The organism is Corynebacterium faecium (genome assembly GCF_027257105.1).
In the GTDB taxonomy this organism is placed as follows: Bacteria; Actinomycetota; Actinomycetes; order Mycobacteriales; family Mycobacteriaceae; genus Corynebacterium; species Corynebacterium lehmanniae.
In genome coordinates this window covers 1-226,226 of record NZ_JAPYJX010000003.1, presented here as the reverse complement: position 1 = coordinate 226,226, position 226,226 = coordinate 1, and the positions used below count along the sequence as shown (strand labels likewise).

Here is a 226,226-nt window from a genome sequence, read left to right as displayed (position 1 = left end):
CTGGTGTACCCGCGCCCACGCGTGACAGTGATGAGCTACGGCCTGGAACTGGTGGACCTGGACCGCAGCCCGGGTCTGGGCCAGGTCTTCGACATCGCCTCCTACGTCGTGTCCGCCGCCGCAAAGGAGGCGGGCGCGGACGTCCACCGCGCCGGCATCATCAACGCCGAGCCGCGGCGCATGCGCGAGATCATGGCCGGGCATATCGCCAAGAGCGAGTTCGTCGTCATCACCGGCGCCGTCGGCGGATCCGGTGCGGCGCCTATCCAGGAGATCCTGCGCGAGATCGGACAGGTCGACACCACGCGCGTGGCCATGCACCCCGGCTCCGTGCAGGGCTTCGGGCTGTTGGGGGAGGAGCGCGTCCCGGCGTTCCTCCTGCCGTCGAACCCGGTCAGCGCGCTCGTGATTGCGGAGACGTTTATCCGCCCAGCCATCCGCCGCTCCCTGGGTAAGACCGCGGTGACGCGCCGCACCGTCAAGGCCCGTTCCCTGCGCGAACTGAGCTCGATCCCGGGCCGCCGAGGCTACATCCGCGCCCGCCTGATGCGCGACGCGGACAGCGGCGACTACCTAGTCGAACCGCTTTCGGCCCTCGAGGCGGGGCCGGCCCACCTGCTGGCCGGTTTCGCGGAGGCCAACGCCATGATCCACCTGCCGGAAGACGCCGTGGACGTGCGCCCCGGCGACATCGTGGACGTCGAGTTCCTCCGCCAGCGCAGCTAGGCTCAGCCATGTTCGCGATGTTCCGCCAGCCCACCCCGGGCTGGCCAGAGTCCACGCCGACCGCGACGCTTCCCGACGGCACATCCGTCCGCCTCCGACCCCTCACTTCCCGCGATGGAAAGGACTGGTCGGGCACGAGAAACGTCGATAAGCAATGGCTCCAACCGGTCGAACCCACGGTGGAGGGCAGCTGGGAGGACGCGCACTCACACGCGGCGTGGCGCAACACCTGGCTGAACCTGAAGCGGCTGGCCAACCAGGGCACCGTGGTGCCGCTGGTCATCGAGGTCGACGGCGGCTTCGCAGGGCAGGTCACCCTGGGCAACATCCAGCACGGCATCGTCTCCGAATGCTGGGTGGGCTACTGGGTGCACTCGCCGTTCATGGGCCGCGGGGTGGCCACCGCCGCGTGCGCGTTGGGTGTGGACCACGCGTTTTCCCGCGTCGGACTGCACCGCGTGACCGCCACCTACCTGCCACACAACCCCGCCTCCGGGCAGGTGCTCAAGCTCAACGGCTTCCGCGAGGAGGGCTACCTGCGGCGCAACCTGCACATCGACGGGCAGTGGCGCGACCACCACTTCGTGGCCTTGAATGCCGATGATTTCCCCACCACAGCCGTGCAGCGCCTGCGCGAGACCGGCCGGGTGCGCTAGAGGGCGAAAAACAGCTGCGCCTCACCGGCGCGCCGACCCGTCCGCCTGCGCAAGTGCCGATACCGTGGACTTCTGACTTTAAGGGTGCAACTGACGCGGAAAGGTGGCATCGCCCATGGGCAGCCCGAGCTTAATGATCATCTTGATCCTGGTGGTGTGGATCATCGTCCTCGCACCGTTGATGATCGGCAACAACAAGCCGATCCGCCGCTCCGGCGACGGCTACGACGAAACGCGCGTGCTGCACGAGGGCGGCACCGCGCCGATGGCTGAGCGCCGCCGCCCGAAGCTCACCGCCGCCGACATCCACCGCCACAGCGAGGACACCGACTACGAGGTTGTCGAGGCAACGGATGCCGAGGAGCAGGTGCTTATCGACGACGCTCCCGCCCTGCGCACCCTCTTCCGTCGCCCCGGCGCCGAGGAGGCCGGCGCCGAGGGGGATGCCGCCGCGGCCGACCACATCGATGGCGAAGTGATCGAGCACGTCGACGACGAGGCCGAGCCGGCTGAATCCGAGGACGCTGCTGCGACTGAGCAGGCCGACGACGCACCCGCCGCCGGCGGCTCCACCAAGGTCGTCGCCAGCGGGGCCGCCGGCTCCACCAAGGTCCTCGCCGCGGAGGATGCTGCAGAAGACGCCGAGGCAGAGGCCGAACCGGTCGACGAGGCTGAAGCCGAGGCAGACCGCTACGAACTGGACGAGTCCTACACTGCACCCGAGGACTTTGGCTACGCGGGGGAGACCGGAGGCGTCGAGAAGCAAAGCGCCCCGGAAGCGGAAGACGAGGAAGCACCGGAAGAGCCGGAGGCGACCGCAGAAGCGGCAGAAGCGGGCGACGAGGACCTCGCCTTCGCCGCTGCGCGCCGCGGCCGCGGCGGTTTCGACCCGGAGCGCGAGAAGAAAAACACCGCCACCCGCTTCCAGCGCCGCCAGCGCACCCTGCTGGCTTTGATCGTGGCCTGCGTGGTCACGTTCGTTATCGCGTTTGTCGCAGGCGGCTGGACTTGGGTGCTGCCCGCTGTGGCAGCCGGGCTGACCGCGTGGTTCATGATCGCGCTGCGCCGCGTCGTGCTGAAGGAGCGCGCGCTGCACGCCCGCCGCCTGCGCCAGCTGCGCCGCGCCCGCATGGGTGTGGCGATGAGCAACCACGACGAGCACCCGCGTGACGCACGCCTGCGCGCCGGCTCCGTGGTGCTGGACCTGGACGACGAAAGCCCCGACTTCGACACCCTGCCGTCCACCCGCTACGTGCCGGAAAACGACCCCGGCTACGACGACTACGACGACTACAGCACCCTCGGCGACTACGGCACCCGCGCCTCCTAGATCAACGGCGGAAACCGCGCGTGCGCAGCCGATTTAACCGGCGCGCGGGGGAGGAGTAACGTAACACCACAAGCCGAGGGGCTATAGCTCAGTTGGTAGAGCGTCGCGTTCGCAATGCGAAGGTCAGGGGTTCGATTCCCCTTAGCTCCACTGGAAGACGGGACCCGGTCGAAAGCGACCGGGTCCCGTTACGTTTTGCGCATCGGCTAAGCTGCCTTCCCGTTGTGTAAAACGCAAAAAGGAGCAGCTGAAGTGGCAGATTCGATGAATGCGCAGAAGATCCGTCGCGCCGTGCTGATCGTGGCGCTGCTGAACCTCGCCTACTTCTTCGTGGAGTTCGCCGGTGCCGTGGCCATCGGCTCGGCATCGCTGTTCGCGGACTCCGCCGACTTCCTCGAGGACACCGCGATTAACCTGCTGGTGTTCTTCGCCGTGGCGTGGCCGGCCGCCCGCCGCCGCACCGCGGGCAGCGTGCTCGCCGCGCTGATCCTCATCCCGGCGGTGGCGGCGGTGGTCACCGTGGTCACCAAGATCATGAACCCGGTCGCGCCGTCGCCGGAGGGCTTAACCGGCATCGCGTTCGGTGCGTTGGTGGTCAACGTGGTCTGCGCGATCCTGCTGATGCAGCTGCGCGGCGAAGACTCGTCGCTCGCCACCGGCGCCTGGCTGGCCGCGCGCAACGACGCGCTGGCCAACCTGCTCATCATCGCCGCCGGCTTGCTCACGTTCGTGTGGGAGACCGCCTGGTTCGACATCGTCGTCGGCGCGATCATCGCCGCGATCAACCTCTCCGCCGCCAAGGAGGTCTGGGAGGCCTCCCGCGAGGAGCACGACTCCGTGGAGGACGCCTTCGCGGACATGGACGACGACTAGACGCCGCTTACGCCCACACCCCGGACGCCCCGCGGCGCCACGTGCCCACCAGGTTGGTGTCGATGATGCCGGTGGATTCCATCAGCGCGTACATGGTCACCGGCCCCACAAAGGTGAAGCCGCGCTTCTTCAAGTCCTTGGCCAGCTGCTCGGATTCAGGCGAGCGCGTCGGCACCTCCGCCATCGTGCGCGGCACCGGCGTATTCGCCGGCTGGTAGGACCACACGAACTCGCCCAGGTGCGTGCCCTCCTCCCGCAGCGCCAGCGTTGCCTCGGCGTTTTTCACTGCTGCTTCGAGTTTGCGCCGGTTGCGGATCAAGGAAGCGTCGCCAAGCAAATGCTCGATGCTCATGCCCGCGACGGCCTCAGGATCGAAGCCGTGGAAGGCAGCGCGAAGGGCCTCGCGCTTCTGCAGGATCAGCCGCCACGACAGCCCCACCTGGAAGCCCTCGAGGCAGACGCGTTCAAACATGCCCTGCTCGTCGGTGACGGGCATGCCCCATTCGGTGTCGTAGTACTCGCGCAAAAGTGGGTCGGTGGCGGCCCACGGCGGGCGCGCCAGCCCGTCGTCGCCGATGACGGGCCAGCCGGACTCGGGATCGGTTTCTGGTGTGGTGTGAAGATCAGTCATAGGTATTGGACTCAGTTCTACCCGGTTCGGTTCCACGGGTACGCTAATCGGCATGAATAGGCCCGCCGTCCGCGACTTCGCGCTGCTTGTGCTCCGGCTTGTGCTGGGCGCGGTGTTTGTGGCGCACGGCTACAACCACTGGTTCGAGATGGGCATGGCCGAAACCGGCAGCCAGTTCGCCGCACTCGGGGTGCCGCAGCCGCAGCTGTCCGCCTACCTCACCGGCACCGTCGAGCTCATCGGCGGCGCGTTTTTGGCTGTGGGGCTCTTGACGACGATCACCGCGTCGCTCCTTGCCCTCCTCGTTTTAGCCGCCGGGTACTTCGTGCACCTGGACAACGGCTTTTTCATCGAGGCTGGGGGAGTGGAGTACACGCTCGTGCTCGCCGCCGCGCTGTTCATCATCACAGTCTTCGGCACCGGCCGCGTAAGCCTGGACGGGGTGCTCACGCGTGGTTAGCCACGAGGAGGTCCAGGCGGCGCTGTCCGCGCGCATCGACGGCGAGAAGGCCGAACTCGACGACGCCATCGTCGACGCCCACGTGTCCGGATGCCCGGAGTGCCGCGCGTTTTTGGACCGCTCCTTGGCACTGTCGGAGTCGTTGTCCCAGTCACTCGGCGGCGACACCGACGACGCGATGGCGCCGCCGCAGGACCTGTCTTCCGCGATCCTCGCCGGCGTGGACAACGAGTGGCGCCGCTTCGCGCGCCGCCGGGAGATCGGCATGGCCGTGGGGCGCCTGATGCTCGGCGCGATGGCCGTGGTGTGGGTGCTGTGGGCCGTGCGCCTGATCCTGTCCGGCGGGGAGGAGCCGGTGGTGGCGTCTTCGGCGTCCGTGCGTTTCGGCGTGGCGCTCGCGTTGGGCTTTACCGCCTGGCGTCCGCAGCAGATCCCGGGGGTGGTGCTGATTGTAGGCACGATGTTTACCTTCACCGTCGGCTTCGCCGTGCGCGATTTTGTGCTGGGCACAGGCGCGTTCGAGCTCGCCGGGGTGCTCGTCCCGTTTATGAGCCTGGTGGCCCTGGTGTGGACCTGGGTCGCGGACCGGGGCGGGGCGCTGCGCCGGGCGTGGCAGCTGCTCGACGCCCGGCCGTACTAGCTACTTCCGGCTGGCTACTTCCAGCTGGGCAGCCACATGATGGACTCGTACCAGGCGTCCGGGATTTCGAACCCGTAGAAGATGGGCGACCAGTAGATGAAGCTGGCCACCACCAGCGCGATGTAGACCACGGCGGCAAGTTGGCCCCAGCGCATCTCAAAGCCCGCGACCTTGTTCACCCAGGACCACGTCACGGGCCCGCCCTTCTTGGCCAGGTTGCCCAACGCGAGCGCGAGCAGCACCGCGGTGAACGGCACCAGGGCGGTGGCGTAGAAGAAGTACATCTGGCGGTCGAAGGCGGCCAGCCACGGCAGGAACCCGGCGGCGAACGCGATCACCGGCACGATGACGCGGAAGTCCTTGCGGGTCAGCCACACCCAGCAGGCCCACAGCAGCACCGGCACGGTCAGCCACCAGATGGCGGGGGTGCCGAACATGTAGATCATCTCGCGGCACTTGCCGTCACCGGGCGCGATGGAGCACTCCAGGTCGGTGGCGGAGTAGTAGAGGATCGGGCGTGCCGAGACCAGCCAGGCCCACGGCTTTGAGTCCCACGGGTGGGAGTGGCCGGACGACGACGTCAGCGAGGCGTGGAAGTTCAGCACCGAGAAGTGGTAGTAGAACCAGCCAGCGATCGGCTCGGGCAGGTTGGCCAGCCAGGGCCAGTCGGAGCCGGCGATCGTGCCGTCGGTAAGCGAGTGGCGGTACACGGAGGTCTCGGACGCGAACCAGGCGCGCCAGGACCACAGGTACAGCACGGCGGGGATGAGCACGATGGAGGCGAGCGCCGACGGGACGTCGCGAAGCAGGGTGCCCGAAATCGGCTTCTCCACGCCGTAGCGGCGGCGCAGGAACAGGTCCCAGAACGACGACAGCAGGCCGAAGAACATGATGTAGTACAGGCCGGACCACTTCACAGACAGCGTCAGGCCGAGCAGCACACCGGTGGCGAAGCGCCACCAGCGAAAGCCCATGCGCGGGCCGAAGGGGCCCGCTTCCTCGAGCTTGCCGGCCAGCCACGCGTCGTGCCAGCGGTGGTGCACCTCGCGCATGTCGCCGGCCAGGGTCCACGCCGCCATCACCACGAACAGCACCTGGAAGACGTCGAGCATGCCGAATTTTGCGGAGACCAACAGGACGCCGTCGAACAGCGCGATGATGCCCGCGAGGATCGCGATGTTGGTGGACTGGCTCACCCGCCGCGCGAGCAGGAACACGAACACGATCACGGCGGTGCCGAACAAACCGGTCATCAGGCGCCAGCCGAGCGGGGAGTAGCCGAAGATGATCTCGCCGAGCGCGAGCAGTTGCTTGCCCAGCGGCGGGTGCACGACCAGGCCGTAGCCGGGGTTGGACTCGATGCCGCCCAGGACCGGGTTGAACCAGCTTTCCACCATGTCCCAGGCTTGCGGGACGTAGTGCTTCTCGTCGAAGACGGGGGTGCCGGAGCTGGTCGGCTGCACCAGGCCGATGAACCTGGTGAGCAGCGCCAGCACACCGATGACGGAGGCGGCGATGGTGTCGCGGCGCGTCCACGGCACCGTCACGGGTGCCTCGGGCGCAGGCTGGGCGGGCCGCAGGGAACGCGTCGTCTCTGGCGCCGTTGCGTCGGCGCTAGGTGGCGGTCCGGCGGGGTTCGGGGTGCTCGCGATAGTGGTCACGACGGAAGATATTAGCGCCTTACGCGTATGCTCCCGAGGTATGTCCGCCGAGCAAGACAACCTGACTCAGAACCTCCCGGCCGGAGTTGTACTCGCGGCCACCCCGCTCGGCAACGTCGCGGACGCCTCGCCCCGGCTTGCGCAGGCGCTCGCCACGGCGGATGTGATCGCAGCGGAGGACACCCGGCGCACGCGCGCCCTTGCCGCAGCGCTCGGCGTGGAAATCACCGGCCGCGTGGTGTCCAACTTCGACCACAACGAGGAATCCCGGGCGCGGGAGCTTCTCGACGCCGCACGCGCCGGCACCGTACTCGTCGTCACCGACGCCGGCATGCCGCTGGTGTCCGACCCCGGCCACTCCATCGTCGCCGCCGCCCACGACGCCGGCATCCCGGTCACCTGCATCCCGGGCCCGTCCGCGGTGACCACGGCGCTGGCGCTGTCTGGGCTCAACGTGGGCCACTTCATCTTTGACGGTTTCGCGCCCCGCAAGGCCGGCGCGCGCCGGGCGTGGCTGGAAACGCTCGTGCACGAGCGCCGCGCCGTGTGCTGCTTCGAGTCGCCGCACCGCATCGAGCAGTTGCTTGCCGACGCCGCGGACGTCCTCGGTGCCGAACGCCGCGCCGCGGTGTGCCGCGAGCTGACCAAAACCTACGAGGAGGTCAAGCGCGGCACGCTGGGGGAGCTGTCCGAGTGGGCGGCCGGTGGCGTGCGCGGAGAGATCACGCTGGTGATCGAAGGCGGCACCGGGCAGCAGGCCGAACCGGAGGACCTGGTCGGGATGGTCCTGGAGCTCGTCGACGGTGGCCAGCGCATGAAAGACGCCGCGAAACAGGTGGCCAAGCAGCACGGCGTGAAGGTCGGAGACCTTTACGATGCCGCGTTGGATGCGCGGAGCTGACGTCGATAAGCACATGTTTTCCTCGCGCGCGGGTTAGCGCAATGGTGTGATCTGGGCTAGCCTGCTTGGGTTCTAGAAAAACCCTGAAAATTTGCGAGGAGAACTATATGTCTCAGCGTGATCTCCAAAGGGATCCACACGATCCCGACGTGGAGCCGCGGAGTACGGATCCCATTAAGACTGAAAAGACTTCCGCAGTCGGCGAGATCGCCGCGCTGCTGCGCGCCGACCGCGACGGCGTGCAACCCAACTACACCGACCCTGAGGAACGCGTCGAGAGCCAAGCCGACGCAGAAGACGCCCCGATCAACTGGGGCATCGTTATTCCTCTCGCGGTGATTGTCGCGGCGGTTGTCGGCTGGGGCCTGGCTGCCCCCGACAGCTTCTCCAACTTTGCGGACACCGCGTTCGGCTGGGTCATTGACAACCTCGGCTGGGCCTTCGTCCTCGGCGGCACCATCTTCGTCGCCTTCGTCATCGTGATCGCCTTGTCGAACTTCGGCACCATCCGCCTCGGCACCGCCGACGAGCGCCCCGAGTTCAAAACAACCTCGTGGATCGCCATGATGTTCGCCGCCGGCATGGGCATCGGCCTGATGTTCTACGGCGCTGCTGAGCCGCTCGCGATGTACCTCGACGGCGTGCCGGGCCACGAGCCGCACGAGGTCGGCACCGCGATGGCGCAGACCATGTTCCACTGGACGCTGCACCCGTGGGCCGTCTACGCCATCATCGGCCTGGCTATCGCGTACTCGACGTTCCGCCTTGGCCGCAAGCAGCTGCTGTCCAGCGCGTTCATCCCGCTAATTGGTGAGAAAGCGGCCGACGGCTGGCCGGGCAAGCTCATCGACGCCTTCGCCGTGTTCGCCACCATCTTCGGCACCGCCTGCTCCCTGGGCCTGGGCGCGCTGCAGATCAGCTCCGGCCTGGAGGCCTCCGGCTTCGTGGACAACCCGTCCACCAAGCTGACCATCGGCATCGTCTCCGTGCTTACCCTGGCATTCCTGTTGTCCGCGATGTCGGGCGTGTCCAAGGGCATCCAGTGGCTGTCCAACGCGAACATGGTCGTCGCCGCGATCCTGGCGATCTTCGTGTTCGTCTTCGGCCCGACCGTCGCGCAGCTGAACATGCTGCCGACCGCCGTGGGCAGCTACCTGCAGAACTTCTTCGAAATGGCCGCCCGCACCGCTGAGAGCTCCGACGGCCAGGCCGGCGAGTTCCTCTCCAGCTGGACCATCTTCTACTGGGCATGGTGGATCTCCTGGTCCCCGTTCGTGGGCACCTTCCTGGCGCGCATCTCCCGCGGCCGCACCGTCCGCGAGTTCTGCCTCGGCGTCATGCTGGTTCCGGCCGGCCTGTCCACCGCGTGGTTCGCTATCTTCGGCGCCACGGCCATCAAGATGGAGCAGGCTGGCGAGTCCATCGTCGGCGACGGCTCCAACGAGGAGCAGCTGTTCAACCTGCTGCACTCCCTGCCGGGCGGCTACGTCATGGGTGTGTTCGCCCTGATCCTGCTGGGCACCTTCTTCATCACCTCCGCGGACTCCGCGTCGACCGTGATGGCGTCCATGACCCAGTCCGGCAAGACCGAGGCGAAGCCGTGGCTCGCCGCAATGTGGGGCCTGGCCACAGCATTCGTTGGCCTGACGCTGCTGATCTCCGGCGGCTCGGACGCGCTGAACTCGCTGCAGTCGGTGACCATCGTGGCCGCCACGCCGTTCCTGTTCATCCTGATCGCGCTGATGTTCGCGATTGTCAAGGACATGTCCAACGACACGATCTACCTGGACAAGAAGGAGCAGGAGCGTTTCGCCCGCCAGCTGGCCATCGAGCGTCGCATGCACCGCGACCAGCAGGAGCTGGAAGCTCGCAAGGCGCAGGTGAAGGAGATGCTCAAACCGCGTTCCCGCTAGGGGCGTTTGCTTAACGACGCACCTTCGGTTGTGCCCCGCTCGAGCAGTGCAGTGCTTAAGCGGGGCATAACTTATGCTGAGAGCCATGACTTCTTCCGAGACCAACAACAACGTTCTTGTGTGCGTTGCGTGGCCGTACGCCAACGGCCCGCGCCATATCGGTCACGTCGCAGGCTTCGGCGTGCCCTCCGACGTCTTCGCCCGTTACCAGCGAATGTCCGGCAAGAACGTCCTCATGGTCTCCGGCACCGACGAGCACGGCACCCCGCTGCTCGTGCAGGCCGACAAGGAAGGCGTGACCGTCAAGGAGCTGGCGGACCGCTACAACAAGCAGATCGTCGAGGACCTGGCGGGCCTGGGCCTGTCCTACGACCTGTTCACCCGCACCACCACCCGCAATCACTACGCAGTGGTGCAGGAGCTGTTCCGCGGGCTGAACGAGAACGGGTACATGATCCGCGAGACCACCCAGGGCGCGATCTCCCCGTCGACGGGCCGCACGCTGCCGGACCGCTACATCGAGGGCACCTGCCCGATTTGCGGCGCCACCGACGCCCGCGGCGACCAGTGCGACACCTGCGGCAACCAGCTCGACCCGGCGGACCTGATCAACCCGGTATCCAAGATCAACGGCGAGACGCCGAAGTTCATCGAGACCGAGCACTTCATGCTCGACCTGCCCGCGCTGCACGACGCGCTGGAGCAGTGGCTGTCCACCCGCCAGGAGTGGCGCCCGAACGTGCTGAAGTTCTCCCTGAACCTGCTGGAAGACATGCGCCCGCGCGCGATGACCCGCGACATCGACTGGGGCATCCCGATCCCGGTGGAGGACTGGCAGGACAACCCGTCGAAGAAGCTCTACGTCTGGTTCGACGCGGTGGTGGGCTACCTGTCCGCGTCGATTGAGTGGGCGCACCGCTCCGGCAACCCGGAGGCCTGGAAGGACTTCTGGCAGGACCCCGCCACCGAGGGCTACTACTTCATGGGCAAGGACAACATCACCTTCCACTCCCAGATCTGGCCGGCGGAGCTCCTCGGCTACGCGGGCAAGGGCGCGAAGGGCGGCACCGCCGGCGAGCTCGGCGAGCTGAACCTGCCCACCGAGGTCGTCTCGTCCGAGTTCCTCACCATGTCCGGCTCCAAGTTCTCCTCGTCCAAGGGCGTGGTCATCTACGTCAAGGACTTCCTTTCGGAATTCGGCCCGGACCCGCTGCGCTACTTCATCGCCGTCGCCGGCCCGGAGAATAACGACACGGACTTCACCTGGGACGAGTTTGTCCGCCGCGTGAACAACGAGCTGGCCAACGGCTGGGGCAACCTGGTCAACCGCACCGTGTCCATGGCGCACAAGAACTTCGGCCAGGTCCCGGCACCCGGCCCGCTCGAAGCGTCCGACGAGCGCATCCTGAACCTCGCGGCCGAAACCTTCACCACCGCCGGCGAGGAGCTGGGCAAGGCCCACTTCAAGTCCGCGATCACGAAGATCATGCACGTCGTCGGCGAGGCCAACGCCTACATCGCGGAGCAGGAGCCGTGGAAGCTGGCCAAGGACGACACCCAGCGTGAGCGCCTGGCCACCGTGCTGTGGACCGCGCTGCAGGTCGTCTCCGACTGCAACGCCATGCTCACCCCGTTTTTGCCGCACACCGCGCAGAAGGTCCACGAGACGCTGGGCCGCACCGGCATCTGGGCCGCGGAGCCGCGCGTCGAGGAGGTCGTGGACGACGAGGAGTTCAACCTCGTCGGCGTCGGCCTGCCGGAAAAGGGCCAGACCTACCTGACCATCACCGGCGACTACTCGCAGCAGCAGGCCGTGTGGCAGCGCGTGGACGTTACCCCGGGCACGGAGCTGTCCAAGCCGCAGCCGCTGATTGCCAAGCTGGACCCGGAGCTCGGCGAGACCGGCCCGGAGTGGGCGCCGGTGCAGTAGACCGCGGCTACAGCTGCTCGCCGAGCCACGCCCTGGCCGAGGCGAGCATGGCCTTGACCACCGGCACGTCGAACGCCCACAGCTCGATCGCGTGCGGCGCGCCCTCGACGATCTCGAGCTGGGCGGGCACGCCGGCGTCGCGAAGCCTCCGGGTGTAGGCGCAGATCTCCTCGTAGAACAGCTCGATGTCGCCGGTGGACAGCCACGCAGGGGGAAGGCCCGACAGGTCGGCGCGCCGGGCGGGGACGGCGTACTCCGGCACCGTTGCCAGCCCGGGTGCCTGCCCCAGGTAGGACGTCCAGGCGTAGCGGGTCTGCGAGTTGTTGGCCACGGGTCGGTCGCGGGGGAGGTCGCGTCGACGGTCGGCGGTGGGGCGGTCGTCCAGCATCGGGCAGAACAGCCACTGGGCGCGCGGAAGCGGGCCGTGCTCGTCGTAAAGCCGCTGGCACGCCGCGGCGGCCAACCCGCCGCCGGCGCTTTCGCCGCCGATGGCGAACGGTTCGCCGAACTCGTCCGCGCGGGTGTGCATCCACGCCCACGTCTCAAGCGCGGCGTCCAGGCCGGCGGGGAAGGGGTGCGCAGGCGAGAGCGGGTAGCGCGGTGCCACCACGGTGACGCCCACCTCGGCGGCGGTGTTCGCGCACAGCGGCCCGTCCTGGGCGGGGTGGCCGATGATGTGGCCGCCGCCGTGCAGCCACAGCAGGGCGCCCTTCGGATTGCGCGGCCGGAAGATGAGGGTGCGCCCGTGCCGGATCAGCTCCACGCCCTCGCGCCGGGGGATGGGAAAGAGCGTCTGGCCGTGGGTGGTGAGCCAGCGGGTCGCTCGCAGCTCCACCGGCGGGTGGGGGATCAGCCGCGCCCGCCTGCGCAGTTCCGGCCGCACGAGCGGCATGATCGATTCCGGCATTGGAGCAGTCATAGGAACTGCCCGAGAAACTTGGTCAGCGTGCCCGGCTCTTCGTCCTCGAAACGCTGGTCCACCACCACTAGCGGCGCGGTGTATTTCTCGCCCGCGCTGCCGACGTTTTTGGCGACGACGAGGTCGGTGCCGTAGTCGTCGATAAGCAATTGCCACTTGTACCCCTCGCGCACGAGCGCCTGGCCGAGCGCGGTGCCGAAAAGGCGCGCGGTGTCGCCGCGGGGGAAGCTGCGGCGCACGTCCGCGGGAAGGGCGAGGTAGTCGGCGAGTTCGGCCTCGAAAGACTCCGCGATGTCGGCGGGCGAGCCGTTGATGCCGCGGCCGGCGGCTTCGGCCAGGTCGGCCTCGATTTGGGTCTGGGTGGCTGAGTCGATGTCTTCAAATGCCATAGGGTGCATCGTATGAGCAAAAAGAAGCCACGTCCCACGCCCGTGCCCGCCGAGCCGATTGCCGGGCTGATTGACGCGCACACGCACCTCGCGTCGTGCGGCGCGCGCAGTGCCGAGGAGGTCGACGCGTTCGTCGAGCGCGCCCTGGCCGCCGGGGTGGAGCGCATCTGCACCGTCGGCGACGGGCTCGAGGAGGCTGAGCTCGCGCTTCAGGCCGCCCACTTCAACAAGCGCGTGTTCGCTGCGTGCGCCATCCACCCGACGAGGGCACACGAGCTTGACGACGTTGCTCGCGCCCGCCTGACGGAGATGGCCGCCGACGAGCGTTGCGTGGCGGTGGGCGAGACCGGCATCGACACGTACTGGCTCAAACACGACGCGGAGGGCACCGCGCCGCTTGAGGTGCAGGAAGAGGCGTTTCGCTGGCACATCGATTTGGCGTGCGAGTCGGGCAAGGCGTTGATGATCCACAACCGCGAAGGCGACGCGGAGATGCTGCGCATTCTTGATAGTGCCCCACGGCCCGAGCACGTGATCCTGCACTGCTTCTCCTCGCCGCTGGACGTGGCGCGCGAGGCGATCGAGCGCGGCTACGTGCTCAGTTTCGCCGGCAACGTCACGTTCAAGCGCAATGAGGAGCTGCGCGAGGCGGCGGCGCTGGCGCCGGCGGGACAGCTGCTGGTGGAAACGGACGCTCCGTACATGACGCCGGAGCCGTTCCGCGGGGCGAAAAACGAGCCGTCGCTGATCGGGCACACGGCGAAGGTCGTGGCCGAAGCGCGCGGCATGGAAGTGGCCGATGTGGCGCGTGAGATTGCAGAGACATTCTCGCGGGTCTACGGGGTGTGAGCTGGCACGTCGGGCCTTGAAACCCCGCGGGCGTTACCGTATCGTTACCCGGGTTGTTAGCTGAACACCTTCAGCTGAGCCGACCCGTGAGGAAACACATGTCCCGTCAGATCAAGCGGATCAACCCAAAGAGCACCGCCACCAAGCGCGCCGTCGCCGGCACCGTCGCCGGCGCCGTCCTGGTCGGCGGCGCGGGCACGGCACTTGCCACCCAAAAGCAGGTCACCGTCGACGTCAACGGCGAGGAAACCAACGTGCGCACCTACGCCGCGGATGTCGCGGGCGCGCTTTCTTCTGCCGGCGTCGAGGTCGCGCCGGAGGACCTGGTCTACCCGGCGCCGGGGGAGAAGCTTTCCAGCGGCGACACCGTCACCGTGCGCACCGCGAAGCCGGTCGCCGTGGTCATCGACGGCGTTGCGCAGGAGATCACGTCGACTGCCGGCACCGTCGGCGAGCTGATCGACCAGGCCGGCGTTGACGGCTACTCCGCCGTGGACGTGGACCGCGACCAGCCGGTCACCGACGGCATGAACCTGAACGTGACCACCCCGAAGATCGTCGCGTTGCGCGACGGCGGGGATCTGACTTACGTCGCGGCCGCCGCGAAGACTGTTGGCGACCTGCTCGCCGCCCGCGGCGTCACCTTCGACACCGACGACCGCCTCAACGTCGCGCTCACCGATGCCATCGAGCCCGGCATGGAGATCGTGCTCGACCGCGTGAGCACCGTGGACCGCCCGGAGACCGTCGTGGTGGAGGTTCCGGCGGAGTACGTCGACGACGACTCGCTCGACGAGGGCGAAGAAGAGGTTCGCGAGAAGGGCGAGCAGGGCGAAACCAAGGTCATCCACCGCACCGTCACCGTCAACGGCAAGGTCGAGTCCGAAGGTGTGGCCGAAGAAAAGGAAGTGAAAAAGGCCAAGCCGGCGCTTATCGCCCGCGGCACGAAGCAGGCCGACAACGCCGGCAACACTGGCGCGGCCGCGCCCGCGGTGGCCTCCGGCAGCGTGTGGGATTCGCTGGCGCAGTGCGAATCCGGCGGCAACTGGGCAATCAACACCGGCAACGGCTTCTCCGGCGGCCTGCAGTTCACCCCGTCCACCTGGGCGGGCCACGGCGGCACCGCGTACGCGCCGAGCGCGCACCTGGCCACCCGCGAGCAGCAGATCGCCATCGCCGAGCGCGTCCAGGCCTCCCAGGGCTGGGGCGCCTGGCCTGCCTGCACCGCCAGCCTGGGTATCCGCTAGATGGCAGAAGCGCAACTCTTAGGGCCCGCCGAGATCCGCGAGCTCGCCGCCGAGCTGGACGTCACCCCGACGAAGAAGCTGGGGCAGAACTTCCTGCACGACCCCAACACCGTGCGCCGCATCGTCGCGGCCGCGGAGCTTTCCCCCGACGACCACGTCGTCGAGGTCGGGCCCGGCCTTGGCTCGCTCACCCTGGGGCTCATCGACACCGCCCAGACCGTCACCGCGCTCGAGATCGACCCGCGCCTGGCCGGGCGCCTGCCCACAACCGTCGGGGAGTTCGCCCCGGACCACGCCGATCGCCTCACTGTCATCAACACCGACGCGCTGAAGGTCGCCCGCGCCGACTTCGATGTCGCGCCGACCGCGTTGGTGGCGAACCTGCCCTACAACGTCTCGGTGCCGGTGCTGCTGCATTTGCTGGCGGAGCTGCCGTCGATACGCAGGGTGCTCGTGATGGTGCAAAAGGAAGTCGCCGACAGGCTTGCCGCCCAGCCCGGCTCGAAGATCTACGGCGTGCCCAGCGTCAAGGCCGCCTTCTACGGCGACGTCTCGCGCGCCGGCACGATCGGCAAGCACGTGTTCTGGCCGGCGCCAAACATCGAGTCGGGGCTCGTGCGCATCGACGTCGCAGCCGACGCCCCGCGCGAGCTTCGCGACACCATCTTCCCGCTCGTGGACGCCGCCTTCGCCCAGCGCCGCAAGACGCTGCGCTCCACGCTGTCGGGCATCTACGGTTCGGCCGCGGCCGCCGAGGACGCGCTGCGCGCCGTCGGCATCGACCCGGGCCTGCGCGGCGAGAAGCTCACCGTCGCAGACTTCATCCGGCTGGGGGAGGCCCGGCATGGCGCGTGAGATCGTCGCCTCCGCGCCGGGCAAGGTGAACCTGCACCTCGGCGTTGGCGAGGCGCGCACGGACGGCTACCACGACCTGGTCAGCGTCTTCCACGCGGTGGACAGGCGCGAGGTGGTGCGCTTGCTTCTCGACGGCGCCCCCGTGGCCGGCCCGCCCGTCGCATCCATGCGCACCACGTTCTTCGTGGACGAGCCCGACGAGGACATCGACGGGCCAAACAACCTGGCCTGGCGCGCCGTCGAGGCCGTGGTGGCGCGCGCGGGCGTGGCGGTGCCGCGCGTGCGCATCGAGGTGGACAAGCACGTCTTCGTCGCCGGCGGCATGGCGGGCGGCTCTGCCGACGCGGCCGCCGCGCTGGTGGCGGCCAATGCGCTGGTGGCGCAGTTCGGCGAGCCGCTGCCGGATGAGAAATTGCGCGAGATCGCGGCGTCGCTCGGCGCGGACGTGCCCTTTTCGCTCATGGGCGGCACCGCGCTCGGCACCGGCCGCGGCGACAAGCTGGTGGAGATGCTCTCGCGCGGCCGGCTGCACTGGGTGTTCATCAACCCCAAAATCGGCATCAACACCGGGGGAGCGTTTGCGCTTCTCGACGATCTGCGCCACGGCAACCCCGCCCTTCTGCCTCACCTGGACGCCACCGAGCTGTCCCAGGCGCTGACCTCCGGCGACGTGGCGCGCGTGGCGGCGGCGTTGCACAACGATTTGGAGGCGCCGGCGCTGTCGATGCGCCCGGTGCTCAAGCGCGTGCTTGGCGTTGCCGGGGAGGCGGGCCGACGCGCGATCGTCTCCGGCTCCGGGCCCACCGTGGCCGTGCTCTGCGACGACGCCGACGACGCGCGCTTTGCCGCCGAGCACCTGGCGGAACGCTTCGACGGCTACGAGGTCTTCGTCGCCGAAGGCCCGGACCACGGCGCCCAAGTCGAACGCGTGATCTAACGCGGGCCGGTTGTGTCGGGGCGGGCCGTAGTGTGCGGCCCATGCCCTTAATCGATGCCACACGCAACTACCTCGACGGCAACACCTCCACCGTGGAGGCGCGCCTGAGCGGGTTCACCGCCGCCCCGCCCGCGGTGAAAGGTCGGCCGATTTGGGAGCACCTGCCGCGGGTAAGAAAACTCAAACGCGACGACCACCCGCGCGCCGCACTCGCGCTGGCCGAGGAGCTCATGTTCGCGATGCAGGACGCCGCGGACTCGGATGCCGCCTGGGCGCTGGATGCCTACGTCGCCGAGGTGGCGGCGCTGCACCACGCGCTGGGCCAACACGCGGAGGCGGCCGTCGTCATCCGCACCTGGCTCGCCGCGACGCCGGTGGCGCGGCACCCAGATGCGCGGGTGAACCTGGAGAAACGCCTGGCCAAGGCGGAGGAGCACCTCGCCCGCCGCGAGGGGCGGGATCCGGCGCCGTTCAAAGCCGCCTGGCAGGCCAAGGTTGCCGAAGAGAAGCGCCTGCCCGCCACCCCGCGCGCCGAGCTCACCGGCAAAGCTCGGGCGCCGAGGAAGGTTGCGGCGGCGAAGTGGATACCGCGAATAGGCGAGCTGCTCCAAGACGAGTTCATCGCCGTCGACTTCGAAACCGCGAACCGGATCTCCGGCGCCTCCGCGTGCCAGGTCGCGCTGGTCAAGGTCGCCGGCGGGGAAGTGGTGGACCAGCTGTGCACCTACCTGCGCCCGCCGGAGGAATACATCCTGTTCGAGTTCAGCCACATCCACGGCATCGACCGCGGCGACATCGAGGACGCGCCGAGCTGGTTCGACATTGCCGACCAGCTCGTGGAGTTCGTCGGTGAAGCGCCGGTGTGGGCGCACAACGCCACCTTCGACGCCGCGGTGTGGCGTGCGCTCGACCGCTACTACTTCACCGGCACGTACCCTAAGCGCTTCTACTGCACCTGCCGCCTGAGCCGGCGCCTGCTGCCGCACCTTGCGGACCACACACTGCCCACCGTCGCCGAGTACTGCGCGCCCGGGTTCACGCTCAACCACCACCGGGCGGATTCGGACGCGCTGGCGTGCGCCCACATCGTCGCCCAGCTGCAGCGCAGCCGAGGGCTGCACGCGTTGCTGCCTGCGTAAGATGGCTAGCCGATATGGCTAACCTGATCAACCTGGAAAACGTCTCCAAAACGTGGGGGCTGAAAACGCTTCTCGACGGCGTCTCGCTCGGCGTGCAGACCGGCGAGCGCATCGGCATCGTCGGCGTCAATGGCGGCGGCAAAACCACCCTGCTGGAGGTGCTCACCGGCATCGAGCCGCCGGACGCGGGGCGCGTGTCGCACACCTCGGACCTGCGCATGGCGGTGGTCACGCAGCGCTTCACGCTGGATAGCGCGCTGACGGTCGGCCAAGCCGTCGTCGAGCCGCTGGGCCTGCAGACCTTCGAGTGGGCCTCCAACGCGCGCGTGCGCGAGGTGCTGCAGGGCACCGGCGTGGCGGAGCTCGGCCTGGACACCCCGGTGGGGCAGCTCTCCGGCGGCGAGCGCAGACGCGTCAACCTCGCCGCCGCGCTCGTGCAGGATTTGGACCTGGTGGTGCTGGACGAGCCGACCAACCACCTCGACGTCGAAGGCGTGCAGTGGCTCGCCGACCACCTGCTGGCCCGCAAAGTCGCCGTCGTGGTGGTCACCCACGACCGCTGGTTCCTCGATACCGTGGCCACCCTGACCTGGGAGGTCCACGACGGCGCCGTCGACGTCTACGAGGGCGGCTACAACGACTGGACCTTCGCCCGCGCCGAGCGCGCCCGCCAGGCCGACGCCATCGAGCAGCGCCGCCAGAACCTCGCCCGCAAGGAGCTGGCGTGGCTGCGCCGCGGCGCACCTGCCCGCACCTCGAAGCCGCGCTACCGCATCGAGGCCGCCGAAGCCCTGATCAAGGACGTCCCGCCGCCGCGCGACACCGTCGAGCTCATGGCGTTTTCGAAGCAGCGCCAGGGCCGCGTGGTCATCGAGCTCGAGGACGCGCGCATCGACGCCCCGGACGGCCGCACGCTCGTCGACCACCTCACCTGGCGCCTCGCCCCCGGCGAGCGCATCGGCTTGGTCGGCGTCAACGGCTCCGGCAAAACGACGCTGCTGCGCACCCTGGCCGGGGAGTACCCGCTGGCCGCCGGCAAGCGCATCGAAGGCCAGACCACCCGCATCGGCTGGCTGCGCCAGGAACTCGACGACCTCGACCCGGAGCGCCGCGTCATCGACGCCGTCGAGGACGTCGCCACCTACATCAACTTCGGCAAGAAGGAGCTGTCCGCCTCGCAGCTCGCCGAGCGTCTCGGCTTCTCCCCGAAGCGCCAGCGCACCCCCGTGCGCGACCTCTCCGGCGGCGAGCGCCGCCGCCTGCAACTGACCCGCGTGCTCATGGCCGAGCCGAACGTGCTGCTTCTCGACGAGCCCACCAACGATCTCGACATCGACACCCTCCAGGAGCTGGAGAACCTCCTCGACTCCTGGCCCGGCACCCTGGTGGTCATCTCCCACGACCGCTACCTGATCGAGCGCATCGCCGATTCCACCTACGCGTTGTTCGGCGACGGGAAGCTCACCAACCTGCCCGGCGGCATCCAGCAGTACCTGGACCAGCGCGCCGATCAGGCCCGCACTGCCGGCGTGCTGGATCTGGGGGAGGGGCAACCGGAGGCCGTCGATAAGCAGATGAGCTCCCAAGAAGAGCGCGAGCTGCAGAAGAAGATGAAGGCGCTCGAGCGCAAGATCGCCAAGGAAAACGAGCGGGCCGAAGCCCTCGAGGCGGAGATTGCCGCGCTGTCCGAGACCGGCGACTTCGACGCCATCGGCGCCAAAACCAAAGAGCTCACCGCGGTGAAGGATGCGCGCGAGGAGCTCGAGATGGAATGGCTCGAACTCGGCGAGAAGCTCGAAGGCTAGGGTGGGGCGCATGATTTTAATAAACGTGCGATTCAAGCCCCTGCCCGAGAACGTCGAGAACTTCCGCGAGCTGGTCAAGGACTTCACCGACGCCTCCCGCGCCGAGGAAGGCAACATCTTCTTCGACTGGTACCGCAACGAAGACAACCCCGACGAATACCTGCTCATCGAAGCATTCCAGGACGACGCCGCCGAAGCCCACGTCAACTCCGACCACTTCAAGGCCGCCCAGGAATTCTTCCCCACGATCCTGAAAGAGACCCCCACCATCATCAACACCCTCATCGAAGGCAAGACCGAGTGGGACCAGATGGCGGAGTTCAAGGTCTCCTAGGGGTAGCGCGGGTGTGACGTGATGTCTCCTGGGGCGCATTCATGGCTTAATATCTCCCCCGTCACATTTTCCTAGAACGTGAAAGGGGTGTCCCCAGTGACCGCTCCAGAGCCCACGCACGGCGGATCCACCGCCGCAGACGTGCCCGCCAAGGCACCGGCGATGAAAGCCGGCATCGGCCCGATGGTCGGCGCCATCTTCCTCATGGCAACCTCCGCCATCGGACCGGGCTTTCTCACCCAAACGTCCGTGTTCACCGTGCAGATGGGCGCAGCGTTCGCCTTCGCGATTCTGCTGTCGATCCTGGTGGACATCGCCATCCAGCTCAACGTCTGGCGCATCCTCGGCGTCTCCGGGCTGCGCGCCAGCGAGCTAGCCAACCGGCTCCTTCCCGGCCTCGGCTGGGGCCTCGCGGTCTTGGTCGCAATTGGCGGCCTGGTGTTTAACATCGGCAACATTGCAGGCACCGGGCTTGGCATGCAGGCCCTGTCCGGCGGGGCGATCGACCCCAAAGTCGGCGGTGCCATCTCCGCGCTGATCGCCATCGTGGTGTTTCTGTGGAAGCGCGCTGGCGCTGCCCTCGACGTCATCGTCGGCATCCTCGGCGCGATGATGATCTTGCTCATGCTGTACGTGGCCATCTCATCGAACCCGCCCGTGGCGGAGGCCATGCGCCAGACTGTGATGCCGGACGAGATCGACCCGAAGGTCATCACCACATTGATCGGCGGCTCCATCGGCGGCTACATCGTATTCGCCGGCGTGCACAGGCTTATCGACGCAGGCCACACCGGCCCCGAAAACCTCTCCTACATCTCCCGCTCCGCCGCCACCGGCATCGTCGTTACCGGCATCATGCGCGTGTTGCTCTTCCTCGCGGTACTTGGTGTGGTCGCCACCGGCGTGACGCTTTCGAAGGACAACACGGCCGCCGACGTGTTCTATAACGCCGCCGGCGAATTCGGTCTGCGCGCGTTTGGCATGGTGCTGTGGGCTGCCGGTCTGTCGTCGGTGATCGGCGCGTCGTTTACGTCCATCTCCTTTTTGACCAAGCAGGGCTTCAACCCGAAGATCCGCGGCTGGATGACCGTGGTGTTCATCGTCATCTCCACCGTGATCTTCCTCTTCCTGGGCGCCGCGCCGCAGTTGCTGCTCATCGCCGCCGGCGCGTTCAACGGCCTGATTTTGCCGATCAGCTTCGCGGTTGTGCTGTGGGTCGGTTTCTTCCGACGCGACATCCTCGAGGGCTACAAGCCGCCGATGTGGATGCTGGTGACGGGCGTAATTGGCTTTGCTGTTTCGGTGGTCATGGCGGGGATGTCAATTGCCGGGTTCGCCGAGTTCCTCAACAGCTACATAAGCTAGGGGCATGTACGCCTCTTACACCCCAGCGCAGGCCCGCGCGTTGTTCCGCACTACTGATGTGGCGACAACGGCGGGCTTTTCCGCGGGCTTCGCCCAGGCCAATCTGATCGCGCTGGACAAGAAGTATGCGTTCGACTTTTTGTTGTTCGCGCAGCGCAACCCGAAGCCGTGCCCGCTGCTCGGGGTGTTGGAGCCGGGCCAGGTGTCGTCATCGCTGCTTGCGGGTGGCGACATCCGCACGGATATTCCGTCCTACCGGGTGTTTTCGCAGGGCTCGCTTATCGACGAACCAACGGTTGCCACCGCCTACTGGACCGAGAACACCGTCGCGTTTGTCATCGGCTGTTCGTTCACCTTCGAGCAGGCGTTGATTGACAACAATGTGCCGGTGGCGCACATCGAGCAGGGCGTGAACGTGCCGATGTATCTCACCAACATCGACTGCGAACCGGCCGGCGTGTTTAGCGGAAAGATGGTGGTGTCTATGCGGCCGATCCCGGCGGGGTTGGTGGCGGACGCGGTGCGGATCACCTAGCGCTACCCGGCGGTGCACGGCGCGCCGGTGCACGTGGGGGAGCCGGGGCTGATCGGCATCGACGATCTGGGCGCGCCCGATTTCGGCGACGCGGTGGACGTTCCGGCCGGGTGGGAGCCGGTGTTCTGGGCGTGCGGGGTGACGCCGCAGTCGATTGTGATGTCGTCCAAGCCGGAGCTTGCGATCTGCCATTCGCCGGGCAAGATGCTCATCACCGACGTGCGGGACGTGGCGTACCAGGTTCCCTAAAGGGCCCGGCTGTGGACAACTTTGGGGCTGGTGTGGCGAGTTGTCCACAGATTTCGGTTCGGGGGTTGTGCGGGGTTGCGTTGTGTTTAGTGTTCGTGGCATGAACCCGTTCGACGCATTCATTCAGGCGATGGCCGCAGCATCCATGGAGACGCTGCGGCACTTCGACCTGCCCGTTGCCCTGGGTGCTGGCATGGCGCCGGATCGGGCACGCGCGTGGGACCAAATGCAAAAGGTCTACTACGGGCCGACGAAATTCACCCGCAAGCAAGCGTTGGCAGTACAGAAGGCCCGCGGGTTTTCCCTGGACGAGCTGGCGCTGATTGAACGCCGCATCGGTGGTGTGAAAGACGCCGGCGAGCGGTGGCGGCTGCGCCTCGCCTTGTTGGACGTTCAAGGCGGGTACCGCGCGATCGAGCGCGCCGCACGAGAGCTGGTGCCCCGCGAGGACAATGCCCCGACGAAGAAGCAGGTCGCGTTCTCCGCGCCGAAAAACGGCCGGGCGCGCATCACCATCGACACCACCGACCGCAAAGCAGCAGACCTCGAGCACCGCCTGAAACAAGGCATCGACGCCACACAGCCGGCCGCACCCCAGATGGAGGAAGCGTTCTGGCGCATCGTCGAAGGCAAAGCAGGCGGGGTCGTCGCCGCGGCACCACGCCCGATCGTGCTGGTGCCGATCACCGAGCACGCCCGCATCATGGCCGGCGACGGTGACGACGTCATCCTCACCTTGACTGACGGCACCACCATGACCGGAGCCGAGTACATGCAACAAGAATTCGGCGAGGCCTTGGAGGTCGCAGCGTTCCACCCCGAGGAAGGGGCGGTGAACCTGTACGACACCGAGCGCTTCGCCAACCAGAAACAACGCGACCTCGCCTGCATGGTCTCACCCGTGTGCGCCTTCCCAGGCTGCCGGCACGGGGCGTTGGGCTCCGAGATCCACCACGTGAACGCCTGGAAACACGGCGGCTACACCAACATGAACAACCTCGTGCCGCTGTGCCGCTACCACAACCGCGTCAACGACGACGACCCCTGGCGTAAATCCCGCGGCCGCATCGCGATGATCAGGGGCGCACCCTGGTGGATCTCACCGCGCGGGTACCACCTGAAAAACACCGACCGCGGAGCACTCGACCAACTCTTCGGACCACGAAGCACACCCCTGCCCTAACAACGCGAAACGCCGCCGCCCAACAAGGACGACGGCGGATCTCGCGCGCTAGGAAATCGTCGCGATGGTGGCGTTCGCCTTCACGCGCTCGCCCTGCTTCGCGGCAAGCGAGATCTGCCCGTCGCGAGGCGCTTTGAGCTGCGATTCCATCTTCATCGCCTCGACGGTGGCGATTGGGTCGCCCTTGGCAACGACGTCGCCGTCGGAAACGAGCCATTCCACGATCGTGGCTTCGTACTTCGACGTCACGGCGCCCGCTTCGTCGCCGGCCGGGCCAGCCGCCTCAGCCGAGGCCGTGGCCGCGCCGCCGCCGAGCATCGCGACGGGGAAGCCGATGGTGTGCAGCTTGCCGTCGATTTCCACGACGACGTCGCGGCGCTCGTCGTAGATGTGCTCGATGTCCACGCCGTTGTGCTTCTGCGACGGTGAGTAATTGTGGTCGACCCAGTCGGTGTAGACGTCGAGGCTGTCGCCGGTGATTTCGGGCGCGTCGACCATGTCGCGGTGGAACGGCAGCACGGTGCGCACGCCTTCGATGACGAATTCACTCAGCGACTGCTTGGCGCGGGCGAGCGCAGTGTCGCGGTCGGGCCCCCACACGACGAGTTTGCCCATGAGCGAGTCGTAGTACGGCGGGATCTGTCCGCCGGTGCGAACACCGGTGTCGATACGCACGCCTGGTCCGGTTGGCACGTCGAAGCGCGTCACCGTACCCGGCGAGGGCGCGAACCCGTTGGTGACGTCCTCGGCGTTGATGCGGAACTCAAACGCATGCCCGCTTATCGACGGATCGGTCCCGCCGCCGTCACCGTCCGAGCCGACGAAGGACAGCGGAAGCCCATCCGCGATGCGGAACTGCTCGGCGATGATGTCCACGCCGGTGACGGCCTCGGTGATGGGGTGCTCGACCTGGACGCGGGTGTTGACCTCCAAAAACGACACGGTGCCGTCTTCGGAGACAATGTATTCGACGGTGCCGGCGGACTGGTAGTTCGCCTTGCGGATGATCTCGCGGGCGCCTTCTTCGATGGCGGTGCGCTGCTCGTCGGTCAAAAACGGCGCGGGGGCTTCCTCGATGAGTTTTTGGAAGCGGCGCTGTGTGGAGCAGTCGCGGGTGCCGAGGACGGCGACGTTGCCGTGCGCGTCGGCAAGCACTTGCGCCTCGACGTGGCGCGGGTGGGTGAGGAACTTCTCCACGTAGCACTCGCCGCGGCCGAACGCTTCCTTCGCCTCGCGGCCGGCGGAGGCGAAGCCTTCCTCGATGTCGGCTTCGTCGAAGACGACCTTCAGGCCGCGGCCGCCGCCGCCGAACGCCGCCTTAATCGCAATCGGCATGCCGTGCTCGTCGGCGAAGTCGCGGGCTTCCTCCCAGGTGGACAGCGGCTCGCCGGTGCCGGGGGCGAGCGGGGCGTCGACCTCGACGGCAAGGGCGCGGGCGGAGAGTTTGTCGCCGAGCAGCTCGATGGCCTCGGGCGAGGGGCCGATCCATTTCAGGCCGGCCTGCTCGACGGTGCGGGCGAAGTCGGCGTTTTCGGACAAGAACCCGTAGCCGGGGTGGAGGCAGTCGGCGCCGGCGCGGTGCGCGACCTCGATGAGCGCCGGGATGTTCATGTACGTCTCGGCGGAGGTCTTGCCCGGCAGGAGGTAGGCCTCGTCGGCGACCTGGGTGTGCAGGGCGCCTGTGTCGGGCTCGGAGTAGACGGCGATGGAGCGGATGCCAAGGTCGCGGGCGGTGCGGGCGATGCGCACGGCGATCTCGCCGCGGTTGGCGATCAGTACGGCAGAAAGAGTCATTGCTTAACCTTCCAGGGTGTAGCGCTCGAAGCGGAGTTTTCCGCCGGGCGGGAGTTGTGCGGCGATGTCGACGTCTTCATTGATCACGGTCGCGATGACAGGGTATCCGCCGGTCACGGCGTGGTCGCGCAGGAAGAGCACGGGCTGGCCGGACGGGGGGATCTGCACGGAGCCTGCGACCATGCCTTCGCTGGGCAGCTCGCCGTCGCGCGAGCGGGTCAGGGGCGCGTCGGATTCGAGGCGCAGGCCAACGCGGTTGGAGTCGCCGGTGACGGTGAACGTGGTGTTAAAGAACCGTTCGACGGCGTCCGCGTCGAACCAGTCGTCGCGGGGGCCGAGGACGCAGCGCACCACGCCGACGACGTCCGCGCCGTCGCGCTCGACGCGCAGCGGGTTGGACAGGAGCGAGTTCGCGGACTGCGGCGGGGTCAACGACATGGCGATGGTGTCGCCGGCGGCGAGTGGCTTCGGGCCGAGCCCGGAGAGCATGTCGGTGGCCGCCGAGTCCAGCTCGGTGTCGGCGATGAGCCCGCCGCGCACGGCGACGTAGGTGCGGAACCCCAGGCGCGCGGGCTTGACCGCGACCTCGGCGCCGGCCGGCACAATCGTCGGGGTAGCCAGCGGCGCGGGCCGGCCGCCGACGGTGACGTCGGCGTCGGCGCCGGTGACGCAGATGACGGTCTCCGCCAGCGCGGTCATGGTCAGCCCGCCGACGTTTTCCAGCAGCGTGGCGTTGCGTTTGTTACCCACTGCGGCGTTGGCGGTGCGGGCGGAGGCGCGGTCGGTGGAGCCGGATGTGGTCACGCCCAGGTTGCCGTTGCCTTGGCGGCCGAGATCCTGGTAGAGGGTCTGCAGGCCGGCGTCGTCGAGCGTGAACACGGGGCGTCGCGGCGGGGTGGCCAGGTGCTTGCGGGCGGTCTGCGTGTCGGCCGGCAGGGTGTCCACGGCGCGGTAGTGCACCCGGTCGCCGGGGGCGACGAGCGCGGGCGGAGTGGCGGTGGAGTCCCACATCGGGGTCGCGGTGGTGCCGATGAGCTGCCAGCCGCCGGGGGAGGTGCGCGGGTAGACGGCGGAGAATTCGCCGGCCAGGGCGACGGCGCCTGCGGGCACGGCGGTGCGCGGCGAGTCGCGGCGCGGGATTTCCAGGGCGCGTGAGGCGTCCTCGGGCACGCAGTAGGTGAAGCCGGGGGCGAAGCCGCCGAAGGCTGCGACCCAGGTGGTGGAGGTGTGCCACTCGATCAGTTCGGCTGTGCTCATGCCTAGCGACGACGCCAGCGCGCCCACGTCCTCCCCGTCGTAGCGCACGTCGATGTCGATGTCGCGCGGCGTGCCCATGTCCGCGGCAGCGGGCGAATAGCCGGCGAGCACATCGACGGCGTTGGTGGTGGCGGTGGGCGAGTCGAAGGTCACGAGCACGGTGCGCGCGGCGGCGACGACGTCAGTTTGATGCTCCAGCGGCGAGGCGGAAAGCGCCGCGTAGAAGTCCATGACTGTTTTCAGGTCGGGCAGGTCCACGATGAGGGCGCGGGTGCCGACTCGCTTTACGGGGTAGCTCACAGGACGGCCTCGATGCGGATGCCTTCGTCGGCAAGCTTGTGCACGACGCTGCGGGTCAGTTCGACGGAGCCGGGGGAGTCGCCGTGGACGCAGACCGATTCGGCGTGGACCTTGACTTCGGTGCCGTCGACGGCGGTGACGGATCCGGTGGAGGCGACCTGGAGCACCCGCTTGGCCACGTCCTCCGGGTCGTGCAAGACCGCACCCGGCTCACGACGCGACACGAGCGTGCCGTCGGGGTTGTAGCCGCGGTCCGCGAACGCCTCGCGGATCACGCGCAGGCCGGCCTTCTCGGCGATGTCGACGGCGACGCCGCCGGGCAGCAGCATCACGGCGAGCTCGGGGCTGAACGCCTTGATGCCGTCGATGACCGCCTTGGCGTGGGCCTCGTGGTGGACGATCGTGTTGTAGAGCGCGCCGTGCGGCTTGACGTAGTGCACTTGCATGCCGTGGACGCGGGCCAGCGCGTCGAGGGCGCCGATTTGGTAGAGCGTCTCGTCCGCGAGTTCGGCGGGGGCGTAGTCGATGAAGCGGCGGCCGAAGCCTGCCGGGTCGTTGTAGGCAACGTGGGCGCCGAGGGTCACGCCGTGGGCGGCGGCGTTTTTCAAGGTGCCGGCGATGGAGTGGGGGTCTCCTGCGTGGAAGCCGGTGGCGACGTTGGCGCTGGAGACCATCTCCAGCATGGCTGCGTCGTCAGCGACCGGGTTGCCCGCGGTGGTCTCCCCGAGGTCGGCATTGAGGTCGATATGCATGGCCCTAGTTATACAACCTGGCGCATGTGATCTTGCACTCAGGTTGGGCCGGGGGTGGTTTAGACGGCGCCGTTGTTGATCTTCTCGATCATCTCGATGATCGCCTCGGCCTGCTCCATCAGCTGCACCTGCAGGTAGTCGGAGGCGGCTTGGCGGTCGCCGGACTGGACCAGTTCGACGATGTGCTCGTTGACCTCGATGAAGCGGCGGTTGAACGCCGGGTCGCGCTCCAGGATGGGCAGGGTGGCCAGGCGGAGGAAGGCGTCGAGCTGGTCCATGGTGTCGCCGAGGGTTTTCGAGCCCATCGCCGCGAGCACGACGTGGTGGAAGGCTTGGTTGACGGCGATGAGCAGGTCGTCGTCTTCTTCCTCGATGGCGACGCGGGCTTCCTTGTTCAGCTCGTCGAGGCGGTCGACGTCCAGGTCCGGGCCCCACAACAGCGCGGCCGGCTCAATGGCGGCGCGGGCGCGGAAGGTGTCGGTGACGAACTCCGGCGTCGGGGTGGCCAGGAACACGCCGCGGTTGGGGATGCGTTCGCACAGGCCTTCAGCGGTCAGCATGGCGAATGCTTCACGCAGCGTGTTGCGGGAAACGCCGAAGCGCTCGGCGAGGGCGACCTCGTTGAGCTTTTGCCCGGGAGCGAATTCGCCGCGTGAGATCGCGCGGCGGACCTCGGCGGAAACGTTGTGTGCAAGCATGGCATCCGTATTGAAATCAGTTGTCGCCTACTGCATTTGCGCAGGTGGGTGACCGTATTGGTTAGAACTAGAGAGAGTATATCGCATTTATTGTTCAACAATGCACCCGTAATCCCATATTGCACTTTCTTCTCAGGTTCTTGTGCGTTTTTAGTGCTCACGGCACCTGCGGGTACGGTTACACCCATGAGCCACGACAAGAAACCGCCGAAACTGTCCAAGAAGGCCTACGAGAAGGAACTGCTGCGCCTGCAGGCCGAGCTGGTAGCGATGCAGCAGTGGGTGGTGGAAAACGGCGAGCGTGTGGTCATCGTCATGGAGGGCCGCGACGCGGCGGGCAAGGGTTCCGCGATTAAGCGCATCACCCAGTACATGAACCCGCGCACCTGCCGGATCGAGGCGCTGCCGAAGCCCACGGAGCGCGAGCAGGGCCAGTGGTACTTCCAGCGCTACGTGGAGAAGCTGCCCACGGCCGGCGAGATCGTCATCTTCGACCGTTCCTGGTACAACCGCGCCGGCGTGGAGCGCGTGATGGGGTTCGCGTCGTCGCAGGAGTACCGCCGCTTCTTGCACCAGGCGCCGATCTTCGAGCGTCTGCTGGTTGAAGACGGCATCATGCTGCGCAAGTACTGGTTCTCCGTTTCCGACGAGGAGCAGTACAAGCGTTTCCAGTCCCGCCGCAACGATCCGCTGCGCCAGTGGAAGCTTTCGCCGATGGACTTAGAGTCCATCACGAAGTGGGAGGAGTACTCCCGCGCCAAGGACGAGATGTTTGTCCACACCGACATCCCGTCGGCGCCGTGGTACACGGTGGAAAGCGAGGATAAGAAACGCTCGCGCATCAACGTCATCTCGCACCTGTTGTCCACCATCCCGTACGAACACATTAAGCCGGACCTGCCGGAGATCCCTGAGCGCCCGGAGACCACGGACTACGAGCGTCCGCCTCGCGACGAGTTCCGCTACGTCCCCGACGTCGCCGCCGAGCTTGAGGTGGGCAAGCAGTCCAAGAAGAAGAAAAAGAAAAAGAAGAAGTAGCTAGCGCTTCTTCGGTCTGCCCCGTGGGGTGGAGACGGTTTTATCACCGGGTATCCAGAACCGCCACGGGGCGTCGGCGTTTTTGGAGATGCCGATGCGCGGGCCGGCCACCCATTCCGGCTCCGCCTCGCGCGGGGTGAGGTGCACCGGTGTCCCGTTGTCGCCCAGTCCAAGCCCGAGCGCGGCGCCCAGGTTGCCCGGCCCGCGCGCCAGGTTCTCAAACGCGATCGGTGCCCGGTCCGGTCGCTGCCGCCGTGTGCGCGCCAATTCCTCACCGGCGACGACTTCGCCGCCGCGCATGAGGCAGCCCTGCCCGTCGCCCTCTGGCGCGCACACGATGTTGCCGTTGTGGTGGATGCCGTAGGAGAAGTACACGTACAACCGCCCGGGCGGGCCGAACATCGCCGCGTTGCGCGCCGTTTTGCCGCGGTAGGTGTGCGCCGCCGGGTCGTCGGCCCCGAGGTACGCCTCGACCTCGGTGAGCCTGATGCTGACCCCGTTGCGCGTGATCACGCACCCGAGCAGCTGCGGGGCGACAACGTTGGCGGGCTGGAAAAAGTCGATCATGAGAGCCACGTCGCCAGCCTTGCCACAGCCGCGCCGTCCGTGTTGGTGCCCACGACCTCGTCGGCGACGGCTTTGACGTCCTCGTGCGCGTTGCCCATCGCCACGGCGTGCCCGGCAACGCGCAGCATGCCGAGGTCGTTGAGGTAGTCGCCGAACGCCGCCGTCTCCGACATCGCAACGCCCATCGCCTCGGCCAGCTGGGCGAGCGCCAGGCCCTTGTCGGCGTCCGGGTGCATCAGGTCCACCCAGTGCTTGCCGGAGACCACCGCGCGCAGCTCCGGCACCAGCTCGCGCACCCACGGGTAGGCGTCGCGCTCGGCGTCCGACTCCACGTACAGGGCGATTTTGATGGTGGGGGAGGCGGAGCCGTCGCCAAGCAAGGTGCGCGAGGCGTAGTACTTGTCCACCTCCGCGTCCACAGCGGGTGGCAGGGCGGCGGTGGCGGCGACCGAAGGCGCGCACACCACGGCATGCGCCGCAAAAGGCGCGCCGGGCAGGGCGGACAACAACCGCTGCACCGGCGTTTCCGGCAGGGCCGTGGTGGAGACCACCTTGCCGCCGCGCGCCACCACCGCGCCGTTTTCCGCGATGAAGTCTTCGCAGTCCGGGAACATCTGCTGCAACGTGGCCAGCTGGCGCCCGGACGCCGGCGCGAGGGTCACCCCGCGCGAGCGCGCGGTCTCCAGCAGCGGCCAAAACGCATCCGGCACACGCCCGTCGCCGTCGAGGAGTGTGCCGTCCATGTCCAACGCTATTAACCGAGGTGTCCGCATTGCCCCCACACTACCGGTGTGATGTGGAACACTGGGAAAGCATGACCGATCTGATCAAGACTGAAGTACGCGAAACCACCGGCGTGATCACCCTGGACCGTCCGAAGGCGTTGAACTCGCTCAACCCCGAGATGGCCCGCGCCATCGACGCCACATTGAAGCAGTGGCGGGGTGACGACGCCATCGAGCAGGTGGTCGTCCAATCCTCCGGCAAGCACTTCTGCTCCGGCGGTGATGTGCGCGCCGCCCGCGACGGCATCCTCGAGGGCCGCGGCGACGAGGTCGACGCGTTTTTCGCCGACGAGTACGCCATGAACTTGGACATCGCGAATTACCACAAGCCGTACATCGCACTGTGCAACGGCGTGATCATGGGCGGCGGCATGGGCATCTCCGCCCACGGCTCGCACATGGTGGTCACGGAAGATGCCTTCGCATCCATGCCGGAGATGAACATCGGCTACGTCACCGACGTCGGGATGTCCTGGCTGCTGCAGCATCTGCCGAAGGTGCCGTCGCAAAGCTTGGGCACCTTTTTGGGGCTGACGGGATACCGCTTGAGCCCCGACGACATGCTGGCCACCGGCCTGGCCACGCACAAGGTCGCCTCGCTGGACGGGGTGCTCGACGGTATCATCGCCGAGGGGCCCGGCTACCTCGACTCGGTCGCGCTTAAGCCTGGGGAGTCGGAGCTTTTATCGCTTCTCGACGCCATCGAGCCCACGTTCCAGGGCTCATGGGCTGAGATTCAGGGCAGGTTGGACGGGGAGTTGGCGGAGCTCGTCGCAAAGCTGACGGCGCAGGCGTCCCCGTCGTCCCTGGTCGCCGCCGCCGAGCTGTTCGCCGCGAACGCCTCGCAGGACCTCGCCGGGGCGTTGGACAACGAGCGTCGCTTGGGCGCCGTGATGACCCGCGAACCCGACTTCGCAGAGGGGGTACGCGCGGTGCTCGTGGACAAGGACCAGTCCCCGAACTTCGCCCCGCAGCCAGAACCGGGCAAGTACCGGGACATTTTGCGCTAAGCGCTGCGCAATCGCGGGGGTACAGCACCCGCGCACCGCCCCCGGACGCTACAGTAAGGGGGCGATTACGGGCGAAGAAATTGCCCCCGATTCCCACATGCAAAAGGAGCGACGTTGACCGAAACGACCAACCCCCGCGACGACTGGAACCACAAGCTCACCCTCGCGCAGGAGATGCTGCCGCTGATCAGCCGCCTGCACCGCGAGCACAACGCGGCGACCTCGGTCTACGGCCGCCTGCTGGTGGGTGTCACCGACATCGACATCATTAAGGCGCACCGCTACGCCCGCCGCATCGACGAGAAGGAGCTCGCGCTCGACGAGACCCTGCCGATCCTGCGTGAACTCGTGGAGATGGACCTGGGCACCGCCTCCATCGACCTGGGCCGCCTGGCCAAGGAGTACAAGCACTCCGACGAGAAGGACCTGCGTGCCTTCCTCGACCGTGAGCTCGCCGACGTCATCGGCACCTCCTCCGAACTCGAGGCCCGCGACGTCGTGCTCTACGGCTTCGGCCGCATCGGCCGCCTGCTCGCCCGCATCCTCATTGCCCGCGAGGCGATGTACGGCGGCGTGCGCCTGCGCGCGGTGGTGGTGCGCAAGAAGGGCGACATCGACATCGTCAAGCGCGCCTCGCTTCTGCGCCGCGACTCGGTGCACGGCCCGTTCAACGGCACCATCACCGTCGACGAGGAGAAGGAAATCATCTGGGCCAACGGCACCCCCATCCAGATGATCTACGCTAACGACCCAGCAGAGATCGACTACACCGCCTACGGCATCGACAACGCCATCGTGGTGGACAACACCGGCGCATGGCGCGACCGCGACGGCCTGTCCAAGCACCTCGAGTCTAAGGGCGTGGATCGCGTCTTGCTCACCGCGCCGGGCAAGGGCGACATCCCGAACATCGTCTACGGCATCAACGAGGACATGATCGGCGAGGAGCGCGTCCTGTCCGCCGCGTCCTGCACCACCAACGGCATCACCCCGGTGCTGAAGGTGATCAACGACCGCTACGGCGTCAAGCACGGCCACGTCGAGACCGTCCACTCCTACACCAACGACCAGAACCTCGCGGACAACTTCCACAAGGGCAACCGTCGCGGCCGCGCCGCCGGTTTGAACATGGTGCTCACCGAGACCGGTGCTGCCAAGGCCGTGTCCAAGGCGCTTCCGGAGTTCGAGGGCAAGCTCACCGGCAACGCCATCCGCGTGCCCACCCCGGACGTGTCCATGGCCGTGCTGAACCTGGACCTGGAAAAGGACGTGGAGAAGGACGAAGTGAACAACTTCCTGCGCCGCGTGTCCACCCACTCCAACCTGCGTCAGCAGATCGACTACATCAACTCCCCGGAGGTGGTCTCCACCGACCTGCTCGGCACCACCCACGCCTCCGTGGTGGACGGCCTGGCCACCATCGCCTCCGGCGACCACCTCGTGCTCTACGTCTGGTACGACAACGAGTACGGCTACTCCCACCAGGTGGTCCGCGTCGTCGAGGACATCGCAGGTGTGCGCCCGCGCGTGTTCCCGGAGCGCAAAGATCCGGCTGAGATCCAGTAACTAGCATCATGTACCGCAAAATCGCAGCCCTAGCCAGCTTGTTCGTGCTGGCCGGCTGCGGCGCGCATGGCACAGAGCTGGGGCTAGAGGACGCCGCGCTGGCCGGCGACTTCACCGTCGCGGACGTGGCAGGGCCGGACGTGGAGCGTGCCTACGTGTTCTGCCCGTACACGGACAAGGCCGAAGCGCAGCGCCTCGGCTTCGACCCGGGCGACGTGCCCGGCATCGACGACAACGCCCAGGCCTGGGAGACCGCCTCCGGCATCGGCGTGATCGTCGGCGACCGAGCGGAGATCGAGTGGTTCGACCCGCGCAAGGTCGACGCCTGCGGGCCGGGCGTGGAGCCGTACCAGGAGATAGACCCGGCGGCGCCGGTGCACACGGCGACGGAATCCCGCGAGTTCGCGGACGGCGAGACCGCCGAGGTCACCGTCCTGCGGTTCGAATAACCTCGTCGTAGTAGCCCAGCACCGTCTCGGTGGAGGCGCGCCACGTCCAGCGCTCAGCCTCGGCGCGGCCAGCGGTGGACATGCGCTCGCGCAGCTCCGGCTGCGTGAGCAGACGCTCGATCGGGTCGGCCCACGCCGTGTCGGGCCCATCCGGGTCGACCAGCACGCCGGTGTCGCCGTCCGCCACCACAAACGGCAGCCCGCCGGCCTTCGCCGCCACCACCGGCACGCCGGACGCGAACGCCTCCAGCGCCGCAAACCCCAACGTCTCCGTGGTGGAGGGAAACAGCAGCACTTCACCCGAGGCGTAGGCCGCGTGCAGGTCCGCGCCGGACAGGTACCCGGTGAAGGTGGCCCAGTCGGGCGGGGAGACGCGGAGCTCGTCGTAAAGCGGGCCCTCGCCCACAAACGCCAGCCGCGCGTTGGGCACACGTCGGCGCACCTCTTCGACGATGGGGATACAGCGGTCCACGGATTTCTCCGCCGAGATGCGGCCGACGAAGATGACCAGGGGGTCGTCCGGATGGCCGTCGGAAAGCACACTGCGCATCTCGCGTGTGCGCGCGGCGGGGGTGAAGCTTTCCGTATCCACCGCCTTCGGCCACAGCCGCACGTTGTCGATGCCGTAGTCCGCCGCCTTGTCCATCATCGGGCCCGAGGTGACCAGGTTGAGCCCCGCGCGGCCGTGGAAGGTGCGCAGCCCCCACTCGGCGATCGGCTTCACCCACGGAATCCCCAGCTTGAGGCAGTACTCCGGCACGTCCGTGTGAAACGACGCGATGACCGGGAAGCGGCGCGCCACCACCAGCGTGGACCAACCGGCCGTCCAAATCGGGTTCACCGCGTGCACGATATCCGGGTTGAACTCGCGAAGCCGCCGGTAGGTTTTCGGCCACAGCATGCCGTGCTTGACCTCCGGATACACCTTCAGGCTGCGCGAGCGGATCGGCACCACCTCGAAGCCCGCGTACTCGGCGGGCGGGTTGCCGGGCGCGAGGATGAGCACTTCGTGGCCCATTTCCGCCAGTTGGTCCAGGTGTCGGGTGGTGCGGGTGACCACGCCGTCGATTTTGGGCAGGAAAACCTCGGTGAGTAGCGCGATGCGCATCTACTTCTCGCCCTGCGGCACGCCGGCGGACTGCGCGGCGGTCCACAGCGAGCGCGCCGGGATCTTCGAGCGGTCCGCGCGGTCGGCGTACTTCTTCGCCACCTCCTCGACCTCCACGAGCAGGCCTTCTTCCAGCTTCGTCGGCTCCAGGCCCAGGTCCAAAAAGGCGTCATTGACCACGTGGAGTTCGTTTTCTGCGGATTCCTTGCGCGGGTTCGGCACCATCTGCACCTCCGCGTCCGCAATCTTTGCGACGAGCTCCGCCAAATCCCGCACCCTGTGCGTCTCCGTCATTTGGTTGAAGATCTTCACGCGCTCACCCCGCGCCGGCGGGTTCTCCACCGCCAGCTGGATGCAACGCGCCATGTCGCGGATGTGGATGAACGCGCGGGTCTGCCCGCCGGTGCCGTGCACGGTCAGCGGGTAGCCGATTGCCGCCTGCATGAGGAAGCGGTTGAGCACGGTGCCGTAGTCGCCGTCGTAGTCGAAGCGGTTGATCAGGCGCTCGTCGCGAAGCGTCTGCGGTGTGTGGGTGCCCCAGATGATGCCCTGGTGCAGGTCCGTGATCCGCAGCTCGTCGTTCTTGGCGTAGTAGGCGAACAGGTGCTGGTCCAGCACCTTGGTCATGTGGTAGATCGAGCCCGGGTGGGTGGGGTAGAGGATCTGCTGCTCCACGATGCCGTTCTCGCCCGCGTCCACCTGCACGTCCAGGTAGCCCTCCGGGATTTTCATGCCGGCGGTGCCGTAGCCGTAGACGCCCATGGTGCCCAGGTGCACGACGTGGATGTCCTGGCCGGTCTCCACGATCGCGGTGAGCAGGTTGTGTGTGGCGTTGACGTTGTTGTCCACGGTGTAGCGCTTGTTGCGCGGGGACTTCATGGAATACGGCGCGGCGCGCTGCTCGGCGAAGTGGATCACCGTGTCCGGCTGGAAGTCCTTGAGGAAGGCCAGCAGTGCGTCGTAGTCCTGGGCCACGTCGATGTTTTCGTAGCCGATCGTTTTGCCGGAGACCTCGTTCCAGGCCGACAGGCGCTCGTCGATAGTCGCGATCGGCGTCAGCGACTCCGCGTCGAGCTCGCCGTCAATGCGGCGCCGCGACAGGTTGTCCACGATCGTGACCTCGTGTCCGAGGTCTGAAAGGTGCAGGGATGCGGGCCAGCCACAGAATCCGTCGCCGCCCAGAACTGCAATTTTCACTAATTCCCGCCTTTCTTTACGCACATTTCCGCATACGTTACCGGTGCTCGGCAACCTCCGCTGAGCGTACTCGCGTGCGCGCACCCTCGGCGTATGTAATGTTGGATAGGGCATACAACTGAGTGGTAGCGTTTTGCTGTGTTCTGGCCGTGTTCGAGCGTTGAAAAAGTTGGGAGCCCGCATGTCTCTGCCCGGTAAAGATTGCGTGCGTGCAAAGCGAATCACCGCAGTAGCTACAGTGTTGGCGCTCGCGGGCGGTGCCGCGGAAATTCCGCTTGGCCCCGTCGGGTCGGTCGCGCACGCGCAGATCGCGCCAACGCAGCAGCCGGGCATCGACAACGGCACCGTGCGGACCGCCGGACGCGATTGGGAAGCGTCCGTGTTTTTCCTCACGGGCATGACGGTGCGGACGGTGAGCATCGACTTTGTGCCGGCAGACAGCACCAATCCGAGGGAAGAGGCACCAGCCGACGACCCAGTGTTCACGCGCATCCCCGAAATCGCCGATTACCGCGTGGACCACATGAAGGGCAAAGAGGTCCTCGCCTCCTACGACGTTACGGCGCGCCGCAGCCAAGGGACCTCCACGTCGGGGCATCCGACCATCCACATCACGTATGAGCTCCCAGGAGTGCAGGTTGGCCAGGGCGAGCGACTGGCCCTCTTCGCGCCGGGTAAAGGCAGTCAGTACCCCACGCCTTTGCGTGGCGGCGGTGCGCGGTTTACTCGCCCCACCGTCAATGCAGACATCCGCGGTTCAGTAACCATGCACGACGCAACCGCGGATGAGTACAAGCAGACGATGGTGGAGATCCGCCAGGGTGCCGAGACCTTCACCTCTCCAGTGCAACCCGACGGTTCCTACGAGATTGCGATGCCGTCGCCCTCCGGCACGATGGAAATCAACGTGATTCCACCGGCCGGTTTTGTTACCCCGGAGCCAAAGACGTGGGAGGCTGCTGAGGGCCTCGCCGCCCCCGACTTCGATGTCTACCCGATCACCGTGAGCGGTTCGCTTATCGACGACTCCGGTACCCCCGTGCAAGGCGCCCCCGTGACGATTGCCGGCCGCACCGCGACTACGGATCAGTACGGCAACTTCACCGTGAACAAGGTTCCGGCTGGCACGTACGACGTGGTGTTCGGCGACACCACGACGACGCACGAGAGAACAGTCTCCGGTGTTGTGGTGAGCGACAAGCGCGACAACTGGATTGGGCAGCACACGACTGCCGCGAAGTCGCAGTTCGGCACCGTGTCTGGTCGTGTGACTGATCCGGATGGCAATGGTCTTGCGGGGGTGACGGTGACTGCCGGCGGCAAGACGGCTACTACTAATGCCGACGGTGTCTACTCGATTGCTGATGTGCCGACTGGTTCGGTGTCGGTTGCGGTTGATGCCGCCACCGTGCCGGATGGGTACTCGGTTGATGGCCCGCTTGATCGCAATGTGACGACGTCTGGCGTGTCTGGTGTGAATTTCTCCACGACGCGTGAGACCGGCGCCGTGTCTGGTCGTGTGACTGATCCGGATGGCAATGGTGTTGCGGGTGTGACGGTGAGCGCTGGCGATCTGTCGGCGCGGACCGATGCTGATGGTGACTATTCGATTGCTGGTGTGCCGACTGGTTCGGTGTCGGTTGAGGTGACTGATGGTGTACCGGCCGGGTACTCGGTTTCTGGTGCGCAGCAGGAGAATCTCACGACGGCGGGCGTGACGGACGTGGATTTCTCCACGATGCGTGAGACCGGCACCGTGTCTGGTCGTGTGACCGGTCCGGGCAGCACAGGCGTTGCCGGAGTAACTGTCAAGGCCGGCACAGCAACGGCGACGACGGACGCTAACGGCATGTACTCGATTCCTGGGGTGCCCACGGGCACGACCACCATCGAGGTCACAGCGTTGCCTTCGCGGTATGTACTGCCTACGTCGCAGCAGCGGAACGTGACGGTCAATGGGGTCCAAAACGTCGACTTTCCTCTCGAGCTAAAGCCGACCCCGACGCCGACTCCGAAACCGACGACTTCTGCACCCACCCCGACGCCGACACCCGAACCGACGACTTCAGCACCGGCACCGAAGCCGTCGCCCACGACGTCTGCCCAGCCGACGACTCCGAAGCCGTCGCCGACGACGACTGCCCAGCCGACGATTTCAGCACCGGCACCGAAGCCGTCGCCCACGACGTCTGCTCAGCCGACGACTCCGAAGCCGACGACTCCGAAGCCGTCGCCCACGACGTCTGCTCAGCCGACGACCTCGAAGCCGTCGCCCACGACGTCTGCTCAGCCGACGACCTCGAAGCCGTCGCCCACGACGTCTGCTCAGCCCACGACGCCGAAACCGACACCGACGTCCACTACACCTAAACCATCGCCGACTCCGGCCCCTGCCCCGCCGTCGACGCAGCCGCCGGCGCCGACGGTCGGCTCCGTGGCCGGCAAAGTCGCCGACCCCGCAGGCAAGCCGGTGCCGGGCGCGACTGTCACGGCGCGCGACGCGCGTGGCAAGACCCACTCCGTTCCGGTCGCCGCGAACGGGAAGTTCCAGCTCACCGACCTGCCACCGGGCGACTACACAGTCACCGTCGGCGTGCCCAAAGGCCACGTCGCGCCGCCGCCCGCCAACGTGCCGGTGAAGGCAGGGGAGACCGTCCGGTTGCCCGGATTTGTGGTCAACCCCGAAAAGCCGAAGGCGCGGTTCGATTGGGACCGTGTGGTGGTCAAACCCGGCCAGACCCAGGTCACCGCACCAACTCGTACTGGCGACACCACAACACCGCCGAACTTCCGCACCAGCACTGTCACGCAGGTTAAGCCGGACGGCACCACCACTGAGCTTCCGGCAGAGGAGAGCTGGATTTCGGTGGAGGGGGACGGCACGGTCGTCGCTAGGCCGCCGCGCAACGCCGAACCGGGCGAGTACCGCGTCGAGGTCCAGGACGATTCGGGCGAGACCCACACCATTACCGTCGAGGTGGATGAGCCCACCCCGATGGCGCAGCAGCACGAGGTGCGTTTCCCGCTGATCCCGGTGCCGGCGGGGGCGACGCGTCAGGCAGGCCGTCCGCGCGCGACTGTTACGGACGGCCCGTTCGTCTACGCTGATCGCCGCCTCCCGGAGGGCACCCGCTTCGTTGTGGACCCGGCCTATGCGGACTGGGTTCGCGTCGATAACAACGGCCGCCTCACCTTCACCCCGCCGAAGGACGCGGCACCCGGCATCCGCAAGATTCCGGTGAAGGTGACGTTCCCGGACGGTTCTTCCCGCACCTACATCGCTGAGGTGGAAATCGGCGATCCGCTTCTCGCGGACACCACCGAGCTGGGCTACGAGGAAGGCTTGTCTGTGCCTCCTGGCGAAGGCATCACTGTGTTGCGCACCGGCGCCGCGGTGTTGCCGGAGGGCACCACGTTCGAGGTGGATCGCTCGCAGCCGCTGGGCGATTGGGTCGCCATCGTGGACGAGCACACCGGCAACCTGCGCGTTTTCGCGCCGCAGCAGGGTGAGGTGAAGGTGCCGGTCATCGCGTACTTCGCCGACGGGTCGTCCGCAGAACTTACTGCGAGCGTTCGCGTATCGACGAGCTCCGCCCTCTCCGCCGCCCATTCCCCCTCGTACGCCGATGTGTCGGCAGCGCCTGGCGGCACCGCGACCGTGAAGCTGAGCGGTTCCGTGCCGGCTGGCACCACGTTTGCTGTGGTTGATGGTGGGGGGCTGCGGAACGTGGGCGTCGATAGGCGAACTGGCTCGCTGAAAATCAAGCTTCCCGCCGACGCGCAACTGGACACCCCCTACACGGTGACGGTGCGCGTGCGCTACGCGGACGGCAGCACCGAGGAGATCACCGCGCAGGTCACGGCGGCCTCGGACGCGGCGCGCTTCACCCCGCGAGTGGCTGGGGTGACCGCTGAAGTCGGCGAAGCCGCGACCGTGCGCACCGGGCTCAACCACAACGCCAAGCTGGCGGAGTTCGACCACGACGGCTGGCAAGTGTTCTACGACCGGGCTACCGGCGAGCTCACCGCGAAACCGAACAGCGACGTGCCGGTGGGCACCGTGCTGAAGGTGCCGATGAAGGTGACGTTCCCGGACGGCTCGACGAAGATTGTGGAGTACGCGTTTACCGCCACCGACACGCCCGCCCCGGCGGTAAAGCAGAACCGGACGTCCTCGGGTTCGTCCGACGGCTCGTCCATCGGTTCGTCGGCCGGATCGTCGGACGGCTCGTCGGCCTCCGGAGGATGGATCGCGGTGGTGCTCGGCCTGCTCGCGATGATCGCGGGTGTGGGGTACGCGGCCTTCCTCAATCAGGACGCCATTCGGGCGCAACTGAAGCACTACGGATTTTAGAAAAGGACATTGACATGAATATTTCGAAGAAAACCCTGGCAGTGTCCTTGTGCGCTGCACTCGCGGCGACCGTGGCGCCCATGGCGCCGGTAGCGGATGCGAAAGTCACGCTCGGCACCACCCAGCCGGATGCGACAGTGAACCGTTCCAACCCCACCGAGCCGTTTGTCAACGGCTTCATCACCCCGCGTGGCACTGGCCGGTTCGACTATTCGCACCCCGCGTCCCAGGCGGACAACCACCAGTTCGATACCTCCATGGAGGTGCGCACCAACGGCGACGTGGTGGTTCCCGACCTGTTTGCGCAGCCGGAAGTGACCACCGACGGCACCGCCGACGTGCTCACTTACACGCTGCAACAAACCAACTTCCTCATCACGCGGACCTACCGCATCGACGGCGGCCAGGTCAACGCCACAGTGACCGTGAAAAACACGGGCCAAACTGCGGCGGAGGTGGGCATTGACCTGGCCAACGTCGTGCCTTTTGCCGAAGGTATTACGGCTAACCAGGACGGTGACCGCGTGGTGGTGCAGCCGAAGTCCGGCGGTTACATCACCGACGTCCGCTTTACCGCACCGGACACCGCGGCCACGGGTGCGACCAAGGCGGCGGCCCTTTCGGGCGCAAACGACGGCGCAAAGCACCAGGCAGCGAGGTGGGAGCGCACGGTGGCCCCGGGGGCGTCGATAAGCGCAGGCATGTCCGTGGCAATCAGCACCCAGGACTCTGCCCTCGACACCGACGGCGACGGGCTGCGCGACTCCTGGGAAACCGAAGGGCTCAGGCTTGCCGACGGCACGTACCTGCCCATCCAACGCTGGGGCGCAGACCCCGACCGCAAAGACCTGTTCCTGCAGGTCAACTGGATGAAGTCCGAGTGGGAGACGATCGGCTGCGACCGCTCCGAACGCTTCGCCGCCACCCTCGATGATTTCGCCGAATTTGCCGCCTGCGCCACCGCGAACACCAAGAGCTACGCGCCGAACCCGTCGCTTTTCAAAGAGCTGGAAGACCTGTTCGACCAAAACGGCATCAACCTGCACATCGACGCCGGCAAGACTTACGTCAGCGAATCCATGGCCAGCATGACCGCGAAAGAGCGCAAGGGCGGTGAGACCGAGGATTACACCGCCGAGTACTTCGGCGGCCTGGACGAGCTGGGCCGCACCAAGAAGCTGGAGGATCAGGCCGAACACTTGCTCGGTGCGCGCCGCTCGGTGTTCCGCTCCGCGCTGATTGGCACCCGCTTCGACGAAGGCGCCAAACGCAACGTCACCGGCCTAGGCCAGGTCAACGGCTCCACCTTCTTCATCTCCGGCGACGTGACCAACAGCGACGAGCTTCTGCGCAACACCATCCTCCACGAGTTCGGCCACACCCTCGGGCTGATGCACTGGGGCCGCGAAACCCGCGACAACACCGCGCAGCGCCCCGTGCGCTTCGTGGACACCAAGGACCCGGCGATGGAGTTTTACCGCGCCGGCTACGACTGGCTGGGTTCCTACAAGTCCACCATGAGCTACGCATACCAGTTTTCCGAGTTCAACTTCTCCGACCAGGAAGTGCGCACCACGGAGAAGATTCCCAACTCAGAAGACAAGTCCCGCTTCAAGCCAGAAGAGAGCCAGTTCGACTACGTCATCCCGTCGGACTGGGACAACCTGCTGTTCAAAACCGAATACATCGGCCAGGGCGTGCGCGATTACGACGACGCCATCGATGCCCCCGACGCCCCCGACGTGGTTGCAGACGAGGAGCGCGCCGAAGTCGACGAACTGATCTCCGCCGCAGCCGCGACCGGCAAGAACGACGGCAAGGTCGGCTTCAGCCTCGCCCGTAGCCTGCACAACGACAACGGCATCGTCACCCACGCGGACACCAACATCATCAAGGGTGAGCTGCGTAACTTAGGGTCCACCGACGACACCTTCACGGTGGTTGCGGACTATGGAGTCGGGCAGTTCAAAGACAGCTACTTTGCCAAGGGCGACTCGAACTACATCACCCCGGTGGATATCGAGGTCTCACCGGCCGCGTTCATTGACACACCCGTCGTGCCGCTGCACATCACCGTGTCCAACTCCGAGGGCGCTCAGGTCTTCGACGACACCTTCAACGTTTCCGCGCTCGAGTACACCCCAGCGGAGATGGATAAGGTGCTGAAGGAAGTCCTCGCCTCCGACGCGGACGAGAACCTGAAAACGTTTGCCCGTCAGCGGCTGAAGGCCGCGCCGGTGGGGACGTCGACTGCGACGGCGAAGCCTGCGCCCGCGCCGGCGCCTACGCAGAAGAAGGCGGAGCCGTCGCCAAGCGAGAAGCCCTCGGGCAGCTCCGACTCGCCGATTGCGGTCATCATCGGCGTGCTGCTGGGGCTTATCGGCCTGGGTGCTGCGGCGTACGGCTGGGCGGTGCAGCAGGGCATGGTTCCGGCGCCGTTCTAGCGGCTCAAGGGGGCGTTTGCTTCACGACGAGCTCCGCCCCACCACCGGCCCCTGAACCCCAGCGAACCGTATGACCTAGTGGTAGCGTTTCCTGTGTTTTAGCGGTGTATCAGCGTTGAGAAAGTTGGGAAACCTATGTCCCGTCGAACGTATTTTGACCGTGCGCGTTTGCGGCGCCTGACCGCTGCGGCCACCGTTGTGGCGCTGGCAGGCGGGGCAGCGACCGTGCCGCTGGGGCCGCTCGCGCCCGCAGGCCTGGTGAGCACCGCCGCCGCGCAGGACTTCAGCGGTGGTTTCCAGTTGGAGGCCTTCGGCGGCAGGGATAGGGAAAAGTGGATTATCAACACCAGGCTGAACGATGATGAGACTGCCTCGCAAACCTTTGGCGCATTAACGATCGAGATCGTACCGGCTCCAGCGGTGCAATCCTCGCAGCCCAGTTTCCGGGAGTTCGACACCTATGAGGTCTACAACAATCGTGAGTTGATAGGCCTATTGGATGGACACACGGTGACTGATATCGACGGTACACAGCGACTGACGATTGAGTTTGCCGACCCTGTCGAGCTACGTCCGGGGGCCGTATTGCAGGTCATGACCCCCGTTAACCAGGAACTTTTGGACCGCGGAGGAACATATATTCCTGGGTTGTTCGCTTTTGGACACCCAGCGGGCACAAGGTTTGAGCAGCTCTACGGATCGGTATCGGGCGCTGTAGTTGATGAAGGTGGCGAACCCGTACCGGGTGCGCAGGCGGCGCTACTCAGCCGTGACGGGGCTGAGGTTCGAACGCTCGACATCGACTCCGATGGTTTTATCCACGCAGATGTTCCTGCCGGTGAGTACACCCTCCGTGTTGATACGCCAGATGGGTACGAACAACTCTGGGACATTCCGGTGTCTGTAAGGCCGCAAGAATCGACGTCGCTTGGCCACATTTCTATATCGCGGCTGCCCGGCTCGGTCAGTGGTGTCGTTCGTAGCGACGTATTCGGTCCGATGGAGGACGCTGAGGTCACCCTTGTTTCGGCTGGGGGGAGGCGAGGTCTTTGAAACTAAGACCGACGCAGAAGGCGTTTTTGTGATTGATGGTCTGCCCGCCGGTGAGTATGAGGCCTCGGTTTTTGCTCCCGAAGCGATCATGCAGGTTGACCCCGTGAACGTGACGGTTCTTCCTGGAGCAGACAGTCCAGTGGACTTCGGTTTACTTGACGAGAACTTGGAGGTGTACTCCTTCGTCGATGTTGCGGTGTGGGTGGACGAAAACGGTGATGGCACCCGTGACGCCGATGAAAATATCCCGGATCTGATTGTCGCCCTCGTTTACGAAGACGGCTCTGTTGAGCAGAGTTCATCCACCAACGACCGCGGAATGGCATTCTTCGAGAACGCCCCAAGCGGCAACTACACCATCCAGGTCACGAACCCGGGCGGCTACCGTCTTGCAGATCCGAAGGATCCGAATAACAACTCCTTCGAGAAAGGGGCGGTTCTCGAAAGCAAGCCGTTCTATTACGACGGATTTGAGCTCGTCAAAGAGGTGGAGCTGGAGAAAGAAATGGCCGTACCTACGACCGCTGCTCCTTCTGCGACGACTTCGACGCCGGCGTCCACGACACCGGTGTCCACGGTACCGGCGCCCATGACACCGGTGTCCACAACAACGCAGCAGCCGACGTCAACCGCACCGTCGACGCCGCGGCCGGTAGAGACCACATCCGAACAGATAACGACAATGCCGGCGACGTCGGTAGCAACGACGGTTGCGCAGGCGACTACGTCGGAGGAGCCCACCCCGGCGTGGACGGAGCCTCCGACGACCACGGTGCCTCTGGAGCCGTCGACGACCGCAGCGCCGGAACCGGAAGCGACACCTGAGCCGACGACGGAAGCGGCACCCGAGCCGACGCCAACCACGCAGCCCGCGCCGGATGCGTTCGCGTGGGACCGGGTCGTGGTGAAGCCGGGTGGCATCGCGGTAGTTCCGCCGACTCGCAGCGAAGACACCTCGGCAGCCACGTTTGAGTCCACAAAGGTCACCCGCACCGATGCCGACGGCAACACCGACATCCTCGCCCCGGCGGACAGCTGGGTTGAGGTGGGGGAGGATGGCACGGTCGTGGCCAGGCCGCCGCGCGACACCCCCGCTGGCGAGTATCAGGTCACCATCACTGCGTCCACGGGCGAGAAAGACACGATCACGGTTTCCGTGGAGCCGAACCCCACGATGGCGGACCGCTACGACGTGGCGTACACCTCGCCGCGCGTGAACGTCGGCGCGGAGGGCAACACGGGCGCGCCGCGTGCGGATGTGTCGGAAAACGGCCACCTCTACATCGGCCGCGCGTTGCCGGCGGGCACCACCTACAACGCTGATCACCCGTGGGCGTCCACCGACGCCAACGGCCGCGTCACCTTCCGCCCGCCCGCGGACGCGAAGCCCGGCACGTACGAGGTCCCGGTGACCATCACCTTCCCAGACGGCAGCACGAAGACGGTTACGGCCACCTTCACCGTCGTAAACAGCAAGCTCGCCGATGGCGCCACCTTCGGATACACGCCCGGCAAGGTTCGCCCGGGCGGCACCATCACCATTCCGCGCACCGGGGAGGTACCAGAACACACCACGTTTGCTATCAAACCGGGCGCGAACTTGCGCGGGTGGGCCGCCTCCGTCGGCACGGATGGCACTCTGCGCGTGACGGCTCCGCAAAACGCCACGGGTGCGGTGGATGTCCCCGTCATTGCCTACTTCAGCGACGGTTCCATCAAGGAGATCGCGGTTCGCGTATCGACGAACTCCGCCCCTCTCCCCACCACCCAAACCACCACAGCAGGCCAGCGCACCTCGGTGGACCTGTCGGACGGGGTGCCGAAGGGCACGACGTACGACGTCACTGGGTTTAACGTGCCGGGCTGGACCGCGCAGGTAGACGCCACCGGTACACTCACGGTCCGCCCGGACGCGACCGTGCCGGTGGGCCAGGAGGTCACCGTGCCGGTGCGCATGACCTACCCGGATGGTTCGACTGAGGTTGTGCAGGTGCCGGTGGCGGTGAGGGGCGAAGTGGCGTCGCAAAGCAAGGGCTCCTCCGACAGCCTCGGCTGGCTGGTGGTGCTGCTCGGCGTCATCGCCGCAGTCTCCGGCATCGGGTATGCGGCATGGCTGAACCAAGACGAAATCAAAGCAATTTTGAACAACTACGGGATCAGGATCTAAACCATGCACTTTTCCAAAAAGACGCTGGCAGTTGGCCTGTGCGCAACGCTGGGCAGCACCGTGTGCGTGGTTCCCGCACACGCCGAGGTCACCATCGACGGGCCAACAGCAATCGTGGACGGGATCCGCGACGATCAGTGGGACCCGTACTACAACGCCGAGCTGCGCGCGGACCTGCCTGGCCAGTTCACCTACTACAACCCCGAAGCGGTGGTGGACGCGCACACCTTCGAACTGCGAAGCGACATCACTATCGACGGTGCGAAGGCGCCGCGGCAGGTAGGTGTGGCGCCACAGGATAACTCCGACGGTAACGCGGATACCGTGAGCTTTCCCGGTTCGGCCGGCGATGTGTCCTTTGTCCGCTCCTACCGCGTCACCGGCAAGCAGGTCGTGCACACCGTGGTGGCCAGAAACGACGGCGACACGGCAGCCGACATCCGCGTGGATATGGTGAACCACCTGACCAATTCGCCAGCGGAGCTCGACGTATTCCACGCCGGAAACAGGTACATGGTGGGGCCGAAGTCGCGCGGTTACATCACGCGCGCAGAGTTCGTCGGGGCAGATCGGACCAGCGTGGGTGCCACCGCAGCCGAGGCGCTCGGCGGCCGGCAGGAGGCCACACCGACATTCCAGGCCGGCACCTGGGAGCAAACGCTGGCGCCGGGTGAGCAACTCACCGCCCACGCGTGGGTGAGCGTGACCACGCAGGACGACGTGTACGACACCGACGGCGACGGTCTGCGCGATTCGTGGGAATCGCATGGCATGGTGCTTGAGGACGGCACGCCACTGCCCATCCACAAATGGGGCGCAAGCCAAACCGATCCGGACCTTTACCTGCAGCTGAACTGGATGCGTTCCGAGTGGGAGACCCGCGGCTGCGACCGGGAAACACCGTTCGAGGTGAGCGTCGAGGGGTTTACGCAGTTCGCCGCCTGCGCGCGTGCGAACACGAAGGACTACGCGCCTTCGCCTCAGACGCTCAAGGACCTTGAAGACTTGTTTGCCGAGCACGATGTGCGCCTGCACATCGACGCCGGTTACGGCTACGTCTCTCAAGACATGGCAACAATGGGCACACCTCAGGGCGGCAAGACGCTCGATTTCACCCCGGAGTTCTTCCCCGGCTACGCCTCCGAGCTCACGCCAATACAGAAGAGCAAAAACGTGGCGGACAACCTCCAGCCGGTGGCAGACCGGCTGCTCGGCGCGCGCAAGGCTGCGTTCCGCCAGGGCATCATCGGCGACCGCATCTCCCACCACACCGACGCCACCGGAGTCGCCCCGATCAACGGCAGCGCCTTCTACGTGGCCAACATGGACCAGATGACCACGCAGGAACAGCTGCGAAACACCATCCTCCACGAGTTCGGCCACACCCTGGGCCTGCGCCACAATGGCACCGTGCGCGAGGGCAACACCGCGCCGAATATCGCCAACATCAGCGACTACAAATCGGTGATGAGCTACGCCCACCAGTGGGACGAGTTCAACTACTCCGCCACCGACATCACCTCCGGAAACTTCACCATCCCGGCGGACTGGGCCAACCTGAACTACCCCGGCGCTCATGTGGGGCAGGGCAGCATCAGCGTCGGCCGCGAGGACACTTCTGCGCTGCCGGACACCACCGACCCGAACACGGATCAGGTGCACGCCGCCCCTGACGAGGCCACCGCAGACGAGCTGATCCTCAACTCCGCCGCGGACAACCGCAAGCAGGCCGGGTTCACTCTGCTGAAGACCCCCAACGGCGACAACGGCATTGTCACCAACGCGGCCGGCAACAACGTGCTCAAGGGCCGGCTGACCAACCTCGGCGATACGTCCGAGGCGTTCCGGGTCACCGTCGATTACGGCGAGGGCGAGGACAAGGGCACTTACTCTGAGGACGTGCGGCTGTCCGGTTACAAAGCGGGGTTGTATAAGCGCGACCTGGAAATTCCGATCGATCAGGCACACCTTTTGAAAAACCCTGTCGTTCCCGTCACGGTGGCGGTGAGCAACTCCGACGGCGAGCAGGTCTTCACCGAAACTTTCCGCGTCTCCGCGCTGAACTACAGCGCCGCGGAGATGAAGAAAGTGCTCGAGCAGGTGCTTTCCTCGGACGCAGACCCGCAGGATAAAGCGTTGGCGAAGCAGCGCCTCACCCCGCGCGCGGAAACTTCGCAGCCGGCGAAGCCAGTGCCGTCGAAGCCTGCGCCCGCGCCGGCGCCTACGCAGAAGAAGGCGGAGCCGTCGCCAAGCGAGAAGCCCTCCGGCAGCTCCGACTCGCCGATTGCGATCATCATCGGCGTGCTGCTGGGGCTTATCGGCCTGGGTGCTGCGGGATTCGGCTGGGCGCACAGCCAAGGACTGCTTCCTTAAATACGATGGGTGGGGCAGATTGCCTATCGACGACCAAAGGAGCCCCACCCCATGAAGGCCATCCGCTACACCGACTACCAAACGTTTCCGCAGATCGTTGACGTTGACAAGCCCACCGCCGGCCCCGGCGAAGTGGTGCTGAAAGTCGCCGCCTCGGGCGCATGCCACTCCGACGTCGCCGTGTTCAACGACTTTGTCGAGGGCACAAACCCGTTGTGCGCGCCGCAATTCACCCTCGGCCACGAAGTCGCAGGCTGGGCGGACGAGATCGGTGAAGGCGTCGACGGAATCGAGCGCGGCGCCGCGTACGTGGTCTACGGTCCGGTCGGCTGCGGCTACTGCCGGTTCTGCATGATCGGCCAGGACACGTTCTGCGAGAACGTCGCTCAGGTCGGCTACCTGGGCATCGGCTTGGGTCGTGACGGAGGCATGGCGGAGTACGTCGTCGTGCCGGCGCGCAACCTCGTGCCGCTGGGAGATGCGGACCCAGTGAAGGCCTCCGCGCTTGCCGACGCCGGTTTGACCCCGTACCACGCCATCAAACTGGCACTGCCGAAGCTGAACAAGGCCGGCTCGTCCGCGCTGGTGATCGGCCTTGGCGGGCTCGGGTTGCTGGCAGTGCAGATACTCAAAGCCATGACCGGCGCGACGATCATCGCCACAGACACCAAGGAAGAAGCGCTGCGCGAGGCTGAGAAGTACGGCGCGATCACCGTTGCTTCCGGCGACGATCAGGCCGCGAAAATCCGTGAGCTCACCGGTGGGCGGGGCGTAGATGCCGTCTTCGACATGGTCGGCATCGGCCCCACTGTGGAGACCGCGATGACATCCGTGGCCACGCAAGGCCGCGTGTCCATCGTCGGCCTCGGTGCCGCGGGCAGCGATTACGGCTGGCAGTGGTACAAGGAGCCGTACGAGGCCGAGCTGGTGAAGACCTACTGGGGTACTCTGCCGGAGCTCGGCGAGCTGGTCGCGCTACTGCAGCAAGGTCACCTGGAGCCGCAGTACACTACATACTCGCTGGATGAGGGCTTAAATGCCTACCAGAAACTCGTTGACGGCCAAGTCGCCGGCCGCGCGATCATCGTGCCCAACGAGCGTTTCTAAGACGCCCGCTCATCCCACCATTGCTCGAGGTACGCAATAGCCTGGTCGATGGCGTGGTGGGTGTCCACCGCCTCCATCGACGGCAGGCCTTCGGAACGGAACTGCGGGCCCAGGTTCTTAAACGGGCTGATCGTGCGATCTTCGTGCATGGCCGCGTGGATGGACTCCAGGATGTCGTTGATCCTGCGCGCCACGATTTTCTTCTGGGCGCGGTTGAAGGTGGGTGGGGCGAACGGGTTGTCGTCGATGAGCATGTGCCCCGAAAGCTTGCCCATGCGCGGGTCGAACGCGAACACCGCGACCGGGAACGTGAAATCGGCGTTCATGTTCGGGCGGAACTCGATGCAGAACGTGGTGTAGAGCGCGTTGTCCTGCGAGTCCTGCAGCATCGCCACCGTGGCGGTAGTCATGTCCTCCGCCTGGAACGACGCGCGGCGCTTCAGCGCGAACGCGGGGTCTTGCGGGTCAACGATTTTCACGGTTTTGTCGTCGAGCGCGACGAGGATGCGGCCGAGCTCGGCGACCACGTTCGCGGCGTCTTCGGGCGAGTACCACTCGGGCGCCTGCGGGCTGCCGGGCTGCAGCATCGCGAGCTCGACCTCGTGGGCGTCGATGTCGTGCACGATCACGGCGACTTTCAGGCCGGTGTCGGTGACGTAGTCGGTGTCTAAGTGGCAGGCGATGTCTTCGTCAAAGTACGGATCGTCGTGTTCGATCCCGAGGTCGTCGGCGAGGTCCGCCGCTTCCTCGTCGTAAGTGTCCAGGTAGTACAGCTCGTAGGTGTCGAATCGCATGGGTCCCCCTCGGTGTCGTGCGGCAGCCCCCTGCTGCCGCCTATCGACGACACTAAAGCCGCCCTACTTCCGCGCACAAGAGCCTGCGTGTCCATGAAAATGCGCACCGGCGAGGGAACCGCGCCGGGGGATAGGGTTGCGGGCATGGATGAACAGGCGAAGCTGGAGCGGGTCTACGCGTACCCGTTCGGCGAGATTTACAACAACTACCTGGCAAAGGTTGAGCGCAAGGGTCACAGCCGCGACGAGTTGGACGACGTGCTCGGCTGGTTCACCGGGCTTGCGCCGAGGGAGTTGGAATCAGAAGCCGAGTCGGGCAAGACGCTGCGCGACTTCTTCGACTCGATCGCGCTCAACGCGCACGCCGATTTGATCACCGGGAAGGTGTGCGGCGTGCGCGTCGAGGAGGTCGAAGAGGACCTCATGCGCAAGATCCGCCAGATGGACCTGCTTGTGGACGAGCTGGCCCGCGGCAAGAAGATCACCAGCATCAAGCGCGGCGCGTAACCCTAATCCCAGCCGGTGTCGCGCGTGCTTCGCTGGTTGAGGTGGTGGCCCATGTGGGGGATGACAAAGTTGAGCACACCCCGGCGAGGGGAGTAGATCAGCTCACGGTCGATGAGCTTCTGCCGCACCATGGAAACTTGCTGTACGCGTTTGCCCAGGTGTTGCGCGATCGCAGCACTTGGCACCGCCTGTTGGCCCTCCTGTACTTCGGCCATCGCTGAAAGGTATTCGAGCTCGGCGGCGGGCAGGTGTAGCAGCGCTGGTTGGTGGACCAAGTCGCCCAGTGTTTTCAACACGTCTGGGGTCACTGCCGCGAGGTCGTCGTGGGAAACGGGCTGGTCCCGGCGGCTCGCACGCTCGAACAGGTGGTAGCCGAGGAGCTGGATTAAAAAGGGGTAGCCGCGGGTCAGCGCCGCGGCGTCCGTGAGTACCCCGTCGGGGATCTCGACGCCGCCTCGTGCCGCGGTATCCCTCAGTACCGAAAGTGTCTCTGATGGCGTCATTGGGGCGAGCACGGCGTGCTGGGCGCGGCGCAGAAACGTGGTGCCCGGGTGTTGTAGTAGCGACTCCACGCCGTCAGGCAACCCGGCGGCGGCGAAGGCGATGTCGCGCCCGTCGCGGCGCAGATCCTGCACCGCGGCCGTGAGTTGCCACAGCTCTTTCGCGTTGACACTTTGGACTTCGTCCAGGGTGATCAGTACGCCGGATTCGGGCGGCAGCTCGTCGCAAAGAGTGTTCAGTGAACCGATCAAGGAGGGGGCCGGCTTTTCACCCGGGGCGGCGGTGGTTGAAAACCCGCCGATGCCGGAGACCGTCACGCCCGTGATGCGTCGCCGCTCTGGGTCCTGCTGTCGTACCGTGGCGAGCGCCTGCGGGATCACGGTGGCAACCAGCGGTTCGACCAGTTCGTACGGCTGAGCGCGTAGCACGATCCAGCCATGGCCGGCGGCTTCGTCTTCGAGCTCGTTGAGCGCGACCGTCTTTCCGATGCCACGCGGCCCCGAGATAAGCAGGGTTCGCCTCGGGTCGCCGGGTCCGCCGTCCAGGCCGGCGCCGAAGCTGCGTGTGAGGCTGTCGTCGCCGCCGAGCACGACGGGTGAAACGCCGAACGTGGGGATGAAGGGATTACGCATCCGCGCCTCCTTGAGTCTTTATACTCTTTATACACGCGAATGCCTTTATACTCTTTATACGCCCAGCTCGGCGGCGCTTTTCGGCTACTCGCCGCGCATGAGCGCGAGCGTGAGCTCGTAGCAGCGCGTCAGCGACGGCACCGGCAGGAAACGCTCGGTAAGGCGCTGCTGCGTCACAGCAGCACTCCGACGCCACGCACGATCGAGTCCCACAGCCCGATCACGGAAAAGCTGAGGTCAGAAAGCGATTGCTGCCACGAGGCGGGCAGGAAATTGTTCGTGATGTCGGTGGTCAGCATGATGCGCAGATCTTCCGCGCCGTGGTGCATGTTGTAGGTCAGCTGCGAGCTTAAATTCATGCCGACGATGCTACGCCCGCTTCCTCACGCACTTCTGGCTAACCGTACGAACATCCCATTTTGCAGGCCTTATAGGAGTGACTAGCGTCAGGTATATAACAACCGAATCAAGGAGGGGCACCGTGACCACAGCAGTCACACCTGCAGCAAGCTCAGAACAACAACCGGTGGAAAAGGAACGCAACACCGGCAAAGTTGTCGCGTTCATCCTGTCGTTTGTCGCACTCGGCGTGGTGCTGATGCTGCCGATCTCGGGCCTGGCCATGCCGGCGAAGATCGCGCTCGGCATGCTGGCCTTCGCCGTGATCATGTGGGTCACCGAAGCGGTGTCCTACTCGGTCTCGGCGGTGATGATCGTCGGCCTCATCGCGATCATGCTCACATTCGCCACCGACCCGGAGACCGGCCAAGCGGTCGGCGCGTCCAAGGGCCTAAGCATCGCGATGAGCGGTTTCTCGTCGTCTGCGGTGGCGCTGGTCGGTGCGGCGCTCGCGCTGGCCACGGCGATGCAGGCCACAGGGCTGCACCGCAGGCTCGCCCTCTACGTGCTCAAGACTGCGGGTGAGAAGGTCTCCCACATCGTCGTCGGCGCGATTGTCATCTCCATCATCCTGGCGTTCTTCGTCCCGTCTGCCACGGCCCGCGCCGGCGCTGTGGTGCCGATCCTCATGGGCATGGTCGCCGCGTTCGGCCTGGCCAAGGAGTCGAAGCTGGCGGCCCTGCTGGTGATCACCGCGACGCAGGCGGTGTCCATCTGGAACGTCGGCATCAAGACCGCCGCGGCGCAGAACCTGGTGGCCGTCGGCTTCATTGAGGACCAGCTGGGCCAGACCGTGTCCTGGGGCCAGTGGTTCCTGTGGGCCGCACCATGGTCAGTGCTGATGTCGATCGCGCTGTACTTCATCATGCGCCGGGCGATCAAGCCGGAGGCTGAAGCGATTGAGGGCGGGCGGGAGCTCGTCGAGAAGCAGCTTGCAGAGATGGGCCCGATGACCGGCGCCGAGAAGCGCCTCACCGCGATCGCCGTCGCGCTGCTGCTGTTCTGGGCGACCGAAGGTGTGCTGCACCCCATCAGCTCCGCCACCATCACCATCGTCGCGGTGGGCATCATGCTCACGCCCCGCATCGGCGTGATGGACTGGAAGTACGCCCAGGAACACATCAATTGGGGCACGCTCGTGGTCTTCGCCGCCGGCATCTCCCTGGGCAAGTTCCTGCTGGACACGGGCGCGGCGACCTGGCTGTCGGAGTCCACGTTTGGTGCCATCGGCCTGGCGTCCATGCCGATTCTGGCCACGATCGCGCTGGTGAGCCTGTTTAACATCCTCATCCACCTGGGCTTCGCCTCGGCGACCTCGCTGGCGTCCGCGCTGATCCCGGTCTTCATCGCGCTGGCGGCCACCCTGGACGTGCCCAATGACGGCATCGGGTTTGTCATCATTCAGCAGTTCGTCATCTGCTTCGGCTTCCTGCTGCCGGTCTCCGCGCCGCAGAACATGCTGGCTTACGGCACGGGCGCGTTCACCTCCAAGCAGTTCCTGCGCACCGGTATCCCGCTGACGATCGTGGGCTACCTGCTCATCCTGCTGCTGTCGGCGACGTACTGGAACTGGATCGGGCTGGTCTAACTACTCCACAATCAGGCCCAGGTGCAGCGCGGAAAGTTCGTGCTCGCCTGGGCCTTTCGGCAATTCGGCGAGTTCTTTGGCCGTGGCGGGTGTGACCGGGATGATCCATCCGAGCTTCGGATCCAGCACCGGTACGGACTCTCGCTCCACCGGCACGAAGGTGACGTTGCGCTCGCCTGCGTGCCGCAACTGCACCGCGCCGCCTGCGGCGATGCGCTCGAGCGCAGCGGCCGAGGTGGTCACGATGACCATCTTCTCCTCGGTGTCGGGGGAGAGTTTCGCGGTGTGCACCTCAAGCTTGTCGACGTCCAAAGGTGCATACCGCTCCGGAAAATCCACCAGCGGCGTGTGGCCGAGGCCCAATAGCTGCCGTGCACGACTGAGAAGTCCCATGGTGGCCGAGTGTATAGGGCCGCCGCTAGTGGAAGAGCAGGCGCATCGCCCCGAACTGGTGGTACGGGTTCGGCACCGCATACCCCCTGGGTGAGACCCACACCGGCATCCCGCCGATGAAGCGCACGCGGCCGCGCTTGTTGATGTGGGCGTCATCGTCGTTCGTCCGGTTGTGGTACGGGCACAGCATGGCCTGGTTGTCATCAAGTAGATCGGTGCAAGCCTGGTGTGGTGAGCGTGTCGTTGCCGCTGCCACTGTCTCGGGCGGCAAACCTTGATGCCAGATCTGTGTTTTAGATCGTTTAACGCACGCGGGGGCGTTTATGTAGGGCAAGGCCCTATATACTCGCCGTATGCAGGCATTCTTCTCTTGGTTTACCTCTCAAAGTGGCGTGTCGCTGTTGGTAGCCCTCATTGCACTCGGTGGAGTACTCATTAACAACCGAGCAGCAGAAAAACGACGGCGGGCAGACCAAGCTGCAGCTGACCAACGGCGCAAGGACGACCAAGCGGCCGAAGACACCCGGCGAAAGGCTGATGACGACCGACGTGAACGGGAACGGCAAGATGCATTGTTGCGAGAAGACTATGCGCGGCAACGTAAAGCAGTTGCAGATTGTCTTAGGTCGATTCGTGAATCTGAAGCGCGTGCAGATGGTGGCACTCGAGACAAACTCTTCTCTGATTTACCTCGGTACCAAAAGCAAAGCAAAGCCCGGAATGAACTTGATTTAGAAGGTGTTTCTCTTCGAGAAAACTTCTATGTGGAGTGCCTAACAGCCGTACGTATTCTTGAGCTCGAGGTTACCCAGCCTGCTTTATGCGAGAGTATCGCACGTCTTACCTCTACGCTTGGTTCCGAAATTCAAACGTTGAACGAAAAGCGAGATAAGGATTGGAATGAATACGTGCTACTGATTAGGCGAAGTTGCGCACTCACGACGGGTATGCAGACGCGCCTAAACGATCTCATAGACACAGCTAAGGACAATCTACACGTTCCGATTAGTCTGAAGTCGGAATTAGTATAAGAAGTTCCTGCAGCAGACCGCACAGCCCCAATGCTCTAAATGTGAACGCATTGGGCGCCTATGATGTCTCAATTGGAAACGCCGAGAACCCGCGTCCAGTTTCGCCACCACCCGCCGGTTACAGTGTCTGACATGGCAGAAAAGGGCACCACTTACCGCGCTGAGCTGGTCATGCCGTACGGCACCGGCGACGTGGTCGTCTCACCGCACGACTACGTATCCCCGCTGGGCACCCGGCTTTCGCGCGCCGGCTGGAAGTCGGTGCTGCGCCGCATCATCACCGACTTTGCCAACGACGCCATGGTGGACCGCGCCGCCGCGATGACGTACTACACGCTGCTGTCGGTCGCGCCGATGCTGCTGGCGTCGTACTCCATCTTCAGCCTGCTCATGCCGCGCGAGGAGGACGCCCCGGATTCGCTGCTCGCCGAGCTGATCCGCTCGTACGTGCCCTCGGAGTTGCAGGAAGATGCGTTGGCGTTGGTGTTGTCGATCGTCGGGACGCCGTCGCAAAGCACGATTGCCCTCGTGGTCTCTGTGCTGATTTCGCTGCTGTCCGCCTCCGGCTACGTGCGGTCGTTTTCGCGCAACGCGAACCTCATGTACGGCCGCACCGAAGGCCGCCCGATTGTGGTCACGTGGGCGACGATGTGGCTGGTCACGCTCGTGCTTGTCGTGGGCGCGGTGGTGATTATTTTGGGCGCGCTGCTTACCGACGGCATCGTCAACGCCGTCCTCGGCCCCATCGCGCGACCGCTGCAGCTGGAAGACGAGCTGGAGTACCTCACCTCGATCTTCCTGCCAGTGTGGGACTACCTGCGCGGACCCGTGATCGCGGTGGTTGCAGTCGCGCTGGTCAGCGTGCTCTACCACTTCACACCGAACGTGCGGCCGGGGCGGTTCCGGGTGCTGACGCTCGGCTCGGCGCTGGCGCTTACGGTAGCCAGCGCGCTGTGGGTGGGTTTTGGCTGGTACCTGAAGCTGGTCGGCGTGCGCAGCACCTACGGCGCGTTCGGGACGGTGCTGGCTGTGCTGGTGCTCGTGTGGACGGTCAACGTGGTGCTGCTGATGGGCGTGAAAATCGATGCCGAGATACTGCGCGCCAAGGAGCTGCAGGCGGGGATGGATTCGCGCCGCTGCATCCAGGCGCCGCCGCGCTCGAGCAGGGGCGCTGCAGGGCGGTTGCAGATGCGCCGCTGGACCGACCGGGCGGCCCGCGAAATTTTGAACAGTTGAACACCGGCGCGTCGGTAGCGTGGTGGCATGACGTTGATTGATCCCCGCACAAAGTACCCGTCCGAGTTTCCCGCCGAGCCTCGCCAGGACAACCCCGGCTTGGACGTGAAGATGGCCACCGAGCCCGACCTGGGCCAGGAATCCTACGTGGGATCCGGCAAGCTCGAGGGTCGCCGTGCTCTTATCACCGGCGGCGACTCCGGTATTGGCGCCGCCACTGCCATCGCGTTCGCCCGGGAGGGTGCGGACGTGGCCATTTCCTACCTGCCGGAGGAGCAGGAGGACGCAGACCGCATTGTGAAGCTCATCGAGGACGCCGGGCGCAAAGCAGTGGCGATCCCGGGCGACTTGCAGGAGCTGGACAACTGCGTGGCCGCGGTGGAAAAGACGGTCGAGGGCCTTGGTGGCATTGACATCCTGGTCAACAACGCCTCGCGCCAGGTGTGGAATGACGGCATCCTCAATATTTCCGACGATGACTTCGACGCCACCATGAAGACCAACATCTACTCCGCATTCCGTGTGACCAAGGAAGCGGTCAAGCACATGGATCCGGGGTCATCCATCATCTTTTCCACTTCCATCCAGGCGTACTCGCCGTCGAAGGAACTGCTGGATTACGCCATGACCAAGGCAGCCTTCAACAACCTGGCCAAAGGCCTGTCCGGTGAGCTGCTGCCGTCGAAGGGCATTCGCGTCAACGCGGTCGCGCCGGGGCCGATCTGGACCGTGATCCAGCCGGCCGAGGGGCAGCCCAAGGAGGTCGTGGACAACTTCGCGCAAGACTCCGACATCGGCCGCCCGGGGCAGCCCGCGGAGCTCGCTGGCGCGTACGTCTTCCTCGCGTCCGAGGCCGCGTCCTACATCTCCGGCGAGACACTCGCGGTGACCGGCGGTGCGCTAACTCCGTAGCGCTGAACACCGTTCAAAACAGCCGGTGAGCTGCTAGGGTTCTAGCTCATGCACGCCCATGAAATCGCCGACATCGACGCCGCCCATATCTGGCACCCCTACGCGGAACCGGGGCAGTTCACTTACCCCGTCGACAGTGCCGCAGGCGCGCGCATCACGCTTCACGACGGCCGCGTGCTCATCGACGCCATGTCCTCCTGGTGGGCCGCGATCCACGGCCACTCCAACCCGCGCCTGGTCGCGGCGGCCGAGGCGCAGATTGCCAAGATGAGCCACGTCATGTTCGGCGGGCTCACCCACGAGCCGGCGGCGACGCTGACGAAACGCCTTCTCGACCTCACTGGCGGGGTGTTTTCCCAGGTGTTCTTCTCCGACTCCGGCTCCGTGTCGGTGGAAGTGGCGATGAAGATGGCCCTGCAATACGCCATCGGGCTGGGGCATCCGGAGCGCACCACCTTCCTCACCTGGCGCTCCGGCTACCACGGCGACACGTTCGCCACCATGAGCGTGTGCGACCCGGATGGCGGAATGCATTCGATGTGGGGCGACGCGCTGAAACCGCAGGTCTTCGCGCCGGCACCGCCGGTGCGCGGGGCGTCCGCCGCCGACCGCGATGCCTACCTCGAACAGTTCGCGCGCCTGATCACGCCGGAGATCGCCGGCGTGATCGTCGAGCCGGTGGTCCAGGGAGCAGGCGGCATGCGCTTCCACGACCCCGAGTTGCTTTCAGGGCTACGCACACTTTGCGACGCCTCCGGCATCCCCCTCATCGCCGACGAAATCGCTACCGGGTTCGGCCGCACCGGCCAACTGTTCACCACCCTGGACAACGGCGTGGTGCCCGACATCATGTGCGTGGGCAAGGCGATGACCGGCGGGTTCATGACACTTGCGGCCACCCTCGCCACCGAGAAGATCGCATCCGGGATGCAGCCGCGCGCGCTCATGCACGGCCCGACGTTTATGGCCAATCCGCTGGCCTGCGCAGTTGCCGCCGAGTCGGTGGCGATGGTGGCGGAGGGGCAGTGGCGCGACCAGGTCGCCCGGATCGAAGCCGGCCTCGAGCGCGGCCTGCGCCCGCTGGCGGTCACCCCGGGCGTGGCGGACGTGCGCGTGCTCGGCGCCATCGGCGTGGTCGAGCTCGAGCGCGACGCGCCCATGCGCGAAGCCACCGAGGCCGCCATGGCCGAGGGAGTGTGGATCCGTCCGTTCGGCCGGTTGATCTACACCATGCCGCCCTACATCTGCTCAGACGAAGACATCGCCCAGATCTGCCGGGGCATCACGGCAGCGGTCAAGGAGGCCACGAAATGATCATCGCCATCACCGGCACCAACACCGACGTGGGTAAGACGGTGGCCACCGCCGCCATCGCCGCCGTGCTCAAGCGCCGCGGCGTCGACGTCGTGGCCGCCAAGCCCATCCAGACGGGTGAGGAGCCGGGGCAGGGGGACGCGTCAGCCGTCGAGAAGCTTGCTGGCGTCGAGACGTTCGAGCGGTGGCGCTACCCGGAACCTCTCGCGCCGAACCTCGCCGCGCGGCGGGCGGGCATCCAAACCCCGAGCCTTGACGAGGTCGCCGAGTGGATCCGCAGCCTTGACGCCCCCGGGCGCGTCGTGCTGGTCGAAGGCGCCGGCGGGCTGTTGGTGCGGCTCGCGGACGACTACACGCTCGCCGACATCGCCAAAGCCGCGGGCACGCCGCTGGTGGTGGTGACTTCGCTCGGCCTGGGCAGCCTGAACCTCGCCGAGCTGACCTGCGTCCAAGCCCGCGCCATGGGCCTGGACGTGCTGGGGCTCATCGGCGGGAGCATGCCGGACAGCCCGGACCTGCCCACGCGCCTGAACGTCGAGGAGCTGCGGGAAGTCACCGGTGCCGAGTACTGGGGCCACCTGCCGGAAGGCTGCGGGCGCTTGGACCCGGAGCGGTTCGCGGAGGTGGCCTGGGACGCGATCGGGGAGTGCGTGCGCGTAGGCTCGCGTGCATGATTGATGCCCGCGACACCGCCCTCATCTTCGAGGGAGGAGGCACCCGCAACTCGTACACCGCCCCGGTGGTGGAAAAGCTCATCGCGGAGGAGGTCCAGGTCGGCTGGGTCGGCGGCATTTCCGCCGGTTCGGTGCACGCGTTGAACTTCGCCTCCCGCGACACGTGGCGCTCTGAGAACGCGTTCACGGAGTTCGTGGGCAACCCCAAATTCGGCGGCTGGCGCTCTGTGGTGCGGGGCAAGGGCCTGATCAACGGCGAGTGGGCGTACGAGCAATCCGAGGACGTCCTGCCGTTCGATTTCGACGCGTTTGCCCGGACCACCGAGGAGGTCCACATCGAGGCGGTGCGCGCCGACACGGGGGAGACGGTGGCGTTCAACCGCGAGGACCTGCGCACCTTGGAGGACGTCGCCCTTGCCGCGCGGACCTCGTCGACGCTGCCGATCCTGATGAAGATGCGCGAAATCGACGGCGTGCCCTACGTCGACGGCGCGCTGGGCACCTCGGGCGGTTTGCTCATCGACGCCGCCCGCGCCGCCGGTTACTCGCGTTTCCTCGCCGTGCTCACCCGCCCGCGTGACTACGTCAAGGGGCCGCAAAAGCGCGAGCGCGCCGTGCGCCGCATCCTGCGCAACACGCCGAAAGTCGCCGACGCCATGGTGGCTCGGCCGGGCATCTACAACGCCGCGAAGCAATCGCTTATCGACGAAGCTGCCGCCGGCAACGCCTACCTCTTCTTCCCCGACGCGATGGGAGTCGAATCCACCGAGCTCGACGCGGAGAAGCTGCGGGCGAACTACGCGGCCGGGCAGACGCAGGTGGAGCGCGATTGGCCTGCGATGCGGGAGTTCCTCACCGCGAAGCGCTAGTCCGCGATGAGCGGCTCGATGGTCAGCTCCGGGTGCTCCTTCTCCACGAACGCGATCTTCCACTTGTCGCCGAACAGGGCGATGAGCTCGCCGTCGGTGCGGGTGAAGATCTCCACGCCGCGCTGACGGCCAAGCTCCGGCGCGGATTCGGCGTCGGTGCGACGCGCCACCGAGTACGGGATCGGCTCGGTGACGGTCTCGACGTTGTACTCGTTTTCCATGCGCGCCTGCATGACCTCGAACTGCATCGGGCCGACGGCGGCCATGACGGGGGCGGCGTCGCCGCGGGCGTCGTTGCGCAGGATCTGCACCACGCCCTCGGCATCCAGCTGGTCCAGCGCCTTGCGGAACTGCTTGTACTTGCCCAGCGACTTCGCGCGCAGCGTGCGGAAGTGCTCCGGCGCGAACTGCGGCATCGGCGGGAACTGGACCTTCTTGCCGGCGTAGATCGTGTCGCCGGGCGCCAGCGCACCGGCGTTGACCAGGCCAATGATGTCGCCGGGGTACGCCGTCTCCACGGTGTCGCGGCTGCGGCCGAACACGGTCAGCGCGTACTTGGTGGAAAACGACCGCCCGGACTGCGCGTGCGTGACCTGCATGCCGCGGTCGAACTCGCCGGAGACCACGCGCATGAACGCCAGGGTGTCGCGGTGGTTTTTGTCCATGCCGGCCTGGACTTTGAACACCACGCCGGAAAAGTCGTCGCCGATGTCGCGCTGCTCGTCCATCGCGGCGGTGGACGCCTCGACCGCCTTCGGGTCGGACGCACGGCCCTCGGGTGCCGGGGCGATGGCGCACAGCGTGTCCAGGATCTGGTGCACGCCGAAGTTCAGCATCGCGGAGGCGAAGATAATCGGCGAGGTGATGCACTGCTCGAAGAGCTGCTGGTCGTGCACGGCGCCGTCCTCAAGCAGAAGCGACGCCTCCTCGAGGGCGGTCTCCCACACGTCGCCCTCTTTCGCCAAGGCTTCGTCGGGGGAGTAGTGCTCCTCCGGGGCGATGGTGGAGCCGCCGGCGGTGCGTGTGAAGTGCACATACCCGTCGATGGAGCCTTCCGTATCGACGTGCGCGAGCCCGCGGAAATCGCCCGCCTCGCCCACCGGCCAGTACAGCGGGGTCGGCTGCAGGTCGATCTCGGAGACGATCTCGTCGACAAGCTCGAGCGGCTCGCGGCCCACGCGGTCCCACTTGTTAATCACGGTGACAATCGGCAGCCCGCGGGCCTTGCACACGCGGAAGAGCTTCAGGGTTTGCGGCTCGAGGCCTTTGGCTGCGTCGATAAGCATGACTGCGGCATCGACGGCGGAAAGCACGCGGTAGGTGTCCTCGGAAAAGTCCGCGTGGCCCGGGGTGTCCACCAGGTTGACCACGTACGGCTCGCCCTCGTGGCCGTCGGGCGCGTACTCGAACTGCAGCGCCGAGGAAGCGACCGAGATGCCGCGGTCCTTTTCCATCTCCATCCAGTCCGACACGGTGGACTTGCGGTTGCCCTTGCCGTGCACCGCGCCCGCCTCCGAAATGACGTGCGCGTGCAGCGCCAGCGCCTCCGTGATCGTCGACTTACCGGCGTCCGGGTGGGCGATGACGGCGAATGTGCGGCGGCGCGCGGCCTCGGAAACGGTACTCATAAGCAGCTAGCTTATCGACGCACCTTCGGCCAAGTACAGTCGTGCCCATGACAACAATCGGAGTGTTTCTCGGATCTGTACGCACGGGCCGCATCGGCAGCCAAGTCGGCGCCTGGGTGATGGAGGCCGCCGCCGAGCGCGACGCGGACTACCGCCTGCTCGACCTGGCTGAATTCGACGTTCCGCACCTCATCGCGGAGGTCGTGCCGGGCGCGGCGAACAAGCAGTACGACGACCCGGCCGTCACCGCCTGGTCCGAGGCCGTGGACGCCTGCGACGGGTTCGTCTTTGTCACCCCGGAGTACAACCACTCCATCCCGGGCACGATGAAAAACGCCTTCGACTCGCTGTTCGGCGAGTGGGTCGGCAAGCCGGTGGCATTCGTGAGCTACGGTGCGGACGGCGGCGTGCGCGCGGTGGAGCACTGGCGCCAGATCGTGGCGAATTTGTCCATGACGGACATCCGCAACCAGGTGGCGCTGAACATCTTCGGCGAGGACGGCGAGGGCGGCGAGCTCGCCCCGCGCGGGCACAAGCAGGCGGCGCTCACGCGCGCGCTGAGCGACCTGGAGGAGAAGCTGGGCTAGTCCGCGAGCGGGAGCTCGAACTTCAGGCCCTCGCATGTGATGCGCCCGGTCTGCTTGCCGTTCCACTCAGGGCTAAAGCCGACCTCCTCGAGCGCCTCAACGACTGCCTGGCCGATCTCGGCGTCGGACTCGTCGCCGGGGTTGTCCAGCGAGCTGAAGCCGACGTAGAGCCGCCCGATGTGGATGACGCAGTCCACGTCCTGCATGGTGCAGTAGGCGTAGCCCTTGCGGCCTTCTTCGCGGGCGAGGTCGGCGCCGTCGTCGGCGGCCTCGCCCTTGTCGTAGCCCGTGTCGAAGGAAAACGAGAGGTCGCGCTTCGCCAGTGCCTCGCGCAGGGCTTCGATGCGCTTGGCGTCCTCGGAGGCCTCGGGGACGAAGCGGGCGTACTCGTCGCGGACCTCTTCGAAGACGGACACGGGGACGCCATCGTCCTCGAGTCCGCTGATGATCATGGCTGAGCCCCAGCCGTGGCAAAGCTGGAGACAGACTTCGCTGGTGGTCTCGTCGGGTTCGTAAAGGCCTTCTGCGGGAGGGTACTTGCTGTCGAACATGGCATGGCGGGTCATGCCCCACAACCTACCGTGTTGCGTGGATCACGTTCTGTGCTTTGGCTACGCCTTCGCTGACAATCAACTGCACAGCCTTGGCGGCGAGCGCGACCTGGCCGGAGATGTCGCCGTCGATGGGGGAGAGCACCCAGTCCGGCACCGCCATGCCCTGCGGCGGGCGTCCGATGCCCATGCGCACGCGCAGGTAGTCGCGGGTGCCCAGGTGCTCGGTGATGGATTTCAGTCCGTTGTGGCCGTTTTCGTTGCCGCCGAGTTTCACGCGCACTTTCCCGGCGGGCAGGTCCAGCTCGTCGTGCACCACGATGATGCGCTCCGGCGCCACGCCCAGTTGTTTCGCCAGCGGGCCGACGGCCTCGCCGGTGGTGTTCATGTACGTCGTGGACCGGGCGTAAGCCACGCCGTCGCGCACCTGCACGAGCGCCTTGACCCCCGGCACCGGCGTAAGCTCGCCGGCCAACTCGTCGAGCGCCATGTACCCCACGTTGTGCCTGGTGGCGGCGTATTTTTCGCCCGGGTTGCCCAGCCCCACCACGAGCCACTGCGCCTCCAGCTTGGGGGTGCGTTTGCGCCTGAAGAATCCGAACATGACGCATACTCTAGCCATGGACTTTCCACGCGTGATCGCAGCACCCATGGCCGGAGGGCCGTCCACGCCCGCACTCGTCAACACGGTGAGCTTCGGGTTTATCGCGCTCGGCACCTGCACCGTCGCCCAAGCCTGCGAGTGGCTCGCCGCGTGCGAGCCGCCGTTCGGCGCCAACCTCTTCGTGCCGCAGCGGGAGCCTTTGCTTGACGACGTCCACGCGGTCGCCCGCCGCCTCAACCAACCAGTGCCGGACGTCTCCTCCGACTACGCGGAGAAGTTCGCCCTCGTCTTGGATGCCGCGCCGGCGGTGGTCTCTTCGACGTTCGGCTGCTTCACCGACAACGAGATCGCGCAGCTGCACGCCGCGGGTTCGGAGGCGTGGGCCACGGTGACCAACCCCGCCGAAATCGCCGAGGCGCAGCGCAGGGGCGTCGACGGCGTGATCGTCCAGGGCCCGCGTGCCGGCGGCCACCGCGGAACCTGGGACCAGCACGACGATCCGGACCAGCGGACGCTGGAGGAGCTGCTCGCGCTCGCCGACGGTCCTGTGATCGCGGCGGGAGGGGTGCGGGGACCGGAGGACGTCGAAAAGCTTGGCGTCCCTGTCGCCTGCGGCACCGCATTTTTGCTTGCGGACGAAGCCGGCACCAGCGCGCGCAACCGCGAACTTTTGCGCTCTGACGCGCCGGCGGTGGTCTCGCGCGCGTTTTCCGGACGGTGGGCGAGCGGGGTGGAAACCGCGTTCACCCGCGAGCACCCGGGCCTGCCGCCGACGTACCCGTACTTGCGCCCCATGACCAGGGACAACGACTACTGCCTCGTCGGCGCGGACCGCGGTGACCTCATGGCCGCACCGGCGCACGAAATCGAGCGGATGCTAACGCCCTAGCTGGCGGGGCGATGTTAGGGGCATGAAACTTTCCAAGATTGCGATTGCCACCGCAACCACCGGCGCGCTCGCAATGGGCGCGCTCGCCCCAGCCGCCCCTGCTGCAAATGATCGCCGAGGCTGAGGTCCGCCTGCTGGACCAGCTCGGCCGCTAATACACCCGCGTGGTGTTCTCGATCGCGCCCAAGCCCTCGATCTCCACGCGCACCGTGTCGCCGTTAGCGAGGTAGCGCTTCGGGTTGCGGGCGTGGCCCACGCCGGCGGGGGTGCCGGTGGCGATGACGTCGCCCGGCTCGAGCGGGTAGAGGTGCGAGATGAACTCCACCAGCTTCGCCGGCGTGAACACGAGGTCGTCGGTGGGGGCGTGCTGCATCACTTCGCCGTTGACGGTGGTGGTAATCGCGGGCCCCGGCTGCCACTCGGTGTCCAGCCACGGGCCGAAGCCTGCGGTTTTCTCCAGCGACTTGCCCTGGTGCCACTGCTGCGTGCGTTTTTGAAAGTGTCGCTGGGTGTAGTCGTTGATCACCGAGTAGCCCGCGATGTGCTCCGCGCCGTCTGCGGCGTGACGGGCGCGGGTGCCGATGATCACCGCGAGCTCGCCCTCGAAATCGAGCGTGTCGGCGTTGAAGCTGGGCACCTCAGCGTCGTCGTAGGCGCCGATGAGCGACTCCGGGTACTTGATAAACAAGGTGGGCACGTCCGGCTGCTCGTGGCCCATCTCCGCGATGTGCTTGGCGTAGTTCAGGCCGACGCAGATGATCTTGCCGGGGCGCGGGATCACCGGCGCGAGGTCCTCGGGGGCGAACGTGATCTCCTCGCCTTCGTCGAAGGTGCCGTCGCGCAACAGCTTGCCGACGTCCTCCGCGCCCAACGTCACCGCCCTTCCCTCGCCGATAACGCGGGCGGCGGTGGTGGTGTCTCCGGTCCTGATCGTGGCAAGCTTCATGCGCGCTAGCCTATCGCGCGCAGGATTGCATCCGCCGCGTCCGCCGACGCGATAGCAAGGTCCACCTGCTCCTTCGCACTGAATGGTTTGAGCACGTAATCCGCCGGGGCCATCCGACCGGGCGGGCGGCCGATACCCACCGCCACCTTGTTGTACGGCTTGCCGCCCAGCGACTTCGTGATGGACTTCAACCCGTTGTGCCCGTGGTCGCCGCCGCCGAGGCGCAGCTTCACCTCGCCGAGCTCCAAATCCAGCTCGTCGTGCACCACGTACAAATCGGCCGGCTGCACGCCGAAGTAATCCATCAACGCTTTGACCGGCCCGCCGGAGACGTTCATGAAGGCCCGGGTGCGTGCGAGGACCGCATGGTCGTCGTCAAGCAAACGCCCCTTCGCAAGCTCCGCGATCTCCGTGTTCGTGCGCTTGTGCACCGCAAGCTGCGCCGGCATCGGGGTGGCGCGGCCGAGCAGCTCCTCCACGACGAACACGCCCGCGTTGTGCCGCGTCGCGGCGTACTGCGGGCCGGGGTTGCCAAGGCCGACGATCAAGATAGTCACGGTCACGAGGATAACCCACCCAAAAACGCGGAAAGCCCGCCACCGCGGGGAAGCGGTGGCGGGCTTAGCTGTGAGCGGAAGAGCGGAGGGTTTACTCCTCCTCGCCCTTCTCCTCAGCCGGAGCCTCGGACTCGGCGCCAGCCTCAGCGCCGCCTTCCTCAGCTGCCTCGGCCTCAGCCTCGAGGTCCTCGTCAACCTGCTCGTAGGTGACGTTGACGATGAGGGTCTCTGCATCGGAGATGAGCTCTGCACCCTCCGGCAGCTTGACGTCGGAAGCGTGGAGAGCGTCGCCGATCTCCTTGCCCTCGATGGACACGGTCAGCTCGTCCGGGATGGACAGCGCGTCGATCTCGATCTCGACGTAGTCGGTCTCCTGCAGCACAACTGCGCCCGGCGCTGCCTCGCCTTCCATGACAACCGGGACCTCGACGGTGACCTTCTCGCCGCGCTTAATGCCGAACAGGTCGATGTGGTCGATGTCGAGGGTGATCACGTTCTGGTCGATGTGCTTGACCATGGCCAGCAGCTTCTCGCCGTCGAGTTCGAGCTCGACGATGGCGTTGGCGCCGTCGTTACGCACGATTGCGGTCATCTCGATGCGGTCGACCGCGAAGTGGATGTTCTCGATGCCCTTTTCGTACAGGACACCCGGGATCTTGCCGTCGCGGCGCAGACGGCGTGCGGAGCCCTTGCCGAACTCCTCGCGACGCTCACCCTTGATAACGGTGGGGGTAATAGCCATGTTGTACTCCTTCGTGTGGAAGGGCCACAGGCCTTGCCTGCGACCACTAAACGGATATGTGCTCGTCGAGTGATCGCAAAAGGATCTCAAAATCGCGTCGATAACGGCCTTGGAAGGCCCTCGCCGAGACTGCTACAGGGTAGCAGGCGGCTTCTGCCACACAAAATGCCCGCTCGCCTGGGCTTCCTCGTGCTCGTGCCCCAGCGGGATGCCGCCACGTTCGCGCATCAAAAGCGTGACGACGAATCCCGTGACCGTCGCCGCCATCAAATACACGGTGATCGCGGCGGTGCCGCCGGTTGCCTCGCGCAGAGCAGCGGCGATGGTGGGGGCGAACGCGCCACCTAGAATCGCTCCGAGCGCGTAGGAGATGGACGCACCGGACGCGCGGATGGAGGCGGGGAAGAGCTCGGCGTAGAACGCGCCGATCTCGCCGTAGGTCAGGCCGAGCCCGACAGTGAGGAAGATCAGCGCCGCGGCGATCTTCGGCAGCGACCCGGTGTTCACCAGCGGGAACAAGGCCAGCACACCGGCTGCCTGCACGACAAAGCCGATCAGGAGGGTGCGGCGCCGGCCGATGATGTCGGAAACCCAGCCCGCGAACGCGGTGGTGCACAGCCAGGTGGCGGCGGAGGCCGTCACGGCCCAGAGGATGTCGCCGCGCTCCAAGGCGAGCCCGGCCGGGTCGGTGGCGTAGTTCTGGATGTAGCCGCCGGTGGTCATGTAGCCCACCGTGCCGTTGGCGGCGAAGATCAACGCCGCGGCGATAACGAGCCCCGCGTGGTGCTTGAACAGCGAGCCGACCGGGTTGCGTGCTCCGACCTCGCGCATTTCCTCCACCACCGGCGATTCGTCGACGCCCGTGCGGATCCACCAGCCCAACACCGTCAACCCGACGGAAAGCAAAAACGGCACGCGCCAGCCCCACTGCATGAACGCCTCGCCGGGGGCGATGATGGTCATCAGCGCCAGCACGCCAGAGGACAGCAAGAGCCCTGCCGGCACGCCCACCTGGGGCCCGGCGCCGTAGAGTCCGCGCTTGTTGTCCGGCGCGTGCTCCACGGCCAAAAGCACTGCCGAGCCCCATTCGCCGCCGGCGGACGTGCCTTGCAGGATGCGCAGGACCACCAGCGCGGCCGGCGCGATCCAGCCGGCGGTCTCATACGTGGGCAACAGCCCGATCAGCGCGGTGGCGGTGCCCATGGTGAACAGCGTGACCATGAGCACGCCGCGCCTGCCTAGCCGGTCGCCGAAGTGGCCCGCCAGCACCGCGCCCAACGGGCGGAACAAAAACGACAGGCCGACGGTGAGGAAGCTGGCGATTGTCGCTGCCGCGGGCCCGAGCGGGCCGAACATGACCTGGTTGAACACCAGGCCGGCGACGGCGGCGTAGAGGAAGTAGTCGTACCACTCGATGGCGGTGCCGATAGTTGTGGCCGCGATGACGCGGCGGCGCTCACTGCGCACGGGAAAAGGCCTCCAACAGCGCGTCGGTTTCCTCCGCGTTGGTCACGGTCACACGGATGCCCTCGGGGAAAACGCGCACCAGCACGCCTTCTGCGGCGAGCCGGTCCGCCAGCTCCTGGCCGGCGCCGGGCAGCCACACAAAGTTCGCTTGGCTTTCTGCGAGCCCAAGCTTGTCGACGACACGGCTCCGCTCGGCCACGGTGCCGTCGATACGCGCACGCAACTCGTCTGAAGCCGAAAGTGACGCGAGTGCCGCGACCTGCGCGACGGAGCTGACGGAAAACGGCACCGCCACCTTGTTCAGCGCCTCGATAACGACCTGCGGGCCGAAGGCGTAGCCGATGCGCGCGCCCGCCAGCCCGTACGCCTTGGAGAAGGTGCGCAGCCCCACAACGTTGGGGTAGCGGTTGATGACCTCGGTGGCGACGGGGGTGTCGGCTGCCTGGTTGTACTCGAAGTAGGCCTCATCAAGCGCGACCAGTACGTCTGCGGGCACCGCGTCCATGAACGCGGCGAACTCCGCGTCCGTGACGGTGGTGCCGGTGGGGTTGTTCGGGTTGCACACGAAGATGAGCTTCGTGCGCTCGGTAACGGCCGCGGCGAGGGCAGACAGGTCCACCCGGTGGTCGGCGGTCAGCGGCACAGGCACAGGGGTCGCGCCCGCGATCTGGGCGAAGATGGGGTAGGCCTCGAAGCTGCGCCACGGGAAGGCCACCTCGTCGCCCGGGCCCGCGGCGGCGGTGACCAGCTGCTGGCACAGGGCGGATGAGCCGGTGCCCACCGCAACCTGCTCGGGCGCCACGCCGAGGTGCTCAGCCAGCGCCGCGCGCAGCTGCACCGCGCCCATGTCCGGGTAGCGGTTGACCTCGCCGAGTGCTTTGCTCATGGCGTCGAGCACGCTGGGCAGCGGCGCTTCGGCGCATTCGTTGGAGGACAGCTTGATGGCGCGTTCGTTGCGCACGCCCGGAACATACGCGGGCAGCGAGTCAAGGTCGGGGCGGATCATGCGCGGCTCCTCTGGGTGGTCAGTGAGATCAGGCCCAGCACGATGATCCAGCCGGTCAGCGTGGCAAGGCCCATGCGGTATTCCGGAAGAATACCCATCAGCACGAGCACGAGGACGAAAAACACGATGCAAACCCAGTTGGCCACCGGGTAGAGCGGGGCGGGGAAGGTCGCGCTCTTGGATGTCTTGCGGAAGTTCAGATGCGAGATGCAGATGCCCGCCCAGGTGATCAGCTCGGTACCGGCGATGATGGCCAGCAGCACCGCGAAGATCTTTCCTTCGAAGAAGAAATTGAGGATGACCACGGTGCCCATCAGTGCGGCGTCGAAAAGCAAGGCCTTGGTGGGCAGACCCTTCGCGCTGGTGGCGGCGAACGCCCGGGGCGCCTGGCCGTTTCTGGCGAGGTCGCGCAGCATGCGCGCGCCCGAATACGTCATGGTGTTGAGCACCGAGAACACCGCCACCACAATGACCACGTTGAGCGCCGTGGCGGCGGGGCCGAAGCCGACGCCGGACAGCACGCGGATGAACGGGCTCTCGTTGGATTCCTGCTCGTTCCACGGCGCGAGCAGCAAGATGGTGCCGATGCCGCCGAGGTAGAACACCAGAATGCGCCACACCACGGAGTTCACGGCGCGCGGGATGGCCTTTTCCGGATTGTCCGCCTCGCCGGCGGCGGTGCCGATGGACATGATGCCACCGAACGTGAACGTCACCGCCACCAGCGCGAACAGCACGCCGGAGATGCCGTTGGGCATGAACCCGCCGTGCTCGGTGATGTTGGAAAATCCGATCGCCTCGTCCGGTCCCAGGCCCACCACGAGCGCAAATCCGAGCACGATCATGAGCACGAGCGCCGCGACCTTGATCAAGGACAGCCAGTACTCCGTCGCGGCGAACACGCGCACGTTGAACAGGTTCAGCACCACCACCAGCAGCAGGGTCACCAGCGCGGTGACCCAGTGCGGCAGCCCGGGGAACCAGTAGTCCAAAAACGTGCCCATGGCGGTCAGCTCCAGCATGCCCACCACGACGGTGGTGAACCACCAGTTCCAGCCGGTGATGAAGCCGGCCACCGGCCCAATGAACGCGCGCGAGTACGCCGCGAACGACCCGGAGACCGGGTGCTCGACCGCCATCTCGCCGAGCATGCGCATGAGGAAGTACACGATCACCCCGACGAGCGCGAACGAGATCAGCACCGCGGGCCCGGCGTACTGGATCGATCCGGCGGAGCCCAAAAACAGGCCCGTGCCTATCGACGAACCAAAGGCAATCATCATCAATTGCCTACTCTTGACGCTCCTGTTCAGCCCCTGTTCTTGCAGGCTGTCGTTCTGGCTCACGGTTTAGTTTCCTGTCGGTGGTCGGGTGGTGGTGCGGGACATGCCGCGGAATTCGGCGATGGCGGTGTCGCCGTCGTAAAGCGTGACGTCCGAAAGCCCGTTTCTGCCCCACGTGTGGCGCTCGCGCGCGACGCCGCGGATGGTGCGGCCCATCTTCGCCGGCGCGAGGAAGATCATCTCGGACTGCGCGCTGACGGTCGGGTCGGTGCGCCGCGAGTTGCACGCGCCGCCGAACAGCGCGTCGGCGAAGGTGAACAGCACGCCGCCCTGGCACACGCCGAAGCCGTTGGCGTGGCGCGCCTCCACCGTGAACTCGCCCTCGGCCACACCCGGCTCAAGCCGCGTTATGGTGGCGCCGAGGTACTCCAGGGTGGCGTCGTTGTCGAACATGGACTTCGCGTGCTCGAGGTCGGGGGTGAAATCCACCGACGGGGCGTAGCGCTCGTACATCCTTATTCCTTCCCGTATGCGTGAAGCCGGGGCAGCGCAAGTGCTGCCCCGGCTGAGTCCCGGCGAACCGCGGCGTTTACGCCTGGCCCTCGAACAGGGTGGTCACGGAGCCGTTTTCGAAGATCTCGTGGATCGTCTTGGCCAAAAGCGGCGCGATAGACAGCACCGTGAGGTTGCTCCAGCCCTCGGTGTCCTGCGGCAGGGTGTCGGTGGTGATGACCTCTTCGGCGCCGCAGTCGCTGAGGCGCTCGCGGGCCGGGTCGGAGAACACGCCGTGGGTGCAGGCGATGACCACGGACTTCGCGCCGGCCTCTTTGAGCACGCCGACGGCGCCGGCGATGGTGCCGCCGGTGTCGATCATGTCGTCCATGAGGATGCAGTCCTTGCCGTCGACGTCGCCGACGACGCGGTTGGACACGACCTTGTTCGCGGCGTCGATGTCGCGGGTCTTGTGCACGAACGCCATGGGGGCGTCGCCGAGCATGTTGGCCCACTTCTCGGCCGTCTTCACGCGGCCGGCGTCGGGGGAGACCACCACGAGGTTGTCCAGCGGGTACTTGGACTTGATGTAGTCCACCAGGATCGGCTGGGCGTGCATGTGGTCCACCGGGCCGTCGAAGAAGCCCTGGATCTGGTCGGTGTGCAGGTCCACGGAGACGATGCGGTCCGCGCCGGCGGCGGTGAGCAGGTCCGCGATCAGGCGGGCGGAGATCGGCTCGCGGCCGCGGTGCTTCTTATCCTGGCGGGCGTAGGGGTAGAACGGCAGGATCGCGGTGATGCGCTTGGCGGAGCCGCGCTTGAGCGCGTCGATCATGATGAGCTGTTCCATCAGCCACTTGTTCAGCGGCTGGGCGTGGGACTGCATGACAAAGCAGTCGGCGCCGCGGACGGATTCTTCGAAGCGGATGAAGATCTCACCGTTGGCGAAGTCGCGCGCGGTGGTGGGCACCAGCTCGATGCCGAGCTCCTGGGCCACGGCTTCTGCGAGGGCCGGGTGGGCGCGGCCGGTGAAGACCTTAAGGTCTTTGTGGCTTTCGGTGGAGTAACCAGTCATGTAATTAACCCTCTCGCTTCGCGTTTTTTGCTGCTTCAGCCGCGTCAGTGCCCGGGCGGCGGTCTTCCACCCAGCCTTCGATGTTGCGCTGGCGGCCTTCCTTGATGGCCAGCGCGCCGGCAGGCACATCCTCGGTGACCACTGTACCCGCGCCGGTGTAGGCGCCATCACCGATGTTGACCGGTGCGACGAACATGGTGTCGGAGCCGGTGCGGCAGTAGTCGCCGATGGTGGTGTGGTGCTTGTTCACGCCGTCGTAGTTAGCAAACACGGAGCTTGCGCCGATGTTGGAGTGCTTGCCCACGGTCGCGTCGCCGATGTAGGTCAGGTGGGGCACCTTGGAGCCTTCGCCGATCTTGGCGTTCTTGGATTCGACGAAGCCGCCGAGCTTGCCGCGGGCGCCGAGTTCGGTGCCGGGGCGGATGTAGGTGAACGGGCCGACGGTGGCTTCCTCGCCGATGACGCCGAGCTCGCCCTGGGTGCGCACGACGGTGGCGCGGGCGCCGACTTCCATGTCGGTCAGGGTGGTGTCGGGGCCGATTTCGGCGCCGTCGCCGATGACGGTGGAGCCCCACAGCTGGGTGTTCGGGTGGATGACCACGTCGCGGCCAATTTCCACCTCGACGCCGATCCAGGTGGTGTCCGGGTCGATCACGGTCGCACCGCCTCGCATCGCCTTCTCGACGAGCCTGCGGTTGAGCTCCTTGCCGGCCTCCGCCAGCTGCACCCGGTCGTTCACGCCGGCCAGCTCGCGGGCGTCGGGGGCGGTGAAGGCGGTGACCCGGAGGCCGTCGCCACGCGCGATGCTCAACACATCGGTGATGTAGAACTCGCCCTGGGCGTTGTCCGGGGTGACGCGCGTGAGTGCGTCGCGAAGCACCTTGCCGTCGAAGGCGAACACGCCGGAGTTGACCTCGCGGACTTTGCGCTGCTCGTCGGTGGCGTCCTTTTCCTCCACGATCTCGAGGACGTCGCCGGCCTCGCCGCGGATGATGCGGCCGTAGCCGGTGGGGTTGTCGAACTCGAGCGAGAGCACGGTGACCGCGGCGTGCTCGGACTCATGCTTTTCCACGAGCGCCTGCAGGGTCTCCGGCGTCAGAAGCGGCACGTCGCCGTTGGTGACCACCACGGTGCCGTCGAAGTCCGGGATCGCGGACAGGCCCACCTGGACGGCGTGGCCGGTGCCGTTTTGCTCCTCCTGGATGGCCTGGCGGATCTCCACGTGCATTTGCTCGGCGATCTGCTCCACGGCCGGGGCGACCTGGTCGCGCTGGTGGCCGACAACCGCAACCAGGTGGTTGGGGTGCACACCGGCGGCTGCGTGCAGGGAGTGGGACAGCAGGCTGCGCCCGCCGATCTCATGCAGCGTCTTCTGGCGGTCGGACTTCATGCGGGTTCCGGCGCCGGCCGCGAGCACGACAACGGCACGTTCGAAGTGGGTAGGCACTCGAATGCTCCTTGTTTTATGTGATTTGTAGCGGGTTTTTGTCGGCCACAAGCATAACGCCTAGGCGGCGGCCGCCGAGACTTCTTTCAGGTTCCGCGCGCCGACAACACCGGCGTAGCCCACGACGGCCAGGAAGAGCAGCGCAGCCTGCGGCCCGAGCACCGCGATCGCGGAGGACACCGCGCCGACGACCAGCAGCACCACGCCCATCACGGTGTTGGAGGCGCCGGTGATCATGGTGCGCTTGTCGCCGTCGGCCATGTCCACCAGGTACGTCTTGCGGCTCACGCGCACCGCGGTGTGGGCGAGGTTGACCAGGAAAAAGCCCAGCGGCATGACCCAGGCGTTCACCCCGGCCGGGGCGAAGCGGGCGCTGAGAACAAGGGCGACGATCACGGTCGAGGCCACGCCCGCGGCCCAGGCCATCGTGCTTTTCGACGACCTGTCGGACAACCTGCCCGACACCCTGCCGCCCAGAAGCGACGCGCCGCCGGAGGCGATGATGAACGCGCCGAGGCCCGTCAGGTCCGCGCCCTCGTTGCCCGCCATGACCACGATGAACGGGGTGGAAAGGGCGGTGACCAGCATCAGCGAGCGCACCACCAGGAATTTTTGCAGGTCCCGGTCGCTTTTGACCAGCGCCCACATTTCCTTCATGCTCTGGCCGTCCTTGGCCTCGGGTTCGGCTTCCGGCTCGTCGATCCCGCTGAAGACCAGCGACGCCAGCGCCCACGTCGAAGCGCCGACGGCGAGCAGCGCGGCGAGCGCCCACTGCGGCAAGTTGTTCGGCAAAAACGTGAGAATCAGGCCGATCGCGAGGGTGAACGCGCCGGCCAGGGCGGTGGCGCGGCCGGTGATGTCGCCGCGGCGGCCCTTGGAGATCGTGCGTCCTTGCACGTCTTTTCCGGCCAGCGAGCACAGGGAGCGGAACAGTGCGTGGGCGGCGAGCAAGATCAGGATGGCGGCGCCGAGCGGAGCGCCGTCGAGAAGCAATGCGCTCAACGCAATGAGCCCGGCGGCGATGGCTTGGCCCCACGAACCGAGGAGCCACACGCGTTTGCGGGAGCGCTTCGAGGTCACCCACGGGCTCAAAAACGCCTGCGGCAGCATCGAGCCGGATTCGCGGATGGGCACGAGGAACGAGGTCAAAACCGCCGGCACGCCCGCAGTACCGAACAGCCACGGCAGCACCGTCTTCGGCGCGACGACCTGGTCGCCGATGTTTTGCAGGCCGTTAGACCAGATGAACCGGCGTGCGTTGCGTTCCTCGCGTTGATCGTTGTGCATACAGCGGATAGTAGGGTCGAATGAGAGTATCAGCGAACCGGGAGGCGGACATGGCAATGAGCAGACGCACGTTTTTCAGGGGCACACTTTTCGCGACGGCGGCGCTGGCCGCGGCAGCGACGGGCACGGCGTGCTTGGAGTCCTCGCAAACCAAACCGCTGGGCGCGGACGACGAGGCGCGCCCGCTGCGCATCCCGTCGCTGTACGAAGGCGAGCTCGACGGCAACGTGCGCCGCTTCGAACTGACCGCGCAGGAAGGCGAGTTCGAAATCGTGCCCGGAACCATGACCAAAACCTGGGGCTTCAACGGCCCGTACCAGGGGCCGACGCTGTACATGCGACGCGGCGAGGAAATCGACATGACGGTGCACAACGAGCTGCCGGAGCCGACCGTCGTGCACTGGCACGGCCTGCACCTGCCGGCGACCGCCGACGGCGGGCCGGCGCTGATGTTCGACCCGGGCGAGTCCTGGTCGCCGTCGTGGACCGTGGACCAGCCGGCCGCGACCTGCTGGTACCACCCGCACCCGCACGAAAAGTCCGCCGTCCACGCCTACCGCGGCCTTGCCGGGGGCCTCGTGCTTGACGACGATGACTCCGCCTTCCCCGGCCTCCCCAAGGACTACGGGGTAGACGACATCCCCGTGATCATCACCGACGCGAACTTCACCGAGGACGGCCAGCTGGACGAGGACAACGGCTGGGTCGGCTCCACCGTCATGGTCAACGGCATGACCAAGCCGCGCTTCGAGGCGACCACCCGGCGTGTGCGCCTGCGCGTGCTCAACGGCGCGACGATGCGTTTCCACCACCTGTCCTTGGGCAAGCCGTTTTATGTGGTGGCCACGGACCAGGGCTTTTTGGACGCTCCGGTCGAGGTCGACGGCGTGCTGCTCAGCGCCGGCGAGCGCGTGGAGATCGTGGTGGACCTTGAGCCGGGTAAGGACCTGAAGCTGCGCAGCGACGGTGTCCCGGACTTAGGCGGCATGCCGGATAGGGAAACCGCGGAGATGTTCGGCTTCACCGACAAGTTCGACCTGCTCGAGATCGCAGCGCCGTCGGAAGACGCCCCCGAGGTACCCGAGCTTGCCGACTCCCTGGTGCCGTTCGAGGTGCCTGACGCGGATTCTGTCGAGGTGGAGCGCGAGTTCCGCTTGAACGGCACCGAGATCAACGGCAAGACCATGGACATGACCCGCGTGGACTTCACCGTGGACCACAAGGGCCCAGAGATCTGGCACGTGACCAACGAGAACGACGACATGGCCCACAACTTCCACATCCACGACGCGCGCTTCGCGGTCATCGGCGTGGAAAACGGCGAGTTGGAATTCACCACCGGCTGGCACGACACCATCACCGTCCCGCCGCTGGCCACGGTGAGCCTGCTCGTGGAGATGGGCTACTACCCGGATCCGAGCTTGGCGTACATGTACCACTGCCACATGCTCAACCATGAAGACAGCGGCATGATGGGCCAGTTCGCCATCGTCGAACCTGGCCAGGAGGCAGACCTGGATCTGCCCGCCGGTCACGGCGGGAACTAGCGGGATTAGCCGCGCACGTTGTGGCCGATGACTGCTGGCAGGAGCAGGGGAGCGTCGCCAAGCAGCGCTTTGAGGTTGCCGTCGCGCTCCACCGCACTGGTGACGGTGCGGACTTTCGAGCCTGACTTGTCGCGCCCGCGACCCCGGTTGGCATCAGCCGCCATTGGGCCCGCAGCGAAGGCGCCGCCGCGTGCACCGTGGCCGTTTTGGCTTGCCGCACCGTGTGACCCGGCGGCGGCGTAGGACGAGCCCGCGCCGTGTGCGCCGGTGCCGCCCGCGCCAGTGCCGCCGATACCTGGGCGCATCCCGTTTGTGCTTTGGCCCGCTCCGGCTCCGGCGTTCGATCCAGCTCCAGCGCCTGTTCCGGCGCCAGTACCGAAGCCGGGCCCAAGTGACGCGCCGCCGCGCTGGCTACCGGCGATCCCGTTGGCGCCAGCGCCGAGACCACGGCCGTTGGCGAGGCCGCCACCGACACCGGTACCCATGCCTGCGCCTGCGCCTGCGCCAGGGCGGGCGTTGTTGGCAAGCCCTGTGCTGGTGCCTTGGCCAGAAGCTGCGCCGCGACCTCCCGCGACGGCGTTGCCCGGTGCGAGGCCGAGTCCAGCGGTGCCGGTGCCGGTGCCGGTGTTGGCGGTGCTCGTACCGGCGTTGGTCTGAGGCGTGCCGTTGAATCCACCGATGGTGGGGGTGAGGGGGTTGGTGGGGGAGGCGGGAGTGCTCGTCGCTAAGCTTCCTGCTGCTGAAGGGGCAGGCGGGGCCATAACAGCGGAGGCGGACTGGGTGGGAGCCGCGCCTGCGGCGATGCGCTCGAAGGTCTCAGGAGTGGGGCGGCCGTACTGCTGGATGACCTCCGCCGGCGACTTCGCGTGTGCGAGGTCGCCGTAGCCGCGGTTGGTCAACACTTCCTGCAGCCCGGGCGGCAGCTCAGTCGGCGTGTACGACGTTGTCGCCGGAGCGGGCACGTCGGTGCTAGCGTAGGGCGTCGACGGAAGCTTGCCCGCGTCCGGCAGCAGCCGGTTAAACGCAGGAATCGCCGGCTGGAGCCCGGACGTGACGCGGGAAGAATACGAGCTGAGGTAATCCGATTCGATCTGCGACTTAATCTTCGGATCTTCCGCGGCGGCGTAGGCGGCAGCGGCTGCGGAAGCGTACATACTCTCCGAGTCAGCGGCCATGCCAAGCGCCTCGGTGTGATTGGCGAGCGAACGCGAGTTAGCGACGTACTCCAAACCCGCATTCTGAATCTGTGTGACCTTCTTCATCGCCTCTTGGATCCAGACCGTGTCCGCGGACGTGCTCAGCGCGTGGTGGACGCCGTTGAGTTCCTCAATGGCGTCTTCGATGAGTTGGGCGTTGGAAGTCCAAAAGTCCGACGCTGAGTAGGCCAAGGACGTATCCGTGAGGTTCAGGTTCGATTCCGCGCCGAGCAGCGAAGACTCCGACGCAGAAGACACGGCCGCGTTGTCGAACGTGTTGGTTTTCGGGTCCGCGGCCTTGAGCTGCTGGAAGCCTTGGGCGTACATCGGAGTTAGCGCAGCAGCTGGGCCACCAAGCGGTGCCAGCAGTGAGCCCATCATCCCGGAGAACGACTCATCAGTCTGCTGCGTGTTGGTCAACGCCAGCCACAGGTTATCCGCGGTGTGCTTCAGATACAGCGCGATGGCCTGGTTCGCCTCCGGTGCGCGCTCGTCCCCGATCGGGCTGAGCCGCTCGCCCGCCTCGTCCAAACCGCCGGCGTCGGAGAAGCTGGCGAGGGAGGCCAGTTGTTTGCCACCCTGCCCCCTTATCACCGTCTTAGCTACTGAGCGAAGTTGGTCGATTGCCTTTTCTACTTCGGCCGAATCCAGTTTTAGAATCATTTGTCCCCCTGCGTATGAACCTGTCTGAGCTCACCGTAGCCAGGCGGATGTTGCATTAAAAGAGAGTGTTCACTTTAGTGAGCATCAGCCTGCATTCGCCCTGTACAACTTTTCCAGGTTCTGAACCGCTGCGTGGCAAATAGCGTCCTGGGATGTCTCTTCGTCCCATCCACTTGCTAGGGAGACAAGCCCCCCACGAACGGTATCCAGTTGCGCGTAACAGTGAGCACCGAAGTCACTGACGGGGCCGTACACAAATATTTGAGGCAACAGAACGGATTCGTACCCCGGAAGCAAAGTAACTTGTTTTTCAACTTCTCCGCGAGAAGCGTTATTTTGGGCAAACCCTTCGGCAGGCAACTGGGGATTATTGGAAAAATGACAGAGCTTTAGCCCCTTGGCCAGCCCCGCGTACTCCTCTGGGATCGGCTCGACGTTGTCGAAGCCGGCTGCGGCGAATTCCTCTGGCGAGATCTCGGTGCAGGGGTCGAAGATGTCGTCGCCGAGGGTGTAGGGGTCGAAGTCGCCGATCTCGAGGGTGCCGCTTTTGAAGTGGAACACGGCGGGAGCATCCGCAGAACTGCGAGCAGAACTGTCGCCAGAACCTCCAGCAGAGCCGCCAACAGCACCGCCCGCGGCTTCGGCGCTGTGCTCGTTGTCCTGGTGGTTGGCGGTGGGGGCCGGAGGGGCGTCGATAGGCGAGGGCTCCGAAGTGCACCCCGCAAGGACCCCGCATGCCATGAGCCAAACGATGTGGCGTTTCATGTACCCCTCCAATAAAAAAGCTTCCCCACCAGGACTCGAACCTAGAATGACGGTACCAAAAACCGTAGTGTTGCCGATTACACCATGGGGAATAGCACCGTTGATTGTAGACCAGACCCGTCAACTGCCAAAGACGGGGTTAACACTACGACGCTCTAAGCTAGGGCGCATGGCTCGTAGGCGAATGACGGCACCCCAGCGCAGAGATCAGTTGATCGGAGTGGGCAGGCAAGCATTCGCTGAGCGGGGGCTCGACGGTATTTCCATGGAGGAGATCGCGGCGCGCGCCGGGGTGTCCAAGCCTGTGGTGTACGAGCATTTCGGCAGCAAGGAAGGCCTGTACCAGGAAGTTGTGCGGCTGGAGATGGCCCGGCTGGAGCGCACGATTACGTCGAACATCCAAGCCGGCCCGTGGCGCGACCGCATCGAGCGCGGCGTGCTGGCGCTTCTGACCTACGTGGAGGAGCAAACGGACGGGTTTGTCATCCTCGCGCACGGGCAGCTGCCGGGGGAGGGCAGGACGTACTCGACGATCCTCAACCGCGTCACCGCGGAGGTGAGCTACCTGCTGGGGGAGGCGTTTAAGCACCGCGGGCTCGACGAGGCGATGGCGGGGCTGTACGGTCAGGCGCTTGTCGGCACCGTCTCCAATTCTGCGCTGTGGTGGCTGGACGAGCGCACGCCCGACAAGCACACCGTGGCGGCGCATATTTCCAACCTGTGCTGGAACGGGTTGCGGGGGATGGAGGCGCAGCCGCGCGTGTACGGAAGCGGCGAGGCGAGCGAAAGCGCGAGCGACGAGACAAGCGGCGAAACCGCAGAGAAGGATGCGTAAGACACATGACTGACACCACCCCGCCCGTGTTGGGCGGTTTGCTCACCGCGGCGCTGACGGACCCGAAGCTGAAAGGTCTGGTCACGCACGTGGGCGAGGATTCGCTGCACGTCACGGGCATTGACCAGGTGCGTTCCTGGGCGGCGGGCGCGATTGCGCGCGAGACACCGGTGCTGCTTGTCACGGCCACCGGCCACGAGGCGGAGGATCTCGCCGCGGAGTTGAAGGCCATTTTGGGCGAGGAGAAGGTGGCGCAGTTCCCGGCGTATGAGACGCTGCCGCACGAGCGTCTTTCGCCGGCGCCGGACATTGTGGGGCGTCGCTCGAAGGTGCTGTGGGACATGCCGCGCGTGATCGTCGCGGCGGCGCGCGCGGTGTGCCAGCCGGTGCTGCCGCCGGCGGAGCCGATCAGCGTCGCGGTGGATGAGGAGCGCGACTTCGAGGAGCTGACCGCGCAGCTGGTGCACTTCGCGTACAACCATGTGGACATGGTGGCCTCGCGCGGCGAGTTCGCCACCCGCGGCGGCATCATCGACGTCTTCCCGACCACCGCGCAAAACCCCGTGCGCATCGAATTCTGGGGCGACGAAGTCACCGACATCCGCTCCTTCGCCGTCGCGGACCAGCGCACCATCGAGGAGGTGCGCTCGGTTGAGCTGCACCCCGCGAGGCAATTGCTTATCGACGACACCGTGGCCGCCAAAGCCGACGACCTCGCGCGAAAATTCCCCTCGAACCCGACGCTGTCGTCGCTGCTCGCCCGCATCTCGGAGAAGCAGCCCGCGGACGGCATGGAGGCGCTCATCCCGGTGCTGACGGACAAGCAGTATTCGGTGCTGCCGGAGCTCATGCCCGCCGGTTCCGTGGTGCTGGTGACCAACCCGGAGAAGGTGCGCGCCCGCATCGCCGACTTGGAGGCGACGGACCGCGAGTTCCTCGAGGCCGGCTGGGAGGCCGCGGCCATGGGCGCCGAGGGGCCTGTGGTGGTGGAGGGCCTGGACGTGTCCGCCTCGTCGTACCGCTCGTACGAGTCGCTGGAGGTCTCCGCGTCCAAGGCCGGCAACGCCTGGTGGACGTTCGCCCCGCCCGGCATGTTCGCCGCCGACGACGCGGAGACGCTGCCGCTGGAGTTCGAGGCCGCGCCCGCGCCGAAGGGCGACCCGAAGGCGATCGAGCAGCTCTACGCCACACTCAAGCTCCATATCGGGCAGAACCACGGCAAGGTCGCGTTCGTCGCACCGGCGAAGGGCACCATCGACCGCATGGCGGAACGCCTGCGCGAGCACGGCGTGTCCGCGCGCGTGGCCACGCCGGGCCTTGAGCCGGTCGAGGGCGCCGTGACCCTGTACCAGGCGCTGTCCCACGCTGGTCTGGTCTTCGGCGGGCCGAACCTCGTCGTGGTCACCGAAACGGACGTCACCGGCAACCGCGTCGGCGACATCGCAGGTGCTAAACGACGCGCCCCGCGCCGCCGCAATCGCGTCGACCCGCTTGCCCTGCAGCCCGGCGATTTCGTGGTGCACGACACCCACGGCATCGGCAAGTTCGTGAAGATGGCGGAACGCACCGTCAAAGCCGGCGACGAAGACTCGCGCCGCGAATACATCGTGCTGGAGTACCAGCCCGCCAAACGCGGACAGCCCGGCGACCAGCTGTGGGTGCCGATGGAGTCTTTGGACCTGCTGAGTAAGTACACCGGGGGCGAGAAGCCGTCGCTAAGCAAGATGGGCGGCTCCGACTGGAAATCCACCAAGCGCAAGGCGCGCGCCGCGGTGCGCGAAATCGCCGGCGAGCTGGTGGAGCTCTACGCCAAGCGCCAGGCCGCGCCGGGCCACGCGTTCGCGCCGGACACCCCGTGGCAGCACGAGATGGAAGACGCCTTCCCGTTCGTGGAGACCGAAGACCAGCTCACCGCCATCGAAGCGGTGAAGTCGGACATGGAAAAGCCCACGCCGATGGACCGCGTCATCGTGGGCGATGTGGGCTTCGGCAAAACCGAGGTCGCCGTGCGCGCCGCATTCAAGGCGGTCCAGGACGGCAAACAGGTCGCGGTGCTCGTGCCCACGACCCTTCTGGCCCAGCAGCACTTCTCCACGTTCAACCAGCGCATGGACGGCTTCGGTGTGACCGTGCGCGAACTGTCGCGCTTCACCACCGCCGCCGATTCGAAAAAGATCATCTCCGGGCTTGCGGACGGCTCCGTGGACATCGTCATCGGCACCCACCGACTGCTGCAAACGGGCGTGCAGTGGAAGAACCTCGGGCTGATCATCGTGGACGAGGAGCAGCGCTTCGGCGTGGAGCACAAGGAGCACATCAAGGCGCTGAAGTCGCACGTGGACGTGCTGACCATGACCGCAACGCCGATCCCGCGCACCCTGGAGATGTCGCTGACCGGCATCCGCGAGATGACCTCCATTACCACCGCGCCGGAGGACCGCCACCCGGTGCTGACCTACGTGGGCCCGCAGGAGGACAAGCAGGTCGCCGCCGCAATCCGCCGCGAGCTGCTCCGCGACGGCCAGGTCTTCTACATCCACAACAAAGTCTCCGACATTGAAAAGACCGCCCGCCAGCTGCGCGAGCTGGTCCCAGAGGCACGCATCGTGGTCGCCCACGGCCAGATGAGCGAGCAGGTGCTTGAGCAGACCGTGCAGGGTTTTTGGAACCGCGACTACGACGTCATGGTCTGCACCACCATCGTGGAAACCGGCCTGGACATCGCCAACGCCAACACCCTGATCGTGGAAAACGCCCAGAACATGGGCCTGTCCCAGCTGCACCAGCTGCGCGGGCGCGTCGGCCGTTCCCGCGAGCGCGCCTACGCGTACTTTTTGTACCCGAAGGACAAAACGCTCACGGAGACCTCCTACGACCGCCTGGCCACCATCGCGCAGAACAACGATCTGGGCTCCGGCATCGCCGTGGCGCAAAAGGACTTGGAGATGCGCGGCGCCGGCAACGTGCTCGGCGCCGAGCAGTCCGGCCACATCGCCGGCGTGGGCTTTGACATGTACGTCCGCCTGGTCAGCGAGGCCGTGGAAACCTTCAAGGGGCTCATGAGCGGCGAGCCCATCGACGCCACCGACAAAGGCCCCAAAGAAATCCGCGTGGACCTGCCCGTGGACGCGCACATCCCGGAGAGCTACATCAACTCCGAGCGCCTGCGCCTGGAGGTCTACCGCAAGCTCGCGGAGGCGCGTGACGACGACGCCCTTACCGCCGCCGCCGACGACATGGTCGACCGCTTCGGCGCCCTGCCAACCGAGGTTGAACACCTCATGGCCGTGGCACGACTGCGCAACCAGGCCCGCCAGGTCGGCGTTTCCGACATCCTCACCCAGGGCAGCCGCATCAAGCTGCACCCGGTCGAGCTGCCGGACTCCAAGCAGGTGTGCCTGAAGCGCCTCTACCCGGGCGCGAACTTCCGCGCTGCAGCGAAGGCGCTGCAGGTGCCGATGCCGCGCGAAGGCGGGGCGAAGCGCGCGCTGAACGCGCCGAACCTGCGCGACCTGGAGCTTTTGCAGTGGGTCGCCGACTTCATGACGGAGATGCTCGACGCCCCGAAGATCTCCGTCGCGGGTGCTGCTGCGGATTCTGCGGCCGCCGACAAGGCGCCGAAGAAGAAGGTGTTCTCCGTCAGCGAGTAGCAGGGCTGCTGAGAGGCTTGCCTAGAAAAAGCGCGGCAGGATCAGCAGCATGCCGATACTCCACGTCAGGTGCGCCGCGATAGGGGAGTAGAGCCTGCCGGTTTTCACGGACTCGTAGTAGGTCACCGCCCCCAGCACGCCGGCGGCGAAAACCAGAAGCGGCACGCCCATCACGCAGGTGACCAGGCAGTAGGCCAGCGTGGACCACACGCCTGCCTGCACCACCGACAGGCCCATGCCGCGCAGCTGGCGTGGCACTGCGTCGCGGAAGACCATCTCCTCGCCGGCGCCGTTGACCACCAGCACCAGCAGGGTGAGAAAGTACCCGCCCTTGTTCGGGGTCTGCAGCAGCTCCGCCGCCGGGCCGGCCAGCAACGGGATATGCTGCACCACCAGCGCGCCGAAGACGAACACAACCGCGAGGGTGGCGCCGATGAGGGTGCCCCGGAGGACGTCGAGAAGTTTGCGGGGCCCCGCAAACGTCTCGCGGCTGCCCCACAGCCACCACGCGGCCGCGTAGACCACCGCCGTAAACGCGGTGGCCCAGTAGAAGCCGGCGGTGCCGTCGCCGGCGCGGCGCGCGAGAAACAGGCCGAGTGCGCCGAGCGCGCATGGCACCAAGAACAGCCATTGCCTGGTCACGTGGGGCTTTTGTCCGTCAACTTCCGCAAACACGGAAGTTTAGGTTACCGGCCCGCAGGCCAAGCATCCCCGACAGCTACTTCACGGAGAAGATGATCATCTCGGTGTCGTCGGGCTTGCCGCGGTAGCGGCCGTCGTCGCCCGGGAAGTTGTTGTCCAGCGCGGTGAGGTAGCGGCCGTCCTCGAGCTGGACAATTGTCTCGACGCTGAGCAGCGCGAACTGGAACGGGTCGCCGACGCCGTAGGCGCGGGCGTCGGAAACCATGCCGATCTTGGACGGGTTGGCGATGTCGAGCAGGTCCGCCATCAGTTCCTTCTTCACCGTGGAGCCGGGCTTCGCGTCCGCGAAGTCCTTGACCTCGAAGACCTTCTTCAGCTGCGCGTCCGAGCCGCGGAAATCGTCGCGCTCGAGCATGAGCAGGCGGCCGTCCTTGGTCAAAAACGCGTCGCCGATCAGGGCGTCGTCGCCTTCTGCCAGGTAGTTCCAGGTCTTGCCGGTGTACTTGCCGGTTTCGGTGTCGAACTGGGAGATCACGCGCTCGCGCTTGTCAGTGGCGCTGTCCAGGTAGCCCTCGAAGATGGGGTACAAGTAGCGGCCGTCGGTGGCCATCGCTTCGAAGCCCTTGGAGTTGCGCAGGTTCGGCTTTTCGTCCTTGCCCAGGGTCGGGTTCGACGGGCTCTTTACGCCGGGGTAGGGGTACGGGGCGTCGAGAAGCGTGCCGTCCTTGTCCACGTGCAGGATGTAAGGGCCGAACTCCTCGCCGACCCAGAAGGTGCCGTCTGCCGCGCGAACGAAGGACTCCGGGTCGAAGTCGGCGCCGGTGAGCAGGCGGTCCTTGGTGTCGTTGTTGACGATCTCCCACGGGATTGTGTTGTTCGGGTCCTTCAGCGCGACGTAGTCCAGCACGTCGATTCCGCCGACGTCCTTCGGGTCCTTCGCGGTCTCTGCGGTCTCCCAGTTCGGCTTCACCGTGTAGATGCGCAGCAGGAAGTCGGACGAGTTCTGCTTGGAGCCGAACCCGTTGTCGGGCAGGGCGTAGAACTCGCCGTCGCCCTTTTCGATCATGCCGGAAAAGCCCGGGATGACCTGGCCTTTAAACGGGTGGGTCTGGCCGTTGCCGTCGAAGGCGTCCTTGCCGGAATCCGGGCCCGGGGCCTGGTAGAGCGCCGACAGCTTCGCGCGGGCCTCAAGCACCGGCCCGTCGACCTCAGGGGCGGGCGCGGACGGGGCAGCACCGTTGCTGGAGCCGGTTGCCTCCGAGCTGCCACCGGCGGCGGCACCGATCGCGCCGCCGACGAGGCCGCCGACAACAAACACGCCTGCGACAGCCGCGATGAGCTGCTCGAGATTGAGGTTCTTGATGATCTGGTCGAGCGGGGGAGGGAGCTGAATAGTCATGTGCCACTGCCTTTACTGTCGTTCAGAAGCTGAGCGCAAACTCAGGCGAAACTTAGTTTTCGCACAGTGAGTGTAGGGCGGGGAGGCCGGCTCCGCTCGGTGAAAACGGCCGACCGATTCCCGCCCGGAGGCACGGGGGAAGTACGATGTTTCCCCGTCGCCCCTATAGCCCAATTGGCAGAGGCAGCGGACTTAAAATCCGCCCAGTGTCGGTTCGAGCCCGACTGGGGGCACCACTACACGGCGGTGTATCCGCCGTCGGCGAGGTGGTAGGAGCCGTTGACGAACGAAGCGTCGTCGGAAAGCAAGAAGCTCACCACCGCCGCGATCTCTTCCGGCTCGCCCAGGCGGCCAGCAGGATGCTTATCGACGAGTGCCTGGCGGGCCTCGCCCTGTGCCCGCTGAATCAGCGGCGTGTCAATGTACGCCGGACCCACGCAGTTGACCCGGATGCCGGTGGCGGCGTAGTCCGCTGCCAGAGACTTGGTCAGCCCCACCACGCCGTGCTTGGCCGCGGTGTAGGCCTCGATGCCGCCGGCGCGGCCCACGGAGCCGTGGATGGAGGACATGTTCACAATCGCGCACTGCTCCGTGTCGCCCTGCGCGAGGAACTGCTTGAGCTGGTAGTGGCAACCGTAGGCCACGCCGGACAGGTTGATGGCGATGACCTTGTCCCAGTCGGCCAGGTCCTTGTCCGCCAGCGGGGTGTGGTCGCCCACACCAGCGTTGTTCACTGCGAGGTGGAGCGCGCCGAACGTGTCCACGGCGAACTGCACGGCCACCTCGTTGTCCTGCTTGCTGGCTACGTCCTGGCGGAACGCGGCTGCGGCGCCGCCGTCCGCCTCGATTGCGGCGGCGACGTCTTTGGCGGCGTCGCCGTTGATGTCGGCGACCACCACCTTGGCGCCCTCGCTGGCGAGACGTTTCGCGATGGCCTCACCGATGCCGGAGGCGCCGCCGGTGACCAGCGCAACTTTGTTTTCAAACTTGCTCATGACTGCTCCTTGACCTTCCGTGGGAAATGAGATGCAGCCAAAGTGTAAGCAGCGACCGATCCTCCTAGGGCCGGTTTGAGGCAGTTACTTCTTCGCCGCGCCGAGCGCAGCTTTGATCAGCGGGATCTGCAGCGGCAGGCGTCCGATGGAAATGATCTGCTTCTGCCAGGGCTCGTTGCGCCACTGCCACGCCATCTGGAAGTTCGCCGGCCACACCGCCGCCAACAGGGCCGCGGCGAACTTGCCGCCGGCCGCGCGGGTTTTGGGATTCGCCAGCAGGGCAGCTGCGGCGAGCTCGGCCGCACCGGAGACGTACGTGTAGCTGCGTGCGGAGCCGGGGAGGGCGTCGGGCACGATGTCGTCGAAAGGCTGCGGCTTTGCAAAGTGCAGCACGCCCGCGCCGGCGAACAAGGGGATGAGGAACTTCTGCAACGGTGTCATTGGCCCGAGCTTACGCCTGGGCTGCGTTACAGCGCGCGGGCGACCTGGTCGGCCACGAATGCGGACCCGGCGCGGGAGGGATGGAAAACCATGTTGTAGCTGGCGGTGGTGGTGTCGACAAGTCCTGCGACCCAGCGGTCGGCGTCGCGGGCGCAGGTGCTGTGGCCGGTGGACTGGGCGTTGATGTCCAAAAACGCCGCGCCTACTTGGCGCGCGGCCTCGCGCTGGTTGTTACGGTGGTGCTGCTCCCAGCCGTGCACCGTCGGAGTGGGCACGCCGAGCGGAACGTTGGGCACCACGTTGAAGGCGCAGATTGCGCCGTTTGCTCCGGTCACCGAAAGCATGCCGGGGATGATGATCTTCGCGTTCGGCGCCACGGCGCGGATTTTCGCCGCGGCGGCGCGCATGTTGGCCAAGTACTGCTCGCGGGTGCGCGCGACATCGTAGGTGGTGCCGGGCTTGTCCAGTAGCGGGCGCCAGTGATCGTTGAAGCCGGCGCCCAACGTCACCGCCCGGGTGCCTGCGTTCAGCGCGCCGGTGTGCACAGCGTGGTCGATGCGGCCAAGCATTTGCCCAGAGGTGATGCCGGCGCACGACCAGTCCGCAACCGCGGCGTCGGTGCGTGCCCCGAGCTGGCTCGGCCAATTGCCCGGGCCGTGGAGGCATCCGGACTCGCTCGGGTTGTTTCGGAGCACGCGCTCGGAGGAGGTGGGGGAAAGGCCTGTGCCGTCGGCGAAACGCAGCACAGTGTTGAGATACTGGTCCGGGTTCGCTGCGAACGAGTCGCCGAAGACCACCACGTTGCCCGCGGGCTGCGCGGTAGCGGGGGAGGCGGTCGTGGCAGCAAGCAGCGCGACGAGGAATATGACGGTACGGCGGATCAGTTGGCTCACGCGGCCGATCCTATACGCCGCCTTTGATGTCGTTGTACGCCTCGAGTGCGATTTTGCGCGATGCTTTCACGTCCACCATCGGCTCCGGGTAGCCGGGCAGCAGCGCCTGTGGCGCCCAGCGTCCGACATACTTGCCGGAGGGGTCGAACTTCTCCTGCTGGGTCAGTGGGTTGAAGATGCGAAAGTACGGTGCGGCGTCGTCGCCCGAGCCGGCCACCCACTGCCAGTTGAACGGGTTGGAGGCGGCATCGGCGTCCACGAGCGTGTCCCAGAACCACTCCTCGCCGTGGCGCCAATGGATGCCCAGGTTCTTGGTCAGCCAGGAGCCGGCGACCATGCGCACCCGGTTATGCATGCGTCCGGTTTCCCACAGTTCGCGCATGCCGGCATCCACCAGCGGCACGCCGGTGTCGCCGCGCTGCCACTGCGCCAACTGGCCCAGGTGCTGGGCGGCGTCGACGTCCGGCTCCATCGCAGGATCCGCGAAGGCTAGGGCGTGATCCCACGGCGCCGCGTGCGAACTCCACGCCCACTCGAACCGGTCGAACTGGCTGCGCACGTTGCGCACCGCCAGATCCGGCAGGTGGTACAGGCGGTGCTAGGCGAACTCGCGCCACACCAGCTGGCGCAAAAACGCCCACGCGTGGGGCGCGGCTGCCGGGTGCGCCTCCGCAAACGCCGCCGTTTCTGCCCACACATAGCCCGGCGAGAGCTCCCCGAAGCGCAGGTGCGCACTCAGGCCCGAGGTCGCGCCGGGGCTCAAGTCGTTGTTGTCGTAGCTGTGCCCGTCCGAGAGCCCGTCCAAGAACTCGTGGAAGCGCGAGAGCGCAGCGTCCTCGCCGGGTGTGTTGTGCTCGGCCAGGCCAGCGGCCCACGACGGCGCCTCCGGAACCACCAGCCGCGTGCCGCCCGGCAACGCCGGCGCGGAAATGGGCTGCGGCGGGTGCGCGAGAAGGTGCTGCTGCACGGCCTTGTAAAACGGCGTGAACACCCGGTACGGGGTGCCGGCGCCGGTGTTGATCTTCCACGGTTCCGCGAGCAGGAACCCGGGGAACGTGCGCGCGCCTACCGCGCGCTTGACCTCGGCGTCAACATCGACGGCGTCGTAGCGGCGGTTCCACGCCACCTCCGCGCCGAGCTCCCTGGCCAAGCGAGGGATGATCTCGCGGGGATCGCCCTGCTCGCGGATTATTGGGAGCTTAGTGCTTAGCGATGCCACACTGCGCTCGCGCCACCACGAGACGGCGCGGCCGAGTCGTCGGGGCCCGGAGGTGTCGTCGATAAGCACACCTGCGACCTCCCCGCGCGAAGCCGCCCACGACAGCGCGGGGTTGTCCGTGACGCGAAGATCGTCGCGGAACCAAACAAGGGAGGTGGGCATGTGCGTCTCCGATCAGTAGAGTCAAGGTCATGACTGATCGTATGAATGTGGAATCTTTCAACCTCGACCACACCAAGGTAGCCGCCCCGTTCATCCGGCTCGCGGACCGCAAGGAGCTGCCCAAGGGCGACACGCTGGTGAAGTGGGACATCCGCTTCAAGCAGCCCAACGAAGAGCACCTGGAGATGCCGGCGGTGCACTCGCTGGAGCACATGTTCGCCGAGCACGCCCGCAACCACGCGGACAACGTCATCGACTTCGGCCCGATGGGCTGCCAGACCGGCTTCTACCTCATGCTTTCCGGCGACGTCGCTGAGGAGGAGGTCGCCGAGCTGGTGGAAAAGACGCTCACCGACATCACCAACGCCAACGAGGTGCCGGCCGCCAACGAGAAGCAGTGCGGCTGGGGCGCAAGCCACGACCTGGAGGCCGCCAAGCGCGAGGCGCAGGCGTTTTTGGACAAGCGCGACGAGTGGGGCACCGTCTTTAAGTAGTCGGGTCCACCACCCGAATCTCCAGCGGCGCGGTGCGCAGGCGGTAGAGGCCTGGCACCGCGTCGAACACTGCGAGCAGCTCGTGGGCGAGCGCCGTGGTGGCCGGGACTGCGATGTGGTCGTCGGTGAGCTCCGCCGCCGACAATTGCGGGTCCAGCAGGAACCAAATGTCGCCTTTGAGCAGCGCAAACGTTCGCCCATGCAGGATCCGGTGGCGTGCCGCCCGGATGATTGCGTGCGCAGCCGCCGGGTCCAGGTCCACGCGTCCCCCGGCGTCGACCTCGAGGTAGCGGGCGTGCATCGCGCCTATCGACGACCCTTCGGCCCCCACCGCCTCCTCCAACAACGCACGGACCTGCGGATCGGCGGCGATTGGATCGCGGTCCGTGGAGCTCAGCCCCAGCGGCACGCGGTCGCCGACAAAGGCCGCGAACTTCAATGGGTCCCAGGACAACATGTACTCCACGTCGTCGCCGTTGAGGCCGACGGCGTAGGTGAAGCGGATCCGGCCAGTGGGCCCGTCGAGCGTGCCGAGGACAGGGTCGGTGACAAACGCGAAACCGGCCAACGTGCCGCGCGGGTGGTCCAGCACGAGGTAGTGGCCCGGCTCGATGTCGTCGCGGGCGGCGCGGGCGAGCAGGCGGGCCGGCCACTCGTCGGGAAGCGCAGGCGTGCCCGGCATCCGCAAGGTGAGCTCCGTCTGTGTGCCCGCGGACGGCTGGGAAGACTCCACGCGGGACTTGCCGTAGGTGCAGTACAACACGTGGGGGACAGGCTCGGCTAGCACGTACGCGTGGACCTCTAAGTGGCGGTAGGAAAACACGTACGCGTCCGTGCCACCGGCAGCTTGAGCGATGTGGCTGCGCACCACCTCGCCGCCGGTTCTAGGGCCGCGGCGGGCGCTGTCGAAAACTCCCATGGAATTCCACCATAACCCCGCCCCGGCGAGGTGGGCTTCAGCCGTGGTTTCAGCGAACACTGCGCTCGCGGGAACCTTTTTGGTAAGTGTGGCGTTATACCCGGTGAACTCTTTGGACTCTGGTTCAAGATCGGGTCCGGGACAAACGGTACGAAAACCCATTGGAAAGGATTTGTACGACGTGAGAAGCACTAACCCCGTTCTGCGCAACATTCCGGGGGCGGACGCGGACAACGGCTACCAGGATGGCCAGACCGCGACGCTTCCGGGGCACGCGCCCGAAATTGATCAGCAACGCCCGATGACGGTGGATGATGTGGTGACCAAGACGGGCATCACCCTCGCCGTGATCATCGCGTTCGCCGCAGCGAACTTCGGCATCTTCCTCACCGGCAACGTTCAGCTCGGCTTCATCCTGACCATCGTCGGCGCCATCGGCGGCTTCATCACCACCTTGGTCAACGCGTTCCGCCGCGAGTTCGGCTCTAAGACGCTGACGTTGATCTACGCCGCGTTTGAGGGCCTGTTCCTCGGCGGCTTCTCCCTGACCGTCTCCGGCTGGTTTACAGTCGGCGGCGCCGATGCCGGCCAACTGATCTTCCAGGCCATCCTGGGCACGATCGGCGTGTTCATCGGCATGCTCGTGGTCTACCGCCGCGGCGCGATCCGCGTGACCCCGCGCTTTAACCGCATCCTCACCGGCCTGATCTTCGGCGTGGCCATCATGGCGCTGGGCAACTTCCTGCTGGCTATCTTCACCGGCATCTCCCCGCTTCGCGACGGCGGCACGCTGTCCATCATCTTCGGTGTGGTCTGCGTGGTACTGGCGGCCCTGTCCTTCCTGCAGGACTTCGACCTGGCCGACAAGCTGGTCCGCACCGGTGCGCCGGAGCGCGCCGCCTGGGGCGTCGCCCTCGGTCTCGCCGTGACTCTGGTGTGGCTCTACACCGAGATCCTGCGCCTGCTGTCCTACGTCAACGACCGCTAGGGCCTTCGCAGAAACACAAAGCGCCTCGCTTCCGGATCATCTCCGGGGCGAGGCGCTTTGTCGTGCGCGCGGTTTAGTAGTTGTTATCCGGCACGACGGGCTGGCCGTCGACAGTCACGGTAGTGAACACCGGCTTGCCGTCGACGATCTCCGGGTTGCCCAGCACAACCTTCACGCCCTCTTCGCGGTTGTCCGGGGAGGTGACAACGCGGGTTGCGGTGCCCTCGGCGAGGTCCTCGCCCCACTGGTCCCAGACGATGTTCTCGAGGAAGTCGTCCTGGTTCTCGCAGTCCACCGTCAGGCGGTCCGGGCGCACAAGGTCGGTGGCGCCGCAGTTATTGAACACCGGTGCAGCGGCGACAGCGGCCTCGGAGGTCTCCTGCTCCTTCACGGCATTCGCCGCGGTGACGTTTGTCGCCGTAGCGGTGCTGGTGGCGGTGCCGGCCGTGGTGGCGGAGGTGCCTGCACCCTTCAGGGAGTTCGGGTCCTGGGTCGTGGCCGTGTCGACCTTCTCGGAGGAGGGGTTCTGGTGCGGCGGGGTGCAGCCTGCCAGGGCGAGAGCTGCCAGGGCGGCGACGCCGGCTACTGCTTTGCGGGAAGAGGTGGCAATCACAGGAATGGTCCTTCTGTATTGAAAAGAGAAACGTACTGGCTACTTCGCGCGGGGCGTGGAGGCCTTGACTGAATCATACGGCTCGGCCGAGACCACGGTGACGGAAATCTCGCGGCCGTTCGGTGCGGTGTACTTGCGGGTTTCGCCCTCGGCGGCACCGACGACGGCGGCGCCGAGAGGGGACTGCTCCGAGTAGGTCTCCAAATCCGCGTTGTCGGTGGAGGCGGCGCGGGTGCCGATGAGGAAGGTCTCGCGGTCGTCCTCGTCGCCGTCATAGTAGACGTGCACGACGGAGCCGACGTGGGCAACACCCTCGACAATGCCAGCGCGCTCCGTGGTGGAGTTGGACAGGATCTCGGAGATCTGCTTGATGCGCGCCTCCTCCTGGTCCTGCTGCTCGCGGGCCGCGTCGTAGCCGGCGTTCTCCTTGAGGTCGCCCTCCTCGCGCCGCTCGTTGATCTCGGCCGCGATGGCGGGGCGGTTATCAATGAGCTGCTGCAGTTCGGCCTCGAGCTTGGCCTTCATTTCGGGAGTGATGTACTGCTGCTGGGATTCAGCCATAGGGGTCTAAACCTTCCCTGATACGTGAAATCGGCCCGCCGCTAGCGGGCCAATGTGTGCAGATATACAGCCGGAAGATTACCACACGCCTTCGGGCCGGTTTTCGCTAGCGCGCTGCGTAGAAGCTGCTCTCCGGGTCCATGTAGAAGGGGAGATTCTCGGAGCAGCCGTAGATGCGGCCAGACACCAGTGGCTCGCGCACCGGCAGGTCCACGGCAATGCGGGAGTGCTGCTCGCCGCCGGCCGGCAGCACCACCTCGCGGCGGCCCACCTCCGAATGCGAGTAATCCACCGCAGTGACGATGCAGTACGCAGGCACGTCCGGGTTCTTGCGGTTGACGTCGATCCAGAGCCGGCCCGTGTTGTCGTCGATACGCTCCTGTGAAATGAACTCCGCGCGAACGGGCTCGCTGAACCGCTGCATGATGGTGCGGGCGCCGACAAAGAGCAGGGCAATCATGAGCAGTGCGGCGACAACCGCGACCACTTTGCCGCCGATGGAGCCGCCGGCGCGGTTGGAACGGCCGTAGCGGTTGGCGGGGCGGGGAGTGGTTGCGGTGCTCACGGAAACGGCTCCTTGCAGGTGGTAAGGACTTTCGAGTTGATGGTACTAAGATGACGCGGAGGTACAGAACTGACCCCTACGAAAGTTGGATTGATCGAGTGACCGGGTTGCGTCTCATGGCGATTCACGCCCACCCCGACGACGAGTCCTCCAAGGGTGCCGCCACCATGGCCAAGTACGCCGCAGAAGGCAACCGCGTCAAGGTCGTCACTTGCACTGACGGCCGGCGCGGCGACGTGCTCAACCCGGCAATGGACCGCCCGGGCGTGCTGGACAACATCCTCGAGGTGCGCCGCGAGGAAATGGCGCGCGCCGCGGCAGCCCTCGGCGTGGAGCACGTCTGGCTGGGCTACGAGGATTCCGGGCTGCCCGAAGGCGACCCGCTGCCGCCGCTGCCGGAAGGCTCGTTCGCGGTGCAGGACCCGGAAGAGGTGGCGGTGAAGATCGTGGAGCAGATCCGCGAGTTCCGCCCGCACGTGATCATCACCTACGACGAAAACGGCGGCTACCCGCACCCGGACCACCTGATGGTGCACGCGATTTCCATGATCGCCTGGGAGCGCGCTGGCGACCCGGACTTCGCGCCCGGCACCGGCGAGCCGTGGACGCCACTGAAGCTGTACTACTCGCACGGATTCATCCTGCAGCGCATGAAGCTTTTGCAGGAGCGGCTGATCCAGCGCGGGAAGAAGAGCCCGTACGAGCTGATGATCAAGCGCTGGGAGGAAAACGAGGGCGACGTGTTCGACCGCGTGACCACCCAGGTGGAGTGCGCCGGCTACTTCCAGCAGCGCGCCGAGGCGCTGACGGCCCACGCCACGCAGATCGACCCCGCCGGCGCCTTTCTAGCCAGCCCGGTGGAGGACCAGCAGGACGTCTGGCCCACCGAGGAGTTCGAGCTGGCCGCGACCAGGGTGGAGACCACCATGCCGGAGACGGATCTGTTTGCAGGCATCGAAACAGGTCCCAAGTCTGGCACCGAGGAGGAAAATTAAATGTCATCGTTCACCATCGCCGCCGCCAACGCCGCGAGCTTCGTGCTGGCCCAGAATCCGGGCGAGACCCCGGTGGGCCCGGACTTTGGCAAGGCCTCGCCGATCGGTCTGCTTCTGTTGGTGGTCTTGGCCATCGTGGTGCTGTTCATCGGCTGGTCGTTCCACCGCCGTTTCTCCCGCTTCAAGCGCCGCCAGGCGTTCGCGGAGGCGCGCGGCATCGACCCATTCGACGAGAAGGCGATCGACGAGGCCATGGAAAAGGCTGGTCTGAAGGACCAGCGGAAGAAAAACGCGTTCTAGCTGGCTAGAATTTATCCCGTGTCTGTCCTTTCGAAGCTGCGATACCCGCTGTACCCGCTGTACGAGGCGCGCCTAAAGCGCGAGCTGCGCGGCAAAAAGCGTCCGAAGCACATCGCCGTGATGGCCGACGGCAACCGTCGTTGGGCGCGTGAGGCGGGCTTCGAGGACATCTCCCACGGCCACCGCGTCGGCGGCGCGAAGATCGGCGAGCTCGTGCGCTGGTCCGCGGAGATGGACGTGGACGTGCTCACCATTTACCTGCTTTCCACGGAGAATCTGCAGCGCACCACCGAAGAGGTGGAGCTGCTCTTCGACATCATCTCCGGGGTCATCGAGGATCTGGCCACGGAGGATTACACCTGCCGCGTGCGGTTGGTGGGGCATTTGGATCTGCTGCCGGAGGACGTCGCTAGGCGCATGCGCGAGGGTGCGGCCGCAACCGACACCAAGCACGGTCTCACCGTCAACATCGCGGTCGGTTACGGCGGGCGCCAGGAGATCGTGGATGCGGTGCAATCGCTTATCGACGACAAAGCGCACGCCGGAGTGCCAGCCACGGAGATGGCCGCCGAGATCACGGTGGAATCCATCTCGGAGCACCTGTATACCTCCGGCCAGCCGGACCCGGACCTGGTCATCCGCACCTCCGGCGAGCAGCGCCTGTCCGGTTTTCTGCTGTGGCAGGCGGCGTACTCGGAGATTTGGTTCACCGACATTTACTGGCCGGCGTTTCGCAAGATCGACTTTTTGCGCGCGCTGCGCGACTACTCGCAGCGCTCCCGCCGCTTTGGCAAGTAGCTAGATCTTGCGCATGCGAACGCGTTGGACGGTGTGGTCGTAGTCCTTGCGCAGCACCAGCGAGGCGCGCACGCGGGTGGGCAGGATGTTTTCCACCAGGTTGGGCAGGTTGATGGTCTGCCACAGTTCGCGCGCGGCGTAGGCGGCTTCGGCGTCGTCCATGCCGGCGAAGCTCTCGAAGTGGTTGCCGGGCTGCTGGAACGAAGTGTCGCGGAGTTTGAGGAAGCGCTCGATGTACCAGCGCTCGATGTCTTCGGTCTTTGCGTCGACGTAGATGGAGAAGTCGAACAGGTCGGAGACCATCAGCGTTGGGCCGGTCTGCAGCACGTTGAGGCCTTCGAGGATGAGGATGTCGGGCTGGCGGACCTCCACGAATTCGTCGGGGAGGATGTCGTAGGCCTCGTGCGAGTAGATCGGGGCCCTGACCACCGGCTGGCCGGACTTGACCTCGGTGACAAAACGCATCAGGTTTCTGCGGTTGTAGGACTCTGGGAAGCCCTTGCGTTTCATGATCCCGCGCTCTTCCAGCACCGCCTTCGGGTGGAGGAAGCCGTCGGTGGTGACCAGGTCCACCCGCGGGTGGGAGTCCCAGCGCTGCAGCAGCACCTGCAGCACGCGCGCGGTGGTGGATTTGCCCACGGCCACCGAGCCGGCCAGGCCGATGATGAACGGCACGTGCCCCGGGTCGCCGCCGATGAATGTTTCGGTGGCGTTGGTGAGCTTTTGCCGGGCGCGCACTTGCAGGTGGATCAGGCGCGACAGGGGCAGGTAGATGTCCTCGACCTCCTGCAGGTCGAGGTTCTCGCCGATGCCGGAGAGCTTCTGCAGCTCTTCCTCGGTGAGCACCTGGGGCATCTTGGCGCGGCGCTTGCGCCAGTCCTCGCGGTGGAAGTCGAGGTACGGCGACGAATCGGCTCGTGACATAGCCACCATTGTTGCACCCGCGTAAAAGGGGAATGAATCCGCCTTCTGGGCGTGCCGATTTTCCTATACTGCGAGAAGCCGTTGTCAACGCGAAAAGAAAGGACCCGGTCGACGTGTCTGAAGACCTCCGCTACCAGGATCTGGCCACCTACGACCCCGAGGTGCACGCCGCAATTGTGGACGAGCTGGCGCGCCAGCGCGACACGCTGGAGATGATCGCCTCCGAGAACTTCGTGCCGCGCTCCGTGCTGCAGGCGCAGGGCTCGGTGCTGACCAACAAGTACGCGGAGGGCTACCCGGGCCGCCGCTACTACGGCGGCTGCGAGCACGTGGACGTCATTGAGGACTTGGCGCGCGACCGCGCGAAGGAGGTCTTCGGCGCCCAGTACGCGAACGTGCAGCCGCACTCCGGCGCGCAGGCGAACGCCGCGGTGCTCATGGCGCTGGCGGAGCCGGGCGACACCATCTTGGGCCTGGACCTGGCGCATGGCGGCCACCTCACCCACGGCATGAAGATCAACTTCTCTGGCCGCCTGTACAACGTTGCGGCGTACCAGGTGGAGGAGGACACCCACCAGATCGACATGGCGAAGCTGCGCGAGCAGGCCCGCGAGGTCAAGCCGAAGGTGATCATCGCCGGCTGGTCCGCGTACCCGCGCCACGAGGACTTCGCGGAGTTCCGTTCCATCGCCGACGAGGTCGGCGCCTACCTGTGGGTGGACATGGCGCACTTCGCCGGCCTGGTCGCCGCCGGCCTGCACCCGAACCCGGTCCCGCACGCGCACGTGGTCTCCTCCACGGTGCACAAGACCCTGGGTGGCCCGCGCTCCGGTTTCATCCTCACCAACGACCTGGAGCTGCACAAGAAGCTCAACTCCGCGGTCTTCCCGGGCCAGCAGGGCGGTCCGCTGATGCACGTCGTGGCAGCTAAGGCGACCGCGTTCAAGATCGCCGGGACCGAAGAGTTCAAGGATCGTCAGAGCCGCACCCTCGACGGCGCGAAGGTGTTGGCGGAGCGTTTGCTTGCCGACGACGCACGCGAGGCCGGTGTGTCCGTCGTCTCCGGCGGCACCGAGGTGCACCTCGTGCTGGTGGACCTGCGCAATTCGCCGATGGACGGCCAGCAGGCCGAGGACCTGCTGCACTCGGTGGGTATTACCGTCAACCGCAACGCCGTGCCGTTCGACCCGCGCCCGCCGAAGGTGACCTCGGGCCTGCGCATCGGCACCTCCGCGCTGGCCACCCGCGGCTTCGGCGAGGAGGACTTCCGCGAGGTCGCAGAGATTATCGCGGAGACCCTGATCAAGGGCGAAGCAGCCGACATCGACGCGCTGCGCGGCCGCGTTGAGGCCCTGGCGCGGAAGTACCCGCTCTACCCGGACCTCGAGGATTGGAAGATGCTCTAGTCCTCTTCGGCTTCTCCGGCGTCGGCGCTTGCGCCGTCGCCGCCGGCAACATCATGCCCGCGCTGCTCCGCGAGAGTGGCGCGGGCTTTTTGCAGCCACTCGGGCTGGTCGTCCAGCAGCGCGCGGATCTCGTCGGTGGTCATCGCCTGGTCCACGCCGGCGCTTTTCAGCGCGGTGACGGAAATGCCGAGCTTGCGGGCGACTTCGGGGCGCGGGTGCGGGCCGGAAAGGCGTAGCTCCTGCAGCCACTGCGGCGGGTTGTCCTGCAGGTCGCGCAGCTCGGCGTGGGTCACGGCGCCGTCCTGGAACTCCTGCGGGGTGGCGGGAAGGTAGATGCCCAGCTTCTTTGCGGCGGTTACCGGCTTCATGGCGGTGCCGGAGGGGGTCTGATCAGTCATGGTCAAAACGGTAGCATTGACGGCCATGCTCACCATTGCCTTCGCCACCGGCACTGAGCCGGGGAAGTGGTTCCGCCGCTTCGAGGAACTCACCGGAAGCCGACTTGAGACGATGCCGGCGGATGATCCGTTCGTGCTCGTCGGCAAGCAAGCAACTGCAGCGCTCGTGCGGCTTCCGGACGAGCGCGTCACCGACGAGTACCACGTGGTGCGCCTCTACGAGGAGGCGGCCGGCGTCGCGGTGCCGAAGGATTCCGTCTACGCGGAGGTAGGGGAGGTTTCCCGCGCGGATCTCGCGGACGAGATTGTGAACTTTGACGGGCAATCGCCTATCGACGACCTCCGGTCCGCCCTGCAAGTCGTCGCCGCGAACGTCGGCGTGGCCTACGGGCCACTGCCGCTGTTGAAGAACCTCGCGCGCAAACAGATCAAAGCATTACCCCTTCTGGGGGAGGAACCGGCGACGCAGATCGCGCTCGTGTGGCGCAGGGCGGACGATTCGGACGCTGTGCAGGACTTTGTCGGTGTGACGAAGGGGCGCACGGTGCGTTCTTCGCGTGGAAATGCGCACCCCCGATCGGGTGCAAAGCGGACTCGACGTTAACGCAAAGTTCATAATGGACGGCGCACTTATTTCAAGAATGAAAGGTATTGATTATGTTTTCCCGTAAGATCGTCGCTTCCGCAGCTGCTCTGACCCTTGGCGCAACCGGCCTGGTTGCTTGCTCCAACGACGGCGAGGGTGAGCCGACCTCCACCGAGATCGTCTCGGAGACCGCTACCGAGACCGAGGTTGCCACCGAGACCGCTGGCGAGGCCGCGGATAACACCGACGCCGCTGCTGCTGGCGACGCTGAGGCTACCGAGGAGATCACCACCGCCGACGGCGCAACCGCGATGGTTCCGGCAGGCGTGAAGGCCGCTATGGACGAGTACGCTCAGCCGGAGTGGGGCGAGCCGATGGCAGTTGAGGAGACTGACGGTGGCTGGATCGTCACCTACGACAACGAGCACTACATCACCTGGAACGAGAACACCGGTGGTGCTCCGACCTGGGGCCAGATCGCTAACGAGTGGATCACCGACGTGCGTCTGGACCAGAAGTTGGGCTTCCCGGTCGCACCGGAGACCGAGAACGCCGACCAGTCGGGCTGGACCCAGGAGTTTGAGAACGGCACCATCGAGTGGACCCGCGGCGGCACCGAGGATGCCTTCACCGCAATCGTGACCGAGAAGTAAATCGGCGGCCTACCTCGCCTGATTCCAAGCGCCACTCCGCTGCGGCGGGGTGGCGCTTTTGCGTTGCTGGGCGAGTGTTTGCGCGCCCTCGCGGGGATCTGGACAATGGAGCGCATGCAAAAATCGGACTTTGCCATCCGGCCCATCCGACCGGAAGACTATCCGCAGGTACGCGCCATCTATGAGATGGGGCTGCAAACCGGAAACGCCTCCTGGGAAACCCAGGGGCAGACCTGGGAGCAGTTCTCCCGCAAGAAGATCATGGAGACCGTCTTCGTGGCGGTCGACGCTGACGACGACAACAAAGTGCTCGGCTGGGTTGGCGCGGCGAAGGCGTCCACCCGCAGCGTGTTCCACGGCGTGGTAGAGGATTCGATCTACACCCATCCCGACGCCCGCGGACGCGGGATCGCCGGCGCGCTTTTGGACCACCTGATCCAGACCTGCATCAACTTGCACAAGTGGTCCATCCACTCCTGGATCTTCCCCGAAAACGAAGGATCCGCGGGACTGCACAAGTCCCGCGGATTTGAAAAGGTGGGCACGTTCCACAACATGGCGCAGATGGCCTACGGCGAGCGCCAGGGTGAGTGGCGCGACTGCGACATCTGGGAGCTGATTTTGCCGATGTCGCGCGAGCAGTGAGCTGCTAGCTCAAGTCCTCCTTGAGCGCTTCCTCGCGCACCGGCAGCAGGAGGACGAAGGCGACGATCGCCAGCGGCACCATGAGCAGGAACACGGGGGTAAGCCCGTCGTTGTAGCTGCTCAGCACCGCGTCCTTGATGGGATCCGGCAGCTGGGCGACAACGCCGGGGGTGAGGCTGTTCGCCCCGCCTTCCTGGAACTTCGCCGCGTACGCCTGGCCCTCCGGGCCCAGCTTGGCTAGCGCCTCCGGGAGGCGCTGCTCTAGGTTGTCGCGCATGTTGTGGATGAACAGCGAGCCAGCCAGGGACGCGCCGATGGAGGAGCCGATCTGGCGGAAGAAGTTGTTCGTGGACGTCGCAGTTCCCACGTGCTTGAGCGGGAACGAGTTCTGCACGATCAGCACCAGCACCTGCATGACCAGGCCCAGGCCGAAGCCGAAGATGAACATGTAGATGCCCAGCCTGGTCAGCGACGTGGTCACCTCGAGGCGGGAGAACAGGAACAGCCCCAGGGTGGTCACGAGCATGCCGACGAGCGGGTAGATCTTGTAGCGGCCGGTCTTGGAGATGATGAAGCCGACCGCCATGCCGGTGACGAGCATGCCGATGACCATCGGCAGCATCATGAGCCCCGCCTCGGTGGGGGTGAGCTGGTGGACCATCTGCAGGTAGGTGGGCAGGTATGCCAGGCCGCTGGTCATGGCCAGGCCCAGCACCGTGCCGGCCAGGGTGGTCAGGACCATGTTGCGGTTTGTGAACAGGTCCATCGGGATCAGCGGGTTGGTCGCGCGCAGCTCCACAAACACGAACGCCACGGCGGCAACAAGCGCGATAAGCGAGGTGGCGATGATGGTGGGGGAGGTCCACTCGTACTGGGTGCCGCCCCACGTGGTGGTGAGGATCAGCGAGGCCGTGGCCACCACCATGAGCGTGGTGCCGACGTAGTCGTAGTGCATGCCCTTCGCGGATCCGCGGCGCAGGCGCAGCACGGCGGTGCACACGCACATGGCCAAAATACCCAGCGGGATGTTCATCCACAGTGCCCAGCGCCAGCCGGGCCCGTCAGTGAACCATCCGCCGAGCACCGGGCCGAGCACAGAGGACACGCCGAAGACGGCACCCATGACACCCATGTACTTGCCGCGCTCACGGGCGGGGACGACCTCGGCGATGATGGATTGCGAGTTCACCATCATCCCGCCCGCGCCCAAGCCCTGGATGGCGCGGCCGATGATCAAAAGCTCCATGGTGTGGGCGAAGCCGCCGATGGTGGAGCCGACCACGAACAGGCCGATGCCGGTGATGTAGAGCCACTTGCGGCCCAGGATGTCGCCGAGCTTGCCGTTGACCGGCATGGCGATGGTCATGGTGACCAAAAACGCCGAGATGACCCAGCTCATGTGGTCCACGCCACCGAGCTCGCCGACGATAGTGGGCAGGGCGGTGGCGAAAATCATCTGGCCCAGCGAGCTCATCAGCATGGTCAGCAGCAGGGCCGAGAACACCAGCCCCACGTTTGGCGGGGTGGCCTGAAGCGGATGGTGGTCCGCGCGGGTTTCTACCATTTCATCTCCTTTGCGTAGACGGTGAGATCTTGTGCGTTTGCCAGCAGTTGCTCGACGGGGTCGGCGCCCTCCGGAGGGTGCCACAGGTAGCGGCTCACCGCTCCCTGGAACAGCACGACGATGAAGTGCGTCTCGTCCTCCAGCGTCCCGGGGTGCTTCCGGTCTTCGGGGAAGCGTTCGAAGTGGGCGTAGACGGCGCGTCCGACCTCGGTGAGGAAGCCACGTTTGCGGGTGGCTTCGGCGTGCATCAGGCCGGGGTTGTTTTCCAGCAGCTCGCGGCGGCATTTCGCGGCCGGGCCGTCGAAGCGTCCCGGTTCCACGTCGATGGAGCGGATGACAAGCTCCAGCACGTTGTCGCTTTGGGTTTCCCGGATCGCGGCGAGGGCGTCCTCGCTGAACGTGAAGGGGAACGAACCCAAGATCGCCTCGTCCTTGGAGTCGACGTAGTTGAAAAACGTGCGCCGGGAGATGCCTGCAGCCAGGCAGATGTCGTCGACGGTGACGTTGTCGTAGCCGTGAGCGCCCACAAGCCGGGCCGCCTCGTCGCGGATGCGTTGCAGCGTTTCGCGCCGCTTCTGCTCCCTGATTCCCTCATTTTGCACGGGGTGCAATATTACACCCGGTGCACATTATGGCAAGCCCGCTGAAAGTTCGCCTTCTACCAGCGCTTTTCCGTCCTCTGAGTAGGTCAGCTTCACAATGCCGGGCGAATGCTTCTCGACGTCCCAACGGCCCTGCCCGTCATTACAGCCCTTCGTCAACGGGATCGATTCGCCGCCTTCACCGATCAACGCCGTGCAGCCGGTGAGGGGGTAGGTCACCGAGGCGGTGCCGCCGCCGAAGGTCGCCACCGCGGGCCACGCCTTGACCTTTGCGTCATCTTCCAAGCTGTTCAGCGTTCCGGTGTAGGTGCCGGTGGGGGCCGAAGGGTCGTCGATAGGCGATTGCTGCTGCGCGGTGACCGTGACCGTTTCGGGGACGGTGCTTTCGGGCTCGGGGCGCGGGTTGGCGTACCAGTAGGCCGCCGCGAGCGCGACGCCGATGATGGCGACGATGAGCGCAAGCACCCCGCCGACGACCCACGGCTTGTTCGGCCCGCCCGCGGTGCGCAGTTCGGAGAAAGAATCAGGCATGGAAAAAGCCCCCAGCAGATTGGTTGATGTGCTGGGGGCAGATTCTAGCGGGGAGCTAGTTGCGGACTAGTTGCGGTCCGTGTTGGCCATGGACAGCACGTCGAGGCGCTTGTCCAGCTCCTCCTCGGTGAGCTTCTCGCCGTCCACGAAGCCCAGGTCGATGGTGGCCTGGCGGATGGTGATGCCCTCCTTGACCGCGTGCTTGGCAATCTTCGCGGCGTTTTCGTAGCCGATCGCGGAGTTCAGCGGGGTCACGATCGACGGGGAAGATTCGGCCAGGGTGCGCATGCGCCCTTCGTTGGGCTCGATGCCGTCGACAAGCTTGGTGGCGAACTGGCGGGCCGTGTTCGCCAGCAGGCGGGAGGACTCGAGGACGTTGCGCGCCATCATCGGGATGAACACGTTGAGCTCGAACTGGCCCTGGGTGCCGCCGAAGGCGACAGCAGCGTCGTTGCCGATGACCTGCGCGGAGACCTGGGTTGCGGTCTCGCACAGCACCGGGTTGACCTTGCCCGGCATGATGGAGGAACCCGGCTGCAGATCCGGCAGGTGGATCTCGCCGAAGCCGGCCAGCGGGCCGGAGCCCATCAGGCGGATGTCGTTGGCGATCTTGTACAGGGACACGGCCACGGTGCGCATCGCGCCGGAGAACTCGACCAGGCCGTCGCGGTTGGCCTGCGCCTCGAAGTGGTTCTCCGCCTCGGACAGCTGCTCGATGCCGGTGAGTTTCTTCAACTCCTCGGTGACCTTGCCGCCGAACTCCGCCGGGGTGTTGATGCCGGTGCCCACGGCGGTGCCGCCGATCGCGAGCTCGCCCAGGCGCTCCAGGGTGGCCTCGACGCGCGCGACGCCGAGCTCGATCTGGCGGGCGTAGCCGGAGAACTCCTGGCCCAGGGTCACCGGGGTGGCGTCCATGAGGTGGGTGCGGCCGGACTTGACCACCTCGTGCCACTCTTTCGCCTTCTTCTCCAGGGACTCCTGCAGCACCTTCAGCGCCGGGATCAGGTCGCTGGCCGCGGCCTCGGTGGCGGCGACGTGGGTGGCGGTGGGGAAGGTGTCGTTGGAGGACTGGCCCATGTTCACGTGGTCGTTCGGGTGGACCTCAACGCCGTTGGCCTTCGCGATGGAGGCGATGACCTCGTTGGTGTTCATGTTGGACGAGGTGCCGGAGCCGGTCTGGAACACATCGATGGGGAACTGCTCGTCGTGCTTGCCGTCCGCGATCTCCTTCGCGGCGGCGATGATGGCGTCGGCCTTCTCGGCGTCCAGGTTGCCCAGGTCCTTGTTCACCTGCGCGCACGCAGCCTTGAGCAGGCCGAGCGCGCGGATCTGCTGGGCTTCCAGGCCGCGGCCGGAGATGGGGAAGTTCTCCACAGCGCGCTGCGTCTGGGCGCGCCAGAGAGCGTCGACGGGCACCTTGACCTCGCCCATCGTGTCATGTTCGATGCGGTATTCCTGATCAGCCATCATTGTCCTTTACTTCTGTCGCGTGCACGCCGCGCGCGGTAGAGTGCGCGCGTGCCTTTCCACAGCACGATTATGCACCAACCGGACATGACGAGGAGACGAAATGCCCGAACCGCAGGCCATGGAGACCCCCACTTTGAGGGACGCGGGAGTTGCGGCCGCCGCGATGGGGGCGATGTACGTTCTGCTCCTCGGCCAGGGGCTGGTTTTGGTGCGCGCCGGTGTGTCCCGGACGGTGGCGCTGACGGTGCTGCCGGTTGCTGTGTTGGTCGCGCTGGCGGTGCCGACGGTGCTGCTTGTGCGCTACATGCGGCGCCGCGGGCTCGAGCTCGGCTTCGCGCGGCTTGGGCGCCGAGGCTGGCACTTGCTGTGGCAGGCTCCGGCGGTGGTGCTCGGCTCTGCGGCGGCGACGTCGGTTGTCGCGCCGCTGTCCGGACTTGAGCCCCGCGGCGACTCCGCCAGCGAGACCCTCGCCCGGGACTTGGACAGCGCCGCGCCAGTGCTGCTTTTGCTGGTGGGCTACCTGCTCATCGGGCCGTTGATTGAGGAGATCGTGTTCCGCCGCGTGCTCATGAACTACTTCGACACGCTCATGCCCGCGGCGGCGAGCGTACTGGCTACCTCAGCGATCTTCGGGGCGGCCCACATCGCGCCGCCGGCAATCGTGTTCACCTTCTTCGCCGGCGTTGGTCTGGCGCTGGTGGCACGCTTCCACGGCACCATCACCGCCAGCTACATCGTGCACGTGGTGAACAACCTGCTGGCCAGCGCGGCGCTGATCGGCGCGTTGCTTTAGGCTGCGGCCTAGTTCTCCGGATCGGAGTAGTCGACTACGGAGTAGTCCTGCAGCTTGGTCAGCTGGTGCTGGGACTCAATGAAGCGGACGGTGCCGGACTTCGAGCGCATCACCAGCGAGCGGGTGGTGGCACCGGACTTGCGGTAGGTCACGCCACGCAACATGTCGCCGTTGGTCACGCCGGTGGCGGCGAAGTAGCAGTTGTCGGAGGTGACCAGGTCGTTGATACCCAACACGCGGTCCAGGTCGTGGCCGGCGGCGAGGACCTTCTCGCGCTCCTCGTCGCCCTGCGGGGCGAGCATGCCCTGGATCTCGCCGCCCAGGCACTTCAGAGCGCACGCCGTGACGACGCCCTCCGGGGTGCCGCCGATACCCATCGCAATGTCGATGGAGCTGGTGTCCTGTGCAGCGGCGATGGCGCCGGCGACGTCGCCGTCCATGATGAAGCGGACTTTGGCGCCGGCGGCGCGAATGTCGTCGACAAGCTGCTTGTGGCGCGGACGATCGAGCACGACCACCGTGATGTCGGCGGGGCGCACGCCCTTCGCCTCGGCGACCGACTTGATGTTCTCGGCGGTCGACTTCGTGATGTCGATCGCGCCGACCGCCTCTGGGCCGACGGCGATCTTGTTCATGTAGAACGCGTCCTGCGGGTTGAACATCGAGCCACGGTCCGCGGCGGCGATCACGGAGATCGCGTTCGGGCGACCCTCGGCCATCAGGCGGGTGCCGTCGACTGGGTCGACGGCGATGTCCACGGCGGCGCCGTGGCCGGTGCCGACCTGCTCGCCGTTGAACAGCATCGGGGCTTCGTCCTTCTCGCCCTCGCCGATGACGATGACGCCGTCCATCTCCACGGAGTTGATCATCTTGCGCATCGCGTTGACGGCGGCACCGTCGCCTTCGTTCTTCTGGCCGCGGCCGACCCAGCGGCCGGAGGCGAGCGCGGCGGCCTCGGTGACGCGCACCAGCTCCATCGCGAGATTGCGGTCGGGGAAAAGATCGGACTGTTCGGTCATGGGGAGGCCTTCCTAAACATGAATCACAAAAAGACCCCTCTATTGTGGCACTACCAATCGCACAATTGCCCGTTCTTCCCACCTTTAAGGGGGAAGCGGGGGCGCATGCCATACTGTTCGGCGTGGCTAGCAACAAAAAACCCCGCATCTTCCAGGACGGACGAGACATCGCGATCAACTCCGTGCTCATCATCGTGCTGATGGTCGTCGCTGTCGGCGCGACCGGGCTGTGCTCGTTTAACCCCGGCGCACCCGAGCAGGGGCCGGTCCAGGAGGTCGACGCGGAGACCTTCCTCGACTTGGAGGCGCGCGGCGTGGACTTCCCGGTGCGCTACCCGGAGATGCCGGAAGGTTGGGTCACCAACTCCGCGCGCCGCTCCATGCTCGGCGGCCAGCCGGCGCCGACCGTCGGCTGGATCACCCCGGACCGCGGCTTCATCCAGCTCACGCAGACCGGCGTCGACGCGGAGGAAGCTGCAAAGGGCGCGGACGAGAAGCCGCGCACCCTGGACCGCTCCGAGGAGATCGACGGCCGCAGCGTGGAGATCTACACCTCCGAGGAGAAGGACGTGCGCGACCTCTGGGTCGTCGACGCGGGCGATGCCCGCCTCGTGCTCACCGGCGCAGGGGAGGCCAGCGAGTTCGAGGAGCTGATCTCGACCGCGCTGGCTACTGCTCCGATTCAGGCTGCTGGCGGGAACTGATCGCTTCCTCGACGCGCTTTGAGGCGCCGTCGAGAAGCACCTCGCACCGCTTCGCCAGTGCCTCGCCGCGCTCCCAGTACTTCAGTGACTCGTCCAGGCTCATCTGGCCCAGCTCGAGGATCTTCACGGTTTCGACCAGCTCGTCGCGGGCCTGCTCGTAGCTTAAGGTGGCGGGGTCCGGAAGGGCGTTGTCGTTGGCCTGGCCGGTGCCGAAAGCGTTCTCAGTCATGTTTTTCGTGTTCCTAATCTGCTTGCGTGGTGGACATGGAGGCGGCGGTAATGGAGCCGTCGCCGACGCGGATGCGCAGCTGCGATCCGGGCGGGGACTGGTCGATGGAGGTGACAACTTCGGCGTCGGAGCCGTCACGGGGCAGCACCTGCACCACGGCGTAGCCGCGGGCGAGCGTCGCCGACGGCCCCAACGCCGAGACCTGGGCGCGCAAGCCCCGCACGTGCTGCGTTTCACGTTGCAGCAGGTGGGAGACGTCGCGGCGGATCAGGGCGGTGGCGCGCTCGATTTCCTCGCGGCGTCGGGTAATGGCCATCATCGGGTCGGCGAGCGCCGGGCGTGTGCGCACCGAGGCCAGGCCGTTTCGTTCGCGTTGGACCCAGCCGCGCAGGGCGGCGGCCATGCGGGCGCGTGCTTCGTCTATAAGCAATCGCTCCTGCGCCACATCGGGGACCGCACGCTTGGCTGCATCGGTGGGGGTGGCGGCGCGCACGTCCGCGACGTTGTCCAGCACCGGGTTATCCGGCTCGTGGCCGATCGCGGAGATCACAGGGGTGCCAAGCTTTGCGACGGCACGCTGCAGCGCCTCCTCCGAAAACGGCAGGAGGTCCTCCACGGACCCGCCGCCGCGGGCGACGATGATCACGTCCACCTCAGGATCCGCATCCAGCACCTCGAGCGCCTCGATCACCGCGGGCACGGTGGTCGGGCCCTGGACCGGGGTGTTGATGATCTCGAAGCGCACCTCGGGCCAGCGGCCCTGCGCCACGGTGACCACGTCGCGCTCGGCGGCGGAGCCGCGGCCGGTGATCAAACCGACCTTTGCGGGCAGGTAGGGCAGCGGCTTTTTGCGCGCGGGGTCGAACAGGCCCTCGGAGGCGAGCTGCTTGCGCAACGCCTCGATGCGGGCCAGCAGCTCGCCGGCACCGACGTGCCTGATCTCGGTCACGCGCATGGAAAACGTGCCGCGGCCCGGGTAGAAGGACGGTTTGCCCAGCACGACGACGCGGTCGCCGTCGTTAAGTGGCACCTGCATACCCGTGAGCAGCGAGGTTTCCGCGGTGAGCTGGACGCTGGCCTGCTCCTGGGTGTCGCGCAGCGTGAGGTAGGAATACCGCCACGTCGGCTTGGTGTTGACCTGGGTGAGCTGGCCTTCGATCCACAGCCAGCCGAGGCGCTCGATCCAGCCCTTCACCGAGGTGTTGAGCTTGGACACCGACCACGGCTGCTCCGGCGAGCTCTTCGAATCTGCCACCGCATGCTCCTTTCCATTTGACTTCTGCCACGTTACCCGGCGAGCCGATACGGCCCGCCTATTGTTTTTGACGCTGATTAGTTAGGGTTGGTTCCATGACAGAACAGGGTAAAAAAGTCCTCCTCGCATCCCCCCGCGGCTACTGCGCCGGCGTCGACCGCGCCGTGGAGACCGTAGAGAAGGCCCTGGAGAAATACGGCGCACCCGTCTACGTGCGCAAAGAGATCGTCCACAACAAGTACGTCGTGGAAACGCTGCAGGACCGCGGCGTGATCTTCGTCGACGAGACCGATGAGGTCCCCGAAGGTGCGCACCTGGTCTTCTCCGCCCACGGTGTCTCCCCGGCGGTGCGCGACTCCGCAAAGAGCCGCAACCTGCTCACCCTCGACGCGTCGTGCCCGCTGGTGACCAAGGTGCACAACGAGGCGAAGCGCTTCGCCCGCGACGGCTACCACATCCTGCTCGTCGGCCACGAGGGTCACGAGGAGGTCGAGGGCACCGCCGGTGAGGCCCCAGAGATCACGCACCTTGTCGACGGTGTGGACGGCGTGGACCGCCTGCCCGACTTCCCGGACGACCAGAAGCTGGTGTGGCTGTCCCAGACCACGCTTTCGGTGGACGAGACGATGGTGATCGTGGACAAGCTCCACGAGCGCTACCCGAACCTGGAAAACCCGCCGAGCGACGACATCTGCTACGCCACCCAGAACCGCCAGGCCGCGGTCAAGGAAATCGCCCCGCGCTGCGAGCTGGTCATCGTGGTCGGCTCCCAGAACTCCTCGAACTCCCGCCGCCTGGTCGAGGTGGCGCTGGAAGCCGGCGCGCAGGCCTCCTACCTGGTGGACTACGCCTCCCAGATCAAGGACGAATGGTTCGAGGGCGTGAACACCGTCGGCGTGACCTCGGGCGCGTCCGTGCCGGAGATCCTGGTCAAGGAGCTGGTGGAGGAGCTCGGCCGCCGCGGCTACTCGGACGCGGAGGAAGTGACCACCACCGTGGAGACCATCACCTTCTCCCTGCCGCGCGACCTGCGGCTGCCGCGCCGCGAAACCCCGGCGGTGGCGCAGGGGTAAGGCGCTCGGGGCTCGCTGTTAGCCCTTGTAGAGGTCCTCGCCGAGCCGGTCCGCAATCGAAGTGGAGCCGGACCGCGGGGACTTTTTCTGTGCCCGCTCGGTGCGCCCGGCGCGCTCGGCCCGCTTCAGGCTGCGCTCAGAATCGGCGCGGCGCAGAAGCTCGTCCACAGACACCGCCTTGGCGCGCTCGCGGGCGCGGCGCCCCTCAGAATTCGTGCGGCGGTTGCTGCGGTTGATCCGGGTGCGCTCAGCGGTTTCGCGGCGCACCAGCTGTTCGTTGTGGCGCTTGATCAGGCGGATGCGCACAAACGCGATGATCACAGAGCCCAGCGTGACGGCGAACAGCACCGGAAACAGCTCCGTGACCGGGTAGAACACCAGCAGCAGCGCGGCCTTGCCGGAGGAGCCGCCGGCCGCGATCTCGGTGCGCGACATCACCCAGCCGGCGACCACCACCGCGATCACGAACAGGATCGGCGCGCTGGCCACGTTGAGGAACAGCCCCCGCGGGTTGACCAGTGTGGCCACCACAATCACCGCGACGGCGTACAGGGCCAGAAACGGCCAGCCGATCACCCCGGTGGAAAGCGACAGCAGCACGCCGGTGAACAGCGCGGCGAAGATGATGCCAATGCCGGACCCCGTGGGCAACCCGTGAAACGTTGCGGACGGGGAAGTTGAGTTCCGGTGAGAGACATGCGACACGCCAGACGAGTCTACTCGCCGGTGTGCTCGGCAGCGTGCCGGGCACGCGAAGAGACCGGTTTCAATGCTGGGGCCTCGCCGCGCCGCGACGGCACCTGGGCCTCCTCCAGCTTGCGGGCGGTGACCATCACACGTGAATCCATCGACGCCAGCGTGGCGTTGTACGCCTCCACCGCCTTGTCCAACGACGAGCCGACCCGGTTGTAGTGCTCAGCCATGGTGGACAGGCGCTGGTGCAGCTGCCCGCCTAAGCGCTGGATTTCCTTCGCGGCGTCGTTGAGCGATTCTTGGCGCCACCCCAGCGCCACGGTGCGCAGTAGCGCGAACAGGGTGGTGGGGGTGGCGATGACCACGTCGCGGGCGAACGCGTAGTCCAACAGCTCGGGGTCGATGGACAGCGCCGCGTCCAGGAACGGGTCTGCCGGCACGAACAGCACCACGAACTCCGGGGTGGGCTGGAACGCCTCGATGTAGGACTTCGCCGACAAGGTGTCCACGTGCGCGCGCACCAGGTGGGCGTGGCGGCGCATGAACGCCTGGCGCTCCTCCGGGTCCTCGGTGCCCAGCGCGTCCAGGTACGCCTGGAACGGCACCTTCGCGTCGACGACGATGTTTCTGCCCTGTGTGAGGCGGATGATCATGTCGGGGCGGACGCGTGAGCCGTCGATAAGCATGTGCTCCTGGGTGTCAAAGTCGACGTGCTCGAGCATGCCGCCCAGCTCAACCACCCGCTCGAGCTGGATTTCGCCCCAGCGGCCGCGGGTCTGCGGGGAGCGCAGGGCGGTGATGAGCTGGTCGGTACGGTCGCCCAGGCGTGCCGACGTGCGCCCGATCGCCTGCACCTGGCCCGCCAGCGAGGATGCGGAGACCGCCTGCTGCTTGTCCATCTCGTCGAGCTGTTCGCGCATGTCTTTCAGCGCGCGGGCGACAGGCCGCAGGTCCTGCGGGGGAGCGGGCTGCGGGGTGGAGCGGCGCATCCAGGCGGCGCCGGTGAACACGCCGGCGATAAAGCCCGCGAGCAGGCCGGTGGCGAGGAGCAAAAGCACGGTGGCGGTCGACATGGCTGGCAGTCAACCACACCCGCAAGACACGCTAGCGTTCGGGTTCGCTCATATGTTCGCTTGGGGTGTCCTTGCTACTGTCGCTCGACTGCCACCCGCGCAGCCGCCCAAGGCCAGTTTCGCGCAGCTTCCGCAGGCTGGAGGTGCCGAAGCGCTCAGTCTGCCTTTCTGCTTCCTCGTCGGCGACGGGGGCGTTGACCCACTCGCGCTCGCCGCGCCACTCCTGGCGTTTGTGCACGGACTCTGCCTCGACGATCTCCGCGATGACCCGGCCCTCGTCGGTGGTGAATTCGATGTCATCTGCGCCCAGCTCGCCGGCGTTGATGCGCAGCACCTCCAGCAGGTAGCGGTACACCACCGCGACCATCGCGGCGGTCGGCACGGCAAGGAAGCCGCCGACAAGGCCGAACAGCGTGCCACCGACCGTGACCGAAACCAGCACGATCACCGGGTGCAGGTTCATCGCCCGCGACTGCAGCATGGGGGAGAGGACGTTGCCCTCCAGCTGCTGGGTGGCCAGCACGATCGCCAGCACGATCAGCGCCTTGGTGAACCCGAGGGTGACCAGAGCGATCAGCACCGCCAGCGCGCCCGCGACCACGGCGCCGACGATCGGGATGAAGCCCGCCATGAACGTGATCAGCGCGAGCGTGAACGCCATCGGCACGCCCACGATCGCGATACCGGTGCCGATGACGATCGCGTCTACCAGCGAGCACACCGCCTGCGCGCGGATGAACCCGGACAGGGTGTTCCAGGCGCGGGTGAGCAGCTCCGTCAGGTACAGGCCGGTGCGGCCGCCGGTGGCGGAGCGCAGCCACGGCAGGAAGCGGTGCCCGTCTTTGAGAAAGAAGAAGGTGAGCACGAACAGCACCATCAGCGTCACCGACAGCCCGGCGGCGGTGTTGATGCCGGAGAACACCCCGCCGGCGATCGCGCCCGCCTGGTTCTGGATCCACCGCTGGATCTCGTTGACGCCCTCGTTGAGGTTTTCTGGGTCCATGTTCAGCGGAGGGCCCTGCGCCCATAGCTGAAGGCGCTGAATGCCCTCGAACGCCTGGATGTACAGCAGGCGAGACTGGCCCACGATGTCCGGGGCGATCAACATGCCGATAAATGCCAGCACCCCGAAGAACAACAGCATCGTCAACAGGGCGGCGAGGCCGGAGGGGACCCTTTGGCGTCGTAAAGCAGCTGCGATTGGGGCGAGCACGGTGCACACGATGAGCGCGATGACGACCGGTAAAACACCGGCCCAAAACGTGCCGATAAGCTGGCCCACCGCGTACAAAAACACCGCGATGACCAGGATGCGCAGCGTGAACTTCGCCGCGGAAGCGATCCAGTCGTTGAACACAACGTTGCGGTCCACACGGTCTTCGCGCACGGGGGTCTTGATCGGTTCACTCACGCGCACCATTGTGCCCCATTGCAATTTGCTTTGCGACGGCGCACCTCACGGCCCCCTCCGAACCCCGCGCAAGCCTCCGCTAGGATATTGCGACGTGAGCCTTACTCTTGGAATTGTCGGTCTGCCCAACGTTGGCAAGTCCACCCTGTTTAACGCCCTGACGCGCAACGAGGTGCTTGCCGCGAACTACCCGTTCGCCACCATCGAGCCCAACGTGGGCCTGGTGGAGCTGCCGGATCCTCGCCTGGACCGCCTGGCGGAAATCTTCGACTCGGAGCGCGTGCTGCCCGCGACGGTGTCCTTCGTGGACATCGCCGGCATTGTCAAGGGCGCCTCCGAGGGCGAAGGCATGGGCAACGCGTTTCTGGCCAACATCCGCGAGGCGGACGCGATCTGCCAGGTGGTGCGCGCGTTTTCCGACGACAACGTGATCCACGTCGACGGCAAGGTCGACCCGTCTTCGGACATCGAGGTCATCAACACCGAGCTGATCTTCGCCGACCTACAGACCATTGAAAAGGCCCTGCCGCGCCTGGAAAAGGACGGCCGCAAGGACAAGGACGTCGCCGCCCAGGCCGAGGAAGCCAAGAAGGCGCAGGCCGTGCTCGAGGACGGCCGCACCCTCTTCGCCGCCTCCAAGGGTGGGGAAGTGGACCTGGCGCTGCTGCACCACCTGCACCTGATGACCGCGAAGCCGTTCCTCTACGTGTTCAACTCCGACGAGGACGTGCTCACCGACGACGCGCGCAAGCAGGAGCTGCGCGACCTGGTCGCCCCCGCCGAGGCCGTCTTCCTGGACGCCCAGACCGAAACGGAGCTTTTGGAGCTTGACGACGAAGACGCCGCCGAGCTCCTCGCCGCCGTCGGCCAAGATGAGCCAGGCCTGCAAACTCTGGCCAAGGCCGGCTTCGACACCCTCGGCCTGCAGACCTACCTCACCGCCGGCCCTAAGGAGGCCCGCGCCTGGACGATCCGCAAGGGCGACACCGCCCCGAAGGCCGCCGGCGTGATCCACTCCGACTTTGAAAAGGGCTTCATCAAGGCCGAGATCGTCGGCTTCGACGACCTCGACGCGGCCGGCTCCATGGCCGAGGCCCGCGCACACGGCAAGGTCCGCCAGGAAGGCAAGGACTACGTCATGGCTGACGGGGACGTCGTCGAGTTTAAGTTCAATGTGTAGCTAGGCTTCGGGATTGCCCACGCAGAACTCGTTGCCTTCCGGATCCTGCATCACGGTCCATACGAGTCCTGGCGCCTCGTGGGTGGTGAGTTCGGTAGCGCCTAAGTATTTGAGGCGCTCCACTAAGGTTTCGCGTTCCGCCCCGCCAACGTCGATATGCATGCGGTTCTTTCCGGGGGTGGGATCCTCGACGCGCTGAAACCCTAGCGCCGGGGCCGAATCAACCATCACGAAATCGCCGTAATCCGCGGCGATTTCGCAGCCGGTTGCGGCCGCCCAGAACTCGGCGAGCTTAGACGGATCGTGGCAGTCGAAGGTAATTTGCCGGATAGTGAGGTTCGGGTCGCTCATGAGCATCATTATGGGGGCGGGGTTTAGAAAAGCGCAGCCTGGTCTCCAGGCGGGGACTCAGCTTTCCGGCGTAGTGGAGCGTTTTGAATTGCGAGGGTCACTCCCGCGAGAGCGTAAGAACTCGATGTCGTAGCCTTTTCGGCCTAGGCGACCCAAGCATCACCCTGATCTTCGCTGATCGGCTTTCCGCTTATTGTCTTCACGGTGGCCAACGTAACGCGGAGCTTGCGACGGTGTGGTTGTGTAAAGTGGCTGTGCATTTGCATTCGGGTGAGCACAAACTTAACGTTGTGCGTTATTGACGCTTCGCGTTATGGGGGATAGGGTGAGACATGATCCAGTCATTCGCTGACAAGGACACTGAGCGTCTGTGGAATCGAGAGCGGGTTCGCTCGATCGATTCCCGCATTCACTCAGTAGCGCTGCGCAAGCTTCGCCAGCTTGGGTACGCGCAGACTCTCGATGAGTTACGGATTCCTCCGGGAAACCGGCTCGAGGCCTTGAAAGGTGACCGGCGGGGTCAGTTCAGCATTCGAATCAACGACCAGTGGCGGATCTGTTTTCGGTGGTCCGCCGCGGGGCCAGAGGAGGTTGAGATCGTTGACTACCACTGACAAGCTCCCTCCGGTTCACCCGGGTGAGATCCTTATGGAGGACTTTCTCAAGGAAATGGAGATCACCCAGCACAAGCTGGCCGTCTCCATCGGCGTTCCGCCCCGCCGGATCAACGAAATTGTTCACGGTAAGCGCGCTGTAACGGCTGACACGGCCCTTCGTCTAGCGAAGTTTTTCGAAATGAGCCCCCAATTCTGGCTCGGGTTACAGGCCCAGTACGACCTGGATGTGGCAGAAGACAAAATCCTGGCGGAAATCGAACGGATTCAGCCGTTCCAGGCTGCCTCGGCGTAGCAGGTCAGCGACTCTAAATGCGTCGAGCCATGTCGGGGTAGTAGACGACAACCCCATCTTCGTCGACTTCGAGCTCTACATCGACTCCTCGTGTTCCGCTTGCGTAGCGAACTTTGTGTGAGTCGATTGAACTGTAGTACTGATCCGAGGCGATCACCTGGAGGGAAGGCATATCAATCCAGGCCATGATGAGCGGAGTCTTGGAGACATCTTCTTCGAGCAACCCGAGGCGCCGGATGGGCATCGTGTTTGTCAATGGGCATAGTCCGAGATCACAGTCCAGTGCAGTTTCAAGATCAGCTGGTTGCACAATGCCAGGGGATGGGAGACCGTTCGGCTGGGTACCCGATTCTTTAGTAGTCGATGTCCACTCGCCATCTTTGGTCCGTGTGAGCTCAAGGTGGCGCTCCCAACCGTCGCCCACGACGTTGACCTCCACGTTTTGGGTTACCCAGTTCTCTACAGCACTCAGTTCCCAGCTGGCTTCGTACCCTTCCCCGACCTGGGTACCGCTAGCCGTCAAGCCAGTTCGGTGAAACTGCACTCGGGCCTCGTTCTGGATTGAGGGGTTGTTTACGTGCTGCCATGTGTAAGTCTGTTCCATGCGCCGAAGCCTACTGGCCCAGGGAGCTTGTGGTCGATGGCGACAGCTCTAGGGAATCTGAGGTCGCTTCCTCGTGGACTTCAACTCCGAGCGACGCATCTTCGCTTCTCGACGGCGCCGCACCGAGCCCCTGGTCGGCTTCGTCTTGCGCCGCGGGGGAGGCGGCGGGGCGAGCGCCTCGCGCAACAGGGCAGCCAAACGCTCGCGCGCCTCGGCGCGGTTGCGGATCTGCGAGCGTTGGCTCGACGCGGCCACGGTGAGGACGGTGCCGTCCAGGCGGTGCCCGAGGTTGGTGAGGGCGCGGCGGCGTTGAGCATCGGAAAGCGATGCGCACGCCGCGACATCGAGGGAGAGCTGCACCTTGCTGTCGGTGGTGTTGACGCCCTGGCCGCCCGGGCCCGACGACTTGGCGAACCGCTCCGTTAACTCGGAGGCGGCGATGACCACGCCGCCGGGGATCCCCGGTCCGGGAGCGATGGTCAGGTCCTTCATGCCGCCCACCCTACGTTTTCGCCTCCTGGGTCAGCAGCTTCCGATGCTCTAGCACCCCAACTCACGACAAATCTCGTCCGCAGTGAACCTCTCACCGGAGTCGAACTCGAGAGCAGCACGAAGTTCGTCAACATTTTGGAGGTCTTCGACTTTTTCCATGATGGCTGCCGTTCGCGCAGGCGCCGTGGGGCGCGCACTTCGGTGTCGTCGAGGACAAGTTCGGGCTCGCCTGGAACATCACTACTGGCGACGGAAGATAGGTCGCGGGGTGGGGCGGAGCGCCGTCGAGAAGCAAGTGCGCTACCGTCCCGGCAACACCACGGTGGGGTACTTGCGCACGTAGCCCACCGCGATGATGACAAGCGCCGCGATCGCACCGATGACAGTTTCCGCGGTACGGGCGAGCAGCATCGGCGCGACGGGGGCGGCGTCGACGACCTGGATCATGAGCAGCGCCGTCGGGGTGATAAACGTCGCCGCGATGGTGTAGTTGCGGGTCACGTACATCTCGGTGAGGTACTGCAAAATTACAATCCACACGACGATCTGCCAGCCCTGCATCGGGTGTGACAGCAGGAAACCGGCGGCCGCGATGCCGGTCAGGGTGCCCAGCACGCGCTCGATCGCCCGGTAGTACTGCACCTTGAACCGGGAGTTCACCAGCGGCGCAACCGCGGCGACCATCGCCCAGTAGGAATGCGATAGCGGGTCGAAGATCGTCACGGAAATCAGGCCCAGCACGCCGGCGAGCAGCGGGGCGAAAAAGAAACGGCGCGCCTCGACGCGCAGGCGCCGCCAAGGCACACGGCCCGCGTCGGGGGCGCGGGAGGGGTGCTCGGTTTCCTTCGCGTCGCCGCCCGGGCCCTCGCCGATGAGGTGGGACAGCTGCCCCAGCGCAAGGCACAACAGCGCCGCGCTGCCAGCGATGGCGAACGCGAGGGCCGGGTGGACCGGGTTATTCAGGGAGCCGACCGCCGCGACCGAAAAGACCACGAACACGGAGCCGGTCGGCTTCATGTCATTGGCCAGTGCCACCGTCGCCCACACCGAGGACACCAGGGCGGTGGCGGCGATGAGCAGCCAGGAACTCAAATCCAACCACGCAATCGTCGCGCCGAGAGTAACCGACAGCGTTAAGGCGGAACCCGCGAGGATGTGATGCTTCAGCCGCACCTGGCGTGTGGCGTGGCGCCCGTAGACCCCGGTGAACGCGCCGAAATTCGCGTAGATGGCAAGGTCCAGCCGGCCGAGCGCAAGCAGGGTAAACATCGCGGCCGCAACGCCGAGCGCGACGCGGAACGCCGGGATGTGGTCGCGCCGGGCAGGGCCCATCTCAAACAGCGGGCTGAAGTGGTGCAACCGTGGACCTCCCAAACGCGTTCGTGAATTTTTCCGGCGGAGAGTCTAGCGCGGTGGGCGCGGCGACGCGGACTCGTGCCTCTGCACATATCAACCGCGAGGCATACCATGGCCCAGTTAGCCCACACGCAACAAAGACAAGGAGCAATCCGCAGTGTCTCGCACCAGGAATTTCTTTTTCGCCTCCCGTAACCAGCCGAACTACGCGTGGTGGAGGCCGCTCGCCGAAATCCTGGCGGTGGCCGTCCTGGCTGTGCTGTTTACGGGAGTGCTCGACCTGTCGTTGGAAGCTGCGGGCGTAGACACCTCCAGCGGCGCGGCCGACAAGTACTTCGGCTACGGGTCGGTGATTGTGGAGATTCTCGCGGTGCTTGTCGCCGTTTGGTTGATCGGGCGCCGGCCGGTGTCGTCGGTGTTCACCGGGCAGCCCGGGACGAAGCCGTGGGTGCCCTTCGCGGCTTTCGCGGTGGCCCTGGTGGTTATCTCTGTGGTCATGTCGCTGGTGGGCGTGTACGGATACGGCGCGTCGTGGGGGCAGGTGGTCGGCAACATCGGCGCCGACTTCCCGGTTGAGCTGGTCGCGCTGCTGTTCGCCGCGCTCGCCGAGGAGATGACGTTCCGCGGCGTGTTCCTCCAGGCGTTCACCGCGTGGACCCGGAACCCGGTGATCGGCGCGCTGCTCGCTGCGGTCCCGTTCGTCCTCGTGCACCCGCAGGCGTACGGCTCCCCGGTCGGCATCGCGCACTACGTCGCCGACGCGCTGCTGTTTACCCTGCTGGTGTGGGTGTTCAACGGGATCTGGGTAGCGGTGGCCGTGCACCTGGCCTGGAACACGTTCGGCACGGTGCAGGACCTTGGATTGCCCACGTCGGCCGCGGCCACCGCAGCGAGCTTCGTCGCCATGGCGGCCGCGACTGCACTGGTCATTGCACTCTTCCGGCGAAAGGCGTCGGCGCAGCCCGCAGCGTAGCTGCCTTCGCTACCATCTCGTCTTGTGTTGGAAGTGCTACGCATATTCACCCGCCTCGGCCTGACATCCTTCGGCGGGCCGACGGCGCATTTGGGGTACTTCCGGGACGAGTTCGTTGATAAGCGAAGGTGGCTCAGCGACGACGAATACGCCGACCTCGTCGCCCTGTGCCAGTTCATGCCGGGCCCCGCATCGAGCCAGGTCGGCATGGCAATCGGCCTCAAGCGCGCGGGCTACGGTGGCATGCTCGCGGCGTTTTTGGGCTTCACGCTGCCGAGCGTCATCCTCATGGTCGCGTTCGCGCTCGGGGTGGCGCGCCTCGGCGACATCTCGGACGCCGGCTGGCTCGCGGGACTGAAGGCGGCGGCGGTCGCGGTCGTCGCGCAGGCGGTGATGGGGATGGCCAAAAGCATCGTCACGGACCGGTTGCGCGCGGCCGTCGCGCTCGCCGCCTTCCTCATCGTCCTGCTCGTCTCACACCCGGCGGCCCAGGTCGGCGCGATCGCTGCGGGCATGCTCGTGGCCAGCTTCGCACTTTCGCCTATCGACGCCCCTCCGGCCCCCAACCGCACCTCCACCGCCAGCCGCACCGTAGGGATTGTCAGCTTAGGAGTGTTCGCGGCCCTGCTCGCGCTGCTTCCGCTGGCTGGGCGCATGGGCACGAGCTGGGGGATGTTCGACAGCTTCTACCGCTCCGGCGCCCTCGTCTTCGGCGGCGGACACGTGGTGCTGCCGCTGTTGGAGCAGGCCACGGTGCCCACCGGGCTGGTGGACCACGACACCTTCCTCGCCGGCTACGGCGCCGCCCAGGCGGTGCCCGGCCCGCTGTTCACCTTCGCGTCCTTTCTCGGCGCCTCGGCCGAGGGCGTGCACTGGCTGTGGGGCGCAACCCTGGCCACGGTGGCGATCTTCCTGCCGGCGGCGCTGTTGGTCGTCGGGATCATGCCGTTTTGGGACCGGCTGCGCGCCAACCCGCGCGCGGCCAACGCCCTGGCCGGCGCGAACGCGGCCGTGGTGGGCATCCTCGCCGCGGCGCTGTACACCCCGGTGTTCACGTCCGGCATCCACGGACCGGCGACGATGGCTGTGGCGGCCGCGGCGTTCGTGACGCTGCGCAACTTCAAGGCTCCGGCCTGGGCGGTGGTCATCGGCGCCGCGGCGGTTGGGTGGGCGGTGTTGTGATTCGGATGGCGACGGTGGGGGAGGCGGAGCTCGTCGCAAAGCTGTTGCACGATTTCAACACCGAGTTCGACACCCCGGTGCCCGACAACCTGGAACGCAGGTTCGCGCAGCTCATCGCCCGCGACGACGTGATCGTGGTGCTGGCGGGCGAGGTCGGGTTCGCGTATTTAACGCTGCGGCCAAGCCCGTACTACGACGGCCCGGTGGCGATGCTGGAGGAGCTCTACGTCGCCCCGGCGCACCGCGGCCGCGGGCTGGGCACGCAGATGATGGCGCGGGTGCTGTCTGAGCTCGAAGCGCGAGGGGCGGGCGAGATGCAGATCAACGTCGACGAGGTCGACGCGGGCGCTCGCCGGTTCTACGAACAGCACGGCTTCACCAACATCGAGGCTGGATCAAGGATGCTGCTGTATATCCGGGAGCTGTAGCGTAAAGGCATGCACGCGACCGATCTACTCGACGTCATCTACACCGCCGGTGTCGTCTTCGACGGGCTGTCCACCAGCCGTCCTGCCACCGACCGCTACCTGCGCTCGGGCGATACGGACGGGGTGCGTGGCCGCGGTGATCTGGCGTTGCTGCAGGACCTGGAGGCGGCGGCGGAGTTCGTCATCGCCACCGCCGGCGAGCCAATTACCGCGGCCTATCTTGGGCGCATCAATGCGCAGCTCACCCGCAGCGCCGCGCTCAACCCTGGAAAGCTGCGCCGGGCGGAACAGGGCATCGGCGTGCACACCGCCCACGGCCGGCACGAACCCGCGGCGCTCACGGCTGAAGAGCTCGACGCGCTCATGCAACAGCAGCTCAAGCTTGACGACTCCCTCCGGTCCGCCGCACACCTCTTCGTCGAAGTCGCTCGAGCCCAGCCTTTCGAAGACGGCAACAAACGCACCGCGATCTTCGCCGCGAACAGTTACTTAATCGGCCAGGGGGCAGGTGTGCTGATGGCGGTGCCGCACGACGACGCGGACCCGTCGGTGAGCCGCGAGTTTCACGATCTACTCGCTCGGGCCTACGTCTTCGGCGAGACAGGACCGGTTGTGGAAGCCCTGGTCCGGCACAACTCGGGCCAATAGGGAATACTTAACCCCATGACGAGTAGAAACCAGGCAGAAGTTACCCAAACCGTGATCCTCCCGCAGTCGCGGGACGCGCTGTTTATCACCCTCGGCTTCAAAGACGGTGGCGAGGAGGCGGCGCTGGAGGTGCTGTCCAGCCTGTCCAGCCTGACCAACGGGGTGGGCTTCCGCTATCCCAAGGCGCACCTGACCGCGGTGGCCGGCATCGGTGCGAAGATGTGGGACCGCCTCTTCGCGCTGGACAAGCCGGAGCACCTGCACGAGTTTGTGGAGCTTCAGGGTGCGAAGCACCACGCGCCGTCCACCCCGGGCGATGTGTTCTTCCACATCCGCTCCGACGAGTTCGACGTCGCCTTCGAGCTGGGCCGCCGCATCAACGCGATCGTGGAGGACCACATCGACTACCACGACGAGGTCCACGCGTTCCAGTACCAGGACTTCCGCGACCCGCTCGGCTTCGTCGACGGCACCGAGAGCCCCCGCGGCCAGGAGGGCGTCGAGGTGGCGATCATCCGCGACGGCATCTGGAAGGGCGGCAGCTACATCGTCGAGCAGAAGTACGTGCACAACTTAAAGGACTGGAACGAACTGCCGGTGGCGGAGCAGGAGCAGGTCATCGGGCGCACGAAGCACTCCGACATCGAGCTGGACGAGAAGGCCCCGAACAGCCACGTCGCCGTCAACCAGGTCGAGGACGAGGACGGCAACGGCCTGGAGATCGTGCGCAACAACCTCTCGTTCGGCGACGCGCTGGGCAAGCAGGGCACCTTCTTCATGAGCTACGCCCGCGACCCGCGCGTTACCGAGGTGATGCTGCGGCGGATGTTCATCGGCGAGCCGGAGGGCAACTACGACCGCATCCTGGACTTCTCCGAGGCGCTGACCGGCTGCAACTTCTTCGCCCCGCCGCGCGTGTTCTTGGACCACTGCGCCGACTACGCGCACCCGCACCTGCGCGGTGAGGGCGGCGAGGAGCCGAACCAGCCGGCGATCAACCTGCCGCAGGGCAAGGCCGTCTTCCCGGACCGCGCGGACGTGCCCACCTCCCACAACGCCGAGGACATCGAGGCGGCGAAGGCCCGCTTCGAGGGTGCGCTACGCAGGGAGCAGTAGTTTCACGACGAGCCCGCCCCCGGCCCGCGGCGCCAACTCAACCGAACCGCCGTGGGCCTTCGCAATCGCCTTGACCAGGGCAAGACCCAGCCCGTGGCCGGAACCCGCGGTGCGGCGGGCGCGGGCAAACGGCTCGGTCCAGGTGGCGACCTCCGCCGGGTCGAGCTGATCGCCGCCGGATTCGACGGTGATCTCGGCGCCGGCCCCGACGCGCCTGAGTGCGATCGAGCCGCCTGTGCCGTGGATGGCGGCGTTGCGCGCGAGGTTGTCCACGGCCTGGCGGACCAGGGTGGGGGAGGCCTCGACGGTCAGCGGCGCGCCGTCTGCGGTGTCTACGGGCATGCCGTGGGCGGCGCCGACCTCGCGGCACACGGCGGCCAGGTCCACGGCCGCGCGGTCGCGGACCTGCACGTTGGCCAGCTGCAGCAGCGAGGAGACGGTCGCGGCGTTGCGGGCGTTGACCTCGCGGATCCGGCCGAGCGCCGGGCGCAGGTCAGCGTCGTCGCCGGAAAGCGCAACGTCGGCGACGGTCTGAATGGTCGCGATCGGGGTCTTCAGCTCATGCGAGGCGTTGGCGGCGAAGCGGCGCTGGCGCTCGACGGCGTCGGCGAGCTCGTCCAACATGGCGTTGAGCGCCTCGGCCAGCTCGCCGACCTCGTCGCGGGGGCCGTCGTAGTCGATGCGGGCTTTCAGGTCGCCGCGGGTGACGGTGCGGGCGTCGTCGGCGATGGAGCGCAGTGGGGTGATCACCAGCCCCGCCACGAACCAGCCCACCACGCCCGCAAGCGCGGTGAGCAGCGCGAGCGCCCCCAGGGAGGCGAGGAGGATGCGGCGCAGGATCTCGTCGGTCACCGGCACGGCGCCGTCGATGACCACGCCGTCGTCAGCGCCCGGAAACGACGCCATCACCGGCACCGGGGTCAGCTTCAAATAGGCGTACACCAGCCCGATCAGCGCCAAGCCGACGCCGAGGACGGTGGCGATGAACATCACCGTGATCCGTGCCCGCAGGCTCAGCCTCATCGCTCCGCCTCCGCCACGTAGTACCCGGCGCCGGTGACGGTGTGCACGATGCGCGGCTCGCCGAGCTTCTTGCGCAGGTGCGACACCGTCACGCGCGGGGAGTTGGTGAACGGGTCGGCGTTTTCGTCCCACGCCTCGGCAAGCAGGTCCTCGGCGGAGATCACCCCGCCGCCGGCCTCCATGAGCACCTTGAGGACCGCGAACTCCTTTGGGCTCAGGCTCACCGGTGCCTCTCCGCGGGTCACCTCGCGGCGGAAGGTGTCCAGGCGCACGTCCCCGCAGCGGTACACCTCGCCGCGCGACGGCGCGTTGCGCTTGGCCAGGGCTTTAACCCGCGCCACCAGCTCCGGCAGCTCGAACGGCTTGGCCAAGTAGTCGTCGGCGCCGAGGTCGAAGCCCTCCAGCCGGTCGTCCAGCGCCCCGGACGCGGTCAGCATGATCACCCGCGTGGCGGGCTGGGACTCCACGACGTGCCTGCACACCGCGTCGCCGTGCACCCCGGGCAGGTCCCGGTCCAATACGACGACGTCGGGCGGCAGCTCGTCGATAAGCTTCAGCACCTCAAACCCGTCGTAGGCGACGCGTGTGTGCATCCCGGCGCGCGAAAGGCCGGTGGCGATGGCGTCGGCGAGGAAGGCCTCGTCGTCCACGATAAGCACCCGAATTGTCATGGTTGCGATCGTATGCGCCGCGATGTTGCGCCCGTGTAAACGTCCGGGTTAACGCGGGCGCAACACGCGGGTTCGTAGCTTCAAGCGGCATGCAGACCAGAATCGTTGGAATCGACGCGGCCCGGGCGGTGGCGCTCATCGCGATGATCGTCGCGCACCTCACCGCGCCGGGCGGCATCGCAGCGCAGCTGCTGTTCGGCTTCCCCGCGGGGCTCTTCGCGTTCCTCGCCGGGGTGTCCATGGGGCTGATGCGCGCCCGGCCGGCGCAGTTCGTGGTGCGCGGGGCGTGCCTGATTGCCCTGCACTTCGCGCTTGATCCGTTCTCCGGGGCCATCGAGGTGGTCCTGGGCACGATCGGGGTCTGCATGATCGTCCTCGCGTGGGCGCCGAAGCTGGATTCGGCGTGGCTGGTGTGGCTCGCCTTCGCCGGCACGTTGGGCTCCGCAGCACTCGCGCCGTCGAGCTCGCCGTACCCGCCGCTGATGTGGGCGGTGCTCATGGTCGCGGGGATCCTGTTCGCGCGCCACATGCCGCTGCGCGCCGGGGCACTTGTTGGGTGCGCGCTGTTCGCGGCCGATGTCGCGCTGCGGTGGTGGGTGCCGTTGCCCCCGCTTCTCGACGCCACCGGCCACGCCGGCGGGCTCGTCGATGTGGTGGGGACCGCCGGGGCGTCGATAGGCATCTGCTCCCTGTGCTGCCTGGCGGGGCGATGGCTGGGGTGGCTCGCGCCGCTGGGGCGGATGACGCTGACTCTGTATTGCCTGCACGTGCTGAGCGCGCAGTGGGTCGGGGTGTGGGCGAGCGTGATCGGCGCCGCCGTGATCGCGTACGGCTGGCTCGCCGTGTTTAAGCGCGGGCCATTGGAAAGTATTGTTCGCCGCCTTACGGCGGTGGTTGGAAAGGAAAAAGATGAAAAAGTTGGCGTTTAGTGTTGCAGTTGGTGTTGCAGTTGGTGTTGCTTTGGCGGCGCAGCCCGCGGGGGCGATGGAATCGGAGCGGTTCGCCGGCGACGCGGCGGAGGCCGAGCCGGTGGTCTCGGTGCGCGTGGACGACTCCGACCCCGACGACGGCGTGTGCACCGGCACCGCCATCGACCCGCACTGGGTGATCACCGCCCGCCACTGCGTCGAGGCGGCCGCCAAGCCCGGCGGCTCGGTGCGCACCGGCCAGGGCGAAAACCAGAAGGTGTTCCAGGTGGACCGTCACGAGGTCGCGCCCCGCGGCGACATCGCGCTGCTGCACACCACCGAAGACCTGGGGCTTTCCACCTACGCGACGATTGCGGACACGGTGCCGTCCGGGGAAGTGAACATCTACGGCTGGTCCTCCGACGGCTCCGGCGGCTCGACCAAGCTGCCCGCCGCGGAGGCGACGGTGCGCGGGGAATCGCCGCTCGCGCTTTTCGACGCTCCGTCCGCCCTCGACGTCGCTCTAAAGCACGGGGCGCGGATCCAGCCTGGCGACTCCGGCGGCGCCATCTTCTCCGGCCGCAAGGTCGCCGGCGTGATGTCGGCGGGCCTGTTCGAGGACGCGGAAAACCCCACCGAGGAGGAGATGAACTCCAACGGCGCGGTGGCGGTGGCGCCGGTGGCGGAGCAAGCCGAATGGATCCGCGGCGTGGTTGCGGGTTCGGCGGATGCTTCAGGGGGCGAGTCCTCGGAACCCGCCGTGTCCCTGCGCTACGTGGTGCTCGGCCTCGGCGCGCTCGCGCTGGTGGCGGCCGGGGTCGTCATGGCGACGCGCCGCAAGACTCGTTAGAGGATCTCCGCGTTTTTGTACTGGCTCACGCGCAGCGCACCTGTCGGCATGGAGGTGTCGGTGGGGAAGTGCACGTGCTCCGGGGCGACGGTGAGCCGGACGCGCTCGCCTTGGAGTCGTTCCCACTCCAAGCCGTCGAGGCGCTCGTTACCGCGCGCGCTGATCTCGCGCCGGCCCAAGGAGACGTACTCGGCATCGCGCGAGTACACCGAGCCGGCGTGGTGGTGGTCGGTGAACTCGCGGGGCGCGTCCAGCTGGAGCAGGAGGTACTCGCTGGCGGGGTCTTCACCGTTCGGCATGCTGTCGATGAGCTCGGCGCCCGTCTTCGCCACCACGGTGCCTTCGACGACAACATCAGGCTCATCGACGGGCGCCGGACCGCGCACCTCCGGCATGGAAACCGTCAGCTCGCCGGCATCGAGGGCGGCGCGGTCCTGTGTCGGCTGCCAATTCACAGTCAAATGGCCGGGGCGAGGGTACTGCACGTTCATTTCTTCGGGCTCGGTCGGGGCGGAAATGGTGGCGCCGTCCACGTCGTGCCATACCGTTGAGCCGTCGCCGGTGCCGCTGACCCAGTGCGCCTGAAACAGGCCGCGGCCCAGCTGGGACGCCTCCACGCCGGCGCGGCTGCCGCCCGCGCCGGCGGCGCCGTAGATCAGGGACTCGCCGGAGGTTTGCAGGGAGCCGCCGTCGGTGGAAAACACGAGCACGCGGGCGAAATGGTTCGAGTGCTCGTCGGAGCTCATGGAGCTCAGCAGCAGCTCGGGCGCGCCGCCGCCGTTGGCCTCTACGAGCGCATAGAAGTACTCGCCGTCGGGCACGTGGTCGACCTCGTCGCGGCCCGGGCTGGGCACGTTGAAGTTGTAGGCCTCTGGGTCGTCGAGGACCTTGGCGTACTCCGCGGGCCATTCGGTGGCGCCGCTGTTTTCTTCGGTGGCATCCTCTGGGGCCGAAGGTGCCCCGATTTCGGTGGTCACCACCTCTCCCGAGTCGGGATCAACCCACTCGGTAGCGGTGACGACGACCGTCTCGCCGGCTGTGGAACAGGAAGCCAGGAAGAGGGCGCAAGCGAGCGGGGCCAGGGCGCGGGAAACCTTCATGCAGCTAACGATAAGCCAGTCGCCGCGCACCCGCGCCGGCAGGCCCGCTAGCGCTTAGCGATCGGCCCCAGCACCCCGTCTACCGCAAACGGGAACAGCAGGGCCACCAGGTTGGCGAGCCCGAAGGCGCCCGCGAGCGCCACCGGGATGATCCAGCCGAGGTTGCCGGAGCTCGAGCCGTTGTCGGCAGCGGGCTCTGGCGTGCTCGGGGCGGGCTTGCTCGGCTCGGCCTGCCCCGCGGCGGGCGCGACCTCGACGGGGACGGTCACCTCGGTGCCGGCGTCAGTGGTGATGCGCAGTTCCTGGGCGCCAGACATCCCCGCCGGGACGGTCAGCTTCACGGTGGCGGTGCCGTACTCGTTGGCGGTCTGGTCGCCGTTGTTGGGGGAGATGGTGGCGGAACCGGAGGCGTCGCCAAGCGATGCGGTGGCGGTGGTGGCGCGCTCGCCCTTGTCGAAGAGGAGGGAGCTGAGCTCGATGGTTGCTTCCTTGCCCGCGGTGACCGGGGCGGGGAGGTGGACGCCTACGTTGGACTGGCCGGTGCGCTGCTTCTGGCCGGAGCTGAGCGCCTCCACCAGCGCGTTGAGGTCCACGTAGCCCAAGTTCGCGGGCTCGGAGCCCTTGGTGAAGGCCTTGAAGTTGTCGCCGCCGGCGAGCAGGAAGGTCGAGCCGGCGACCACGTAGGTCTTCTCCGGGTCGATCGGGGCGCCGTCGACGGTGACCGAGGTGATCTTGGAGCCGACCGGCGCGGCCGGGTCGTAGGTGTAGGAGACGTTGTCGGAGATGCCCAGCGGGAACATGGGGCGGTCCGGGTCGTCGCGCCACTGCTCCTCCAGCGCCTGCACCACGTCGGAGCCCTTCAGCTCGACGTAGGTGTTCTCGCCGCCGAACGGCTGGACGGAAAACGCCTGCTCGTAGGTGACGTCGCCGGCCTCGAGCTCGGCACGGACGCCGCCCGCGTTCATCACGCCGATGTCGGCCGTGACAGACGAGTTCTTGGACACGCCCTGGCGGGTCGCCTCCGCGATGTAGTTGTTGAGCTGGGACTCCTTGTCGCCCGCCCTGTACAGGTCCTCGTCCGTGTGCCCGATGACCTTCTTGCCCTCGGTGCCGGCCTTGTCCAGGGCGTCCTTGATCACCGCGTCGATTTCGGGCTGCGGGGTGTCGCAGGCGCGGATCGTGTCGGCGTCGAGGAGCTCGGCGTTTTTCACGGTTAGCTTCTTGGCGGAGCGGTCGAAGCTCAGGTCCACGTTGGCGAGGTTGGCGCCGTAGGAGCCGGCCTGGATCAAAAGCGGCTTCTCGCCGGTGGGCTCGATCGACTGGTGCGAGTGGCCGAGGAACGCCACGTCGACGGCGTCCGAGAACTCGTCGGCCTTGATGCCGCCCTCGTGCACGAGTGCGATGACCACGTCGGCCTCGCCACTATCTTTTAGCTGCTCGGCGAGCTTGTTCGTGGTCGCGACCGGGTCGTTCCAGGCGATGCCCTCGATGGACTTCGGGTTGACCAGGTTCGGCATGTCATCGGTGATGGTGCCCACGAAGGCGACCTTCGCGCCGTCGAGGTCCTTGACCACGTAGTCCTTCGTGTTCTTCACGGTCTTGGCGTTGGCGGCGAGGTAGTCGAAGTCCGCGGCCTTGGTGACGCGGTTTGAGAAGTCCTCGGCGCCCTCGTCGAGCTCGTGGTTGCCCAGTGCGGAGACTTGGAGGTTCATCCGGTTGAGGATCTCCAGGGTGGGGGCGTCGTCGAGCAGCTTCGATGCGAAGGGGGAGGCGCCGATGTTGTCGCCGGCGGAGGTGAAGACGTGGGTCTTGCCCGCGGCGGCCTCGTCTACGGCGCACTTGAGGTGGGCTGCGCCCGGGACGTACTTCGTTTCCTCCCAGTAGCCGTGGAAGTCAGTGACGTTGGAGATGGTGAACTCGGAGGTCTCGGCCGCCAGCGCCGCCGGGGTGAACGGGGTGAAGGCGGCGGCGAGCGCGGCGGTGGTGGTCGCGGTGATCAGCTGGATGCGGTAACGGGCGGACACGAGGGGCCTTTCTCTTTGGGCGGGTTGTGTGAGAGCAACCTTAGAAAGGCCGTTTTGCGGTGAGGTTTCTTTCAGGTGAATTCTGGGTAGCGGACAAGGAGGTCATCGCCGATGACGGCGCCGTCGTTCAAGGTTGCATTACTTATCGACGCCTCCTCCGCCGTCATCCCCATAATGTGGCGAACCTCGTCGCCGTGGGCGATGAGGTGGTCGGCGATGATGCGGCGGTGGCAGCGCCACCACACCGCCTCGGAGCACATCACGGCGGTGGGGGTGTTGGCTGCGTGGTTGCGCAGTTCGGCGAGGGCGTCAGCGAATTCGTTCCCGAGGGCATGGTCGGCGTAGTTGTGGAAGCTGCGGTTGCGCCAGTTGCCGTTGACCTCGAAGGGGACGGTGCGCGAGACATTGCGGCGGCCGGTGAGGCCCTCGCTGCGGCTGTAGGCGATGCCGTGCTCGGGCAAGTGCGCGGCGAGGTGGTCGTCGTTGAACCACGGATACTTCCGGGATCCGGGGAGTTTGCGCACGTCAACGATGGACTTTACCCCGGCGGCAGAGAGCATCGCGATGAAGTCGTCGAAGTCGAGGTTGGAGTGGCCCACGGTGTAAATGCGCATGCCGACCACGCTACGCCCGGTGCTCGTCACACCCGCATCGGTGTCCAGGTGTCTTTCATCGGCGGGTGGCCGGGCGGGTAAAACGCGGGGTCGCGGCCGGTGTGCTTGGCGCATTCGCACCTGCCCTTCGCGGCATAGATTCTGCTCACCGCCGAGTGTTTCGCCGGGACCGATTGGTTGAATTTGAGCGGGTCACTCGGTCGCCGTCGGAACCCTGACCTGCCCGTATTCGGGTCGAAATCCATGTACCCCTTGTTAAAGGAGCCGTCTCTGTGGTCGTTGTTGCACCTGTGGTGCTCGCGACATAGCCCGGTGAGGTTTTCGATGTCGGTGTTTCCACCCTTGATCCACGCGAGGATGTGGTGGGCCTCGCACTCCGACATGGCGGCGGTGCACCCGAGCCAGGAGCAGACCCCCTGCACCGCAAACATGGCGATGCGCTGGGCCACCGACGCCAGCCGGCTGGTGCGTCCCATCCACAGTGGCACGGAGCTGACCCCGTCGACCTGCAGCAGGAAATCGGTTGTGCCGTCGATGCCCAGGCGCACGAGGTCGAAGCAGTCCACTTCGATTCCGGTGTTGGTGTCGAAGAGCATCGCGGCGTCGCCGTCCGCGAGGTCGTCCAACGTCAGCGCAAGCACCACGGACGCGGCGCCGTCATTCGACTTTTGACACTTCTCCTCGTACTGCTCGAAGATGGCGAAGAACTGATCGAATCGGCGTTGCTCCGGTGTACGCGAATCTGTCTCGCCCTGCAGTTCCTCCGGCAGGTTCGAGTTCGGCGCCAGCCCCTTGTCCATCTGCGCTTTCATCAGCGCGGCGTGGCCAGCGGTGGCGTTGATGTGGATGTCCACCATGCCGTCTGCCTTGCGACGACCAAAGGTGGCACTCCTCTTTTCAAACCCGGCGTTCGGGTTGGAGCGGGGCGCGTGCTTCCGGTTCGCCGCGTTCACTGCCTTGCGCACGAACAGGCGCAGATCCTCGGGGCTGCGGTGCAGTGCTTCCTCCATGGCCTCGGAGTGGATGCGGGTGCGCTCGCAGGACGCGGCCTTGAGCAGTTTGTCTAACTCTCGGCGGATAATGTCCTGCTTCTCGGCGCTGACCTTCGACGAGTTCTCGCGTGCCTTCTTCTGGCGGGCGCGTTCTTCTTCAGCGGCAGCCTCCGCGGCGGCTTGAGCTTCGGCCTCGGCGTCCTCACCGGCCATGTCGAACAGGTCCTCCACGTCTTCGGGTAGGGGAGGGGTGGGCTCCGGCGGTGCGCCGTAGAGCAGCCGGCCGCGCTCGAGACGGTTGTAGGCCTCGCTCTTGGACAGGTCCAGGCACTGCTGCAGGTACGCGTTTGGGTAGTTGGCCCCGACGACGCGCCCGGCATCGTCCCGGTCGGCGATGAAGGCGAATGCTGCGTCGATAGATGCCTTCTTTTTGAACTGCTCCTCCAAGCGCTCCATGTCGTGCCGGACGTCCTCAAATGCGAGGGCGGAGGGGTCCTCGAACAGTGTGCTAAGCGTGCGCAGCGCTGAGGAAATCTCGTCGACGCACTGGGTGATCTCGCTGGTCATGGCCCCTCCTTCCTGCCGGGATTGCGGTTGTTTGAAAGTGATGAACTCAATCTAACAACGCGTCCGACACGGCCATCCCGGAATTAGAACACCCGTTCGAAATAGGGTTAATTTAGCACTTCAAACGAGTCTTCGGGCGAGATCCACAGGGCGCCGAGAGGCATCGAAGTATCGGAAGGGAAGCCGATGGCGTCCTTGTTTTTCAGAATTCTGATTCTCTCGCCAACGCGGCCTTCCCACTCAATGTTTTTCTCCTCAGGTCCGCGCGGCCACAGCTCGCGGCTACCCAACGCGACATACTGAATTTCCTTCGTATCGGTGCCGCCACCGACAAACCCCGTCACAGACATGGGCTGATCCAGCCAAAGTAAGAAGTACTCGCTTTGCGGATCCTGGCCGTTGGGCATGTCCAGGCCGCGCGGTGCCATAAGCTCTTCACCGGTTTTGCGCACCACATTGCCCACGAACTCGATCTGATTCGAAGGAGCAGTTTGCGAATCACCCCCGCTCACACTCTCGCCGCTGGGCGGGAGCACCGTGAGGTTGCCGTCGTGAAGCGGCTGCAGGTTGCTCACCGGGATCCAGTCGATGAGTTGGTGGTCCGGGAGGAGGCCGTCGCTAGGGAAGTTCTCCTTTGTGCCACCGCTTAGCGACGTGCCGTTCAACGCGAACAGCTCAGAAACGGATTCCTTGCCCAGCGACGAACCGCTGATCTGGTACACGCCCCTGCCACCCGCGGACGCCAACACCGTCAACCGGCCGCCACCGTTGCCGGGCGCGCCCATCATGAGCACGTCCGTGGACGCGCGCGCCTTGCCGTCGTCGCCGATGGTGAACACGATCACCGGTGTGGTGTCGCTGCCACCGACCGCGAGCAGGAGTTCGGGCGTGCCGCCACCGGTGGCCTCAACCAGGGCGTACTCGTAGGTGCCGTCGGGGGTGTACTGCGCCGCGGCGTTCACGGGGTAGTCGCCGGGGTGGGAGAGGACCCATTCGTACTCGGTGCGCCAATCGGCGGCGTTCTCAGCCTCGCCCTCAGCCTTAGTCTCGCCCGCATCAGACTCCACCACCGACCCCGAATCCGGCTCCACCCACTGCGTGGACGTGACCACCACGGTTTCGTGCTCGCCGCCCCCGGCGCACCCCGAAACCACCCCGACAGAACCGACTACAACAAGCGCGAGCGCGCGACGAAAACGCATGCACCCACTCTAACCGCCGGGCACAGGAAACTCCCGGTTATTTCCCAAGTTCTTTCCGGCGCTTGGCGGCGAGCTTCAGCCGCTCGGCGCGATCCGTGCGTTCCTTCTCCAGCAGTTCCTCGAGGATCTCGTCCTCCTCGTCGGAGATGTCGAACACGGTGTACCAGGCGACAGCGAGAATGCCCATCACCGGCCACACCACCCAGGCGTAGTCCAGGTCGAGCCCGATCTGGAGCACGAAAAATACCGCCAGGCCGCCGATCAACGTGGTGTAGATCGCGGTGTCTAACTTCCGCTTCGCGGCGAGCTTTTCTTCCAGTTCAACCTCAGACGGCTCGCGTTTTTCTAATGTGGCGGGCTCGGCCGGGAGGTCGTCGAAAAGCGCCGAAAGCTCCCCGCGCGTGCGCGCAATTGCCGCCTGACCTGTGCGTTCCTCGAACTCGCCGACGTCGAGGTACCCGTCTGCGAACAGCGTGCCCAGCCGGTCCAGCGCGTCTGAACGTTCGGCGTCGCCCACGCGGATTTCGTCCATCATCGCTCCCAACTTGCGCTTGCCCCTGCGGCAAGCTGTTCAATCGCAGTCATGACAGATGGTAACGAGTACACGATTGGCGAAGCCGCGGAGGCCCTCGGCGTATCCACGAAGGCGCTGCGCCACTGGGAAGCGCTCGGCCTCATCGCACCCGCGCGCACGTGGGCCGACCACCGCGTCTACAGCGAGGCCGACCTCGAGCGCGGCGCGGCCATCGCGCTCTACCGCGGCGTCGGCGTGCCGCTTGCGCAGATCGCCAAGCTTCTCGACGCCTCCGGGGACGCCCTAACCCGCGCCCTCAAGCACCACCAGGAAGCACTCGCTTCTCGGCGGCGCACGCTCGACGCCCAGCTCGCATCTGTCCAGCACCTCATTGACAACGCAACGAAAGGAACCATCAACATGGACGCAATGAAGAAGTACCTCGGCGAGGATATGCCCGCCTACCAGGAAGAAGCCAAGCAGCGCTGGGGCGATACCCCGGAATGGGCGCAGTCCCAGGAAAAGCTCGCGCAGATGGGTGAAGGCGACTTCAAGCGCCTCCAGGAGGAACAGGACGCGCTCGCCGCGGACCTGGTCACAGCCCGCGACACCGGCGTAGCGCCCGGCTCCGAAGAAGCCGACGCCCTGGTGGAGCGCCACCGCGCCAGTATCGCCCAGTGGTACGACGTGACCCCGGCGCGCCAGCTGATCCTCGCGCGCATGTACGTGGGCGACCCCCGCTTCCACGAGGCCTACAACGGCGCGCAGGATTACCTGCTGGAGCTGGTCACCGCACACGCCGCGGCCGAGGGCGTGGACGTGGACAACCCGCAGTGGGGCTAATGCCTACACAGGACAGACCACTGGCACACCTTCGTCCTCAATTACCTTTGCGCGGATGCCGTAGACGCGCTCCAGCACCTCTGGAGTGAACACGTTGCGCGGGGTGTCGTGGACGACTTTCTTGCCGTGCTTCATCACCAGCACCTCGTCGCAGAAGCGTGCGGCGAGGTTCAGGTCGTGGATGGCAATGATGGCTAACTTGTCGCTGTCTTCGACTTCTTCGCGCACAAGCTGCAGCACTTCCACCTGGTGGCGGAGGTCGAGGGCGGAGGTGGGCTCGTCGAGAATCAAGACGCTCGGTTCCCGGACGAGCATCTGCGCGATGGCGACGAGCTGACGCTGGCCGCCGGACATGTTGGCGATCATGCGATCCGCCAGTGGTGTGATGCCCAGGCGGCTCATCACGCGAGCGGTGGCCTCGACGGGGTTGTGCGTCGTGCCGCCGCTGCGGCGCGCCGCGATGACGATTGATTCGAATGCGGTGAGTGATGCCCCCGCGAGCAAATCTTGTGGGACGTAGCCGATGACGTCCGGGCGTTCCGCATCGGAGACACGGGCCCCGCCGAGTGTGATGGTGCACGAACCGGACGCTGGCTTTTTAATGCCCGCCAGAGTTTTCACCAGCGTCGATTTTCCGGCGGCGTTCGGGCCGAGTAGCCCGACAACACTGCCTTCTTTTAGCGGGCCGAAACTCATGGAATCGATGATGATGTTGCGGCCGTACTGCACCGTGAGATTGTCTACCTGTAGCGCCATGAGCCTTATCCTTTCCGCCGCGTGCGGGTGAAGATGAGGAAGATGAAAAACGGCACACCGACGAGCGCGGTGATAATGCCGATCGGGATTGCTACGCCGGGGATGATGGACAGGGACACCGCGTAGGCGACGCTGAGCAGCATCGCTCCGGCCGCGGCAGAAGCGGGGAGGAAGAACTTTTGGTCCTCGCCGACGAGCATCCGCGCGACGTGCGGGCCGACTAACCCGACAAAGCCGATGACACCAGTGAACGCCACGGACGCGGCTGCCAGCGCGGACGCGACGAGGAGAGTGGTCACGCGCAGGCGCGCAACATTGATGCCGAGGGCGGCGGCGCGGTCGTCGCCGAGCCGCAGCGCCGTGAGCTTCCACGCGTTTGCGGCGCAGAACGGGACCGCCACAACGATGACTGCGCCGAGGACAAGATTGGTGGTCCAGTTCGCGCGCTGGAGCGACCCCATGGTCCAAAACACGATCTGCTGCAGCGCCTCGGTGTTTGCGCCGTACTGCAGCAGTGACAGAAGGGCCTGGAACAAAAACGACAGGGCGATGCCGAGCAGGATCATCGACTCTGCGTTCGCCCCTTTCCACACTGCAGCCGCGGCAACGACGGCGACGGCGACGAGTGCGGACACAGCGGCGGTAAGTGCCAGGTTGAGCTGCGGGTTGGGCAGCACAGTCAGGCCGATGACGATTGACAGCGCAGCGCCGAATGCTGCTGCCGCCGAAATGCCGAGTGTGAACGGCTCAGCCAGAGGGTTGTCCAGGATCGTCTGCATTTGTGCGCCGGCGAGCGACAGGGCAACGCCGACGAGCACCGCCATCAACGCGGCCGGCAGGCGCAGGGTGCGGATGACAGTTCGCGTCTGGTTGTCCACCGCGTCCGGGTTGAACACCGCGTTCCACACCTCGGCGAATGTGATGTCGATCGGCCCCACAACGATCGCGGCGATGAAGCTCACGATCGCCGCGAGCGTCAGGCCGCAGATTGCAAGCACTTTACGACGGGAGCGTTGCTTGTACGCCGCAATCGCCTCGAGTTCGGCCTGTGTTGCGTCGGTTTTGGCGCCTGGTGCTGGTGCGTGAACGGAGGTGGCCATTTAGGAACCTGCGTGTGCTGGGTCGATGAAGAATGTGCCGCTGTAGTCGTAGGGGAGCCAGTCGGCGTGGAACTGCTCGAAGTCCTTTGCGGGGTCAACGTCCGCGAATTCCTCCGGGTGCAGCCACTTGGCAATTGCTTCGAGAGCGAACACGTTGAACGGGTTGTCGTAGAACTGGTGGTAGAGCGCGTAGTAGTTGCCGGTCTTCGGGGCGTCGAGCAGGTCGATGCCCGGGATCTGTAGCGGGCCGGCGCACGTTTCCACCGCGGTCTTTTCGTCCGCTTGGTATCCCAGCTCGACATGCCGGTACGTTTCGGTCTTGTTCGGGTCGCGTGCCCATTCGCCGCCGGTGACGATCAGTTTTTCGGGGTTGAGTTCCACGAGCTTCTCAGCGGTGATCTGGCTGGAGTCCGTGCCGAGCACCTCGGGGCCCAAGTTGTGTCCGCCAGCCGCGGTGACCAGCTTGCCAATGTTCGCGTCGCCGGCGAGGGAGCAGCAGTCGTTGAAGCCCGCCGCCATCCACACGAGTGTGTCTGGACGGTCCTCGATGCCGGCTACACGCTCGGTGACTGTGCGGACTTTCTGGCTGTAGAAATCATTGAACTTCGCGGCGCGGTCGTCCTTGTCCAGCAGTCCGCCGAGCAGGCTCATAGATGCTGCTGTGTGTTCCAGCGGATCCTGGCGGAAATCAATGAACGCGTACTTCAGCCCGGCCGAGTCCATGTCGGCGAGGAAGCCGCTTTCTTCTGCCGCCTTCTTTTGGTCGAGGGTCATGACCACCACGTCCGGGTCCTGGGCGAGCAGATTTTCCACGGTGACGTCGCCCTTTTGGATTGAGCCGATCGTCGGCAGCTCCTTAGCCTCGGAGAACTGCTTGAGGAGCATCTCCTTGAACGACGGGGCAGCCGAAGTGAGGTCCTCGCCGTAGGCGACGACGTGGTCGAACGGGTCGTCCTGCAGAGCTGCGGTGGCGTAGACCGCGCGGCCTTCTGCCAGTACGATGCGGTCGGGGTGCTCGTCAAAGTCGAGCGTGCGGCCCGCGGCGTCCGTGACGGTCACGGTGCCGGAGGACTCGCGTGCGGACGATTGCGTTTCCGCGACGGTGTTCGTTGCCGCGGCGTCCTGAGGCTGGTCATCGCCCGAGCAGGCGGTGAGGCCGAGAACGAGAGCTGCGGAGGCGATGGCCGCCCCGGCGCGTCGAAGAAGTTTCAATGTGGGCCCTTTCGTTGACATGGTTAGGCTAACCTTTGCAAGCCTAAGATGAAAAACTAAGGCAAGCCTTACTTGTGTTCAAAATCATGTCGCGCTTGACGCGCCGGGGAGGGCCCGCAGACGGGGGTCAGGGCTAAGCGCTCTTGCCCTTCTTCCCAGAACCGGACTTCCCGTCGCGCTTGTCCAGCGACGCTTTCAGCGCGGCCATCAGGTCCACCACGTTGTCGTCATCCCCAGACTCGTCCTCCGAACCATCCGAACCGAACGTCGCCTCGGTGTCCAGGGTCTCGCCCTGCTCGAATTTCGCGTCGATGAGTTTGCGCAGCTCGGCCTGGTAGTCGTCCTCGAACTCCTCCGGCGTGAAGTCGGAGGCGTAGGACTCCACGAGCTGCTTGGACAGCTTCAACTCTTTCTCGCCGATCTTCGCCCGGGACTTCGTGCCCTTGAATTCGTCGTCGAAGTCGAGCTCGCGCACCTCGTCGGCCCACATCAGGCCCTGCAGCACGATGACCTTGTTCACCACCCGCAGCACGCCCAACCTGGTCTTTTGCCGCAGGGCGAAGCGCACCACGGCGATCAGCTCCGAATCCAGCAAGGTCTGCCGCAGCAGCAAATACGACTTCGGAGTTTTGCCCTCGGGAGCTAGGTAGTAGGACTTCTCCAGCATCAGCGGGTCGATCTGGTCGGCGGGGACGAACTGCACGACTTCGATCTCGTCGTTGTCTGCTTCGGGCAGGGAGTCGAAGTCCTCGTCAGTGAGCACAACGGTGTCGCCGTCTTCCTCAAACGCCTTGTCGATGTGCTTGTACTCCACCTTCTCGCCGCAGACCTCGCAGCGCCGCTCGTAGCGGATTCGCCCGCCGTCTTTGTCGTGGACTTGGTGGAACGACAAGTCGTGGTCCTCGGTCGCCCCGTACGCCTTGACGGGGACGTTGACAAGGCCAAATGTGACGGAACCTGTCCATACTGCGCGCATGCGCCTCACTCTACGCACGCCTCTACAGTGGGGCCATGGCGAACGACCAGAGGGTCCGCGTCGGCGGCCGCGAGCTCACCGTGAGCAACCTGGACAAAGTGCTCTACCCGGCAACCGGCACTACGAAGGCCGATGTCATGCGCTACTACCAGGCGGTCGCCGACGTACTCGTCCCGCAGGTCAGAAGGCGCCCGGTGACCAGGAAGAGGTGGCCCGAAGGCGTCGACAAGCAAAGCTTCTTCCGCAAAGACCTCGAGGATTCCGCACCCGCGTGGGTGCCCACCGGCACCATCCAGCACACCACGAGCGTCAACGCGTATCCGCTTATCGACGGCTCCGCCACCCTCGCGTGGCTTTCCCAAGTCGCGGCACTAGAGCTGCACACCCCGCAGTGGCGCTTCGGCGCGGACGGGAAACCACAAAACCCGGACCGGTTGGTGCTGGACCTCGACCCGGGCCCCGGCGTCGAATTACACGACACCGCCGAGGTGGCGCTGATGTGCCGCGAAATCCTCGAAGACATGGGGCTGACCTGCGTCCCGGTGACCTCGGGGTCGAAGGGCATCCACCTGTACGCGGGCCTGGACGGCACCAGCGACGCCATTGCTGTGACCAACGTGGCCAAAACCCTCGCGCAGCACCTGCAGCGCGCGCACCCGGACCGCATCACCGCCACCATGGCGAAGGCGGAGCGCACGGGGCGCGTGTTCATCGACTGGAGCCAGAACAACGGGAAGAAAACCACCATCAGCCCGTACTCGCTGCGCGGGAAAGCGCGCCCCACCGTGGCGGCGCCGCGCACGTGGGAGGAGATCGCGGACCCGGCGCTGCGGCAGCTGGAGCTCGACGAGGTCATCGCGCGCGTCGAGGACGGGCTCGACCCGATCGCCGACCTCGGCGCAGCGGGGGAGGACCGGCTGGCCACCTACCGCTCCATGCGCGACAAGGACAAGACCGGCGAGCCCGTTCCCGACGCTGCCCCCGCCCCGCGCGCGGGTGAGCCGATTTTCGTCATCGGCGAGCACGATGCCTCCCACCTGCACTGGGATTTCCGCCTGGAGCACGACGGGGTGCTCGTCTCCTGGGCCGTGCCGAAGGGGCCGCCGCTGGACACCGACGTCAACCGCCTCGCGGTGCAGACTGAGGACCACCCGATCGAGTACGCCGAGTTCGAGGGCACCATCCCGAAGGGCCAGTACGGCGCCGGCACAGTGAAAATTTGGGACATCGGCACCTGCGAGATTGAAAAGTGGCGCGACCGCGAAGTCATCGCCACCCTCCACGGCCGCGACGGCGGCGGTTTGGGCGGCATCCCGCGCCGCTTCGCGCTGATCCGCACAGACGAGACAAACTGGCTGCTCAAGCTCACCCGCAGCCAGCCCAGCGCCGCGCCCGTGCTGGCGCCGATGCTGCCCACCGCCGCCACCCGCGGCGACATCACCCTCGAGCACAAAGACGGCGCCGAATTCGCCTACGAAATGAAGTGGGACGGCTACCGCATCCTCGCGGACGTCGGCGACGCGGTCCGCCTGCGCAGCCGCAGCGGCAAGGACTACACGCACCTCTTCCCTTACACCAACGAGCTCGCACGATTGCTTGTCGACGGCGGCCGCGTCGACGGCGAACTCGTCGCCCTCGACGAAGACGGCAGGCCAGACTTCTCCGCCCTGCACCACGCCGACCAACACGGCACTCACGACGCAAAGACAAACCTGCGCTACATGGTCTTCGACGTGCTGCGCCTTGCCGAGCGCGACCTCACAGGAACGCCTTGGCGGACCCGCCGCGAGTTGCTCGAACAGCTTCCGGAAACCGAGCATGTCGTCATCCCGCCCGCGTACACCGGCTCCTTCGACACTGCGTGGCGCGCCGCCGAGGAGCTGGGACTGGAGGGCGTGGTGGCCAAGCGCACCGACGCCGCCTACGCGCCGGGGGAGCGCTCCCGCGCATGGCTGAAGGTCAAGCGCGCCCTGCACCAGGAGGTGGTGGTCGTCGGCGTGCGCACGGGTAAGCGCGGCATCGCATCGCTGCTGGTCGCCGTGCCGGACGACGCCGGCGAGCTGCGCTACGCGGGGCGGGTCGGCACCGGTTTTTCCAACGCCCAGCTCGCCGAGATCGCCCGCAAGCTGCGCCGCGTCGAGCGGAAGACCCCGCCCATCGACATCCCCGCATCCGACGCGAAAGACGCCTGGTGGGTGACCCCGAAGTTCGTCGCCGAGGTGCAGCTCGCGGGATCAACAGCGGATAAAAAAGTGCGCCAGGCCTCCTGGCGGGGCTGGCGCGACGACAAAGACCCCAGCGAGGTGCGCTGGGAGGTCTGAGAGGAGCTATTCGTCCTCGTTGGTGGTGTCTTCCACCGTCTCCTCTGCGGTTTCGCCGTAGCCGAGCGCGGAGCCGGTGTCCTGCGCGAACTGGTCCTCATCGCGATCGATTGGTTTGTTCGGGCTGCCCTTGGTGGTGTAGCCGGGCTTTGCGGGATCGTTCTGCATCATTGTTCCTTTCGTTCGCGTGAGCGCCCCATGGTACTCGGGAGAAGCAGGTACCCTCGGCCCAATGTCGCCCGAGAACATCCTGTTGCGCCTGCCCGAGGCAGAGGAGCAGGCTGTCCGCGCGATCTACGCCGAGCTCGCCGACCGCGGCTTCCCCCAGCAGCACCAGCGCCCGCACATCTCCGTCACTTTCGCGCCCGCCATGCACCGCCGCGCCATCGCCGCGGCGAGCGACCTTTTGCCGCCCGTGTTGCCTGCAGCTTTACGACGTTCCGGTGTCGCCATCTTCGGCACCAAGTCAAAACAGACCGTGGCCTGGCTGCTTGAGGCGCCGGAGGATCTCGAACGCGCAGCCCGCGCCGTCAGCGCCGCGAACCCGGAGGGCCGCGGCGAGCGCTGGATCCCGCACCTGACCATGGGGCTGCGCCTGCCCAAACTTGTCGTGCCGGACTATATCGCCACGCTGCAGGAGGTCACCTCCCCGCACTTCAAGGAGCTCACCGCGCAGCGGGCAGTGTTCTACCAGCCGAGTTTGGGCACTGAATTCGAGTTCTAGTCGTGGACGGGCGCAGCGCCGTCGATAGGCAATTGTGTGCCGGGCAGCGGTTTGTCGGATGCGGCGGCGACGACGTTGCCGTAGCCGCGGCCCGCATATGTGACCGCGGTGTGGGCGAAGACCAGCTGCAGCCCGGCAAGTGTGGCACGGGTGTGCGGCAGGCCGGACACATCACCAACGTTGGCTACAAACAACCCGCCTGGCGTGAGCGCGCGGTGCGCGGCCCGGTAGAACTCCACCGTGGTCAGCGGGCGGGGAGTGTCGGGGCCGGCGAAGACGTCGCGCACGATCACGTCGACCGATCCCGGCGCGAGCGCGTGGGTGAACGCGCGGGCTTCCGCCACCGCGATCTCCACGGGCGGGTCGAACGCCTCGCGCACCAGGCGCGCCAGCCCGCGGTCCAGCTCGACCGCGATGTTGCGGCTGTCCCACCGGTGCTGCACGTAGTTGGGCAGCGCGCAGCCGGCCGCGCCCAGGTGCACCGCGGCAAACGGCTCCGGCAGGTCCGCGGCCTCGATGAAGTCCGCGATCCACTCCATGTAGTCGTACTCCAGCACCTCCGGCGCGCCGGGCACGACGTACGATGACGGCACCTGGTTTACCTCCAACACGTATGCGCCGTCGCGGTCCGGGTCCGCAACGATGGTGGCGGTGCCGGTGTCGATGGGGTAGGTGCCCTCGATGCGTTTCTTCGGCGCGCGCGGTTTGCGGCGGCGGTGGGTGGACATGGGAGTATGCATACCTGTTGTGTGGCCGGTATCGCACCCGATTCGAGCGCCCGGGGGTAGGCGGGGGTTGCTAGAATCGTCATATGGTGTATTTGTCGCAGGACTATATCAGTGAGCTGCCGAAGTCGCACGCCTCGCTTTCAGAGGTCGACTTGAGCCCACTTCCTCGCGACCCCAATAAACTCTTCGCCCAGTGGTTCAAAGATGCGGTGGAACACAACGTGGGAGACCCCACGGCAGTCACCATAGCCACTGTGGACGAACAATCCCGGCCTGATGCGCGCATCGTCGACATCATTTCTCTCGACGAGAAAGGCTTCCACTTCGGCACCGCGACCCGTACGGCCAAAGTTGAGCAGCTCGAAAAGACTGATTTGGCGTCGCTGGTATTTTGGTGGCAGCCGCTGCGACGGGCGGTGCGCGTGCGTGGCACAACGTCGCGCGATTTCGGCGGAGAGCGGCTCAACGTGTGGTGCGTCAAGCCTTATCATTTCGAGTTCACCTATATCTGGGACGACCGGATGCACTCAGATCGGGTGATTTACAACATCGATGAATTCGGTGAGTGGGAACGCATCCGCATCCAACTCTGAGGCCGCTAAAAGGCTGTCCTAATCGTTCCAGGACTTCGTCCGCGCGAAGAACCACGCGGCCACGGCGCCGGCGGCGATGACGGCACAGGGCAGCCAGATCGAGTTGCCCATCGCCAGCGCGAACGGTTCGTGCAGCGGCTCCGGCAGGGGGCCGGTGGCCTGGCCTGAGGCGGCGATATTGCCGGCGCCGGTGCCGTCGCCAAGCTTTGCGGCGAGCTGCGCCGACATCATCGCCGCGATCGCCGCCGAGCCGATCACCGCGCCGATCTGGCGGGTGGTGTTGTACACGCTCGAACCGGCGCCGGCCAGGCGCGGGTCAAGGTTGCGGGTGGCGATCATGGAAAGCGGGCCCCACATCAGGGAGTTGGCCACGCCGTAGACCACAGCGACGGCGTACATCCAGCGCGGGTCCACTGCCGGGGTGGTGATCAGCGCGGAGGCGCCCATGGACGCCGCCGCCAGGGTCAGGCCGGTGATCGCGAAGGGCTTCGGGTCGTGCGTGTTGGTCAGTTTGCCGACCCACGGGGACAGCAGCCCGGAGATCACGCCCGACGGCAGGACTAACAGCGCCGCCTCGGTGGGGGTGAAGCCCTGCACCGTCTGCACGTAGATCATCCACGGGATGATGTACGTGGAGATGGCAAACCCCACCGTGGAGATGGTGGCGCCGGCGAGCGAAAAGTTGCGGTCGCTGAACAGCGCCAACGGCACCAGCGCGCTGTCGCCCTGCCGGGCCTGCCAGCGGAAGAACAGCACCATCGTGGCCGCCCCGAAGAGCACCAGCGCCCACACGCGCCAGTCCCAGTTGAAGTTCTCCGCCTCCTGGATGCCAAAGACCAGGCAGAACATGCTCACGGAGCTCAAACCCACGCCCACCCAGTCGAAGTGCCGGTTCGTCCTCTCCAGGCGCGGCACGTAGATCCACGCCAGGATCAGCCCGAGCACACCGACGGGGACGTTGACGAAGAAGATCCAGGGCCAACCGGAGGCGTCGACAAGCACACCGCCCAACAGCGGACCCGTCACGGTGGCAAGCCCCGCCGTGGCGCCCCACACGCCCATCGCGCCGCCGCGCTCCTTCGGGGAAAACGTGCGGATCATCACCGACATCGTTTGCGGTGTGACCATCGCCCCGCCCAGGCCCTGGAACGCGCGCGCGGCGATCAGCGCGGCAGACGACGTCGCCAAGCCGCATGCAAGCGACGAGGCGGTGAACAGCGCCAGGCCGATCAGGTAGATGCTGCGGGGCCCGAAACGGTCGCCGAGGCGCCCGGTGATGAGCAGCGGCACCGCGTACGCCAAAAGGTACGCGGAATTGACCCAGATGACCTCGTTATAGGAGGCGCCGAGGCCTTCCGAGATGGCGGGAATCGCCACCGAAACGATGGTGGAATCCACCAAGATCATGAAAAAGCCCAGCATCATCGACCATAAGGCCGGCCACGGTGAGCGAGTTGAAGTTTCCTGCACCGGGGAGATGATACTGGGCTTTGCTAAAGGTTCTAGATCGGCAGCATCTGCTGGATCGGCTCCGGCAGCATGTCCCGATACATCGGCAGCGTCACGGCACCGATGGCGCCGACGGTCGCCAGTACGCCCAGGATGATGCCGACGGTGCGCAGGGTGCCCAGCGCCTCGCTGTCCTCGGAGGACATGAACAGCTCCGGCTTGTCGTTGACCAGGTTGTCCTCGGCCTCCATGTCCGCGGTGGTCTCGGAGCCCTGCTTGACCACCGTGACCTCCGGCTCCTCGCGCACCTCGTCCGCGTCGATGCCGTAGACCTTGTCCAGCCCCTTCACGTTGAACTGGGTGGCGGTGTAGCGGCTGTTGTCGGAGGTCTTCCACTGGGAGACGACAATGTCCATGTCGTCCAGGTGCGAGCCCGGCACGATGTAGCCGCCGTAGGGCTGCGACCAGTTCAGCGGGGTCTGCTCGTTGTCCCAGGACCCGTTCCGCGCGATCTTGGCCACGCGCACGTTGTCCCAGTTGCGCCCCAGGGTCTCGGAGATGCGCACCTCGACGTCCTGCGAGTCCTCGTTGAACATGACCAGGACCCAGTGGCCGTCGATGTAGCGCAGGCACATCTCTCCAGCCTTCACGTTGTTCTTCAGGATCGGCTCGGCGTGGTTGGACCAGTCGTCGATCTGGGCGCTGTAGCCCTCCCAGTTGCCCGGTTTGTCAATGTCTTCCGGCTTGAAGCGCCACAGGTACACGGGCGATTCGCGGCCGAACTTGGTGGAGGTGGCGTAGATGTAGCCGTCTGGACCATTGTCCCAGCTGATCAGCTGCGTCATACCGCGCATGTGGTTACCGGGGGTGGAGCTGATTTCCTTCCAGGTTTTGCCGCCGTCGTCGGACCTCCACACGTTGGAGGACACGACGGTGCCGAAGGGGGCGTGGAACGTTCCGTGGAGGTACAGCGTGCCGTCGACGTTGATCACGTCGGATGGGATCAGGGTGCTGTCGTTGATGCGGTGGTACGAGATCATGTCGCTGACCTCGGAGGTGTTGTCGATGGGGCGGAGGATCTTGATAAAGCCGTCCTCGTCCATCTTGGCCACCACGCCGACGGGGCTCATCCACCCTTGGCCGAAGTTGCCGCGGAAGGAGTCGCCGAAGATCATGGCGAACTCGCCGTTGCCCATCGGCGCCATTGCACCCAGGTCGCCGGAGCGGAAGCCGGTGTGGGCGGAGTATTTGCCCAGCACGTCGTCCATGACCTGGATGGTGGTGCCGTTGGGGAGACGCAGCGGCTTCGACGCGGTCTTCTTCGGCGGCTCCACGGGCACCCAGGGCTTCTTTTCGCGGTTCTTCTTCGCGGGGGTGCCAGAGGAGGAAGACAGGCTGGACAGGCTCGACTCTGCGTGGGCCTGGGGCACTGCCACGGCGGACAGTGCGAGGGCGCTAGCCACACCAGCGCTGATGAGGATCTTCGGGGTTGTCTGGGTGCGCATGAGGCTCGCCTTTTCTACAGATGTTGGTTAGACATTTCAGAACCATCGAGCACTCTAGCACCTGAAACGGCGCTGAGGAGGTGTTCGGAAAAGCCCGGAAACGACACGTTCGTTTCCGGGCTGTGACCTGCGTTGCGTTTAGACCGCGTCGGTCTCCTGCGGGTCGTTGTCGGCGTCCGCCTTCGTCTCGTGGCGGGTGCCGGGGGCGTGCTCCGGCGGGGCGTAGATGGAGTACAGCTTCGCCGGGGCGTCGGATTCGTTGACGAAGTTGTGCCACTTGCCGGCTGGCACGAACGCGGCCCAGTCGGCCTTGATCACTTCGTCTACTTCGAGGTTGTCCTCGGACGGGCCAATCTGCGCGCGCAGCTCGCCCTCTTCGAGGCGGAGGAACTGGTCGTGGTCGTCGTGGATTTCGGCGCCGATTTCGCCGCCGACCGGGATGGTCATCACGGTCAGCTGCAGGTTCTTGCCGGTCCACAGCGTGTCGCGGAACGCCTCGTTATCCAGCGTCGCCTTCTCAATGTCCACCACAAACGGGTTCGGTCCCTGGTCGGCCATCGTGCCTCCTCGGTTGTCGGAAGTTGTGCACCTCCGAGCCTAGGAGCTTTTGCTTATCGACGGTGGCGTCCGCCCCGCCGACGTTTCCTATTTTTCCTCCTGAGCTGGACCTTCTCCACTTCGGTGAGGTAGCCGTCCCGGGTGTTTTGCTCCGCCACGGCGGTCGGCTCCGGCTGCTTCGGGTCCCCGGTTTCGGCGGGCTCGTCCACGCGGCCGAACATTTCTGTCGGCGCGGCGAGCTCATCGGGACGCGCACCGCCGCCCAGCGAAACGTAGCGGGCCGTGTGCTTCGGCTTGACCTCGTCGGCCGGGTCGGTGGCGAAGTCGCGCTCCACGGTGACGGCCCAGCCGCCGCCGGGGAACTCGATGAGCTGCCACGGCTCCGGGCGCCGCTGCGGCGCGGCACTCAAGGCGGGGATCTGCTCGGTGCCCTCGCCTGGGCTGGCCGCGTCGAGGGCGGCCATGCCGTCGAGTATCACCGCGCGTGCCCAGAGTCCGCCGTTGGGGAACTGTGACAGCCACGCGAGTACGGCCTCACCGTCGGGCTCGGCGATGGCGCCGAGGACTCGGCCGTCGAGGGTGGCCAGCGGAGTGCCGTCGATAGGCACAAGCCCCACGAACCACTGGCCGGGGGAGCGGGCGGAAAGTTCGGCGGCCTCGAATTCGCCGACGGAGGTGTCGATGACCAGCATGTCTCCCGGCAACAGCACCGCGGCCTGTTCGGGCGCGTTGTTGCGCGGCACCGCAAGCTGCGGCTCCGGCAGGACCACGTGCACGTCGAAACGCCCCGTGACGCTATTCAGGTTGACCGCGGCCACGGTGGCGGGCTGCAGAAACGACGAATGGACGCGCTCCACCTCGTCGAAGTGGGCGCGCCACTCGGGCGCGACCTCGCCGAGCACAGGCCCCGGCAGCTCCCCGCCGCTGCGACGGCGCACGCGCCACGAGCGGTTCAGCGGGTTCGCCTCCAACACCACATCGACGTACGTGGTGCCCTTGCGGCCCGCGAAATCGGAGAAGAGGGCGGCCTGCGAGACGTGGTCCACCGGGACTTCCACGCCGGCACCCCACGTCGACGGGGCGAGAGAGTACTGCTTGGCTGCCATGGAGAAAATTGTAGGCAGGCGCTAGCGTAGCTTTCTCACCAGCTGCACCACGCCCAGCACAATGAAACCGACAACCAGGCCCGCCACCAGGGAAACGCCGGTTTCCACGAACCAGCCCAGCGCGCCGTCGCCGACAGCATCCTGGCCCATCGCGATGACGTCGTGCGGCCAGTGCCAGCCGAAGACCTCGTCGAAGCCGCGGATGAGCAGGTGGCCGCCCACCCACAGCATCGCCACGGTGCCGATCACGCCGATGGTGTTGAGCACGTACGGCATGCCCTTGACCAGCGCGCGGCCAGTCTTCGGGGCGTTGCCGCGCTTGATCATGCCGTGGCCGATGTCGTCGATCTTGACCAGCAGGCCAACAGCGCCGTAGACGGCGAGGGTGATGAAGATCGCCACCGCGATCAGCACGGCGGCCTCCATCCACACCGACTGGTCCTTGACCTCGTCCAGGGAGATGAACATGATCTCTGTGGACAAAATCAGGTCCGTGCGGATCGCGCTGTTGACCAGCGCGTCTTCGTCCTGGTCGGATTTGTTGGCGGCTTTTTCGGCTTCCTCGTCGTTGTTGGAGGACAGCTTGTGCGCGATCTTCTCCGCGCCCTCGAACGCGAGGTAGGTGCCGCCGAGCATGAGGATCGGGGTCAGCGCCCACGGCGCGAACGCGTTGAGCAGCAGCGCGACCGGCAGGATGAAGACCAGCTTGTTGCGCAGAGAGCCCTTAGTGATGCGCCAAATCATCGGCAGCTCGCGCGCCGGCGTCAGGCCTTCGACGTACTGCGGGGCCACTGCGGCATCGTCGATGACCACGCCGGCGGCCTTCGAAGACGTCTTTGCGGTCATGCCAGCAACGTCGTCGATGCTTGCGGCGGCTTGGCGGGCGATCAGGGCGACGTCGTCGAGCAGGGCGAGTAGGCCACCGGCCATGTGGGGGTTCTCCTCGGGAGGTGGGGGAAAGCAACTCGGCCAGTATACGGAAACAGGTGTAACCGGCCTCGCGGCGAGGGGTAAGGATTGCCTAACCTCTGTTAGGGTGGTGGCATGCGGACATCACAGGCCAACGTGAAAACAGCCCGTCCCGAGCGCTACGGCAAACAGCTCGCTTCCCACTTCAGCAGGAAAGTCGAGGCGTCGTGGGACGACACCGCACGCGAAGGCGCGATTACATTCCCCGCGCCAGAAGGTGTTGGGGAGGGCACCACGTGCAGCCTCGCTGCGGGGGAGGAGGTGCTGCACATGCGTATCGACGGCACGGCCGACGCGGTCGAGCGCTTCGAGCGCGTCGTCGGCACGCATCTGGTGCGTTTCGGCGCCCGCGACGGGCTTGTCGTGCAGTGGCAACGCGGCGACGGGCCTGGGCAAAGCTTCACAGCCTCCGAGCCGGAGCCTCCCAGCCAATGATGTAATATCTTTGCGACAACTGAATGCCCCACACGGGTGCTGCCGCGCAACAACGCGGTGGCTGAGACGCCGAGGATGTTCGGCGAACCGTAGAACCTGATCCGGGTAATGCCGGCGCGAGGAAGGAAGATTATGACGAAGAATTATTCGTGGCGTGTCATCGACATCGTCACCGCCGCGGTCCTCGGCGTGGCCTGCGGCCTGCTGTTTTGGGTGTGGAACAGCATTGGCGCCGCAGGGTTTAAGGCGCTCGACGCCCTGACTCCGGGCCTGGGCGGTCTGGTTACCGGCATCTGGTTCACTGGCGGTGTGCTCGGTGGCCTGATCATTCGCAAGCCGGGTGCCGCGGTGTTCGTCGAGGTTGTCGCCGCATCCGTTTCTGCGGTACTTGGCAGCCAGTGGGGCATTGAGACGCTTTACTCAGGTCTGGCCCAGGGCTTCGGCGCCGAGCTGATTTTCTTGATCTTTGCCTACCGTCGTTTCGGCCTGTTCACGGCGGTGCTTTCCGGTATCGGCGCTGGTGTCGGCGCGTTCATCCTGGAGCTGTTCCTCACGCCGAACCTCGCGATGAGCCTGCAATTCAACCTGATCTACCTGACCTGCCTGATCATCTCCGGCGCGGTCCTCGCCGGCGTGCTGGCCTACTACCTGGTCAAGGCGCTGGCGCAGACCGGCGCGCTGGACCGCTTCGGCGCCGGCCGCGAGCGCTTCGACCAGGCCGCGTAGATGGCGCCGGTCATCCGCGCCCGGGGGCTGTCCTACCAGCACGCGACGCGCCCTGATCCGGCGTTTTCCGGCGTCGACCTTGACGTCGAGCGCGGCGAGCGCATCCTGATCACCGGCGATTCCGGCTCCGGCAAATCGACGCTGCTTGCGGTGATCGCCAAGCTTATCGACGACTCCGAGGACGGCTCCCGCGCCGGCACCCTGGACGTTGACGGGACCGTCGGGATGGTGCTGCAGGACCCCGAAGCGCAGACGATCCTGTCGCGTGTGGGCGACGACGTCGCCTTCGGTGCGGAGAACCTCGGCGTGCCCCGCGACGAAATCTGGCCGCGGGTGGAGCGCGCCCTCGACGCCGTGGGCCTCGACGTCGCCCTGGACCACCGCACCGCGCACCTGTCCGGCGGGCAAAAGCAACGCCTGGCGCTGGCGGGCGTGATCGCGATGGGCGCGGACATCCTCATCCTGGACGAGCCCACCGCCAACTTAGACCCGCGCGGGCGCGACGAGGTCATCGCCGCGGTGGACCGCGTCTGCCAGCTCACCGGCGCCACCTTGATTGTGGTGGAGCACCGCCCGAAGCACTGGGCGGACGTGGTGGAGACGTACTACCGCCTGGACCAGTCCGGGCTTTCCCGAATCAGCGTGGACGAGCTGCCGGGCGCGCCTGAGCTGCCGCCGGCGAGAAAGGTGCCGGCGGGGGTGCCTTCGGCCGTCGCAACGTACGAGGTGCTCACGCGTTTCGGGCCGCCGCGCACGATGCGCGCGCCGGAAGGGTATTCCACCGTGATCACCGGCGAGAACGGCTCCGGCAAGACCACGCTCGTGCAGGTACTGGCGGGGCTGACCCCGCCAGAGCGCGGCCAGGTGGAGTACTCGGAGACCATCCGGCAGGGGCTGACTGCACCGTCGGTCAAGTGGTCGTCGCAGGATCTGGCCAACCGCATCGGCTACGTGTTCCAGGAGCCGGAGCACCAGTTCGTCACCGCCACCGTGCGCGAGGAGATGGCGCTGTCCGGCGCGCCGCAGGAGCGCATCGACGACCTGTTGCAGCGCCTGCGCCTGGAACACCTGGTGAACGCCAACCCGTTCACCCTCTCCGGCGGCGAGAAGCGGCGCCTGTCGGTGGCCACCGCGCTGGTCAACGCCCCGCAGCTTTTGATCTTGGACGAGCCCACGTTCGGCCAGGACGACCGCACCTTCGTTGAGCTCGTCGGCCTGATCCGCGAATTGACGGAGCAGGGCGTGACCGTCATGTCCATCACCCACGACGAGGCGTTCATCGCCTCGCTGGGCGACCACATCGTAGAGATCGTCGCCGGAGGTGACCGATGAACCTGCTGCGCGACATCAACCCCGTCACCCGCATCCTCGGCCTGGTGCTTCTGACCACGCCGCTGATGTTCACCATCGACTGGGTCTCCGCCACCTGTGTGCTGGCGTTCACGCTGCTCATGGTGCCGGTGTGCGGGCTGGGCTACGGCCGCTTCGCCAAACGCGCACTGCCGATCCTGCTTATCGCGCCGCTGGCGGGCATCCCCATGGCGCTCTACGGCCAGGCGGGCGGGGAGACGTTCCTCGAGTGGGGGCTGGTGCACGTCACCGAGCTGTCGGTTTCTTTGGCGTGGGCGGTGGTGCTGCGAGTGCTCGCCATCGCGCTGCCGGTGGTGCTGCTGTCCGCGGACGTGGACCCGACCGACCTCGGCGACGGGCTCGCCCAAGTGCTGCACCTGCCGGAACGCTTCGTCATCGGCACCGTCGCGGCACTTCGCATGCTCACCCTGCTTCGCGACGACCTCGACGCCATGCGCCGCTCCCGCCGCGCCCGCGGCATCGCCGACCAGGGCAAGATCAAGTACTGGTTCTCCCTGTCCTTTGGCCTGCTTGTGATGTCGCTGCGCCGCGCCGGCAAGCTCGCCACCGCCATGGAGGCCCGCGGCTTCGGCGGCCCCCGGACACGCTCCTGGGCGCGCGAATCCACACTGCACTCCCGCGACTGGGCGGTCATGGCCGTCTGCCTCGCCGTCGCGCTCGTCGCGCTCGCGCTCGCGTGGGCGACCGGCTACCTGCGCCCGGTGTGGGCGGTGCGATGACGTACACACTGCTTATCGACGGCCTCTCGGGCTCCGGCAAAACCACCCTCGCCAACCACATCGGCTCAGTACTGGGTATCCAGGTGGTGCACCTGGACGATTTCTACCCCGGCTGGGGCGGGCTTGCCGAGGGCGCCCGCATGGTCGCCGACGACGTCCTCGACCCGGTGGCCCCCGGTTTTTGGCGCTGGGACTGGGAGCGGAATGAACGTGCGGAGTGGGTGCCGCTCGTGCCCGGCGCGGACCTCGTAGTGGAGGGGGTGGGGGCGGTGACGGAGGCGTCGATAAGCAAGGCGAGAGCGCGCGGGGAAGTGGACACGCTGCGGGTTGTCGCGGCCGAAGAGATGCGAAAAGCCCGGGCCCTGCAGCGGGACCCGGGCTACGCGCCCTGGTGGGACATGTGGGCCGAGCAGGAAAAGCTCCTGCCCGCACTCCCGGTGGACGTGGAGGTTAGGAGGGTGTGACCTCCTCGGGCTTGTACACCGTGCGCTCGCGCGCACGCTCGGCGTCCGGATCTGGGATCGGGATCGCCGACAGCAGCGCCTTGGTGTAGGGGTGCTGTGGGTTGTCGAAGACGTCGTCCGTCTCGCCGAACTCCACGAAGTCGCCCTTGTACATCACCGCCACGCGGTCCGACAGGTGGCGCACCACCGACAAGTCGTGCGCGACGAACAGGTAGGACAGGCCGAGCTTGCGCTTCAGTGAATCCAGCAGGTTGATCACGCCCGCCTGGATGGACACGTCCAGCGCAGAGACCGGCTCATCCAGCACGATCACCGACGGGTTCGTCGCAAGGGCGCGGGCGAGGCCGATGCGCTGACGCTGGCCACCCGAGAAGTGGCCGGGGAAGCGGTCCAGCTGCTTCGCGTCCAATCCCACGGTGCGCATCAGCTCGGAGATGCGGGCGTCCTTGTCGCCCTCGTAGCCGAGCGCGTCCAGCGGCTCCTGAATGATCTCTTTGACCGTCATGCGCGGGTTGAGCGAGCTCATCGGGTCCTGGAAGACCATCTGGATGTTCTTGCGGGCCTCGCGGCGCTGCGCGGTGTTCATCTTCGCCGCGTCCTGGCCGCAGATGACGATGCGCGAATCCGGCTCCGGCTCGAGGTTCATAATCTCCAGCAGCGTGGTGGTCTTGCCGGAGCCCGACTCGCCCACAATCGCCATGCACTCGCCGGCGCGCACGTCGAAGGAGATGTTCTTGACCGCGTGGACCGTGCCGATGCGGCGCTTGACCAGCGCGCCCTTGGTCAGGGGGAATTCGCGGTGCAGGTTCTCCACCTCGAGCGTGATCTCCCGGTCCTCGCGCGGGATGCCCGCGTACTTGTTCTCCGGCAGTTTCGGGGCGGGGAAGAGCGGCTTGCCGCCGATCTTGCCCTCCACGATCTCATCGCGGCGGATGCAGGCGACCAGGTGTTCGTCGTCATCGCCCTTGTCCGGGATCAGCGCCGGCTCCTTGGCCAGGCACTCGTCGACTGCGATGGGGCAGCGGGGGGCGAACTGGCAGCGGTCCGCGACGTCGATAAGCATTGGCGGGTTGCCCTCGATGTACGTCAGCGGCTCTGTGGACGGCTGGTCCACGCGCGGGGTGGAGCCCAAAAGACCCACGGAGTACGGCATCTTCGGGTTGCCAAACAGTTCGTGCACCTCGGCGCGCTCCACCGGGCGGCCGCCGTACATCACCAGCACGTCGTCCGCGGTGCCGGCGACGACACCCATGTCGTGGGTGATCATGATGCAGGCGGCGCCGGTTTCGCGCTGGGCTTTCTTGATCACTTCGAGGATCTGCGCCTGGATGGTCACATCGAGCGCGGTGGTCGGCTCGTCGGCGATGAGCACCTTCGGGTTGTTCGCGATCGCAATCGCGATGACGACGCGCTGGCGCATGCCGCCGGAGAACTCGTGCGGGAAGGAGCGCAGGCGCTTCTTCGGCTCCGGGATGCCCACGAGATCGAGCAGCTCCGCGGCGCGGTCCATCGCCTTGGACTTGGAGATGCTGTTGTGCGCCTGGATCGCCTCCACCAGCTGGGTGCCGATGTCGTAGACCGGGGTCAGTGCGGACAGCGGGTCCTGGAAGATCATGCCGATGCCGTTGCCGCGGATCTTGGACATCGCGTTATCGGATTTACCCAGCAGCTCGTCGCCGGCGAACTTCACCGAGCCGGTGACGTTCGCGTACTCAGGTAGCAGCCCCATCACGGCGAGCGAGGTGACGGACTTGCCGGAGCCGGACTCGCCCACGATGCCGAGTGTGCGGCCGGGGTAGAGGTCGAAGTCCACGCCGCGCACCGCCCGGACCACGCCCGCCTCCGAGGGGAAGGAGACGTGGAGGTCGCGCACGGACAGCACCGGGTCGCCGGTAGGCGCCGGGGCCGCGCCGCCGAAGCCTGCGCCGCCGGGGTTGTGGATGCTGGTTGTCATGCTGCGGAACCTCCGGAGTTCGAGTTCGGGTCGAGCGCGTCACGCAGGCCGTCTGCGATGAACGCCATGGACACGGTGAGCAGGGTCAGGATCAGCGCCGGGAAGTAGAACTGCCACGGGGCGGTGATCAGCGTCGAGGTGCCCGTCTGCAGCAAGGTGCCCAGGGACACGTCGGGAAGCTTCACGCCAAGGCCGAGGAAGGACAGCGCGGTCTCCGACATGATGGTGGAGACGATGCCCAGCATCAGCTGGATGATCAGCAGCGATGCGACGTTCGGGATGACGTGGCGCACGATCGTCTGCGGGCGGGAGACGCCCATGAACTTCGCGGCGCGCACGTAGTCGTTCTCGCGGATGGACAGCGACAGCGACCAGATCACACGCGCCGAGTACATCCAGCCGAATGCGATGAGCACGACGGTGAGCACCTTCCAATCGCCGCCCGAGCCGGAGACCAGCAGGGCGATGATGAGGAAGGTCGGCACAGCCAGCAGGAAGTGGATGACGGCCAGGATGACCTTTTCCACCCTGCCGCCGTAAAGCGCCGCGCCTGCGCCGATGAGTGCGGAGATGATCGTGGTGGCAATGGATGCCGGCACCGCAATCGTCAGCGAGCGGCCCAGGCCGTGGACCACTTGGGCGAACAGGTCGTTGCCGGAATCTGTCGTGCCGAACCAGTGCTCTGACGACGGTGGCACGGACAGGTTCAAAAAGTCCGGGTCCTGGTAGTTCCACGGGGTGAGGAACTTGCCGAAGACGGCGAGCAAGACCAACAGGAAGAAAATGATCAGGCCGAGGACCGCAGCCTTGTTGCGCATGAAGCGGCGGAAGTAGATCTTGGATTTCCGCGTCGCGCGCATCGTCCGCTGGTCGTCGATGCTGTTGCCCTGCTTCGGGGCGGGCGGTGCAGTGTCGCGCTCCTCGCTTCTCACACCATCAGCCTGGCGGCCGGTCTCGGAGATGGCGGTGAGGTCGTTGAGCGGCATGTTCGCGTGCATGCCCAGGCTGGTCGAGCTGTGCGCGCGGGGATCTTTCAGTTTGCGGGATACGCCGCGGGAGGTATTCGGTGCCATTTCGGTGCTCCTTAGCTCACGCGCACGCGCGGGTCGAGGGCGACGACGATCAGGTCGGCCAGGATGGCGGAGACGGCAGTCATGGCGGCGCCGAACGCAGCCACGACGACGACCCCGTGGACGTCGTTACGCGAAATTGTCTGGATGAAGTACTGGCCCATGCCCTGCCAGGCGAAGATGCGCTCGGTCATCACTGCACCGGTGAAAATGCCGGGCACAGAGAACGCCACCGAGGTCGCCACGGGGATCAGCGAGGTGCGCAGTGCGTGACGACGAACGGCCTGCGCCTTGGTCAGACCCTTCGCCCGAGCCGTGCGCACGTAGTCGGCGTTTAAGTTGTCCAGCAGCAGTGTGCGCTGCATGAAGTGGTAGCCGGCGTAGGAGATGATCAGCAGCGACAGCGTGGGCAGCACCAGGTGCTGGGCGTAGTCCAGCATCTTCGGGCCGAAGCCCTCGACGCCTGGGGTGGACGCGCCGGTGACGTAGAAGATGCGCTTGCCGGTCCATTCGTTGAGTTTCAGTCCGAGCCACACCACGGCGATGGACGCCACCACCACGTGGATGTTCATGGTGATGATGGAGATGCCCTGCCACATGCGGTCGGCGCGCTTGTACTGGCGCGACGCGGTGTACACGCCCAACGCGACACCGATGATGATGGACAGCAAGGTCGCACCCAGTGTCAGCTGGGCGGAGACCCAGATGCGGTAGGAGACCTGCTCGTTCACCGAGTCGCCGAGCGGGGACTTGCCCCAGTCCCAGCGTGTGAGAATGCCGGTGAGCCAGGTCCACCAGCGCTCGATGAGCGGGGTGTTCGGGCTCAAATTCAACGGCTCGAGCAGGGCGTCGATCTGATCTTCGGGCAAAGGTGGGCGGCGGCCGAAGTAGTTGGCTCGCGGGTCGAGGAAAAAGCTAGCGAGGAAGTAGGTCAGGTTGGTGGCCAAGAAAACGATCAGGCCCCAACTCAGTGTCTTCCTGAGCAGGTATCGAAACATGTGCGCTCTCAGTTCCGGTGTCAGCGGGTGTGCAGGAGGTTTTCGGCGATGCAAGTGCGGAAGCCCGCCCAGTGCTCACGCTGGGCGGGCTCACACTCATTGCGGGTGTTTCACCAGGTAGCAGGCGGGGTTACTTTGCCCAGCCCACGTTCTCGATCGGCAGGACTGCAAAGGACGCAGCGCCGTAGTTGGCAAGGCCCTTCTTCACGGCCACGATCTCGGGGCCGTTCGCGTACGGCATGATGCCGTACTGCTTCAGGGCTTCCTTCTCCAGCTCGTTGGCGCGCTTGATCTGCTCGTCCGCGTCCGGGATCTGCTGCAGCTCTTCGATCTGCTTGTCCATCTCCGGGGTGCCGGTGCCGGACTTGTTCAGCTCGGAGTCGGATGCGTAGATCTGGCCGAAGTACGCCACGCCGAACGGGTCGGAGGAGCTGAAGCCGGACATGAACAGGTCGAAGTCGCGCTCAGCGGTGACCTTGGAGAAGTCGGAGCTCGGGCGCTCCTCCACCTGGACGTCGATGCCGATGTTGCGCAGCATCGCCTGCAGGGCGGAGGTGGTGGCCTGCGCCATCGGGGAGTCGCCGAGGGTGACGTAGCGGATGGACAGCGGGTTCGCCTCGTCGTAGCCCGCCTCCTTCAGCAGTTCCTTGGCCTTCTCCGGGTCGTACTGGACAACCTCGCCGAAGTTGTCCTCGTAGCCGTCCTGAGTCTGGAAGAGGTTGAACGAGCCCGGCAGGTCCTCCTTGTAGCCGAGGCCCTGGAAGCGGATCGCGGCGAGTTGCTCGCGGTCCACGCCGCGCATGATCGCCTCGCGGACCTTGATGTCCTCCAGGCCCGGGGCAGTGGAGTTGATGGTCATGAGGAAGGTGGACGGACGCAGCGCGGTGCGGATCTCCACCGCATCGCCCATCTCCTTCGCAGTGGCCAGGCGGTCGCGGGTGCCAACGCCGGTGGCATCGAGCTCGCCTGCGCGGAAGGCGTTCAGGGATGCCTGGTCCTCCATCTGGCGGAAGGTGATCTTGTCCAGCTTCGGTTTCTCGCCCCACCACTTCTCGTTGGGTACGAAGGATGCGGTGCCGCCTTCGAAGTCGACGTTTTCCACCTTGAACGGGCCTGCGCCCCACTCGGGGTGGACCTGTTTGAGGTAGGCGTTCATGAAGGTGTCGGCATCCTTGACCTGCGGCGGAACCAAGGAATCGAAGAGGCCTTCCCACCACGGGTACGCCTGCTTAAAGGTGACCACGGCCTGCTTGTCGTCTGCGCCGCGCTCGACGGACTCGATCAGCTCGTAGCCGTCGGTGGAGTTGACCTGCACGTCCGGGTTGGTGCCGTTGTTGAACTTCCAGGTGTTCTCGTAGGCGGTCCAGTCGATCGGGGTGCCGTCGTTGTAGTTGGCCTCCGGGTTGATGGTGTAGGTCACCACGGTCTTGCCGTCGACGGTCTCGTCCTTGACATCGGTGAGGTACGCCGGGTTCGGGTGGTAGGTGCCGTCACCATCGAAGAGCGAAAGCTGCGGGTTGTACTTGGTCCACAGCGAGCGGGTGTACAGGTTCATGTTCGCGTGGAACAGGTTCTGCTGCTCGGCGATCTCGGTGATCGCGAGGGTGAGCTCGCCGCCGTCCTGGATCTGGTCGCGCTCGAGCGGGTTGTAGTCGCCCGCTGCGTTGACCTCGAGCTGTTCGCCGTTGTCACCGGACTTTTCGGCCTTGGTGTTTGCGGTGTCCTGGCCGCCACCTGCGGCTGTGCCCTCGGAGTTTCCGTCCGAGGAACAGGAGGCGAGGACGAGAGAAATGGAGGAGAGGCCGGCGAGGGCCGCGACACGGAGGCGTTTGCTCATGGTCAGTTCCTTTCGTAGGTCGTCCGTCCGCAGATTGCTTTGCGACGGTTGCCCAAGGCGGGCAATGGTGCCGGAGAAACTTCCGGCGGCCCCTGCACACGGTTCGTACAGCACCGTTCGGTAAACACGACGTGAATCAGGTTGAACACAACCTACCGCACGTGTAATACAGTTCACATTGATTTGGGAAAGTATTTTGCGTTTTATGCCCAGCTTGTCTCCAGCAAACTCGAATAGTTTGACAAAACGGCACTTCATGCCGGGCGTCACGTGCGAACAGCGAAAGCTGCCGGACTATAGAAAATGTGAATGATATTCACAGAACGCAAAAACCCCATCCACCGTGGCGGTGGATGGGGTGAACGCGAGGTGAATTAACCGACCGGAGTCAGCTCCACGTTCTCTGCCCACGTCAGTTCGATGCCCTGGGCGCGCAGCCACTCCATCGCGTCGTCGCCGTGCCGGGTGATGCCTTCGACGGCGGCCAGCGTGACGTCGATAGCCTTCTCCGCGTCCTCGGCGGTGATGTAGCCCGCAGACGTGGCGGCGGCGAGCTCGTCGATGTCCAGCACGTCGATCGGATTGCCGGTAAGTGACACGATGTCGACGTAGAGGTCGCGGGTGCGCCACACGTCGCCATCAACGTCGATGTCGGCGATATCGAAGTAGAAGTCATGCTCGTACCCGGCGCCTTCGCGCCAGTGGAAGATGTTTGCCCGCAGCCCAAGCTCCGGCAGCAGCCAGCTCTCCAGGTAGCCGAATTCCGGATGATCCGCACCGCGGCCCATATACAGGCCGAAGTCGGTGACGCGGAACGTGTCCACCTCGCGCAAAAAGCCCTTCGGGTCGGTGTTGATGTTCGCTGCGGTGTCGAACGTCTCCTGCTTCACGGGGTGCAGATCGGCGGCCATTGGTTACCTCACGTCTATAGATGCGGCGGTCGGTGCAAAGGGGCAGACCTTGTCGACGGTGCGCACACTCCCGTCGACCACTGCCAAGACCCGCCCGGAGCCCGTGTCCGCGGTCGCGGACAGGGTGGCTGGTCCTGTTGGGTTAATCCCGTTATTGCCCAACGGCGTTACGCCCGTGCGGAAATTGCCCAGGTTGATCCAGTACACCTTCATGCCGCCCTGTTCCTTCGCGGCCGCCGGGGTGCCCAGTGCGGTGAAGACGAAGGTGGTCTGGCCCGCCTTCGCGCCCGGGGCGGGGGATTGGGCGGGGCCGGGCACCGCGATCGCGGAGGCGGTGGAGTGTAGTCCCTTGCCGATGCAGTTGCCGGAGACTGTGGGCCAGTAGAACTGGGTGAACCGTGGGGCGTCGGCAGGCAGCGGCGGGCCGCCGATTTCGTCGCCGCCGGCGTAGAACTGCACCGCGGTGCGCAGCGCATTGCCCACTGCCTGCGGGACGTGAGGCTGGTCTGCGAACGCGTTCACGCGCGCGACCGTCTCAGGCGTGGGCCGGCCCAGCGGGTCGAGGAAAGAGGACTGCGCAGAAGCAGTTTGCTTAGCGACGCTTCCGGTCACCAACAAACCGGCAGCGCACACCGCCGCAACGACGGTCCTGGAGAGCGAAAGATAGTTGTGCACTCGCGCCACATTAGTCACATCCGTAACAACGTCAAGTGGAATTGTTAAATCGCTGTGGAAATCCTGCGCGCCCACAAGCTCCGTGGGGCAGGCGGGATAATGCGATTCAGCGCAGGCGGGAGTATCGTTTAGGCGTTATTTCCGCCAACGCAAAGGACCTATCTCTGTGTCGCACCCTGAATTTCGCAACGTAGCCATCGTCGCCCACGTCGACCACGGTAAAACCACCCTGGTCAACGCCATGCTGGAGCAGTCCGGCGTGTTCGGCGACCACGGCGAGCACGGCGACCGCGTGATGGACTCCGGCGAGCTCGAGTCCGAGCGCGGCATCACCATTCTGGCCAAGAACACCGCCATCCGTCGCGCCGGCAAGGGCAAGGACGGCGCGGACCTGGTCATCAACGTCATCGACACCCCGGGCCACGCCGACTTCGGCGGCGAGGTCGAGCGCGGCTTGTCCATGGTCGACGGCGTTGTTTTGCTTATCGACGCATCCGAAGGTCCGCTGCCGCAAACCCGCTTCGTCCTGGGCAAGGCACTCGAGGCGAAGAAGCCGGTCATCATCTGCGTGAACAAGACGGACCGCCCGGACGCCCGCATCGACGAGGTTGTCGAGGAGGCCCAGGACCTGCTCCTCGAGCTCGGCGCAGGCCTGGAGGACCCGGAGGCCGCCGAGGCCGCGGAGAACCTGCTCGAGCTGCCGGTGCTCTACACCTCCGGCCGCGCGGGCCGCGCCTCCCTGGAGAACCCGGGCAACGGCAACCTGCCGGACAACGAGGACCTGCAGCCGCTGTTCGACGTCATCTACGACGTGCTGCCGGAGCCGTCCGCCGAGATCGACGCGCCATTCCAGGCGCAGGTGACCAACCTGGACTCCTCCTCCTTCCTCGGCCGCATCGCGCTGATCCGCGTGTACAAGGGCGCCGTGAAGAAGGGCCAGAATGTCGCCTGGGTCCACTACGACTCTGAGGGCAACCAGCAGGTCAAGAACGTCAAGGTCGCCGAGCTTCTGGTCACCGAGGGCCTGGACCGCGTCCCGGCCACCGGCGACGTGGTCGCAGGCGACATCGCCGCCATCTCCGGCGTCGAGGACATCATGATCGGCGACACCCTCTGCGACCCGGAGAACGTTGAGCCGCTGCCGCGCATCGTCATCGACGACCCCGCGATCTCCATGACCATCGGCGTGAACACTTCCCCGATGGCCGGCCGCAACGGCGGCGACAAGCTCACCGCCCGCATGGTCAAGGCCCGCCTGGACCAAGAGCTGATCGGCAACGTTTCCATCAAGGTGCTGCCCACCGACCGCCCGGACGCGTGGGAGGTGCAGGGCCGCGGCGAGATGGCCCTGACCGTGCTCATCGAAACCATGCGCCGCGAGGGCTTCGAACTGACCGTGGGCAAGCCTCAGGTGGTGACCAAGGAAGTCGACGGCAAGACCTACGAGCCGTACGACCACATGATCATCGACGTCCCGTCCGAGCACCAGGGCGCCGTCACCCAGCTGATGGCCAACCGCAAGGGCCAGATGACCTCGATGTCCAACACCGGCTCCGGCGACTGGGTGCGCATGGAGTTCGACGTGCCGTCGCGAGGCCTGATCGGCTTCCGCACCACCTTCCTCACCGAGACCCGCGGCGCCGGCATCGCCAACTCCTACTCCATCGAGCACCGCCCGTGGGCCGGCGAGATCAAGGGCCGCCCGACCGGCTCCCTGGTCGCCGACCGCTCCGGCCAGGTCACTGCCTACGCCCTGCAGCAGCTGGCAGACCGCGGCGACTTCTTCGTCGAGCCCGGCGCGGAAACCTACGAGGGCATGGTCGTCGGCGCGAACTCCCGCGACGAAGACATGGACATCAACATCACCAAGGAAAAGAAGCTGACCAACATGCGCTCCGCCACCGCGGACGCCACGGTCACGCTGCAGAAGGCCCGCACCCTCTCCCTGGACGAGGCCATCGAGTTCTGCGACGACGACGAGTGCGTCGAGGTCGCCCCCGAGGCGATGCGCGTGCGCAAGATCATCCTCAACGCCACCGAGCGCGGCCGCGCCCGCTCCCGCGCGAAGCAGAAGAACAGCTAGCCTGTTCTTCCATGCACCCAAGTAGAACGCGCCGCCCAGCCACCCGTGCTGCGGCGGCGCTTTCTGTGCTCTGCCTTACGGCGTCGTGCGCGGCCAACCCGGGCCCGCCGCCGCTGGTGGAGCCGGAGGACCGCCCCGATGCCGCTTCAGAGCACGACGCCGACAGCAACGGCGCCGACAACGCCGACGCCGAAGAACAAGACACCGGCCAAGAGCCGGCCAACGGCCGCCCGCAGGCCCAAATCGGCATCGACCAGGTGCGCGCGGGGTTCAACCCGCACTTGGTCGGCGACGAATCCGCCGTGGTGCGCGGCATCGCAGACCTTGTGCTGCCCAGCGCGTTCCAGGCGGACGGCACGAAGGACCCGAACCTGCTTGTCGGGGCGTCGGTGCTGCCGACATCGCCGGACGCGTTCACGGTGCGCTACGTCATCTCGCCGAACGCGCAGTGGTCCGACGGCACCCCGATCACCGGCTCGGACTTCGCCTACCTGTGGCGCGGAATGACACAAACCGCCGGTGTGGTGGACCCGGCCGCGTACCGCGCGGTGTCCAACGTGCGCGTCAGCGGGCCCGGCGGGAAGGTCGTGGACGTGGATTTCGCGCAGCCGGTGGGGGACTGGCGGGTGCTGTTCCGCCACCTGTTGCCGTCGCACTTGCTTGCCGCGGACGCCGCCGATTTTGCCTACGCGTTGCGCAACACCGTCCCGGCGTCAGCGGGCCGTTACCTGGTGCGCAGCGTGGACCGGGCGCACGGCACCGTCACGCTGAACCGCAATGACAGGTTCTGGGGCCCGGACCCGGCGCCGATCGACATCCTCACCCTCGCCGCGGCGCGCGACACCACCCAGGTGGCGGATCAGCTGCGCAGCGGCCAGCTCGCGTTCGTGGACATGGTGCCGCAGGACACCACCGCGGATGTGCTCGGGCTGATCCCGGACGTGGACACCCGCACGTTCCCGGGCGACCGCACCTTGGGCGTCACACTGTCCGCCACCAGCGGGCTTTCGGCGCAGGCGCGCGCCGAGGTGCGTTCGCTTATCGACGTCCCCCTGCTCGCCCACATCGCCGCCCGCCGCAGCACCAACGTGGATGCCTCGGCACCGACCGAGCCCGGTTCGCTGGCGCTGCTGCACGCCCTCGCCGCCGACGGCAAGGTGCTGCGCGTCGCCGCGGACGCGGCTGACCCGGCGGCCACCGCGGCTGCGCGTTCGCTGGTGGACCTGCTGGACAACGTCGGTGTGCCCGCCCGCATCGTGGCCAACGAGCTGCCCGCCATCGCCGCGCGCAGCCTGCCAGCGGGCGAGGTGGACATCGTGGTGCATTGGCGCAACGACGGCGATTCCGCAGACGCCCCCGCGAACATACTGGCCAGCCGCATCGCCTGCCCTGCAGAAACCGGCCGCGCCGGCAACCTCGCGGGCTTTTGCTCTGTCGCCGGCGACGAGCTGGCACGCGCCATCCTCGCCGGCGACATCCCGCCAGAAACAGCGGCCGAACGCGTCGCGGCGATTGAGCACCGGGAAGCGCTCTGGGTGCCCCTTCAGCGCGAAACCCGCCTCGCCGCCACCGCGGGCGGGGTGCGCGCGGCGGGCACGCAGCCGGGGCAGTGGCCCGGCGGGCTGTCGTCCGCGGGCGCGTGGACGCTGGCCGATACAGTGGGGCGGCGAACAAAAATACAGGAGGTTCCATGACCGATAGAGACCTTTCCGGCTACCGCGTTGTAGCCGTGCACGCCCACCCGGACGACGAGGCGATCACCACCGCCGGCGCGCTCGCAGACCTGTCGGCCCGCGGAGCGGACGTGCTGGTGGTCACCTGCACCCTCGGTGAGGAGGGTGAGGTCATCGGCGAGCCCTACCAGCACCTTGTCGCCGACGAGGCGGACCAGCTCGGCGGTTTCCGCATCCAGGAGCTGCAGCGCTCCCTCGCCGCAATCGGCGCGCGCGGGCAGTTCCTCGGCGGTGCCGGTTGCTTCCGCGACTCCGGCATGGCGGGCTCGCCGGCGAGTAAGAACCCGCGGGCGTTTGTGAATTCGGGAGACGTGGCCGTCGAGAAGCTTGCTGCCATCTTCGAAGCAGAAAGGCCGCACCTGGTGCTCACCTACGGCCCCGACGGCGGCTACGGCCACCCGGACCACATCCGCGCCCACGAGATCACCCACGCCGCCGCCGAGCGCGTGCACGTCCCGCGCATTATGTGGGCGGTGCGCCTCGCCGAGGAGACCGCCGCGCTCATGCCCGCCGAGGCGCCCGAGGGCTGGCGCCTGCCCGACGACGGCGAGCTCGACGGCGTGGAATCCTCCGACGTCCGCGTCGAGCTCAACGACGCCTCCTACAGTGCCAAAGTCGAGGCGATGCGCGCCCACGCCACCCAGCTGTGGATCGCGGACGGGCGCACCACCGACGTCAACCCCCACGCCGCGCTCGCCGCCGGCCCGGTGGTCTACTACGCGCTGTCGAACCTGATCATCCAGCCGATCCAGCGCGTCGAGCACTACCAGCTGGGCGCGGGGCTTCCGCTTGACGACGGAGCTTCGCTGCTCTCCGGGATTGCGCGATGACACAACCCGCAGTGCGCGACGACTTCTCCCGGGGCGAGGCGATCGCCGGGCTGGTGTGGCTCAGCGTCGGCGCGCTCGTCTCGCTCGTGTTGGAGGTGGTCTACCTCAACTGGATCTGGGCGGTTGTCGCGCTGTCGTTCAACGCGGTGCTGACGAAAACGGCGCGACTGTGGTCGGAAACGTGGGCGCTCGCGCCGCTGGGCGTGTGGGGATGCGCGTTTTTCATTTCACTGGCCGTACTCCCGCCAACCGGCTGGTCGTTGATGCTATTCGTTGCCGGCATAGTGGGTGGCGTTTGGCCCATGATTCAACGGAAGTGACATACTGTTTGCTATGACTTACGTGATTGCTCAACCGTGCGTCGACATCATGGACCGCAGCTGCGTTGAAGAATGCCCCGTTGATTGCATCTACGAGGGCAAGCGCATGCTCTACATCCACCCCGACGAGTGCGTCGACTGCGGCGCCTGTGAACCTGCATGCCCGGTCGAGGCCATCTTCTACGAGGACGACACCCCCGACGAGTGGAGCGAATACTACGACGTCAACGTCGGCTTCTTCGACGAGCTCGGCTCCCCGGGCGGCGCCGCCAAGACCGGCCCGCAGGACTACGACCACCCGTTCGTGGCCGCCCTGCCGCCACAGAACCAGGACTAAACCGTTGGCTCGCACTCCACTCAGATCGCGGCTGCCGGACTTTCCCTGGGACACCATCGCGGACGTGCGCGAGCGCGCCGCCGCGCACGAAGGCGGGCTGATCGACCTGTCCGTCGGCGGGCCCGTCGACCCGGTCGCCCCGTCGATCCAGCTCGCGCTGACCGAGGCCGCCGCCGCACCCGGCTACCCGCAGACCGCAGGCACGCCCGAGCTGCGCGCCACGATCGTCTCTTCGCTTGAGCGCCGCTTCGGCATCGCCGGGCTGAACGAGCGCTCCGTGCTGCCCGTGATCGGCCTGAAGGAGGCCGTGGCGTGGCTGCCCACGCTGCTCGGCCTGCGCGGCGCGAAGGTGGTCATCCCTGAGGTCGCGTACCCCACCTACGAGGTCGGCGCGCTCATGGCCGACTGCGAGGTCGTGCGTTGCGAGGACCCCGCGGCCGCCCCACGCGACGCCGCCTTGGTGTTCGTCAATTCCCCGTCGAACCCGACCGGGGCAGTGGCGTCCGCGGACGAGCTGCGCGCCTGGGTGGAGTTCTCCCGCGACACCGGCGCGATCATCGCCTCCGACGAGTGCTACCTCTACCTCGGCTGGTCCGCCGAGCCGGTGTCCATTCTGCACCCGTCCGTCACCGACGGCGACAACACTGGGCTGCTCGCGCTGCACTCGCTGTCGAAGACATCCAACCTGGCGTCGTATCGCGCCGGCACCATCTCCGGCGACGAGGCGCTCGTGCAGGAGCTGCTGCTCGTGCGCAAGCACTCCGGCCTCATCGTGCCCGGCCCCATCCAGGCCGCCATGGTCGCAGCCCTCGGCGACGACATGCACGAGGAAATGCAACGCTCCACCTACGCCATGCGCCGCGTCGAACTCATGAAGGCGCTGCCTGAAGCGGGCTTTACTATCGACGACTCTGATGCCGGGTTGTACCTTTGGTGCCGTCGAGAAGCAATGAGCTCCCGCGAAACGCTTGACTGGCTCGCAGACCGCGGCATCCTCGCAGCCCCCGGACACTTCTACGGGCCGGCCGGCGCGAACCACGTGCGTATCTCGCTGACCGCCACCGACGAGCGCATCGCCGAAGCCGCCAAGCGCCTGGTTTCTTAACTTCGACCTCCCAGGACTACACTTACGTAAGTTTTGCGTACTTTTACGAGGAGGTTGTCCGTGACGCACGAGCACGCCGTTGCACCAGCCGGCGGGAGCACCGCGGTGCGATTCGTTGCCGGGCTGCGCCAATTCCTGCGCTTCGGCATCGTCGGCGGCTCCGGCGTGCTGGTGAACTTCGTCGTGTTCTACCTGGCCAACAAGGCCTTGGAAAACGGCCTTGACCTTCACGCCAACGACGTGGTCATGCAACTCGGTGCCACACGGTGGAACGTTCGCTGGTACCACGTCCTGTCCACGCTCGCGTTCCTGCTGGCGAACACCTGGAACTATCAGCTCAACCGGTCCTGGACTTTCCGCGGGGTGCACGCGCGCACCTGGCTGCGCGGCTTCTTCCCGTTCTTGGCTACCGGCGCGCTCGCGTTCGCCGTGTCGCTGACGTGCATGACGCTTTTGATGAACCCCACCACGCCGATTGGGCTGCCGGACCACATCTTCGACGACTCCTCCGGACTGCGCACCAAGTCCTACTGGGCGCAAGCCATCTCGACGTTCATCGCCATGCCGGTGAACTTCATCATCAACAAATTCTGGACCTTCGGAAAGCCAAAATCTGCCGTCTAGCTGGGGATTGTGAAATTCTCAGGAAAAGTTATCCACATTTTCGCCCGGGTCTAGATTTGGGGCTTGCGCGACCATAGCTTGTGTGCCATGACACCATTCCAAGAGTTTCTGAACACACAACCGACCATCCGCGTGCTTGAAGGCTTTGACAAGCGCGCCGCCATCGCCGCCGGCGTGATACCGAACCTGGCCAGCAAGTGGGAAGCGATCCACAAGGTCTACTTCGGGCCCACACGGTGGACCAAACACCAACGCCTCGCCCGCAAGGCCGCCGAAGCGTTCCCGCTGAGCCAGCTGGTCTACATCGAAGACCGGTTAAAGAAGATCCCCAACGAAGCCGAGCGGTGGCGCGTGCGCCGCAAGCTGCTGGAAAAGCTCACCACCCACCGCGAGCTGAAAGCCAAGGCCGACAGGCTGATTCTCAAGCCGGCACGGACAAAGCCGAAACTGCAGGTCAGGTTTGGACGGTCCGTGCATGGCAGGCGCTCGATCCAGATCACTGCCGACGAGCACGACGCCGCCGACATCGAGGCCTACCTGCGCGAGGACCTCGACCCGACCAAGCCGCCGGGGCCGCAGATGCTGCGAAGATTCCTCGATCTAGTACGGGGATGCGGCGGAGGCCTACCTTTCGCCGTTCGCCGCCCGATTGTGGTGGTGGGGCTGGACCAGCACGTGCAGATCCTCTCCGGCGACGGAGACGACGTGATCCTCGGACTCACCGACGGCACCACCATCACCGGCGCCGAATACCTAGCATCGGAGCCCGAGCTCGCAGAGGTAGCGCTGTTTCACCCGACCGAAGGCGCGCTGAACCTGTACCAGACGCAGCGCTACGCCAACGACAAGCAGCGCGACCTCGCCCGGTTGACGCTGACGGTGTGCCCGTGGCCGGGCTGCCGCCATGGCTCCGACTCCTGCGAGATCCACCACATGCAGTCGTGGGCCGAGGGAGGGGAGACGAACATGGCCAACCTCGTGCCGGTGTGCCGCTACCACAACCAGATCAACCACGACATCGCCTCGCACGCCAACCGCCGCGGCAGCGTGAAACGCGTCAAGGGGACCCCAACGTGGGTCTCACCGAACGGGATCCCCGCTGCGAACCGGTACCACCCCTACGGGGCGATGGAGGTGCTGTTTGGCTCTGGTTCCTCAGGGGCGCGGAGGACGTAGCGGGCCAGCGTGTCCTCCTGGCCGCGCAGGCGCACTGGGTCGGGGAGAAGGCAGTCGTAGGTGAATCCCGCCTTCTCGGCGGCGCGGCGCGAGGCGGCGTTGTCCACTGCGATGTGGAGCTCCAGATGCTTCACACCGCGGGAAAATGCTCGGGCGGCGACAAGACGCTGCGCCCGGGTGGTCAGCCCCCGACCCCGGGCCCACGGTGCGGTGCTGTAGCCCAACACGCCGCCGGGGCGCAGCTCGATGCTTCCGGCGTAGCGGCCGTCAACCACATACGCCCACCGCTCAACGCCCTCCGGCACAGCGGCGAGGAAATCGTCGGCGTGCGCACCGGTGTAGGGGTGCGGCACGGTGGTCCAGCGCACCATCGCAGGGTCGTTGCTGGTGGCCACAATGTCGGCGCGCACCCCCGGCAATGAATCGACGTCGCTCCAGGGCAGCAGCGTCAACTCCGCGTCGCGGAGGAGGGGCACGTTAGTTGGCATGCAGCGCTTCGTTGAGCTCGATGCCCTTCGCGGGCACAGCCTCGACGGAGCCGGTGACGGAGTTGCGGCGGAACTGCAGACCGTTCGCGCCGGAGAGCTCGAGCGCCTTCACCGTGGCGCCAGCGTCCTTGCCCAGAGCTTCGGCCACCGGCGCGGTGAGCACGACCTTGGTGCCGGCGGTGACGTAGAGGCCGGCTTCGACGATGCAGTCGTCGCCGAGCGAAATGCCCACGCCGGCGTTCGCGCCGAGCAGGCAGCGCTCGCCAAGCGAGATGACTTCCTTGCCGCCGCCGGACAGGGTGCCCATGATGGAGGCGCCGCCGCCGATGTCGGTGCCGTCGCCGACGACAACGCCTGCGGAGATGCGACCCTCAACCATGGAGGCGCCGAGCGTGCCGGCGTTGAAGTTCACAAAGCCCTCGTGCATGACGGTGGTGCCTTCGGCGAGGTGGGCGCCCAGGCGGATGCGGTCAGCGTCGCCGATGCGCACGCCGGACGGGACGACGTAGTCGACCATGCGCGGGAACTTGTCCACGGAGAACACCACGACGGGGCCCTTGGCGGCGAGGCGGCCGCGGGTCATCTGGAAATCGGAGACGGCGCAGGGGCCGTAGTTGGTCCACACCACGTTGGACAGCAATCCGAACACGCCGTCCATGTTCGCGCCGTGGGGGCGGATCAGACGGTGCGACAACAAGTGCAGGCGCAGGTAGACGTCGTACGCATCGACGGCCGGCTCGGCCAGGTCCTTGATCGCGGTTTCCACGGCCACGCGTGCCACGCCGCGCGCCTCGTCCGGGCCGACGAGCTCTTCGAAGCGGGCGTCGGGCTCTGCCAATCGACGCGTCCCGGTCTCCTCAACCGGCTCATCTACTAACGGTGCGGGGTACCAGACGTCAAGGACGGTGCCGTCGTGGGTGATGGTGGCGACGCCGCGCGCAATCGCGGAAGTTGCGGAATTCATGCCAGTCACCTTACGGCACCCCGGTTGCGGGTGAGGAAGGACATGGCGACCAGGCCCAGGGAGAGGATTGTGACGCTGATGACCTGGGAGCGCGAAGCATCGTCGAAAAGCATGAGCACCGTCAGCCCCAAAAGCGCCGCCAGGGTCACCCACGGCACCCACGACGCGCCGCGCACACGCACCGCGGAAGAACGGATGCGCGGGTGGAGTTTGATGAAGCTCAGGGTGATCATGATCCAGGTGACGATAAGGCAACCGCCGGTGGCGGACATGATGAAGTCGATCATCCCCGGCGGGTTCCACCACTGCAGGCCCACGGCCACGAACGCGAAGAACACGGAGACGAGCACGGAGTTGCGCGGCACACCGGCGGCGTTGGTGCGCGCCATCCACGCCGGCGCGTCGCCTTCGAGCGCCTGCTGGTAGCCCAGCCGCGAGGTGCCGTAGATCTGCGCGTTGAACGCGGACAAAAGCGCGAGGACGATCACGACCTCCATGAGCCCGGCTGCGCCCGGGATGTTCGCCATTTCCAAAACGGCCGTGAACGGCGAGTCGGCGGCGGAGTCTGCGCCGTCGATGGCGGCGTACGGCAGCAGCAGGATGATCACGGTTACTGAGCCGATGTAGAACAGTGCGATGCGCCAAATAATCGAGTTGACGGCGCGCTTGACGTTGTCGGAGGGATTCTCGGATTCGGCGGCGGCGATGGTGACCACCTCAATGCCGCCGAACGCGAACGCCACCGCGAGCAGCCCGGCCGCGATGCCGGCGATGCCGTTGGGGGCGAAGCCGGATTCGCGCACGTGCTCGAAGCCGACGAAGTCGCTGGCGGGCAGCACCCCGGCCCACAGCAGCACGCCGATGACCAAGAAGCCCAGGATGACGGCGATTTTGATCATGGCGAACCAGTACTCGAACTCGCCGAAGCCCTTGACCTGCGCGAGGTTCACGGCGGTGAGCACCACCACGACGATGAGCCCGGGCACCCATTGCGGCACGCCGAACCAGCCGGCCATCATGGCGGAGGCGCCGGTGAGTTCGGCGCCGCACGCCATGATGAGCAGGAAGTAGTAGATCCAGCCGAGCAAAAACCCGGCCCAGTGGCCGAACGCCATGCGCCCGTAGGTGGCAAAGGAGCCGGAGGAGGGGTGCGCGGCGGCCATTTCGCCGAGCATGCGCATCACGGCGATGACGATCAGCCCGGCAATCGCGTACGCGATAAGGATCGCGGGCCCGGCGGCGCGAATACCCACGCCGACGCCGAGGAACAGCCCGGCGCCCACGGCGGTGCCGAGCCCCATGAGGGTGAGGTGGCGCGATTTCAGGCCGGAGCCGAGATCGCCATTGCTTGTCGACGTTCCTCCGGCCATCACACGGCCCCCTTCTTGTGCACGTTTTGGTGGATCGCGCCGGCGATCGCGATGACGCCGACGACGACGGTGACGGCGAGCATCTGGAAGCGCCCGTCAGGGTCGGCGAGCATCAGCGCGATGACGCCTGCGGCGAGCGCGATCATGACCCACGGAAGGACGTTCGGTGCCCACATGCGTACCTCGGTGATCTCACCGGTGGCGACGAGCTTCGGGTGCAGGCGCACGAACGACAGGGCGACGACGATCCACAGCACGATCAGGCAGCCGCCGACCGCGTTGAGCAAAAACGCAAGCAGCCCTGGCGGGTTCCAGTACTGCAGGGCCACGGCGGCGAAACCGAAAGCGACGGAGACGACCACGGCGCGCATGGGCACGCCGCGGGCGTCGGTGCGGGCGAAGGAGGCGGGGGCGTCGCCGCGTACAGCGAGGTTCTGCAGAAAGCGCGAGGAGCCGTAGATCTGCGTATTGCAGGCGGACAGCAGCGCCACCACGATGACGGCTTCCATGATGCCGACTGCGCCCGGGATGTTGGCCAGCTCAAGCACGGCGGTGAACGGGGAATCGGCGGCGGAGTCGGCCCCGCCGATCTCGTCGAAAGGCAAAAGCAGCACGATCAGCAGCACGGAGCCGATGTAGAACACGGAGATGCGCCAGATGATGGAGCGGATGGCGGAGTGCACGCCCGCCTGCGGGTCCTCGGATTCGGCGGCGGCGACGGTGACCAGCTCGATGCCGCCGAACGCGAACGCCACGGCCAGCAGCGCGGTGGCCACGCCGGACCAGCCGTTGGGCATGAAGCCGACTTCGCTGACGTTGCTCAAGCCCACGAATCCGCCGGCGGGCAGCAGCCCGAGCCACAGCGCGACGCCGATGATCAAGAACGCGACGATGACGGCGACCTTGATCAGGGCGAACCAGAACTCGAACTCGCCGAAGTTCTTTACGGCGGAGAAGTTGACCACGGTAAACGCCACGATGGCAACCAGCGCCGGGATCCACGGCGAGATGCCGAACCAGGCGGCGACGATGGCGGAGGCGCCGGTGATTTCCACGGCCATGATCATGATCATCATGAACCAGTACAGCCAGCCGATGGTGTACCCGGCCCACGGGCCGAACGCCTGGGCGGCGTAGGTGGAAAAGGTGCCGGAGGACGGGCGCGCGGCGACCATCTCGGCGAGCATCTGCATGAAGCAGACGGTGATGAATCCGGCGATGACGTACGCGATCAGCACGGCCGGCCCGGCGGCTGCGATACCCACGCCGGTGCCCAGAAACAGGCCGGCGCCGATGGCGGAGCCGAGGCCCATCATGGTCAGGTGGCGCGTCTTCAGTCCGCGAGCGAGCGCGGTGGATTCCGCGACGGGGGAAACTGGTGTCGACATGACGAACACCTTAAACGCAAGCTATTGCACCAACGGCATTATATTCCGCATTTTTGCGCTAATCGACGCCTAAAGTGCGCCGCCGCACCACCGGCGAGGTGGAAAACGGCTCGTGCTCGATACGCAGGTCGTCGCGCTCCGCGATAGTGCGCGCGGGCACCTGCGCGCCGGCTTCGACGTCGAAGACCATGGTGTCCGGTTCGAGCATCACGCCGACGCCGATTTCGCACCGGTCGCCCAAGTCCACCCCGATCACACCGGCGGACGGGTGTAGCCGGCAGTCCCGCCCGACCCGCATCGGCGCGCGCTCGTGCTCGCTCACCCTTGACGCCATCAGCGCCGACGACAGCGACAGGTCGGTCCCGCCGCCGACCACCACAGACGACGACAAACGCCCCTCCAGCCGCGCCGGCCCCAGCGTGCCGGCGTTGTAGGACACGTAGCCTTCGCGCATCACGGACGTCCCCTCGGCCAGATACGCCCCCAGCCGCACGCGCTCGGCCTCGGCGATGGTCACCCCGGACGGCACGACGTAGTCGACCATGCGCGGCAGCCGGTCGATGCCGTAGACGTGAATCAGCCCGCGCGCTCGCAGGTTTGTGCGCACGGTTTCGAAGTTGTCCGCCAAACACGGGCCTTTGTTGGTCCACACCACCGGCTGCAACAGGTCCAGTGCGCCGTCCATGTTGATCGTCAGCGGCTCGACCATGCGGTGCGACAGGAGGTGCAGGCGCAAAAACACGTCGTGCGCGTCGATGGGTGGTGCGTCTAAGTCCGCGATGACGGTGCGCACCGGCACGAGTTCCACCAGCCGGTCGTGGTCTGCGCCAATAAGTTTCAGAAACTTCGGGCTGAGTTCGTGGGCGCTGACGCGGTGGGTGCCGGAGGTGCCGTCGATAGGCAGTAGCTCCGGCGACGGGAACCAGGTGTCCAGCACGGTGCCGTTCATGGCGATGTTGGCGATTCCGACGGCGCGCGCTCCTTGAGACATGGCTGCGAGTCTAAACGTAGGATCGCCGTGTGACTTCCTTAGATCTCTTCGCCGACCCAATTGCACTTTCTGCGGCGCTCGTGGACATCGAGTCGCCCTCGCACCATGAGGAGGCGATCGCGGACGCCGTCGAAGGCGCGCTGCGCGGCCTCGAGCACGCGGAGGTTGCGCGTTTCGGTAACACGGTTGTGGCGCGCACGAACTTCGGGCTGGGCTCAAGGGTGGTCCTGGCCGGGCACATCGACACCGTCCCGCTCGCGGACAACACCCCGCACAAGCTTCTCGACGGCACCCTGCACGGCTGCGGGTCCGTCGACATGAAATCCGGCATGGCCTGCTACCTGGCAGCCTTCGCGCGCCTGGCCGAGCCGGGCAAATCCGACCACGACCTGACCGTGATCGCCTATGAGGGCGAGGAGGTCGCGCAGGAGTACAACGGTCTGCACCACCTGGAGCGCGACCACCCGGAGTGGCTCGAGGGCGACATCGCGCTGCTCGGCGAGCCGTCCGGCGGCATCATCGAGGCCGGCTGCCAGGGCTCCATCCGCGTGTTCGTGGACGCGGCAGGCACCCGCGCGCACTCCGCCCGCAGTTGGCTCGGCCACAACGCCGCGCACGATCTGGCCGGGGTGCTCACGCGCATCGCCGCCTACGAACCGCGCGCGGTGGAGATCGACGGCTGCGAGTACCGCGAGGGCCTCAACGTGGTGGGCCTGGAGGGTTTCGTGGCCACCAACACCATCCCGGACCACGCGCGGCTGATCGTGAACTTCCGCTACGCGCCGGACCGCTCCGTCGAGGAGGCGAAGGCGCACCTTGAGGAAGCACTTTCGCTTGAAGACGAGCTCACGCTGACCTACGACGACATCTCCCCGGCCGCCCTTCCCGGCCTGGGCGACCCCGTGGCCGCGGGCCTGGTCAAGGCTGTGGGCGGGAACTTCCGCGCGAAGTTCGGATGGACGGACGTGGCGCGCTTTTCTAGCCTGGGAGTTCCCGCGGTCAACTTCGGCCCCGGCGACCCTGGTTTTGCCCACAAGAAGGACGAGCAGTGCCCGACGGACCAGATCACGCAGGTTTTCGAGCAGCTGCTGTCGTATTTGAGCGTCAACGAAAGCGAGTAGTCAATGGCCCCGCTGAACATTCCCCGCCCGGAGCGCGACCGGAAGTTGCGCGGCCCGATTGCGCTGCGCGGTTCGGACCACCAGGCGTCCACGTTCGACCAGCGCCTGCTTGAGGCATTCGGGCACGCGGACAGCCAGTGGCGCCACGAGGACCCGTGGCGCGTGATGCGCATCCAGAGCGAGTTCGTCGCGGGCTTCGACGCGCTTTCGGAGATGCCGAAGGCCGTCACCGTGTTCGGCTCGGCCCGACTGGGGGAGGGCACGGAGGAGTACCGGCTGTCGTACGACGTGGGCCGGGCGCTGGTGGAGGCCGGCTACGCGGTGATCACCGGCGGCGGCCCGGGTCTGATGGAGGGCCCGAACCGCGGCGCGCACAACGCCGACGGCCTGTCGGTGGGCCTGGGCATCGAGCTGCCGTTCGAGCAGGGCTTGAACGACTGGGTGGATCTGGGCCTGAACTTCCGCTATTTCTTCGCCCGCAAGACCATGTTTTTGAAGTATTCACAGGCGTTTATCGCGCTGCCGGGCGGCTTCGGCACGATGGACGAGGTCTTCGAGGTGCTGTGCATGGTGCAAACGGGCAAGGTGACCAACTTCCCAATCGTGCTGATCGGCACCGAGTTCTGGTCGGGGCTGGTGTCGTGGATCGAGGACCAGCTGCTGGGCCGCGGTCTGATCTCGCCGGGCGACGAGAAGCTTTTCCTGGTCACCGACTCGGTCGACGAGGCGGTGGCGCACATCGTGGAGAAGCACAAGGTGATGACGGATCAGCGCCTCAAGGATGAGTAAGCCGCTCGCCGAAGTGATGGCGATTGTCAACCGCACGCCCGACTCGTTCTACGACAAGGGCGCGACGTTCGCCTCCGAGAAAGCACTTTTGCGTATCGACGGCGCCGTGTCCGCCGGGGCCGGCATCATCGACATCGGCGGCGTCAAGGCCGGGCCGGGCGACGACGTGTCCGTGGCCGAGGAGATCGACCGCGTCGTGCCGCTGATCGCGGCCGCGCGCGGGCGCCACCCGGACGTGACGTTGAGCGTGGACACGTGGCGTGCGCCGGTGGCCGAGGCCGCGATCGAAGCCGGCGCGGACCTGATCAACGACACGTGGGCCGGCTTCGACCCGGAGCTGGTGGAGGTCGCCGGGCAGCACCGGGTGGGCTACGTCTGCTCTCACACCGGCGGGATCACCCCGCGCACGCGCCCGCACCGGGTGCATTACGACGACGTGGTCGCCGACGTCATCGCCGAGACCACCGCGCTGGCCGAGCGGGCCGCGTCGCTAGGCGTGCCGGAGGAGCGCATCTTCATCGACCCGACCCACGACTTCGGCAAGAACACCTACCACGGCCTGGAGCTTCTGCGCCGTGTGGACGAGCTGGTGGCCACCGGCTGGCCGGTGCTGATGGCGCTGTCGAACAAGGACTTTGTCGGCGAGACGCTAAACCGCGGCCTCAACGGCGCGGACATCACCGAGCGCGTCCCCGGCACCCTCGCCGCGACTGCGTGGGCGGCCGCGCGCGGGGTGGCGGCCTTCCGCGTGCACGAAGTCGAGGCCACCCTCGACGTGATCCGCATGACCGCCGCCATCCAGGGCGGGATGGCCCCGCTCCACACAGTCCGGGGGCTCGCGTGAGCGTCAGCGTGGTCATCCCGGCGTTGAATGAGGAGGCGACGGTGGCGGGAGTCGTCGAGAAGTGTCTCGCATCGAGCGCCGACGAGGTGCTGGTGATCGACCCGGACTCCACCGACGCCACCGCCACACTCGCGGCGGAGGCGGGCGCGCGGGTGGTGCCGTGGCGCGAGGTGGACCCCCGCGAGCCGTGGGAGGGCAAAGGCGAGGCGCTGTGGCGCGGGGTGAAGGCGGCCGCCGGCGACGTCGTGGTCTTCGTGGACGCGGACGTGACCTCGCTCGAGCCGTGGTGGGTCGACGCGCTCGCCGAACCGTTGCGCGACGACAGCATCCACCTGGTCAAGGCCTCCTACGAGCGCGCCCGCGCCGGCGGCCGCGTCACCGAACTGACCGCGAAGCCACTGCTGCGCGCGCTGTTCCCGCAGCTCGCCCACATCCGCCAGCCGCTCGCCGGCGAGTACGCCATCCGTCGCTCGACCGCCCTTCGTCTCCCGTTCGTCGCCGGCTACGGCGTCGAGGCGGGCCTGCTTATCGACGTCGCCTCCGCCCACGCACCCGCCTCCATCGCTGAAGTGGAGCTGAGCCCCCGCGAGCACCGCAACCGCCCGCTGACGCAGCTCGGACCGATGGCGGACGTGGTCTCCCGCACGATCCTGGCGCGCGCCGGGGTGGGCGAAATCCAGGTCCGCGAGCGCCCCGCCTGGGTTGCCGGTTAAACTAGCCGTCATGCTTTCCTGGATCGTGCTAATCCTCATCCTCGCGCTGCTGAGCATCATCGGCGTGCGCGTGTTCGCATCCGTCTTCGGCCGCGGCGAGGCGCAGCCGCCGATGCCGCCGACCGCCGACGTCAAGGAGGCCAACCGCCGCGCCGTGGAGGAGGGCAACTTCGGCGACATCCAGCTCGAGGTGGTGCACCGCGGCTACCGCATGGATCAGGTGGATGCGCTGCTGGAGCAGTTGGCCGGCGGCAACCTTGGGCCCGTCGAGAGGCAGGATGCTCAGGTAGAATCGGCTGCGTCAACTATCGCGAAGTAAAGGAGCGTAGACGAATGGCAGCAATGAAGCCGCGTACCGGCAGTGGCCCGATGGAAGCGGTGGAGGAGTCCCGCAAGATCGTGATGCGTATCCCGTCCGACGGCGGCGGCCGCCTCGTGGTGGAGCTGTCCAAGGAGGAGGCCGGCGAGCTCGGCCGACTGCTCACGGAGGCCGCAGAAGCCTAACGCGCCGAACGCGGTAGTATCGCCACATGCTCAACGACATTGTGGACGTGCTCGCCGACCCGGCAGACCTCACCCCGCTTCGGGGCGAAGACGAATTTTCGCGTCTCGTCTCCGAAACGGGGCATTCTTATGACGTGGCCAAGCAGGGCTACGTCACCCTCGCCGCCGGCAAGGGCATCGGGCACGAGGGTGACTCGCTGGAGATGGTCACCTCCCGCGAGACGTTTTTGTCCAACGGCCACTTCGCGCCGTTCGTGGAGGCAGTCTCCGACGCGCTCGCCGACGTTGTGGAGCGCGCCGCCGGCGACGCCGAGAACCCGGTGGTCATGGAGGCCGGCGCCGGCACCGGCTACTACCTGGCGCACACCCTGGACCTGATCGAAGGTGCGCGCGGCGTCGGCCTGGACGTGTCCGTGCCGGCCGCGAAGCACCTGGCCAAGGCGCACCCGCGACTGGGCGCTGTGGTGGCGGACGTGTGGGAGCAGCTGCCCATCCGCACCGGTTCGGTGCACGCTTTGTCGGTGGTGTTCGCGCCGCGTAACCCGGCCGAGTTCGCGCGCGTGCTTGTGGACGGCGGCGAGGCCGTCATGCTCGTCGCCGACCAGGGCCACCTGGATGAGTTGCGCGAGCCGCTGGGCATCCTCGGCGTAGAGGAGGGCAAGGTCGAGCGCCTCATCGCCCAGTCCGAGGGCCACCTGGTCCCCGCGGCGGAGCCCGAGCTCATCGAGTTCCCGATGCTGCTGGAGCGCGACGCCATCGCCGCCCAGGTGGGCATGAGCCCGTCCGCGCGCCACCTGGATAAGGACACGCTTCAGGCCCGCCTTGCGGAGCTGCCGGAGCAGATGAAAGTCACCGCTCGCGCGCAGCTGATCCGCATGCGCAAGGCCTAAGCTTCACGACGGCCTAGCGCACGTAGCCGCGGCGCCACTCGGAGTGGATCTCCGCGCCGTCGTGGGCGCGGGTGCGGATGCCGGAGCAGCCGCCGTCGAGCCACACGCGCGAGGACATGACCACGCTGCCGCCGCCGGCGTAGACCTCGATGGTGGAGCCGTCGACGATGACGGTGATGTTGTCCTCGTCCTCGTCGTTAAGCGCGGCGGTGGCGGGGGAGCCATCGAGGCGGTCAAGGGTGATCTGGTCGCCGGAGTGGGTGATCACCACGCCTGGCTCGCCGTCGCCGTCGAGGACTTCCACGACGACGGAGGAGCCCGGCGCGACCTCGCACAGCCCGGCCCACATGCGGGCGCGGTCGGTGCTGTCCACCGCGTCCGGCAACCCTGGGGCTGGCACCTGGTAGAGGCGGCCGCCCTGCAGGGTGATGCGGCGCGGCAGGGTCAGGGCGTTGGCCCAGCCTTCGGCGTCCCAGTTGAGTTCTTTGGTGGGGTCGCCGGCGCGGTCGGTGTTGGTCATGAACCCGTAGAGGTAGGCGCGCTCGTACAGCTTCGCGGTTTCAACCAGGTTGTAGGTGGTGTTGCGGGGGCGGGTGAAGTCATGGCCGTGGTCGACGATGGTGAACGGGGTGTCCACGCGGAAGGTGTGGCCGTGTAGTTCGCCGACGGCGTAGACGGCGGTGTCTTTGCCGTCGCGCTCGAGGGTGACAAACAACACGTCGCGGATTTGGCCGTCCACTTCGTCGCGCAGGCGCACGATGCGCGGGGCGACCAGGGAGGCGTCAAGGTCGAAGCCGATCTCGCCTTCGAATTCGAGGATGCCCTCGAGCGTCCAGTCGCGGCCGTCAGCGGACGTGAGGACGACGGGCTTCGGCGCGGTTTCGGGCCCGGAGACGGCGAGCATGAGCCAGCCGTCGTGGGCGTCGTCGCGGTCGGTGTCGGCGTCCCAGTCGGGCACGACGCAGGGGGAGCGGAAGTTGCTCACGCCGGCGACGTCTTCGACGACGGCGCCGAGGCGGGACGCGGCCGCGGAGACGTCCAGGTCGGTGTCCTCGTCGAGGTCGGAGCACAGCTCGTCGACGTGCGTCACGTGCGCGACCTGGATGGTGTTGCCGGCGGCGGTGGCGGAGGTGAAGTACAAATCCACGCCGTCGCCTGCGGGGGAGACGCTGCCTGCGCGGACGGCGATTTCGCCGCCGACGGGAACGATGACGTCGTTGCAGTCCACCCAGCTAAACGGGTCTTCTTCGCTTTGCTGGTGGCCCCAGCGGCTGGGCGCGTCGGGGGTGGGGCGGTACTGGTAGAACATGTTCCAGACGCGCTCGGATGCGGCCCCGGTGCGGTAGATGCCGGCGGGGCCTTCGAGGATGCCGCGCTCGGCAGTGACGTGCAGTTCCGGACGGTAAACGGTCATCTGTTCAGCCCCTTGTAAATCTCTACGGTCTCTTGCGCGATGGTTGCCCAGGAAAAGTCGGTTTTGGCCCGCTTGAGCCCGGCCGCGCCCATCGCGGCGGCGCGCTCGCTATCGCCTGCGACGGCGTTGACGGCTTCGGCCAGGGCGGCCTCGAAGCCTGCGGTGTCGTTGGCATCGTAGTCCACCAGCACGCCGGTTTCGCCGTCCACGACGACCTCCGGGATGCCACCGACGCGCGAGGCTACCACGGTGGTTTCGCACGCCATCGCCTCGAGGTTCACAATGCCCAGCGGCTCGTAGATCGACGGGCACACGAACACGTCGGCAAGCGAGTACACCTCGCGCACCTTCTCCGCAGGCATCATTTCTTGGATCCAGAACACACCGTCGCGAGAGGCCTTGAGCTTCTCGACGAGCCCTTCGGTCTCCGCCGCAATCTCCTTGGTGTCCGGGGCCCCGGCGCACAGGATGAGCTGGATGTCCTCGTCGAAGGCTTGGGCGGCCTTGAGCAGGTGGGCCACACCCTTTTGGCGGGTGATGCGCCCGACGAAGGCCACGACGGGTTTGTCCGGGTCCACGCCCAGCTCCTCGGCGATGGTGCCGGAGTCGGGGTACCACTTCTGCGGGTCGATGCCGTTTAAGACGGTGTGGACTTTAGAAGCGTCGATACGCGGGTAGGCCCGCAGGACTGCCTCCTTCATGCCGGCGGAAACCGCGATGACCGCATCGGCGTACTCGAAGGCGTTCTTCTCCGACCAGGAGGAGACGTTGTAGCCGCCGCCGAGCTGCTCGCGCTTCCAGGGGCGGTCCGGCTCCAGGGAGTGGGCGGTGACCACGTGGGGGATCTCGTGCAGCTGGCCGGCCAGGTGCCCGCCGAGGCCCGCGTACCAGGTGTGGGAGTGCACCACGTCCAGCCCGGCGGCGGCGTCCGCCATGCGCAGGCCGGTGGACAGTGTCTTGATTGCCCCGTTGGCGTCCTCCAACGCGGGGTCGACGCCGTGGACATAAACGCCTTCCGCGTCGCGGGGTGCGCCCATGCAGTGCACGTCCACGTCGACGATGTCGCGCATGAAGCGCGTCAGCTCGGTGACGTGGACGCCGGCGCCGCCGTAGACCTCCGGCGGGTATTCGCGGGTGAACATTCCGACTTTCATGACCGCCGAGCCTACTTACGCGCGCGATTCCCTGCAGGGACCTGAAATTCTCATTAGCCTGGCTGGTATGAAAAGCCAGCCTCGAGTTCTCGCCATCGTCCTGGCCGGCGGTGAGGGCAAGCGCCTGTTTCCGCTGACCGCTGACCGTGCCAAGCCCGCCGTGCCGTTCGGCGGCAACTACCGTCTCATCGATTTCGTCCTGTCCAACCTGGTCAACGCGGGTTACATGCGCATCGCGGTGCTGACCCAGTACAAGTCCCACTCGCTGGACCGCCACGTGGCCACCGCATGGAACGTTTCCGGCCCGACGCAGCAGTACATCGCCTCGGTGCCGGCCCAGCAGCGCCGCGGCAAGCGCTGGTACTCGGGCTCGGCGGACGCGATCGTGCAGTCGCTGAACCTGATCTACGACGACGCGCCGGACTACGTCCTGGTCTTCGGCGCGGACCACGTCTACCGCATGGACCCGTCGCAGATGGTGGAGGACCACATCGCCTCGGGCAAGGCCGCCACGGTGGCCGGCATCCGCGTGCCGCGCTCGGAGGCGCACGCGTTCGGCTGCATCCAGTCGGACGACGACGGCACGATCACCGAGTTTTTGGAAAAGCCGTCGGACCCGCCGGGTACCCCCGACGACCCGGAGACCACGTTCGCGTCCATGGGCAACTACTGCTTCTCCACCGAGGCGCTGATCCAGGCGCTGCTGGAAGACGAGCAGAACGAGGACTCCGCCCACGACATGGGCGGCGACATCATCCCGTACTTCGTGGCCCAGGGCGAGGCCAACGTCTACGACTTCTCCCGCAACGAGGTCCCGGGCGCTACCGAGCGCGACCGCGGCTACTGGCGCGACGTGGGCACTGTGGACTCGTTCTACGAGGCCCACATGGACCTGATTTCCTCGCATCCGGTGTTCAACCTCTACAACAAGGCGTGGCCGATCCACGCGACGGAGGAGGACAACCTGCCTCCGGCGAAGTTTGTCATGGGCGGCATCGCGCAGGAGTCGATCGTGGCGTCCGGCTCCATCATTTCGGGGGCGACGGTGCGCAACTCGGTGCTGTCCACCGACGTCCGCGTGGAGGAAGGCGCCACCGTAGAGGGCTCGGTGCTGATGCCGGGCGTGCGCGTGGGCAAGGGCGCGGTGGTGCGCCACTGCATCCTGGATAAAAACGTCTACGTCTCCGACGGCGAAACCATCGGCGTGGACGCGCAGCGAGACGGGGAGCGTTTCACCGTCTCCGACAACGGCGTGGTGTGCGTGGGTAAGAGCGAGGTAATTTAGCGGCGCTTGGTTAGAAGCGTCAGCCCGCCGTCGAGGGGCAGGCGCGCAAGGGCCGCATCTTCGAGCGCAAGCGTATCGACGTAAGCGTCCGCCTCGCGCGCCGCCTCAGTGTCGCGGTCGCGGCGGGTGGGGTCGGCCACGGTGCCGTCGAGAAGCGAGCCCGCGATGACGAGCGTGCCGCCGGGGGCGAGCAGGGGCCACGCGGCGTCGATGAGCGGGCGCAGCTCCACGGCGGAGACGTCGGCGTAGATGAGCTGGTACGCGCCGGTGGCCAGGCGCCCCATCACATCGAGCGGGCGGGAGGTGAGGAAACGCACGCGCGACGGCGCAAAGCCCGCGGCGCGGAACGCCTCTTTCGCGCCCGCCTGCAGCGCCGCCTCCGGCTCGATGCAGGTCAAGGTGGCTTTTTCGCGCAGGCCGGCGAGGATGTGCAGGCCCGCAACCCCCGCGGCCGGGGTCACCGCGACCGCGCCCTGGGAGGCCTCATTGCCCGCCGCCAGCACGGACAGCAAATCGCCCACGACCTGGCTCGGAACCGGCACGCCGTTTTCTTCGGCGTCCTCGCGGGCGCGGGCGAGCGCTTCGCCCACCGCCTCCGGCAGGTGGTCCCGGCGGGAGTCGATGTAGGTGCTCAGTTGGGTAAACGCAGTCTCACTCACAACGGCAATCATAGCGGGGCCCATGTGTCCAGGGAGCTCACAGGAGACGCGCTGGATTCCGGGAGGTGAGTCTGCCAAACTATCTGCCATGACCTCTGAGGAAAACCAGCTGTCCGGCACTGCCGCGTTCGACGCGGGCGAGGGGGCCATGCCCACCTGGTCGGAGCTGGTGCAGGAACATGCAGACAGTGTGTACCGCCTGGCCTACCGCCTGTCCGGCAACCAACACGACGCGGAGGACCTGACGCAGGAAACCTTCATGCGCGTGTTCCGCAGCCTGAAGAACTACCAGCCCGGCACCTTCGAGGGCTGGCTGCACCGCATCACCACCAACCTGTTTTTGGACATGGTGCGCCGCCGCGCGAAGATCCGCATGGAGGCGCTGCCGGAGGACTACGAGCGCGTGCCCGGCACCGACATGACGCCAGAGGAGGCCTACAACGTGGCCAACCTGGACCCGGCGCTGCAGCGCGCGCTGGATGATTTGGCGCCGGACTTCCGCGTCGCCGTCGTGCTCTGCGACGTGATGGGCATGACCTACGAGGAAATCGGCGACACCCTTGGGGTGAAGATGGGCACGGTGCGCTCCCGCATCCACCGCGGGCGCGCGCAGTTGCGGGAGTCGCTGGAGAAGCAGGCGCTTGACGACGCGCACGCGAAGGAACTCATCCGCACCCGCTAACAAGCGACGTGATGTCAATGCCCAAACGCGAATTCAACTCCACCGACCACCTGAACCCGGAAGCGGTCGCCGCCTTCGTGGACGGCGAGCTATCTGATTCCGCGTTCCGCCGCGCCGCGCGCCACTTGGAGGATTGCGAGGAGTGCAGCGTCGAGGTCGACGCCCAGCGCCGCGCCGCGAACCGGCTTCGCGTGGTGGACAACTCCAGCGTGCACGCCCCGGCGTCCCTGGTGGAGCGCCTGGCGGGCATGTGCACCGAGGACCTCGACGGGCCGGGCGAGGTGCCGGGGCCGCGCGACAAGGTCAAGGACCTGCTGCAGTCGGCTCTGGGCGCGCTGAAGCGACGCGGGGAGTAGGGTGTTGTAGGTGTTTTCCAACATCGGCTGGGGCGAGATTTTCTTCATCCTGATCATCGGGCTCATCGTGATCGGGCCCGAACGCCTGCCGTCTGTCGTGGAGGATGTGCGCGCGGCGATCTACGCCGCAAAGAAGGCGATCAACAACGCCAAGGCCGAGCTCAACGGGGAGCTGGAAGGACTCGAGGAGTTTAAAAAGCCCATCGACACCGTGTCCCAGTACGCGGCGATGGGCCCGCGCCGCGCGATGGCGAAGGTGCTGTTCGAGGACGAGGCAGGCACGGCGCAGCCGGAACCCACCCGCTCCGGACCGCGTTCAGCGCAGTCGCAGCAGAGCCAGCCTGCGCCGCAGGAGGGGCCGAGGCTGGATCAGGCGGAGCGGCCGTCGAAAGGCAGGAGCTTCTCCTGGGAGGACATCACTTAACCCGTGGGTTGAGGCTCTTGCCGGCGAGGGACTCGCGGCGCACCTTCAGCTGATCCGCGACCGCCTGGATGGCCTTCGCGGCGGGGGAGTCCGGCTCGGAGATGGTGACGGGGGTGCCGGTGTCGCCGTGCTCGCGGAGCTTCGGGTCCAGGGGGATGGAGCCGAGCAGCTTCACGTCGGAGTCCGTCAGCTGGGTCAGGCGCTCGGCGACTTGCTCGCCGCCGCCCTCGCCGAAGATGTTCATGACGGTGCCGTCGGGCATGGTCATGCCGGCCATGTTCTCGATGACGCCGGCGATCTTCTGGTCCGTCTGCTGCGCGATCGTGCCGGCGCGCTCCGCCACCTCGGCGGCGGCGGCCTGCGGGGTGGTCACGATGAGCAGCTCCGCGTTCGGCACGAGCTGTGCGACGGTGATGGCCACGTCTCCGGTGCCTGGCGGCAGGTCCATGAACAGCACGTCCAAGTCGCCCCAGTACACGTCGGCGAGGAACTGCTGGATCGCGCGGGTGAGCATGGGCCCGCGCCACACGATCGGCGCGTTGCCCTCGACGAACTGGCCCACGGAGATGTGGCGCACGCCGTGGGCGATCGGCGGCATGATCATCTCGTCGACAACCGTGGGGCCCTGGTCAGTCGAGCCCATCAGGCCGGGCACAGAGTGGCCGTAGATGTCCGCGTCCACCACGCCCACGCTCAGGCCCTGCGCAGCTAGCGCGGTGGCCAGGTTCACGGTCATGGAGGATTTGCCCACGCCGCCCTTGCCGGAAGCGACGGCGAAGATGCGGGTGCGCGTGTCCGGGTCGGCGAACGGGATCGCAGGCCCGGTCTGCTCGCCGCGCAGCTTCAGCGCGAGCGCGCGGCGCTGCTCGTCGCTCATGGTGTGCAGGGTGACGGTGACGTCGCCGACGCCGTCGAGTTCCTCCAGCACCGCGCGTGTGTTGTCTTCGATGGTGTCGCGCATCGGGCAGCCGGCGATGGTCAGGTAGATGCCCACGGCCACGTCCGCGCCGGTAATGCGCACGGATTCCACCATGTCCAGCTCGGTGATGGGCTTGCCAATCTCGGGGTCCTCCACGCGCTCGAGTGCGGCGAGGACGTCCTGCTCTGTGATGTTGTGTTCAGTAGCCATGTTGCCCAGCAGTATAACGGTGCCCCGCGGTCGAACGGATACACTGGTGGGCATGACAAATCCCATGAGCAACTCGTCTCGCGTGCCCGCGCGCGAGGTTCCCACGGGCTGGCCTGTCGGCAGCTTCAAAACGTACGCGGAGGCGCAAGCCGCGGTGGATGCGCTTTCTGACAAGGAGTTCCCGGTGGAGAAGCTGTCCATCGTGGGCGTGGACCTGATGCAGGTAGAGAAGATCACCGGCCGCCTGACCTGGGGCAAGGTGCTGGGCACCGGCGCGCTTTCCGGCCTGTGGATGGGCCTGTTTTTGGGCCTGATCCTCTCGGTGTTCACGGAGCCGGGCTCGGGCTGGGTGACGTTTACCACCACGCTGATCCTCGGCGCGATCTTCGGCGTGATTTTCGCGGCGGTGGCCTACGCGTTTACGGGCGGCAAGCGCGACTTCTCCTCGGCGACGGCGATCGTGGCGGGCCGCTACGACGTGCTCTGCGAGCCGGACGCCGCCCCGCAGGCGCGCGACCTCATCGCGGGGCAGCTGCCTATCGACGACACGTCGCAGCCCAATGCGTAAACACACCCGCGCCCTGGCTGTGCTGTCCGCGTGCGCGATCACGCTGTCCGGGTGTTCCGCGCTGAGCCAGAAAAGCACCAGCAAGGAGCCGATCGCGATCGGCATCGACGCCGACGACCCGGAGCAGCGCGTGCTCGGCGAGATCTACAGCCGCGTGCTGCAGCAGCTGGGCCGGCCCACCAGCGTCACTGCCGCGGACTTCTCCGCGGGAGATACGCTGCGGGTGCTGAAGGAAACCCCGGTGGACTTCGTGGTGACCTGCACCGGGCGCCTCGTGGAGGAGACCGATGTGGAGGCCGCGAAGCGCCTGAAGAAGGAGGCGAAGGAGGAGCCGGCTGGCTTCTCGGACGTGGTCTACGACCAAGCCATCGCCGGCCTGCCCAGCACCCTGCGCACCGTGGACCCGTCGCCGGCGCAAAGCTGCGGGCGTTCGGGCGAGCTGCCGCAGAATATCATCCCGCTGTTCGACAAGTCCGGCTTCGACCGCGGCGAGATCAACCGCCTGAACTTCATCACCCGCGTCATCTCCACCAAGTCGCTGGAGGAGATGGTCGAAGACATCGAGGGCGGCGCCGACGTCCAGGACACGCTGGCGGCGTGGATGATGGAAAACGCCCACATCAACATCTACAACGACGAGCTGCCGGAAGCGGACGAGGACGGGGCAGCGGCGGGCGATTCCGCAGACAGCGCCGGCGCGCGCTAGAAAGACCCCAGATACGAGGAAGGGCCCCGGGATACCCCGGGGCCCTAACGCTTGTGGGGGAGCACCGGTGGCGCTCCCGTCGTCAAGCTACTTTGCAAATGCCTCCTCGAGCAGCTGCTTCTCCTCCTGCTGGTGCACCTTGGCCACACCGGTTGCGGTGGTGGACTGGGCGCGGCGGGACACGCGGACCATCTCCGGCATGTCCGGGATCAGGGTGCGCAGGTGCTCGTTGTAGAACGGCCATGCGCCCTGGTTTGCCGGCTCGTCCTGGACCCAGCGGATCTCCTTGGCGTTCGGGTAGTTCTTGAACGCGTCCGCGAGGCGGTTGAACGGGATCGGGTGGAGCATCTCCACGCGGATGATCGCGATGTCGTCGCGGCCGTCCTTCTCCTTCTTCTTGGCCAGCTCCCAGTAGATCTTGCCGGAGCACAGCATGATCGTGGTGACCTTGTCGGTGTCGCCGACGACCTTGTTGCCGCGCTCGACGAAGTTCGGGTCGTCGATGACGGACTGGAAGCGGTCCACCTCGATGAAGTCAGCCGGCTGCGAGACTGCCGCCTTGTTGCGCAGCATCGACTTCGGGGTGAAGACGACCAGCGGGCGCTTCATCTCGCCGAGAGCCTGGCGGCGCAGCAGGTGGAAGTGGTTTGCCGGGGTGGACGGCTGGGCAATCGTCATCGAGCCCTCTGCCACGAGCTGCAGGTAGCGCTCGATGCGGGCCGACGAGTGGTCCGGGCCCTGGCCCTCGTAGCCGTGCGGCAGCAGCGCGATCAGCGAGGACAGCTCGCCCCACTTGGTCTCGGAGGAGGACAAGTACTCGTCGATGATGGTCTGCGCGCCGTTGGCGAAGTCGCCGAACTGCGCCTCCCAAGCCACCACGGCGTCCTTGTTGCCCAGGGTGTAGCCGTACTCGAAGCCCATGCCCGCGTACTCGGTCAGGGCGGAGTTGAACACCTGGAAGTGGCCGCCGTTGTCGGCCTCCTGCGCGTTGTGGTCCAGCGGGTTGTACGGCTCCGCGTTATCCGGGTTGTACAGCACCGCGTGGCGCTGGGTGAAGGTGCCGCGCTGGGAGTCCTCGCCGGCGAGGCGGACAAACTTGCCCTGCTCCGCCAGGGAACCGAAGGCGAGCAGCTCGCCCCAGCCCCAGTCGATGTCGCCGTCAGTGAACGAGCCGCCGCGCTTCTTCAGCACGGACTTCAGGCGCTTGTTCGGCGTGAAGTCCTCCGGCAGGTTCGCGAACGCGTCGGCGAGGCGCTTGAACTGGTCCTCGGAGATGTTCGTGTCCAGGCCGCGGGTGAGCTCCTGCGACTCGGTGATGCCGGTCTGCTCGCTCGGCTGGCCCTTCTCTGCCTTGACGTCGGAGAAGACGGAATCCAGCTGGTCGTGGAAGTCCTGTGCTGCCTTCTCGGCGTCTTCCTCGGTGATGTCGCCGCGGCCGATGAGGTCCTGGGTGTAGCGGGTGCGCACCGACGGGTGGGACTGGATGCGGTCGTACATGACCGGCTGGGTCACCGTCGGGTCGTCGGCCTCGTTGTGGCCGCGCAGGCGGTAGCAGATCAGGTCGATGAAGACGTCCTTGCCAAACTCGCGGCGGTACTCGGTGGCCAGTTGGGCAACCCAGGCGGCGGCCTCCGGGTCGTCGCCGTTGACGTGGAACACCGGGCAGTCGAAGCCCTTGGCCAGGTCGGTGGCGTAGTAGGAGGAACGGCCGGAGTCCGGGGTGGTGGTGAAGCCGATCTGGTTGTTCACCACGATGTGGATGGTGCCGCCGACGGTGTAGCCCGGCAGGCGGGACAGGTTCAGCGTCTCCTGGACGATGCCCAGGCCGGTGAAGGAAGCGTCGCCGTGCAGCATCAGCGGCACGACCGGGTGGTCCTCGCGGCCCTTGGCAAACTTGATCTGGTCTTCCTTGGCGCGTGCCATGCCCACCAGGACCGGATCCACGGCCTCGAGGTGGGACGGGTTGGCGGCCAGGGAGACCTTGATCTCGCCGTCGCCGAACATCTGGATGTGCTCGCCCTCGAAGCCGAGGTGGTACTTCACGTCGCCGGAGCCGCCCTGCTGGGCTGCATGCACGTTGCCCTCAAACTCGTTGAAGATGGTGGCAACCGGCTTGCCCACGATGTTGAACAGCACATTCAGGCGGCCGCGGTGCGGCATGCCGACGACGACCTCTTCCAGGCCCTGGCCCGCCGCGGTGTCGATGATGGCGTCCATCAGCGGGATCAGGGTCTCGGCGCCCTCGAGGGAGAAGCGCTTCTGGCCGAGGTACTTGGTCTGCAGGAAGTTCTCGAAGGCCTCTGCGGCGTTGAGCTTCTGCAGGATGTACTTCTGCTCCGGGCCGGTCGGCTTGGGCATGCCGGCCTCGACACGGTCGCGCAGCCACTCGCGCTCGTCGCGGTCCATGATGTGGGAGTACTCGGTGCCCACCTTGAGGGTGTAGGCGGCGCGCAGGCGGGACATGACCTCGCGCAGGGTCATCTGCTCCTTGCCGCCGAAGCCGCCGACGTGGAAGACGCGGTCCAGGTCCCACAGGGTCAGGCCGTGGGTTTCCATGAGCAGGTCGCGGGAGTCCGGCTTGGGCAGGCCCGGCTGGTGCCAGTGCAGCGGGTTGGTGTCGGCGATGAGGTGGCCGCGGGAGCGATACGCCTCGATCAGCTGCATGACGCGGGTGTCCTTGTTGATGCCGGTGTTCGGCTCGTCCTGTGCCCAGCGCAGCGGAGCGTAGGGGATCTGCAGGGAGCGGAAGATCTCGTCCCAGAACTTGTCGTCGATGATCAGCTGGGAGATGTCGCGCAGGAACTCGCCGGACTCCGCGCCCTGGATGACGCGGTGGTCGTAGGTGGAGGTCAGGGTGACCAGCTTGCCCACGCCGAGCTCGGCGAGGCGGTCCTCGGAGGCGCCTGCGAACTCCGCCGGGTAGTCCATTGCGCCGACGCCGACGATGGTGCCCTGGCCCTTGGTCAGGCGCGGGATGGAGTGGCGGGTGCCGATGCCGCCCGGGTTGGTCAGCTGGATGGTCACGCCGGAGAAGTCGTCCATGGTGAGCTTGCCGTCGCGGGCGCGGGCGACGATGTCTTCGTACGCCTCGACGAACTCGTTGAAGGACTTGTTCTCGCACTCCTTGATGGCGGCGACGACCAGGGAGCGGGAGCCGTTCTTGCCTGGCAGGTCGATGGCCAGGCCGAGGTTGATGTGCTCCGGCTGCACCGCGAAGTACTTGTTGCCGTCCTCCTTGTAGTTCTTGTTCATGTCCGGGTGCAGCTTGGTGGCCAGGACAATGGCGTAGCCCAGGATGTGGGTGAAGGAGACCTTGCCGCCGCGGGTGCGCTTGAGGTGGTCGTTGATCAGCGCGCGGTTTTCAAACATGAGCTTGACCGGCATGTCGCGCACGGTGGTCGCGGTCGGCACCTCGAGCGACTCGTTCATGTTCTTGGCAATGGCCTTGAACGCGCCCTTGAGCTGGAACTCGCCGGGCTCAGCCTCGATCTGGTTGACCTTGTCCAGCGGGGAGGCCTTCGCCGGGGCCGCGGGGCGCTTCGGCTTCGCCGCGACCTTGGCCGCTGCCTCGTCCACCTTGGTCTCGCGGCCGTCCTGGCTCGGTGCGCCGGTGGTGCGGGAGACCTTCGGGTCAGTCTTCGGAGTGCTTGCGCTCTCGTCGGAAGGGGTGACGTTGGGGGTGCCCTTCGCGGTCTTCGGAGCGCCCTTGTTCTCGAAGAGTTCGCGCCATTCGGCGTCCACCGAGTTGGGGTCGTCCTTGTACTGCTGGAACATCTCGTCAACCAGCCAGCTGTTCTGGCCGAACGTGTTTTCGCTGCTCACGGCAGGTTCTCGCCTTCCTTCTGGGTTGTGTTCGCGGAACGTTTCTTTGACTGTAATCGTCGGCGCTGGTAACGCGCTAACTTGGGTTGTTCCTCTCCACGGGGTCCTTGTGTTTCACCCCCGTTATCGGTTAACAGCCCACATATGGGCATATCTTCCGCCTGCGGAGATGAGGTCCTCGTGGCAGCCGTCTTCAATGATACGTCCTTCATCAATCACGAGTATTCGGTCCGCCCGCGCGGCGGTGGCGAGCCGGTGCGCGACGACGACGGAGGTGCGGCCTTCCATCGCGCGATCGGAGGCGTCGAGGACGGCGCGTTCGGTGGCGGGGTCGAGGGTGGCGGTGGCTTCGTCGAGAAGCAGCACCGCGGGTGTGAGCATTTCGGCGCGGGCAAGCGCGATGATTTGACGCTGCCCGGAGCTTAGGCCCCGGCCGCGTTCGCCAACGCGCGCGTTGAAGCCGCCGGGGATCGTGCCGATGACGCCGAGGGCGCCGATGCGCTCCACCGCGGCCTGCACCTCGGCGTCCGTGGCTCCGGCGGCGCCGTAGGCGATGTTGTCGGCGACGGTGCCGGGGAAGAGGTAGGACTCCTGCGGCACTTGCGCGAGCGCGCGCCGCCACTCCGCGAGCGGGAACTCGGTGACGTTCGTCCCCGACGCGCGCACGACACCTTCCACTGGGTCGTAGAAGCGGGCCAGCAGCTTGACGACGGTCGATTTGCCCGCCCCCGTCGGACCCACGAGTGCCACGGTGGAGCCGGGCGAAAGGGACAAATCCATGCCGTCGATGACTGGCTCTGTGTCCGGCGAGTAGCCGAAGGTGACGTCGTCAAGCACAAGCTCCCCGGACGCGGCGGTGTGCGCACCGGGGCGGGTACCGGTGTCGGGGACGGTGGTGCGCTCGGCGAGTAGTTCGCGGATGTGGTCGAAGCTGACGGTGGCTTGCTGCCAGGAGTCGAAGATTTGGCCGAGCTGCTGGATCGGGCCGTAGAGCTGGCTGAGGTACATGGTGAACGCGACGAGCACGCCGACCGACAGCGTGCCGTCAGCGATGCGGGTGGCGCCGACGCCGATGATCACCGCGGTCATGACCTGGGAGACGAACTGCATGCCGGGGAAGTACAGGCCCACTAGGCGCACTGAGTTCATGCGGATGCGGCGGTATTCGTCGCTCATCTGGGCAAAGCGCGCTTCGAAATGGTCTTGGGCGAGGTGGGTCTGGGTGACGCGGATGCCGCCGATGAGCTCGGCGAACTCGCCGTTGACCGCGGAGATCTGCGCTCGTGCGGCGGCGTAGAAGCGCTTGGAGAAGTGCCTGAAGCCCCAGGTGGCCAGCGCGATGACGGGCACGGCGGCGAACGCGACGAGCGCGAGCTGGCCGTCGGTGGCCACCAGCATCACCGTGACACCGATAAGCGAGCCGACGGCGACGATGGCTTGGGCCAGCCCGGTTTGCAAGAAGCTGGACAGGGTGTCGATGTCCGTGGTCATGCGCGTCATGATCTTGCCGGACAGGCGCGACTCGAAAAAGCTCAAGCCCAGCTGCTGCAGGTGGGCGTACGAGCGCAGGCGCAGGCCGTAGAGGAGGCGCTCGCCGGAGCGCGAGGACAGCACCGTCATCACGGTCATGGACGCCCACGCCACCGCCACCACGGCGAGCGCGATCAGCCCGGTGCGGATCAGGCTTGCCTGGTCCGAGTTGGCGATGCCGCGGTCCACGGCGGCGCGCACGAGGGTGGGAAACGCCAGGTCCGCCACCACGCCTACCACCAGCAGGGCGACGGTGCCGGCGATGAGCCAGCGCACCGCGCGGAACAGGTCGCGCACGTGGAAATCGCTGGACGGGGTGCGCAGCTGCTCCAGGCGCTCGGCGCTCAAATCCGGCTGCTCGGAGGCCGCCGGGAGTTTCTCCACCCGCGCGAGCAGCTCCGGGGTGGCGTTGACCGTGGACGCGCGTCCGGTGGTGGGCACGATCACGCGCTCCTGCTCGGGCTCGGTGACCTCGGGCCACAGCTCGGCGCGCGACGGGGCCGCGGGCAGCTCCGCCGGGGTATCGGCGGACATGGTGGCCAGGTACTCCGGGCTTTCCATGACCTCGTCGCGGGGGCCACACTTGACGACGGCTCCGTGGTCGACCACCGCCACCTGATCCGCATGATCCACGGTGGACTGACGGTGCGCGACGGTGAGCACCGCGACGTCTGTGAGCTCCTCGCGCAGGTTGCCCAGGATGCGGGATTCGGTGACGGCGTCGATGGCGCTGGTGGCGTCGTCGAGCACGAGCACCTCCGGCTTCGCCATCAGCGCGCGGGCCAGGGCGATGCGCTGGCGCTGCCCGCCGGATAGCGTCAGGCCGCGCTCGCCGACTTCGGTGTCGTAGCCGTCGGGCAGGCGCTCGATGAACTCGTCGGCGCAAGCCAGGCGCGCTGCCTCGCTCACAGCGGCGTCGAGCTGATCCGGCGGGAGGTGAGTACCCATGGCAATGTTTTCGCGCACGGAGGAGGAGAACAAGAACGCCTCGTCGAACACGCACAGGACCTTCTCACGCAGTGCGGCGGGGGAGGCGGAGCCGTCGAGAAGCTTCACGCTCCCGGAATCCGGCTGGTAGAACCCGCCGGCGAGCTGGACGGCCATGGTTTTGCCCACGCCGGGCGGGCCGACGAGTGCGACCGTTTCGCCCGGTCGGACGGCGAGCGAAAAGCCGTTGAGGACGGGGTTGCCGCCGGTGGAGAAGTGGACGTTGTCGAAGTGCAGGCCGGTGCCGGCCGTGGGGGCTGCGGCGGTCTCAGCGGCGGGGGCAAGCTTGAGCACGTCGTCAAGGCGGTCGAAGGAACTCATGCCCATCTGCAGGCGCACGTACTGGTTGGTCAGCATGGACATCATCGACGTCATGGAGGTCAGGTACGCCGTGAACGCGACGAACTGGCCGATGGTGATCTGCCCGCGGATGGCCAGCATGCCGCCGGCGATGATGGTGACCACCAGCGCGACCTTGGGCAGCTGGGAGAGTACCGGCTGGAAGCGCGCCGTGAGCTTCGCCGCGCGCATCTTCACCGCGTAGAGGTGGCGGCCAAGCTGATCTAGCTGGTCGATCTCGCGCTGCTCCTGGCCGAACGCCTTGACCACACGCACGCCCGAGACGGTCTGCTCGACGTGCTCCGCCAGCTCCGCGGTGGCGTGCTGGTTCACCCACGTGGCGGCGTAGAGCGTTTTGCGCGAGCGGTTGGCTTCCCACAGGATCAGCGGCAGCAGCGCCAGCGACATCAGGGTCAGCGGGATGTCCATCCACAGCATCACCGCAAGTGTCAGCGCGAGCTGCACCACGCGCGTGAGCAGCATGGGCAGGTTGGCTAGCACCATGTGGTACTGGTTCAAATCCGAGATGGAGCGCGAGACGATCTGGCCGGTGACGATCGTGTCCTGTCCCGGCCCATCCAGGCGGTGCAGCGTGCGCAGGAGTTCGGTGCGCAACCAGTGCTGGGAGCTGGACGCCAGCCGGCCCGACGTGACGCGGCGGGTGAAGCTTAGGGCGTAGGTGGCCGCGGCGACGGCGACCATTGCCCACGCGGTGCGCGTCACCGATCCCTCAGCGTTGCCGGTGGCGATGTCCACCGCGTGGCCGGTCAGCGCCGGCACCGCCGTCTGGAACACCGCGGCGAGCGTGGCCGCGGTAAAGGCGGCGACGGCCGCGGGGCGGTTGGCGCGAAGGGACCTGGTGAGCAGGGGGTTAATTGTTGTCGCCGTCCTTGTCCTCGTCCTTGAACTGGCGCAGGATCCAGGCGGCGAAGTCCTTCGGGTTCAGACTCAGGCCCTTGCCGTCCTCGTCATCGCTGTCGTTGTCCTTCTCCGGCAGCGGGGTGGCAAAGCCGGCCGGCACGGCGCCGAGGCCGGACTGGACGTTGCCGATCACGCCGTCGGCCAGCTTGCGGTTGGCGGTGGTGCCGGCGACCGCGCCGATGCCCAGCGGCATAAGCTTGCCCAGCCACGCGCGGCGCAGGGATTTCCGCATGGAACGCATGGCGATGCGCTGCAGCACGTTGTTGGTGTTGGACAGGGTCGGGCCGGAGAATTTGGCCAGGGTGGACTTGCCGGGGATCTTGCCGGCGTCGTCGCCAAGCATGGCGTCCACAATCGCCAGCCCCTTCGCGCCCATCAGCAGCGAGAGCACGAGCGCGCGGCGGCGCTCCGGGTCGTCGATGTCTTCGCCGCGCAGGTAGGCGGATGCCACGGCGTAGAACGCGGCGAGGTCCAAAAACAGCACCGATTCGCCGGCGACCGCGGCCGCGCCGCTAAACAGGCCGATGCCGGGCACGGCGGCTGCGGCACCCACGCCCGCGCCGGTGCCAGTGACGGTGTTTTTCAGGTGCTTGTCCATCAGCTTCTGAATCTCCGCGGGCGTGGCCTCCGGGTTCTGGCGGCGCAGCCAGTCCACGTAGGTGCGGATGGTGGAGGTCTGCATCTGCACAGCCTTATCCACCGCGCCGATAAACGCGCGCCCCAGCGGGCCGGCGTCCTTTTCTAACTGCTGCGGGTCTTCGCGCAACGCTTCCTCGATCTCTTGACGGACGGCGAGGTCCTGGTTCTTTTTCTTGTTGCCAAACATCGTGTGCTCTTTCGTTAATGGTCTGATTTACGTCGGTCAAGCATAGTTGGACTTCGCGCGCATCCGTCTACGCTTGAAACCATGACTGCCGCCGAGCACCCTGTCGCAGACACCACCGCGGGCAAGGTCCGCGGCGTGGTGGATGCGCGTTCCGGCATGCGCACGTGGCGCGGCGTGCCGTTCGGCGCCTCCACCGCGAGTACCGGCCGCTTCCGCGCCCCACAGCCAGCGCAGAGGTGGCAGGGGCTTTACGACGCCTCACGTTTCGCCCCGCCCGCCATGCAGGGCACCTTCGGCTGGCGCGACGCCGTCATCGGCACCGAGGACTGTCTGACCTTGGACATCGTGCGCCCCGACACCGACGAGGAGCTGCCGGTGGTGGTCTACTTCCACGGCGGCACCTTTGTCACCGGCGCCAGCAACGAGAAGGTGCTCCAGGGGCATTTGCTTGCCGACGCCACGCAGGTCGTCTACGTCTCCGTGAACTTCCGCCTTGGCGTGCTGGGGTATTTGGACTTCCGCTTGCTCGGCCACGACTGCGTGGCCACGCCCGCGCTTTTGGACCAGATCCTTGCGCTGGAGTGGGTGCGCGCGAACATCACCAACTTCGGCGGGGATCCGAACCGGGTGACCATCATGGGCGAATCCGCCGGCGGGGCGGCCGTCGTGCACCTGATGTGCTCGCCCTCGGCACACGGGCTGTTCCACGGCGCGGTGGCCCAATCCCCGCCGCCGGCCAGCGTGCATTCGCGCCTGCAGGCGGCCATGTGGGTGCGCGAACTGGTCAACCGGATGGGCCTGCCGCGCACGACCACGCTCGCCGATCTGCGCGAGACCAGCGCCGAGGAACTCGTGCGCGCCGGCCAATCCATGCTGTTAAACACCAAGGAGCTGGTGCAGCTGAACACCAGCTTCATGCCCACCGTGGACGGGGAGACGCTCACCGCGCACCCCATCGACACCTTCGAGGCCGGCGAGCAGGCGGCCGTGCCGCTGATCGTGGGCACCAACTCGGATGAGGCGAGCTTTGCCAAGGCGATCTACCAAACCACCAAGTCGCGCCAGCGCGCGGCGCGCCGGGCGCTGGAGGCCTTCGACCCGGAAAACGCCCAGTCGGTGCTGCACGCCTACGACTACGCCGGGGAGCGCGGCGACTACGCCGACCTCATCGCGGATGCGGTGTTCTGGGCGCCGACGGTCATCCTGGCCACCGCGCACCGCAGGAAGGCGAGCACCTGGATGTACCGCTTCGACCACGCGTCTGCCGCGATGCGCATGCTGGGCCTGGGCGCGATGCACACCGCTGATTTGGGCGCGGTGTTCGGTGAGCCGAACGCCACGAAGGCCTCGCGCTGGGACGTCTTCGGCGGCTCCGAGGCGTTCGCGGAGGTCAGCCGCGTGATGCAGCACCACTGGGGGCAGTTCTTCCACACCGGCGCGCCGGGCGAGGAGTGGCCGGTCTACGGCTTTCGTGCCGACGACAGGCCGGGACGTGCGACGGCCGTATTCGACGCGGGCATGCGGGTGGAGTGGGACCCGAAGGCGTCGCAGCGCAGGGCGTGGGAGGGCTTTGACATGCGCGAGTGGGGCATTCACCGCCAGGACCTGATGGATTCGGCCGCGTCGCTACTCGGCGCCGCCCATCCGTCCTGGGGTGACAGTTAACCCCGCGGTGACAGGGAAATGCCACGCATGCGCAAGCATTCGTGGCTAGGCTTGTGCCCGTTGTGGCCGAGCTTGGGAAGGAACCACCGACATGAGCTTTTTCGAGGACATCGCAGCGGCGCTCGACCGCGAAGGCATCGAGTCCCGCGTGGGCGGCGACACCATGTTCGTGCCCATGACGGCGGCGCTGGAGATCCAGTTCGTGGAGATTGATCCGCACTTGCCGGCCGCCAACGTCTACATCGCGGCCGCGGACGTGGACGAGGACGACGAGGATTTCGAGGCCGTGCTGGTGGCCGTGGTGTTCTCCGTGGAGGACGCCGTGGCCGCGGTGGCGGAGCACATGGCCACCGACCAGGTGATCACCGTGCTGCGCGACCTGTTGGAGGGCACCGACGAGCGCATCGGTGACTTGGAGTTCTTCCAGGACCACTTGAACCCGCAGCAGGTGCGCGCGGAGGTGGGCGACAACGCCGAGCTTCTGGTCACCATCGACACCGTCGAGGGCACCCCGCATGCCAAGGTCACCTTCATCGCGCTTCCGGACGATTACGACGACGTGCTCGACGACGCCGAGGGCGAGCTCTGGGAGTCCGACGGCGACGCGGAGCTGACCGAGGAGGACCGCGCCCGCCTCTTTGACGCCATCCACGACGAGGCGCTCATCGACGCCGAGCGTCTCGAACTGGGCAGCTTCACGGACTTTGACAGGCTTTTCGACGTGCTCTCGCTCGCCGCCGACCAGGCCGAGGACTGGGAGTCGCAGCTGCTTCCCGTCGACGACGAGTACGACGAGCCGGAGGTCTACGACCTGTTCGGCCAGGACGACGAAGACGACAGTGACGCCCTCACCGACGATGACGACGTCGACTACGACGATGATGAGGACCTCGACGACGAAGACGACGACGAGGATAACGGTCTCCCTGGCATCGACGAGGACGACAGCAGCGACGCCGCCCGCGGCTAGGCCGCGCTGAGCCCCTCGAACATCGACGACGGCGACGCGACCGGGGTGAACGTGCCGTCGACGAGCCAGACGTAGTTCGCCGTGCGCGTGCCGGCCAGTTCGTGCACCGCGTGCGCGCAGTCTTCTGGAATCAGCGCGCGCACCCACGCTTCGGTGAGCACGGTGTCAACCACGCTGCCGGTGGTGTCGGCGATGCGGACCTCGACCAGGTACGCCGGGATTTGGTCGCCTCCGTACCCCTGTATCCGGGCCCGCGCCCGTGGACCGACCCTGCGCCGTGTCACAGCCAACGTCAGCTGAGGCCCGTTGGCCACCCGCGGCAGGGTCAGCACCGGCGGGCGCCACGCGGCGGTGGGCCGGGACAGGGAACGCGGGTGGTGCATGACGGCCCGGGCGGACTCGATGATTGCGGGGTGGCGCTCGCGGATCTCATCGGCAAGCGCCTCCGGGGTGTAGGCGGGGGAGTGGGACTTATCGTTTCGGCTGACGCTGCGCAGCGGATTCTTCGTGTTGAACTTCATGGCGCACACACTACGAATGGTCTCCGACACCACAGCCCACCCGTTCGAACACATGAACGAAACGCACCCTGCTACCTGGGGTGATTTTGCTTTGTGGAAATTATTTGCCACATTGGCAAATCGGAACACCCCACCCGCCGATATACTCTAACCAGCAATGAACGCCGACAACTCAACACAACACACAACCCAGCAAGCACCCCGCACTCAACCGAAGATCCCGCGCACGATCTGGGTCCTTGTCGGCGCCGCGTTCATCATCGCCCTCGGCTACGGGCTCATCGCCCCGGTGCTCCCGCAGTTCGCGGGCAGCTTCGGGGTGTCCATGGCTGCCGCCGGCGCGGTGATCTCCATCTTCGCGTTGGCTCGGTTGTTGGGGGCGCCGGGGGCGGGCTGGCTCGTCGATAGGCTTGGCTCCCGTCCGATCTACCTCACGGGCCTGCTCATCGTCGCGGGTGCGACCTTCCTCGTCGCGTTTGTGAACGCGTACTGGCAGATCCTCGCGCTGCGGTTTATCGCGGGTTTCGGCTCGACCATGTTCACGCTGTCGGCCCAGGCGCTGATTGTGCGGGTGACGCACCCGAGCATCCGCGGGCGCGCCAACGCGCTGTACGCCTCGGCGTTTCTGGTGGGCAACGTCGTCGGCCCGATCATCGGCGCCGCGCTATCCTTCCTCGGCTTCCGCGCGCCGTTTGTCATTTACGGCCTCGCGGTCGCGGGCGCGGCGGTCGCCGTCGGCGCGCTGACCCAGCCAAAGCCGGGCTCCGACCCGCTGCCCGCAGCGAAGCCGAAGATGCGCGTGCGCCAGGCGTGGCACACCTCCACCTACAAGGTGCTGCTGGCCGCCGGGTTTACCAACGGCTTTGTCAACATGGGCTCGCGCGTGGCCATCTTGCCGTTGTTCGCCGCGGCCGTCTTCGAGCGCGGGGGAGCGGCCGCCGGGTTTGCGCTGACCGCTTTCGCGTTCGGCATGGCGGTGACCCTGCAGTTCTCCGGCCGCCTCGCCGACAGCCTCGGCCGCCGCCCGATGGTCGCCGCGGGTCTTGCCACCTCAGGCGTGTTCACGGCACTCCTCGGTGGCGCCACCAGCTTCTGGCCGCTGGTGCTGCTCTCCGCCGCGGCCGGCATCGGCGCGGGCCTGATGAGCCCCGCCACCCAGGCCACGCTCGCGGACATCATCGGCAATGAGCGCTCTGGCGGTACAGTGCTGTCCGCGTACCAAATGACGCAGGACGCTGGCACCATTCTCGCGCCGGTGCTGCTCGGCGCCGTCGCGGAGGCCGCGGGCTTCCAGGCCGCGTTCGGTGTCTGCGGCGCGGTGTGCGCCACCACGCTTGTGATCTGGCTTGTTGCCGGGAAGGAAACGAAACCGTGAGAGTCATCCTGGATTGCGACCCCGGCATCGACGACACCTACGCCATCATCTTCCTCACTGCCGCGGCGCACGCGGGGCTCATTGAGCTCGATTGCCTAACGACGACCTCCGGCAATGCCCCCGCCGACCAATGCGCGCAAAACGGCGCCTGGATCCTGGGGCAGTGCGGGCTGCCCATCATCTCCCTGGCCGCGGGCCTGCCGGAGCCGCTCGAGGTGGAGCTGACCACCACGCCCGAAACCCACGGCGACACCGGCCTCGGCTACGCCCAAGCGCCCGAGCGCCACGTGGAGCACGACTGGGACGCGCTGTGGATCGACTCCATCGAGCGCGGCACCGATGACCTCCACCTGATCGTCACCGGGCCCTTGACCAACCTGGCCGCCTTCGCGCACGCTCACCCGGAACACTTTGCAAAGCTCAAACACATCACCGTGATGGGCGGGGCGGTGAACTACCCGGGCAACACCACGCCGAGCGCGGAGTGGAACTTCTGGGTGGACCCGCACGCCGCCGCCGACGTGTTCGCCATGGCACAGACCCCGATCACCATGTGCTCGCTTGGCGTGACGGAGCGGATGGTGCTCAAGCCCGAGGCGTTGGCGGAGTTCGTCGATAAGCTTGGCGGCTCCCCCGTGGCGCAGCACCTGGAGGCGATCACGCGGTTTTACTTCGAGTTCCACGAGGATGTGGGCGAGGGGTGTCAGGCGCAGATCCACGACCTGCTCACCGTGCTGATCGCGCTGGGGCTGGTGGGGTACTCCTGGAAGGACACCACCGTCGCCGTGGAGGCGGATTCCGAGCTCATGCGAGGCACCTCCGTGGCCGACCTGCGCGGGATCTGGGAGCGCGAACCCAACGCGCGCCTGGTCACCGACGCGGACGTCGAGTTGGCCTGGGGCTGGTTCACGTGGGCCTGCGAGGTGCACGCCAAGGTCGCCGCCGGCGACGCCGAGATTGTGGAGCTGCGCCACCTGCGCGCCGACGACTAGGCCGGTAAAACCACCCCTGCTACACTCCCGAACCGATAGCCCCGCCGAGGTGACATAGGCGATTAGGGCTGTACTTCCCGCTCCTCCCCGCACACCACTCGGAGTTTCCATGTCACACACCGTTTCCACGCAGGCCGCACAGAAGGCCGAATGGACCCCCGCCCGCCGCGCGCTCGCCGTCGCAGGCGCCCTGTTTATCGCCGCCACCTGGCTGTACTTCGTCCTGGTCCACCCGGCGGACTGGGACCAGGTCACCGGCTCCGGCCCAGGCATCGCGCTGCTGGCCGGCTACGGCATCGGCACCATCTTGCTGCTCGCCGCCGTGATTCCGGTGCTGCCCGCGCGCACGCTGGGGCTGATCCCGATTGCGATCATCATCAACTCTGTCGTCGGCGAGATCGTCGGCTCCATCGGCCTGCCGCTGTACCTGGATTCCGTGGGCACGGTGCTCGTCGCGGCGCTCGCCGGCCCGGTCGCGGGCATGGCCACCGGCGCGCTGAACAACGTCGTGTGGGGCCTGCTCAACCCGGCCGCGCTGCCGTTCGCCGCGGGTGCGGCGCTGATCGGCTGGCTGGCCGGCGTGTTCATCCACCGCTTCAACGCGCTGCGCAACATCGCCACCGTGATCGGCTTCGGCCTGGTACTGGGGCTTATCGGCGGCATGGTCGCCGCCCCGGTCGCGGCCTACGTCTACGGCGGCACCGCCGGTGTGGGCACCGGCGCGCTGGTCAGCCTGTTCCGCGAGATGGGCGGCTCGCTCATCGCGTCCGTGACCACCCAGGCGTTCATCTCGGACCCGGTGGACAAGGTCATTGTCATGCTGGTGGCGTTCTTCACAGTCAAGGCGCTGCCGAACCGCACCGTCGCAGCGTTCGCCCCGCAGAGCAAGCAGTCCAAGTAGCCACCCAACATGCCCCAGCCCCAGACCCGCCTGAACCCACTGACCGCCCTGGTCATCGGCGCGTCCGGCTGGATTCTGGCGCTGGGGATCAACACCCCGTCAGCCTCGCTGGCCATCATCGCCGCCGCCCTGACAGCTGGCACATGGCGCACCCGCAACCCGTCCGTCGCGGCCGCCACCGCGCTCCTCGCAGCACCTGTTGCCGCGTCGATGGTGCTCATCCACACGCCCTACGGCGAGCACCGCATCGCCCCGCTCATCACCTCCGACGGGCTTGCCGACGCCGCCCACCTCACCGCCCGCTTCACCGCGCTCGTTGCGTGTCTGCTCGCGGCCGTGGCCTGGACGCGCACTCCGGATCTGGCCAAGGCCCTGCAGAGCACAAAAGGCGGCAACCGCATCGGCTACATCGCCGGCACCACGCTGCAGCTCGGACCCCAGGGTGCCAACCGCGCGCGCATCACCCGCGACGCCAACCGCCTTAAACAGCGCCCGATCAAAGCCAAAACAGTCGTCCCGCACCTCATCATGCCCGTGCTCACGGAGCTGCTCACGCAGGCCGGCGCCCGCGGCCAGGCGCTGGAAACCGCAGGCTACGACCTCACCGGCCCCCGCACCGTCCTGCGCCCGGTCCACGACAGCCCAGCCCAGCGCGCCGCCCGCATCCTCATCCCACTGATCTGCGTGGCGGTGGTCCTATGGATCTAACGCTGCTCCAACACACACACGACCAGCACCGCACCGTCGAGGTTATCGGCAACTCCGGCGCGGGCCTGACCACCCTCGCCGCCCAGGCCCACAACGAGTGGGCGGGCGTCGCCGTGGTCCAGCAGGACGCCACCGCGCACGTGTCCTACCTGCGCGACACAGTCATCGAGGAGGTCGCGCTCGGCCTCGAGCAGCGCGGCACACCAATCCCAGAGATGCAGCGCCGCTGCGAGCGCATCCTCAGCGCCGCGGGCCTGACCGAACTCGCCGAGCGCCACCCCGCACAACTCTCCGGCGGCCAGACGCGCCGCCTGGCCATCGCGGCCGTCGCGGTCCTCGAGCCGGACATCCTGCTTCTCGACGACCCCTTCGCCGGCCTCGACCCCACCTCCGCCACCCACATCATCCGCCTACTCGAAGCCCTGCCGTCGCGCATCGTGGTGCTCGGCAACCGCCCCCGCCTCGATGCAGCAAAGCTTTCGCTTATCGACGGCATCCTGTCTCCCTCACCCCCTCCCACCCACGAAACCAGCTTGCCCCCACGCGTGACGCCCACCGGGGAACCGATCGACCTCGGCGAGATCACCGCCACCCGCGGCGGAAAACCCCGCAAGTGGTGGCAGTTCCGCGCACACGAGGATCCGGAGTTCACCGCCGGCCCGATCCACCTGACCGTGCGCCCCGGCCAGGCCGTGTGGCTGCGCGGCGACAACGGCGCCGGCAAAACCACACTGCTGCGCGCGATGGCGGGCCTCGACGGCAACCCCGGGCTCGCTCTTGGCGTCTCACTCGCACTGCAGCGCGCCGCCGACCAACTCGCCGAATCAACGGTGGGGGAGTTCGTCGGCGACCCGGACGCCGTCGCCGCGCTCGGCCTCGATCCGGAAACCCACCCCCTCGACCTGCCTGCCGCGCACCTGCGGCTGGCTCAGCTCGCCCAGGTCTTCGCCCAGAACCGCCCGCTCGTGCTTCTCGACGAGCCCGACGTCGGCCTCGACGCCCCCTCCCGCGACCGCGCCCACGCCCTCATCGCCGACGGCTTGCGCCGCGGCCAGGCCGTGATCTTCACCTGTCACGACGCTACCTTCGCCGAGGAGGTGGGGGAGTACGCTGTCTGCTTCTCTTTTGAGCTCTAGAGTCTCCCTGGATTAAGAAATTGGTGGGGCCTCAATCATTTTCCGTCCCCACCCGCCAAGTGCTCTGACCGTTTCGCGGGACAATTGATTAGTCGCTTCGTCGAAAAACTTATTCCCAAATCGACGAGCGAATCCGAAGGCGTAGGTTTTGGCAGCGAACCGCCCCCAATCGGCAGGGTTTGTTACGAAATTGCCATTCGCCATCATGAACACTGCCGCTCTGTAATTCTCGGCTGCACGGTAAAGGTCGAAGCTATTAGTTACTTCGTAGTTATCGATACAGTCCTTTAAATGGAATTTCACGCGGGTGAAGTAGTCATATAATTCCGCAGGATACGGGCGATCCGCCGGTGGAGTTAGCGAAGGTTCATCTTCGAGCAACGCGCGGAGCTCTTCCAAGAAATCAGGGCCCGCATCCGGCACGAAACGCTTTGCCGAATTCCGAAACATTCCGAGGGAGACGAGGGCTTGTTCGGAGACACCGTGGCCTTTTGTCTTCCAACCGTCTGGAAAAGCGAACACTGCGTCACACCATTCGACAAAATACGCCTTTTCACTAGAAACGTCGTCGCCCTCTTCGTCCATTCGGTTAATGATCGCTTCGATACCGTCTAGACAACGCACTGCTTGTCGCTGTAATGCCCAAGCGGATCTATTTCCTTCGCTAAAGGTTTGAAGTCGTCTAGAGTCAGCGACCTCTTGATTCGGGTAGCTGAGAGTCTCGTAGTGCGTCCGCCATTGAAGAAAGATTTCGTAGAGGTTGCTTGCTGGGTTCACGCTTTCTGATCTCCAATCAGATTTAGGGACTAATTGAGGAGGTCAAGAGGGAGGTCGGTAAGGTCCCTCAGCCTGTTTCCACTGGTTAGCATTTCGAGTAACTCGTTTGCTTCTTCAGACCCCACTTGGGTTACAGCCGCCTTAAGCTCTGGCAGTGCTGCGTGATACACCATGTCAATGTCGCCGGTCCCGAGGGCGAGTGAGGCGATTCGAGGCAGTAGGGGCTCGGCAGTAACTGCGACGATATGCGGCGCACGACCCTTTCTGTTTCTGATGAGATTTAACGCTTCAGCCCGAGTGTTTTGGGCCCTATCGCTGCGCATCGTGAACTTACAGCTAATGACTGCGTGTAAGAGTTCGGCGGGAGGATTACAGTTTCCGGCCCGGATCGGGCTTGACAGTGCGGTACTCGAGTCGACCAACAGGCCATCCGCGTTGAGCTCATCGTCGGATAAAGCGGCCCGAGAAACTAAGATATCCGGGCTAATGCTGTAGGAATTCCCTAACGCCGCTGCGAGCTGAGGGGTCTCATTAACTGCGTCGGCTAGGTCTGCGAGGTGCCGGTAAGGTTCGAATTGGTCGACGTGGCTTCCTCGTCTGGAACTGCCAACCGTGTGTACACACCAGTTACCCGGGCGGGTGGATCGCATTTTCGGAAAGGATTCACGGATAAAACCTGCAACAGCATTTTCGAAGATTGCGCCCGCAGATTGACCGGCGATTTTGTTTCCAACGCGGGCGTTGAGCGCGCGTGCCATGTGGAGCGCGATATCACGGCTCGCCTTGCTGCTGCTATCGGCGTTGGATGCAACTCCCGACGTTGAAATGGATAACGTGCCGGTTTCTACCAATTCTTCGAGTAGCGAGGCGCGGGCAGATGCAAGTATCGACCGATTCTGTTGCGTGTTCGAATTCATCATCAAGCCTTCAGTAATGCCTGGTCCGGATGTGCCGGTGTAGCAGGAATCGAACCGTTGGGAATGTCTTCCGTGCGTAACGCCGCGGCGATGGATTTTCCGACCGCTTCTGCCACCGGCGGCGGGAACGCATTGCCAACCTGTTTCCAGGCAGCGGTTTTGCCACCCTGCCAATCCCAGTCGGCTGGGAAACCCTGAAGGACACCACCCATCCTTACCGTCAGTCGTGGCATCTCAATGGCTGGATCAACTGGAAAGTCTGGTCCAGGCGCTTCTTCTGCAATGGACGATCCTTTAACTCCGAGACGTGCCCATGCTTCTCGGGCTCGCGTTGGACCTAGGTCTGGACCGCCATGTTTCTTGCTGCCACCAACCAAAGTCGGGCCAATTCCGCGGGCTCTCTCGGCCCACTTCGCGGCACCGGGCCACCCACCTTCAGCCATCAGATCTCGAAGGGCTTCACCAACAGTGAGGCTATGTTCCACCGGAGCAGGCCATGCAAAAAAGTCGCGGAATCTTTCTCTAAGGGCTACGAGGATGAATCGGGGCCTTAGCTGGGCTAATCCGTAGTCTGCTGCGGTGATGAGCTCCCAAAAAACGACATATCCCATGTCCTCGAGTTCGGCAATGAGTTCGCTTCTGTATGCGGCAAATCTTGGTTGGGAAAGTCCACGGACGTTCTCCAACATGACTGCTTTTGGGTTAGCAGTACGGACTAACTGGAGCGCCCGGGGGAAGAGATCTCGCTCATCTTCAGGGCCAAGTTGTTTACCCGCAACTGAAAACGGGGGACATGGAACGCCGCCGGCGAGAAGGTCGAGATCATCTGAGTACGGGCTGATGTCGAAGTCAAGAACATCACCTTCGATGACATTCCATTCGGGGCGGTTGGCTCGAAGGGTGGCCGCGGCATGGTGGTCTAGTTCCACGGCCGCGCGCATTGCGAAACCGGCTCGTTCAAGCCCGAGCGCTTGTCCGCCAGCGCCAGCGCAAATCTCTACGGAGGAAAGAGGAGTCTTCATTGCAGCTCAGTCTATGGGTCAAAATATCGGTAGAGAAAACCCATTCCGGATTTTCTCGTGTTGTGAAAACGATAAACACGGTTTAGATATTGAACCGTACACTATCGAACAGATTTGCGTTCCCGGGCGGAGCTGCCGTCGATAAGCAAATGCCTAGAACTCGGCGCGGTCGATGACGTCGCGCAGGGTGGTGGCGGAGTGGCGGAACTTCTCCAGCTCGTCGGAGTCGAGGCGCAGTTCCACGACGTTGCGCACGCCACTGCGGTTGAGGACGGTGGGGGTGCCGATGTAGAGGTCGTCGAGCCCGTACTCGCCCTGCAAGAGGGCGGAGACGGGCAGGACCACGTCCTCGTTGCGCAGGACCGCACGCGTGATGCGGGCGAGTGCGTTGCCGATGCCGAAGGCGGTGTTGCCCTTGCGTTTGATGATGTCGTAGGCGGCGTCGCGGGTGCGGATGAACATCTCGTCCATCTGGGTGTAGATGTCCGGGTTGGTCTCGGCCTCGGTCTCCAGCATGGCGCGCAGTGGCACACCACCGACGGAGCCGGAGGAGAACACGGGCAGCTCGGTGTCGCCGTGCTCGCCGATGATGTGGGCGTGCACGGCGGACGGGGCGATGTCGAAGTGCACACCCAGGTTGTGGCGCCAGCGGGCGGTGTCCAGCACGGTGCCGGAGCCGATGACCTGGTTCGACGGCAGCCCGGTCTGCTTCCAGGTGATGTAGGTGAGCACGTCCACAGGGTTGGTGGCCACGACGTAGATGCCGTTGAAGCCGTTGGCCATGACCTCGGAGTTGATGGACTGGAAAATCTTGGCGTTGCGGGCGATCAGGTCGATGCGGGTCTCGCCGTCGCGCTGGGCGACGCCCGCGCAGTTGACCACCAGGGCGGCGTCGCGGCAGTCCTCGTAGGTGCCCACCGTGACGTCCATGTGGTGGCCGGAGAACGGGATGGCGTGGTTTAAGTCCTCAACCTGGGCCCAGACGAGGTCCTCGTTGAGGTCGATGATGGCCAGGTGGTCCGTCAGGCCCTGGTTGACAATTGCGTATGCGAAGGCGGTGCCGACAGCGCCGGCGCCGATAAGGACGATCTTGTTGCCTTGAGTCACGGTCATGCGACCAAGTGTGTCAGAAACCGGGCGATCGCGTGCGGTGGGGTTGGGCGGAAAAGCAGCCGCCGCAGCACGTGGAGCTGCGGCGGCTGGGAAGAGAAGAGGTCGCGGGGGATCTAAGCCTTCGAGTATTCCTCCTGCGTTTGCTCAATCACCTGTGGGCGGCCGGTGGCGAAGTACAGCACGGTCATGATCACCGTGAACGCCACACCGATGCCCAGTGCGAGTCGGAAGTCCGGCAGCCAGGCCATGATGCCGAAGGTGAACAGGATGAACGCGATGGCGAAGTACTGCCCGTATGGCCAGAACGGCACGGCGAACTTCAGGGCGCGTTGCTCCTCGACGGTCATCTGCTTGCGCATGGCCACCTGTGCGAACAGGATCATCAGCCACACAAACACGGTGGCAAAGGTGGCCAGTGCGGCGATGGTCTCGAAGACATCGGGGTAGCGGGCGTTGAGGAACACACCGATGACCAGCACGGCGAGTAGGGAGACAATCGTCATCACAGGCACGTCGCGGTAGGTCTTCGCCATGCGGCGCGGCGCCAGGTTCTCCTTGGCCAGGCCGGTGAGCACGCGGCCGGTGCCGAACAGATCGGCATTGATGGCGGAAAGCGCGGCGGTGATGACCACGAAGTTCAGCAGGCCGGCAGCCCAGTTCACGCCGAGGGTGTTGAAGATCTGCACGAACGGCGACTCTTCGCCGGTGATCGTGCGCCACGGGTTGAGCACCAGAATGATTGAGATCGCCAGCACGTAGAAGATCAGGATGCGCGCCGGGACGGTGTTCACGGCCTTCGGGATGGAGCGCTCCGGGTCATCGGCCTCCGCACCTGCCACACCGATGATCTCGGTGCCGCCGAACGCGAACAGCACCAGGATGAAGGAAGCGACCATGCCGGAGACACCGTTAGGGAAGAAGCCGCCGTCGTTCCACAGATTGCTAATCGACGACACCTCCGGATCCTGCCCGAGATTGAACACAAGAATCGCCGCGCCGCCGACAATCATGGCCACCACGGCCGTGACCTTGACGATGGTGAATGCGAACTCCAACTCACCAAACCAACGCACGGTGGCCAGGTTGGCCGCGCCGATAATCAGCAGCGTCACGGCAATCCACACCCACGCGGCTGTGTCTGGGAACCACAACTTCATGTAAATGCCGATGGCCGTCAGGTCTGCCAGACACACGATCATCATCTCGAAGGCGAACATCCAGCCGGTGATGTAGCCGCCCCAGCCGCCGAGGTACTTGCGGCAGTACACAGCGAACGAGCCGCGGACCGGGTTGCGCACGCTCATCTCGCCGAGCGCGCGGAGCATGAAGTACACCACCGCGCCGCCGAGCAGGTACACCAGCAGCACGGACGGGCCGGCGGCCTGGATCGCACCGGCGGAGCCGTAGAACAGGCCGGTGCCGATGGCGGAACCGAGCGCGATGAAGTGGATGTGGCGGGCGGAAAGGCCCTTGCGCTTCGGTTTGGGCTTGTTGGCGGATTCAGATGGTGCAGTCATAACAGACATAACTGTGCCTTTTCGTTGATGTTTGCGCGAATTAGGACGCGGACGGGGTGGGGGGAAAGCGTCTTCCCGCTTCGCACGGTTCGCAATTCTTCGGCGCAATGACAAACGCCCGCGAACCTGTGGTGCGGGTGCGCGGGCGGTAACTGGGTCTGGCGCTAAGTCGCCGGATGGTGCTTGTGCGATGGTGTCGCAGACACTGCCTCGGCGCTTAGCGCAGTGACAGCAGTTGGCCGACACCGCGCAGCAGATGCTGATGGCGGTGGGCCAGATGGTTCGCCTGTTTGGCGTTCGCAGGCAGGGCAGAGGGGCCGAACACCGTCGGTCCCTGGGGTGCGTTGCCTAAAGACATGGGAGCGAATGTATCACGGGTTGCCGGGCGGCCGCAGCGTATTGGGCAACTAGTGTTCCGCGGTGGATGGTTACCACCGTGGGCGGACGGCTATTGCTCGACCTCGTCTTCCGGGAACAACAGGGCCAAGGTGGCTGACCCGGCCCCCTCGCGCTGACAGATTGGGTCGCCGATGTCTTCCGGCGTTGATTCAGGGAATTTGAATCCGACGGTGCATGCCCAGCCGTCGGGGGAAGTCCAGTCCACGGTGCCTGTCTCAGAATTCAGCTGCTCGAGGTAGGGCTTTGCAGCTTCCATCACCCCGATGCAGTCGGTGTTCGCGGCCACCGCAATCCCGACGATGGCACCGTCCCGGCCGTCCTGTGAGTAGGGGTAGCTTCCGCATATCGCGCCCTCTTGGGCCGCGGTCTCTTCTGCCGGTTGTTCCTTGTCCAGTGAGTTGCCGCCTTCTTCGAGAATCTTCTGATACGGGCTCGTAATCGATGTTTTCCCGCCGCCGGCAGTAGCGGAGTGCTCGCCGCGCACTACCAGCAAGGTGTTGTCTTCCGGACGAGCGATGGTGAAACTGTTGAGGGTGACTTTCTCCCCCGTGTTGAGTCCGGCGGGCTCTGCGGTTTCCAAGTCTGGTCGAGGAATGATTGCACTTTTGGTGAGAAAGCCTGCGGCAGGGTGGTAACTGAAACCGCCGTGCAAATAGTCTGCCTGGCCGCGCAGCGCCTCAGATACATCTTCCTCGTTCATCTTGCCGGTGTCGCACAAGAAACTCGGGTCCTTGTCTTCCGCGAGCTCCATCGGCGAGGACATCGTCTCTGCTGTAGGGACGATGCAATTTCCAAGATCGGATCCGGGGAAGGCCACCTTGTACACCGAATCAGCGGGAGTGAAGTTTTCGGCCGGAACCTCCTCCAGCGTGTCCAAGTCTGCGGCGGTGAATTCTTGTTTGAAAGGATTCTTGCCGCGCTTTGGCTTGTCGTTCTCGGCACTCGATTCGGCGCCGGTAGCAGCGGTCTGCTCCTGGGCCTCCTCCGATGAGGAGCACGCGGTGAGCGCGAGGGCAGAAGCGGCGAGGACGGCAAGGACGTGGCGGTGATGTGTGCGGGTCATGTCGAGTACTCCTTCGTGTCAGATGGGGCTATTGGGGCGGGGCGGGCTGCGTGTTCGGTTTGACCGGAATTGTGACCACGCCGCCGGCGTTTTCATGCCGGCAATACGGGTAGGCGTCTTCGGAGAAGCCCTCCAGGGGCATGGGGAAGTAGTCGATGTCGCAGTGCCAGCCGTCGGGGGAGGTCCAGGCGACGGGCGAGGAGTCGTCGCCAAGCAGGGCGCGGTCCTGCTGGAAGTATTCGTTCAACTTCTGCATGGCCGCGTCGCAGTCGGTGTTCTCGGCGAGTGCCACTGGCACTGACACGCTGCCGTCCGGCTTGTCGCCGAACCCGCAGAGTGCGCCTTCAGGCGCTGCGGCGTAGTCGATTCGGTCGGGAGTGCGGCCGCGAATGATGGTGTCGGCGCGTGGTTCGCCGCGCTTCTGGAAGCTGGCGATTGGACTGAAGGAGAAGGCTTCTCCGCCAGTAATCGCAACGGAGTGGGCACCGCGCACCACTGCGACCACGTCCTTGTCCGGACGGGCAACGGTGAAGCCGTTAACGGAAACTTTTTCTCCCGGCTGTAGTTCTGTGCTGCCTTTGTCGAGCTCAACTGTTCGGGCCTCGTTGCTCGTGAATCCGACAACCGGGTCGTACTCCAGGCTAAAGCGGGCGCCGTCGGAAAATGTTGCGTCGCATCCGAAGGGGAACATCGCATTCTCGGTCTCGGGGATAGCGCATCCGCCGCTGCCGGTGTCGGGAAAGGCGAACGTGTACATCTTCTCGCTCAAAAACGGCTCTGGAGAAACCTCTTTGAGCGCATCGAGGTCGATATCATGCGCCTTTTCCGCTGCCGCGGGATTTTGGCTGGCGGGTGGTTGCGGGTCTGTTTGGCTGGTCTCTTGAGACTGCGAGGTGGTCTGCTCCTCAGCCTGACCTGCCGAGCTGCAAGATGACAGCGCAAGGGCGGACGCGGCGAGGACGGCAAGTACGTGGCGGTGATGTGTGCGGGTCATGCCGGGCACTCCTTGTACAGGTCAGGAGCGGGTACGGGGCGGCAGGTCAACCACTACGGCACCGCCCGAGTCCTGGCGGTAGCAGTTCGGGTACGAGTTCGCTCCGAATTCCTGGTGGGGCATGGGGAAAAACGAGATGTCGCAGCGCCAGCCGTCGGGGGAGTTCCAGGCCACGGGGGAGTGCTCGTCGCCAAGCGTTGCGCGGTCTTGCTGGAAGTACTGCGAGATCGCCGTAAGCGCCGCGTCGCAGTCGGTGTTGTTGGCCAGCGCCACTGGGACGGACACGCCGCCGTCGGCAAGCGGCATGAACCCGCACAGGAACCCTTCGGGCGCTGCGTTGTAGTCGTACTGGTCCGGGGTGCGGCCGCGGATGATGGTGTTGGGGCGCTGCTGGCCGTAGCGCTGGAAGCTGACGATCGGGCTGAAGCTGAACACGGCTCCGGCGACGATCGCCGCGGCGTGCGCCCCGCGCTCGATCACCGCGACATCGTGGTCCGGGCGGCCGACGGTGAAGCCGCCGATGGTCACCTTTTGGCCTGGCAGGAGCTCCGTGTAGGTGTCGCCGAACTGCAGCGACCGTTTCGGGTTGTCCACGAACCCGACGATGGGGTCGTACTCCAGGGTGAAATGGCCGCCGTCGCCGTAGGCGGCGTCGATGCCGAACGGGAACGGCGCGTCCGCGGCGGCGGGGATCACGCAGCCGTTGCTGCCCGTGCCAGGCAGCGCGATGACGAACAGCTTGTTGTGCAGGAACGGCTCTGCGGGGACTGCCTGCAGGGCGTCGATGTCGATGTCGTGGGCCTTGCGTGCTGCGGTGTTGGGGTCCATCGTCGGGGCTCCTTCGAGGTGTGGGGCAGGGGTGGCGTCGATAGGCAATGTGACTTGCATTACGCATCATAGATTGATGTAAAACAGATCGCAGTGCGGAAACGGTAAATCACTGCAACGGCGCACAATGGCGTACGCTGGGCCAGCGATGAGCATTTCCGAAAACGCCACCGGCGGCGAGAATGAGCCGGATATGAATGTGTCGGAAAACCAGAAAGACCCGCAGGATGTCGCGGCCGATATCGTTGAGGCCGTAGTAGAGGACACCAGGGATGCGGGGGTTTCTGAGGAGACCGGCGCCGCGGACACCGTGGCCATTGAAAATGAAGATGATGTGCTGAAGCTTAACGACGAGCCTTCGGCCGAACCCGCCGCCGAGCCCGAGAAGCCCGAAAACGGCTTTGAGAAGCTCGGCCTGCCCGACGAGGTCATCGAGGCGGTCAAGCGCGTCGGCTTCGAACAGCCCTCGCCGATTCAGGCGCAGACCATCCCGCTGCTTATGGACGGCCGCGACGTGGTCGGCCTCGCGCAGACCGGCACCGGCAAGACCGCGGCGTTCGCGCTGCCGGTGCTGTCCCAGATCGACCCGGAGAAGCGCTACCCGCAGGCGCTGGTGCTCGCGCCGACGCGTGAGCTGGCGCTGCAGGTGTCCGACTCCTTCCAGTCGTTCGCCGACCACATCGGCGGCGTGAGCATCCTGCCGATCTACGGCGGCCAGGCCTACGGCATCCAGCTGTCCGGGCTGCGGCGCGGCGCCCAGGTCATCGTGGGCACCCCGGGGCGAGTGATCGACCACCTGGAGAAGGGGTCCCTGGACATCTCCAACCTGAGCTTCCTGGTGCTGGACGAGGCCGACGAGATGCTCAACATGGGCTTCCAGGAAGACGTCGAGCGCATCCTGGAAGACACCCCGGACACCAAGCAGGTGGCGCTGTTCTCGGCGACGATGCCGAACGCGATCCGCCGCATCTCCCGCGACTACTTGAACGACCCGGAAGAGGTCACCGTCAAGTCGGAGACGCGCACCAACACCAACATCACCCAGCGCTACCTGTTCACCGCGCACCGCAACAAGCTCGACGCGATCACCCGCATCCTCGAGGTGACCGAGTTCGAAGCGATGATCGTGTTCGTGCGCACCAAGAACGAGACCGAGGAGCTGGCCGAGAAGCTGCGCGCCCGCGGGTTCTCCGCCGCCGCCATCAACGGCGACATCGCCCAGCAGCAGCGCGAGCGCACCGTGGACCAGCTCCGCGACGGCCGCCTGGACATCCTCGTGGCCACCGACGTCGCCGCCCGCGGCCTGGACGTCGAGCGCATCTCGCACGTGCTCAACTACGACATCCCCAACGACACGGAGTCCTACGTCCACCGCATCGGCCGCACCGGCCGCGCGGGGCGAACCGGCGAGGCGATCCTGTTTGTCACCCCGCGCGAGCGCCGCATGCTGCGCTCCATCGAGCGCGTGACCAACGCGACCATCGAAGAGATGGACCTGCCCACCGTGGACGAGGTCAACGAGTCGCGCAAGGCCAAGTTCATGGACTCCATCACCGAGTCGCTCGAGGCCACCGACCTGCAGATCTTCAAGACCATGGTGCGCGAGTACTCCGCGGCGAACAACGTGCCTATGGACGACATCGCCGCCGCCCTGGCCACCCAGGCCCTGGCCGGCGACGAGTTCCTGATGAAGGAGCCGCCGCGCGACAAGCGCGACCGCCGCGACCGTGACCGCTTCGACCGCGACGATCGCCGCGGGCGCGGACGCGACCGCTTCGACCGCGACGACCGTGGCGACAGGGGCCGCGGCCGCCGCTTCGACGACAGCGGCAACTTCGACACCTACCGCCTGGACGTGGGCAAGCGCCAGCACGTCCGCCCGGGTGCCATCGTCGGCGCCCTGGCCAACGAGGGCGGCCTGAACTCCAAGGACTTCGGCCGCATCACCATCGGCGGCGACTTCACCCTGGTGGAGCTGCCGAAGAACCTGGACCAGGCCGTGCTGGACCGCCTAGTGGACACCCGCATCTCCGGCCAGCTGATCAACATCCAGCGCGACCACGGCGCACCCCCGCGCGATCGCGGCGGCCGGGGCCGCGGAGGCTACCGCGGCGGGCGCGGACGCGACGACCGTGGCGACAGAGGCGATCGCGGTGGACGCGGCGGCTACCGCGGTGGCCGTGGACGCGGCCGCGACGACAGGCGCGATCGCTGGGATTAACCCCTCACACTGAAGCAGCCGGCACAGCACAAAAGCAGCGTGCCGGCTGCTTTTGTGCTGTGGGTGGGGGACCGGAGGGCGTCGATAGGCAAGGGTGCTAGGTTAATGCGCATGTCTTCCCAGCGCACGCACCGAATTTCCCGAGGCCTTTTCGCAGCGGCCGTCGCGCTGGGGGTGCAGGCCGCGCCCGCCGACGCGCAGGTGCGCGTGGAGCAAGGCGCGCCCGTGCGTATCGACGGCACCGGCACCTGCACCATCGGCTTCAACGACCCCGCCCGCCACCGCAGCCTCGTCGCCGCGCACTGCGGAGCCGAAGGCGCGCGAGTCAACGCCGGCGGCGCCACCGGGACGCTCTACCGGTCCAAGGCCTACGACGGCCACCTGAGCAACGACTGGGCCGCCATCCAATGGGACGCCGGCGTGGCCGTCGGCGGCAACCGGTTCTCTGGTGACGCGTGGGTCCACCCAGGTGACGTGCGGATCGGCGAGACCGTCTGCTACTTCTCCCGCACCCGCGGCGCGCAAACCTGCGGACGCTTCTCCGGCTCCGCCGACGGCACGTTCTTCCTCGCCGCGCCGCTGAGCCACCCCGGCGACTCTGGCGGGCCCATGTGGGTGCCCGGCCGCGGCTTCGTCGGCGTGGTCTCCAGCATGTGGACATCCAACCCGCTGCCGTTTTTGCGCGGCGGCGACTACGTCATCGGCATCGTGCCCCACGACGGCCCCGCCGTCCCCGAAGCCCGCCTCGTCGGCGTGTGGGGGCAAAACGCGCTGTTCCCCGGGCTGACCGGGCCGGTGGCGGAGGTGCTGCGCAAGGCGGTGGACGGCATCTTCCGCGTGCTTGCCGGCCTGGGCCTCGGCGGCGCCTCCGCGCTGCGGTACACGTAGGGGGCTGGGGTCTGCGCGGCTGGGGTCTGTGCGGGGGCGTCCCGGTCACCGGGATCAGTCCGAAACCGAGTCCATCTCGGCCCCTGCCACCCCCCCAGAATTCTGTTTCCAGCTAGTAAGGCCCAGCTATCCGCCGAAAAATCGGGAATAGCTGGGCCTGTCTCAAGCGGAAACGCCCGCGCGTTCCTTACGCCGGGGTCGGCAGGAACATCAGGATCAGGGTGAGCATCCACAGCAGGTTGAAGATGCCGGCGCCGGCGGTTGCCTTCGCCTTGGACTTCTCAAAGTTGTTGGTCACATCGGCCGGGTCTGCGTCGGCGGCCGGCAGCGCGCCGAGGGTGCCCATCATCTTGCGCTGCTGCGGGATGACCATGCCCAGCAGGATCGCCCAGGCGATCACGGAGAGCACGATGGCAGTGTGGAACCAGTAGTTGGCCTTGTAGGTCTCCCAGTCGAAGGCGAGCACGGCGCCGCCGAGCAGCGGCACGAGCAGGGAGAGCATGCCGTAGGTCTTGGTGATGCGGTAGAGCACCGACGCGCGGCCGGTGGACTCCTCGCCGCCGGCGCGGGATTCTGCGGCCTGGCGCGGGAACATGGAGGTCGACACGACAACGGGGCCGAGCAGCAGGATGGCCGCGGCCACGTGCAGGAAGATGAGGAATGTAGTCATGTGCCCACACCTTACGGCATGGTGGGAAAATCCTCACAGCTCGCCGCGCGCGAGCAGCCCGGCGACCCCGGAGCACGCGCGCCGCACCGCCCGCAGGTCAGGCTTCGGCAAAGGCAGAGCATAGTGCTTTGCGACGTCCACGAGCCTGCGCCCGTACGCACACCGCGCGCGCCTGTCCGTGGGCATCCATTCGGACGGGAGCTTGTCGCTTTTGGCCTGGTTGGCGGCGGAGGACACGGCGACCAGATTGTGCGGATCGTTGTAGAAGCGTTCGCGGGTCGCGGCGTCCCACCGGTGTGCGCCTAAGTCCCAGGCGGCGGAGACGGGCAGGACGTGGTCGATTTCCACGTCGTGGGGCAGAAGAAAATCCCCGGTGTAGGGGTCTACAACTCGGGGATTGCCCCACTGTGGCCAGGGCTGGACGCAGTCCGCGTCAAAGGCGGCGGCCATCACCGCGGCGCGGGTGTCGCAGCCGCCGGTGCCGGTGGCCCAACCGGGGCCGAACTCGGCTCTGTCGTAGCCGAGGATGGTGGTGCGGTGGGGCACCGTTGGGACGTCGATAGGCAATCGCCCCGTGGGGAACGGCACCACCAGAACAGTGAGGGCGGACAGAATAAGAAGGTATCGGCGCATACCTTCTTAGACTGCGGTGGAGCCTCCGCGGTTCCGCAGTGCTGCGGAGAAGTCCTCGTCCGGGTGGGCGAGAGCGTAGTCGGTGGCGTCCGCGGCGGTGTCGAACTCCTCTTCCACGCCTTCCTTCGGGCGGGTTGCCAGGGAGACGATGACCATGGCCAGGGTAGCCAGGATGACGCCCGGGACGATCTCGTAGATGATGCCGGACAGCGCGTCCACGGATCCCCAGACAAACGAGGTGACGGCGCCGACGATCATGCCGGCGATCGCGCCCTGGGAGGTGAGGCGCTTCCAGTACAACGACGCCACAACCACCGGGCCGAACGCGGAGCCGAAGCCCGCCCACGCGAAGCCGACCAGGCCGAGGATGGTGTCCGACGGGTTCAGCGCCAGCGCCATGCCCACCAGGGCCACGCCGATGACCATGGCGCGGGAGAGCACGAGCAGGGTGGTGTTGTTCGGGTTCTTCTTGAAGATGCGGTAGACGTCCTCGATGAGCGCGGACGAGGTGACCAGCAGCTGCGAGGACATGGTGGACATGATCGCGGCGAGCACGGCGGTGAGCACGATGCCGGCGATCAGCGGGTGGAACATCAGGCGTGCCAGGTCCAGGAACACGGTCTCGTATCCGGACTGGTCGGTCACGGACGCGGACTTCTGCGAGAAGTAGACGGTTGCCACCAGCGCGGTGAAGATGCCGCCGAGGTAGCAGATGGCCACCCAGATGGTGCCTGTGCGGCGGGCCGCCTTTGCCTCAGACGGGGAGCGCAGCGCCATGAAGCGGGTGATGATGTGCGGCTGGCCGAAGTAGCCCAGGCCCCACGCGAGGTTGCCGATGATGGTGCCGGCGGAAACACCTGCGACGATGTTGAAGTAGTTCGGGTTGCCGTTCTCCCAGGGGCCGTAGGGGTTGGAGGTGGCCCAGCTGAAGATGTCGGACGGGTTGTCCAGGGACATCAGCGCCATGACCGGCACGGTGATCAGGGCGAGGAACATCAGGCCGCCCTGCACAACGTCGGTGTAGCTCACGGCGAGGAAGCCGCCGATGAAGGTGTAGAGCACCGTGATGGAGCCGACGATGAGCACGCCGTGGATGTATTCGCCGCCGAAGGTGGATTCGTAGTAGCGGCCGCCGGAGACCATGCCGGAGGACACGTAGAAAGTGAAAAAGAAGATGATGATCACGGCGGAGGTGAAGCGCAGCACGCGCGAGGTGTCGTGCGTGCGGTTTTCGAAGAAGCTGGGCAGCGTGATCGAGTTCTTGGCCACCTCGGTGTAGGCGCGCAGCCTTGGTGCGATCCACTTCCAGTTGGCCCAGGTGCCGATGAACAGGCCGATGACGATCCACAGCTCACTCATGCCGGCGACGAACAGTGCGCCGGGCAGACCCATGAGCAGCCAGCCGGACATGTCTGATGCGCCTGCGGAGATGCCGGCGACGAGCGGGCCGAGGCCGCGGTCGCCGAGGACGTAGTCGTCGTATTTAGTTGTCTTGCGCCACGAGTAGAACCCGATGGCGACCATCACCCCGAAATACAGGACGATGGCAAGCACTAGCCAGAAACTGTCGGACATGTGCACTCCCTTACGTCGGTGGTCGGTGTAAGTTTCGCCACACTGTAACGCATCCTTCCGTCGTGCTGTATTGATTTGCAGAATCGGCTGAGTGTGGGCTGAAAGATTTTGTTCGATCGCTCGGCGGGGGCAATGTCGGCGTCGGTGGTATAAGGGTGGGTATGCCTGAATACCTTCTCCATGGCCTGTGGCTCCCCGAGTCCGGGCTTTCGGTGTGGGTTGAGCGCGTACAGGGCCACCGGATTGTGACCATGGAAGACGTGCCGCCCGGCACGTTTCCGCCGATCGTGCATTCGCTTTTGGACGGCCAAAGGTTCCACCACATCCATACCCTGATCCTGCAAACCCCGAAGGGCCGGCACGTCAGCTTGCGGGCGCCGTTGGCGCAGTTCGCGCCCGAGGATGCGGTGCGTTTTTTGGACAACCTGGCGCACCTGGACGGGGATTCGCCGGCGGCCACGCCCGCGCAGCGCGAGGCGGTCGCGCCGGACATGTACTGGATCCTGCGCATGTATCGGGGTCTGACCCAGTTCGTGCGCGCGGGGCGCGTGAGCATCAACGTGCCGTACCACGACGGGCTGTGGTACGCGCAATGGCAGTTGGGCACCGGGCTGGAGGAGCGCAGTTGGCTGGCGGAGATGATCGCCGCCTCGCCGGGTGTGCTCACTGTGAACAACGCGAACCTGAGCGAGGACTGTGCGCAGATGTTCACGCACTGGATCGCCACGGAGCGCCTGCAGGGCGCGGTGGAGAGGGCGGCGACGAGGCCGTACCCCTGGCACGATTTTGTGAAGTCGCTGCTCTACAGCATCCCGCTGCGCCGCGGCGGGGCGGTGCTGGCCCGCCAGATGGGGGATTGGAACGGCACGATCACGGCGGTGAACATGCAGCTGGTGTTCATTGTGGAGTCGCCAGACGGGGCCGAGGAGTCGGGCCCGGAGACGCTGTGGCCGGTGCGGGTGCAGGTACGTTCCAGCGCGGATTCGCCGCGGCCGGTGCGGTTGGGGGATTACGACTCGAAGACTGCGGACATCCTGAGAGGTCAGCTCGACGTGGCGATCGAAGCGACCTCGCTTGTGGATCCGGCGAAGCACGGCCGGTTCCGCTCCACCGCGGACCACGGCTTCGACCCGAACGCGGGCGACTGGGACCTGTACTTGAACGGCGACGAGATTGTGAAGTTCGTCCGCGAGAGTGCCTCTTACCTGCGGGCCCGCGGCTTTGTGGTGCTGCTGCCGCGCGCGTGGGCGACGGCGGAGACGGCGTCCAAGCTCAAGGTCAGCGAGCACCAGGACCCGCACGATTCCTCCACCGTGACCATGATGGGCTTTGACACCCTGGTCAAGTACGACTGGCGGCTTTCCATCGGTGGCGTGGAGCTCACAGACGAAGAGATGGCCCAGCTGGTCAAGTCCAAGTCGGGCCTGATCAAGCTGCGCGGCGAGTGGGTCCTGGCGGATAGCCGCGAGGTGGCCAAGACGGCGAAGTACTTGGAGAAGTTGCACGACACCTCCCTGGAAAACGCCATGCGCGAGGCGGACAGCGCCATCAAGCGCGCCCGCATCGCGCAGGCCGCCGGCTCCGAGGACGCCGAGGAGCTGCAGCGCCTCGCCGAGGAGGCGCAGGCCGAGTACGAGCGGCTCAAAAATGCCGAGGGCGAGGGGGTGGTGTCTGCCGCGGAGCTGCGCCAGCTCGCGCTGGAGGCGGGCGCGGATAGCCCGATCGAGTTCACCGGCTCGCCCTGGTTTACCTCACTGGTTGGCGGCACGGACCGCCCGGCGCCGGAGCGCGTGGATATCCCGGACACGGTCACCGCGGAGCTGCGCGAGTACCAGCGCCGCGGCGTGGACTGGCTGTACTTCATGTCCCGCAACAACTTGGGCGCGGTGCTTGCGGACGACATGGGGCTGGGCAAGACGCTGCAGCTGCTCACCCTGCTCGCGGTGGAGCAGGCGCAGGGCACGAGGCGCGGCCCGTCGCTGATCGTGGCGCCGACGTCTGTGGTGAACAACTGGGCGCGCGAGGCCGCCCGCTTTGTGCCGGACATGCGCGTGCGCGTGCACCACGGCGCGGGCAGGCTCAAGGGCGACGACCTGTTTGCGGCCGCGGACAATGCCGACATCGTGATTACCTCCTACGGCACCGCCGCGCGCGACGCCAAGGATTTGGCGTCCGTGCAGTGGGATCACGTGGTGTTGGATGAGGCGCAGGCGATCAAGAACGCGGGCACGCAGTCGTCGAAAAGCGTTCGCGCGATTCCCGCACGACACCGCATCGCGCTGACCGGCACGCCGATTGAAAATAAGCTTTCTGAGCTGCGCAGCATCCTGGATTTTGTCAACCCCGGGATGCTGGGCTCGCAGAGTTTCTTCCGCAACCACTTCGCCAAAGCCATCGAGTCGCGCAGGGACCCGGAGCTCGCGGACGAGATGGGGGAGCGGCTGCAGCGCCTCACCGCGCCGTTTATCCTGCGCCGCCTGAAAACGGACACGGCGATCATCTCGGACCTGCCGGACAAAGCCGAGCACGTCACCGCCGTGGACATGACCCCGGAGCAGGCCGCGCTGTACAAGGCGCTGGTGGACAGCACGCAGGCGGAGCTGGACGAGCGCAAGGGCATGGCACGCAAGGGGCTCGTGCTGGCCACGATCACCCGCATCAAGCAGGTGTGCAACCACCCGGCGCACTTTCTTGGCGACGGCTCCGCGGTCACCGACAAAGGCCGCCACCGCTCCGGCAAGGTGGAAAAACTTATGGAGCTGCTCGAGGAAGCCGCCGCGTCCGACCAGCGGGTGCTCATTTTCACCCAGTACAAGGCATTCGGCGACATTTTGAAGCCCTACCTGTCCGAGCGCCTCGGCGAGGACGTGCCGTTCCTCCACGGCGGCGTGGGCAAATCCGCGCGCGACGCGATGGTGGAGCGTTTCCAGCAGCCGGACGGGCCGCGCGCGATGATCCTCAGCCTGAAAGCCGGTGGCACCGGCTTGAACCTGACGGCGGCGTCCATGGTCATCCACCTGGACCGCTGGTGGAACCCGGCGGTGGAAAACCAGGCCACGGACCGCGCGTTCCGCATCGGGCAGGAGAAGAACGTCACGGTGTACAAGATCATCACCCGCGGCACGATGGAGGAATCCATCCAGGACATTCTGGACGGCAAGACCCAGCTCGCCGGCGCCGTGGTGGGCCAGGGCGAGGGCTGGATCACCGAGCTGGGAACCGAGGAGCTCGCCCAATTGATCAGTTACAGGGGGCAAAATGACTGAGAAGAAGAAGCGCCCGCAGGAAAACAACGTCATCTACGCCAATTTCGGCGCGCGCAAACGTGTGTCCAGCGCGGCGGAAACTGGCGGCACGGACGTCGGCACGTTCCGTCCGCGGTCGCTGTCGCCTGCGGCGATGACCATTTACAACGCCGCGGTGCGCCAGACCGACGTGGGCCGGGCGAAACGTGGCGCGGAGTACGCCGCCCGCGGGCATGTGGTGGAGCTGCAGGCGGTGTCCCACGGTGTGCGCGCGGCGGTGGTGGGCAGCCAGAACGACCCGTTCCGGGTGGCCATGTACTTGCCGCGGCGCCACGCCGAGGAGATCCGCGAGGCCACCAGCGCGATCGTGCGGGCGCCAGGGTCCATCGCCGCGGCGAAGGCTGGCACGCTCGCCGAGGATGTCCTGGAGATTCTGCTGTGCAGAACTCCGCAGGAGGTCACCTTCCACTGCGACTGTCCGGATGGCGCCGAGGTGTGCAAACACGCCGTCGCCGTGGCGCAGCGCACCGCGGAGCTCATAGACAAGGATCCGAGCGTCATTTTCACCATGCGCGGGCTGCGCCTGGAGGAGCTGGAGAACCGCAAGCGCAACCAGGCGGATGATCTGGCCAGGGAAAACGCCGAGCCCGGGTCGGAGTACTTCTGGCCCGGCCGCGAGTTGCCGGAACTGCCGCGTCCGAAGGTGGCGCCGATGATCGAGGACTCCGACATCGACTTGCTCCACCGCGCGATGCAGACCGTGTCGTTTACCAACATCGACCAGCTGCGCGCCGTTGCGGACATCGAAGATCTCTACGACGAACTCACCCGTTAGCTCATGTGTTCGAATGTTTGTGCTGGCGTGTCGGCCGCGGTGGTAGGTGTATAAGACATGACGCACACCACCTTCATCCACACCTCCGACCTGCAGTTAGGCATGCGCCGAAAATTTTTGTCGCCCGAGGCGCAGTCGCGTTTCGACGACGCACGCCTCCGCGCCGTCACCCGCTTGGGGGAGATAGCCCAGGACCGCGGCGCTGAATTCATCGTGGTTGCCGGCGACGTGTTCGAGCACAACTCGCTCGAGCCGACCACACTCGGCCGCGCGCTCGAGGCGCTGCGCAAACTGCCCGTGCCGGTCTACCTTTTGCCCGGCAACCATGACCCGCTGGTGGCGGACAGTATTTTCCAGCGCACCGAGGGGATCGAAGGCGTCACGGTGCTCGCGGACTCTAATCCTGTGGTCGTGCGCGAGGGCGTCGAGGTGGTGGGTGCCCCGCTGTTAACCAAGCACGCCTCGGAGGACCTGTGTGCCAAGGCAATCCGCGACCTGGAGCCGACGGAGGCGGTCCGCATCCTCGTCGGCCACGGCGCGGTGGAGGGCTTCGGGGAAGAGGAGGCGCATTCGCTTATCGACGTTGCTTCGCTCGACACTGCCATCGACCAGGGCACGATCGACTACGTCGCCCTAGGCGACACCCACTCCACCGCGGCGCTTTCCGCCTCCGAGCGGATCTGGTACTCCGGCGCCCCGGAGACCACGGACTACTTCGACCGCACCCCGGGTGTTGCCGGCGGCGAGGTGGATTCCGGCAACGCGCTGGTGGTCACCGTGGACAAAAGCGGCGGGCGCGCCGACGTCTCGGTGGAGAAGGTCCCGGTCGGCGCCTGGACGTTCGAGGCTCGCTTTTGGGAGGTCGCGAGTGCTGAGGACGTGGCCGGGGTTATCGAGGACCTCAAGGCTTACCCGGAGAAGGACCGCACCGTGATCAAGTACGCGCTTTCCGGCACCCTCGGCCTGGAGGACACGCGCACTCTCGAGCGCGAACTCGCCGAGCTCGAGCCGGTCTTCGCGGCGCTCTACCCGCGCGATCGGCTGATGAGCCTGCACCTCGAGCCCGACGACGAAGAGATGGAGAACCTGCCGCTGACCGGCTTCGCCCAAGACGCGATGCGGGAGCTGATCGGCCAGGCAGCCGAGGACAACGCCACCGCCCGCGACGCCGTGAACTTGCTGTTCCGCCTGTCCAAGGAGGTGGGCTAGACCATGCGCATCCATGACCTTGTCATTGACAACTTCCGAGCCATCGAGCACCTGGAGCTGCGCGACCTGCCGGAGACCGGTGTGATTGTCATCCACGGCCAGAACGAGGCCGGCAAGTCCACGATCCTGGACGCCATCGACACCGTGCTGCAGGAGCGCCACTCCGCCGGCGGCAAGAAGATCAAGATCTTCGCCCCGGTCGGCCGCGACGCCTCGCCCGAGGTCACGATGACCGCGACGGTGGGGGAGACCACCTTCAAAATCCACAAGCGCTGGCTGAAAGGCAAGCTCTCCGAGTTGGAGATCCTCTCCCCGGTGCACAAGAACTTCACCGGCCGCCAGGCGGACGACGAGCTCGCCCGCATCATCGCCGAGCAAATGGACACCAGCCTGGCCAAGACTCTGTTCCTGCGCCAGGGCGAGCTGGATCCGGGCATCGCCGCCGCCGGCATCCCGTCCATCTCCCAGGCGCTCGACGCGGAGAACGGCGCCGAGCGCTCCGGCGAGGAGGACACCGACCTCATGGCCTCCATCGAGGCGGAGTACGCCCGCTACTGGACGGCCGCGACCCCGCCCAAGCCCAAAGCCTCCTTCACCGCCAAGTCCGACGCCGTGGACGCCGCCCGCGACACCCTCCGCGCCGCCGAGGCCGAGGTGCAGCAGCTGGCCACGTTTGTCGACGAGGTGGCCCGCCGCGAAGACGAAATCCGCGCGGTGGACACGGAGCTGCCGCAGGCCCACGAGGAGCTCGCCGGGCGCGAGGCCGAGTTCGCCCACGCCAGCCAGCTCGCGGAGAAAGCTAAGGCTGCGACCGAGCAGCTCGAGCGCGCCACCGTCGCCAGGAAGCGCGCCGAGCAGGACCTCGCCGAGCGCGTCGCGCTTTCCGAGCGCGTGGCCAAGCTGCGCGAGGAGGAAAAGAACCTGCAGGCCGCCCTCGCGCCGGCGCAGAAGGCGCGCGATGCCGAACGCGAGAAGATTACCGAGCTGACGGCGCAGGTCGAGGAGGCGAAAACCCGCCTCGCCACTGCTCGCACCACCCTGCGCGGCGCCGAAAACGTCCGCGACCACGTGCGTGCCTCTCGGCGCCTCACGGTCGTCACCGACCAGCTCACCCTCATCAGCAAAGCAGACGAGGCCTACGCAACCCTGCTCAAGAACGCCCCCGCCTTGCAAGTCACAGACGCGGACGTGCGCAAGCTGGAGAAGGCCGAAAGTGAACTGACCCTGCAGCGCCGCCTGCGCGAGGCAGCCTCCGCCAAGCTGGAGATCACCGCCGAGAACAAGACCATCCAGGTCGACGGCGAAAGCGTGGGCGTGGACGGCACCGAGTCCGTCGCCGTCTACGAAGGCACGCGCCTCACCCTCGACGACTTCGATGTGGTCTTCCGCGCCGCCCAGGGGTCGGAGGACCCCCGCCGCGCTGTGGAAAAGGCCGAGGACGCCCTTTCCAGCCTGCTGTCCAAGCTGGGCTGCGCGGACGTCGACGAGGCCCGCGCCGCCCGCGACGCCAGCAAGGCGCACGAGGCAGAGGTGAAGTCCGCCCGCCAGCGCCGCGACGACGCGCTGGCCGGCACCGACGCCGACGAGCTCGCGGCCGAGCGCGACCGCCTCACCACCCAGATCGAGGAGCTCGCCGAGCTTCTCGACGGCGCCGAGTTGCCCGACACCGAACAGGCCGCGGAGCTGGCCGTGAAGGACGCGCAAAAGGCGCTGGACAAAGCGGAGAAGGATGTCGATTCCGCCGATGCCGCGCTCAAGCCATACGCCGACCGTACCGCCGCCAGCGAGCTGACCGTCGTGCAGACCAAACTGGAGGCGAAGCAGGCCGAGGCGAGCCACGCCGCCGACGAGCTGGCACACGCCGAGGACAACGCACCGAAAACTGCGCTCGAGAGCGCCCTCGAATCGGCCAGCGAGCAGGAGCGCGAGGCCAACGAGGCGCACGCGGCGCTGTCCGCCGAGCTCGCGGCTGCCGACCCGGAGATCGCCCAGCAGATGCTCGAGGGCGCGAAGACTCGCCTGCAGAACCTGGAGAAGCGCCAGGCCGAGGCGAAAAACCGCATCACCGAGCTGACCGGCCGCATTGAGATCGCCGCCGGCGCCGCTGAGAAGGCGGACCGCGCGGCCGCGGAGCTCGATGCCGCGGAGACCGAGCTGGCCCGCACCACCCGCCGCGCCGACGCGGTGCGCTTGCTGCGCGAGACGATGCACGCCCACCGCGACGCCGCCCGCGCCCGCTACACCGCGCCGTTCAACGAAGCGATCCGCAACCGCGCCCGCGTGCTGTTCGGACCTACCGTGGACTTCAACTTCGGCGACGATCTCACCGTCACCGAGCGCACCGTCGACGGGGTGAGCGTGCCGCTGGACCAGCTCTCCGGCGGCACGAAGGAGCAGCTGGCCATCCTCACCCGGTTCGCCATCGCTGACCTAGTCACCGCCTCCGGCGAAACAACGCCGGTGCCCGTGGTGGTCGACGACGCCCTCGGCGCCACCGACCCGGAGCGTCTCGCCCGCATGAACTCGCTGTTTTCCCAGGTGGGGAAGTCCTCGCAGGTGCTGGTACTGACCTGTTTCCCGCAGCGCTTCGACCGTGTCGCCGCGGCGCGCACGTACTCCATGGACGAGCTGAAAACCGGACCCATCGGCTAGGATCTGCCCGTATGAATGCACAACCGCGGTGGCTCGATGACGAAGAACAGCAACTGTGGCGGCTGATGCTCGCGGGGTTTACCAAGATCTCGCGCACGATTGACGATCGCCTCCAAGCAGGCGGCGACATCTCTTCGCCGGAGTTTTCCGTGCTCGTCGCGTTGTCGGAGGCGCAAGACCGCACGCTGCGCCTGCGCGAGCTTTGCGAAGAACTCGGCTGGGACCGCTCGCGCGCCTCTCATCAGGTCACGCGCATGAAAAAGCGCGGACTGCTCACCAAGAAGAAGTGCCCCGGCGACGCCCGCGGCGTGCTGGTGACCCTGACCGACCAAGGCATGTCCCACCTCGAAGAGGCCGTGCCGGACCACGTGGAGACCGTGCGCCGCCTCATCTTCGACCACCTGGACGCGGACCGCGCCGACAAAATCAGCGAGTTTTTCACCGACGTGCTCGCTGCCGAGGATCTGCCAACTAACCAGCTTTAACAGTCACTTTCGTCGACAATTGTCCTTGCGGGATTTCGCCGGCAGGGGTTGGATGGGAGGTACAGAACCCCTTGGATGAAAGGACTCCACGATGTCCAGCCCCTACAATCCGCAGAACATCAATCCGGGCAACTCCCCGAAGCGCCTCGAGCGTTCCATGACCGACAAGTACATCGCCGGCGTCTGCGGCGGCATCGCCCAGTACCTTGGCGTCGACGCCACCGCGGTGCGCGTGGTCTTTATCCTGCTCGTTCTCATGGGCGTGTTCCCGGGCTTGCTCGCCTACGGCGTGGCCTGGCTGATCATGCCGGCTGAGTTCTAGGGCCTGCTCCCGTCGAGGAACGTGAACCGGACCTCGTCGCTAGGCAATTGCTCCAGCGCGTGGCGCACGCCAGGCCCGGTGCCCGAGGTGGGGTGGTTCATGTGCGCCAGCACGATCGCCCCGTCAGGGGCATGCCTGATTGCCGACGCCACATGGTTTGCCGGGGCAGTCGCCCCAAAATCGCCGTTGACGGTGTAGCCCGCAATGGCCACGCCGCGCTCGCGCGCGATGCCCACGGCGACATCGTCGTAATGGGCCGTGCCCGAGCGGAACCACGTCGATTCCACCCCGTAGTCCGCCAGCAGCGCCCGGTTGCCGTCGATTTCCGCTATGGCTTCCGCCGGCGTCTTGGTACCCGCGATGCCGTAGGCGGCCCCGCCGTTGACGCTCAGCGGCAGGTGCCTCGTGCCGTGATTTTCCAGGCGGAATAGAGGATCGGCCGCGAGCTTGCGCGTCGCATCCGGGTTCGCCTCGATCCAGGTGGCGCTTAAGAACAGCGTCGCGGGTACCGCGTACTCGCGCAGCGCGTCTATCAACCCTTGGTCCACGGCCGAGCCACTGGGTCCGCCGCAGGCATCGAATGTGAGCGCAATCGTGCGCCTGCCCGGCGTCACAGGCACCATCTCTGCAATGCCGCGCATGGAGGTCCCAAACATTTGTGGCACCCGGCCCGCGTAGCGCTCCGGGCCGGGGTACGCCGTCACTGTCTCGCGGACGGTGGTGGTGGCCGTCTCCGTCTCCGTGACTGTCGTGCCACGCGGGCCGGCGCACCCCACTAACGCAGAAAAGCCCGCCACTGCCGTGGCGGACATGAACGTTCTTCTGCTCAGCACAGGCTGAGAGTGTAGTTGCAGGGGGAGCGGAGTGCTCGTCGAGAAGCTAATGCTGCGCAGGCATCGGCACCTATTATGTCGAACATATGTTCTTGACAATTCCTGCGAACCTGCTTACCGTACTGATCGGTCTAGAAAAACGACGGATTCAAAGGAGAACCATTTGGGAGAAATACTTTCTGACGCAGTGATGCAGGTGATGACCCCATCACTGGAGTACCAAGACAAAACGGCCTGTTGCGTGGTCGCATCTAGTAACACCGTGGTGAGTATCGAGTAACGCGATGGTGAGCATCCAGTAACAGTCCGGAACAGGGTACTGGTGACGCGCCCCGTCAGTGCGCCGACGTTGTCAGAG

General features: G+C 66.3%; 219 protein-coding genes, 2 tRNA genes and 1 pseudogene (1 of these 222 running past the window's edge). 111 read left to right on the top strand and 111 right to left on the bottom strand.

Annotated elements, in window-relative coordinates:
* The 5 genes from glp to O5O53_RS04550 all read left to right on the top strand — a co-directional run.
* A protein-coding gene (gene glp, locus O5O53_RS04570) for a molybdotransferase-like divisome protein Glp (protein WP_269509436.1) crosses the window boundary here: on the top strand, positions 1–726 show its 3' portion. It extends 582 nt beyond the left edge of the window; only the last 726 of its 1,308 coding nucleotides appear in the window; its start codon lies off the left edge, out of view; it ends in the stop codon at positions 724–726.
* An 8-nt stretch (positions 727–734) separates the two neighbouring features.
* On the top strand, positions 735–1,382 hold the full coding sequence (locus O5O53_RS04565; RefSeq protein WP_370642048.1) for a GNAT family N-acetyltransferase: 648 nt from the start codon (positions 735–737) through the stop codon (positions 1,380–1,382).
* A 115-nt stretch (positions 1,383–1,497) separates the two neighbouring features.
* The gene (gene sepX, locus O5O53_RS04560; protein WP_269509434.1) at positions 1,498–2,712 is read left to right on the top strand and encodes a divisome protein SepX/GlpR; all 1,215 of its coding nucleotides are present in this window, start codon (positions 1,498–1,500) and stop codon (positions 2,710–2,712) included.
* Positions 2,713–2,789: 77 nt separating this feature from the next.
* Positions 2,790–2,862: transfer RNA gene (locus O5O53_RS04555), tRNA-Ala, on the top strand.
* A gap of 102 nt (positions 2,863–2,964) precedes the next feature.
* Positions 2,965–3,585: a cation efflux transmembrane domain-containing protein gene (locus O5O53_RS04550; protein WP_269509432.1), complete on the top strand. Its 621-nt coding sequence runs from the start codon at positions 2,965–2,967 to the stop codon at positions 3,583–3,585.
* 7 nt (positions 3,586–3,592) lie between these two features.
* Here O5O53_RS04550 and O5O53_RS04545 read toward each other — a convergent pair whose 3' ends face one another.
* Positions 3,593–4,216 (bottom strand): DNA-3-methyladenine glycosylase I, encoded by a 624-nt coding sequence (locus tag O5O53_RS04545; protein WP_269509430.1) that lies wholly within the window; start codon positions 4,214–4,216, stop codon positions 3,593–3,595.
* A 52-nt stretch (positions 4,217–4,268) separates the two neighbouring features.
* Here O5O53_RS04545 and O5O53_RS04540 point away from each other — a divergent pair, with 52 nt between their 5' ends.
* Together O5O53_RS04540 and O5O53_RS04535 are read left to right on the top strand one after the other, a co-directional pair.
* Positions 4,269–4,676: a DoxX family protein gene (locus tag O5O53_RS04540; protein ID WP_269509428.1), complete on the top strand. Its 408-nt coding sequence runs from the start codon at positions 4,269–4,271 to the stop codon at positions 4,674–4,676.
* Positions 4,669–5,316, top strand: coding sequence for a zf-HC2 domain-containing protein (locus O5O53_RS04535; RefSeq protein ID WP_269509426.1), 648 nt, complete (start codon positions 4,669–4,671; stop codon positions 5,314–5,316). The genes O5O53_RS04540 and O5O53_RS04535 overlap by 8 nt, the downstream gene beginning before the upstream one ends.
* 14 nt (positions 5,317–5,330) lie before the next feature.
* Here the strand turns inward: O5O53_RS04535 and pmt are convergent, their stop codons facing one another.
* Positions 5,331–6,968 carry a protein O-mannosyltransferase gene (gene pmt, locus O5O53_RS04530; protein WP_437177842.1) on the bottom strand — a complete coding sequence of 546 codons (1,638 nt, stop codon included), beginning with the start codon at positions 6,966–6,968 and terminating at the stop codon, positions 5,331–5,333.
* Positions 6,969–7,017: 49 nt separating this feature from the next.
* Between pmt and rsmI the strand changes: the two genes are divergently transcribed.
* The 3 genes from rsmI to metG all read left to right on the top strand — a co-directional run bounded on the left by rsmI (position 7,018) and on the right by metG (position 11,721).
* The gene (gene rsmI / locus O5O53_RS04525) at positions 7,018–7,878 is read left to right on the top strand and encodes a 16S rRNA (cytidine(1402)-2'-O)-methyltransferase (RefSeq protein WP_269509425.1); all 861 of its coding nucleotides are present in this window, start codon (positions 7,018–7,020) and stop codon (positions 7,876–7,878) included.
* Positions 7,879–7,985: 107 nt separating this feature from the next.
* Positions 7,986–9,791 (top strand): BCCT family transporter, encoded by a 1,806-nt coding sequence (locus O5O53_RS04520; RefSeq protein ID WP_269509424.1) that lies wholly within the window; start codon positions 7,986–7,988, stop codon positions 9,789–9,791.
* 85 nt (positions 9,792–9,876) lie between these two features.
* The gene (metG, locus tag O5O53_RS04515; protein WP_269509422.1) at positions 9,877–11,721 is read left to right on the top strand and encodes a methionine--tRNA ligase; all 1,845 of its coding nucleotides are present in this window, start codon (positions 9,877–9,879) and stop codon (positions 11,719–11,721) included.
* Positions 11,722–11,728: 7 nt separating this feature from the next.
* On the opposite strand, the gene O5O53_RS04510 is transcribed toward metG, so the two are convergent.
* Complete coding sequence (locus O5O53_RS04510; RefSeq protein WP_269509420.1) at positions 11,729–12,640, bottom strand: alpha/beta hydrolase fold domain-containing protein; 912 nt, start codon at positions 12,638–12,640, stop codon at positions 11,729–11,731.
* The gene (locus O5O53_RS04505; protein ID WP_269509418.1) at positions 12,637–13,029 is read right to left on the bottom strand and encodes a DUF3806 domain-containing protein; all 393 of its coding nucleotides are present in this window, start codon (positions 13,027–13,029) and stop codon (positions 12,637–12,639) included. The genes O5O53_RS04510 and O5O53_RS04505 overlap by 4 nt, the downstream gene beginning before the upstream one ends.
* Positions 13,030–13,041: 12 nt before the next feature.
* Here O5O53_RS04505 and O5O53_RS04500 point away from each other — a divergent pair, with 12 nt between their 5' ends.
* From O5O53_RS04500 to O5O53_RS04455, 10 genes and pseudogenes are all read left to right on the top strand, one after another.
* Positions 13,042–13,878: a TatD family hydrolase gene (locus O5O53_RS04500; protein WP_269509417.1), complete on the top strand. Its 837-nt coding sequence runs from the start codon at positions 13,042–13,044 to the stop codon at positions 13,876–13,878.
* A 98-nt stretch (positions 13,879–13,976) separates the two neighbouring features.
* Positions 13,977–15,125: a resuscitation-promoting factor gene (locus O5O53_RS04495; protein ID WP_269509416.1), complete on the top strand. Its 1,149-nt coding sequence runs from the start codon at positions 13,977–13,979 to the stop codon at positions 15,123–15,125.
* On the top strand, positions 15,126–15,980 hold the full coding sequence (rsmA, locus tag O5O53_RS04490; protein ID WP_269509413.1) for a 16S rRNA (adenine(1518)-N(6)/adenine(1519)-N(6))-dimethyltransferase RsmA: 855 nt from the start codon (positions 15,126–15,128) through the stop codon (positions 15,978–15,980).
* On the top strand, positions 15,970–16,917 hold the full coding sequence (locus O5O53_RS04485; RefSeq protein WP_269509411.1) for a 4-(cytidine 5'-diphospho)-2-C-methyl-D-erythritol kinase: 948 nt from the start codon (positions 15,970–15,972) through the stop codon (positions 16,915–16,917). The genes rsmA and O5O53_RS04485 overlap by 11 nt, the downstream gene beginning before the upstream one ends.
* A 41-nt stretch (positions 16,918–16,958) precedes the next feature.
* Entirely contained in the window at positions 16,959–18,056 is a 1,098-nt protein-coding gene (locus tag O5O53_RS04480) for an exonuclease domain-containing protein (RefSeq protein ID WP_269509409.1), read from the top strand.
* A gap of 14 nt (positions 18,057–18,070) precedes the next feature.
* Positions 18,071–19,861 (top strand): ABC-F family ATP-binding cassette domain-containing protein, encoded by a 1,791-nt coding sequence (locus tag O5O53_RS04475; protein ID WP_269509407.1) that lies wholly within the window; start codon positions 18,071–18,073, stop codon positions 19,859–19,861.
* A 10-nt stretch (positions 19,862–19,871) separates the two neighbouring features.
* Entirely contained in the window at positions 19,872–20,195 is a 324-nt protein-coding gene (locus tag O5O53_RS04470; protein ID WP_269509406.1) for a putative quinol monooxygenase, read from the top strand.
* A gap of 183 nt (positions 20,196–20,378) precedes the next feature.
* A complete protein-coding gene (locus O5O53_RS04465; protein WP_269509537.1) occupies positions 20,379–21,560 on the top strand; it encodes an NRAMP family divalent metal transporter in 1,182 nt (393 codons plus the stop codon).
* 4 nt (positions 21,561–21,564) lie between these two features.
* Positions 21,565–22,344, top strand: a pseudogene (locus O5O53_RS04460) (putative hydro-lyase).
* A 100-nt stretch (positions 22,345–22,444) separates the two neighbouring features.
* Complete coding sequence (locus O5O53_RS04455) at positions 22,445–23,527, top strand: HNH endonuclease signature motif containing protein (RefSeq protein ID WP_269509404.1); 1,083 nt, start codon at positions 22,445–22,447, stop codon at positions 23,525–23,527.
* Between the two features lie 48 nt (positions 23,528–23,575).
* Here the strand turns inward: O5O53_RS04455 and O5O53_RS04450 are convergent, their stop codons facing one another.
* From O5O53_RS04450 to O5O53_RS04435, 4 genes are read right to left on the bottom strand one after another with little or no spacing between them, the layout of a single operon-like run.
* Positions 23,576–25,321 carry an acetyl/propionyl/methylcrotonyl-CoA carboxylase subunit alpha gene (locus O5O53_RS04450; RefSeq protein WP_269509402.1) on the bottom strand — a complete coding sequence of 582 codons (1,746 nt, stop codon included), beginning with the start codon at positions 25,319–25,321 and terminating at the stop codon, positions 23,576–23,578.
* A 3-nt stretch (positions 25,322–25,324) separates the two neighbouring features.
* Positions 25,325–26,878: a 5-oxoprolinase subunit B/C family protein gene (locus O5O53_RS04445; RefSeq protein WP_269509401.1), complete on the bottom strand. Its 1,554-nt coding sequence runs from the start codon at positions 26,876–26,878 to the stop codon at positions 25,325–25,327.
* A complete protein-coding gene (locus tag O5O53_RS04440; RefSeq protein WP_269509398.1) occupies positions 26,875–27,630 on the bottom strand; it encodes a LamB/YcsF family protein in 756 nt (251 codons plus the stop codon). Before O5O53_RS04440 ends, O5O53_RS04445 begins: the two co-directional genes overlap by 4 nt.
* A gap of 59 nt (positions 27,631–27,689) precedes the next feature.
* Positions 27,690–28,328, bottom strand: coding sequence for a GntR family transcriptional regulator (locus O5O53_RS04435; RefSeq protein WP_181888042.1), 639 nt, complete (start codon positions 28,326–28,328; stop codon positions 27,690–27,692).
* 186 nt (positions 28,329–28,514) lie between these two features.
* On the opposite strand from O5O53_RS04435, the gene ppk2 reads away from it, so the two are divergent.
* Positions 28,515–29,366 (top strand): polyphosphate kinase 2, encoded by an 852-nt coding sequence (gene ppk2, locus O5O53_RS04430; RefSeq protein WP_269509396.1) that lies wholly within the window; start codon positions 28,515–28,517, stop codon positions 29,364–29,366.
* Here ppk2 and O5O53_RS04425 read toward each other — a convergent pair whose 3' ends face one another.
* Positions 29,367–29,933, bottom strand: a complete 567-nt coding sequence (locus O5O53_RS04425; RefSeq protein ID WP_269509535.1) for a DNA-3-methyladenine glycosylase — start codon at positions 29,931–29,933, stop codon at positions 29,367–29,369.
* Positions 29,930–30,676: a Cof-type HAD-IIB family hydrolase gene (locus O5O53_RS04420; protein ID WP_269509393.1), complete on the bottom strand. Its 747-nt coding sequence runs from the start codon at positions 30,674–30,676 to the stop codon at positions 29,930–29,932. Before O5O53_RS04420 ends, O5O53_RS04425 begins: the two co-directional genes overlap by 4 nt.
* A gap of 71 nt (positions 30,677–30,747) precedes the next feature.
* Between O5O53_RS04420 and O5O53_RS04415 the strand changes: the two genes are divergently transcribed.
* The 3 genes from O5O53_RS04415 (at position 30,748) to O5O53_RS04405 (ending at position 33,743) form a co-directional block, all read left to right on the top strand.
* A complete protein-coding gene (locus O5O53_RS04415; protein WP_269509392.1) occupies positions 30,748–31,728 on the top strand; it encodes a 3-hydroxyisobutyryl-CoA hydrolase in 981 nt (326 codons plus the stop codon).
* 174 nt (positions 31,729–31,902) lie between these two features.
* A complete protein-coding gene (locus O5O53_RS04410) occupies positions 31,903–33,294 on the top strand; it encodes a glyceraldehyde-3-phosphate dehydrogenase (RefSeq protein ID WP_437177841.1) in 1,392 nt (463 codons plus the stop codon).
* Between the two features lie 8 nt (positions 33,295–33,302).
* Positions 33,303–33,743 carry a hypothetical protein gene (locus tag O5O53_RS04405; protein ID WP_269509388.1) on the top strand — a complete coding sequence of 147 codons (441 nt, stop codon included), beginning with the start codon at positions 33,303–33,305 and terminating at the stop codon, positions 33,741–33,743.
* On the opposite strand, the gene O5O53_RS04400 is transcribed toward O5O53_RS04405, so the two are convergent.
* Complete coding sequence (locus O5O53_RS04400) at positions 33,721–34,851, bottom strand: glycosyltransferase family 4 protein (protein WP_269509387.1); 1,131 nt, start codon at positions 34,849–34,851, stop codon at positions 33,721–33,723. The two genes, O5O53_RS04405 and O5O53_RS04400, sit on opposite strands and share 23 nt — an antisense overlap.
* Entirely contained in the window at positions 34,852–36,048 is a 1,197-nt protein-coding gene (locus tag O5O53_RS04395; protein WP_269509385.1) for an NAD-dependent epimerase/dehydratase family protein, read from the bottom strand.
* 205 nt (positions 36,049–36,253) lie between these two features.
* Here O5O53_RS04395 and O5O53_RS04390 point away from each other — a divergent pair, with 205 nt between their 5' ends.
* From O5O53_RS04390 to O5O53_RS04365, 6 genes are all read left to right on the top strand, one after another.
* On the top strand, positions 36,254–40,402 hold the full coding sequence (locus O5O53_RS04390) for a Rib/alpha-like domain-containing protein (RefSeq protein WP_269509383.1): 4,149 nt from the start codon (positions 36,254–36,256) through the stop codon (positions 40,400–40,402).
* A gap of 14 nt (positions 40,403–40,416) precedes the next feature.
* Positions 40,417–42,846: a zinc metalloprotease gene (locus O5O53_RS04385; RefSeq protein WP_269509382.1), complete on the top strand. Its 2,430-nt coding sequence runs from the start codon at positions 40,417–40,419 to the stop codon at positions 42,844–42,846.
* A 135-nt stretch (positions 42,847–42,981) separates the two neighbouring features.
* On the top strand, positions 42,982–43,899 hold the full coding sequence (locus O5O53_RS04380; protein ID WP_269509380.1) for an MSCRAMM family protein: 918 nt from the start codon (positions 42,982–42,984) through the stop codon (positions 43,897–43,899).
* A gap of 139 nt (positions 43,900–44,038) precedes the next feature.
* The gene (locus O5O53_RS04375; RefSeq protein ID WP_269509379.1) at positions 44,039–46,066 is read left to right on the top strand and encodes a Rib/alpha-like domain-containing protein; all 2,028 of its coding nucleotides are present in this window, start codon (positions 44,039–44,041) and stop codon (positions 46,064–46,066) included.
* Between the two features lie 3 nt (positions 46,067–46,069).
* Positions 46,070–48,439 (top strand): zinc metalloprotease, encoded by a 2,370-nt coding sequence (locus O5O53_RS04370; protein WP_269509378.1) that lies wholly within the window; start codon positions 46,070–46,072, stop codon positions 48,437–48,439.
* A gap of 51 nt (positions 48,440–48,490) precedes the next feature.
* Positions 48,491–49,546 carry an NAD(P)-dependent alcohol dehydrogenase gene (locus O5O53_RS04365; protein ID WP_269509376.1) on the top strand — a complete coding sequence of 352 codons (1,056 nt, stop codon included), beginning with the start codon at positions 48,491–48,493 and terminating at the stop codon, positions 49,544–49,546.
* On the opposite strand, the gene O5O53_RS04360 is transcribed toward O5O53_RS04365, so the two are convergent.
* On the bottom strand, positions 49,543–50,340 hold the full coding sequence (locus O5O53_RS04360) for a hypothetical protein (protein ID WP_269509374.1): 798 nt from the start codon (positions 50,338–50,340) through the stop codon (positions 49,543–49,545). The genes O5O53_RS04365 and O5O53_RS04360 overlap by 4 nt on opposite strands.
* A 144-nt stretch (positions 50,341–50,484) precedes the next feature.
* Between O5O53_RS04360 and O5O53_RS04355 the strand changes: the two genes are divergently transcribed.
* On the top strand, positions 50,485–50,847 hold the full coding sequence (locus O5O53_RS04355) for a DUF2200 family protein (RefSeq protein ID WP_269509372.1): 363 nt from the start codon (positions 50,485–50,487) through the stop codon (positions 50,845–50,847).
* A gap of 2 nt (positions 50,848–50,849) precedes the next feature.
* On the opposite strand, the gene O5O53_RS04350 is transcribed toward O5O53_RS04355, so the two are convergent.
* On the bottom strand, positions 50,850–51,980 hold the full coding sequence (locus tag O5O53_RS04350) for an ATP-binding protein (RefSeq protein ID WP_269509370.1): 1,131 nt from the start codon (positions 51,978–51,980) through the stop codon (positions 50,850–50,852).
* 173 nt (positions 51,981–52,153) lie between these two features.
* A complete protein-coding gene (locus O5O53_RS04345) occupies positions 52,154–52,339 on the bottom strand; it encodes a hypothetical protein (protein ID WP_269509368.1) in 186 nt (61 codons plus the stop codon).
* Between the two features lie 122 nt (positions 52,340–52,461).
* Here O5O53_RS04345 and O5O53_RS04340 point away from each other — a divergent pair, with 122 nt between their 5' ends.
* Positions 52,462–53,967, top strand: coding sequence for an SLC13 family permease (locus tag O5O53_RS04340; protein WP_269509366.1), 1,506 nt, complete (start codon positions 52,462–52,464; stop codon positions 53,965–53,967).
* On the opposite strand, the gene O5O53_RS04335 is transcribed toward O5O53_RS04340, so the two are convergent.
* Positions 53,968–54,360: a hypothetical protein gene (locus O5O53_RS04335; RefSeq protein WP_269509364.1), complete on the bottom strand. Its 393-nt coding sequence runs from the start codon at positions 54,358–54,360 to the stop codon at positions 53,968–53,970. It lies immediately after the preceding gene.
* A 25-nt stretch (positions 54,361–54,385) separates the two neighbouring features.
* Complete coding sequence (locus O5O53_RS04330; protein WP_269509362.1) at positions 54,386–54,616, bottom strand: hypothetical protein; 231 nt, start codon at positions 54,614–54,616, stop codon at positions 54,386–54,388.
* 97 nt (positions 54,617–54,713) lie between these two features.
* On the opposite strand from O5O53_RS04330, the gene O5O53_RS04325 reads away from it, so the two are divergent.
* From O5O53_RS04325 to O5O53_RS04300, 6 genes are all read left to right on the top strand, one after another.
* Positions 54,714–55,391 (top strand): phage holin family protein, encoded by a 678-nt coding sequence (locus O5O53_RS04325; protein ID WP_269509360.1) that lies wholly within the window; start codon positions 54,714–54,716, stop codon positions 55,389–55,391.
* A gap of 132 nt (positions 55,392–55,523) precedes the next feature.
* Positions 55,524–56,627, top strand: coding sequence for a YihY/virulence factor BrkB family protein (locus tag O5O53_RS04320; protein WP_269509359.1), 1,104 nt, complete (start codon positions 55,524–55,526; stop codon positions 56,625–56,627).
* A gap of 27 nt (positions 56,628–56,654) precedes the next feature.
* The gene (locus O5O53_RS04315; RefSeq protein WP_239307474.1) at positions 56,655–57,539 is read left to right on the top strand and encodes an SDR family oxidoreductase; all 885 of its coding nucleotides are present in this window, start codon (positions 56,655–56,657) and stop codon (positions 57,537–57,539) included.
* 48 nt (positions 57,540–57,587) lie between these two features.
* Positions 57,588–58,853, top strand: a complete 1,266-nt coding sequence (locus O5O53_RS04310; RefSeq protein WP_269509357.1) for an adenosylmethionine--8-amino-7-oxononanoate transaminase — start codon at positions 57,588–57,590, stop codon at positions 58,851–58,853.
* Complete coding sequence (gene bioD, locus O5O53_RS04305; RefSeq protein ID WP_269509354.1) at positions 58,850–59,527, top strand: dethiobiotin synthase; 678 nt, start codon at positions 58,850–58,852, stop codon at positions 59,525–59,527. Before O5O53_RS04310 ends, bioD begins: the two co-directional genes overlap by 4 nt.
* On the top strand, positions 59,524–60,396 hold the full coding sequence (locus tag O5O53_RS04300) for a patatin-like phospholipase family protein (RefSeq protein ID WP_269509353.1): 873 nt from the start codon (positions 59,524–59,526) through the stop codon (positions 60,394–60,396). The genes bioD and O5O53_RS04300 overlap by 4 nt, the downstream gene beginning before the upstream one ends.
* Here the strand turns inward: O5O53_RS04300 and O5O53_RS04295 are convergent.
* Positions 60,393–62,024: a peptide chain release factor 3 gene (locus O5O53_RS04295; RefSeq protein ID WP_269509351.1), complete on the bottom strand. Its 1,632-nt coding sequence runs from the start codon at positions 62,022–62,024 to the stop codon at positions 60,393–60,395. The two genes, O5O53_RS04300 and O5O53_RS04295, sit on opposite strands and share 4 nt — an antisense overlap.
* Before the next feature lie 47 nt (positions 62,025–62,071).
* On the opposite strand from O5O53_RS04295, the gene O5O53_RS04290 reads away from it, so the two are divergent.
* Complete coding sequence (locus tag O5O53_RS04290; RefSeq protein ID WP_269509349.1) at positions 62,072–62,611, top strand: NADPH-dependent FMN reductase; 540 nt, start codon at positions 62,072–62,074, stop codon at positions 62,609–62,611.
* Here the strand turns inward: O5O53_RS04290 and O5O53_RS04285 are convergent.
* Both O5O53_RS04285 and pth (O5O53_RS04280) read right to left on the bottom strand, forming a co-directional pair.
* A complete protein-coding gene (locus tag O5O53_RS04285; RefSeq protein WP_269509347.1) occupies positions 62,608–63,177 on the bottom strand; it encodes a DUF6891 domain-containing protein in 570 nt (189 codons plus the stop codon). The genes O5O53_RS04290 and O5O53_RS04285 overlap by 4 nt on opposite strands.
* A gap of 10 nt (positions 63,178–63,187) precedes the next feature.
* Entirely contained in the window at positions 63,188–63,766 is a 579-nt protein-coding gene (gene pth / locus O5O53_RS04280) for an aminoacyl-tRNA hydrolase (protein WP_269509345.1), read from the bottom strand.
* On the opposite strand from pth (O5O53_RS04280), the gene O5O53_RS04275 reads away from it, so the two are divergent.
* Entirely contained in the window at positions 63,765–64,655 is an 891-nt protein-coding gene (locus tag O5O53_RS04275) for an NAD(P)H-dependent flavin oxidoreductase (RefSeq protein ID WP_269509343.1), read from the top strand. The genes pth (O5O53_RS04280) and O5O53_RS04275 overlap by 2 nt on opposite strands.
* A gap of 151 nt (positions 64,656–64,806) precedes the next feature.
* On the opposite strand, the gene O5O53_RS04270 is transcribed toward O5O53_RS04275, so the two are convergent.
* From O5O53_RS04270 to O5O53_RS04225, 10 genes are all read right to left on the bottom strand, one after another.
* Positions 64,807–65,601 (bottom strand): fumarylacetoacetate hydrolase family protein, encoded by a 795-nt coding sequence (locus O5O53_RS04270; protein WP_269509341.1) that lies wholly within the window; start codon positions 65,599–65,601, stop codon positions 64,807–64,809.
* Between the two features lie 5 nt (positions 65,602–65,606).
* Positions 65,607–66,164 (bottom strand): aminoacyl-tRNA hydrolase, encoded by a 558-nt coding sequence (gene pth / locus O5O53_RS04265; protein ID WP_269509340.1) that lies wholly within the window; start codon positions 66,162–66,164, stop codon positions 65,607–65,609.
* Between the two features lie 85 nt (positions 66,165–66,249).
* On the bottom strand, positions 66,250–66,900 hold the full coding sequence (locus tag O5O53_RS04260) for a 50S ribosomal protein L25/general stress protein Ctc (protein ID WP_269509338.1): 651 nt from the start codon (positions 66,898–66,900) through the stop codon (positions 66,250–66,252).
* A gap of 132 nt (positions 66,901–67,032) precedes the next feature.
* Positions 67,033–68,367: an MFS transporter gene (locus O5O53_RS04255; RefSeq protein WP_269509337.1), complete on the bottom strand. Its 1,335-nt coding sequence runs from the start codon at positions 68,365–68,367 to the stop codon at positions 67,033–67,035.
* Complete coding sequence (gene hisC / locus O5O53_RS04250; RefSeq protein ID WP_269509336.1) at positions 68,357–69,373, bottom strand: histidinol-phosphate transaminase; 1,017 nt, start codon at positions 69,371–69,373, stop codon at positions 68,357–68,359. Before hisC ends, O5O53_RS04255 begins: the two co-directional genes overlap by 11 nt.
* Positions 69,370–70,656 (bottom strand): amino acid permease, encoded by a 1,287-nt coding sequence (locus O5O53_RS04245; protein ID WP_269509334.1) that lies wholly within the window; start codon positions 70,654–70,656, stop codon positions 69,370–69,372. The genes hisC and O5O53_RS04245 overlap by 4 nt, the downstream gene beginning before the upstream one ends.
* A gap of 66 nt (positions 70,657–70,722) precedes the next feature.
* Positions 70,723–71,169 carry a hotdog fold thioesterase gene (locus O5O53_RS04240; protein ID WP_269509331.1) on the bottom strand — a complete coding sequence of 149 codons (447 nt, stop codon included), beginning with the start codon at positions 71,167–71,169 and terminating at the stop codon, positions 70,723–70,725.
* Between the two features lie 76 nt (positions 71,170–71,245).
* Positions 71,246–72,223 carry a ribose-phosphate diphosphokinase gene (locus tag O5O53_RS04235; RefSeq protein WP_269509330.1) on the bottom strand — a complete coding sequence of 326 codons (978 nt, stop codon included), beginning with the start codon at positions 72,221–72,223 and terminating at the stop codon, positions 71,246–71,248.
* 4 nt (positions 72,224–72,227) lie between these two features.
* Positions 72,228–73,670, bottom strand: coding sequence for a bifunctional UDP-N-acetylglucosamine diphosphorylase/glucosamine-1-phosphate N-acetyltransferase GlmU (gene glmU, locus O5O53_RS04230; protein ID WP_269509328.1), 1,443 nt, complete (start codon positions 73,668–73,670; stop codon positions 72,228–72,230).
* A gap of 60 nt (positions 73,671–73,730) precedes the next feature.
* Positions 73,731–74,957: an MFS transporter gene (locus tag O5O53_RS04225; protein ID WP_269509325.1), complete on the bottom strand. Its 1,227-nt coding sequence runs from the start codon at positions 74,955–74,957 to the stop codon at positions 73,731–73,733.
* A 50-nt stretch (positions 74,958–75,007) separates the two neighbouring features.
* Between O5O53_RS04225 and O5O53_RS04220 the strand changes: the two genes are divergently transcribed.
* Positions 75,008–76,504, top strand: a complete 1,497-nt coding sequence (locus O5O53_RS04220) for a multicopper oxidase family protein (RefSeq protein WP_269509323.1) — start codon at positions 75,008–75,010, stop codon at positions 76,502–76,504.
* A 5-nt stretch (positions 76,505–76,509) separates the two neighbouring features.
* On the opposite strand, the gene O5O53_RS04215 is transcribed toward O5O53_RS04220, so the two are convergent.
* Positions 76,510–78,363: a hypothetical protein gene (locus O5O53_RS04215; protein WP_269509321.1), complete on the bottom strand. Its 1,854-nt coding sequence runs from the start codon at positions 78,361–78,363 to the stop codon at positions 76,510–76,512.
* A gap of 84 nt (positions 78,364–78,447) precedes the next feature.
* Complete coding sequence (locus O5O53_RS04210; protein ID WP_269509319.1) at positions 78,448–79,128, bottom strand: DUF3558 family protein; 681 nt, start codon at positions 79,126–79,128, stop codon at positions 78,448–78,450.
* A 169-nt stretch (positions 79,129–79,297) separates the two neighbouring features.
* Between O5O53_RS04210 and O5O53_RS04205 the strand changes: the two genes are divergently transcribed.
* Complete coding sequence (locus O5O53_RS04205) at positions 79,298–79,963, top strand: TetR/AcrR family transcriptional regulator (protein ID WP_269509317.1); 666 nt, start codon at positions 79,298–79,300, stop codon at positions 79,961–79,963.
* Between the two features lie 5 nt (positions 79,964–79,968).
* Entirely contained in the window at positions 79,969–83,613 is a 3,645-nt protein-coding gene (gene mfd / locus O5O53_RS04200) for a transcription-repair coupling factor (RefSeq protein WP_269509315.1), read from the top strand.
* A 21-nt stretch (positions 83,614–83,634) separates the two neighbouring features.
* Here mfd and O5O53_RS04195 read toward each other — a convergent pair whose 3' ends face one another.
* Complete coding sequence (locus tag O5O53_RS04195) at positions 83,635–84,288, bottom strand: CPBP family intramembrane glutamic endopeptidase (protein ID WP_269509312.1); 654 nt, start codon at positions 84,286–84,288, stop codon at positions 83,635–83,637.
* A 43-nt stretch (positions 84,289–84,331) separates the two neighbouring features.
* Complete coding sequence (locus tag O5O53_RS04190; RefSeq protein WP_269509310.1) at positions 84,332–85,654, bottom strand: esterase-like activity of phytase family protein; 1,323 nt, start codon at positions 85,652–85,654, stop codon at positions 84,332–84,334.
* A 159-nt stretch (positions 85,655–85,813) separates the two neighbouring features.
* Here O5O53_RS04190 and O5O53_RS04185 point away from each other — a divergent pair.
* Positions 85,814–85,890, top strand: a tRNA-Leu gene (locus tag O5O53_RS04185).
* Here O5O53_RS04185 and O5O53_RS04180 read toward each other — a convergent pair.
* The 5 genes from O5O53_RS04180 to O5O53_RS11695 all read right to left on the bottom strand — a co-directional run bounded on the left by O5O53_RS04180 (position 85,891) and on the right by O5O53_RS11695 (position 89,364).
* On the bottom strand, positions 85,891–86,649 hold the full coding sequence (locus O5O53_RS04180) for an SDR family NAD(P)-dependent oxidoreductase (protein ID WP_269509309.1): 759 nt from the start codon (positions 86,647–86,649) through the stop codon (positions 85,891–85,893).
* 84 nt (positions 86,650–86,733) lie between these two features.
* Positions 86,734–87,090, bottom strand: a complete 357-nt coding sequence (locus O5O53_RS04175; RefSeq protein WP_269509307.1) for a DoxX family protein — start codon at positions 87,088–87,090, stop codon at positions 86,734–86,736.
* Positions 87,091–87,116: 26 nt separating this feature from the next.
* Complete coding sequence (locus O5O53_RS04170) at positions 87,117–87,983, bottom strand: GDSL-type esterase/lipase family protein (protein WP_269509305.1); 867 nt, start codon at positions 87,981–87,983, stop codon at positions 87,117–87,119.
* Between the two features lie 10 nt (positions 87,984–87,993).
* Positions 87,994–88,575 (bottom strand): FAD-binding domain-containing protein, encoded by a 582-nt coding sequence (locus O5O53_RS11700; RefSeq protein ID WP_367616718.1) that lies wholly within the window; start codon positions 88,573–88,575, stop codon positions 87,994–87,996.
* A 6-nt stretch (positions 88,576–88,581) separates the two neighbouring features.
* A complete protein-coding gene (locus O5O53_RS11695) occupies positions 88,582–89,364 on the bottom strand; it encodes a deoxyribodipyrimidine photo-lyase (RefSeq protein WP_367616713.1) in 783 nt (260 codons plus the stop codon).
* A gap of 29 nt (positions 89,365–89,393) precedes the next feature.
* On the opposite strand from O5O53_RS11695, the gene O5O53_RS04160 reads away from it, so the two are divergent.
* Entirely contained in the window at positions 89,394–89,858 is a 465-nt protein-coding gene (locus O5O53_RS04160; protein WP_239306064.1) for an S-ribosylhomocysteine lyase, read from the top strand.
* Here O5O53_RS04160 and O5O53_RS04155 read toward each other — a convergent pair.
* Positions 89,851–90,777 (bottom strand): suppressor of fused domain protein, encoded by a 927-nt coding sequence (locus tag O5O53_RS04155; RefSeq protein ID WP_269509301.1) that lies wholly within the window; start codon positions 90,775–90,777, stop codon positions 89,851–89,853. The genes O5O53_RS04160 and O5O53_RS04155 overlap by 8 nt on opposite strands.
* A gap of 181 nt (positions 90,778–90,958) precedes the next feature.
* Between O5O53_RS04155 and O5O53_RS04150 the strand changes: the two genes are divergently transcribed.
* The gene (locus O5O53_RS04150; RefSeq protein ID WP_239306062.1) at positions 90,959–91,765 is read left to right on the top strand and encodes a Bax inhibitor-1/YccA family protein; all 807 of its coding nucleotides are present in this window, start codon (positions 90,959–90,961) and stop codon (positions 91,763–91,765) included.
* A gap of 73 nt (positions 91,766–91,838) precedes the next feature.
* On the opposite strand, the gene O5O53_RS04145 is transcribed toward O5O53_RS04150, so the two are convergent.
* The 3 genes from O5O53_RS04145 to O5O53_RS04135 form a co-directional block, all read right to left on the bottom strand.
* Entirely contained in the window at positions 91,839–92,378 is a 540-nt protein-coding gene (locus O5O53_RS04145) for a hypothetical protein (protein WP_269509299.1), read from the bottom strand.
* A gap of 39 nt (positions 92,379–92,417) precedes the next feature.
* Positions 92,418–92,939: a transcription elongation factor GreA gene (gene greA / locus O5O53_RS04140; RefSeq protein WP_181888100.1), complete on the bottom strand. Its 522-nt coding sequence runs from the start codon at positions 92,937–92,939 to the stop codon at positions 92,418–92,420.
* A gap of 106 nt (positions 92,940–93,045) precedes the next feature.
* Positions 93,046–93,504, bottom strand: a complete 459-nt coding sequence (locus O5O53_RS04135) for a DUF4307 domain-containing protein (RefSeq protein WP_239306060.1) — start codon at positions 93,502–93,504, stop codon at positions 93,046–93,048.
* 98 nt (positions 93,505–93,602) lie between these two features.
* On the opposite strand from O5O53_RS04135, the gene mca reads away from it, so the two are divergent.
* The 3 genes from mca to O5O53_RS04120 are packed head-to-tail and all read left to right on the top strand — an operon-like array spanning position 93,603 to position 95,597.
* Entirely contained in the window at positions 93,603–94,499 is an 897-nt protein-coding gene (gene mca / locus O5O53_RS04130) for a mycothiol conjugate amidase Mca (RefSeq protein ID WP_437177838.1), read from the top strand.
* On the top strand, positions 94,500–94,799 hold the full coding sequence (locus O5O53_RS04125) for a hypothetical protein (protein ID WP_269509295.1): 300 nt from the start codon (positions 94,500–94,502) through the stop codon (positions 94,797–94,799).
* Positions 94,800–94,817: 18 nt separating this feature from the next.
* Complete coding sequence (locus O5O53_RS04120; RefSeq protein WP_181888103.1) at positions 94,818–95,597, top strand: isoprenyl transferase; 780 nt, start codon at positions 94,818–94,820, stop codon at positions 95,595–95,597.
* Here O5O53_RS04120 and coaA read toward each other — a convergent pair whose 3' ends face one another.
* Positions 95,598–96,521 carry a type I pantothenate kinase gene (gene coaA / locus O5O53_RS04115; RefSeq protein ID WP_181888104.1) on the bottom strand — a complete coding sequence of 308 codons (924 nt, stop codon included), beginning with the start codon at positions 96,519–96,521 and terminating at the stop codon, positions 95,598–95,600.
* A gap of 113 nt (positions 96,522–96,634) precedes the next feature.
* Here coaA and glyA point away from each other — a divergent pair, with 113 nt between their 5' ends.
* Positions 96,635–97,927 (top strand): serine hydroxymethyltransferase, encoded by a 1,293-nt coding sequence (gene glyA, locus O5O53_RS04110; protein WP_269509293.1) that lies wholly within the window; start codon positions 96,635–96,637, stop codon positions 97,925–97,927.
* Here glyA and O5O53_RS04105 read toward each other — a convergent pair.
* Positions 97,924–98,325, bottom strand: coding sequence for a DUF5997 family protein (locus O5O53_RS04105; RefSeq protein WP_269509291.1), 402 nt, complete (start codon positions 98,323–98,325; stop codon positions 97,924–97,926). The two genes, glyA and O5O53_RS04105, sit on opposite strands and share 4 nt — an antisense overlap.
* Before the next feature lie 25 nt (positions 98,326–98,350).
* On the opposite strand from O5O53_RS04105, the gene O5O53_RS04100 reads away from it, so the two are divergent.
* From O5O53_RS04100 to O5O53_RS04090, 3 genes are all read left to right on the top strand, one after another.
* On the top strand, positions 98,351–98,929 hold the full coding sequence (locus O5O53_RS04100; protein WP_181888107.1) for a LysR family transcriptional regulator substrate-binding protein: 579 nt from the start codon (positions 98,351–98,353) through the stop codon (positions 98,927–98,929).
* A 53-nt stretch (positions 98,930–98,982) separates the two neighbouring features.
* Positions 98,983–99,564, top strand: a complete 582-nt coding sequence (locus O5O53_RS04095; RefSeq protein WP_181888108.1) for a hypothetical protein — start codon at positions 98,983–98,985, stop codon at positions 99,562–99,564.
* A 114-nt stretch (positions 99,565–99,678) separates the two neighbouring features.
* On the top strand, positions 99,679–100,209 hold the full coding sequence (locus O5O53_RS04090; RefSeq protein WP_269509289.1) for a GNAT family N-acetyltransferase: 531 nt from the start codon (positions 99,679–99,681) through the stop codon (positions 100,207–100,209).
* A 4-nt stretch (positions 100,210–100,213) separates the two neighbouring features.
* On the opposite strand, the gene O5O53_RS04085 is transcribed toward O5O53_RS04090, so the two are convergent.
* The 4 genes from O5O53_RS04085 to O5O53_RS04070 form a co-directional block, all read right to left on the bottom strand.
* Positions 100,214–101,773, bottom strand: coding sequence for an MDR family MFS transporter (locus tag O5O53_RS04085; protein ID WP_269509287.1), 1,560 nt, complete (start codon positions 101,771–101,773; stop codon positions 100,214–100,216).
* Positions 101,767–102,375 (bottom strand): TetR/AcrR family transcriptional regulator, encoded by a 609-nt coding sequence (locus O5O53_RS04080; RefSeq protein ID WP_269509285.1) that lies wholly within the window; start codon positions 102,373–102,375, stop codon positions 101,767–101,769. The genes O5O53_RS04085 and O5O53_RS04080 overlap by 7 nt, the downstream gene beginning before the upstream one ends.
* A 27-nt stretch (positions 102,376–102,402) precedes the next feature.
* Entirely contained in the window at positions 102,403–102,906 is a 504-nt protein-coding gene (locus O5O53_RS04075) for a hypothetical protein (RefSeq protein ID WP_269509283.1), read from the bottom strand.
* A 66-nt stretch (positions 102,907–102,972) separates the two neighbouring features.
* Positions 102,973–104,373, bottom strand: coding sequence for a class II fumarate hydratase (locus tag O5O53_RS04070; RefSeq protein WP_269509281.1), 1,401 nt, complete (start codon positions 104,371–104,373; stop codon positions 102,973–102,975).
* A 103-nt stretch (positions 104,374–104,476) separates the two neighbouring features.
* Here O5O53_RS04070 and O5O53_RS04065 point away from each other — a divergent pair, with 103 nt between their 5' ends.
* On the top strand, positions 104,477–105,169 hold the full coding sequence (locus O5O53_RS04065) for a CPBP family intramembrane glutamic endopeptidase (RefSeq protein WP_269509279.1): 693 nt from the start codon (positions 104,477–104,479) through the stop codon (positions 105,167–105,169).
* Positions 105,170–105,177: 8 nt separating this feature from the next.
* Here the strand turns inward: O5O53_RS04065 and glpX are convergent, their stop codons facing one another.
* Positions 105,178–106,188: a class II fructose-bisphosphatase gene (gene glpX / locus O5O53_RS04060; RefSeq protein ID WP_269509277.1), complete on the bottom strand. Its 1,011-nt coding sequence runs from the start codon at positions 106,186–106,188 to the stop codon at positions 105,178–105,180.
* A gap of 122 nt (positions 106,189–106,310) precedes the next feature.
* On the opposite strand from glpX, the gene O5O53_RS04055 reads away from it, so the two are divergent.
* A complete protein-coding gene (locus O5O53_RS04055; protein ID WP_239306050.1) occupies positions 106,311–106,892 on the top strand; it encodes a DUF4245 domain-containing protein in 582 nt (193 codons plus the stop codon).
* On the opposite strand, the gene O5O53_RS04050 is transcribed toward O5O53_RS04055, so the two are convergent.
* Positions 106,858–107,121 (bottom strand): exodeoxyribonuclease VII small subunit, encoded by a 264-nt coding sequence (locus O5O53_RS04050; protein WP_181888116.1) that lies wholly within the window; start codon positions 107,119–107,121, stop codon positions 106,858–106,860. The genes O5O53_RS04055 and O5O53_RS04050 overlap by 35 nt on opposite strands.
* A gap of 13 nt (positions 107,122–107,134) precedes the next feature.
* Entirely contained in the window at positions 107,135–108,376 is a 1,242-nt protein-coding gene (gene xseA / locus O5O53_RS04045; RefSeq protein ID WP_269509275.1) for an exodeoxyribonuclease VII large subunit, read from the bottom strand.
* Positions 108,377–108,471: 95 nt separating this feature from the next.
* Here xseA and O5O53_RS04040 point away from each other — a divergent pair, with 95 nt between their 5' ends.
* Entirely contained in the window at positions 108,472–109,449 is a 978-nt protein-coding gene (locus O5O53_RS04040; protein ID WP_269509273.1) for a 4-hydroxy-3-methylbut-2-enyl diphosphate reductase, read from the top strand.
* An 18-nt stretch (positions 109,450–109,467) separates the two neighbouring features.
* On the opposite strand, the gene O5O53_RS04035 is transcribed toward O5O53_RS04040, so the two are convergent.
* From O5O53_RS04035 to O5O53_RS04025, 3 genes are read right to left on the bottom strand one after another with little or no spacing between them, the layout of a single operon-like run.
* On the bottom strand, positions 109,468–110,154 hold the full coding sequence (locus O5O53_RS04035; RefSeq protein ID WP_269509271.1) for a DUF6542 domain-containing protein: 687 nt from the start codon (positions 110,152–110,154) through the stop codon (positions 109,468–109,470).
* 11 nt (positions 110,155–110,165) lie between these two features.
* A complete protein-coding gene (locus O5O53_RS04030; protein ID WP_194991483.1) occupies positions 110,166–111,215 on the bottom strand; it encodes a DNA recombination protein RmuC in 1,050 nt (349 codons plus the stop codon).
* Positions 111,216–111,246: 31 nt separating this feature from the next.
* Positions 111,247–112,626, bottom strand: coding sequence for an AI-2E family transporter (locus tag O5O53_RS04025; RefSeq protein ID WP_269509267.1), 1,380 nt, complete (start codon positions 112,624–112,626; stop codon positions 111,247–111,249).
* A gap of 94 nt (positions 112,627–112,720) precedes the next feature.
* Here O5O53_RS04025 and ychF point away from each other — a divergent pair, with 94 nt between their 5' ends.
* Positions 112,721–113,806, top strand: a complete 1,086-nt coding sequence (ychF, locus tag O5O53_RS04020) for a redox-regulated ATPase YchF (RefSeq protein ID WP_269509265.1) — start codon at positions 112,721–112,723, stop codon at positions 113,804–113,806.
* Here the strand turns inward: ychF and O5O53_RS04015 are convergent, their stop codons facing one another.
* A complete protein-coding gene (locus O5O53_RS04015; RefSeq protein ID WP_437177837.1) occupies positions 113,807–114,157 on the bottom strand; it encodes a VOC family protein in 351 nt (116 codons plus the stop codon).
* A gap of 332 nt (positions 114,158–114,489) precedes the next feature.
* Here O5O53_RS04015 and O5O53_RS04010 point away from each other — a divergent pair, with 332 nt between their 5' ends.
* Together O5O53_RS04010 and O5O53_RS04005 are read left to right on the top strand one after the other, a co-directional pair.
* Positions 114,490–114,771, top strand: a complete 282-nt coding sequence (locus O5O53_RS04010) for a type II toxin-antitoxin system RelE/ParE family toxin (RefSeq protein WP_005290974.1) — start codon at positions 114,490–114,492, stop codon at positions 114,769–114,771.
* Positions 114,772–114,805: 34 nt separating this feature from the next.
* The gene (locus tag O5O53_RS04005) at positions 114,806–115,066 is read left to right on the top strand and encodes a HigA family addiction module antitoxin (protein WP_239306094.1); all 261 of its coding nucleotides are present in this window, start codon (positions 114,806–114,808) and stop codon (positions 115,064–115,066) included.
* Positions 115,067–115,079: 13 nt separating this feature from the next.
* On the opposite strand, the gene O5O53_RS04000 is transcribed toward O5O53_RS04005, so the two are convergent.
* From O5O53_RS04000 to O5O53_RS03990, 3 genes are all read right to left on the bottom strand, one after another.
* Entirely contained in the window at positions 115,080–115,670 is a 591-nt protein-coding gene (locus tag O5O53_RS04000; protein WP_269509263.1) for a putative glycolipid-binding domain-containing protein, read from the bottom strand.
* Between the two features lie 48 nt (positions 115,671–115,718).
* Entirely contained in the window at positions 115,719–116,162 is a 444-nt protein-coding gene (gene arfB, locus O5O53_RS03995) for an alternative ribosome rescue aminoacyl-tRNA hydrolase ArfB (protein ID WP_269509261.1), read from the bottom strand.
* A 300-nt stretch (positions 116,163–116,462) separates the two neighbouring features.
* Entirely contained in the window at positions 116,463–117,521 is a 1,059-nt protein-coding gene (locus tag O5O53_RS03990; RefSeq protein WP_269509259.1) for an FUSC family protein, read from the bottom strand.
* 154 nt (positions 117,522–117,675) lie between these two features.
* On the opposite strand from O5O53_RS03990, the gene O5O53_RS11690 reads away from it, so the two are divergent.
* From O5O53_RS11690 to O5O53_RS03965, 5 genes are read left to right on the top strand one after another with little or no spacing between them, the layout of a single operon-like run.
* Positions 117,676–118,491 carry a CPBP family intramembrane glutamic endopeptidase gene (locus O5O53_RS11690; RefSeq protein WP_269509257.1) on the top strand — a complete coding sequence of 272 codons (816 nt, stop codon included), beginning with the start codon at positions 117,676–117,678 and terminating at the stop codon, positions 118,489–118,491.
* A gap of 24 nt (positions 118,492–118,515) precedes the next feature.
* Positions 118,516–119,673, top strand: a complete 1,158-nt coding sequence (gene chrA / locus O5O53_RS03980) for a chromate efflux transporter (RefSeq protein WP_269509255.1) — start codon at positions 118,516–118,518, stop codon at positions 119,671–119,673.
* A gap of 5 nt (positions 119,674–119,678) precedes the next feature.
* The gene (locus O5O53_RS03975) at positions 119,679–120,101 is read left to right on the top strand and encodes a GNAT family N-acetyltransferase (RefSeq protein ID WP_269509253.1); all 423 of its coding nucleotides are present in this window, start codon (positions 119,679–119,681) and stop codon (positions 120,099–120,101) included.
* Positions 120,102–120,110: 9 nt separating this feature from the next.
* Entirely contained in the window at positions 120,111–120,749 is a 639-nt protein-coding gene (locus O5O53_RS03970) for a Fic family protein (RefSeq protein ID WP_181888130.1), read from the top strand.
* A 15-nt stretch (positions 120,750–120,764) separates the two neighbouring features.
* On the top strand, positions 120,765–121,865 hold the full coding sequence (locus O5O53_RS03965) for a Dyp-type peroxidase (RefSeq protein WP_269509251.1): 1,101 nt from the start codon (positions 120,765–120,767) through the stop codon (positions 121,863–121,865).
* On the opposite strand, the gene O5O53_RS03960 is transcribed toward O5O53_RS03965, so the two are convergent.
* Both O5O53_RS03960 and O5O53_RS03955 read right to left on the bottom strand, forming a co-directional pair.
* Positions 121,848–122,888: a sensor histidine kinase gene (locus O5O53_RS03960; RefSeq protein ID WP_269509249.1), complete on the bottom strand. Its 1,041-nt coding sequence runs from the start codon at positions 122,886–122,888 to the stop codon at positions 121,848–121,850. The two genes, O5O53_RS03965 and O5O53_RS03960, sit on opposite strands and share 18 nt — an antisense overlap.
* Positions 122,885–123,559: a response regulator transcription factor gene (locus O5O53_RS03955; protein WP_269509247.1), complete on the bottom strand. Its 675-nt coding sequence runs from the start codon at positions 123,557–123,559 to the stop codon at positions 122,885–122,887. Before O5O53_RS03955 ends, O5O53_RS03960 begins: the two co-directional genes overlap by 4 nt.
* An 89-nt stretch (positions 123,560–123,648) precedes the next feature.
* Between O5O53_RS03955 and O5O53_RS03950 the strand changes: the two genes are divergently transcribed.
* Both O5O53_RS03950 and O5O53_RS03945 read left to right on the top strand, forming a co-directional pair.
* Positions 123,649–124,488 (top strand): DUF418 domain-containing protein, encoded by an 840-nt coding sequence (locus O5O53_RS03950; protein WP_269509245.1) that lies wholly within the window; start codon positions 123,649–123,651, stop codon positions 124,486–124,488.
* A complete protein-coding gene (locus O5O53_RS03945; RefSeq protein WP_269509243.1) occupies positions 124,469–125,317 on the top strand; it encodes a trypsin-like serine protease in 849 nt (282 codons plus the stop codon). Before O5O53_RS03950 ends, O5O53_RS03945 begins: the two co-directional genes overlap by 20 nt.
* Here the strand turns inward: O5O53_RS03945 and O5O53_RS03940 are convergent.
* From O5O53_RS03940 to O5O53_RS03915, 6 genes are all read right to left on the bottom strand, one after another.
* Positions 125,314–126,417, bottom strand: coding sequence for a hypothetical protein (locus O5O53_RS03940; RefSeq protein ID WP_269509241.1), 1,104 nt, complete (start codon positions 126,415–126,417; stop codon positions 125,314–125,316). The genes O5O53_RS03945 and O5O53_RS03940 overlap by 4 nt on opposite strands.
* Before the next feature lie 47 nt (positions 126,418–126,464).
* Complete coding sequence (locus tag O5O53_RS03935; protein ID WP_269509239.1) at positions 126,465–128,441, bottom strand: bifunctional metallophosphatase/5'-nucleotidase; 1,977 nt, start codon at positions 128,439–128,441, stop codon at positions 126,465–126,467.
* A gap of 71 nt (positions 128,442–128,512) precedes the next feature.
* Positions 128,513–129,055: a DUF488 domain-containing protein gene (locus O5O53_RS03930; protein ID WP_269509236.1), complete on the bottom strand. Its 543-nt coding sequence runs from the start codon at positions 129,053–129,055 to the stop codon at positions 128,513–128,515.
* A 26-nt stretch (positions 129,056–129,081) separates the two neighbouring features.
* Positions 129,082–130,614 carry an HNH endonuclease signature motif containing protein gene (locus tag O5O53_RS03925; RefSeq protein WP_269509234.1) on the bottom strand — a complete coding sequence of 511 codons (1,533 nt, stop codon included), beginning with the start codon at positions 130,612–130,614 and terminating at the stop codon, positions 129,082–129,084.
* Between the two features lie 107 nt (positions 130,615–130,721).
* The gene (locus O5O53_RS03920; RefSeq protein WP_269509232.1) at positions 130,722–131,816 is read right to left on the bottom strand and encodes a hypothetical protein; all 1,095 of its coding nucleotides are present in this window, start codon (positions 131,814–131,816) and stop codon (positions 130,722–130,724) included.
* Positions 131,817–131,853: 37 nt separating this feature from the next.
* Positions 131,854–132,351 carry a DUF1707 SHOCT-like domain-containing protein gene (locus O5O53_RS03915; RefSeq protein WP_269509230.1) on the bottom strand — a complete coding sequence of 166 codons (498 nt, stop codon included), beginning with the start codon at positions 132,349–132,351 and terminating at the stop codon, positions 131,854–131,856.
* A 48-nt stretch (positions 132,352–132,399) separates the two neighbouring features.
* On the opposite strand from O5O53_RS03915, the gene O5O53_RS03910 reads away from it, so the two are divergent.
* Positions 132,400–133,173 (top strand): MerR family transcriptional regulator, encoded by a 774-nt coding sequence (locus O5O53_RS03910; protein ID WP_269509228.1) that lies wholly within the window; start codon positions 132,400–132,402, stop codon positions 133,171–133,173.
* Between the two features lie 3 nt (positions 133,174–133,176).
* On the opposite strand, the gene O5O53_RS03905 is transcribed toward O5O53_RS03910, so the two are convergent.
* From O5O53_RS03905 to ku, 4 genes are all read right to left on the bottom strand, one after another.
* Positions 133,177–133,929, bottom strand: coding sequence for an ABC transporter ATP-binding protein (locus O5O53_RS03905; RefSeq protein ID WP_269509226.1), 753 nt, complete (start codon positions 133,927–133,929; stop codon positions 133,177–133,179).
* Positions 133,930–133,934: 5 nt separating this feature from the next.
* Positions 133,935–135,029: a FecCD family ABC transporter permease gene (locus O5O53_RS03900; RefSeq protein ID WP_269509224.1), complete on the bottom strand. Its 1,095-nt coding sequence runs from the start codon at positions 135,027–135,029 to the stop codon at positions 133,935–133,937.
* Entirely contained in the window at positions 135,030–136,241 is a 1,212-nt protein-coding gene (locus O5O53_RS03895; RefSeq protein ID WP_269509222.1) for an ABC transporter substrate-binding protein, read from the bottom strand. It abuts the gene before it with no gap.
* Positions 136,242–136,374: 133 nt separating this feature from the next.
* Positions 136,375–137,217, bottom strand: a complete 843-nt coding sequence (gene ku / locus O5O53_RS03890) for a non-homologous end joining protein Ku (RefSeq protein WP_269509220.1) — start codon at positions 137,215–137,217, stop codon at positions 136,375–136,377.
* Between the two features lie 35 nt (positions 137,218–137,252).
* Here ku and O5O53_RS03885 point away from each other — a divergent pair, with 35 nt between their 5' ends.
* Positions 137,253–139,538 carry an ATP-dependent DNA ligase gene (locus tag O5O53_RS03885; protein ID WP_269509218.1) on the top strand — a complete coding sequence of 762 codons (2,286 nt, stop codon included), beginning with the start codon at positions 137,253–137,255 and terminating at the stop codon, positions 139,536–139,538.
* A gap of 6 nt (positions 139,539–139,544) precedes the next feature.
* On the opposite strand, the gene O5O53_RS03880 is transcribed toward O5O53_RS03885, so the two are convergent.
* The gene (locus tag O5O53_RS03880) at positions 139,545–139,709 is read right to left on the bottom strand and encodes a hypothetical protein (RefSeq protein ID WP_269509216.1); all 165 of its coding nucleotides are present in this window, start codon (positions 139,707–139,709) and stop codon (positions 139,545–139,547) included.
* Positions 139,710–139,770: 61 nt separating this feature from the next.
* Between O5O53_RS03880 and O5O53_RS03875 the strand changes: the two genes are divergently transcribed.
* Entirely contained in the window at positions 139,771–140,262 is a 492-nt protein-coding gene (locus O5O53_RS03875; RefSeq protein WP_269509214.1) for a 2'-5' RNA ligase, read from the top strand.
* Here the strand turns inward: O5O53_RS03875 and O5O53_RS03870 are convergent.
* The gene (locus O5O53_RS03870) at positions 140,259–140,990 is read right to left on the bottom strand and encodes a spermidine synthase (RefSeq protein ID WP_269509211.1); all 732 of its coding nucleotides are present in this window, start codon (positions 140,988–140,990) and stop codon (positions 140,259–140,261) included. The genes O5O53_RS03875 and O5O53_RS03870 overlap by 4 nt on opposite strands.
* Before the next feature lie 83 nt (positions 140,991–141,073).
* On the opposite strand from O5O53_RS03870, the gene O5O53_RS03865 reads away from it, so the two are divergent.
* Positions 141,074–141,583 carry a pyridoxamine 5'-phosphate oxidase family protein gene (locus O5O53_RS03865; RefSeq protein WP_269509209.1) on the top strand — a complete coding sequence of 170 codons (510 nt, stop codon included), beginning with the start codon at positions 141,074–141,076 and terminating at the stop codon, positions 141,581–141,583.
* Between the two features lie 18 nt (positions 141,584–141,601).
* Here the strand turns inward: O5O53_RS03865 and O5O53_RS03860 are convergent, their stop codons facing one another.
* The 5 genes from O5O53_RS03860 to O5O53_RS03840 form a co-directional block, all read right to left on the bottom strand.
* Positions 141,602–143,005 carry a DHA2 family efflux MFS transporter permease subunit gene (locus tag O5O53_RS03860; RefSeq protein WP_367616712.1) on the bottom strand — a complete coding sequence of 468 codons (1,404 nt, stop codon included), beginning with the start codon at positions 143,003–143,005 and terminating at the stop codon, positions 141,602–141,604.
* Between the two features lie 80 nt (positions 143,006–143,085).
* A complete protein-coding gene (locus tag O5O53_RS03855; protein ID WP_269509207.1) occupies positions 143,086–144,537 on the bottom strand; it encodes a DUF4185 domain-containing protein in 1,452 nt (483 codons plus the stop codon).
* A gap of 138 nt (positions 144,538–144,675) precedes the next feature.
* Complete coding sequence (locus O5O53_RS03850) at positions 144,676–145,095, bottom strand: cupin domain-containing protein (protein ID WP_269509205.1); 420 nt, start codon at positions 145,093–145,095, stop codon at positions 144,676–144,678.
* Positions 145,096–145,148: 53 nt separating this feature from the next.
* Positions 145,149–146,201 carry a hypothetical protein gene (locus tag O5O53_RS03845; protein ID WP_269509203.1) on the bottom strand — a complete coding sequence of 351 codons (1,053 nt, stop codon included), beginning with the start codon at positions 146,199–146,201 and terminating at the stop codon, positions 145,149–145,151.
* Positions 146,202–146,222: 21 nt separating this feature from the next.
* On the bottom strand, positions 146,223–147,131 hold the full coding sequence (locus O5O53_RS03840) for a DUF808 domain-containing protein (RefSeq protein WP_269509201.1): 909 nt from the start codon (positions 147,129–147,131) through the stop codon (positions 146,223–146,225).
* A 114-nt stretch (positions 147,132–147,245) separates the two neighbouring features.
* Here O5O53_RS03840 and O5O53_RS03835 point away from each other — a divergent pair, with 114 nt between their 5' ends.
* From O5O53_RS03835 to O5O53_RS03815, 5 genes are all read left to right on the top strand, one after another.
* Positions 147,246–147,605, top strand: a complete 360-nt coding sequence (locus O5O53_RS03835) for a DUF2218 domain-containing protein (RefSeq protein WP_194560317.1) — start codon at positions 147,246–147,248, stop codon at positions 147,603–147,605.
* A 132-nt stretch (positions 147,606–147,737) separates the two neighbouring features.
* On the top strand, positions 147,738–148,331 hold the full coding sequence (locus O5O53_RS03830) for an ECF transporter S component (protein ID WP_269509199.1): 594 nt from the start codon (positions 147,738–147,740) through the stop codon (positions 148,329–148,331).
* Entirely contained in the window at positions 148,332–149,663 is a 1,332-nt protein-coding gene (locus O5O53_RS03825) for an ABC transporter ATP-binding protein (RefSeq protein ID WP_269509197.1), read from the top strand.
* Positions 149,660–150,421: an energy-coupling factor transporter transmembrane component T family protein gene (locus O5O53_RS03820; RefSeq protein ID WP_269509196.1), complete on the top strand. Its 762-nt coding sequence runs from the start codon at positions 149,660–149,662 to the stop codon at positions 150,419–150,421. The genes O5O53_RS03825 and O5O53_RS03820 overlap by 4 nt, the downstream gene beginning before the upstream one ends.
* On the top strand, positions 150,418–150,885 hold the full coding sequence (locus tag O5O53_RS03815) for a nucleoside/nucleotide kinase family protein (protein ID WP_269509194.1): 468 nt from the start codon (positions 150,418–150,420) through the stop codon (positions 150,883–150,885). The genes O5O53_RS03820 and O5O53_RS03815 overlap by 4 nt, the downstream gene beginning before the upstream one ends.
* Here the strand turns inward: O5O53_RS03815 and O5O53_RS03810 are convergent.
* The 6 genes from O5O53_RS03810 to O5O53_RS03785 all read right to left on the bottom strand — a co-directional run bounded on the left by O5O53_RS03810 (position 150,872) and on the right by O5O53_RS03785 (position 158,330).
* Positions 150,872–152,839 (bottom strand): dipeptide ABC transporter ATP-binding protein, encoded by a 1,968-nt coding sequence (locus tag O5O53_RS03810; protein WP_269509192.1) that lies wholly within the window; start codon positions 152,837–152,839, stop codon positions 150,872–150,874. The genes O5O53_RS03815 and O5O53_RS03810 overlap by 14 nt on opposite strands.
* Positions 152,836–153,912, bottom strand: a complete 1,077-nt coding sequence (locus tag O5O53_RS03805) for an ABC transporter permease (protein ID WP_269509190.1) — start codon at positions 153,910–153,912, stop codon at positions 152,836–152,838. Before O5O53_RS03805 ends, O5O53_RS03810 begins: the two co-directional genes overlap by 4 nt.
* Before the next feature lie 11 nt (positions 153,913–153,923).
* Complete coding sequence (locus O5O53_RS03800) at positions 153,924–154,907, bottom strand: ABC transporter permease (RefSeq protein ID WP_269509188.1); 984 nt, start codon at positions 154,905–154,907, stop codon at positions 153,924–153,926.
* Positions 154,908–155,037: 130 nt separating this feature from the next.
* Positions 155,038–156,744, bottom strand: a complete 1,707-nt coding sequence (locus O5O53_RS03795; RefSeq protein ID WP_269509186.1) for an ABC transporter family substrate-binding protein — start codon at positions 156,742–156,744, stop codon at positions 155,038–155,040.
* A 374-nt stretch (positions 156,745–157,118) separates the two neighbouring features.
* The gene (locus tag O5O53_RS03790; protein WP_269509184.1) at positions 157,119–157,655 is read right to left on the bottom strand and encodes a ribonuclease FAU-1 family protein; all 537 of its coding nucleotides are present in this window, start codon (positions 157,653–157,655) and stop codon (positions 157,119–157,121) included.
* 3 nt (positions 157,656–157,658) lie between these two features.
* A complete protein-coding gene (locus O5O53_RS03785) occupies positions 157,659–158,330 on the bottom strand; it encodes an Rv1157c family protein (RefSeq protein ID WP_269509182.1) in 672 nt (223 codons plus the stop codon).
* 166 nt (positions 158,331–158,496) lie between these two features.
* Here O5O53_RS03785 and typA point away from each other — a divergent pair, with 166 nt between their 5' ends.
* From typA to O5O53_RS03745, 8 genes are all read left to right on the top strand, one after another.
* Positions 158,497–160,413, top strand: a complete 1,917-nt coding sequence (gene typA, locus O5O53_RS03780; RefSeq protein WP_269509180.1) for a translational GTPase TypA — start codon at positions 158,497–158,499, stop codon at positions 160,411–160,413.
* 11 nt (positions 160,414–160,424) lie between these two features.
* The gene (locus O5O53_RS03775; protein WP_269509178.1) at positions 160,425–162,107 is read left to right on the top strand and encodes an ABC transporter substrate-binding protein; all 1,683 of its coding nucleotides are present in this window, start codon (positions 160,425–160,427) and stop codon (positions 162,105–162,107) included.
* Positions 162,104–162,976 (top strand): N-acetyl-1-D-myo-inositol-2-amino-2-deoxy-alpha-D-glucopyranoside deacetylase, encoded by an 873-nt coding sequence (mshB, locus tag O5O53_RS03770; protein ID WP_269509176.1) that lies wholly within the window; start codon positions 162,104–162,106, stop codon positions 162,974–162,976. The genes O5O53_RS03775 and mshB overlap by 4 nt, the downstream gene beginning before the upstream one ends.
* Positions 162,973–163,296, top strand: a complete 324-nt coding sequence (locus O5O53_RS03765) for a hypothetical protein (protein WP_269509174.1) — start codon at positions 162,973–162,975, stop codon at positions 163,294–163,296. Before mshB ends, O5O53_RS03765 begins: the two co-directional genes overlap by 4 nt.
* A gap of 13 nt (positions 163,297–163,309) precedes the next feature.
* Positions 163,310–163,633, top strand: a complete 324-nt coding sequence (gene fdxA / locus O5O53_RS03760; protein ID WP_181192369.1) for a ferredoxin — start codon at positions 163,310–163,312, stop codon at positions 163,631–163,633.
* 4 nt (positions 163,634–163,637) lie between these two features.
* Positions 163,638–164,738, top strand: coding sequence for a succinyldiaminopimelate transaminase (gene dapC, locus O5O53_RS03755; protein WP_269509172.1), 1,101 nt, complete (start codon positions 163,638–163,640; stop codon positions 164,736–164,738).
* Between the two features lie 60 nt (positions 164,739–164,798).
* On the top strand, positions 164,799–165,362 hold the full coding sequence (locus tag O5O53_RS03750; protein WP_269509170.1) for a GtrA family protein: 564 nt from the start codon (positions 164,799–164,801) through the stop codon (positions 165,360–165,362).
* Positions 165,363–165,449: 87 nt separating this feature from the next.
* Positions 165,450–166,538 (top strand): HNH endonuclease signature motif containing protein, encoded by a 1,089-nt coding sequence (locus O5O53_RS03745; RefSeq protein WP_269509168.1) that lies wholly within the window; start codon positions 165,450–165,452, stop codon positions 166,536–166,538.
* Here the strand turns inward: O5O53_RS03745 and O5O53_RS03740 are convergent.
* From O5O53_RS03740 to O5O53_RS03720, 5 genes are read right to left on the bottom strand one after another with little or no spacing between them, the layout of a single operon-like run.
* The gene (locus O5O53_RS03740; protein ID WP_269509166.1) at positions 166,481–167,026 is read right to left on the bottom strand and encodes a GNAT family N-acetyltransferase; all 546 of its coding nucleotides are present in this window, start codon (positions 167,024–167,026) and stop codon (positions 166,481–166,483) included. The two genes, O5O53_RS03745 and O5O53_RS03740, sit on opposite strands and share 58 nt — an antisense overlap.
* Positions 167,016–167,990, bottom strand: a complete 975-nt coding sequence (gene dapD / locus O5O53_RS03735) for a 2,3,4,5-tetrahydropyridine-2,6-dicarboxylate N-succinyltransferase (RefSeq protein ID WP_269509164.1) — start codon at positions 167,988–167,990, stop codon at positions 167,016–167,018. The genes O5O53_RS03740 and dapD overlap by 11 nt, the downstream gene beginning before the upstream one ends.
* Before the next feature lie 5 nt (positions 167,991–167,995).
* A complete protein-coding gene (locus tag O5O53_RS03730) occupies positions 167,996–169,360 on the bottom strand; it encodes an amino acid permease (RefSeq protein WP_269509162.1) in 1,365 nt (454 codons plus the stop codon).
* On the bottom strand, positions 169,360–170,748 hold the full coding sequence (locus O5O53_RS03725) for an amino acid permease (RefSeq protein ID WP_269509160.1): 1,389 nt from the start codon (positions 170,746–170,748) through the stop codon (positions 169,360–169,362). Before O5O53_RS03725 ends, O5O53_RS03730 begins: the two co-directional genes overlap by 1 nt.
* Before the next feature lie 58 nt (positions 170,749–170,806).
* Complete coding sequence (locus O5O53_RS03720; RefSeq protein ID WP_269509158.1) at positions 170,807–171,739, bottom strand: 2,3,4,5-tetrahydropyridine-2,6-dicarboxylate N-succinyltransferase; 933 nt, start codon at positions 171,737–171,739, stop codon at positions 170,807–170,809.
* A gap of 29 nt (positions 171,740–171,768) precedes the next feature.
* Here O5O53_RS03720 and dapE point away from each other — a divergent pair, with 29 nt between their 5' ends.
* Genes dapE through O5O53_RS03685 form a run of 7 tightly spaced genes read left to right on the top strand, consistent with a single transcriptional unit; the run spans position 171,769 to position 176,600 of the window.
* Complete coding sequence (gene dapE, locus O5O53_RS03715) at positions 171,769–172,860, top strand: succinyl-diaminopimelate desuccinylase (RefSeq protein WP_269509156.1); 1,092 nt, start codon at positions 171,769–171,771, stop codon at positions 172,858–172,860.
* Positions 172,861–172,863: 3 nt separating this feature from the next.
* Entirely contained in the window at positions 172,864–173,649 is a 786-nt protein-coding gene (locus O5O53_RS03710) for an LOG family protein (RefSeq protein ID WP_269509154.1), read from the top strand.
* The gene (gene folP, locus O5O53_RS03705) at positions 173,642–174,493 is read left to right on the top strand and encodes a dihydropteroate synthase (RefSeq protein ID WP_269509152.1); all 852 of its coding nucleotides are present in this window, start codon (positions 173,642–173,644) and stop codon (positions 174,491–174,493) included. Before O5O53_RS03710 ends, folP begins: the two co-directional genes overlap by 8 nt.
* Entirely contained in the window at positions 174,490–175,206 is a 717-nt protein-coding gene (locus O5O53_RS03700; RefSeq protein WP_269509150.1) for a glucosyl-3-phosphoglycerate synthase, read from the top strand. Before folP ends, O5O53_RS03700 begins: the two co-directional genes overlap by 4 nt.
* A gap of 10 nt (positions 175,207–175,216) precedes the next feature.
* On the top strand, positions 175,217–175,525 hold the full coding sequence (locus tag O5O53_RS03695; protein ID WP_239355519.1) for a cell division protein DivIVA: 309 nt from the start codon (positions 175,217–175,219) through the stop codon (positions 175,523–175,525).
* A gap of 14 nt (positions 175,526–175,539) precedes the next feature.
* Positions 175,540–175,710, top strand: coding sequence for a DUF3117 domain-containing protein (locus O5O53_RS03690; RefSeq protein WP_070475087.1), 171 nt, complete (start codon positions 175,540–175,542; stop codon positions 175,708–175,710).
* 26 nt (positions 175,711–175,736) lie between these two features.
* Positions 175,737–176,600, top strand: coding sequence for a class I SAM-dependent methyltransferase (locus O5O53_RS03685; protein ID WP_269509148.1), 864 nt, complete (start codon positions 175,737–175,739; stop codon positions 176,598–176,600).
* 13 nt (positions 176,601–176,613) lie between these two features.
* Here the strand turns inward: O5O53_RS03685 and O5O53_RS03680 are convergent, their stop codons facing one another.
* Both O5O53_RS03680 and glgA read right to left on the bottom strand, forming a co-directional pair.
* A complete protein-coding gene (locus O5O53_RS03680) occupies positions 176,614–178,014 on the bottom strand; it encodes a GH32 C-terminal domain-containing protein (protein ID WP_269509146.1) in 1,401 nt (466 codons plus the stop codon).
* Complete coding sequence (glgA, locus tag O5O53_RS03675; protein ID WP_269509144.1) at positions 178,011–179,168, bottom strand: glycogen synthase; 1,158 nt, start codon at positions 179,166–179,168, stop codon at positions 178,011–178,013. The genes O5O53_RS03680 and glgA overlap by 4 nt, the downstream gene beginning before the upstream one ends.
* A gap of 67 nt (positions 179,169–179,235) precedes the next feature.
* Between glgA and glgC the strand changes: the two genes are divergently transcribed.
* Positions 179,236–180,453: a glucose-1-phosphate adenylyltransferase gene (glgC, locus tag O5O53_RS03670; RefSeq protein WP_269509142.1), complete on the top strand. Its 1,218-nt coding sequence runs from the start codon at positions 179,236–179,238 to the stop codon at positions 180,451–180,453.
* Here glgC and O5O53_RS03665 read toward each other — a convergent pair.
* Entirely contained in the window at positions 180,450–181,124 is a 675-nt protein-coding gene (locus tag O5O53_RS03665) for an O-methyltransferase (protein WP_302470922.1), read from the bottom strand. The genes glgC and O5O53_RS03665 overlap by 4 nt on opposite strands.
* A gap of 76 nt (positions 181,125–181,200) precedes the next feature.
* Here O5O53_RS03665 and sigE point away from each other — a divergent pair, with 76 nt between their 5' ends.
* From sigE to tatB, 3 genes are read left to right on the top strand one after another with little or no spacing between them, the layout of a single operon-like run.
* A complete protein-coding gene (sigE, locus tag O5O53_RS03660) occupies positions 181,201–181,794 on the top strand; it encodes an RNA polymerase sigma factor SigE (protein WP_269509138.1) in 594 nt (197 codons plus the stop codon).
* 17 nt (positions 181,795–181,811) lie between these two features.
* Positions 181,812–182,150: an anti-sigma factor family protein gene (locus O5O53_RS03655; protein WP_269509136.1), complete on the top strand. Its 339-nt coding sequence runs from the start codon at positions 181,812–181,814 to the stop codon at positions 182,148–182,150.
* A gap of 10 nt (positions 182,151–182,160) precedes the next feature.
* A complete protein-coding gene (tatB, locus tag O5O53_RS03650; RefSeq protein WP_269509134.1) occupies positions 182,161–182,574 on the top strand; it encodes a Sec-independent protein translocase protein TatB in 414 nt (137 codons plus the stop codon).
* Here tatB and O5O53_RS03645 read toward each other — a convergent pair.
* Positions 182,567–183,703 carry an Mrp/NBP35 family ATP-binding protein gene (locus tag O5O53_RS03645; protein WP_269509132.1) on the bottom strand — a complete coding sequence of 379 codons (1,137 nt, stop codon included), beginning with the start codon at positions 183,701–183,703 and terminating at the stop codon, positions 182,567–182,569. The two genes, tatB and O5O53_RS03645, sit on opposite strands and share 8 nt — an antisense overlap.
* A gap of 52 nt (positions 183,704–183,755) precedes the next feature.
* Between O5O53_RS03645 and O5O53_RS03640 the strand changes: the two genes are divergently transcribed.
* A complete protein-coding gene (locus O5O53_RS03640) occupies positions 183,756–184,271 on the top strand; it encodes a YflT domain-containing protein (protein ID WP_269509130.1) in 516 nt (171 codons plus the stop codon).
* Positions 184,264–184,977, top strand: a complete 714-nt coding sequence (locus O5O53_RS03635; RefSeq protein ID WP_269509128.1) for a hypothetical protein — start codon at positions 184,264–184,266, stop codon at positions 184,975–184,977. The genes O5O53_RS03640 and O5O53_RS03635 overlap by 8 nt, the downstream gene beginning before the upstream one ends.
* Positions 184,978–185,064: 87 nt before the next feature.
* On the opposite strand, the gene O5O53_RS03630 is transcribed toward O5O53_RS03635, so the two are convergent.
* The 3 genes from O5O53_RS03630 to O5O53_RS03620 form a co-directional block, all read right to left on the bottom strand.
* The gene (locus tag O5O53_RS03630) at positions 185,065–188,799 is read right to left on the bottom strand and encodes a multifunctional oxoglutarate decarboxylase/oxoglutarate dehydrogenase thiamine pyrophosphate-binding subunit/dihydrolipoyllysine-residue succinyltransferase subunit (RefSeq protein ID WP_269509126.1); all 3,735 of its coding nucleotides are present in this window, start codon (positions 188,797–188,799) and stop codon (positions 185,065–185,067) included.
* Positions 188,800–188,922: 123 nt separating this feature from the next.
* Complete coding sequence (locus tag O5O53_RS03625; protein ID WP_437177840.1) at positions 188,923–192,531, bottom strand: ABC transporter ATP-binding protein; 3,609 nt, start codon at positions 192,529–192,531, stop codon at positions 188,923–188,925.
* The gene (locus O5O53_RS03620) at positions 192,527–193,402 is read right to left on the bottom strand and encodes a hypothetical protein (RefSeq protein ID WP_269509124.1); all 876 of its coding nucleotides are present in this window, start codon (positions 193,400–193,402) and stop codon (positions 192,527–192,529) included. Before O5O53_RS03620 ends, O5O53_RS03625 begins: the two co-directional genes overlap by 5 nt.
* 81 nt (positions 193,403–193,483) lie before the next feature.
* Here O5O53_RS03620 and O5O53_RS03615 point away from each other — a divergent pair, with 81 nt between their 5' ends.
* On the top strand, positions 193,484–195,067 hold the full coding sequence (locus tag O5O53_RS03615) for a carboxylesterase/lipase family protein (RefSeq protein WP_269509123.1): 1,584 nt from the start codon (positions 193,484–193,486) through the stop codon (positions 195,065–195,067).
* Positions 195,068–195,158: 91 nt separating this feature from the next.
* Positions 195,159–196,037: a hypothetical protein gene (locus O5O53_RS03610; protein ID WP_269509121.1), complete on the top strand. Its 879-nt coding sequence runs from the start codon at positions 195,159–195,161 to the stop codon at positions 196,035–196,037.
* On the opposite strand, the gene O5O53_RS03605 is transcribed toward O5O53_RS03610, so the two are convergent.
* A complete protein-coding gene (locus O5O53_RS03605) occupies positions 196,034–196,558 on the bottom strand; it encodes a hypothetical protein (RefSeq protein ID WP_269509119.1) in 525 nt (174 codons plus the stop codon). The two genes, O5O53_RS03610 and O5O53_RS03605, sit on opposite strands and share 4 nt — an antisense overlap.
* Positions 196,559–196,715: 157 nt before the next feature.
* Between O5O53_RS03605 and O5O53_RS03600 the strand changes: the two genes are divergently transcribed.
* The 5 genes from O5O53_RS03600 (at position 196,716) to O5O53_RS03580 (ending at position 201,670) form a co-directional block, all read left to right on the top strand.
* Entirely contained in the window at positions 196,716–197,933 is a 1,218-nt protein-coding gene (locus O5O53_RS03600) for an MFS transporter (protein ID WP_269509117.1), read from the top strand.
* Positions 197,930–198,925 carry a nucleoside hydrolase gene (locus O5O53_RS03595; RefSeq protein ID WP_269509115.1) on the top strand — a complete coding sequence of 332 codons (996 nt, stop codon included), beginning with the start codon at positions 197,930–197,932 and terminating at the stop codon, positions 198,923–198,925. Before O5O53_RS03600 ends, O5O53_RS03595 begins: the two co-directional genes overlap by 4 nt.
* A 109-nt stretch (positions 198,926–199,034) precedes the next feature.
* Positions 199,035–199,826, top strand: coding sequence for an ECF transporter S component (locus tag O5O53_RS03590; RefSeq protein ID WP_269509113.1), 792 nt, complete (start codon positions 199,035–199,037; stop codon positions 199,824–199,826).
* Positions 199,827–199,835: 9 nt separating this feature from the next.
* Positions 199,836–200,534, top strand: coding sequence for an energy-coupling factor transporter transmembrane component T family protein (locus O5O53_RS03585; protein WP_269509111.1), 699 nt, complete (start codon positions 199,836–199,838; stop codon positions 200,532–200,534).
* Positions 200,525–201,670, top strand: coding sequence for an ATP-binding cassette domain-containing protein (locus tag O5O53_RS03580; RefSeq protein ID WP_269509109.1), 1,146 nt, complete (start codon positions 200,525–200,527; stop codon positions 201,668–201,670). The genes O5O53_RS03585 and O5O53_RS03580 overlap by 10 nt, the downstream gene beginning before the upstream one ends.
* A gap of 12 nt (positions 201,671–201,682) precedes the next feature.
* Here the strand turns inward: O5O53_RS03580 and O5O53_RS03575 are convergent, their stop codons facing one another.
* The 9 genes from O5O53_RS03575 to O5O53_RS03535 all read right to left on the bottom strand — a co-directional run bounded on the left by O5O53_RS03575 (position 201,683) and on the right by O5O53_RS03535 (position 210,360).
* Positions 201,683–202,255 (bottom strand): hypothetical protein, encoded by a 573-nt coding sequence (locus O5O53_RS03575; protein ID WP_269509107.1) that lies wholly within the window; start codon positions 202,253–202,255, stop codon positions 201,683–201,685.
* Positions 202,256–202,476: 221 nt separating this feature from the next.
* A complete protein-coding gene (locus O5O53_RS03570) occupies positions 202,477–203,367 on the bottom strand; it encodes an NgoMIV family type II restriction endonuclease (RefSeq protein ID WP_236883395.1) in 891 nt (296 codons plus the stop codon).
* Positions 203,367–204,386 carry a DNA cytosine methyltransferase gene (locus O5O53_RS03565; RefSeq protein WP_181888197.1) on the bottom strand — a complete coding sequence of 340 codons (1,020 nt, stop codon included), beginning with the start codon at positions 204,384–204,386 and terminating at the stop codon, positions 203,367–203,369. The genes O5O53_RS03570 and O5O53_RS03565 overlap by 1 nt, the downstream gene beginning before the upstream one ends.
* Positions 204,387–204,539: 153 nt before the next feature.
* Positions 204,540–205,499: an L-lactate dehydrogenase gene (locus O5O53_RS03560; RefSeq protein ID WP_269509105.1), complete on the bottom strand. Its 960-nt coding sequence runs from the start codon at positions 205,497–205,499 to the stop codon at positions 204,540–204,542.
* Between the two features lie 113 nt (positions 205,500–205,612).
* Entirely contained in the window at positions 205,613–207,016 is a 1,404-nt protein-coding gene (locus tag O5O53_RS03555; RefSeq protein ID WP_269509103.1) for an amino acid permease, read from the bottom strand.
* 217 nt (positions 207,017–207,233) lie between these two features.
* On the bottom strand, positions 207,234–207,374 hold the full coding sequence (locus tag O5O53_RS03550) for a hypothetical protein (protein WP_269509101.1): 141 nt from the start codon (positions 207,372–207,374) through the stop codon (positions 207,234–207,236).
* 90 nt (positions 207,375–207,464) lie between these two features.
* Entirely contained in the window at positions 207,465–208,478 is a 1,014-nt protein-coding gene (locus O5O53_RS03545) for a hypothetical protein (protein ID WP_269509098.1), read from the bottom strand.
* A 28-nt stretch (positions 208,479–208,506) separates the two neighbouring features.
* On the bottom strand, positions 208,507–209,472 hold the full coding sequence (locus tag O5O53_RS03540; RefSeq protein ID WP_269509096.1) for a hypothetical protein: 966 nt from the start codon (positions 209,470–209,472) through the stop codon (positions 208,507–208,509).
* A gap of 21 nt (positions 209,473–209,493) precedes the next feature.
* Positions 209,494–210,360: a hypothetical protein gene (locus tag O5O53_RS03535; protein WP_269509094.1), complete on the bottom strand. Its 867-nt coding sequence runs from the start codon at positions 210,358–210,360 to the stop codon at positions 209,494–209,496.
* 88 nt (positions 210,361–210,448) lie between these two features.
* On the opposite strand from O5O53_RS03535, the gene O5O53_RS03530 reads away from it, so the two are divergent.
* Together O5O53_RS03530 and O5O53_RS03525 are read left to right on the top strand one after the other, a co-directional pair.
* On the top strand, positions 210,449–212,521 hold the full coding sequence (locus O5O53_RS03530; protein ID WP_269509092.1) for a DEAD/DEAH box helicase: 2,073 nt from the start codon (positions 210,449–210,451) through the stop codon (positions 212,519–212,521).
* Between the two features lie 111 nt (positions 212,522–212,632).
* Complete coding sequence (locus O5O53_RS03525; RefSeq protein ID WP_269509090.1) at positions 212,633–213,409, top strand: chymotrypsin family serine protease; 777 nt, start codon at positions 212,633–212,635, stop codon at positions 213,407–213,409.
* A 187-nt stretch (positions 213,410–213,596) separates the two neighbouring features.
* Here O5O53_RS03525 and O5O53_RS03520 read toward each other — a convergent pair whose 3' ends face one another.
* From O5O53_RS03520 to putP, 3 genes are read right to left on the bottom strand one after another with little or no spacing between them, the layout of a single operon-like run.
* Entirely contained in the window at positions 213,597–214,079 is a 483-nt protein-coding gene (locus O5O53_RS03520; protein WP_269509088.1) for a DUF2269 domain-containing protein, read from the bottom strand.
* 33 nt (positions 214,080–214,112) lie between these two features.
* Positions 214,113–214,712, bottom strand: coding sequence for an HNH endonuclease family protein (locus O5O53_RS03515; RefSeq protein ID WP_269509086.1), 600 nt, complete (start codon positions 214,710–214,712; stop codon positions 214,113–214,115).
* A 6-nt stretch (positions 214,713–214,718) separates the two neighbouring features.
* Positions 214,719–216,287, bottom strand: a complete 1,569-nt coding sequence (gene putP / locus O5O53_RS03510) for a sodium/proline symporter PutP (protein WP_269509083.1) — start codon at positions 216,285–216,287, stop codon at positions 214,719–214,721.
* A 161-nt stretch (positions 216,288–216,448) separates the two neighbouring features.
* On the opposite strand from putP, the gene O5O53_RS03505 reads away from it, so the two are divergent.
* From O5O53_RS03505 to O5O53_RS03480, 6 genes are all read left to right on the top strand, one after another.
* Positions 216,449–219,553, top strand: a complete 3,105-nt coding sequence (locus O5O53_RS03505; RefSeq protein ID WP_269509081.1) for a DEAD/DEAH box helicase — start codon at positions 216,449–216,451, stop codon at positions 219,551–219,553.
* Positions 219,546–220,367, top strand: a complete 822-nt coding sequence (locus tag O5O53_RS03500) for an SWIM zinc finger family protein (RefSeq protein ID WP_269509079.1) — start codon at positions 219,546–219,548, stop codon at positions 220,365–220,367. Before O5O53_RS03505 ends, O5O53_RS03500 begins: the two co-directional genes overlap by 8 nt.
* 57 nt (positions 220,368–220,424) lie before the next feature.
* The gene (locus O5O53_RS03495) at positions 220,425–221,576 is read left to right on the top strand and encodes a metallophosphoesterase family protein (protein WP_269509077.1); all 1,152 of its coding nucleotides are present in this window, start codon (positions 220,425–220,427) and stop codon (positions 221,574–221,576) included.
* A gap of 3 nt (positions 221,577–221,579) precedes the next feature.
* Positions 221,580–224,228, top strand: coding sequence for an AAA family ATPase (locus tag O5O53_RS03490; RefSeq protein ID WP_269509075.1), 2,649 nt, complete (start codon positions 221,580–221,582; stop codon positions 224,226–224,228).
* 11 nt (positions 224,229–224,239) lie between these two features.
* Positions 224,240–224,713 (top strand): MarR family winged helix-turn-helix transcriptional regulator, encoded by a 474-nt coding sequence (locus O5O53_RS03485; protein ID WP_269509073.1) that lies wholly within the window; start codon positions 224,240–224,242, stop codon positions 224,711–224,713.
* A gap of 91 nt (positions 224,714–224,804) precedes the next feature.
* Positions 224,805–225,035: a PspC domain-containing protein gene (locus O5O53_RS03480; RefSeq protein ID WP_126857534.1), complete on the top strand. Its 231-nt coding sequence runs from the start codon at positions 224,805–224,807 to the stop codon at positions 225,033–225,035.
* Here O5O53_RS03480 and O5O53_RS03475 read toward each other — a convergent pair.
* Entirely contained in the window at positions 225,032–225,868 is an 837-nt protein-coding gene (locus tag O5O53_RS03475; protein WP_269509071.1) for a polysaccharide deacetylase family protein, read from the bottom strand. The two genes, O5O53_RS03480 and O5O53_RS03475, sit on opposite strands and share 4 nt — an antisense overlap.
* Before the next feature lie 114 nt (positions 225,869–225,982).
* A partial coding sequence (locus O5O53_RS03470) for a hypothetical protein (protein WP_269509069.1) occupies positions 225,983–226,226 on the bottom strand: 244 nt, incomplete at its 5' end.

Bases quoted from the DNA above. Each gene is read 5' to 3' on its own strand.
- O5O53_RS04565 (WP_370642048.1), top strand. From the start codon at position 735: ATGTTCGCGATGTTCCGCCAGCCCACCCCGGGCTGGCCAGAGTCCACG.
- sepX (WP_269509434.1), top strand. From the start codon at position 1,498: ATGGGCAGCCCGAGCTTAATGATCATCTTGATCCTGGTGGTGTGGATC.
- O5O53_RS04545 (WP_269509430.1), bottom strand. From the start codon at position 4,216: ATGACTGATCTTCACACCACACCAGAAACCGATCCCGAGTCCGGCTGG.
- O5O53_RS04540 (WP_269509428.1), top strand. From the start codon at position 4,269: ATGAATAGGCCCGCCGTCCGCGACTTCGCGCTGCTTGTGCTCCGGCTT.
- rsmI (WP_269509425.1), top strand. From the start codon at position 7,018: ATGTCCGCCGAGCAAGACAACCTGACTCAGAACCTCCCGGCCGGAGTT.
- O5O53_RS04520 (WP_269509424.1), top strand. From the start codon at position 7,986: ATGTCTCAGCGTGATCTCCAAAGGGATCCACACGATCCCGACGTGGAG.
- metG (WP_269509422.1), top strand. From the start codon at position 9,877: ATGACTTCTTCCGAGACCAACAACAACGTTCTTGTGTGCGTTGCGTGG.
- O5O53_RS04510 (WP_269509420.1), bottom strand. From the start codon at position 12,640: ATGACTGCTCCAATGCCGGAATCGATCATGCCGCTCGTGCGGCCGGAA.
- O5O53_RS04505 (WP_269509418.1), bottom strand. From the start codon at position 13,029: ATGGCATTTGAAGACATCGACTCAGCCACCCAGACCCAAATCGAGGCC.
- O5O53_RS04500 (WP_269509417.1), top strand. From the start codon at position 13,042: ATGAGCAAAAAGAAGCCACGTCCCACGCCCGTGCCCGCCGAGCCGATT.
- O5O53_RS04495 (WP_269509416.1), top strand. From the start codon at position 13,977: ATGTCCCGTCAGATCAAGCGGATCAACCCAAAGAGCACCGCCACCAAG.
- rsmA (WP_269509413.1), top strand. From the start codon at position 15,126: ATGGCAGAAGCGCAACTCTTAGGGCCCGCCGAGATCCGCGAGCTCGCC.
- O5O53_RS04485 (WP_269509411.1), top strand. From the start codon at position 15,970: ATGGCGCGTGAGATCGTCGCCTCCGCGCCGGGCAAGGTGAACCTGCAC.
- O5O53_RS04480 (WP_269509409.1), top strand. From the start codon at position 16,959: ATGCCCTTAATCGATGCCACACGCAACTACCTCGACGGCAACACCTCC.
- O5O53_RS04475 (WP_269509407.1), top strand. From the start codon at position 18,071: ATGGCTAACCTGATCAACCTGGAAAACGTCTCCAAAACGTGGGGGCTG.
- O5O53_RS04470 (WP_269509406.1), top strand. From the start codon at position 19,872: ATGATTTTAATAAACGTGCGATTCAAGCCCCTGCCCGAGAACGTCGAG.
- O5O53_RS04465 (WP_269509537.1), top strand. From the start codon at position 20,379: ATGGTCGGCGCCATCTTCCTCATGGCAACCTCCGCCATCGGACCGGGC.
- O5O53_RS04455 (WP_269509404.1), top strand. From the start codon at position 22,445: ATGAACCCGTTCGACGCATTCATTCAGGCGATGGCCGCAGCATCCATG.
- O5O53_RS04450 (WP_269509402.1), bottom strand. From the start codon at position 25,321: ATGACTCTTTCTGCCGTACTGATCGCCAACCGCGGCGAGATCGCCGTG.
- O5O53_RS04440 (WP_269509398.1), bottom strand. From the start codon at position 27,630: ATGCATATCGACCTCAATGCCGACCTCGGGGAGACCACCGCGGGCAAC.
- O5O53_RS04435 (WP_181888042.1), bottom strand. From the start codon at position 28,328: ATGCTTGCACACAACGTTTCCGCCGAGGTCCGCCGCGCGATCTCACGC.
- ppk2 (WP_269509396.1), top strand. From the start codon at position 28,515: ATGAGCCACGACAAGAAACCGCCGAAACTGTCCAAGAAGGCCTACGAG.
- O5O53_RS04425 (WP_269509535.1), bottom strand. From the start codon at position 29,933: ATGATCGACTTTTTCCAGCCCGCCAACGTTGTCGCCCCGCAGCTGCTC.
- O5O53_RS04420 (WP_269509393.1), bottom strand. From the start codon at position 30,676: ATGGACGGCACACTCCTCGACGGCGACGGGCGTGTGCCGGATGCGTTT.
- O5O53_RS04415 (WP_269509392.1), top strand. From the start codon at position 30,748: ATGACCGATCTGATCAAGACTGAAGTACGCGAAACCACCGGCGTGATC.
- O5O53_RS04410 (WP_437177841.1), top strand. From the start codon at position 31,903: ATGCTGCCGCTGATCAGCCGCCTGCACCGCGAGCACAACGCGGCGACC.
- O5O53_RS04405 (WP_269509388.1), top strand. From the start codon at position 33,303: ATGTACCGCAAAATCGCAGCCCTAGCCAGCTTGTTCGTGCTGGCCGGC.
- O5O53_RS04400 (WP_269509387.1), bottom strand. From the start codon at position 34,851: ATGCGCATCGCGCTACTCACCGAGGTTTTCCTGCCCAAAATCGACGGC.
- O5O53_RS04385 (WP_269509382.1), top strand. From the start codon at position 40,417: ATGAATATTTCGAAGAAAACCCTGGCAGTGTCCTTGTGCGCTGCACTC.
- O5O53_RS04380 (WP_269509380.1), top strand. From the start codon at position 42,982: ATGTCCCGTCGAACGTATTTTGACCGTGCGCGTTTGCGGCGCCTGACC.
- O5O53_RS04370 (WP_269509378.1), top strand. From the start codon at position 46,070: ATGCACTTTTCCAAAAAGACGCTGGCAGTTGGCCTGTGCGCAACGCTG.
- O5O53_RS04365 (WP_269509376.1), top strand. From the start codon at position 48,491: ATGAAGGCCATCCGCTACACCGACTACCAAACGTTTCCGCAGATCGTT.
- O5O53_RS04360 (WP_269509374.1), bottom strand. From the start codon at position 50,340: ATGCGATTCGACACCTACGAGCTGTACTACCTGGACACTTACGACGAG.
- O5O53_RS04355 (WP_269509372.1), top strand. From the start codon at position 50,485: ATGGATGAACAGGCGAAGCTGGAGCGGGTCTACGCGTACCCGTTCGGC.
- O5O53_RS04350 (WP_269509370.1), bottom strand. From the start codon at position 51,980: ATGCGTAATCCCTTCATCCCCACGTTCGGCGTTTCACCCGTCGTGCTC.
- O5O53_RS04345 (WP_269509368.1), bottom strand. From the start codon at position 52,339: ATGAATTTAAGCTCGCAGCTGACCTACAACATGCACCACGGCGCGGAA.
- O5O53_RS04335 (WP_269509364.1), bottom strand. From the start codon at position 54,360: ATGGGACTTCTCAGTCGTGCACGGCAGCTATTGGGCCTCGGCCACACG.
- O5O53_RS04325 (WP_269509360.1), top strand. From the start codon at position 54,714: ATGCAGGCATTCTTCTCTTGGTTTACCTCTCAAAGTGGCGTGTCGCTG.
- O5O53_RS04320 (WP_269509359.1), top strand. From the start codon at position 55,524: ATGGCAGAAAAGGGCACCACTTACCGCGCTGAGCTGGTCATGCCGTAC.
- O5O53_RS04315 (WP_239307474.1), top strand. From the start codon at position 56,655: ATGACGTTGATTGATCCCCGCACAAAGTACCCGTCCGAGTTTCCCGCC.
- O5O53_RS04310 (WP_269509357.1), top strand. From the start codon at position 57,588: ATGCACGCCCATGAAATCGCCGACATCGACGCCGCCCATATCTGGCAC.
- bioD (WP_269509354.1), top strand. From the start codon at position 58,850: ATGATCATCGCCATCACCGGCACCAACACCGACGTGGGTAAGACGGTG.
- O5O53_RS04300 (WP_269509353.1), top strand. From the start codon at position 59,524: ATGATTGATGCCCGCGACACCGCCCTCATCTTCGAGGGAGGAGGCACC.
- O5O53_RS04295 (WP_269509351.1), bottom strand. From the start codon at position 62,024: ATGAGTACCGTTTCCGAGGCCGCGCGCCGCCGCACATTCGCCGTCATC.
- O5O53_RS04290 (WP_269509349.1), top strand. From the start codon at position 62,072: ATGACAACAATCGGAGTGTTTCTCGGATCTGTACGCACGGGCCGCATC.
- O5O53_RS04285 (WP_269509347.1), bottom strand. From the start codon at position 63,177: ATGACCCGCCATGCCATGTTCGACAGCAAGTACCCTCCCGCAGAAGGC.
- O5O53_RS04275 (WP_269509343.1), top strand. From the start codon at position 63,765: ATGACGCATACTCTAGCCATGGACTTTCCACGCGTGATCGCAGCACCC.
- pth (WP_269509345.1), bottom strand. From the start codon at position 63,766: ATGTTCGGATTCTTCAGGCGCAAACGCACCCCCAAGCTGGAGGCGCAG.
- O5O53_RS04270 (WP_269509341.1), bottom strand. From the start codon at position 65,601: ATGAAGCTTGCCACGATCAGGACCGGAGACACCACCACCGCCGCCCGC.
- O5O53_RS04260 (WP_269509338.1), bottom strand. From the start codon at position 66,900: ATGGCTATTACCCCCACCGTTATCAAGGGTGAGCGTCGCGAGGAGTTC.
- hisC (WP_269509336.1), bottom strand. From the start codon at position 69,373: ATGATCCGCCCCGACCTTGACTCGCTGCCCGCGTATGTTCCGGGCGTG.
- O5O53_RS04245 (WP_269509334.1), bottom strand. From the start codon at position 70,656: ATGATGATTGCCTTTGGTTCGTCGATAGGCACGGGCCTGTTTTTGGGC.
- O5O53_RS04240 (WP_269509331.1), bottom strand. From the start codon at position 71,169: ATGTACGAGCGCTACGCCCCGTCGGTGGATTTCACCCCCGACCTCGAG.
- O5O53_RS04235 (WP_269509330.1), bottom strand. From the start codon at position 72,223: ATGACTGGTTACTCCACCGAAAGCCACAAAGACCTTAAGGTCTTCACC.
- O5O53_RS04225 (WP_269509325.1), bottom strand. From the start codon at position 74,957: ATGCACAACGATCAACGCGAGGAACGCAACGCACGCCGGTTCATCTGG.
- O5O53_RS04220 (WP_269509323.1), top strand. From the start codon at position 75,008: ATGGCAATGAGCAGACGCACGTTTTTCAGGGGCACACTTTTCGCGACG.
- O5O53_RS04215 (WP_269509321.1), bottom strand. From the start codon at position 78,363: ATGATTCTAAAACTGGATTCGGCCGAAGTAGAAAAGGCAATCGACCAA.
- O5O53_RS04210 (WP_269509319.1), bottom strand. From the start codon at position 79,128: ATGAAACGCCACATCGTTTGGCTCATGGCATGCGGGGTCCTTGCGGGG.
- O5O53_RS04205 (WP_269509317.1), top strand. From the start codon at position 79,298: ATGGCTCGTAGGCGAATGACGGCACCCCAGCGCAGAGATCAGTTGATC.
- mfd (WP_269509315.1), top strand. From the start codon at position 79,969: ATGACTGACACCACCCCGCCCGTGTTGGGCGGTTTGCTCACCGCGGCG.
- O5O53_RS04190 (WP_269509310.1), bottom strand. From the start codon at position 85,654: ATGACTATTCAGCTCCCTCCCCCGCTCGACCAGATCATCAAGAACCTC.
- O5O53_RS04180 (WP_269509309.1), bottom strand. From the start codon at position 86,649: ATGAGCAAGTTTGAAAACAAAGTTGCGCTGGTCACCGGCGGCGCCTCC.
- O5O53_RS04175 (WP_269509307.1), bottom strand. From the start codon at position 87,090: ATGACACCGTTGCAGAAGTTCCTCATCCCCTTGTTCGCCGGCGCGGGC.
- O5O53_RS11695 (WP_367616713.1), bottom strand. From the start codon at position 89,364: ATGCCCACCTCCCTTGTTTGGTTCCGCGACGATCTTCGCGTCACGGAC.
- O5O53_RS04160 (WP_239306064.1), top strand. From the start codon at position 89,394: ATGACTGATCGTATGAATGTGGAATCTTTCAACCTCGACCACACCAAG.
- O5O53_RS04155 (WP_269509301.1), bottom strand. From the start codon at position 90,777: ATGGGAGTTTTCGACAGCGCCCGCCGCGGCCCTAGAACCGGCGGCGAG.
- greA (WP_181888100.1), bottom strand. From the start codon at position 92,939: ATGGCTGAATCCCAGCAGCAGTACATCACTCCCGAAATGAAGGCCAAG.
- O5O53_RS04125 (WP_269509295.1), top strand. From the start codon at position 94,500: ATGTCATCGTTCACCATCGCCGCCGCCAACGCCGCGAGCTTCGTGCTG.
- coaA (WP_181888104.1), bottom strand. From the start codon at position 96,521: ATGTCACGAGCCGATTCGTCGCCGTACCTCGACTTCCACCGCGAGGAC.
- O5O53_RS04105 (WP_269509291.1), bottom strand. From the start codon at position 98,325: ATGACTGATCAGACCCCCTCCGGCACCGCCATGAAGCCGGTAACCGCC.
- O5O53_RS04100 (WP_181888107.1), top strand. From the start codon at position 98,351: ATGCTCACCATTGCCTTCGCCACCGGCACTGAGCCGGGGAAGTGGTTC.
- O5O53_RS04095 (WP_181888108.1), top strand. From the start codon at position 98,983: ATGTTTTCCCGTAAGATCGTCGCTTCCGCAGCTGCTCTGACCCTTGGC.
- O5O53_RS04090 (WP_269509289.1), top strand. From the start codon at position 99,679: ATGCAAAAATCGGACTTTGCCATCCGGCCCATCCGACCGGAAGACTAT.
- O5O53_RS04085 (WP_269509287.1), bottom strand. From the start codon at position 101,773: ATGGTAGAAACCCGCGCGGACCACCATCCGCTTCAGGCCACCCCGCCA.
- O5O53_RS04075 (WP_269509283.1), bottom strand. From the start codon at position 102,906: ATGCCTGATTCTTTCTCCGAACTGCGCACCGCGGGCGGGCCGAACAAG.
- O5O53_RS04070 (WP_269509281.1), bottom strand. From the start codon at position 104,373: ATGGCTGATCAGGAATACCGCATCGAACATGACACGATGGGCGAGGTC.
- O5O53_RS04065 (WP_269509279.1), top strand. From the start codon at position 104,477: ATGCCCGAACCGCAGGCCATGGAGACCCCCACTTTGAGGGACGCGGGA.
- glpX (WP_269509277.1), bottom strand. From the start codon at position 106,188: ATGACCGAACAGTCCGATCTTTTCCCCGACCGCAATCTCGCGATGGAG.
- O5O53_RS04050 (WP_181888116.1), bottom strand. From the start codon at position 107,121: ATGACTGAGAACGCTTTCGGCACCGGCCAGGCCAACGACAACGCCCTT.
- O5O53_RS04040 (WP_269509273.1), top strand. From the start codon at position 108,472: ATGACAGAACAGGGTAAAAAAGTCCTCCTCGCATCCCCCCGCGGCTAC.
- O5O53_RS04030 (WP_194991483.1), bottom strand. From the start codon at position 111,215: ATGTCGACCGCCACCGTGCTTTTGCTCCTCGCCACCGGCCTGCTCGCG.
- O5O53_RS04015 (WP_437177837.1), bottom strand. From the start codon at position 114,157: ATGAGCGACCCGAACCTCACTATCCGGCAAATTACCTTCGACTGCCAC.
- O5O53_RS04010 (WP_005290974.1), top strand. From the start codon at position 114,490: ATGATCCAGTCATTCGCTGACAAGGACACTGAGCGTCTGTGGAATCGA.
- O5O53_RS04005 (WP_239306094.1), top strand. From the start codon at position 114,806: ATGGAGGACTTTCTCAAGGAAATGGAGATCACCCAGCACAAGCTGGCC.
- O5O53_RS04000 (WP_269509263.1), bottom strand. From the start codon at position 115,670: ATGGAACAGACTTACACATGGCAGCACGTAAACAACCCCTCAATCCAG.
- arfB (WP_269509261.1), bottom strand. From the start codon at position 116,162: ATGAAGGACCTGACCATCGCTCCCGGACCGGGGATCCCCGGCGGCGTG.
- O5O53_RS03975 (WP_269509253.1), top strand. From the start codon at position 119,679: ATGGCGACGGTGGGGGAGGCGGAGCTCGTCGCAAAGCTGTTGCACGAT.
- O5O53_RS03970 (WP_181888130.1), top strand. From the start codon at position 120,111: ATGCACGCGACCGATCTACTCGACGTCATCTACACCGCCGGTGTCGTC.
- O5O53_RS03965 (WP_269509251.1), top strand. From the start codon at position 120,765: ATGACGAGTAGAAACCAGGCAGAAGTTACCCAAACCGTGATCCTCCCG.
- O5O53_RS03960 (WP_269509249.1), bottom strand. From the start codon at position 122,888: ATGAGGCTGAGCCTGCGGGCACGGATCACGGTGATGTTCATCGCCACC.
- O5O53_RS03955 (WP_269509247.1), bottom strand. From the start codon at position 123,559: ATGACAATTCGGGTGCTTATCGTGGACGACGAGGCCTTCCTCGCCGAC.
- O5O53_RS03950 (WP_269509245.1), top strand. From the start codon at position 123,649: ATGCAGACCAGAATCGTTGGAATCGACGCGGCCCGGGCGGTGGCGCTC.
- O5O53_RS03945 (WP_269509243.1), top strand. From the start codon at position 124,469: ATGAAAAAGTTGGCGTTTAGTGTTGCAGTTGGTGTTGCAGTTGGTGTT.
- O5O53_RS03940 (WP_269509241.1), bottom strand. From the start codon at position 126,417: ATGAAGGTTTCCCGCGCCCTGGCCCCGCTCGCTTGCGCCCTCTTCCTG.
- O5O53_RS03930 (WP_269509236.1), bottom strand. From the start codon at position 129,055: ATGCGCATTTACACCGTGGGCCACTCCAACCTCGACTTCGACGACTTC.
- O5O53_RS03925 (WP_269509234.1), bottom strand. From the start codon at position 130,614: ATGACCAGCGAGATCACCCAGTGCGTCGACGAGATTTCCTCAGCGCTG.
- O5O53_RS03920 (WP_269509232.1), bottom strand. From the start codon at position 131,816: ATGCGTTTTCGTCGCGCGCTCGCGCTTGTTGTAGTCGGTTCTGTCGGG.
- O5O53_RS03915 (WP_269509230.1), bottom strand. From the start codon at position 132,351: ATGATGGACGAAATCCGCGTGGGCGACGCCGAACGTTCAGACGCGCTG.
- O5O53_RS03910 (WP_269509228.1), top strand. From the start codon at position 132,400: ATGACAGATGGTAACGAGTACACGATTGGCGAAGCCGCGGAGGCCCTC.
- O5O53_RS03905 (WP_269509226.1), bottom strand. From the start codon at position 133,929: ATGGCGCTACAGGTAGACAATCTCACGGTGCAGTACGGCCGCAACATC.
- O5O53_RS03900 (WP_269509224.1), bottom strand. From the start codon at position 135,029: ATGGCCACCTCCGTTCACGCACCAGCACCAGGCGCCAAAACCGACGCA.
- ku (WP_269509220.1), bottom strand. From the start codon at position 137,217: ATGCGCGCAGTATGGACAGGTTCCGTCACATTTGGCCTTGTCAACGTC.
- O5O53_RS03885 (WP_269509218.1), top strand. From the start codon at position 137,253: ATGGCGAACGACCAGAGGGTCCGCGTCGGCGGCCGCGAGCTCACCGTG.
- O5O53_RS03880 (WP_269509216.1), bottom strand. From the start codon at position 139,709: ATGATGCAGAACGATCCCGCAAAGCCCGGCTACACCACCAAGGGCAGC.
- O5O53_RS03875 (WP_269509214.1), top strand. From the start codon at position 139,771: ATGTCGCCCGAGAACATCCTGTTGCGCCTGCCCGAGGCAGAGGAGCAG.
- O5O53_RS03870 (WP_269509211.1), bottom strand. From the start codon at position 140,990: ATGTCCACCCACCGCCGCCGCAAACCGCGCGCGCCGAAGAAACGCATC.
- O5O53_RS03865 (WP_269509209.1), top strand. From the start codon at position 141,074: ATGGTGTATTTGTCGCAGGACTATATCAGTGAGCTGCCGAAGTCGCAC.
- O5O53_RS03860 (WP_367616712.1), bottom strand. From the start codon at position 143,005: ATGCTGGGCTTTTTCATGATCTTGGTGGATTCCACCATCGTTTCGGTG.
- O5O53_RS03855 (WP_269509207.1), bottom strand. From the start codon at position 144,537: ATGCGCACCCAGACAACCCCGAAGATCCTCATCAGCGCTGGTGTGGCT.
- O5O53_RS03850 (WP_269509205.1), bottom strand. From the start codon at position 145,095: ATGGCCGACCAGGGACCGAACCCGTTTGTGGTGGACATTGAGAAGGCG.
- O5O53_RS03845 (WP_269509203.1), bottom strand. From the start codon at position 146,201: ATGGCAGCCAAGCAGTACTCTCTCGCCCCGTCGACGTGGGGTGCCGGC.
- O5O53_RS03840 (WP_269509201.1), bottom strand. From the start codon at position 147,131: ATGGCCGGTGGCCTACTCGCCCTGCTCGACGACGTCGCCCTGATCGCC.
- O5O53_RS03835 (WP_194560317.1), top strand. From the start codon at position 147,246: ATGCGGACATCACAGGCCAACGTGAAAACAGCCCGTCCCGAGCGCTAC.
- O5O53_RS03830 (WP_269509199.1), top strand. From the start codon at position 147,738: ATGACGAAGAATTATTCGTGGCGTGTCATCGACATCGTCACCGCCGCG.
- O5O53_RS03825 (WP_269509197.1), top strand. From the start codon at position 148,332: ATGGCGCCGGTCATCCGCGCCCGGGGGCTGTCCTACCAGCACGCGACG.
- O5O53_RS03820 (WP_269509196.1), top strand. From the start codon at position 149,660: ATGAACCTGCTGCGCGACATCAACCCCGTCACCCGCATCCTCGGCCTG.
- O5O53_RS03815 (WP_269509194.1), top strand. From the start codon at position 150,418: ATGACGTACACACTGCTTATCGACGGCCTCTCGGGCTCCGGCAAAACC.
- O5O53_RS03810 (WP_269509192.1), bottom strand. From the start codon at position 152,839: ATGACAACCAGCATCCACAACCCCGGCGGCGCAGGCTTCGGCGGCGCG.
- O5O53_RS03805 (WP_269509190.1), bottom strand. From the start codon at position 153,912: ATGGCACCGAATACCTCCCGCGGCGTATCCCGCAAACTGAAAGATCCC.
- O5O53_RS03800 (WP_269509188.1), bottom strand. From the start codon at position 154,907: ATGTTTCGATACCTGCTCAGGAAGACACTGAGTTGGGGCCTGATCGTT.
- O5O53_RS03795 (WP_269509186.1), bottom strand. From the start codon at position 156,744: ATGAGCAAACGCCTCCGTGTCGCGGCCCTCGCCGGCCTCTCCTCCATT.
- O5O53_RS03790 (WP_269509184.1), bottom strand. From the start codon at position 157,655: ATGGCCGCCGATCTGCACCCCGTGAAGCAGGAGACGTTCGACACCGCA.
- O5O53_RS03775 (WP_269509178.1), top strand. From the start codon at position 160,425: ATGCACCCAAGTAGAACGCGCCGCCCAGCCACCCGTGCTGCGGCGGCG.
- mshB (WP_269509176.1), top strand. From the start codon at position 162,104: ATGACCGATAGAGACCTTTCCGGCTACCGCGTTGTAGCCGTGCACGCC.
- O5O53_RS03765 (WP_269509174.1), top strand. From the start codon at position 162,973: ATGACACAACCCGCAGTGCGCGACGACTTCTCCCGGGGCGAGGCGATC.
- fdxA (WP_181192369.1), top strand. From the start codon at position 163,310: ATGACTTACGTGATTGCTCAACCGTGCGTCGACATCATGGACCGCAGC.
- O5O53_RS03745 (WP_269509168.1), top strand. From the start codon at position 165,450: ATGACACCATTCCAAGAGTTTCTGAACACACAACCGACCATCCGCGTG.
- O5O53_RS03740 (WP_269509166.1), bottom strand. From the start codon at position 167,026: ATGCCAACTAACGTGCCCCTCCTCCGCGACGCGGAGTTGACGCTGCTG.
- dapD (WP_269509164.1), bottom strand. From the start codon at position 167,990: ATGAATTCCGCAACTTCCGCGATTGCGCGCGGCGTCGCCACCATCACC.
- O5O53_RS03730 (WP_269509162.1), bottom strand. From the start codon at position 169,360: ATGGCCGGAGGAACGTCGACAAGCAATGGCGATCTCGGCTCCGGCCTG.
- O5O53_RS03725 (WP_269509160.1), bottom strand. From the start codon at position 170,748: ATGTCGACACCAGTTTCCCCCGTCGCGGAATCCACCGCGCTCGCTCGC.
- O5O53_RS03720 (WP_269509158.1), bottom strand. From the start codon at position 171,739: ATGTCTCAAGGAGCGCGCGCCGTCGGAATCGCCAACATCGCCATGAAC.
- O5O53_RS03710 (WP_269509154.1), top strand. From the start codon at position 172,864: ATGGCCCCGCTGAACATTCCCCGCCCGGAGCGCGACCGGAAGTTGCGC.
- folP (WP_269509152.1), top strand. From the start codon at position 173,642: ATGAGTAAGCCGCTCGCCGAAGTGATGGCGATTGTCAACCGCACGCCC.
- O5O53_RS03695 (WP_239355519.1), top strand. From the start codon at position 175,217: ATGCTTTCCTGGATCGTGCTAATCCTCATCCTCGCGCTGCTGAGCATC.
- O5O53_RS03690 (WP_070475087.1), top strand. From the start codon at position 175,540: ATGGCAGCAATGAAGCCGCGTACCGGCAGTGGCCCGATGGAAGCGGTG.
- O5O53_RS03685 (WP_269509148.1), top strand. From the start codon at position 175,737: ATGCTCAACGACATTGTGGACGTGCTCGCCGACCCGGCAGACCTCACC.
- O5O53_RS03680 (WP_269509146.1), bottom strand. From the start codon at position 178,014: ATGACCGTTTACCGTCCGGAACTGCACGTCACTGCCGAGCGCGGCATC.
- glgA (WP_269509144.1), bottom strand. From the start codon at position 179,168: ATGAAAGTCGGAATGTTCACCCGCGAATACCCGCCGGAGGTCTACGGC.
- glgC (WP_269509142.1), top strand. From the start codon at position 179,236: ATGAAAAGCCAGCCTCGAGTTCTCGCCATCGTCCTGGCCGGCGGTGAG.
- O5O53_RS03665 (WP_302470922.1), bottom strand. From the start codon at position 181,124: ATGATTGCCGTTGTGAGTGAGACTGCGTTTACCCAACTGAGCACCTAC.
- sigE (WP_269509138.1), top strand. From the start codon at position 181,201: ATGACCTCTGAGGAAAACCAGCTGTCCGGCACTGCCGCGTTCGACGCG.
- O5O53_RS03655 (WP_269509136.1), top strand. From the start codon at position 181,812: ATGCCCAAACGCGAATTCAACTCCACCGACCACCTGAACCCGGAAGCG.
- O5O53_RS03645 (WP_269509132.1), bottom strand. From the start codon at position 183,703: ATGGCTACTGAACACAACATCACAGAGCAGGACGTCCTCGCCGCACTC.
- O5O53_RS03640 (WP_269509130.1), top strand. From the start codon at position 183,756: ATGACAAATCCCATGAGCAACTCGTCTCGCGTGCCCGCGCGCGAGGTT.
- O5O53_RS03635 (WP_269509128.1), top strand. From the start codon at position 184,264: ATGCGTAAACACACCCGCGCCCTGGCTGTGCTGTCCGCGTGCGCGATC.
- O5O53_RS03620 (WP_269509124.1), bottom strand. From the start codon at position 193,402: ATGTTTGGCAACAAGAAAAAGAACCAGGACCTCGCCGTCCGTCAAGAG.
- O5O53_RS03615 (WP_269509123.1), top strand. From the start codon at position 193,484: ATGACTGCCGCCGAGCACCCTGTCGCAGACACCACCGCGGGCAAGGTC.
- O5O53_RS03610 (WP_269509121.1), top strand. From the start codon at position 195,159: ATGAGCTTTTTCGAGGACATCGCAGCGGCGCTCGACCGCGAAGGCATC.
- O5O53_RS03605 (WP_269509119.1), bottom strand. From the start codon at position 196,558: ATGAAGTTCAACACGAAGAATCCGCTGCGCAGCGTCAGCCGAAACGAT.
- O5O53_RS03600 (WP_269509117.1), top strand. From the start codon at position 196,716: ATGAACGCCGACAACTCAACACAACACACAACCCAGCAAGCACCCCGC.
- O5O53_RS03590 (WP_269509113.1), top strand. From the start codon at position 199,035: ATGTCACACACCGTTTCCACGCAGGCCGCACAGAAGGCCGAATGGACC.
- O5O53_RS03585 (WP_269509111.1), top strand. From the start codon at position 199,836: ATGCCCCAGCCCCAGACCCGCCTGAACCCACTGACCGCCCTGGTCATC.
- O5O53_RS03580 (WP_269509109.1), top strand. From the start codon at position 200,525: ATGGATCTAACGCTGCTCCAACACACACACGACCAGCACCGCACCGTC.
- O5O53_RS03575 (WP_269509107.1), bottom strand. From the start codon at position 202,255: ATGGACGAAGAGGGCGACGACGTTTCTAGTGAAAAGGCGTATTTTGTC.
- O5O53_RS03570 (WP_236883395.1), bottom strand. From the start codon at position 203,367: ATGATGAATTCGAACACGCAACAGAATCGGTCGATACTTGCATCTGCC.
- O5O53_RS03565 (WP_181888197.1), bottom strand. From the start codon at position 204,386: ATGAAGACTCCTCTTTCCTCCGTAGAGATTTGCGCTGGCGCTGGCGGA.
- O5O53_RS03560 (WP_269509105.1), bottom strand. From the start codon at position 205,499: ATGACCGTGACTCAAGGCAACAAGATCGTCCTTATCGGCGCCGGCGCT.
- O5O53_RS03555 (WP_269509103.1), bottom strand. From the start codon at position 207,016: ATGACTGCACCATCTGAATCCGCCAACAAGCCCAAACCGAAGCGCAAG.
- O5O53_RS03550 (WP_269509101.1), bottom strand. From the start codon at position 207,374: ATGTCTTTAGGCAACGCACCCCAGGGACCGACGGTGTTCGGCCCCTCT.
- O5O53_RS03545 (WP_269509098.1), bottom strand. From the start codon at position 208,478: ATGACCCGCACACATCACCGCCACGTCCTTGCCGTCCTCGCCGCTTCT.
- O5O53_RS03540 (WP_269509096.1), bottom strand. From the start codon at position 209,472: ATGACCCGCACACATCACCGCCACGTACTTGCCGTCCTCGCCGCGTCC.
- O5O53_RS03535 (WP_269509094.1), bottom strand. From the start codon at position 210,360: ATGCAAGTCACATTGCCTATCGACGCCACCCCTGCCCCACACCTCGAA.
- O5O53_RS03530 (WP_269509092.1), top strand. From the start codon at position 210,449: ATGAGCATTTCCGAAAACGCCACCGGCGGCGAGAATGAGCCGGATATG.
- O5O53_RS03525 (WP_269509090.1), top strand. From the start codon at position 212,633: ATGTCTTCCCAGCGCACGCACCGAATTTCCCGAGGCCTTTTCGCAGCG.
- O5O53_RS03520 (WP_269509088.1), bottom strand. From the start codon at position 214,079: ATGACTACATTCCTCATCTTCCTGCACGTGGCCGCGGCCATCCTGCTG.
- O5O53_RS03515 (WP_269509086.1), bottom strand. From the start codon at position 214,712: ATGCGCCGATACCTTCTTATTCTGTCCGCCCTCACTGTTCTGGTGGTG.
- putP (WP_269509083.1), bottom strand. From the start codon at position 216,287: ATGTCCGACAGTTTCTGGCTAGTGCTTGCCATCGTCCTGTATTTCGGG.
- O5O53_RS03505 (WP_269509081.1), top strand. From the start codon at position 216,449: ATGCCTGAATACCTTCTCCATGGCCTGTGGCTCCCCGAGTCCGGGCTT.
- O5O53_RS03500 (WP_269509079.1), top strand. From the start codon at position 219,546: ATGACTGAGAAGAAGAAGCGCCCGCAGGAAAACAACGTCATCTACGCC.
- O5O53_RS03495 (WP_269509077.1), top strand. From the start codon at position 220,425: ATGACGCACACCACCTTCATCCACACCTCCGACCTGCAGTTAGGCATG.
- O5O53_RS03490 (WP_269509075.1), top strand. From the start codon at position 221,580: ATGCGCATCCATGACCTTGTCATTGACAACTTCCGAGCCATCGAGCAC.
- O5O53_RS03485 (WP_269509073.1), top strand. From the start codon at position 224,240: ATGAATGCACAACCGCGGTGGCTCGATGACGAAGAACAGCAACTGTGG.
- O5O53_RS03480 (WP_126857534.1), top strand. From the start codon at position 224,805: ATGTCCAGCCCCTACAATCCGCAGAACATCAATCCGGGCAACTCCCCG.